The following is a 230686-nucleotide window of genomic DNA, read 5'->3' on the forward strand; positions in this document are numbered from 1 at the left end:
CGCTAACAGTAAAGACATCCCATGTATTACCACCAGATACGAACACACATGGCACCCTATTTGGAGGAAAACTGATGGCCCATATTGATGATGTGGCCGCAATTGCTGCTGTCAGGCATGCTAGGCAACTAGTTGTGACAGCTTCTACGGATTCAGTAGATTTCCTGCAGCCTGTTAAGGAAGGCGACTCCATCTGTATGGAAGCCTTTGTAACATGGACACATAATACGTCCATGGAGGTATTTGTGAAGGCTGTAACAGAGGATTTGCTGACTGGCAAAAGAAAAGTGTGTACCACTGCTTTTCTTACCTTTGTTGCGATTGATGAAGAAGGGACTCCGATACCGGTTCCGCAAGTCTACCCTGTAACGGAACATGAAAAAAAGCTTCATGAAAATGGGGCTCTTCGTGCAGCCCATCGTAAAGAAAGAAGAAAGCAATCCAAGGAGCTGGCGGAGGAATTCGGTACAAGTTTTCCTTGGAACAAAGAGAGATAAGAAGCCTTTATAACGGGGCTTCTTTTCGATTTGGTTGTTTGTAGGTTCGCATAGTCGAAAAAAGGGGTATATGAACCCTAAGCAACCAACACAACAAGGAGGATAATCACATGGCGTTATTAGAAAATATTATTGGTGAGGTAAACGAAGTTCTATGGAGCTACATATTAATTGTGGTCTTAATCGGTCTTGGTTTATGGTTTACCATTCGAACTGGTTTTGTCCAATTTCGTTATTTTCCAGAAATGATCCGGGTCCTTTTCGACAAACGAACGTTAAGCGCGTCTGGTAAAAAGGGGACATCTGCATTCCAAGCCTTTGCCATTAGTGCGGCATCACGCGTCGGAACAGGTAATATGGCAGGGGTTGCTACAGCAATTGCTGCAGGTGGTCCAGGAGCGGTGTTTTGGATGTGGCTCATCGCGCTTCTTGGAGCAGCTTCCGGGTTTGTGGAAAGTACGTTGGCACAGGTTTATAAAGTACCAGAGAAAAATCAATATCGAGGCGGACCAGCTTATTACATGGAAAAGGGATTAAAAAATCGTAAGTTAGCTGTTGCTTTTGCCGTTATTATAACAATCACTTACGGCCTTATCTTTAATTCGGTACAATCCAACACGATTAGTTTAGCCTTTTCTGAACAATATGATTTAGATAAAGGTTTGCTTGCAGGTATTTTATTCGTCTTTACGGCTATTGTCATATTTGGCGGAATTAAAAGCATTGCCAATGTGTCTCAAGTCATCGTACCAGTAATGGCTATCCTCTATATTTTAGTTTCTGTCTATATACTTTTAACTAACTTCACCGCAATACCTGATATGATTTCGATCATATTTACAAACGCATTTGGTATTCGTGAAGTAGCTGGTGGTGGATTTGGTGCAGCGATAATGATGGGAATTAAAAGAGGCTTATTTTCCAATGAGGCTGGTATGGGTAGTGTGCCCAACGCTGCTGCCACTGCAGAGGTAACACATCCGGCAAAGCAAGGGTTTATTCAAGCCTTCGGTGTGTTTGTTGATACGATCCTTATTTGTAGTGCTACTGGATTCATTCTTATCACAGCAGGTGGTTATGAAGGGAAAGGAGATCTTGACGGGATTCAGCTAACCCAAGACGCTTTTGCTTTCCATATAGGTGATTGGGCAAGTACATTTATTGCCATCGCTATTCTGTTGTTTGGTTACAGCTCTATTTTAGGGAATTACTATTATGGAGAAAGTAATATTGCCTATATTAAAAACAGTCGTTTGGTGATGTTTCTTTACCGTGCAGCTGTATTGCTTATGGTAGTATTTGGAGCGGTCGCTGCATTTGATCTGGTATGGTCCCTGGCTGATTTGGCCATGGCAGTAATGGCACTTATTAACCTCTATGCCATAACGCGGTTATTTAAGATTGCCAACCGGGTATTACAGGATTATATAACACAACGTAAAGCTGGTAAGGATCCTGTCTTCTATCGGGATACACTTGACGATGAAGACGGAATCGCTTTTTGGGGTAGAGATCAGAGCTCTGACAAAGATAAATAAAGAAAAAGCAATATTAAAGAAAAAGCTGATCGTGATTCGAAACTATCATTCGAAGTCGATCGGCTTTTTGTCTGTGTTGGTGGTGAAATACTTTACAAGCAGTGTGAAGAAACGACGTCATCATTGCTTCCTAGCTAAATTTTTATACTTTCCTAGCATATAAAAAAGGGCGGCATATGCCGTCCAGTTTACTCACATTCTGTATTCAATTCTTCTTCGGTAACATGATTGTCGGCCCAGCATTGAATCTCTTGTATCACTGGCTCAAGAGCCTTACCTTTATCTGAAAGAGAATACTCTATTCTAACAGGGAACTCTGAATAAATATTTCGCTTTACGATTCCTTCTTTTTCGAGCATTTTTAATCGATCAGAGAGTAATCGTCCGCTAATAGGTAAGTCAGATTCCATCTCCGAGAAACGCTTTGTCCCACCGAGCAAATCAGATAGTATTAAACCAACCCAGCGTGTGCTAAGAAGTCCCATTGCCTTTTCAAAACGTGGACATAATTTCTCCATGATCATCACCTCACTCTACGACGATATGCTCTAAAGCTAATAAGTCTACATTAATTACAAAAAGTAACTACCTTCTTATTATCATAACACAACTCTTATTGGCCGTAAATAGAGAGGAGAATGGGGGTGTATAGTCGCACTATTTGAAAAGTTATCTTGGTAATTTCTTTCGTTTTATGAAATAATAACGGTATACGAAATTTATTTATTTATTGGAGGTAGAAGGATGGTTAGTCAACAAACAAAAGAAAAGTATGCAGAATTAGCGCTTCGTAAAGGAGTTAATTTACAAAAAAACCAAGCGTTAATGATTAATGCACCATTAGAGGGAGCGGATTTCACTAAGATCGTTGTCCGTAAAGCCTATGAAATGGGCGCTAAAGATGTACATATTAATTGGGTGGATGATGAACTGACCTTGTTAAAATATGAAAATGCACCAGATGAAGTGATTGCGTCCTATCCAGATTGGAAGGTCCAATTACATGACAGCTTTGCTGAGGATGGCGCAGCGGTATTAAATATCCGTTCTACAAATCCCGATTTGCTTAAAGATATTGATCCAACAAGAGTAGCAAAAGCAAATAAGGCTGCAGCGCAGGCTATGAAAAATTTCCGCAAATATACAATGAACGACCGAATTGCTTGGTCTATTATCTCTATCCCGACAGGTGATTGGGCGCAAAAAATCTTCCCTGACAAAACAAAAGAAGATGCAGTAGAAGCCCTTTGGGACGCTATTGTAAAGATTGTAAGAGTTGATCAAGAAGACCCAGCAGCTGCTTGGGATGCCCACAATGAGACATTGAGAGCAGCGCGCGAGATCCTAAATAAAAAGGATTATAAAAAACTTTTATTTAGAGCGCCTGGAACAGACTTAGAAATGGAACTTCCAGAAGGACATATTTGGAAAGGTGGGTCTGCTGTAACAGAAGGCGGAACTACGTTTAACCCGAATATGCCAACAGAAGAAGTTTTTTCTATGCCGCATAAATACGGGGTTAATGGTACAGTTTCTAGCACGAAGCCATTGAATTATGGTGGTAGCCTGATCAATAATTTTAGCTTAACATTAAAAGATGGAAAAGTTGTCGATTTTAAAGCAGAACAAGGGGAAGACACATTGAAGCATTTACTCGCTACAGATGAAGGGGCAACACGTTTTGGTGAGATTGCGTTAGTACCACATGAATCACCAGTTTCCCAGTCTGGGTTGATTTTTTATAACACGCTATTTGATGAAAATGCCTCGGTTCACATTGCGTTAGGTAAAGCCTATCCGACAAACCTGAAGGGTGGCTCTGCAATGGATGAGGAGCAATTGGATAAGCATGGCGTTAACGATAGCCTTACACATGTTGACTTTATGATCGGCTCAGAGCAACTTGATATTGACGGTGTTCTTGCTGATGGAACGACAGAAGCCGTGTTCCGTAATGGTACATGGGCATTAAATGTAAAATAGTCGTTTCAGAAAGATTGAGAAAGATAGAGTAATGATTTCGGGGGGAAATGTACCTCTTTTTTTAAGTAGAGTGCAAAGTAACTAAAGAGAACAGATAACTGGTTGCGCCACGGAAAATACTACGCTTTCCGTGGGCACGGCCTTAGAATCCTCAGAAGCAAATAACGCTTCTTCCGGGTTCTTCGGACTCGTGCTCTTCCCACAGGAGTCTCCGTATTTTTCTTCGCTAGAGCTTATTCTAAATGAAAAACAGCAAAATCCGGACATATGCGCATATGTCCGGATTTTGCTAATTAATTTCTTTTTTCTACTCTCATTCTAAAATTAGGTATGCATGACTCAATCTATTAAATATTTTTACATCCTGTCGTTTTTCACAAGGGCTGCTTTGATTTTGGTATAGTCGAAGCTATCACCGAGTGTTTCTTTTATCTCTTTAAGTTTAGGTTCTTCTAATTGCTGGTGTGCTGCAAGGACTTTTGCCTCTTCCTCTTCATTGAAAAATATTTGCCATAAGAGGGGGTGTCCATCTTTGTACGCTTTAAATAAATGGCTTTCTACAGTTTGCTTAGAAAGGTCTCTCATAGCAGCAATATCTTTTATAGACTTGCCAGATTGGAACAATTTATAACTAACAAGGTGACTAGGACCTTCCTCACTCTCTTTGCGTGGCTTTGCTCGAGGAGTATCCGAAATGCGTACCCGTTCTGTTACATCTTGATTACCTTGGCGCCATTCCTGTATAACTTGGAGAAAGGTTTCTCCATATTGCTCGTATTTTTTTTCGCCAATCCCTTTAATGGTTAGCATATCTTCTTTCGTAACAGGGAAGTAACGACTTAGTTCCTTCAGTGTAGCATCAGAAAAGAGGACATATGGTGGAACGTTCTTTTCATCTGCTAATTCCTTCCGTCGTGCACGTAACGCTGCAAATAAATCTTCATGATAGTCTGTCTCCTCAGATTGAGGAATAGGTGCAGTAAACATCCATACCGGTCGTTTTCCTTTCAGCACTTCAACGGATTGCTGATTAAGTTTTAACACCGGAAATTTCCCTTCTTCTGTAGCAAGCAGTTGCTCTGCAATCAAAAAGTGGATCCACTCGGTCAGTTCTTTTTCAGTATAAGAGGAAAGGATGCCATACGTTGAGATCGAGGTAAGCTGAAACTGGCTTATCTTTTTATCTTTGGATCCCTTTAACACTTTGGCGGTCATTCCTACACCAAATCGTTCCCCCATACGTTTGACACAAGAAAGAATCTTTTGAGCTTCCTCTGTTATATCACTTTTTTCTTGGCGCTCTAGACAATTACTACAGCGACCACATCCCACGCGTGAAGGCATATCGGAAAAGTAGTCTAATATAAAGTTAGTCAGACAACTGTGGGTGTGGCAATAATTGATCATTGCCTGTAGCTTTCTGTATTCGCCTTGCTTTGCTGCTTCTTCCATCTGGGACTGCTCAATTAGGAATTTCTGCAATTGAATGTCTTGAGGAGAGAAGAGTAGGATGCAATCACTCATCTCTCCATCCCGTCCAGCTCTTCCTGCCTCTTGGTAATAGGATTCTATATTCATAGGCATGGCATAGTGAATAACATAACGGACATTTGACTTATCAATACCCATCCCAAAGGCATTTGTCGCAATCATGACCGTAGTTTCATCATGAATAAAAGCAGCCTGGGCTTGTTTCCGTTCTGTCTCACTTAATCCAGCATGATATTTTGATACCGAAACGCCTCGTTTGGTCAATTGCTCATGTAAGGCGTCTGCTTGTTTTCGAGTTGCCGTATAAATAATACCAGATTCGTCCTCATGTTTTTGAATAAACGAGCGTATGTAGGTAGGCTTGTCCTTTCCTTTTATAAGATGGAAATTCAGATTTGCGCGTTCAAAACCTGTATTTATAACATGGTCCATATGCAGCATTTGCTGAATGTCCTTAATCACTTCTCCTGTTGCTGTTGCGGTTAGGGCGATCAAAACAGGTACGGACTGTAACTTCCTTAAGTTAGGTACAATCGAACGATAGCTTGGCCTGAAGTCGTGCCCCCATTGAGAGATACAGTGTGCCTCATCAAAGGCAATAAGAGACAAAGGAATACGTCGTATTACATTGATGAAAAAGGATGATTCAAAGCGTTCTGGAGCCACGTAAACAAATTTATAACGCTTTGCCGCAATATCTTGCATGCGTTGCTGTTGTTCTTCAGTGGTTAACGAGCTATTTATATATGTAGCAGGGATCCCTAGTGATTGGAGGGCATCTACCTGGTCCTTCATTAATGAGATTAATGGGGAAATAATAATGGCTGTGCCATCGAGCACCATTCCGGGAACCTGATAACAAAGGGATTTCCCGCCGCCGGTAGGCATGACAGCCAGGGTATTACGTTGCTGCAAGACATATTGGATCGTTTCCTTTTGCCCAGGGCGAAAGGATTCATAACCAAAATAAGACTGCAGAATTTCTTGTTCTTGTGCCATCATAACGCTCCTCCTCTAAAAATATCCTATCACATATTCGTGGATAAAGAAGTGATTTTTGCCCCGGTGCAACCGTCCGTAAGACTCCCACTTCAAAACACGAGGTGAAACAGTGATGCTTAAGTGGGAGTAAACGGACGTTAACACCCCGATTGGTCCAACTAACAATCAGTGGGGGAAGAATGAAAATCCCCACTGATTGAAGTTTCACTTTATCGGAATATAGGGATTGCTGCTCGTCCGCTATATGCACAAAAAGGTTGTTCCAGATAATGAAACAGCCTCGTGCTTTAGCGCTTTTGATCTTTTATTTGTGTGATTATCAAACCTAAGAATACACCAATAATCGCAGGTAAAATCCAACCGAGTCCAATACCGAAAAAAGGCAGTTTTGCAACATATGGGTTAGCCCAGGTTAGCGGCACACCAAACTCTTTTAAGCCATCGTAAAGACTTATAAAGGCTGTAAAAAGAATGGCGAAACGATACACATAAGGAGAACCGTGAAACACTTTATTTAAGAAAGTAAGGACAATCAAGACAATGGCAATCGGATAGATAAATACCAACACGGGGACGGAAAAATTTAAAATAGTGTTTAACCCTTGGTTGGCGATAATATAACTAACAGTCGTTCCAATCAATACTAGCCATTTGTATGGAATGGGCGTTACCTTGGAAAAAAACTGCCCACATGCAACGACTAGACCTATTGAAGTAGTAAAACAGGCTAGGGTAACAATAATACCTAAAAGAATAACACCGTATTCTCCAAAAATGGTGTCAGCAGCAAAAGACAGGATATCTCCTCCGTTATCAAAAGAGCCATGTTGGCCCATCTTCGCGCCTATCCAGCCAATTGATCCGTATACTGCGATTAAGCCAATTCCTGTCACCAAACCAGACTTCAAGGTTTCCTTTACAATGGCCCGACTACTATGGATCCCTCTTTCCCTGTAAGCATTAACGACAATGATACCAAACGCAAGTGCTGCGATAGCATCCATGGTAAGATAGCCTTCTACAAATCCATTAAAAAAGGGATTGCTTTTGTAATTACCGCTAGGTTCACCAAGTGGCTCTTTTAATAGAAAGAACCCCCCAACTATGAGGGCAGTAATAACCAACAGTAACAGTGGTGTCAGGTATTTGCCAATCTGATTTACCACCTTCGAAGGGTTAAGACTAAATATAAATACGAGTATAAAAAAGAAAGTAGTAAAGATTAAGAGTGAAAGGGACCCAGTCTTAAATGGCTCGATAGACATTTCATAGCCTACGGTTGCAGCACGAGGGATACCAAAAAATGGCCCAATTGCTAAATAAACTACAGATGTAAAGATCAAACCAAATAAGGGGTGCACCTTGTCTGCAAGTTCCCTTGCATCATTTTTAACGTAGGATATGGCGGTCACAGCAAGAAGGGGGAGTCCAACCCCTGTGATAACAAATCCGCTAATTGCGGTAAAATAAGCTGTGCCCGCTTCAATCCCGAGGACAGGAGGATATATTAGATTTCCCGCACCAAAAAATAAAGCAAATAGCATAAAACCAATAATAATATTATCCTTATTCATTAAAAATAACTCCTTGGGAGAAAAATAGGTTGTGCCCCGTTCTCTAGAGGATGGTTAGGTCGAACCTCTGAGAAAAGGGCATCTGGTAAGAACTGCATTTTGTATTATTTATTGTATAAAATTTGAGCTAGAAAACATAACGATAAAGTTAAAATTTTGCGGCCCTAAGCATAAGAAAACGTTCACCTTCCATAAAAGAAGAGTTAATACTAGTTTTTCTAATCTGTATTATCTGACAAAAAAGGACATTTCATGTCAAAAAAACGGATTAACGTACGGTGCTCTCCAGACTTTGGATAGCAAAACAAAGGTAATCGTAACAAGAAGGGAAACTCGCTGTCAATGGCTAGATTTTACAGCTTTTCTAAATTAAATGAATACGTGTACATAACATTGGCAGTAAAATATAAGTTTAAAATTGTTTACTTTCTCCTAATAGACCTATAAAATGTCCTTATTAATATAGAATTACAAAGTGTGGAAAAGTAAGTCACACTATTATTCACGCTATCCTATAGGGGGGATGACATGGTTCCGTCACTATTATTTGAAGTTATGCTGATCGGTCTTCTCGGGATTGGTTCTCAATGGCTTGCTTGGCGTTATCGTATGCCGGCAATTGTTGTAATGTCGATTACGGGTCTACTAGCTGGTCCAATCCTAGGTATACTAAATCCTGAAGAAGATTTCGGCAGTTTATATAGTCCCATTATTTCCGTTGCTGTAGCAATCATACTATTTGAAGGCAGTCTTAATCTTAGTTTTAAAGAATTGCGTGATTTGGGGAAACCCGTATTCCGCATTTCCACTATTGGGGCATTCATTGCTTGGATTCTAGGATCCCTGACTGCGCATTATATAGCAGGATTGTCTTGGGCAGTAGCATTTGTAATTGGAGGCTTATTTATTGTAACAGGTCCGACTGTTATTATGCCTTTACTACGTCAATCTAAACTTAACCCACGTCCAGCAAAGATTCTAAAGTGGGAAGGGATCATTGTAGATCCAATCGGGGCTTTACTGGCAGTATTCGCTTTCGAGATTATCTCATTTATGACTGCTGATGATCCTGATGGTACAAAACTATTACTATTCTTTGCTGCTTCCCTGTTTGCCATAATATTTGGTTGGGCATGTGGCCGTGGTATGGGCTGGATGTTTGAAACAGGACATATTCCAGAATTCCTAAAGTCACCGGCTGTTGTAATTGTCGTCATTCTTTGTTTCACAGGTGCAGATGAAATCATGCATGAAACGGGCCTTCTGTCCGTCACAGCGATGGGGATTACATTAGCAAATATGGGGATAAGTTCCATATCGGATATGCGCCACTTTAAGGAGAATATATCCATTCTCTTAATTTCCACGATCTTCATTATGCTGACAGCGTCATTACAACTGGAAACCCTTCTGCAAATTTTTAGCCCGAATATTATTGGGTACGTCATTCTTATGATGTTTATCGTTAGACCATTGTCGATCTTTCTCTCGACAATTGGAACAGGGTTATCCTTTAATGAGAAGGCGCTAGTAGGTTGGATTGCGCCAAGGGGAATTGTAGCACTTACTGTCTCGGGGTACTTTAGTGGGGTTCTCCAAGAAGCTGGTTATGAAGATGCAGGAATTCTGACAACCCTCACTTTTGGTTTAGTGTTCTTTACCGTACTAGCCCACGGTTTTTCAATTGGATGGCTGGCTAAAAAGCTCCATCTGTCAATGGAAGGAAAGCCTGGTACATTAATCGTTGGTGCTAACAGATTTACTGTTGAGCTTGGTAAATCATTACAAAAAGCAGGGCTTCCAGTTATCATTGTAGATTCTTCATGGGAAAGATTGCGCAAGGTTAGAGAATCTGGTTTGAATTTCTATCATGGCAATATGTTGTCAGAGCAAACAGAATATAATCTGGATACCATTCCGTATGAATATCTGCTTGCGGCGACAGACGACCGTGCCTATAATTCCCTTATCTGTACTACGTTTATGCCAGAGTATGGAAGGACGAATGTATTTAAGATTAGTCCGTTTGTTGAAGGGAAAAGTACGAATTCAGAGATAGTCTCTAAGGTAGGCGGAAGAATCCTTTTCGATAAAAAATTCTCAATGGATGATCTGACGGATAAAATGACAAATCATTATATTTTCCGTCAGACTACGTTAACGGCACAATATAATTATAAACAATATGTAGAAGATAAAGATCCATCTACCGTATTTTTATATTTAATCAAGCCGTCTGGTCAACTTAAGTTTTATTCAGAAGAAATGCGCACTGTCCCGGTAGTAGGGGATACCATCGTAAGTTTGACACCACCAAATAAGGAAAAAGCTAAAATACAGGCAAAACTGGAAACAAATCGTAATAACAATAACGGGAATCAAAACTAAGAAAGAGTGGGTGCCATAAAAAGGTACCCACTCTTCTTTGTTTACAATAAAAAACAATTAACCGCTTGCTAGCAGTTCTCTACGTTATATTTAGGCTTCATCCAATTTTTCACGAATGTCTGCAATTTCTTTTTCCAGTCTGATTAGCTGCTCCTCAGCTGAAGAGACACGTCCCCGAACATACTCAAGCTTGTCCATATCACTTTGAATACGCACATAGTCTGACTTTAACTCATCCAATTTAGCTTCCAATGCTTGTTTATTCATCCGTATCACCTCTCTAATAAGTGTAGCTGATTTCCCCTTTACAAAACAAGGCAAATCTAATAATTGCTACATTTGTAAGTAGTTTGTGAAATGCTTGGTTGTGGGTGTTAAAGATAAAAAAACAACAGACACTGCCAACTTTGTTGGTGTGCCTGTTAGAAATATTTCCTATTCTATATGAGGGAATCTTCTTTTGTATCCTTTGATTTCTGGTAAGTCTTATAAAAGTGAACGATTATGGTCTTAATTACCGCATAGAAAGGTACTGCAAAGAGAATACCTACAAATCCAGCGATACTACCTGCAGCAAGAATAACGGTGATAACTGTTAATGGATGCAAATCAAGCGCACGCCCCATTACGTTTGGTGAAATGAAGTTACTCTCAATTTGCTGTGCTATTAGCATAACTATAGATACCCAAACAATCATAAGCGGATCTTGAAAAGCACCAACGATTAGTGCAGGCACCACTGCTATAAATGGACCAATAAAAGGTATCACATTCATGATCATAGCGAATAACGCGAGTGTTAAAGAGTATTTTAACCCGATGACAAGATAGCCTATGAACAAGAGAACACCAACAGCGAAGCTTACAATCAGCTGTCCTTGGATAAAAGCTGTCAGAGTATCATCAACTTTGCCAAGCAGGCTGCGAAGATTCTTTGCTTTTTCCCTTGTAAAGATTTGCGTAATAAAGGGTACGAGTCGATCACCATCTTTTAGCATAAAAAATAAGAAGAATGGTACCAGTACTAGAGCGGCGATAACCGAAATTAACTGTCCAATAAATCCAAATAGATAATTTAACACATTTTCAATATGTGATTGTAGATTATCTGTAAAGTTGCTAATGGCGTTATCTACTTCTGTTGGAATCATTGTTTGGTTAGCTTGCCAATAAGAAATCATATCTTGTGCCCAATTCACCATAGTCGGTATGTTTTCAGCTAAGTTTTTGAACTGGTTTTGGGCTATAGGTGCGATGTAGATCCACACTAGAAAGCCAAGCAGTATTATGACAAAGAATACTAGAAAGATAGATACAATTCGATTAATACGAAAGCGTTCGAATAAATGCATTAAAGGCTTTGTCAAATAATAGAGAATACCTGCGCCGATAAGAGGGAGCGCTACAGCACCCAAGTATTTAAATACAGGATCGAATACAAAATTCGTTTCGGAAATTAAGAGGATTAAGAGAAATACTAATATAAAGAATACTAAAACCTGAAACCAACGTTTATTTACCAAATCTAACCCTACTCTCGTAATCTAATATATATATATTTAAGTTTATCGTTTTATTAACGAAATAGGAAGCAGTATATAAGTTTTATTTTAACCTAAATTCCTATAGGTTAAACACCTTGTCTATACGAATAGAATAATTAATAAAAATGTGCTAGAATTTGAACATCTATACATATGTTGGGGGAAAAATGCATGTACAATTGGGAAAAAAGTTTTCAAAAGTGGCGTTCTTTTCAAAATCTTGATTTATCATTGCAACAAGAGCTAACGAATTTGCAAAATGATAAGACAAAGTTGGAAGATGCCTTCTATAAAGAATTAACATTTGGGACAGGCGGAATGCGGGGCGTTTTAGGGCCTGGAACAAATCGAATGAATATATATGTAGTGCGCAGAGCAGTAAATGGTCTTGCGAATTATCTTCTAAAGAATACTGTGAATGTGAAAGATCGCGGTGTAGTAGTTGCTTACGATTCTCGTTATATGTCACAGGAGTTTGCGGTTGAAACAGCTAAGGTACTTGGGGCACACGGGATAAAAACACATGTATTTGAGTCGTTAAGACCGACTCCGTTACTGTCATTCGCGGTACGTTACTTTGGGACAGTAGCGGGTGTGATGATTACAGCAAGTCACAACCCTCCTGAATATAACGGTTTTAAAGTATATAATGAGGATGGTGGGCAAATTACACCGTCCCAGGCTGAACAAATAATTGAGGAAATCCAAAAGACTGAGGATGAATTGCTTGTTCCAGTTATGGAAAAGAAAGACCTAGAGCAAGAGGAATTGTTAGATTGGATTGGCAATGAAGTTGATAATGCTTATTTGGAACAATTAAAGCTGATCTCAAAATTAAGTTTAGAAGAACAAGATAGCGAAAAAGATTTAAAGATTGTCTTCACTCCATTACATGGTGCAGCAAATGACCTTGTGGTTAATGGCTTGCGACAATTACAGTTTAACCAGCTAGAAGTTGTAAAAGAACAGGCTGTTCCAGACCCAGAATTTTCAACGGTAGCTTCGCCCAATCCGGAGGAGCACCAGGCATTTACGATGGCAATTTCCCAAGGTAAGAAAATGGATGCTGATATTCTGCTTGGAACAGATCCTGATGGAGATCGCTTAGGGGTCGCTGCTAAGGGAGAAGATGGAGAGTACCAAGTGCTAACAGGGAATCAACTTGGCGCATTACTTCTCGATTATATTTTATCTCACAGCAACCAAACGATCTTAAAAAGTGCACGAATGCTCAAAACAGTGGTCACATCAGAACTAGGAAGAGCTGTTGCAGACGCCTACAATGTGAAAACGATCAATACATTAACTGGATTTAAATATATTGGGGAGAAAATCCATCAGTTTGATGCAACTGGGGAAACCTTTATTTTTGGCTATGAAGAAAGCTATGGCTACTTAATTAGTAGTATGAGTAGGGACAAAGATGCGGTACAGGCTGCTGTGATGGCTTGTGAAATGGCTTCTTATTGGAAACAACAAGGCAAAACATTGTTGGAAGCATTGGATGTCCTTTACGAACAGCATGGTTATTTCCTTGAAGGCATGTCTTCCCTGACCTTGAAAGGAAAAGCAGGTACAGACCAAATTGCTACTATTATGGAAAGCTTTAGAAATGAACCAATGGAGGAAATAGCTTCCTACAAAATTGAAAAGGTAGAGGACTATTTGGTAAGTGAGCGCACTATTCTTGACGGAGAAGGGAAGAAGTCAGAAACCATCGAGCTTCCAAAAGAAAACATGCTCAAGTTTATTCTTCATAATGATAGTTGGGTAACATTACGACCATCTGGTACAGAACCAAAAATCAAATGTTATTATGGAGTTTGCACAGACAGTAAAGAAGATAGCCAGCAGAAATTGGCTGCATTAAAAGAAACAATGGACAATAAAATTGCAGTTATTTTAGAGAATGATAAGTAAGATCGTATAGCGAAAGCCTATCAGGGCAACCTAAAATATGTATAAAAAGCCGCAAAGAAAGCAGTTTTTTCCATAATTAGATATATGGTAGGGTCTATTGTTATTGACTTTTTGGTCATAAAACGTTTTAATAAAGAAAGTAATATTCCTAAAGGGGAGTAGCTGTACAATTTAAGTCGTCATTACGAGAAATATTCTCCGGCTTATTTTGGCAACGGACGTTGTTTGCGAGACCTTTACCACTAACAGGTAAGGGTCTTTTTATGTTCTTATCTGTTGGTAGGATCATAAAAAGGAGAGAAAAAACATGCCAGTAGATTTATTATTGGAATATTTATGGGTACTAGTTGTTCTGATTGGTCTGGAGGGATTATTAGCTGCGGATAACGCATTAGTGCTTGCCATTATGGTGAAACATCTTCCGGAAGAGCAACGTAAAAAGGCATTATTTTACGGTCTGGCTGGAGCGTTTGTGCTGCGATTTGGTTCACTATTTGTTATTTCATTTCTTGTTGACGTTTGGCAAGTACAAGCATTAGGGGCATTGTACTTATTGTTTATGTCGATTAAACATTTGTATGACAAGTTAAAGCCAAAGCGAGAGGTCCAAGAACAAGAAGAATCCGAAAAGGCAAAAGGCAGTGGCTTCTGGATGACAGTCCTTAAAGTAGAATTTGCTGACTTGGCATTTGCGGTCGATTCTATTTTGGCAGCCGTAGCTTTGGCTGTGGCACTTCCAGCAACGGGTCTTGGAACAATAGGGAGTCTTGATACAGGGCAATTTATTGTTATATTTGCAGGCGGAATGATCGGACTTATCATTATGCGTTTTGCAGCGAATATTTTTGTTGATTTACTTAACAAACGCCCTGGATTGGAAATCGCCGCATTCATCATCGTTGGGTGGGTTGGTGTGAAGCTAGCACTTATCGTGCTTGCGCATGAGGATATTGCGTTGATTCCACATGATTTCCCACATTCTACTTTATGGAAGGCTATTTTCTATGTAGTATTGGTAGGGATTGCAGTTGTAGGTTGGTTCGTCTCTGGACGTACGGTCGAGAAAGTTAAAGATAATACAAATAACTAGGCAAGACGAGAGCAGTCATCTTTCTATAGAGATGACTGCTTTTTTCGGCTACAAAAAGTTCTCTCGTTTTCCTTGCATCCGCGGTTTTATACACCCGGAAGGTAGTGCGGCTAACAACAACCCATAACCTATAGCTGGGCATGGCTTCTTGAATTACCTTGCTTCCTTCATTTGCTGTTACTAAACGGACGCTGCACATAGCTACTCATTTTCTCAATTTGTAATGAATAGTTGTCTGGTAAGATATCTGCTTGCAAAATCCTTTCTATATAGCTCTCGGCAGCCTTGTAATTTGAGAATGTAATGATTTTGTCGTTCTCTGCGAGGTATGCACGAATCCTGTTTTTTCCTATTACCATCACTTTGAACATGTCGTATCCCTCCTGAGTAGTCCTTCCTAAAACACGTAAGCACTTTCAGTCAGACGCCGATGAATATTTTTTTGTATATCACTGCTATCTAAATGAAAATAAAAAAGCCGAGAAGGAAGAAAGATTCCTTTTCGGCTTATCTCTTGGCACTATTGTCCAGACATTCCCACCATTATTTAGTTGGTTTTAATATTAATATAACGTATCCTGCGTCATCTGAAAAATCCCAATCGACAAATATGTCATCTATTGTTAAACCAAGCACTGCTTCGAGGTATGGTTTGTTTATTAGGCTTTTTTCTAGTTTCCTTTTAGCTAAGCGAAGCTGTTCATTAAAACCAGAACGTATTAACTCCTGTTCAATCTCCACGAATATTTTATCGCGTTTTGACACAATGGTACGTGAATTTAACTTATAAGAATGAAGCTTTTCTGGTACCTTTTGTGCTTGTTCTGTGAATCGGTTAATTTCTTCGTGTAGGCCATCCTTTTCTGGATAGTCTTCAAGTCGATTATTTTCATAACCCTCATTAGAAACAAATTCTGCGAAGATAACGCCAGTCTTTCTATCTAAGCACCAGTCATAATAAATGCCTTTAACTTGTTCATTTGTTTCCGCAACAATAATATTTTGAATCTCTGGGATAAGTTTATTCATTAGTGCATCACGTGTTTCTTGTACACGTAATGGATTGTCCTGACTTAATAACACATTTTCCATTGGGGCTAAAAAATCTCTTAAATACATCGTAATAAAGGGTTTGCCGACACTTACATATATCGAGCCAGGTCCCTTCCCAAAATTATCACGAAGTAGTTTGCCAATAGTACTGGCTAAAGTGGTCTCTAACGTCTTTTCCATTCGTTTCGTTCCATCCTTCTTTTAGAGGAAGACACATCATATTGCTTTCCCTATTTTTTAGTATAACATTACCACCAAAAGAGTGCCAACAAACCTTTGATGTAAAGTTTATGTAAATTTCGCTTAACTTTAATATAAAGTATGGTATTTTTATTCTAACTATTCTTATTGGAGGTATGTATGAAGAAAGAAAAAAGACAGCTGGAAATATTAAGGTCGTCACTAAAGCTTGGCCTTACTTCGTTTGGTGGACCTGTGGCGCATTTGGCTTATTTTAAAGAAGAGTACATAGATAAGCGCAAATGGTTAAATGAAAAGCTCTATGCAGACATTATTGCATTATGTCAGTTTCTTCCTGGGCCAGCGAGCAGTCAAGTCGGGATTGCAATAGGAATGATGCGCGGTGGTTTACTTGGAGGAATTGTATCTTGGCTTGGCTTTACCCTTCCATCAGTGCTGATCCTTGTTTTATTTGCAATGTTTTATCAGAATTTCCAATTAGGGGATACAACTTGGATTGCAAGCTTGAAGGTTGTAGCGGTAGCAGTGGTGGCCCATGCAGTTCTTGGTCTTGGAAGAAAACTAGCGCCGGACAGGCCAAGAATGGGGATTGCCCTTGTGGCCATGCTTATTATGCTAATGTTCCCATCTGCTGTGGTGCAAATTGGGGTCATAGTAATGGCGGCGCTTATCGGTTATGTAGGCTTCAGAAAGGGACAGCAGTCTTCATTATCAACATTCACCATTTCTATTACGAAAAGACAGGGTGTTTTATCACTTAGCTTGCTAGCTATGCTGCTTATTGGGCTTCCTATTCTTGCGCAAACTGTGTCAAACGCCTATATTCAACTATTCGACACGTTTTTTCGAGTTGGTTCCATCGTATTTGGTGGGGGACATGTAGTGTTACCAATGTTAGAGCAGGAAATCGTTCCTCCTGGATTTTTAACGGGAAGTGAATTTCTTGCCGGGTACGGGATGGCACAAGCAGTACCAGGTCCTCTATTTACCTTTTCTTCTTATATAGGTACGATGATGGAAGGAATACTAGGTGCGGTTCTCGCAACAGTCGCCATTTTCCTTCCATCCTTTCTACTGCTAATTGGTGCCTTGCCTTTTTTAAGTGAATTAAGAGGAAAGGAATCCTTTCAGGGTATGTTAATTGGTGTGAATGCTAGTGTTGTTGGTATATTACTTGCAGCCTTCTATAATCCAGTGTTTACTAGTGCGATTCTAAGTAGTCAGCACTTTGCCTTAGCGGTGATATTATTTGCTTTAATGCAATTTTGGAAAATTCCTGCCTGGGCAGTAGTCGTGATTGGGGTCCTAGGTGGAGAGGTGTTACTCGGTATTCTGTAGGCATGAAGCAAATTATTCCCTTGTTATAAAGTTAATTTGGTAGTATGGAAAAGAGGTGATACTTATGGCAACACATCTATTTCAATTAAAGGCAGATTGGCCTGGCGGACGAAATAGTGAGGGATTTATTGAAGCAGGAAATCTAAAAACCAAAATTTCTATACCGAAGGAAATGGATGGCCCTGGTATAGGAACAAATCCGGATGAAATGCTCTTAGGAGCAGCTGCCACCTGTTATCTTATAACGCTCGCTGCCATGATCGAACGGTCCAGTCTTCCTCTGAAACACATGGAACTTGAATCTGAAGGACATGTTGATGTAACAGACGGCGTTATAACCTATAAGAAAATTGTCCATAAACCAACCGTGTACCTACAACCTACCGCAACAGAGAGGGAGCAGGAAAAGCTTAGACGGTTAGTTGATAAGGCTGAAGAAAGCTGTATGATCTCACGAGCTATTAAAGGGAATGTAGACGTCGAATTAGAACCAACGTTAGGCTAGAAATTAAATATAAACCGTACGAGTTCGAATACCTTCTTAAATTCGATTGCTCGTGCGGTTTTTGTCTAATTAAAATACTATATCTGTTGTATTTTTCTCTCATTCCCTTTTAGCTATTTTAACAATGAAATTAATCCCTTGACACTTTGTATGATGCATTGTATCTTATTAAAGCATACTATTTTTATCGGAATTATATATAATATAACGTACGATAGAAGATCCGTCTGCATAGACTGGATTTAGGTAATTACCTAATTACGATACTTATCGCAATTAGAGGATAGTCTGAGCTAGGGTGTAGATAGACACTAAACAGGAGGAAAAGGAGGCAACAAAATGGATGTTTTATATATTGTATTAAACATTGTCGTGTTATTAGCAATCATCGGTTTACTTATTTGGATGCAAAAAAAGCATTTTTCTTTTACAAAACGAGTATTCACTGGTTTGGGGTTAGGAATAGTACTAGGTACGGTGTTGCAATTAATTTATGGTGCTGGCTCGGAGGTGCTTACCGAAACAACGGGTTGGTACAGTATTGTAGGTAGTGGCTATGTACGATTACTAATGATGATCGTTGTTCCACTTGTTATGGTTTCCATCATTCAGTCCATTATTAATCTGGAAAAGACAGCAGAGCTTGGTAAAATGTCTGCTTGGATTATCGGGACTTTAATTTCTTTAACAATGGTTGCAGCATTAGTTGGAATTCTCACAGCTACAGTCTTTGATCTTAGTGCTGAACAAATTGAAGCAGGTCAAGCAGAGAGTGAACGTGGGTCTATGCTTGAGGAGAGACTTGGTGATGTAGAGGCACAGTCTACTCCAGATAAAATTCTCAATTTTATTCCATCAAATATATTCCTTGATATGACAGGGGAACGCTCCACTTCCGTTATCGCTGTGGTAATCTTCTCGCTTATTGTGGGAATTGCAGTGCTCGGGGTAAGAAGAAAGAATCCTGAACAGGCTGAAACATTTACTAAAATTGTTAACTCATTTTACGCAGTTGTTATGCGTATCGTTACATTGATCCTACGTTTAACACCATTTGGTATTCTTGCATTAATGGCAAATACGGTGGCAAGTACAGACTTTGCTGGAATAATAGAATTAGGTAAATTTGTTATAGCTTCTTATGTTGCATTAGCTGTCATGTTCATCATTCACCTTGTACTTGTTGGTGTATTCGGCTTAAATCCAATGGTTTATTTACGAAAAGTGATACCTGTATTAGGATTTGCCTTCACGTCTCGTTCAAGTGCTGGTACGATTCCATTAAATATTCAGGCTCAAAGAAATTCGCTTGGTGTAAATGAAGGAGTGGCAAACATGTCAGCATCCTTCGGGGCAACAATGGGGCAAAATGGTTGTGCTGGTGTATACCCTGCCATGCTTGCTGTTATGATTGCGCCAACTGTGGGAATTGATCCACTAGATCCAATGTTCATCCTACAGCTTGTATTAATTATAGGTATTAGTTCATTTGGTATCGCTGGAGTTGGTGGTGGTGCAACCTTTGCAGCACTAATTGTACTATCTTCTATGAATATGCCTGTTGCATTAGCTGGTTTGTTAATATCTGTAGAGGCCTTAATTGATATGGGTCGTACAGCACTTAACGTTAACGGTGCAATGGTTTCTGGAACGATTACTTCACGAATCATGAAAACCTTAAATCTTAAAACGTACAATGATAAAACCGCAATTGAAGAAAACACATCATTGTAATATAAAAACTGTTAAGTAAATATAAAGTGAGAGCCGAAAGATCATTCGTAATGTATTACTTGAATGGTCTTTCGGCTTTATTTATTTCACATTAAGAAAGTATAAAATTTTAGCTAGGAAGCAATAACGACGTAGTTAAAATTTTGAAGTCCCAAGTATAAGAAAAACGTATACATTTGCTAAAAGAGAAGAACGCGAGTTTTTCTAATCATGTGATCAATCTAAGAATCGATTCAATTTGTTGTTTCTGCTTGGCAAGTTGATAATCTGAAAAAGGGCAACCAAGCTCTTTTACGCGTCCCGGAACATTGTTTATCGTAAATTGCTCGGGTGATAGCCCCTCCTTGACCTCATTCCAAAAGAGGGGGGTGGCAACGGTCGCCTCTGTTGTTTTACGGGTAGAGTATGGCGCAATAATTGTTTTATCTTTTCCGTGCTGAACATAATCAATGTATAGACGCCCACCACGATTTTTCTTCATTCTCTCCGTAGTAAAGCTTTTAGGTTGGGCCTTTTCAATCGTCCAGGCCATTGCCTGCGTAAAAAGGGCAGTCTGTTCATAAGACATACTTTTCTCAGGAAGCGGAATGTAAATCTGAAGCCCTTTGTTTCCAGATGTTTTAACAAATGATATTAAATTAAGCTGATCAAGTAATTCTTTTAGTAAGCTAGCTGCTTCTATGGCAAGCGGAAAACTATTTCGATCTGGTGGGTCCAAATCAAACACAATTTCAGCAGGATATTCTGAATCCCGTTTTTGAAACGGGGCATGGTATTCTACCGTGCCATGATTGGTGTACCACATGAGTGAATCAAGACCCTCACAAGTTAGGAGAAATTCATTATCCCCAGCGGGTATTCGCTCTATAAAATCAGGCGCGTATTCTGGAAGGTGTTTTTGGTAAAAGAAATCCTCCTCCACGCCATCAGGGGACCGAATGATCGTTAAGGCTCGTTCCTTTAAGAAGGGGAGCATATAAGGCGAAATCTCCCTTACATATGTGAGCAAATCCCCTTTTGTATATCCTGGTTTAGGCCAAAAAGTCTTATCCGTGTTCGTCAGTTCGATCGTTTCAGGGAGCATTGCCATGTCCAGTTTTAATCGTTTTCTTGTCATCGCAGAAGGCTGCTCATGTGGGAGAAGGGAAGCGAAGGCCGGTTCGCGAAGCTCATTTTTGTATAAATCTAAACTGTGAATCTGGGCACAAATAGCTGGGGGGAGATAATAGAAAGCACCTCTCTTTTCGCCATTTGTTAGAAACAATTCTTTTAATGTGGCAAAATCTGTTTCTCTCAGACCATGAGCACATTTCCCAATTTCGTTTACCTCATCGTCTTGATATATACCAACGGAAAAGTAGTTATTTTGTGAATCGTATGCGGTAAGGAATCCATGCAACTTTCGCCAATTTTTAATTTTATACCAATCACGATGGCTTTTTCCGACTTGATACGTGCTATTTTTTCGTTTTGCAATCAGTCCCTCCCCTTTATGGTCAAAAAGAATCTCCCATAGTTGCTTAGGATTAGAATGAGCGGGCACAAAGGAGAGAGGCTTGGCCTTGCCTATCTGCTTAAAAACAGTAGCAAGGCTTCCCTTTCGTTTCATTAGCGGTTCCTTCTCTATAGAAGCCCCATGCAAACTGATAATATCAAAAGCGAGGAAAGAAGCCGGTCGCTGTTCTGCAGCCTGCTTTATCCTTGTGGAATCTTTTAATCGACCCCGTTGTTGAACAAGCGCAAAATTTGCCTGGTAATCAGTATTCAATACGACAAGTTCCCCGTCTAGAATGAGCGGGAGAAAATTAGCGACAGTTGACTCGTGCTCTAAGCAATATTCTACAATCTCAGGAAAGCTCTCCGTCAGATTCTTTCCATTTTTACTTGTTAGTCGAATCCTGCCTTTCTCCCAATGCAATATACAACGAAAACCATCATATTTTATCTCATACAGCCATTCTTCGCCTGTTGGTATATCCGAGCTTGCTATCGGTTTCATTACTGCCATCTTCCCAACCCCTCTTTCATAATGGATGAATGTTTTTTGATAGTTTTCGTTTTCCATTGGAAAAACATACAATTTGGATAAAACGATACAACTTCCGGCAAACTAGTGAAAAAGGAGGAATTCGGATGCACACTATGTGGAAAGGTACTATAAGCTTCGGGCTAGTAAATATTCCTGTAAAAATGCATGCTGCAACAGAGAACAAGGATGTAAGGCTTCGTCAGTTACACAAGGAATGCCAATCACCAATTAAGTATGAAAAAGTTTGCCCAGTATGTGATAAGCCAATTGAGCAAGAAGAGATCGTAAAGGCTTACGAGTATGCAAAAAATAAATTTGTTGTTCTTGATGAAGAAGATTTAGCAGCATTGCAGAAAGAGCAAGAGGATAAAGCGGTGGAGATCGTCGACTTTGTAAAATTAGAGGAAATTGATCCCATTTATTTTGAAAAAAGCTATTACCTCTCCCCGAATGAAGGGGGTACAAAGGCATATAGCCTGTTACGGAATGCGTTAGAGGAAACAGGTAAGATTGGGGTAGCTAAAATGATCATTCGATCTAAAGAGCAGCTAGCTGTGATTCGTGTTTACCAAAATACCTTGGTCGCAGAGACCATTCATTATCCAGACGAGGTAAGGAATGTAGCGGATGTGCCGAATGTTCCTGAAGCGTCAGCTAATTCGGAGAAAGAGCTGGATACTGCCAAAATGCTTATTGAGCAATTAACGACGGTATTTGAGCCAGAAAAATATACTGATGAGTATCGCACAGCCCTGTTGGAACTTATTGAACAGAAGAAAAATAATGAGGAAACGACAACTCCAGTTGCAACGGAGAAAGGTAAGCCTACAACGGAGGGTGCAACGAATTTGATGGACGCATTGCAGGCATCACTTGATCGTGCAAAGCAGGATAAACCAAAACCAAAGCAACCGACCAAGAAAGTAAAAAGTACGACCAAGAAAAAAACTGCAACATAAAACAAGGCTTCCTTTAACTAACCTCTGCCTACAATAGTAGGGGAGGTTTTTTGATTTATCGAACAACTATGTGTAGAAAGAATAGAACGCGAGACGGTACTTTCTGAAAATGTGGAAAATTGCACCATGATCATTACAGTTTGAAGGCTTTTTTGCAAAACATTTACACGCTCCTAACATCTACATAAAATCGGCGGCCAACCTATATATTTTTATAGAAAAAGAGGTAAAGTGAAATATGCAACCTTAATTTAACTATTAGAGGATGAGAGATATGGAAAGAAATGCTTTTTTTGATAATGCGAAGGTCGTTTTAATTTTCTTCGTTGTATTCGGCCACATGATCCAACCTTTCGTTGATGGATCAAGAGAAATGAGCACATTATATTCTTGGATTTACACCTTTCATATGCCTGCGTTCATTTTAATGTCTGGCTTTTTTGCTAAAGGCGCAGGGAACTTCAGTTATATTATAAATCTAGTTAAGAAGCTGCTCGTGCCGTACTTGATTTTTCAGGTATTGTACTCCGGCTATTACTTCTTAATAGGGAAATCAGGATGGCAGACAGATCTCTTTAGTCCCCACTGGGCGTTATGGTTTTTGTTTAGCCTATTCAGTTGGCACCTTTTATTATATTGGTTTAAAAAAATGCCTCCATTGTTAAGTATTGCAATTGCTTTGCAAATTGGTTTAATCATTGGGTATTTTGGCGAAATTGGTCATACCTTTAGCCTGTCAAGAACCTTTGTATTCTTCCCGTTTTTCTTAATCGGTTACTTTTTGACTGAAAAGCAGATCATGCTTTTAAAACATAAAAGTGTTAAAATAGCTTCTCTTGTCATTATGAGTGCTGTATTTGTAAGTATTTACTTTATGCCAGAGTTTAACTCCGGCTGGCTTCTTGCTTCTAAATCATATGGTGATCTGGGAATGGCAGAGTATGGGGGACTTGCTCGCTTGCTAGTTTATATTACGGCAGCTATCATGGTCGTCAGTGTGTTGGCATGGATTCCTAAAGCACACTATAACTGGACTAAATTAGGTGCACGTACATTGTATGTATACCTACTGCACGGCTTTTTCATCCAGTATTTTCGTCAGGCAGACGTGTTTCAGATTAACGGACTGCATGATTTTCTTGGATTAGCAGCATTATCACTGGCTCTCGTCTTTCTACTTTCAAGTAGACCGATTCTGGGATTATGGCAGCCAGTGATAGAAGGAAAAGCATCCATTCTAAAACAAAATCTTAAAACGTAAGTTTCATTAAAGCTAGGGATAATGTCTTATTTATCAAAGAGTAAGTTATTTTAGTCAAATGAACGAAACAAATTCTCGATTAAAACGTATATATATGATACCCCCTTTTAATATAAAAAACAGACGGCCGTTAAATGGCCGTCTGTTTTGCTGTCTTAAAAGATAAGGTGAGCTATTAAGATGATAACAGGTAAGGTAATGAGTGTACGGAGCAAGAAAATTACTACAAGATCCTTGAACGATACAGGAACCTTAGACCCCAATAATAATCCCCCAACCTCTGACATATAGATCAACTGGGTAACAGATAATGCTGCGATAATAAATCGCGTTATTTCTTCCTCTATTCCAGAAGCTAGAATTGCTGGTAAAAACATATCGGCAAAACCAATTAATATGGTTTCAGATGCTGCAGTGGCTGATGGGACCTGCATCCACTCTAGTAAGGGGATGAATGGAACCCCGAGCCATGAAAAGAGCGGTGTATTTTCTGCAATAATTAATGCCGTCAACCCAAAAGCCATTACGACAGGTGCTACACCCATCCACATATCAAGGATATTCTGTAAGCCTTCTTTAATAAATCGGTAGAAGCTTGTTTCCTTTCTACCTCTATCAATCGCTTTTTTATAACCATAAGTGAAGACATTATAACCTTCTGGTATCTCCTCACTAACTCCGTCCGAGTTAGGATCGATATAACGATCCGCCTTTCTGGATAGTGGGGGGATACGAGGCATAATAAGTGCTGCTACAAAACCAGCAAATAAAACAGTTAAGTAAAATGGGACGAACATATGTTGAAGTCCTACTTCGCCAATTATGACAAGAGAGAAGGTAATGGATACAATCGAAAATGTCGTTCCAATCACGGCAGCTTCTCGCTTGGTGTAATTTCCTTCCTCGTACTGTTTACTTGTAAGTAGAATACCAATTGTCCCATCGCCAATCCAAGAAGCGAGGGAATCAATAGAAGCTCTTCCTGGTAACTTGAACAATGGACGCATAATCTTGGTCATCATCGTACCGACAAGTTCGAGTAACCCAAAATTCATTAAGAGTGGAAGAAACAATCCAGCAAACAAGAAGACTGCAAATAGTACATGAAGCAGGTCATCAAGCAGCATTTTTCCAGTATCTGCCCCGTGTATAAATGATGGGCCGAGTTCGAAATACACCATCACTGCGAATATAGCTGCTATCACACGGGTAATCGTCCAAAATAGACTTACATAAAATAGCTGTTGAAAGAAGGGCGTCTTTTGTAAGGCATCCTTACCGGCCATTTTAGCTATCAAGGTAAACACTGCGGTTAAGACAATAATAACCATCATTATGGCGGAAAGACGGCCTGCAAGAGCATCCTGCACAATCCCTGCCAACAATGCAATTGGGATGGTGACCCCATCTTCGGTTTTGAGCGGGAACATGAAGAGAAATACCCCAATTAAAGAGGGAATAATAAACTTAATATGATCACTAATTCTGTATTGATTTTTTTTCATATAAATACCACCTAGGAAACATAAATTTTCTGAATAGGTTCCTCCTATATAGGTTTGTTAGATTTTGCAGTCATCCTGTATTTACTATGTTCTTATGCATTCATTTAGACTACGAAATATACAGCTATCTAGGAGTGAGACCTTTTAAACAGCATAACACCGGAGAAACTCCCTTTTGTATTATAAGCGAGTATATTAGATTCGACAAATATTTATGCGTTTTTGTGTTTTTTTACACATAAGGAAAATATAAAATTTTAGCTAAGAAGCAGACAGCGTAGTTAAAATTTTGAAGCGTCTAGTATAAAAAAACGTACAGATCTGCTAAAAGTGAATGTGCGTTTTTCTGATAAAACTCCTTATAGATTTATAGCCACTTAGCAAGAGAGCATTACTCTATCTTTTTATTCCTTTTTCCTGGTACGGTAAAACCTGTTTTATTCAAGGACAAAGTAGGGTATTGATAACAGAGGTGTTTACGTTGCGAAACAAGAGAAATTATAATCTTATTTATCGTTGCAGCATTTTGGTTTGGATGGCCTGCAAGTTTCTGGTGCAAATATACTCCTTCCATTTTATACATAGTATTTGGGATGAGCGGACAAGGCAGAAATGGGACAGGTTGTTAATGAAACAAGCTAGAGAGTATCGGAAACGGGCTGTTCAGCTAGGTGGTGTACTCATAAAGGTCGGACAGTTCCTTAGTACAAGGACCGATTTTATGCCACAAGTTTTTATTAATGAATTAAGTGGTCTTGTCGATAAAGTACCACCCATGCCCTATTCGTATGCAAAAAGCTTACTTGAGGATGAATGGGGTACTGAAGTTGATCAAGTGGTTGACTATATTGATGAAGATTCTATCGCCTCTGCTTCTATTGGAGAAGTTTACGCTGCGACGTTAAAAGAAAATGGGGAGAAGGTAGCCATTAAGGTGCAGCGCTATCAAATAGAGAAAATCTTTCACATGGATTTTATCGCGCTTCGCATCGTCTTTTGGATCCTGTCTGTATTCACTTCATTTGGAAGAAAAGCTGATCTCAAATCGTTGTATACAGAGTTAATTACGGTCATGGATCAAGAACTTAATTTTCATCAAGAGCTAGATAATGCACTGTACTTCCAAGACCGATTTAAAGAATACCCGCACATTCATATACCAGATTATTATCGGCATCTATGTACAGAAAAGGTTCTAGTTATGGAATGGGTGGATGGTGCAAAGGTAACTGATATTGGCTTTATGAATCGAAATCATATTTCAGTAGAGCAGACAGCTAAGCGGTTATTTGATTTTTACGCTGATCAAGTTCTTAACGAAGGTAGCTTTCATGCTGATCCACACGGCGGGAATATACTCCTACAGAAGGATGGTACTCTGTCTATTATTGACTTCGGTATGATCGGGTCAGTGAGCAACCAAGATATCCATTATTTTAAGCAAATTATCCAAAATGTAATAATGGATGACTATGATCGGGTGATTGACGTCCTTGACGATATGAAGTTTATTTTGCCTAATGCAAACCGAGCAAAGCTCAAACAAATGATTAAGCACACGGTAGAGATGTATCAAAATGGATCATTTAAAACGCTGGATGCACATACAATGGAACAGCTGAAAGAAGACATTCGAATCTTTATAAAGGATCAACCAATTCAGCTGTCTGCAGAATATGCTTACCTGGGTAGAGCTATGTCTATCGTCCTTGGGATTTTACTGGCTATCTATCCGGATGTCGAGTTGGATAAGTGGGTAAAGCGAAAAGTCAAAAAGTGGTTTGGTGGCAGGCGGCTTATTGAGTCGATTTACAAACAGTACGCAAAGGATACAATTCAGCCGGTCTTTTCTTTTCCTAGGGCGATGTTAAATTGGCTGGAAAATGGGGAAAAGGATAGGCAATGGGACAAGAAGAAGCAGCAAATGAAGCTTAAGCATCATTTTCTTCTTGTGCTGGAGATCATGTTATTCTCTTTAGGCGTATTTAGTGGGAGTGTTAGCCTGCTTGGTTCAAATCTTGGCTCAACAGCTAGCATATTCCTCATGTGGGGTTCTATTGTCTGCTTCGCAGGTTTAGGGCTTAGTATGATACGCCATTACCGATTTCTACGGTCGGAACAGTGAGGGGGGTGTTTCAAGTGAATGAAGTATTAAAAAAAGGATTTTTACTAGGAATAGGAGCAGCTGTAACAAGCAAAGAAAAGCTTGACCAGAGGTTGAGAGCACTAGTAGATAAGAATGAACTTTCCCAAGATGAAGCAAGATCTGTCATGCAAACATACATGGACAAGGGAGAAATGAAAAAAGACGAGTGGAGCGCAAAGCAATATGAACAAACGCAAAAAATGGCGAAAGACCTTGGTTTGGCAACAAAAGAAGATATTAATGAACTTCGCGCAAGAATCACTGAGCTAGAAACAAAGCTTGGGCAGAATAGCGAACTTTAATAGAAGATCAATCTCAAAATAGCTAAAGGTCGAACGATTACTCAATAGAGTACGTTCGACCTTTTTTGCACGTTAGGAAAGTATAAAATTTCAGCAAGGAAGCAAAGTCGACGCAGTTGAAATTTTGAGGTTCCAAGTATAAGAAAAACGTACACATTCGCTAAAGGACGAGGGAATGTGAGTTTTTCTAACGTTTTCAATCTTGTCTTCTGTGTTTAAGGGGCTGTCAGATAGGGAAATGGTTAGCGTTTATCCCGGTGCAACCGTCCGTAAGACTCCCACTTCAAAACATGAAGTGAAGCCGTTAGTTTTTAGTGGGAGTAAACGGACGCTAACACCCCGATTCGTTCAACTAACAATCAATGGGGGAAGAATGAAAACCCCCACTGATTGAAGTTTCACTTTATGCGATTGTTGTCTGGCGTCGTTCTTTGACAGAAATAACGATGTCCAGCACCAAGCGCTTCTGTTCCAACAACAAAAAAAGGGTGATAGGTATGAAAAGACTTCTGATAATACCCTTCTTACTCCTATTAGCGGGCTGTAATATAAAGGTATTAGATTCGCGAAGTGACACTGCGGATGATCAAGCATTTTTAATCATATACAGTTTTGCCTTAATGTTGATAGTTGTATTAATTGTTTCCATTCTATTTATAAGGTTTGTCTATAAGTATCGGTATACGGATGAAAGAAAAGATAATATTCCACCTGATGTAAAAGGGAATAAGGGGCTGGAGATAGCTTGGGTAATCGGTCCGCTCCTCTTGCTTGCAATATTAGCTGTTCCCACCATTATGATGACATATGACCAGTCGCCTGTGCTATCTACGGAATCCGAACAGGAGGGAACATCGGTGCAAGTGACGGCAGAACAATTTAACTGGACGTTTGAGCACGAAAACGGGAAAACGGAACAAAACCGTTTGGTAATTCCGGAAGGGGAAACAATCCTCCTTCATCTGAAATCAGAGGATGTCATTCATTCTTTCTGGGTTCCAAGGCTTGGTGGTAAGGTAGATGTCATGCCTGATAGGGAATTAGTATATGAAATTAAGAATCCGCAAATTGGTACATACGAGGGAAAATGTGCGGAGTATTGTGGGCTGGGCCATACAAATATGAAGTTTGAAGCCGAAGTTGTTTCAGCAGACGAGTATGCCAGCTATTTAAATGAAAAGTAAACTGTCATGCAGGGGTGGTACAAATGAAATTTACTTTATTTGGGATTAATATTATGTTGCCTTCAGATGTTCTTGCAGCATGGGTTTTCACCCTCCTATTAGGCGCTATAGTGGTATTTTTTGTCTTGAAGAAGAAAAGTTTAGGGCTTATATGGGAGTATATGGTGACGACCAATCACCGTAAAATCGGTATCCTCTATATACTATTTGGTATTATTTATTTTTTTCGAGCTGGGTTGGATGCATTATTTATCCGCACACAGCTAGCTTTTCCTAATAATGATTTTTGGGTGTTTCAAGGTGAAAAGTACAATGAGGTTTTTACAACACATGGTACGATGATGATTTTCTTTGTGGCAATGCCACTTCTTTTAGGTCTAATGAATACAGTCGTACCCTTGCAAATTGGGGCAAGGGATCTTGCTTTTCCATTCTTAAATGCAGTAGGATTCTGGCTGTTCTTTTTCGGGTCAATATTCTTTAATATCTCCTTCTTTCTTAATATGACACCCGAGATTGGCTGGACAGGCTATGCGCCATTATCAACAGAGCAATTCACACCAGGTGCGGGAAGTGATTTTTACATATTTGGTTTACAGATTTCTGGGTTAGGGACGATTTTTACAGCTCTGAATTTAATTGTAACCATTGTGCGCCATCGTGCCCCGGGAATGAAAATGACAAGAATGCCATTGTTTGCCTGGACATCTTTAATTACTTCATTTTTAATCCTAATCGCTTTTACTGTACTTGCCATTGCCCTTTACTTATTAATGTTTGACCGGCTATTTGGCGCAGGCTTTTTCTCAGGAACAGAGGGTAATCCGATTTATTGGCAGCATCTGTTCTGGATATTTGGTCATCCGGAAGTCTATATTCTCGCCCTTCCGGCATTTGGTATCTTTTCTGATGTTATTTCAACCTTCTCAAGGAAAAGAGTTTTCGGTTACCCGATTATGGTGCTGTCTGTAGCATTGATTGGCTTTTTAGGGTTTATGGTGTGGGCACATCATATGTTTACAGTCGGTCTCGGTCCAATGGCAAATACATTCTTTGCCATTACGACTATGTTAATTGCTGTACCAACTGGAATTAAAGTGTTCAACTGGTTATTTACCATGCGGTTGGGTGTTATTCGTTTTACAACGCCGATGCTTTTTTCGCTAGGCTTTATTCCATCCTTTGTTATGGGTGGTGTAACAGGAGTGATGCTTTCCGTATCGGCAGCAGACTTTCAATTCCATGATACGCATTTTGTAGTAGCACACTTCCATTACGTAATTATTGCCTCAACTATTTTGGGTGTATTTGCTGGGTTGTATTACTGGTACCCAAAAATCACCGGATATATCTTGGACGAAAAGCTAGGTAGGTGGCATTTTTGGACCTTCTTAATTGGTTATCACTTAACCTTTTTCCCTATGCATATCACTGGTTTGGAGGGAATGCCGCGCCGGGTTTATACCTATGATGATTCAGGCGGATTAGCAGAGCTTAATTTTATGAGTACAGTCGGGGCGTTTTTGATGGGGATTAGCATGTTATTTGCTATTTGGAATGTGTATAAGACATACAAAGAAGGCAGAAAGGTTGGAAATGATCCATGGGATGGTCGAACACTGGAATGGAGTGTAGCTTCCCCAGCGCCTGAGCATACGTTTGATCCCATGCCTGTTGTAGAAGGAATCGATTCGTTTTGGTTTGCAAAGTCGGCTGGAAAGAAGATGCCTGTAACGGATCAAGTACGAGCAACACCTCTTGAGGTGCAATCTATTTTACCTTTCCTTATCGGCATGACACTTTTCTTTTTGTCACTGGGTCTTACCTTTTCCTGGTACTGGCTGTCTATTTTATCTGCCTTCATTTTATTTACACTGCTTGTAGTCCGTTCATTAAAGGATGAACGTGAAGTCCATTATGGAAGGAGGAAATAGGATGAATCGTGCTGAACAAGCTTTATTTAATGATAAAAAAATGGGGTTCTTTATTTATCTGGGTGTGGAGGCAATTATGTTTGCGGTGCTTTTTGCGACATATTTAATCTTCACACCTGCATCAAATGGTCCCCAACCGTCTGAGGTGTTTGAAGCTAAAACTGTCATTCTTTCCTCTATTTTTCTTTTATCTAGCAGTGGTACTTTATGGTTAGGAGAGCGGGCTTTAAAGAGTGAAAAGCAAGCTTTCTTTTTAACAGGTTTAGGGATAACGATGTTATTTGCTATTATTTTTCTAGGCTTTGAAGTATATGAGTTTGCAAGCTTTGTAAGAGAGGGACACGGAATGGGGGCGAATGTGTTCATGTCGTCTTACTATGTGCTAGTAGGTCTCCATGCAGCACATGTGGCGTTTGGAATTGGCTGGATGGCTGTTCTGTTTGCGCAATATTTTCGACAAATACCACTAACACTTTTCACGGAAAAGCTAAGCATTTTCTCTTACTATTGGCATTTCGTTGATATTGTCTGGGTGTTTATCATTGGGATAGTTTACTTACCATACTTATTATAATCGGACCGTTTGATTGTAGTAGGCTACTAGCATATGATGGCAAAAACTGCAACTCGATAAAAGATTGTCATAATAAAACGAAAGTGAAATGTCAGAAACAGTAGTTATCTGTAAATTCAGCGAATTAACGATTTACTTGTTGCCAATACAAGAAAAACGGGTTACAATAGCTTCAAGACCAAAAGTGTCAACGCTTGGGGGGAACGTAGCGGAATGGAGAGCTTTTTGCAAATATGTGAAGATACCACAAACAGTTTGGGCAGACAGCTTGAGGATAAAGAAGAGCAGTTTTTGCAATGGGTGTATGATCGCTATGCGGCAGAACAAGAAGAAATTATAAATAATTATTAATTCTTTTACATGGGACCTTGGAAATCCAAGGTTTTTTAGTTTGGGGAAAATACAACCGGACGCTTGAATTTAGACTTGCTTCGCTTTAGTTCTCTCGATTAGTTAGCTCGTGTTATAATAAATGCACGAATGAACCTAATGAAGGAGCGATGGTGATGGCGGTTGCAAATGAAACCATCATACAAAAGATGATAAAGGAATTACAGCAGGCGAAAGCAAATAAATATGATGATCGCATCGTGCAACAGCATGTACGGAGTGTAAGATTATTATGCGATTTATTCCTAGAGGATGAGCAGACAACACAGTCTGATACAACAACAAAGATAGATGATATTTCAACTGAGGAACTAAAGGCAATGATGGGGAAAGATGCCACAGGGAAACCATCGAACAAGCAACATAAATTACTCGATGATGATGAAGGAAACGGGGATTCCATCTTTGACTTTTAAGAGAGAGGGGATAAAGCAATGAAGGTATTTTTACTACTAGGAGTAATTAATGGATTTTTAGCAGTCGCGCTTGGTGCTTTTGGAGCACATGGGCTTGAAGGAAGAATATCAGAGAAGGCCATAGCAACATGGGAAAAAGCAGTCACCTATCAAATGTTTCATACGATGGCATTGCTTGTAACGGGCTTGCTAATGGCTAAGTTCACAAGTGGTAGTCTTGTATGGGCAGGCTCCATGTTTTTTGCAGGGATTATTTTATTCTCTGGTAGTCTTTATATTTATTCCGTTACGTCTATTAAGACGTTTGCCATGATTACGCCAATTGGTGGCGTAGCTTTTCTCGTAGGTTGGGTGCTTATCGGCACAGCCATCGTAAAATATTTATAGTTGAAAAAGCAGGTAGGTTGCAAGCAGGAATAAAAGGAAAGCGCGCAATGCATGTTTAGCACCTTGAGCAGCCTGGTGAGATTGCCATTCCAACAGTGCGGAACAACCAAAGCTGAAGGCAACTAGGTACAGACTTGCTATTGTGAGAAATAGATAACTTTGGATAATGGAAATAAGACCGATGACCAACGCAAGCGCAATGGTTAGCAGTTCGATGCGGATAATTTTTTCTAGCGGATGCCGCATATGATCACCCCTTTGCTTGGCAGTTGAATAATATTAGGAAAAAGGATGACCTAGGGATGCAGCTTCCCGGTCATCCTTTTTATTAAATGTCGAAATCGCAGTCCAATTTATCAATCTATTATCTTGGTGCATAGGAGGACATGGAAGAGTTATTACCATACGGATAAGAATAATTGATCTCTTCATCAAACGTTACATAATCAAGGTAAACCATAAGTAGTAAATATCGTTTTCCTGATTGTGGGTCACTCAAAATAATGTGATCTCTACCTGCAGCTTCAATAATTCCCCTAAAGACTTTGGCATTCCATTGGCTATTTCCTTCAAAGGTCATATAGACGGTTGCCTGCTTGCCACGATTTAAACGTAGAATATTTTCAATATAAGATTCTTGTAGTGGAAGCATACCTTGCTCAGATCCTGTAGGCATTTGCTGCTGTGTCTGCTGGGTTTGTTGTGGATACTGTTGGCGTGTGTTGTAGACAGGGTAATATGCTGGGGATGCCGTTGGGTAATAATAATATGGGTAACTTGGGTATTGATTTCCTTGCGGTGCTTGTTGGTTTTCCTGACTTTCTTGACTTTCACTCATGCAAATCCCTCCTAATAATTACTTCTATTTTCAAGGCCACCTGACCGGATGACTTGTAGTCAATCCATTGCTGGCATTACAGTGTGCCTTAAAACGTCCTACATTCCATCGAACTTCTGAGTGGACAGATATTATCTGATAGGCATTCCTCATTTCCGCAAAATCTTGGTGCAAAACTCACTATTAATAGATATGTAGGAAAGTGGGCAGATATGCAAAAAGAAAAAGAAGAGAAATTAAAAGAAAAGGGCTGCCTAATCGACGTATCGACTTTTAGGCAAGCCCATTTTTAACTATTTATATGGAAAGATAGGTCCGAAGATGCTCTTTTGGAAGATGGTTTCCTACAAAGAATTCACCAAATTCGCCGTATTTGGAGCTCACTTCATCGAAGCGCATTTCATACACGATTTTCTTGAACTCAAGTGGTTCGTGTGCAAATAGGGTAACACCCCACTCCCAGTCATCAAGGCCGATTGAGCCTGTAATGATCTGCTTCACTTTGCCTGCATATTTACGTCCTGTTTTGCTATGTTCATAAAGCATTTTAGCTCGCACATTTTTTTCTAATGTATACCAGTTTTCATCACCTTGGCGTCTTCTATCCATTGGGTAAAAACAAATATATTCCCATTTAGGAAGAATAGGCTTAAGACGTGCTTGCGTTTCAGGTAATGTTTCTGGATCAATCCCGTCTTTCGACTCACGGTATTTAGAAAGCTCTACAACAGATACGTAAGAATGGGCTGGTAGCAAAAACTCACCCATTTTAGACTTGCTAAGTTCTGTTTCCATTTCAGAAAGCTTGTCCATAGTGGGGCGAAGGAACATAAACATGAGATCAGCTTTTTGACCAAGTACTTTATAAAGAACCTGGCTGCCGTCTTTCGCCTCTTCTACAGCTTCCCATCTATCGAGTAATTTGTGAAGGCTGTCGATTGCTTGTTTGCGTTCATCTTCTGTAGCCAGTTTCCAGGCATTCCAATCAACGGAACGTAAGTCATGCAAACTATACCAGCCATCCATGGTTTCTACTGCTTCGACCATATTTATCTCTCCTTAAATTTATAATTGTTATGTGTATGTTTTTACTATAGCATAATTAGGGAATGATATTCATGACATAGATTGTGTATGAGATGACGAAATCACTCGAAATTTGATATATTGTCATAGGTCTGTCAAAAAAGACTCCGTCATCAGGAGCAATTTCTTTGATTTACTATGCAAATCATCTAGAATTTAACTACAAGCAATCAGGAGGTTAAGAAACATGAGTCAATTATTTGATCAATTAAAAGAAAGAGTTTCATCAAACAACAAAAGCATTGTGTTCCCAGAAGGCACAGATGAGCGAATTCTTACGGCTGCTAGCCAACTAGGAGCGGAAGGCGTATTGAAACCCATCTTAATTGGAGAGCGCGCCGCTGTGAAGCAAAAAGCAGAAGAAGCAGGGGTGGACGTGTCTACTTCTACCATTATCGATCCAAATGATTTTCCGGAATTCAATCTAATGGTGGAAACGTTTGTCGAAAGACGTAAAGGTAAGGCAACCAAAGAAGATGCTCAAAAGATTCTACTTGATGAAAATTACTTTGGAACGATGCTCGTTTATATGAACCAGGCAGATGGCCTTGTTAGTGGTGCTGCACACTCAACAGCGGATACGGTACGTCCAGCACTTCAAATCATCAAAACCAAGGAAGGCATCAAAAAAACTTCCGGTGTGTTCATTATGGTTCGCGATGATGAGAAATATGTATTCGCAGACTGTGCGATTAACATTACCCCAGACAGTCAAGACCTTGCTGAAATTGCTGTAGAGAGTGCGGAAACTGCAAAGCTATTTGACGTTGACCCACGTGTTGCAATGCTAAGCTTTTCAACAAAAGGATCAGCTAAGTCTCCAGAAACAGAAAAGGTAACAGAGGCTTTACAAGTCGCTAAGGAAAAAAATCCATCTCTTGTAATTGATGGGGAATTCCAATTTGATGCTGCATTTGTTCCAAGTGTTGCAAGCAAAAAAGCACCATATGCAGAAATTCAGGGGGATGCTAATGTATTTGTATTCCCAAGTCTAGAAGCAGGGAACATTGGTTACAAAATTGCCCAGCGTATTGGTGGCATGGAAGCAGTGGGACCAATTCTACAAGGGTTGAATAAACCTGTAAATGACCTATCACGTGGCTGTAGTTCTGATGATGTGTACAAACTTGCATTGATCACTGCTGCACAAGCAGCTGAGTAATAAATAGCTAAAATAAATAAAGCAGAACAGATTCGGAGCACCTGCTTCGAACTGTTCTGTTTTTTTATAGATAAAATAGGTTCCTAATGTTAGTATGCTGATTCTTCCCAATCCACTTCCATTTCCTCAAGCAATTCATAAATAGGATTTTGACCAACGATTTCGTAGGTTGTGTAGCCGATGTTGATCAACTTCTCACTAACATCAATATAATAAATAGGTTGATCTTGCATGTTTAAACTATAAATCTCATCCCAGTCTTCATTAGCCTCTAGATTTTTGCGAACCTCTAGGGTAAACAGCGTATTAAACAAACGATTGATCAAGTGTGAATCCTCTATGGTAATCATCCGTTCATTCGTTCTATCCCCGTTCCACATAAAGTTTTCAATCTCCAGTTGTTCGACCTTTCCAGGATCGAATAGTTCTTCATCTTGTACGACTTCCTCAATAGAAATAATTCGTTGTGTAATAAAAAGAATGCTGATAAAGATAATAGCAAATCCAATCATACGGACAAAATGAAAAATATATTGTTTTTCTTCTTGGGCATATTTATATTCAACAAGAGATTGGTACCCGGTATAGAATATGGAAGCGCCCATTGCTATTAACAACGTTAATTGCAAGGTAGAATAAATGAATAAAAGAGTTACAATCATGATAAGCAGGAATAAAAAAATGCGCTTTAAAATTTTTTGTCTGTGGTCGATAGGTTGTTTCTCTTCTTCGATATTGTAATGTTGTCGAATCAGATAATTCGCGAGCTGTGTTCCTAACAAAATAAAAGTGATGAAGATGGAGATTCCAGACATGAATACTATCCCCCCCTTGAAGTGAAAGCGACTACAATTCTTTTCTCTTATCCTAACATATCAAAGCCACGGATTGTGCCATACTTGGGGAGGGAAATGTTTTCGCCATAAAGTGAAACTTCAATCAGTGGGGGTTTTCGTTCTTCCCCCACTGATTGTTAGTTGAACGAATCGGGGTGTTAGCGTCCGTTTACTCCCACTTAAACATCACGGTTTCACTTCAGGTTTTGAAGTGGGAGTCTTACGGACGGTTGCACCGGGATAAAAAAACCTACCTTAACCCGTTATGGCCGAAGTAGGATAGAATAATGCCATCTATTGAATTTTTTCATTGCGTTTGTGCATTTGTTTTAATCTCTTTTCAAAATGGGATATCTCTACATCTGAGAAATCCATCGTCACAACATTCTCTGAGAAAGCTGCCAATGCTTGGGTGACACGTTGCTTCATATCTTGAACCGTCAAATCAATTCCGAGTAATTCAGAAAGGGAACCCATTACACTTGGGTCGACATTTGGGTAACTAAAGGAAGTCTTCTCATTCTTTTTACCAATTTCATAAAATTGCTGGATCAGTGTTGCGCGTTCCTTACTGTTTCCTTCTACATCTAAGTAAATTTGAATGGCGGCGCCGTCCTTCACACGCCTTTGTGATATACCAGCAAACTTTCTGCCGTTTATGCTTAAATCATAGTCTCCAGGACAATAGGATTGTACAATCTCATAAGCTTCTATAGCGTCTGTCAGATCATGTAGCATATACTGAACAAAGCTCACCATGGCTTCATAGCAGTCTTGAATGGAGAGTTGCTTTACACCCGGAAGTATTAGGGAAATGTTTAATACCCCTTTATCTAGAGCGACAGCAAGCCCTCCCGAATTGCGGATCACGACTTGTTTTCCAGCCTGTTGAAGAAATGCAATACCCTCGTCTATATAGGGAAGCTTGCCATCGGGTATCCCTAGGACAATTGTTTCATCATGTACCCATAGTCGAACAGCAGGTGGGGACTGCTCGTCGCTTACCGATAATGCCAACGCATCATCGATAGCGAAGGAGGTCATTGCAGTATATGTTTCACCATGAAAGGTTGGTTGATTTGCATGGTCAATATAACGGAATGTTTGGTGTCGGATAATATCTTTCCAATTTTTCATAAGTACTCCTTTACCGTTTAGGCTTTCTTTAAGAATTAGAAACATCTCTTTTTTATCATGCTTATCTATTATATAATAATACTATTATAAGAACGAACAGAAACGGGTTGTAAAATAAATGGCATATAAAGACGAGCAATTGATAGAAGAAAAAGTTTTTAAAGACCCTGTACATAGATATGTCCATGTGAAGGACCGGGTGATTTGGGACTTGATTGCAGCTCCAGAGTTTCAAAGACTGCGCAGAATCAAGCAGCTCGGCACAACAAATTATACCTTTCATGGCGCAGAACATAGTCGCTTCAACCATTCTCTTGGTGTTTATGAGATTGTACGAAGAATTATTTATAACTTCCAAGGGAGAGAGCATTGGAATAATGACGAGCGATTGCTATGTCTTTGTGCAGCCTTACTTCATGACTTAGGACACGGGCCTTTTTCCCATTCCTTTGAAAAAGTGTTTAAGCTTGATCACGAGGAATATACCCAAAAAATAATTTTGGGAGAAACAAAGGTTCATGAGATTCTGGAACAGGTTGAGGAAGGCTTCGCTCAAAAAGTGGCGGATGTCATTGCCAAAACGTATCAAAATAAGCTTGTCGTTAGCCTGATTTCAAGTCAGATAGATGCAGACAGAATGGATTACTTGCAACGAGATGCCTATTTCACAGGTGTAAGCTACGGCCACTTTGATATGGAACGGATTTTAAGGGTCATGCGACCAATAGAGGATCAGGTTGTCATAAAAGCGACGGGTATGCATGCAGTAGAAGATTACATTATGAGTAGATACCAAATGTACTGGCAGGTGTACTTCCATCCTGTGACAAGAAGTGCAGAGGTTATCCTTACAAAAATTCTTCATCGTGCTAAATATCTGTATGAAACAAAGGAATTTGACTTCAAACTGAAGCCGACTCACTTTATTTCCTTTTTTACAGGTGACGTGAAATTAGATGAGTACCTAAAGCTTGATGAGGGTATCGTGTCGTATTATTTCCAGCTTTGGCAGGAAGAAGAGGACGAGATTTTACGTGACCTTTGTGAGCGGTTTATGAACAGAAGATTATTTAAGTATGTTGAGTTCAATCCAAATCTACAAATGGCGGAATGGATGGAGCTCTATAGGCTATTTTCTGATGCAGGAATTGATCCAGAATACTATCTTGTTGTTGATTCTTCATCTGATTTGCCATATGACTTTTACCGTCCAGGAGAAGAGGAAGAACGACTGCCTATCCATTTACTTATGCCAAATGGTGATTTGAAGGAGCTTTCACGCCACTCAGATATTGTGGAATCCATTTCAGGTAAAAAAAGAACCGATCACAAATTATATTTCCCGAAGGATTTACTTGAAAGTCTGCCTGACGAGGAAAAGAAAACACGGATAAAAGAAATTTTATACGGGCAAGGGGAGTTAACAGATGCTAACGAATCACGCTAAATTAATGCAGTTTTTTTCTGTAGCAAACGAGGTAACAGGCCGTAAAAAGCTTCAGAAAATGATATATATTCTGCAGAAGTGCAAGCTGCCGTTCGAGGAGAAATTCCAGTTCCATTTTTATGGTCCTTATTCAGAGGAATTAACATTACGTGTGGAAGAGCTATGTAATCTGCATTTCATTCAAGAGGAAAAGGAAGATAAGAGCAATTATTATCAATATCGTTACTCTATAACGGATGACGGCCAGTCTTTTTTAGATCAATTTGCTATGGATATGCCTGATTTGGGGAATAAAATAGCGATGCTAAAAGGTAAAAGCTCTCGCTTCTTAGAGCTTGTGGCAACAATGCTCTATTTTGATGATTTACCACTTGAAGAAAACATCCAGAAAGTGCATACCGTAAAGCCGAAGCAAAAATATACCGATGATGAGATAGAAGAGGCCATTACGTTTATCGCCTCTATAAGCGATGAAAACAGTTAAGATGAAACAACGCTTTTGCTGTGCTAAAATGGGATTCAAGAGTGAAAAAGGAGGATTCCAGAAATGAGTTCTGATAACTCTTCAAACAAGAAGAAACCAAACGCTTTTACTATTATAAAGGACGATTCAACAGACGGGCACGGTGGTTATGGCGCCGGCACGATCAGTTTGGAGAATATGTCACCTGTTATTGTGGACCCCAATGAAAAGAAAGCTTATGTCGACATGGGGGCAATGCATGGACGAAGTGATATTGAGCGTCGTGTTAAGTTCTTGCCGAACAAGGATGAAGTCCCGAACGGTTTGCTTTATTGGATTGTCTGGGTAAATGTAGAGCGTAACGAAAATGGAACCTATTATGCTGGTGTCGCAGGTAGTGAAATCAGGGTGGACCGTCCAATTAAGCGAGCGTACAAATCTATGCCAGAGCACGTTACCCATATGGATAAGTCCCTAAAAGGTAAGATTGTTTTAGAGCATATGGATGAGGAATCTAAAAAGCTTTTAAAGGATTTCCTAGTTGAATTTGACCCTGACATGTGGGCTAATTCCACTGATGAATTAAAAGAAGTACTCTCGATTTAAAGACATAAAGTGAAACTTCAATCAGAGGGGGGGGGCGTTCTTCCCCCACTGATTGTTAGTTGAACGAATCGGGGTGTTAGCGTCCGTTTACTTCCACTTAAACATCACTGTTTCACTTCATATTTGAAGTGGGAGTCTTACGGACGGTTGTTCCGGGATAAAAGTGGCGATTTTGTGACAATGTTTAAACAATACAAGTATAATTGTACATGGGTTTGGAGGATGCGACTTATGCCGGCCTTGACCCAAGGACGGGTCGGGCTTATGTCGATGTACCATACTACAGGCGCTTGCGCTTTTGTACTGAAATTTGTAAAATATGTATACATGGGCTAACTCATGTATTACTAGGACGAAAAGAAGCTGATTCCAATCGGATGGGAGGAATCAGCTTCTTTTTGTCTTTTTTTAGGTCTACCAATCTCCAGGGCACGGAATGGCATGAGTTTTAAGAACGGGAGATAGATACAAGGGCAAGAAGCTCAGCTTATGGTCTTTGCGTAAACTCTTTTACCGAAACAAATCAAATAATTGTTCCACCATGCTTTTTTCTTCGTTTTTATCTTCTTGATGGTAATGTTCCGTGCAGTATCCCTCTGGCTCTGTTCCTTTTTCAAAATACATGACACGACTTGATTCGCAATAGGGTGTTGCTCGCAGTCCTGTTACAGGATCAATAGGAATTCCAACAACACCGCTCGGTGCAGTGAAATTTTCTATTGGAAGGCCTTCATGTGCTGCTTCCATGAATCCTGCCCAGATTTGCTTGGTATAAGCAGATTCTGCGACCTTCTCCATTGGCCGATTATCATCATAGCCTGCCCACACCCCCGTTACTAGAGATGGACTATAACCAATCATCCAACTGTCAGAATTGGTGGTTCCGGACTTTCCGGCATAAATCCTGGAGAGCTGATCTGAAACAGACGCCCCAGTTACAGACATGTAGCCATCTAATTCACTATCAAACATACCAGTCAAGAGATGGGTAAGGAGAAAGGTGGTCTTTGGGTCGAGTTTCTGCTTTCCCTTTTTCATATTATGTTCATAAACGGTTTTCCCTTCTCGGTCGACAATTTTTTCAATAGTATGTCCTTGAAGTTCATGGCCCCCGTTTGCTAGCATGCCATAGGCTGTGACCATTTCTTTCACATTTACAGTTGCTGTCCCAAGTGCTAGGGAAGGGACGGCAGGGAGCTTACTCGTTATACCAAATTCCCTTGCAGCATCTACAAGCCTCTCTGGGCCAAGATACATATTTGTTTTTACCGCATATACGTTATCAGACAAAGCAATAGCTTGTGCTAGCGTAATAGGCTCATTTGCATAATAGCCATTAAAGTTGCTTGGCTGGTACACGTTGCCATCTGCTAACTCGAAGCTAGTTGGCTTGCTCATCAACATTGTATTGGGCGTATACCCATTTTCAAGTGCAGCATAATATAGAAAAGGTTTAAAAGAAGATCCAGGCATTCGCTTTGCCGATGTTGTTCGGTTAAAGGGACTCTGATTATAGTCTCTGCCACCAAGCATGGCAGTAATCCCACCCGTGCTAGGATCCACCGCTAATGCACCTATCTCCAGTTCTGTTTCAGGCTGTACTGTCTTCTCTACTTGCTGTTCGAGTAGCTTTTGCTGTTGGGTGTTAAGTGTTGTATAGATAGAATAACCGCCTGCCCGGACTTCATTCTGTTTCCTGCCTAGTAGCTTAGCGGCTTCCTTGATAACTGTATCTTGAAAATGGAGGGCGATTTTCACCTGACTACTCGGGCTGTTTTTAGCATAGATTAATTCCTGTCGCAATGCCGAATCAAAAGATTTCTGATCGATGAACCCTTTATCAAGCAAGTTGGTCAATATTTGCTTTTGACGATTTCGCGCCCTTTCTTCATCGTTTAGAGGGGAGTAATAGGTTGGTCCCTTTGGAATGCCTGCTAGCATCGCTGCTTCAGCGACCGTTAAATCTGTAGCGGGTTTATTAAAAAAATAGTTACTAGCGGCTTCGATCCCATATGCTCCGTGACCGTAGTAAATAGAATTTAAGTAGCCCTCCAGAATGTCTTCTTTGGAGTAAAACATTTCAAGGCGCACTGTGTAAAATGCTTCCTTGACCTTTCGGGTGAGGCTTTTTTCATGGGTTAAATAAAGATTCCTTGCATATTGCTGGGTTAAAGTGCTGGCACCTTCTTTGAGCGACCATGTTTTGATATCCTTTACAATTGCCCCCATGATACGTTTCAAATCAAAACCATGGTGATTATAAAAGTTCTGATCCTCGGTAAGTAGCGTGGCTGCAATGATTTCCTCTGACATATCGCTCAGTTCAACCCATTGCCGGTATTCCGGTCCACGTTCTTCTCCAATCACTTCTTCATTAGTGCTATAAAGAATGGTATTCTGATCCATTTGCAAATCTGGTGGACCAAGCAGGAAACTAGTAAGGTAGATGGCCCCTGCTCCAAGTAGGATAACTGCCACTAGCCACACGATTAATTTTAATAGGAGTTTTGACCCCAAGTTATACTTTCCTTTTCCCATGATTCGTATCTCCAGTATGTGTGCATTTCTATCAGTATGGGAAAAGATAAAAAGATCTAAACAAAATGTGAGAAAAAGCTTGTCTTTTTGTGGAAATTCTCTATAATTTTATTGTCTTGATAGATGAAGGAGTGAAGAAAATGAGCATGTGGTTTACTGAAAATCAAACAGCCAATTTTGGCATTACAGCAAAAATAAAACAAACACTAGCTACTGTGAAAACGGACTTCCAGGAGCTACAAATGATAGAAACAGAAGAATGGGGCAATATGCTTGTGCTAGATGATATGGTCATGACAACAGAGAGGGATGAATTTGTCTACCATGAAATGGTTGCCCACGTTCCATTATTTACCCATCCTAATCCGAAGCATGTCCTTGTTGTGGGTGGAGGAGATGGTGGGGTTATTCGTGAAGTGCTTAAACACCCATCTGTCGAAAAGGCAGTACTTGTTGAAATTGATGGGCAGGTAATCGAGTACTCTAAAAAGTTTCTGCCTTCCATTGCTGGAACATTGGATGATCCGCGAGTAGAAGTGAAAGTCGATGATGGCTTTTTATATATTGCAAACAGCAAGCGTGAATTTGATGTCATTATGGTGGATTCCACAGAGCCTGTTGGCCCGGCGGTTAACCTCTTTACAGAAGGTTTTTACAGCGGGATAAAGGATGCTTTAAAGGATGATGGCATTTTCGTTGCACAGACGGACAACCCGTGGTTTAAAGCGGACCTCATTCATCAGGTATACCATGATGTGAAAAAGATCTTCCCTGTTACAAAGCTATATACTGCTAATATTCCTACGTACCCAAGTGGGCTGTGGACATTTACAATGGGAAGCAAAATACACGATCCGCTAAAAGTGAAGCCAGAACGTTTCCATGAAATCGAAACGAAATACTACACACCAGAACTGCATACCGCTTCCTTTGCGTTGCCAAGGTTTGTGTCAGATTTATTGAAATAGAGGAGGGATTCCATGCGATTCGATGAGGCGTACTCAGGAAAAGTGTTTATTATGTCAGGAAATGATTACGAAAAAGCACAGGCTGTCATTTACGGCATGCCAATGGACTGGACAGTGAGCTTTCGCCCTGGTTCACGATTTGGCCCTGGACGTATTCGAGAGGCCTCTATTGGGCTGGAAGAATACAGCCCGTACATGGACAAGCATTTAGAGGAAGTTTCCTATTTTGATGCAGGAGATATTCCACTACCATTTGGCAATCCCCAGCGTAGCTTGGACGAGATTCGTAAGTATGTGACAAGGCTTAATGCAGATGGGAAATTCCCGCTTGGTATTGGGGGAGAGCATTTAGTTACCTGGCCAGTTATACAGGCAATGCACGAAGTACATCCGGATATGGCGGTAATTCATATAGATGCACATGCCGATCTTCGTGAAGAATACGAAGGGGAAGCATTATCCCATTCAACACCTGTAAGAAAAATCTGTGGCTTGCTTGGTGCAGAGAACGTCTATTCATTTGGAATTCGTTCCGGGATGCGAGAAGAATTCCAGTTTGCTAAGGAAAGCGGCATGCATATGACGAAGTATGATGTAGCGGACCCATTAGCAAAAGCATTACCACAGCTTGCAGGACGAAAGGTTTATGTCACCATCGATATTGATGTATTGGACCCTGCTTTTGCTCCAGGTACCGGTACAGCCGAAGCTGGTGGAATTACCTCCAAAGAGTTGCTAAAAGCAATTCAACTGATTGCCGAGTCTGAAGTGAAGGTTATCGGAGCAGACCTCGTAGAAGTTGCACCAGCCTATGACCATTCAGAAAAGACAGCTATTGCAGCAAGCAAATTTGTGCGTGAAATGCTGCTCGGTTGGGTGAAATAAAAATTAAAGCCTCTACCTGCGGGTGGAGGCTTTTTATTTCGGTGTGTTAGGTTATTAAAACCCCTGGTTAACCATTCTACGTAAGCAGTTCAATTAATTATGCGAGAAGTACAATCAACATTCCAGCCGCCTTCAATAGGATGCAAATTCAGGAATTTTGAAGGTAGTTCTGGCATTTCCCCCCTGATTAACGATATAATAGGTCATTATATGATTTTTTACGATTGAGGAGATTTGATGACACAACAAGGACGGCAAGTCATGATTGAGCTTTCTACCTCCATTGAAGACAATGGAAATGTGGAAAAAAGCCAGATGAAGCATACGGCCGAATTTTTTCAAAAAGGCAAGTTGGATGTGCTGCGCTATGAAGAGCAGGACGAGAATGGTTCTTCGACAAAAAATCTGATTACCATACAGCCAGATAAAGTGAGTATTAAGCGAACTGGTGATGTTAGTATGAATCAGCAATTTCAGCAAGGTCACATTACCGAAAATATGCTGAAGCACCCTTATGGTAGCATGCATATGGAAACATCTACCCAAACAATCAGCTATAATGCACCCACAGACCATTCTGAAGGGCGTTTAAAAATAGATTACACAGTTAAATTAAATGGCCAGGATGAACGTAGCCATGAGATCAAACTTACAATTATAGAGGAGGGTGCCAAATGAACGTGTTGGCCCAAACGGAAGAAACATTAAAACAAGCAATAGCAACAGCTGTCATACAAGCTGAACTAGCGACAGAAGAGGAGCTCCCTTCGATTGTTCTCGAAAAACCAAAAGACAAAGCACATGGTGATTTTGCAACAAATATTGCGATGCAGCTGGCTAGAATTGCCAAAAAGGCTCCTAGACAAATAGCAGAAGACATTACTGCTAACTTAGACAATACAAAAGCTTCCATCGAAAAAGTGGAAATTGCTGGTCCTGGATTCATTAACTTTTTCATGAAAAATGATTTTCTCGGTGAAATCATTCCAACCATTCTAAAAGACCAAGCATCATACGGAAGAACAAATGCTGGTCAAGGTGAAAAGGTTCAAGTAGAATTCGTTTCGGTTAATCCTACAGGCGATCTACATTTAGGCCACGCTCGTGGCGCAGCTTTTGGAGACGTACTTTGTAATGTGCTAAATGCTGCTGGCTACCAAGTGGAACGCGAATATTATATTAACGATGCAGGAAACCAGATTGATAACTTGGCATTGTCAGTCGATGCGCGTTATTTCCAGGCACTTGGAAAAGACGCTGCGATGCCTGAAGATGGCTATCACGGTGAAGACATCGTTAAGATTGGCGAAAAGCTAGCAGAGGAGCATGGCGAAAGCTGGGCTGAGAAAGAACAGTCTGAGCGTCTGGCCTTCTTTAAGGAATATGGATTAAAGTATGAACTAGGTAAAATTGAAGAAGACTTAGCAGAATTCCGTGTGCATTTTGATAACTGGTTCTCTGAACGTTCTTTGTATAAGGATGATAAAATTACGGATGCACTTGATGTATTGAAAAACGGCAACTATGTGTATGAGAAAGATGATGCGACCTGGTTCCGCACTACAGATTTCGGGGACGATAAAGACCGTGTTCTGAAGAAACAGGATGGTAGCTATACCTATCTAACTCCAGACATTGCCTATCATAAAAACAAACTGGATCGTGGATTTAATAAAATTATTAATGTATGGGGCGCCGATCATCATGGTTATATTCCAAGAATGCGGGCAGCCATTCAGGCATTAGGCTATCCAGTGGAAAAATTTGATGTGAAAATCATACAAATGGTTAACCTATTTGAAAATGGCGAGAAACTACGTATGAGTAAACGGACAGGTAAAGCAGTAGCACTTCGAGAATTAATGGAAGAAGTGGGCGTCGATGCCGTTCGTTACTATTTTGTAACGCGCTCAAATGATTCACAGCTTGATTTTGACATGGATTTAGCGCGTTCACAATCCAATGACAACCCAGTATTCTACGTACAATACGCCCATGCACGGATCTGTACAATGCTGAAGCAGGCGGAAAGCAAGGGATACGAGGTGGAAGCGGGCTATGATGCAAGTCTGCTAACAGCTGAGAAAGAAGTAGACCTACTGAAAAAACTTGGTGAATTCCCGCAAACTGTTGCAGATGCGGCAGAAAAGCAAACACCTCATAAAGTCACACAGTATGTGTATGACCTAGCGACATTGTTACACAGCTTTTATAACGCTGAAAAGGTTCTAGACGAATCTAATAAAGAGCTGACACATGCGCGTATAGCCTTGATGAAAGCAGTAAGAACCGTATTGCAAAACGCATTAAAGTTAATTGCTGTTACTGCACCAGAAAAAATGTAATGTAAGATAATTTATATAGTAAAAGCCGGGCTGATCAGCTCGGCTTTTTGCTTAGCAATAAAGAGCATGGTAGCATTGCCAGAGAATGGGGTAGTATCGCCTGAGAAAGATTAAACATCGGCCGGGAATGCGGGACCATCGTCCGAGAAAGATTAAACATCGGCCGGGAATGCTGGAGTATCGCCTGAGAAAGGCTGAACATCGGCCGGGAATGCGAGAGTATCGTCTGAGAAAGGCTGGAGTCCACTTTGCAAGTAACAAATATCAGATTAAACAAAATGTCAGATTGTGGCTTTAATTAGAAGCAGATGTATCTTGTCCCTTATGACGAATATTTTACAGAATTTAAGTTGACTGAATGATCATTCATCGTTTAAAGTAGAGATAGAAGGTATTTATTTTTCACTATTCACAAAAATGAAATCGCTAACATCTTTTGGGGATAGGAGACATACAAAGAAATGACAGAGGGGGAGCGGATAATGGAGACATTTTTGCTAATAAACGGATTAGCCTTTGCAGCCATCACACTATATGGCCTGTATTTATTCGCTAGAGTTGTAGCGACTAGGATAGCGTACATTCGACTTGGGAAAAAATCAGAGTTTGACCGACAGTATAAAGAGCGGTTTCGCAGGATAGGTAAAATTGTATTTGGGCAATCAAAGCTTTTAAAAGATAAGAAGTCTGGCACGATTCATGTCATGATGTTCTATGGTTTTATTCTTGTTCAGTTCGGTGCCATTGATTTTATTGTAAGAGGAATTTCACCGGGCAACCATTTGCCGTTTGGAATCTTTTATCCAGGCTTTGTATTTTTCCAAGAGCTTGTAACGTTGATGATTCTTGTTGCTGTTGGTTGGGCTTTTTATCGTCGTTATATGGAAAAGCTTGTCCGTTTGAAGCGCGGATTTAAAGCAGGTCTAGTTCTTATTTTTATTGGTAGTTTAATGGTGTCAGTGCTTGTTGGAAACGGAATGGCGCAAATCTGGCACGGTCATGAAATGACATGGACAGAGCCTATTGCTAGTTTAATAGCAGGAGCATTTAGTTGGATGTCACCAACTGCTGCAATGGTTGTCTTTTTCATTGCATGGTGGGTTCATACCATTACATTACTGTCCTTCCTTGTTTACGTTCCACAATCCAAGCATGCCCATTTAATAGCTGCCCCGATAAATGTATTTCTTAGTAAACGGGTGCCGGGTAAGCTGAAAAAACTTGATTTCGATATTGATGAGGAAGCAGAGGAAAGCGAGGAAGAGATATCCTTTGGTGTTGGGAAGATAGAGGACTTTGAACAACATCAGATGATAGATTTTTACGCATGTGTAGAATGTGGTCGCTGTACCGATGTCTGTCCAGCATCTGGAACAGGCAAAATGCTTTCCCCGATGGATATCATGGTAAAACTACGGAACCACCTAACAGAAAAAGGTGCTTCTGTCACAGGGAAATCACCTTGGGTTCCAGCTTACGCGTTTTCAGGTACACAAGGAAATCAAGCTACTTCAAATGAAGAAGCAGCAGCCACAGTGCAACATGCTAGTTTAATTGGCGATGTTATTACAGCAGAAGAGCTTTCTGGTTGTACGACATGTCGGAACTGTGAGGATGCTTGTCCAGTAAATAATGAACACGTTGGTACGATCATTGATTTGCGCCGCTATCTTGTTATGACAGAAGGAAAAATGGATCAAGATGTACAGCGTGCTGTAATGAATATTGAACGTCAAGGAAACCCATGGGGACTGTCGAAAAAGGACCGTGTGAAATGGCGGGAACTTGATGAGACAGCTTATATTCCAACAGTAAAAGAACTGAAAAAAGAAGAGAAGGAATTTGACTATCTATTCTGGGTTAGCTCGATGGGGGCTTATGATAGCCGCAGCCAGAAAATCGCGCTCGCTTTTGCCAAGCTTATGAACCAGGCAGGCATCCAATTTGCAATTCTTGGGAACAAGGAAGCAAATTCTGGAGATACGGCAAGGCGCATTGGAAATGAATTTTTATTCCAAGAGATTACGGAGAAAAATATAAAAGAATTTGAGAAAAATGGTGTAACTAAAATCGTGACGATTGACCCGCATGCATACAATATCTTTAAAAATGAATATCCCGATTTTGGGTTTGAAGCAGAAGTCTATCATCATACGCAAATGCTTTACGATTTGGTAATGGAAGGGAAGCTAGCCCCTAAGCGGGAAATAAAGCAAAGACTCACTTATCATGATTCCTGTTATCTAGGAAGATATAATGGGGTGTATGATCCACCTAGAGAAATTTTGAAATCCATACCAGGTCTTGAGTTAGTAGAGATGACGCGTAATAAAGAGAATGGTATGTGTTGTGGTGCAGGTGGTGGCTTGATGTGGACGGAGGAAACGACTGGAAACCGGATCAATGTGGCAAGAACCGAACAAGCTATTGCTGTGCAACCGACGATGATCTCCAGCGCTTGTCCTTACTGTTTGACGATGCTTAGTGATGGAACGAAAGCGAAAAATGTTGAAGAGGATATAAGCACAATGGATGTTGCAGAGATCCTGGCATTGTCTGTGTTTACCGAAACAGAAAGCAAAACAGCGTAATCCGAAAACATAACTATGGTAAAATGACAGAGAGGAAGAAGGGAGACTTCCTTCTTCTTTCATGCACGTAATCTGAGCGAGCGTTCAATCAATTTCCATCCAGCTACTTGGTATGGAATGATAGTTTAATAAGCCGTTTTTAAATAGAAGAAAAGGTGGTAGTGATAATGAGAAAATCTGTAATTGTGTCTGGAGCGAGAACGCCATTTGGTAAGTTTGGCGGAGCACTTAAAGGATTTACCGCATCCCAACTGGGTGGTAAAGCAATAAAAGCTGCTTTAGAACGAGCTGGAATGGAAGGTCCTGAGATTGACGAAGTTATCATGGGAACCGTGCTTCAAGGTGGGCAAGGGCAGATCCCGTCACGACAGGCTGCGAGAGAAGCTGGTATACCATGGAATGTAAAAACCGAGACAATTAATAAGGTATGTGCCTCTGGTCTTCGTAGTGTGACACTTGCTGATCAATTAATCCGACTAGGAGATGAAGAGATCATTGTTGCAGGTGGAATGGAGAGCATGAGTAATGCGCCATACTTTCTTCCAGATGCGCGTTGGGGAAATCGAATGGGTGATAAACAAGTAAAAGACATGATGATTCATGATGGTCTGACGTGCTCTTTTGAAGGGGTACATATGGGGAATTACGGCAATTCCACAGCAGGTAAACATGATTTAAGCCGAGAAGCACAGGATGAGTGGTCTTATCGTAGTCATCAGCGTGCTGTAGAAGCGATCGACAATGGCAAGTTTACTGACGAAATTATTGCGGTGGAGGTACCACAGCGCAAACGTGATCCGTTAGTGGTGGACACAGATGAAGCGCCTAGAAGAGATACTACGCAAGAAAAACTTGCTAGTTTACGTCCAGCCTTTGATCCAAACGGCACAATTACGGCGGGAAATGCACCTGGTGTAAATGATGGCGCATGTGCATTTGTCGTTATGTCTGAAGAGAAAGCAACGGAAATGGGCAAAGCACCAATGGCCTACGTGCTCGGTCATGCAGAAGTAGCAGTCGAGGCAGAAGATTTCCCAGAAACGCCTGGTCTTGTTATTAACAAGATTTTAGAAAAAACGGGCCACTCTAAGGACGACATCGATTTATTTGAAATTAATGAGGCATTCGCTGCAGTATCATTGGCAAGTGGTAAAATAGCCGGAATTGACCCGGAAAAAGTGAATGTCAATGGCGGAGCTGTTGCGCTAGGGCACCCAATTGGCGCGAGTGGAGCTAGAATTATTCTAACATTAATCTATGAACTAAAACGTCGTGGTGGAGGGCTAGGCATCGCAGCAATCTGCAGTGGTGGCGGCCAAGGCGACGCAGTACTCATTGAAGTCCCAAAACAATAAACAAAAGCGAAGAGCGCACGTTAAGCGACGTACGAACTGGACTGAGCCGTAGGAGATAAACGAATCGATGATGACTTATCGTACGGAGGTGAGGGAAGTTGCGCTAGTTGCTGTGTGCTCGAAGCTGCCTAGTTTTTGGCGATCGGAGCTAGCCGAACAAAAGCGAAGAGCGCCGTATTCTGCGCTGTGTCTAGAAAAAAACCATAATACCCCAGGGGAAAAGGAAGCCGGGGGTATCATGGTTCCTTAACATGAGTTTTCCTAATTTTCATTACATAAATTGAGGAGGGATGGCATGATCAAAAAAGTGCTTGTAGTAGGTGCAGGTCAAATGGGAGCTGGAATTGCACAAGTTTGTGCCCAGGCAGGATTAGAAGTTTTCTTACACGATCAAAAGGAAGAAGCTGTACAAAAAGGACTCCAGTCCATTGGAAAACTGCTTGGCAGAGCAGTGGAAAAGGGGCGGATGACAGAAGGGGAGAAAACAGCTATACAAAATAGGTTAACGCCCTCTACGTCATTACAGGACGCGGCGAACTGTGATCTTGTGATTGAAGCGGTTGTGGAAAAGATGGAGGTTAAAAAAGCAGTCTTCCAAGAGTTAGATGGAATCACACCAAAGCATGCTATCCTTGCTACGAACACTTCGTCTCTCGCCATCACAGAAATTGCAGCAACAACAAAGAGGCCAGATCAAGTGATAGGCATGCATTTTATGAATCCGGTACCCATTATGAAGTTAGTAGAAATAATCCGTGGCTTGCAAACAAGTGATGAAACTTTTAAAGAAATTGAAGAGCTTGCTAAAGCCCTTGGAAAAGTACCTGTGTCAGTAGAAGATTATCCAGGATTTGTCTCTAATCGTATTTTAATGCCGATGATTAATGAGGCGATCTTCACCGTATATGAAGGGGTAGCAACAGTAGAGGATGTCGACACATCAATGAAGCTTGGTATGAATCACCCAATGGGCCCATTAACGCTTGCTGACTTTATTGGTTTAGACACATGTCTATACATTATGGAAGTGCTACATGAAGGGTTTGCTGATAGTAAATATAGACCATGTCCCTTGTTAAAGCAGTATGTCCAGGCAGGCTGGCTTGGGAAAAAGACTGGCCGTGGCTTTTACCAATATGAAAAAACAACAGGATAGACAGGGGGGATAGAGATGGACTTTCATTTTACGGAAGAACAGACCATGCTTCACAAGATGGTACGCGATTTTGCAAAAAAAAAGGTGGCACCAGAGATAGAACGCATGGAAAGAGAGCATCGATTTCCTAAAGAACTTATTGGGGAGATGGCAGAGCTTGGACTACTCGGCATCCCCATACCAGAGGAATATGGTGGAAGTGGGATGGACTTTATTTCTTATGTAAGAACAATTCATGAGCTTTCTAAAGTAAGCGCTTCCTTGGGTGTAATTCTTTCTGTGCATACCTCGGTTGGAACGAATCCGATCCTTTATTTTGGGACTGATCAGCAGAAGCAATATTATTTGCCGAAACTGGCTAGTGGAGAATTCCTGGGAGCTTTTGCATTAACAGAGCCTAGCGCGGGTTCTGACGCTTCCAGTATAAAAACGAGAGCTAAGAGGGATGGCGATCATTACATCCTAAGCGGGGCAAAAGTATTTATTACAAATGGTGGCCATGCAGATACCTTTATTACGTTTGCTCGTACAGGAGAGGGTTCTACTGCGCTTAGTGCCTTCATTTTAGAACGAAATATGCCAGGACTTGAAATTGGAAAAGAAGAAAGGAAAATGGGGCTCAATGGGTCCTCCACCGTACCACTAACATTGGAAAATTGTCGGGTTTCCAAGAGGCAGTTGCTTGGTAACGAAGGGGATGGCTATAAAATAGCGATGAAAAACCTTCATGTTGGCCGAATTGGGATTGCTGCCCAGGCGTTGGGGATCGCAGAGGCGGCGGTCGAACTTGCCACAGAATATGCGAAAGAACGCCAGCAATTTCAAAAACCGATTGCAGCAAATCAGGGAATTGCCTTTAAATTAGCTGATATGGCGACGGCTGCTGAAGCGGCAAGTTTATTAACCTATCAAGCAGCCTCCCTGGTGCAAGAAGGTGTCTCGTGCTCAAAAGAAGTATCGATTGCGAAAATGTTTGCATCCAAGACAGCTGTGAAAAACGCCATTGAAGCGGTGCAGGTACTTGGTGGTTACGGGTACACAGAGGATTATCCTGCTGAGCGACTTTTTCGAGATGCTAAGGTGACGGAGATCTACGAAGGAACCAACGAAATTCAACATATGGTGATTGCCAAAGAATTGTTAAAGAAATGATTGGGGGATGAAGCAATGAATTTTCAATTAACCGAAGAACAAGAAATGCTACGTAAAATGGTTCGTAGTTTCGCGGAAAAAGAAGTGGAGCCAACTGCTGCTGAACGAGATGAAGAGGAACGATTTGACCGGGAGATTTTTGACAAAATGGCAGAGCTTGGCCTAACAGGCATTCCATGGCCTGAAGAGTATGGCGGAATTGGTGCAGACTATGTCAGCTATTGTATTGCAGTAGAGGAATTATCGCGCGTATGTGCCTCAACAGGCGTAACACTTTCAGCACATCTGTCGTTGGCAAGCTGGCCGATTTATACATACGGCAATGAAACGCAGAAAACGACGTTTCTTAAGCGGCTGGCCACAGGAGAAGCATTAGGTGCATATGCGCTGTCAGAACCGGGTGCCGGAAGTGACGTTGTTTCGATGAAAACGACAGCAAAGGAAGATGGAAACAATTACATCTTAAATGGCAGCAAGGTATGGATCACCAATGGTGGTGTAGCAGATATTTACATTGTGTTTGCTAAGACAGACACGGATGCAAAACATAAAGGGATTAGTGCTTTCATCGTAGAAAAAGGCACGGACGGGTTTACCTTTGGGAAAAAAGAGAAGAAGTTAGGAATTCGCTCTTCACCGACAACAGAGCTTATTTTTGAAAATTGTCGGATACCAAAGGAAAACTTGCTTGGTGAAGAAGGGGAAGGATTTAAAATTGCCATGACGACGTTGGATGGTGGACGAAACGGGATTGCGGCCCAAGCTCTTGGCATTGCTCAAGGTGCACTGGATGCAGCTGTTGGCTATGCAAAGGAAAGAGAGCAGTTTGGCAAGCCGATCGCAACGAATCAAGGAATCTCCTTTAAGCTGGCAGATATGGCGACAGAGGTCGAAGCATCGAGACTATTAACCTATCAGGCGGCCTGGTTGGAATCCGAGGGCCTTCCGTACGGGAAAGCTTCTGCTATGTCGAAACTATTTGCAGGTGATGCAGCAATGCGAATCACGGTAGAGGCAGTGCAAGTCTTTGGCGGGTATGGTTACACCAAAGATTATCCTGTTGAAAGGTATATGCGGGACGCCAAAATAACGCAAATCTACGAGGGAACCAATGAAATTCAGCGGCTCGTCATTGGTCGTATGTTGACCAAAGCCTAAAAAAGCGTTTGCTGAAGAGAAGGGGGGGTGCTCGGTGGCCGAGGAGCAGGTTTTTTCAGCGGTAAAAGATAAAGGGTTAGTAGAGAAAAGGCGCAAACAAATGATTAAAGGTGCCCTTAACCTGTTTAAAGAAAAAGGGTTCCACCGAACAACAACTCGAGAAATTGCCAAAGAATCAGGCTTCAGTATTGGCACACTTTATGAATATATCCGAACAAAGGAAGACGTTTTGTTTCTTGTGTGTGACTCTATCTATGACCAGGTCCAAGTACGACTTGAGAAGGTCATTAATGTCCATGGTTCTCCACTTGAAAAGCTTGTGTCCGTAACCGAAGCGTATTTTCGTTTAATGGATGAAATGCAGGAAGAGATTGTCATTATGTACCAAGAAGTGAAATCACTGAAAAAGGACACGAAAGAGTATGTCCTGCAAAAGGAAAGAGAAATGGTGCAAATGTTAGAAAAGGTGATTGTGACCTGTTTGCCGGAAGAAAGCATTTCATCAAAGGATGCAATGCTTATGGCAAATAACATTTTTATTCAAGGACAAATGTGGAGCTTTCGTCGTTGGATGCTGCAACGGCAATTTACCTTGGAAGAATATATTGAACGGCAGACCCAGTTTATTTTGCGTTCCTTATCGATTGGGGCACCTAAGAAAGGAGAGAAGTAAAAGCATGGATCAGACGATTTATAAACCGGAACATCCAGTTCGTTTTGTAACCGCATCCAGTTTATTTGACGGGCATGATGCTTCGATTAATATAATGCGACGAATTTTGCAGGCGAGTGGAGCAGAAGTGGTACATCTTGGACATAACAGATCAGTGGAGGAAGTTGTGCATGCTGCAATCCAAGAGGATGTACAAGGGATCGCGATGTCTTCCTATCAGGGTGGGCATGTAGAATATTTTAAGTATATGGTCGACTTATTGAAAGAGCTTGGTGCAGATCATATAAAGGTTTATGGCGGCGGTGGGGGTGTCATCATCCCACGTGAAATTAAAGAACTGCATGCTTACGGCGTAGCACGAATTTTTTCCCCAGAGGACGGCCGGGAATTAGGGCTGCAAGGAATGATTAACTTGATGCTTAGAGAGTGTGACTACCTGCCACCAATTGATACGGAGAAGGACCAGGAAGCACTTGTTAAGGGAGAGCGTCAGGCAATCGCCAGGTTTATAACGTATATGGAAAATACCGCAGTTGATGAAGATGAAAAGCAGACTGTTTTACAATCACTGAGGGAAAAGAATAACGGTAAGACCCCTGTCTTAGGTATCACCGGAACAGGAGGAGCCGGGAAAAGCTCCTTGACTGATGAACTTATCCGTCGATTTATACATGGGGTTCCTGATAAAAAAATTGCTGTTATTTCCATTGATCCAACAAAGCGAAAAACAGGAGGGGCCTTGCTGGGTGATCGTATACGAATGAATGCAATCTTCTCAGAACGGGTTTACATGCGATCTCTAGCTACGCGGGACTCCCACAGTGAATTATCAAAAGCTATTCAAGATGTACTCGATGTGGTTCGCGCTTCAGGCTATGATTTTATTATTGTAGAAACGAGCGGGATTGGGCAGGGAGATGCCGCCATAACGGATGTGACGGATCTCTCCATGTATGTCATGACAGCAGAATTCGGTGCCCCTTCTCAGTTAGAGAAGATCGATATGATTGATTATGCCGATTTTATTGTGATTAATAAGTATGAACAAAAAGGCTCAGAAGATGCACTGAATCAGGTCCGTAAACAGTATGAGCGTAGCCATATGCTTTTCCATGAGGACAAGACGAAATTCCCTGTTTATGGGACAATCGCCAGCCAGTTTAATGATGCAGGGACAAATGCTTTATTTGCCTCACTTATTGATACGTTAAATGAAAAATTTGACTGGGCAGACGAGGCTGATTTCAAACGTCATGTAATCGCAGAAAAGCAAAATATGATTATTACAAATGAACGCAGACATTACCTTCGAGAAATTGCGACACATGTACGCCATTATCATCAACATGCAGAAAAACAAAGCGATGTTGCAAGAAAGATTTATCAACTAAAAGCAGCAGCGGAAATGGTTGAGGAGGAATCTTCTAAAGAAAGTCTACAGAAGTTAATCGAATACCATGAAGGACAACTGGATAGCAGATCCAAGCGCCTGCTTGACTCTTGGGAAGAAATGCAAGAGGCATACAGCAAGGATAAAATGGTCTTCAAAGTACGGGATAAGGAAATAGAAATGGATATTGTATCCGAATCCCTTTCAGGTATAAACATACCAAAAGTGGCATTCCCGAGATTTCAAGACTGGGGTGAGCGGCTATATTGGTTAATGAAAGAAAATGTACCTGGTTCTTTTCCATTTACAGCGGGTGTTTTTCCGTTTAAACGAAAGGGAGAAGACCCGACAAGGCAATTTGCTGGTGAGGGGACTCCAGAACGGACAAATAGAAGGTTCCATTATTTATCAAAAAATGAAGAAGCAAAACGACTTTCGACTGCCTTCGACTCAGTTACCCTTTATGGAGAAGATCCTGCACACAGACCTGACATTTATGGGAAAGTCGGCGAGAGTGGGGTGAATATTTGCACCCTTGATGATATGAAAAAGCTGTATGCGGGATTTGATTTATCAAGTCCGTTAGCTTCTGTTTCCATGACAATCAATGGACCTGCACCAATTATTTTGGCAATGTATTTCAATACAGCAATTGACCAACAGGTGGATAAATTTAAACAAGAGCAGGGCAGAGAGCCAACGGAAGCGGAATATGCACAGATAAAAGAAGAAACCATCGCTGTCGTAAGGGGGACCGTTCAAGCAGATATTTTAAAGGAAGACCAAGGGCAGAACACATGTATTTTTTCCACGGAGTTTGCATTACGGATGATGGGGGATATCCAGCAATACTTTATTGATAAAAATGTACGGAATTATTATTCTGTATCTATCTCTGGCTACCATATTGCAGAAGCTGGTGCCAATCCAATAACGCAGCTCGCCTTCACGCTGGCAAACGGATTTACGTATGTGGAATATTATTTAAGCCGGGGAATGGATATAAATAAATTTGCGCCAAATCTATCCTTCTTTTTCTCTAACGGACTAGATCCGGAGTATTCGGTTATTGGTAGGGTTGCAAGACGGATTTGGGCGATTACAATGCGGGACAAATATGGAGCGAATGAACGCAGTCAAAAGTTGAAGTATCATATCCAGACATCAGGGCGCTCTCTGCATGCACAGGAAATTGACTTTAATGATATTCGCACCACTTTACAAGCATTGCTCGCCATTCAAGACAACACGAACTCTCTGCATACCAATGCTTATGATGAGGCGATCACTACTCCGACAGAAGAGTCTGTTCGAAGAGCGATGGCAATCCAAATGATTATCAATAAAGAATATGGGCTTGCTAAAAATGAAAATGCACTACAAGGAGCCTTTATAATTGATGAGCTGACAGATTTGGTAGAGGAAGCTGTTCTTGAAGAGTTTGAAAAAATGAATGACCGTGGCGGAGTTCTAGGTGCGATGGAAAGACAGTACCAACGCGGTAAAATTCAAGAGGAATCATTGTATTATGAAGGGAAGAAACATTCAGGGGAACTACCTATTATTGGGGTAAACACTTATTTAAATCCTAATCCACCTTCAGAGGATCAAATCGATTCCATGGAGCTTGCTCGTGCTTCCAAAGAGGAAAAAGAACATCAAATTAAAGAACTGCTTCGTTTTCAAAATGAGCATAGTGCCCGCACAAATCAGGCGCTAGAGCGACTAAAGGAAGTCGCAGCTTCTGGTGGCAACATTTTTGCGGAATTAATGGAAACCGTCAAAGTAGCAAGCCTCGGCCAAATCACAAACGCCCTATACGAAGTAGGCGGCCAATATAGAAGGAATATGTAAAAACAAAAGCGAAGAGCACACGTTTAGCGACGTACGAACTGGACTGAGCCGTAGGAGATAAAGAAAACACGGTGAACTTAAGGGAACCGATGTTGCCTTATTGTACGGAGGTGAGGGAAGTTGCGCTAGTCGCTGTGTGCTCGTAGCTAGCCGAAACGAAAGCGAAGAGCACACGTATTATGGAAGGCCGACTAAGAACGCCACGTCCTGTGGCAACGCCGGCATGACCCGGCCGGCCCCTACGGGTGTTCGACCTGTCGAACATTCCTGCTAAGGAGATAAAGGAATCACGATGAGGAACTTAAGAAAAAGGCGTGAAAGGAAGTAGAAAAAACACGCCTTTTTCTTTTTTGCTATAGCATAAAGCCCGGATATTTGTTTATAATGAAGGATACGGTTCTTGTTGCTGTTGCAAGGAAGGCCAAGATGGAAATGGCATTCGCTAAAATTTAACAGTTTAAATTACATAAGGACACATTTTACTTTATACCTTATTCTTGTTTATAGTATAATGAGTTTTATTACCATTTCATAATGGAAAAAGTAGAATGAAGATGCATTGGGCTGATTAAGCCTTGAATATATAAGTAAAGGGAGTGCGTTACCGTGAGCTTAAAGAACTATAGCCACGAAGAGAGCAAGAAGTTATCAATGATTGAACTGGCAAATGCTATAATGCTTGATGAGAAAAAAGGGATGAATTTTAAAGATGTTTTTGAGCAAATAGCAGACATAAAGGAATTCTCTGATGCGGATAAGGCAGCTAACATTGCCCAGTTCTATACAGACTTAAATGTGGATGGTCGCTTTATTACAATCGGTTCCAATGTGTGGGGATTGAAACGCTGGTACCCTGTAGAAACAATGGATGAAGAAGTAGCTGCTGCACCGAAAAAGAAAAAGAAAACGAAGAAGAAAAAGAAAGAAGAAGAGTCATTAGATCTGGTCGAAGAGGAATTGGATATTGTGGATGAAGACATTGAGGAAATGGCTGATGACTTCGACGACGATGAAGAAGATGAATTTGATGCTGATCTGGAAGAAGATCTTGAAGATGAAGATGACGCCGATGATGAAGATGTTGATGAGGAAGATACCAAAGATAAAAAGTAGCTTTACGCCCCAGAAATCTATCTTGACTTTTTGATAGAGGATGGGTACAATTCTTATTGGGCTCTTTAAATTAACTTTCAAAGCGTTTCCCCTACCTAGTGGGGGAGGCGCTTTTATTATTTTGTATACGTATAGTGCCATTTGTCTGATGCCAACCATCTACGTGTGTATGGATTAGCATACCTATGTGAAATAGAGGCACAGTAAGAGGTAGATAGAAAATACAATTCCCGAGCGTTTCCTAATAATGCCATATAGGCAATGAATAAAATGATAGAAAGAGGTAGTTGGATGACGAATTATATTTTTGTAACCGGTGGTGTGGTTTCATCGCTTGGAAAAGGAATAACTGCTGCTTCACTGGGCCGTTTACTTAAAAACCGTGGACTAAAGGTAACGATTCAAAAATTCGACCCATACATCAATGTGGATCCAGGAACAATGAGTCCATACCAGCATGGAGAGGTTTTTGTTACAGAAGATGGAGCTGAAACGGACCTAGATTTAGGTCACTATGAACGTTTTATTGACATTAATTTAAACAAATTTAGTAACATTACAACAGGAAAGGTTTACTCTACTGTAATCCGTAAAGAACGTCGTGGGGATTATTTGGGAGGAACTGTACAGGTTATTCCGCATATTACGAATGAAATTAAAGATCAGGTGTTCCGCGCTGGGGAAGCAACAGGAGCGGATGTTGTTATCACAGAGATTGGCGGTACTGTTGGGGATATTGAATCGCTTCCTTTCCTTGAAGCCATTCGTCAAATTAAAAATGAGGTTGGCAAGGATAGCGTCATGTATCTCCATTGCACACTTGTTCCATATATTAAAGCTGCAGGCGAAATGAAAACAAAACCGACCCAGCACAGTGTAAAGGAACTTCGCTCATTAGGAATCCAGCCTGACGTAATTGTACTTCGGACAGAACATGCAATAAGCAAGGAAATGAAGGAAAAAATTGCTTTGTTCTGTGATATTAACGAAAAGGCTGTTATCGAAATGATGGATGCAGATACCTTATATCAGGTGCCAATTTCCTTACAGCAACAGAATCTTGATCAAATTACGTGTGACCACTTTGGCTTAAATTGCCAGCCTGCTGAAATGAATGACTGGAAAGAACTTGTTACCAAAGTAAGATCGCTTTCGAAAAAAGTAGACATTGGTCTTGTTGGAAAATACGTGGAGCTTCCTGATGCTTATATTTCCGTTGTAGAGTCATTAAAGCATGCAGGCTTTGCTTATGACACAGACATTAAGGTTCACTGGATTAATTCAGAAAAACTAGATAAAGAACAAATGCATGAAGCACTTGATAATGTGGATGGAATTCTTGTCCCAGGTGGTTTTGGTGATCGAGGAATTGAAGGGAAAATTGAGGCCATTAAATATGCTAGAGAAAATAATGTGCCTTTCTTTGGAATATGCCTCGGTATGCAGCTTGCTACCGTTGAATTTGCGCGAAATGTTCTTGGTCTTGAAGGTGCACATTCTGCAGAAATCGATCCGACTACGCCATACCCGATCATTGACCTTCTGCCTGAGCAAAAGGACATCTCAGATCTTGGTGGAACATTAAGACTTGGATTGTATCCATGTAAATTACAGGACGGAACAAAAACAAAAGCAGCATATGGTGGGGAAGATTACATTGAAGAGCGTCATCGTCACCGCTATGAGTTCAATAATGCATATAGAGAGCAGATGGCTGAGAAAGGATTTATTTTCTCTGGTACAAGCCCTGACGGAAGATTGGTGGAAACCATTGAAATTGAAGACCATTCTTGGTTTGTAGCATGTCAGTTCCACCCTGAATTCACATCTCGTCCGACGAGAGCACAAGCTCTTTTCAAAGGTTTCATTGGGGCATCTGTGGAAAATCAATCCCAGACAAAATAGCCCTTTTTTGGCAAATGACCGGGTAGCGTAGGCTATTCGGTTTTTGTTTTTAGTGTAAATTTTATGAAGAACTGAAAGGATCTACACTAAGTGTGGGAATTGTTACATATTATAGGAAAGTATTACCGCGATAAAAAATTCTGAAAATAGGAAGGATATTTCCGGTTTTTAGCGAAATATATACATTAGAGGAGACGGGTAATTGAATAGAAAGGAGTAGTGTTATGTGGTTAAAAAAGAGATCCTAATAGTCGATGACCAATTTGGAATTCGCTTGCTTTTAACAGATATACTTGAGGGAGAAGGGTATAGTGTGGCCACGGCAGTATCTGGGAAAGAAGCGTTAGACAAACTGAATAAGAATACATATAGCCTTGTTTTGTTGGATTATAATCTTCCCATTTTGCACGGTGGGGAAGTCTTAAAACAAATGGAATTACAGCATATTGAAGTACCAGTCATTGTGATGAGTGGGTTATCCGATCAGGTTAAAGGGGAAATTACCGACTATACTAATGTTAAGCATGTTCTTGCAAAGCCTTTCAACATATTGGATGTCCAAGAACTTATTAAAATTACGTTGGGTTCTTAGCCACTATTGTTGCGCCACGGTGTTGTTGTTGGTATTCTTATAGTGTAGTTAAAACTTATTTAATGCAGATGAAACTATTCATCTCAGAGGAGGACATAGTAATGCCATTAGTATCAATGAAGGAAATGCTTGAACAAGGAAAAGCCAAAGGTTATGCAGTTGGACAGTTCAACATTAATAACTTGGAATATATTCAAGCAATCCTTAAAGCAGCTGAAGAAGAAAAATCACCGGTAATTCTTGGCGTATCTGAGGGTGCTGGAAGATATATGGGTGGATTTAAAGTCGTTGTAACAATGGTAAAAGCTTTGATGGAGGAATATAAAACAACAGTACCTGTTGCTATCCATCTTGACCATGGTTCAAGCTTTGAAAAATGTGCTGAAGCAATCCATGCTGGTTTCACATCAGTTATGATTGATGCTTCTCACGGCCCACTAGAAGAAAATATTGCAGTTACTTCCAAAGTAGTAGAACTTGCACATATCCATGGTGTTTCTGTTGAAGCTGAGTTGGGAACTGTTGGTGGACAAGAAGATGACGTTATCGCAGAAGGTGTTATTTACGCTGACCCGAAAGAATGTCTGAAGCTTGTTAACGAAACAGGAATTGATTGTTTGGCACCTGCACTAGGTTCTGTACACGGGCCTTATAAAGGCGAACCTAACCTAGGCTTTGCTGAAATGGAAGAGATCTCTAAGACAATTGAATTGCCACTTGTACTTCATGGTGGAACTGGTATCCCAACGAAAGATATCCAGCGTTCTATTTCTTACGGAACAGCTAAAGTAAATGTAAATACAGAAAACCAAATCGCACAGGCACAAGCTGTTCGCCAAGTACTTGCTGAACAACCGGATCAGTATGACCCACGTAAGTATCTTGGACCTGGTACGGAAGCTATTAAGCAAACAGTTATTGGCAAAATGCGTGAGTTTGGTTCTTCTAACCAAGCGTAAAAAGTTAAACTGAATTCCTAGTATGGGGAGAATGGAGGCGACTGAAAATGAAATTTTTTATTGATACAGCCAACATTGAAGAAATACGCTCAGCTAACGCACTTGGCATCTTGGCTGGTGTTACCACCAATCCAAGCCTAGTAGCGAAAGAAGGAATTTCTTTTCATGACAGACTTGGTGAAATTACAGAAGAAGTTTCAGGTTCGGTTAGCGCAGAAGTAATTGCTGAAGATGCAGAAGGAATGATTCAAGAAGGCAAGGAACTTGCAGCAATAGCTCCGAATATCACGGTGAAAATTCCGATGACACTAGAAGGTCTTAAAGCGGTTAAAGCTTTAAGTGATCTTAATATCAAAACGAATGTTACCTTGATCTTCAACGCAAACCAAGCCTTATTAGCAGCAAGGGCTGGAGCATCTTATGTTTCGCCATTTCTTGGACGGCTAGATGATATTGGGCATGACGGAATGAATTTGATTGCAACCATTGCAGAAATTTTTGACCGTCATGATATCCCATCAGAAATTATTGCTGCCTCCATTCGTCACCCATTACATGTGATTGATGCAGCGTTAAATGGAGCGCATATTGCAACGATTCCATATAATGTATTAGAAAAGCTTGTCAAACATCCATTGACTGACCAAGGCATTGAGAAGTTTCTGACAGACTGGAATAAAAAATAATTGCATAAAATTGGTAACTAGTGCACAATCTAAAAAAGCAATATAACGTGTAACTTTGAACCAGCAAATCCAAGTCCTTCTAAAAATGTGTATTACAACTCTTGTAGGAAAGTCGTCTAATCCGATTTCTTTAACTGCAGCTGTTTATCCTTTCATTTTTAGAGGGACTTCTTGTTACACATTTGGAAAGCTATAAATTTAGCTGGAAGCAAATTCGACGTAGTAAAAATCTGGGAGTTCTAAGTATAAGAAAAACGTATTCCGGCTCTGAAAAATGAGCGAGTAGTTTTTCTAACTATACTGGTACTCGTACGTCCTGTACGTCAAAAAAGCGGGGTTTTTTTATCATGCAGAAAATGTTAGTAGAAGGTGGCCATCTATTAAATGGCCAAGTACGTATTAGTGGAGCAAAGAACAGCGCAGTAGCATTGCTGCCAGCAGCAATCCTTGCTGACTCAGAGGTTACCATTGAAGGATTACCGGAGATTTCGGATGTCTACACATTAGGTGATTTACTTGAGGAGATCGGTGGGTCGGTTTCTTGGGACGGGCAAACAGTTCATATTAATCCAGAAAATATGATTGCAATGCCATTGCCAAACGGAAAAGTGAAAAAGCTAAGAGCTTCCTATTACTTTATGGGTGCGATGCTTGGTAAATTTAAAAAAGCAGTTATTGGCCTTCCTGGTGGCTGTTTCCTTGGACCGCGTCCGATCGATCAGCATATTAAAGGATTTGAGGCGCTTGGGGCTACAGTGACCAATGAGCAGGGTGCAATTTACTTGCGTGCTGACGAATTACGGGGAGCAAGAATTTATCTCGATGTCGTAAGTGTTGGAGCTACCATTAATATTATGCTTGCGGCAGTTAAGGCCAAAGGCAGAACGGTTATTGAAAATGCCGCCAAGGAACCCGAAATTATTGATGTTGCAACACTACTCACTAGTATGGGTGCCCAAATCAAAGGTGTAGGTACTGACGTGATTCGAATTGAAGGGGTCTCTGAGTTGAAAGGCTGCAAACATACAATTATTCCTGACCGTATCGAAGCTGGAACCTATGCTATTGCTGCAGCAGCTCAAGGGAAAGAGGTTATCATTGATAATGTCATTCCACAGCATCTCGAGTCACTGCTTGCCAAGCTGAGAGAAATGGGTGTCACAGTAGAGGAAAATGATGAGCAGCTATTTATTGCACCTAGAAATCCTTTGAAAAGTGTTGATATTAAAACGTTGGTTTACCCAGGTTTTCCTACAGATCTGCAACAGCCGTTTACTTCTTTGTTGACCAAAGCAATGAATACCGGTGTGGTTACGGATACGATTTACTCGGCTCGCTTAAAGCATATTGATGAACTTAGACGTATGAATGCCGCCATTAAAGTAGAAGGTGGTTCTGCCATTGTATCTGGCCCGGTACAATTGGAAGGAGCGAGAGTAAAAGCTTCTGACTTACGAGCAGGAGCAGCTCTTATCATAGCAGGGCTTATGGCTAATGGAATCACCGAAATTACGGGGCTAGAGCATATAGATAGAGGATACGATCATTTCACAGAGAAGCTTACCCAGCTTGGAGCCAAGGTTTGGCGAGAGGAAATGACCGAGCAAGAAATTATTCAATTCCAGAATTCTTAGCATAATGTTAGAAAGAGGGCCTTTCTTAACTGCCCTCTTTCTAAACATTTTGGTGGACAACTTTATAGAGAATAATACTGGAATCTTATTTGCTCTAATGGTTAGATGAAAGTAGACGATGCAACAATACGCCTTGTAATCAAAGGATAAGGTGTATTGTTGCTATATAATGGGTAAACTATCTTTAGTATATAATAAGAGGAAGCCATACCATCTCGGCTTCCTTTTCTATTAAATTAATAAATCCTAAAAAATAGAGTTGAATAATAGTATTCAAAAGAGTAATATGGAATATGCTTAATACAGATTAAGGATATGATCTTCAAATCCAACTACAGTAACTTCTTCATTTCTACGAAGCTAGACCTTCCAACTAAAGAAGTGTGCAATTCTCAATTTAAAATATAACTGTACAGAAGGCCTTCCGCTGTGCAAAGCAATTATTTAATTATTATTTTTATTTAAAAACAAATAGGCGTGGTGATCTTATGGCAGCATTAACAATCTCTCATTTGGAAACATTAAAATTAAAAGAAATCTATAACTTAGCGAGAGAGTACAAAGTATCCTATTATGCAAAGCTAACCAAAAAAGAATTGATATTTTCAATCTTAAAGGCGCAGGCTGAAAAGGATGGCTATTTATTTATGGACGGCGTGTTGGAAATTATTCCTTCAGAAGGATTTGGTTTTTTACGTCCAATAAATTATTCTCCGAGCGCAGAAGACATTTACATATCTGCATCGCAAATTCGTAGATTTGATTTGCGGAATGGTGATAAAGTATCAGGAAAAGTTAGACCACCGAAGGAAAATGAACGTTACTATGGTTTGTTACACGTAGATGCAGTAAATGGGGAAGATCCTGAAACAGCAAAAGAGCGTGTTCACTTTCCGGCATTGACGGCATTGTATCCAGACCGCTTTATGAAATTGGAAAATCCAACGAGTCGTCTCTCCACACGTATCATTGATTTAATGACCCCAGTTGGTTTTGGACAAAGGGGACTTATTGTAGCACCACCAAAGGCTGGTAAAACAGTACTGTTAAAAGAGATTGCCAACAGTATTTCAAAGAATCATCCTGAAGCGAAGCTCATTATTTTGCTTGTAGATGAACGACCAGAGGAAGTAACAGATATTGAGCGTTCTGTACATCCTGATGTTGATGTAGTAAGTTCAACTTTTGATGAAGTACCGGAAAGCCACATAAAGGTCTCTGAGCTTGTTCTAGAAAGAGCAATGCGCCTTGTGGAGCATAAGCGGGACGTTATTATTTTGATGGATAGTATTACAAGACTTGCAAGAGCCTATAACCTTGTTATTCCCCCAAGTGGGCGTACATTATCCGGTGGTATTGACCCTGCGGCCTTCCATCGGCCAAAACGATTCTTCGGGGCAGCTCGTAATATTGAAGAGGGTGGAAGCTTTACAATTCTGGCAACAGCGTTGGTGGACACGGGCTCAAGAATGGATGATGTCATTTATGAGGAATTCAAAGGGACCGGAAACATGGAACTTCACCTTGACCGCAATCTTGCACAACGTCGTATTTTCCCGGCCATCGATATTCTTCGCTCGGGCACACGGAAAGAAGAGTTGCTAGTCGATAAAGCTCATTTAGATAAGATTTGGGCCATCCGTAAAACAATGCAGGATTCCAATGAATTTCTTGAACGCTTCTTAAGAAGATTGAAAGCTTCGGAAAATAATGAGGAATTCTTTAAGCAGATGGATGAAGAAATGAAGCGCAAGGGAACGAAAAGGTAGTTATCCCCTTAGATTGGAAATAAAATTTTAGTTGCTCACTATTGCAATCAAATACCCTGACTGTTATAATCTTTTTATGTGAGTTTTGATAAGGTATTGCACCTATGACGGCTCTTACAATAACTCTGTTTCGAAGGATCCAGGGCAAAAAGGAGTGGAAGAAATGAAAAAGGATATTCATCCAGAATACAGAAAAGTAGTATTTCTTGATACTAGTTCAGATTTTAAATTCTTGAGTGGTTCAACACAAAGCTCAGAAGAAACAATCGAATGGGAAGATGGTAACACATACCCATTGATCCGTGTTGAGATTAGTTCAGACTCTCATCCTTTCTACACTGGTAAACAGAAAGCTGACAAAGTCGGCGGACGTGTAGACCGATTCAAGAAAAAATATAATATGAATTAATATGTGGAATGAAAAGCCTGTTCTTTAATCAGGACAGGCACACATTCTATGCAGAAAAACAGGCAAATCGTCTATAAATTTGCCTGTTTTTTTACTTTTATATACATAACAATTTGGAAAGGAGCGCGTCGCTCATGTACGTGATGAAACAAAGTGGTTGGGTTGAAGTAATCTGTGGGAGTATGTTTTCTGGGAAGTCGGAAGAACTGATTAGAAGAGTTCGCCGTGCTACCTATGCTAATCTTACAGTGCGTGTATTTAAACCCGCCATCGACAACCGGTATGATAAGGAATCCGTTGTCTCCCATAATGGGACGTCGATTATTGCCCGTCCTGTAAAAAGCTCGGATGAAATGTTGCAATTTGTGGACAAGCGAGTGGACATTATTGGGATTGATGAAGTACAGTTCTTTGACGAAAATGTTGTGGAAGTAGTAGAAGAACTTGCTAATCAAGGGATTCGGGTGGTTGTAGCTGGATTGGACACAGATTTCCGTGGTGAACCATTCGGACCGATGCCTAAATTAATGGCATTAAGCGAATCGGTTACCAAATTAAATGCAATTTGCCCGGTTTGTGGATCTCCTGCAAGCCGTACGCAACGCCTAATTAATGACAACCCTGCATCCTATGATGATCCCATCATACTTGTCGGTGCATCAGAATCGTATGAGCCGCGCTGCCGTCACCATCACGAGGTGCCAAATAAGCCGAAAAATCAAATTCTATCCGGGTTATCCAACCAATTAAAATAAAAGCGCCTATCTAGGCGCTTTTTTCATGGCAAGCGTGCGAGCGATTTCAATAGGACCTGGAGAATCCGGGTCATGCCGACGTTGACCCAGGATGGGTCGCGCTTAGTCGGCGTTCCTTATTACAGGCGCTCTCCGCTTTTGATCATCTAGCTCCGAGCACACAGCGACTAGCGTAACTTCCCTCACCTCCGTACAATAAGGCAACATCGGTTCCCTGCGGTTCACCGTGTTTTCTTTATCTCCTCCGTAGGAATGTTCGACAGGTCGAACCACCCCAAAGTTCGGGGCGCAGTTCGTACGTAGTCCCGGAGGATCCGGGTCATGCCGGCGTTGCCCTAGGATGGGGCGTTCTTAGTCGGCCTTCCTTAAAACGTGTGCTCTCCGCTTTTGAATATAATTTTGACCTTCTTACATGAGTATACTATAATTATACTGTTAATCTGAAAGAGGTGACCGTGATGTTAGATCGTTTACAAACATTAGAAAACCGTTACGATAAATTAAATGAAATGTTAAGTGATCCTGAAATCATAAATGATACGGCAAAGCTACGTGAGTATTCCAAGGAACAATCTGGACTGGAGGATGTGGTCCAGGCATACCGCGAATACAAGGACACTACTTCTCAGCTTCAGGATGCGAAAGAAATGCTTGACGATAATCTTGATAGTGATATGTATGAAATGGTGAAGATGGAAATTACAGAATTGCAGGAGTCCAAGGTAGAGCTAGAAGAGAAGATGAGAATCCTCTTATTGCCTAAAGATCCGAATGATGATAAGAACGTGTTCATGGAGATTCGTGGTGCTGCAGGTGGAGATGAAGCAGCCTTGTTTGCAGGAGATCTTTATAAAATGTATACACGCTATGCAGAGCAATATGGTTGGAAAACTGAAATCATGGAAGCAAGCACAACAGGTGTTGGGGGATACAAAGAAATTATTTTCATGATAAATGGAAATGGGGCATACTCCAAGCTGAAGTTTGAGAATGGTGCACATCGTGTACAACGTGTTCCAGAAACTGAATCTGGTGGCCGTATTCATACTTCTACTGCTACGGTTGCTGTTCTTCCTGAAGCTGAAGAAGTGGAAATAGATATCAACGAAAAAGATATTCGTGTCGATACCTTTGCTTCAAGCGGACCTGGTGGACAAAGTGTTAACACTACCATGTCAGCAGTACGACTAACTCACGTTCCAACAGGAGTTGTCGTTTCTATCCAGGATGAAAAGTCGCAAATTAAGAATAAAGAAAAAGCGATGAAAGTGTTACGTGCACGAATTTATGATAAGTACCAGCAGGAAGCCCAGGCAGAAATTGATGAGAACCGTAAGTCAGCTGTCGGTACAGGTGATCGCTCGGAACGTATTAGAACATATAATTTTCCACAAAATCGGGTTACAGACCATCGCATTGGTTTGACCATTCAAAAGCTTGACCAGATCTTACAAGGAAAGCTGGATGAGTTTATTGATGCTCTATTGGTAGAAGAACAAACGAAAAAATTGGAGCAAATTGGTGAATAGCATGCATAACAGAAAACAATACGAAGTCCTCAATTGGGCTTCTCTTTTTTTGGAAGAGCGCCAACGCGAGGCGAGAGTAGCGCAATTACTTTTGCAGCATCATCTTGGGAAAGGGAGCGCACAGTTTTATGCGGATATGCAAGAGGCTATTCCAGAAGCGCTTTTAGAACGTTATGTAAAGGATATAAAGGAGCATGCACATACTGGAGTTCCAATCCAACATTTGATTGGGAAGGAGTCCTTCTATGGTAGGGACTTTAATGTTAGTCCTGATGTGTTGATCCCACGTATGGAAACAGAAGAACTAGTCCAGCATGTACTTCATTCTGTACCTGCAGGCGCCCCCCTTAACATTGTGGATGTAGGTACAGGGAGTGGAATTATTGCCATTACGCTCGCTTTGGAACTACCGAATGCGACGGTTTATGCGATAGATATCTCTCACGAAGCATTAGCAGTAGCTCAGCGTAATGCAACGCAGCTTGGGGCTGAAGTGACTTTTTTACAGGGCAATTTTCTACAGCCTCTACAGGATGCAAATGTGGTCGTAGATGTTCTTGTCTCGAATCCTCCTTATATCGCCCGGTCAGAAGCAACTACTTTATCGGACACCGTGAAAAACTTTGACCCAGAGTTAGCGCTTTTTGCAGAGGAAGAAGGACTCGCGGCATATAGAGAAATTGTTAAGCAGGCAAAAGGCGTGTTAAAGCTTGAAGGAATGATGGCAGTGGAAATTGGTCATTCACAGGCAGATGCAGTTACGACTCTAATCAAACAGGAATTCCCTTCTTATCAAGTGAGAACCATCACGGATATAAACGGAAAGGACCGTATTATTTCAACAGCCCTCTAAAAGTGGGCTGTTTTTTGTGTCTTTATGAATGACGTGGTTTTTGAGAAGAAAACATAGCTGAACTGCACGTCATCGCCCATCAACTATTCCCAATACATATAAGAAAGACTATATCTATCATTCTATTTTCAAACAAATTCAGTTTACTAGTTTAAAATCTTCTAGGCCTGCCCATACTGTTGCTAGTACCCACAGTAGGAAGGAGATTGAATGATGAAGAAACTAGTACTTATCGTCTTTATATTTATTTTATTACTTATAACGTTTCCTTTAATAGGAATGAGTCAGCTTGAAGAAAAGCAGGGTGAAGCAAATTATCAGGTTATTCCAGATGAGGCAATCAGGTTAAGGATTTTGGCTAACAGTGATCGTGATGCAGACCAAGAGTTAAAGAGAATGGTACGGGATGAAGTGAATGAAGTCATTACAGAATGGGTAGCCGAAATAACGGATATTGAGGAAGCTCGTAATTTAATTGAAGATCGAATCCCTGAAATAAATGAAATAGTAAAAGACGTATTAAAGGAAGAAGGTTCTAACGACTCCTTTAAAGTTGAATATGGTTCGAATATAACCTTTCCTGCTAAGCTTTATGGAGATTATGTGTATCCAGCAGGAGAATATGAAGCAGTGCTTATCACGATAGGTGAAGGGAAGGGCGATAATTGGTGGTGTGTGTTATTCCCACCCCTTTGTTTCCTTGATTTCTCAAATGGAACTACTGTAGCGGCAGAGGAAGAGACGGAAGAGGAACCTCAGGTGGCGGAGGAAAAAACAGAGGTGAAGTTTTTCCTTTTTGAATGGTTTGGTTGGTCATAATCGTTTCATTTCGGCATACATTAGAATAATATAACAGATTCTATTAAAAATAGTAGAGGTGATCGAGTATGAATCTAATTCCAGCAAATCAAATGGATATGAAGAAGGTAGAGCAGTTTCTAGAGAAGAATGAAGGCATTAATAAAGCTAGTTTAGTAAGAGCAGGTTATGTTGTTGAAGTCGCGGGCGAAATCGTAGGTTGTTTTTCTTTAGAAACAATGGAAGAAGGAATTTATTGGTTAAAGCAATTATATATAAACCAAACGAACGCTTCCAAGCTTCCTGTTCTAGTAGAGGCAATATTAACCTTAGCAAAGCAGCAACAGGCTAAAAGTGTTTATGTACACAGTCACCAACCTGTAGTGGATATTCTATTGGAAGCATTACAATTCCATCCACAGAAGGAAAAGATGTTCGTGGATAAGTACAAGAGAGATGAGGGAAATTGGTGGTTGTACCATGTTTCTTGAATAAGACTATGCTTATCCACAAAAACAGTGGATAACCTGTTAAAAAACTGTGCATAAGTTAGAATTTCTGTTCATAACTTCTCTTTTGATGAAGTAGAATAGTTTAAATAAAGGGGATAGCCTGTGGATAACCACGGGCTGTTGCTGTTGTGGAAAAGTCGCTCGTTCCATTTGTGGAAAACTTGTTCCCGCACTACCAACGATGCTACAGAACATGAGGCTTTGCGAAATAGGAGGGAATCTAATAAAATGGGGGAAGGAAAAGAGGGACATGAATGGATACGAAACGATGGTATGCTAAAGATTTTCAACAGGATAAACAAGAGGCAATACAGTCTGCAGCAGAATTATTAAAGGCTGGGGAAACTGTTGCGTTTCCCACGGAAACAGTTTATGGACTAGGGGCCGACGCGACAAACGAAGCAGCGATTAGTAAGATATTTCAAGCGAAGGGGCGTCCACAGGATAATCCCCTCATTGTTCATGTTGCGACACCGAAGCAGCTAAAAGAGCTTGTAACATCGATCCCAAACTATGTGGATAAACTGCTTGAAGCATTTACTCCTGGCCCCATTACGTTCGTATTGCCGAGTAATGGCCGCTGTGCTGAAAATGTGACTGCAGGGCTTGATTCCTTGGGGGTAAGATTGCCTAATCACCCAATAGCATTGAAATTATTGCAGGAAGCGGCTGTACCTGTCGCTGCGCCAAGTGCAAACTTATCTGGAAAGCCAAGTCCAACCTCTGCAGATCATGTGTGGGCAGATTTAAATGGAAGGATTGCTGGTGTACTCGATGGCGGAACCACTGGTGTCGGATTGGAATCGACAGTGCTTGATTGTACACAGGCTATCCCCATCATTCTACGCCCGGGTGGAATTACAAAGGAACAACTTGAAGAAATAGTAGGAACAGTAATGATCGATCCTGGTTTAGCGAATGATAAGGAGCGTCCAAAATCTCCAGGCATGAAGTACAGGCATTATTCACCAGATGCTCCTTTATGGCTAGTGGAAGGGTCTTCGGAAAAATTCCAACAGGTGATTGATGCGGAAATGAAAAAAGGTCATCGTGTGGGGGTGATGGCAGCTAGCAAGACAGTGGCTGCACTAGAAGCAGATCTAAAAAAAGACTTGGGCGCTAACATGGAGGCAGTTGCTGCTGTTTTATATGATGCCTTACGCATGTTTAATGAACATGATGTAGACCTTATTCTTTGTGAAGCATTCCCGGAGCAAGGGATCGGACAGGCTGTCATGAACCGATTAAAAAAAGCTGCTAGCGATTATATTAAGTAGAAAATAATTGGGTTGTCCTCATAATCCCTCTTGGACATGCATATAGTTTAGAAGCATGTTCAAGGGGGATCTTAATGTCAGGATATGTTGGTGAATTTATTTCAATTTTATTTCTAGCCTTCGCGCTTGGTATGGATGCATTTTCTGTGGGGCTTGGCCTAGGAATGCAGCAGCTGCGTCTAAAACGAATAGCCCTGATTGGCATTGTCGTTGGTATTTTTCATATTTTAATGCCGTTTATTGGGATTGTATTAGGGCAATTTATTTCAGAAGGAATTGGGCAGATAACCATTTTATTAGGTGGCCTTTTGTTAGTTGGAATTGGCTCTCAAATGCTGTTTTCTGCTTTCAACCATGAATTGAAAAAAGTCATAGAACCAGTTGGGACAGGTCTCTTAATCCTTTCTTTCAGTATTAGCATTGATAGTTTCTCTGTTGGTTTAGGTCTTGGGATGTCTGGAGTTAAAACAGCTCTCGTGTTATTTATGTTTGGGGTAGCTAGTATGCTTCTATCGTGGACAGGGATGTTGCTGGGGAAAAAGGTCCGTGGCTTGCTAGGTGCATATAGTGAGATTCTAGGTGGCAGTATCTTAGTAGCATTTGGTATAAAAATAATATTTGGCTAACTTGTAAACGCCAAGGCTCTGGTTTAAATACCAGGGCTTTTTTATTGTCTAGTAATTGTGGTTATCTTCGATGCTTTTTCCTTATGGAACTGACATGCAATCCTGTTATGTGCTATATTTAGAATAGAGAAGTTTTACACGTTAGGAAAGCGAAAATTTTAGCTAGAAAGCAAGATGATGTAGTTAAAATTTTGAATTTCCAAGTATAAGAAAAACGTACACGTTCGCCAAAAAACGAGCGTATGCACGTTTTTCAGCGGAGGTTCGTTTATGAAGATATTATTTGTCTGTACGGGGAATACATGTCGTAGCCCGATGGCTGAGGCGCTTGTTAAACACAAAATACCTGAAGCAGAGGTACAGTCAGCAGGGGTTTATGCAGGTGCTGGAGAACGGGCAAATGTAAATGCAGTAGAGGTATTAAGAAACCGTGGGATACAGCTTCAACATGTCTCCCAACCTGTTACCGACAGCTTGCTGCATTGGGCTGACGTGGTAATGACCATGACAACCCAGCATAAACAATCCTTAATTATGACGTTTCCAAGCTACCAGGAAAAGTATTTTACCTTGAAAGAATATGTTTCAGAATCAGATAAAAAAGTATGGAATGAGCTAAAGCAAGCGTATGCAGATTATGAACAGAAGCGATCTTTGTTTATCCAAGAGAACCAACATAAACTAGATAACATACGTCTAGATAAAGAACTTAGGGGCTTCTTGGCAGACGATCTTCAGCATATAAGAAGCCTAGAAGCGATGCTAATTAACTATGATATATCGGATCCATTTGGTGGAAGTGTGGAAGTTTACCAAAAAACACTAGAAGAAATGGATAAATATATTGATCTCCTAAAAAAGAAGATTAACTAGGAAAGAAGCTAAAATACTTTAAAAGGAAATCACATACCAACATAGAAGGGATGAGGTCACGGTGAAGGTAATTATCACGGCAGATCATGCTGGCATGACAGTACGCAATGTAGTAAAGGATTTATTAGAGGAAATGGGCATTGAATATGAAGATACAGGATGCAGCTGTGAATCATCGGTTGATTACCCTGATTATGCCCTACCTGCAGCCGAACGAATAGCGAATGGGGAATTTGATCGTGGAATCTTTATCTGTGGTACAGGGATCGGCATGTCCATTGCAGCCAATAAGGTAAAAGGCATTCGCTGTGCGTTAACACATGATATGTATTCGGCAAAACTTACTAGACAGCATAATGACTCGAATGTGCTGGCGCTCGGAGAGCGCGTAATAGGTCCTGACCTTGCTCGCGAAGTTGCTAGAGTTTGGCTTGAAACAGAATTTCAGGGCGGTCGCCATGAGAATCGTATTGGGAAAATTGGTACGTATGAAGGCAAGGATGCCTAAACGTCAACAAGATACAGACTGAGGTGGATAACATGACGGAAATCTATGACAACCTTAAGGCAGAGTTATCAGAGATCGTACAGGAGTGGAACCACGGGAAGTATTTGCGGAAAAATCTTCCCTTCGTCATTGGCTGTTCTACTAGCGAAATAGCTGGAGAGCGAATTGGGACAGCAGGAAGTGACACCATCGCAGAGATTGTTTTTGCGTCGGTAAAAGATTTGCAGGCTAAAACGGGTATTTTTCCTGTTTTTCAATGCTGTGAGCATTTAAATCGCGCACTCGTCATGGAGCGAGAAGTGATGGAACACCTACAGTTGGAGGAAGTATCTGTTGTCCCTGTTCGAACAGCAGGGGGAGCAATGGCTACTTACGCCTTCCGCCATTTAAAAGACGCCGTTGTAGTAGAAGCCGTACAGGCTCATGCTGGTATGGATATTGGAGAAACGATGATTGGGATGCACTTAAAGCATGTTGCTGTTCCATTAAGGTTTAAGCAACGATTTGTTGGTAAGGCACGGGTGACCACTGCCATGACTAGACCTAAACTCATTGGCGGTCATCGTGCACACTATGAACATATACAAGCTAATTCTAGCTGTAAATAAATTTACATAGGGGGCTTTACGTATGGAGCATGTAAAACAAGCAGACAAGGAAGTTTTTGAGGCAATACAGGCGGAGAAAACCCGTCAGCAGGAAAAAATCGAGTTAATCGCATCGGAGAACTTTGTCTCTGAAGCAGTCATGGAAGCGATGGGATCTGTTTTAACTAACAAATATGCTGAAGGCTATCCAGGTAAAAGATATTATGGTGGTTGTGAGCATGTCGATGTGGTGGAAAATTTAGCGCGTGACCGTGCTAAAGACTTATTTGGCGCAGAACATGTGAATGTGCAGCCGCACTCTGGTGCACAGGCAAATATGGCTGTTTATTTTACCGTGCTTGAGCCAGGTGATACAGTGCTTGGGATGAACTTAAATCATGGTGGACACTTAACACATGGTAGCCCAGTGAATTTTAGTGGGACCTTGTACAATTTTGTAGATTACGGTGTAGACAAAGAAACCGAACAGCTCGATTACGCGTCCGTGCTTGAAAAAGCTATGGAAGTAAAGCCAAAATTAATTGTCGCAGGTGCGAGTGCTTATTCTCGTATTATTGATTTCTCCAAGTTCCGTGAAATTGCGGATGCTGTAGGGGCTTATCTAATGGTTGATATGGCGCATATTGCTGGGCTTGTAGCCACAGGCCTGCATCCAAGCCCAGTACCTTACGCTGATTTTGTTACGACCACAACCCATAAAACATTACGTGGGCCAAGAGGCGGCATGATCTTATGTAAAGAAGAGTACGCAAAGAAAATAGATAAATCTGTGTTCCCGGGAATGCAGGGTGGGCCACTCATGCATATTATTGCGGCGAAAGCTGTATCGTTTAAAGAAGCATTAAGTGATGAATTCAAGACATACTCTAAGCAAATTATCCAGAATGCACAAACCCTAAGTAAAGCATTAAATGAAGAGGGAGTACGCATTGTTTCTGGTGGTACGGATAATCATTTATTATTATTAGATGTTACTCCACTTGGCCTTACCGGTAAGGTTGCGGAAAAAGTACTTGATGATATTGGAATTACAACAAATAAAAATACCATCCCATTTGATACCGCAAGTCCTTTTATTACTAGTGGTGTACGTGTAGGAACTGCTGCTGTCACTTCTCGTGGTTTTGGGGAAAAAGAAATGAAGGAAATTGCTTCCATTATTTCACTAACCTTAAAAAATCATGAAGATACTGCAAAGTTGAACGAAGCGAAGGAACGTGTAGCAGAGCTAACATCTAAATTGCCTCTCTATGCATAAGATAAAGGATGTCCTTTTTGGGCATCCTTTTATTTGTATGTGAATAGATAATGGATATGTAAGAAGCTTTTCTTATTTACTTGAAAGCATGGCTATTTTTCAGTACAATTTGAAGGATGTATTAATTCTAAAGGAGTGATCGGCAAAATGGGTAACGTATTCGTACTGGATCATCCGTTAATCCAGCATAAATTGACCTACATAAGGAATAAGGACACAGGAACAAAGGAATTTCGTGAACTAGTCGATGAAGTCGCAATGCTAATGGCTTTCGAAATCACACGAAATCTTCCCCTGCAGGATAAGACAATTAACACACCTGTAGTAGAAGCACAGGCGAAGGTGCTTTCAGGTAAAAAAATTGGCCTCATTCCGATATTGCGTGCAGGTCTTGGAATGGTTGATGGGGTTTTAAAATTAATTCCTGCTGCAAAAGTTGGTCATGTCGGACTATATCGTGATCCGGAAACATTTCAGCCTGTTGAATATTATATTAAATTACCATCAGATATAAATGAACGTGAATTAATTGTGATTGATCCAATGCTTGCAACCGGTGGTTCGGCAAATGATGCGATTCATTCCTTGAAAAAGCGTGGGGCGGAAAACATTCGTCTTATGTGTCTCATTGCAGCACCAGAGGGCGTAGAAATGATTAAAGAAGAACACCCAGACGTTGATATTTACCTAGGTGCCTTGGATGAAAAGCTTGATGAGAAAGGCTATATCGTTCCAGGTCTTGGGGATGCTGGAGACCGTTTATTTGGTACGAAATAGATAAACTGGGTTAGGAGTGCTTGTCATGAAGAATCGTATAAAAGTAATGACCATTTTTGGGACAAGGCCAGAAGCGATCAAGATGGCTCCGCTTGTTTTAGAGTTGCAAAAACGAGCAGAAGAATTTGACTCCATTGTTACGGTTACGGCACAGCACAGAGAGATGCTTGACCAAGTGCTGGAAATCTTTAAAATCACACCAGATTATGATTTGAATATCATGAAAAAGCAGCAGTCGCTTGCACAGATTACCACAAGAGCGCTAGAAGGTCTTGATGAGGTGATGAAGGAAACGAAGCCTGACATCGTACTCGTGCATGGTGACACAACAACTACATTTGCTGCATCGCTTGCTGCTTACTATAACCAGATTGCGGTAGGCCATGTAGAAGCGGGTCTGCGTACATGGGATAAATACTCCCCTTATCCGGAGGAAATGAATAGACAATTGACCGGTGTAATGGCAGATCTTCATTTTTCGCCAACGGAAAAATCAAAGCAGAATCTTCTAAATGAAGGGAAGCCAGCTGAACGGATTTCGGTAACAGGGAATACAGCGATTGATGCATTAAAAACAACAGTCGATCATGCATATACTAGTCCGATTATCGAAGCAATTGGTGATAAACGATTGGTACTCATGACAGCCCACCGCAGGGAGAACCTTGGGATTAACATGGAGCAGATGTTTCGGGCTATTAAACGGTTGGTTGAGACACATGATGATATCCATGTTATTTATCCTGTTCATCTAAATCCAGTCGTACAAAATACAGCAAAAAACATCTTGGGTGATGATGAGCGGATTCAATTAATTGAACCACTTAGCGTAGTAGATTTTCATAACTTTGCGTCAAGAGCGCACTTGATTCTCACGGATTCTGGAGGAGTACAAGAAGAAGCTCCATCCCTTGGTGTACCTGTTCTTGTGTTAAGAGACACGACCGAACGACCAGAAGGTATTACCGCTGGCACATTAAAGCTTGCTGGGACAGATGAAGAAAACATTTTCACTATGGCAAACGAGCTTCTTTCTGATGACAAGGCACACAAGGAAATGGCGAAAGCCTCAAATCCTTATGGTGACGGACAAGCTTCAAAAAGAATAGCTGATGAAATTGTGAAGTACTTTAAATAAAGTGAAAGAAAGTAATTAAGAATAAACAGCGATAAAATACCGGACGTTTTTCGAAATCTAACATGGTGGTAACTCTAGGCCAAGATATCGATAATCGTCCGGTTTTAAGATTATCGTTTTATTTTAAGCTAAAATACAATTAACGGTGAAAAATACGTAGACTCCAGCGGGGATAGCGCGAGTCTGAAAGCCCCGGAAGTTAGTAAATAGGAACAAAGGCTAAGAGCGCCACGTCCTGTGGCAACGCCTTCGTGACCAACCTCCTGTTGGCCCGAAGCCGTGCCCGCGGAAAGCGTAGTTTTTTTTGGAGTGTGTTTACTTTCCAATGTTGTATATGCATAAATTTCCCTTTCTTTTCAAAAACTAATCTGAAAAGGAGAGGTTGGGAATGCGGTATATTTTATCCATTATAAGTATTATTGTTTTATTACTACCATATCCACAAACGATAGTGGCAGAGAAAGATGATACAGAGTCGCTGATCATTGAGGTTACTGGAGATCCGCAAGTACATAAGGAATATATAGAGGCACACCACCCATATGTGGAGGTGGTTGCCTCCTATGAAACGTTATTTAAGGGATTAGCTATCAGAGGAACCCCAACAAGACTTGCCAAAATGGAAACACTCCCCTTTGTAAAAGCTATTCACTCGGTGCAACAGTACCAAGCTGATAAGACAAGGAACAGCTCACTAAAGGCAGACGCCTTGCCAAAGGATGCTGTTTATCCAGAAGTCTTCAATAACACACACTACACAGGAAAAGGGGTAAAGGTTGGGGTAATTGATACTGGTATAGATTATAATCATCCTGATTTACAAGCGAATTATGTAAAAGGCTATGACTTGGTAGATCTTGATGATGATCCCATGGAAACGCAAGCTAACCAGGGCATTCCTACACTGCATGGTACGCACGTTGCTGGAATTATTGCCGCAGATGGGGAATTAAAGGGAGTGGCTCCCGATGCCGAAATTTATGCTTACCGAGCTCTTGGACCTGGGGGGAGTGGTACATCGGTACAAGTAATAGCGGCAATGGAACAGGCAGTAAAAGATGGCGTAGAGGTGATGAATCTTTCGTTAGGTAACAATGTAAATGGACCGGATTATCCGACAAGTGTTGCGGTAAATCGTGCAGCAGCATTAGGCGTGGCTGTAGTCATTGCCAATGGAAATAATGGTCCAGCCGATTGGACTGTTGGATCACCTGCAACAGCATCGAAGGCTATCTCAGTTGGGGCCACAAGTCCTGCCAAACGGAATCCCTATCTTTATGCGAGGTGGGAAGATAAAGAGATAGGAATCATCTCTATGGTAGGATCTGTGCCATGGAATTTGGATACATTTTATAAAATAGCTGTAGAGGGAGAAGATCTGTCCAGAAAAATTGCTGTCTTGCAACGTGGGAAAATTCCTTTTTATGACATGGCAAAACAGGCAGAAAAAGATGGCGCTATTGCAGTACTCATTGCAAACAGTGAGGAGGGGACTTTCCAGGGTTCTATAAACAATGCTGACGCCCCAATTACCATTCCGGTAGCCTCTATTTCCAAGGAAGACGGACAGTGGCTACAACAAATGGCTGATGAAAACACTTTGCAACTGGAAACACAGTACAAACAGCTCCCTGCATCGGTTGCAGACTTTAGTTCGCGAGGACCTGTTACAATTAATTGGGACATTAAACCTGACGTACTTGCTCCAGGGACCAACATCATGAGCTCGGTTCCTGGCGGTTACCAGGCTCTGCAAGGAACGAGTATGGCAGCACCTCATGTAGCGGGAGCTATTGCTTTAATGAAAGAAGCGCACCCTGATTGGTCCAATGACCAGATTATTGGTGCTTTAAAGACGACCGCTTGGAAAATGCAGCAGGATGATAAAGCTGTAGCTCCCATTATGCAAGGATCAGGTGTAATGGACCCAGAAGCGGCAATCCAGGCAACCACCATAATCAATGATCCTGCGTTAGCCTATGGAAAATTTACAACGTATAGGGAAGAAAAAACAAAACAGCTATTTATCACAAACCAATCTGATGAAACAAAAAGCTACACGTTTACTATTCCGAAGAAGCAAGGGGGAATACAATGGAGTTTGCCACAAAGATTCGCCCTGAAACCAGGTGAAAAAAAAGCGGTCCCGGTACGGCTGGCAATTACTTCTAACCAATTAGAAGAAGGTGTGCATCAAGGTTGGCTAACGGTAGATGAAGGAGGCAATCGCTATCTTCTTCCTTATTTATTCATTAACCAAACAGCTGATAATCCAAAAGCAATGGGATTTGAATTTGCTTTAAAGCCTTTTTCGGAAGAGGGATACATTTATAAACTTTACCTCGCTGAGAATGCGGAAAGCGCAAAGGTGGATTTGTACGATCCGGATAGCTTAATGTTTGAAAGAACCCTTTTGGAATTAGACGAAGTTAAAACTGGAGAAAATGAAGGACAGTTAACCAAGAAGCAATTAGGAGCCCCGGGAGAATACATGGCGTTTATAACGGTTCGTTTGGATGATGGATCCACGGAAAGCTATCAGACAGAATTAATCATTAGACATTAAACGGTGAAGGGTGAATTCCTTTCATCGTTCACAAAAATGTCACTTAATAGTCACAGAATTTCCTATATAATGGAGGGGAAGCTTTATGGAAGACGTAACCCTTATACTTTATTCCGTAAAGAATTTCACAGCATGAGGAAGCCATGAATGCTTACCGAAGAAGAAGAGGCAGGAAAAATTTTGTCATAACCTGGCGAATGTTCCATAACCTGCTATTGGTGAATGCTGTTTTCCGAATACAGCATTCACCAATAGGCTAGTGAAGAAGATTTTCCACCTTCACAGCCTGAAAGAGAAATTATTCTCCTGTTTTCTCCTTAAATAAGGACCTCTGGAGAAAATAGAAATCTATCAAAAATATCTACAGAAATTGGATGTCATTTTAAGGATAAACATCCGTAAAACCGATTGACAATAGGGGTGGGCTATTGTACACTTGCTAAGTGTAGAATGGTAGGGGTTTCATAGGTTTGCAATACTTATATTTTGGCATAACAAAATGTACATAGCCTGCCGTTTAAAGCCTATAATCTTGCACTAGATGAAATACACGTTTTTACTTCAGTTAAATGATTGTGAAAAAATCACAGCATAGCACAATTATTGGCGACAAAGGTTCTTAAAGGGAGGACCTTTTACCTGAAAAACTAACTGCATAATTGGAAAACTTACGAGAGAAGAGGGAACTATGTCGCAATATAGGAAAATGAGTATACGTCAACGAAAGTACATGTTCTATCTTCTAGCGTTATGGGTGCTTGGAGCAGGGTTTACGCCGTATTCTCGTGTTTTCCTGGGGCTACTTCTAGGTACAGTTGTAAGTTTTTATAACCTCTATATGTTGCAAAAGAAAATAGATGACTTTACTGAAGCGGTAGCTAAAAAGCAGACTGCAAGAGGTTTAGGCACTGTTTCCCGATTTGCAGGAGCAGCGTTAGCCATTATTGTCGCTCTTCGTTATGAAGATATTTTTCACGTCATTGCCGTACTAATTGGATTAATGACATCCTATTTCGTCATTATGATAGATTTTGCTGTGTACAAGAAGAAGGAGTAATGTTTGAAAGAGGGGTGAGTAAGGTGGATCATGGAGCACCAATAATTGAGAATTTATTTGGTATATCCTGGTTAAGTGTTAATCTATCAAATATTTTGATGATGTTTATCACATCAGTCATTGTATTTGTACTTTGTGTCCTTGGTGCAAGAAGACTGCAAATGAAGCCAACGGGGGCACAAAACGCCATGGAATGGGTGCTTGACTTTGTGAAAGGGATTATCAATGACACGATGGATTGGAAGACTGGAAAACTATTTCTTCCGCTAGGGTTAACCCTATTTACATATATCCTTGTTGGAAATATGCTCGGGGTTATTACGAACGGAGTAGTTGGACATGATCTTTGGTGGAAATCACCAACAGCTGATCCGGGAATTACATTGACACTATCAGCAATGGTCATTGTACTAACTCATTTCTATGGAATAAAGCTGCGTGGTGGAAAAGAATATGTGAAAGATTATTTCCGACCAATGTGGCCGCTTTTCCCGATTAAGATTGTAGAAGAGTTTTCCAATACGCTAACACTCGGTTTGCGTTTGTTTGGTAACTTGTATGCAGGGGAAGTATTGTTAGCTTTACTAGTAGGTTTGACAACGTCAAGTTGGCTTGGATTCCTTGGGGGAGCAATTCCGTTTCTCGCATGGCAAGGATTCAGTATATTTATTGGCGGGATTCAGGCATTTATCTTCACAATGCTGACAATGGTTTACATGTCGCACAAGGTTAGTGAAGAGCATTAATTTGGTAATTAGCCAGTTTTAGTAGACCATCTACTGGATCTGGAGATTATGAAAAAACTTATATAACAATTTTGAGGAGGATTTATATTATGGGAGCTTTAGCAGCTGCAATCGCAGTAGGATTAGGCGCATTAGGCGCTGGTGTTGGTAACGGATTAATCGTGAGTCGTACAGTTGAGGGGATTGCTCGTCAGCCAGAACTTAAAGGTCAACTTCAAACAACTATGTTTATCGGGGTAGGTTTGGTTGAGGCAATGCCGATTATCGCAGTAGTTATTGCACTAATGGTAATGTAAAGAAAGATTGACAATAAACGGCGAAGATCATCTTCCATAGACCCTTCGCCTTGTTTGTGCCTGAACATGAAATAAACGTGTTTAGTAAATTTATATATTCACTAATATAAGTGAAAGGAGTGAATCCTGTGCAAGCATTCACTGAATATTCCATGATTTATGCAGCGCTTGGTGGTTTTCATGTTGTAGATATGTTAGCACAACTATTCTTCTTTCTTATCCTGCTTATTCTAGTAAGGAAATTTGCCTGGGGACCTGTAATGAACATGATGCAAAAACGTGAAGATTACGTTGCTGGGGAAATTGAAGCAGCTGAAAAAAGTCGGGAAGAAGCAGAAAAAGCATCAAATGAAGCTGTTGAGCAATTAAAACAAACAAAGCAAGAAGCACAAAAGATTGTTGAAGACGCGAAAAACGCTGGAGTAAGACAAGAACAGGATATTATCGCCGCTGCCCGTGCCGAAGCAGACAGAATAAAGCATGCTGCACAAGCGGATATCCAGAACGAAAAAGAAAAAGCCCTTCAGGCTTTACAAGATAAAGTGGCATCCTTATCTGTACTAATTGCAAGCAAAGTAATCGAAAAAGAAATTAGTACACAGGATCAGGAGAAACTGATTAATGATTACATTAAAGAGGTAGGAGAAGAGCTATGAGTGAAGCAGTAGCAGCCAAGCGATATGCCGACGCTCTTTTTCAACTTGCGAATGAAAAAACTGTGGTAGAACAATTCGTTGAAGAGTTCCGCACAGTCAAAGAAGTATTCCAACGTAATAAAGATCTTTATACATTCCTAAAGCATCCTCGTGTTCATAATGCGAAGAAGAAACAATTTCTTGATGAAGTGTTTCAAGGTCTACATAAAGATGTCGTAAATACATTAAAGCTTCTAGTAGAACGACATCGAGTTGAGATCATTCCATCCATTATTGATCATTTTATCCATTTAGTAAATGATGCAAAAGGAATTGCAGAAGCTACAGTATACTCTGTTCGTGAATTATCGGATTTAGAACGCAGTGAGCTTGAAGTTTCGTTCGCTAAACGCTTTAATCGATCCGCCATTCAACTTCATAATGTTGTGGATCCTTCCTTAATCGGTGGAATCAAAATCCGTATGGGGAACACGATATATGATGGCTCTATTAGTGGAAAGCTAAGAAGAATCGAACGGAATATTGTAACTGCAAACAAATGATGACAGGGGTGAAATGGTATGAGCATAAAAGCTGAAGAAATCAGTAATTTGATTAAACAGCAAATCGAAAATTTCGATTCAGATATTGAAGTAAGTGATGTCGGCACAGTTATTGAAATCGGTGACGGAATCGCACGTGCTCACGGACTGGACAACGTAATGGCCGGGGAGCTTCTTGAATTTTCAAATGGTGTTATGGGAATGGCGCAGAACCTAGAAGAAAGTAACGTAGGTATCGTAATCCTTGGACCATATACAGAAATCAAAGAAGGCGATGAAGTTCGCCGTACCGGTAGAATTATGCAAGTGCCGGTTGGAGAAGAATTAGTAGGCCGGGTGGTAAACCCTCTCGGACAACCAATCGATGGTAGAGGAGCAATTGAAACATCTAAAACACGCCCAATCGAAGGCGCTGCTCCTGGTGTAATGGACCGTAAATCAGTTGATGAACCTTTGCAAACAGGGATTAAAGCAATTGATGCCCTTGTTCCAATCGGTAGAGGACAACGTGAGCTTATCATCGGAGACCGTCAAACAGGTAAAACAACAGTTGCGGTTGATGCGATCTTGAACCAGGCAGACCAGGATATGATTTGTATCTATGTTGCAATTGGTCAAAAAGAGTCCACAGTAAGAGGAACAGTAGAAACTTTCCGTCGCTATGGTGCACTTGACTACACAATCGTTGTATCCGCTGGTGCGTCAGATCCTGCTCCATTGTTATACCTTGCACCATATGCAGGAGTGGCAATGGGAGAAGAATTTATGTATAACGGGAAGCACGTATTAGTTGTTTATGATGATCTTTCTAAACAGGCATCTGCATATCGTGAACTTTCCCTATTATTACGCCGCCCGCCAGGCCGTGAAGCTTTCCCTGGTGATGTATTCTACTTACACTCTCGTTTACTTGAACGTGCAGCAAAGTTAAATGATTCACTAGGTGGTGGCTCATTAACTGCATTGCCATTCGTAGAAACACAAGCAGGCGATATTTCTGCTTATATTCCTACAAACGTTATCTCGATAACGGATGGCCAAATTTTCCTACAATCCGACTTGTTCTTCTCAGGTGTCCGCCCGGCAATCAATGCTGGTCTTTCCGTATCCCGTGTAGGGGGATCTGCCCAAATTAAGGCAATGAAAAAGGTAGCAGGAACACTTCGTCTTGATCTTGCTTCATTCCGTGAGCTAGAAGCGTTCTCACAATTTGGATCAGATTTAGATAAAGCAACACAGGCTAAACTTAATCGTGGAGCAAGAACAGTTGAAGTATTGAAGCAGGGCTTACATAAGCCGTTGGTTGTAGAGAAGCAGGTTATGATTATCTACGCACTAACGAAAGGCTTCCTGGATGATATTGCAGTGGAAGATATCACACGTTTCGAGGATGAGCTCCATGTATGGCTTGATCAAAATGGCAAGGAATTGCTTACATCAATCCGTGAAACAGGGAACTTACCAGAAGCAGAAGATATGAACAATGCAATTAATCAATTTAAAAAGACATTTCTGCCTACAGAGTAGTTAAAAGGAATACAGTAATTTTTAAATAATGAACAGATGTAGCACAGGCAGTGTTTGGAGAAGGAAGTATGATCACGCTTTTTTCCTCCTTCCTGTGTCTATCTCTGTTATGAAAGGGTGGTGAAAGAGCTTGGCATCACTTAGAGATATAAAAGGTAGAATTGATTCCACCAAAAAGACAAAGCAAATTACCAAAGCGATGGAAATGGTATCTGCCTCTAAAATGAGCAAGGCAGAACTTAATGCGAAGTCATTTGTTCCATATGGTGAAAAAATACAAGAAGTGGTGAAAAGCATTGCGGCAAATAACCCAGACGCATCGCATCCTATGCTGGAAAAGCGTGAAGTCAAGAAAACGGGATATTTTGTTATCACCTCGGATAGAGGACTTGCTGGTGCCTACAACAGTAGTGTGTTAAGGAATATGTACCAAACAATTCAAAAAAACCATCAGTCCACAGATGAATACACGGTTATCGCCGTAGGGCGTATGGGGTACGATTTTTGTAGAAAAAGAGGAATACCTGTAGCGAAGAGTATTCTTGGCATAGCAGACCAACCTAATTTTTCAGAAATTAAAGAACTTGCTTCAGAAACAGTGCAAATGTACATTGATGGGGAAATTGATGAACTGAACATATTCTATAACCATTACGTAAGTGCTATCTCTCAACAGGTAACAACTACGAAGTTGCTACCAATTACGGATTTGAAAGCAACCGGCTCAACAAGTGAGTACGAGTATGAACCAAATCAAGAGCAGATCTTGAACGTGCTTTTACCACAATATGCAGAAGCCCTAATTTATGGCGCCCTGCTTGATGGGAAGGCAAGTGAGCATGCTGCACGTATGACAGCAATGAGAAGTGCTACAGATAATGCCGATGAACTAATTGGTGATCTGACATTATCTTATAACCGTGCACGTCAGGCAGCAATCACACAAGAAATCACGGAAATTATTGGTGGCGTAGCAGCACTTGAATAGTTAGCCAATAAGAAATATATTGCATAAAAGGTACCCGGATTTCAGCTATGTAATGGAAATCAAACAGGGTTCTTTCAAGTAAGATAGGAGGGAAATCGATGAGCAAAGGACACGTTACTCAAGTAATGGGACCAGTCGTTGACGTAAAATTCGAAGACGGACAGCTTCCAGCTATTTATAACGCGTTAACAGTGAAATCAGAGGCGGAAGGCGACATTCAAGCGATCGACCTAACATTAGAAGTTGCACTTCATCTCGGTGATAAAAGTGTCCGTACTATCGCTATGTCATCTACAGATGGTGTAAAGCGTGGTATGGAAGTAGAAAACCTAGAAAGACCAATTTCTGTCCCTGTAGGGGAAGCAACCCTTGGTCGTGTGTTTAATGTCCTTGGTGAAAATATTGATCTTGATGAGCCTTTGGCTAGTGACATTAAGCTTGATCCGATTCACCGTGAGGCGCCAAAGTTTGAAAATCTTTCAACACAAACAGAAATTCTAGAAACAGGAATTAAAGTTGTAGATTTACTTGCTCCATATATTAAGGGTGGTAAAATCGGTTTGTTTGGTGGAGCCGGTGTTGGTAAAACAGTACTTATCCAGGAGCTTATTAATAATATTGCGCAGGAACATGGTGGACTATCTGTATTCGCAGGAGTTGGCGAGCGTACCCGTGAGGGGAATGACCTATATTTTGAAATGAAGGACTCTGGCGTTATTGCTAAAACAGCAATGGTCTTCGGACAGATGAACGAGCCACCTGGTGCACGTATGCGTGTAGCACTTACAGGATTAACAATGGCTGAATATTTCCGTGATGAACAAGGTGCAGACGTACTATTCTTCGTGGATAACATCTACCGTTTCACACAGGCAGGTTCTGAGGTATCAGCCCTACTTGGCCGTATGCCATCAGCGGTTGGTTACCAACCAACACTTGCAACTGAAATGGGGCAGCTTCAGGAGCGTATTACTTCCACTGATAAAGGTTCCGTAACATCTATCCAAGCAATCTATGTACCTGCGGATGACTATACAGATCCAGCACCAGCTACGACGTTTGCTCACTTAGATGCTACAACCAACCTTGATCGTAAATTATCTGAGCAAGGTATTTATCCTGCGGTAGATCCGCTTGCATCTACTTCTCGAGCTCTTGACCCTGAGGTTGTAGGGGATGAGCATTATGAAGTAGCACGTGAAGTTCAGCGTACACTTCAACGTTACAAGGAATTACAGGATATTATTGCCATTCTTGGTATGGATGAACTAGGCGATGAAGATAAACTTGTCGTTTCTCGTGCCCGTCGTGTGCAATTCTTCTTGTCCCAAAACTTCCACGTTGCGGAACAGTTTACAGGACAAAAAGGTTCCTACGTACCAGTTGCAGAAACGGTAAAAGGATTTAAAGAAATTCTAGACGGGAAGTATGACGACCTTCCAGAGGACGCATTCCGTTTAGTTGGGCGCATTGAAGAAGTAGTTGAAAAAGCACAAGGCATGCAATAAAGACACAGGCAAGGAAGAGGAGAAGCCATTGAAAATATGGTTATCGTACGTACTCCTTGTCGGTCTAAGGAGGGGTTACATTGAGAACACTAACTGTGAGTGTTGTTACTCCTGATGGTCCAGTACTGGAAGATAACTTTGAAATGGTTAGCTGTAAAGCAGAAACTGGCGAGCTTGGAATTCTACCAGGCCATATTCCACTTGTCGCCCCATTATCAATTGGCGCTGTACGATTAAAGCGTGAGAATGGGATAGAGAGGCTTTCTATTAACGGTGGCTTTATGGAGGTAAGACCTGATAAAGTAACCATACTTGCTCAATCTGCTGAATTGCCTGCAGATATCGACATAGAACGAGCAAAAGAAGCGAAATCTCGTGCAGAAGGCAGATTACAGTCTAAGCAGGACAATGTTGACTTCCAACGGGCAGAATTAGCACTCAAAAGAGCATTAAATCGCTTGGACGTTGGTCAATAAGCATATTAAAATAAAAATCCCTCGCGACATATACGTTGTGAGGGATTTTAACTATGTAACACGTTAGGATGTATAAATTTTAGTTATGAAGCAATGATGACGTAGTTAAAATTTGAAGTTCCAAGTATAGGAAGAAACGTACTCATTCGCTTTAAGGTGGGCGAATGCGCGTTTTTTTAAGGGAAGTCTTGTTGGCTGTAACAGCAGGCTGCAGTTTTTCTGCTCATAACTGGAAATCGTCTCCGCGATCCTGTAAGATTGTCTTGTGCTTTATTATGTCGTATTTCCCGGGAAATTGCCGGAAATAAATTGATGATAGGGAACCAAATAGTTATATAAGGTGGTATATATGTTTTCAATAGGACAGTTGGCAATAGTTAGTATGATATCTCATTTAATATTCATTTATTTGACTTGGAGAGTAGTTCAGGCGATAAACTTTGACCCGCTAATTAGAAAAGGGAGAGCAGCAGAAGCTAGAGTACTATTGCTGCTTGTAACCATTGTAGTTGGGGCTGGAGTCAGCCGGTTCTTTCTTGAAATTCTTCAATGGTCAAGCGACCTGATCTACCTGTTCTAAACAGGATGACAGTATAGAAGACTAGTAATCTTGTATATTGTCGTAAATTGTACTGTATGTTAGTAGATTCCCCTGTACATACTATAGATACTATAGTATGTACAGGGGGTTTTTTTATGAGGAAAACAGCACTAATTCTATTATTTGTTTTATTATTAACAACAAAGACAGTTACCATGGCCGAGTACAACGATGCGTTACTTGATATAGCCGATTATACAGAAACCATCAAATTACCTATAGATGACTGGAGCGTCACAGTCCGGGAACAGATTTCAGAAGAAGATGCTACTGAAATGATGACAAAAATGAAAAAAGAGGGTTTACAAGCAACAAAAAAGGAAACAGAAAATAGTACAAACTATTCACTTGCTGACACGCAGAATCCTAGCAAGTTAAACGTATATTATAATGTAATTGTGCATAGTGGCAAAGCAGAGCTCATTGCAGTAATAGAAGGCAGGGATTGGTCAGAAGCCGTGAAGAAATTGTACGTGAATGAGATAACTAAAGTAAAGAATAAATATTTCACGAATATGGCACAAACATTCGCTTGTCTAACAGCTAAAGATGATGCTATAATTGGTAGTGATTATTTTTTCAAAGATTTAACAAAAACATTTAACATTCAACAAGAAACAGTACAATTCGACAACAACGAAAATTTATCGCATAATTTTATTTACTACGGGTATACACCACTATGGACCCAGAAAATTAGTCTAGAAAACGCAACAATGAACATACAAGTAGCTGTCACTGAGAATGCAGAAGGACATCTTACTTACACGATAGGAACACCTATCCTAATAAATGAATATTAATATTATGAAATTGGATCTGAAGGAGATTTGAAATATGGAAAAAATCATCGTAAGAGGCGGACACCAATTGAACGGCACCGTTAAAGTGGAAGGTGCGAAGAACGCCGTATTACCTGTTCTAGCCGCAAGCCTTATTGCAAGTGAAGGGAAAAGTGTTATTACAGAAGTCCCTGAACTAGCTGATGTATATACTATAAACCAAGTATTAAGCAATATGAATGCTGAAGTACACTTTGAAAATAATATTGTAACAGTAGATGCTTCAAAAAAATTAAAGACGGAAGCACCATTTGAATACGTACGAAAAATGCGTGCATCTGTACTCGTGCTTGGACCATTGCTAGCACGTTATGGCCATGCGAATGTAGCAATGCCAGGCGGCTGTGCTATTGGATCACGTCCAATTGATCTTCATTTAAAGGGCTTCGAGGCAATGGGAGCAGAAGTACATGTAGGAAATGGTTTTGTAGAAGCGCATGTAAATGGGCGTCTTAAAGGTGCTAAAATTTACCTCGATATGCCAAGTGTTGGTGCCACAGAAAATATCATGATGGCAGCTGCTCTTGCTGATGGAAAGACCATTCTTGAAAACTGTGCAAAAGAACCAGAAATCGTAGACTTAGCTAACTACCTGAATAAAATGGGCGCGAAAATAGTAGGTGCGGGAACAGAAACGATCCGCATTGAAGGTGTCGAAAAATTGTATGGTACGGAACACGCAATCATTCCTGACAGAGTAGAGGCTGGTACATTCATGGTTGCAGCAGCTATCACTGGAGGTAACGTTCTAATTGAAAATGCTGAAAGTGAACATCTACGTTCTGTTATCTCAAAACTTCAAGAAATGGAAGTAACTATAAAAGAAGAGAACGGCGGCCTTCGGGTAATCGGACCGAAATCACTGAAAGCAACGGATATTAAAACATTGCCACATCCAGGCTTCCCTACGGATATGCAATCCCAAATGATGTCACTCATGTTATGCGCAGAAGGTACAAGTGTTATTACGGAAACGGTTTTTGAAAACCGCTTTATGCATGTAGAAGAATTCCGTCGTATGAATGCAAAAATGAAAATTGAAGGGCGCAGTGTATTTATTGAAGGTCCAAGTGACCTGCAAGGTGCCGAAGTAGCTGCTACAGACCTTCGTGCTGCTGCTGCTCTAATTTTAGCTGGATTACGCGCAGACGGCTATACAAGGATTACGGAATTAAAGCATCTTGATCGTGGCTATGTAAACTTTGCTGGAAAACTTGCTTCACTTGGTGCTGATATCGACCGAGTAGATGAAAATGGCGATTCAGTTGAAACCTTTGCACAGGAAGACTTTCAAGAAGATGGCTATGTAGCAAAACTTTCATAATATAATCAAATACTAGATCCAAAAACGTAAAGCAGAGGAACTTATTTCTTCTGCTTTTTGTGTACCTTCATTTTTTATCATGAACATTCAGTATATTTAGTATTCTTTACTACCGAATATATACATACTAAATGCTGGGTGCGTGTGTGTTTTTATATGCCCAAATTATTCAATAGGTGCCTGCCCTCATTCTTAAAAGCACAAATTATTATTGATTGTTGCATTATGACTAATCTTGTCATAATTCTGTCTTTAAATTTTATTAATTATATGTTAAAATTGAAAGAAAATTACTAACAATACAAAAAGAAGGGGCAGACACCATGAAGTTATATTTATCGGTAGATATGGAAGGAATTACTGGTCTACCTGATTATACATATGTTGATTCCAGTAAGCATAACTATGAGCGCGCAAGAAAAATCATGACCGAGGAAACAAATTATGTCATAGAATCAGCGTTCCAACAGGGATGCACAGAGATAGTGGTTAATGACAGTCATTCTAAAATGAATAACTTATTAATTGAAGCTCTTCACCCAGAAGCCTATTTGATCACAGGAGAAGTAAAACCTTATTCTATGATGCAAGGGCTTGACGATTCCTTTGATGGTGCCATGTTTATTGGTTACCATGCCAGGGCAGGTCAATTTGGTGTCATGTCACATGCAATGATTCATGCAGTCCGAAACTTTTTTATTAATGACCATGTAATCGGAGAAATGGGATTGAATGCCTATTTAGCAGGCTACTATAATGTTCCATTGCTAATGGTTGCTGGAGATGATCAGGCGGCAATGGAAGCAGAAGAACTGGTTGAAGGTATCACCACTGCTGCGGTGAAGACATCGATTTCTCGTTCTTCGGTTAAAAGTCTTTCGCCGAAGAAGGCAGGGGAACTCCTAACAAAACAAGTTAAAACAGCACTACAGAATAGGCAGAAAATACAGCCGCTCGTTCCACCAGACCGCCCGGTACTCCGGATAGAGTTTACGAACTTTGGACAGGCGGAATGGGCTAACCTAATGCCAGGTACTGAAATAGAGCCAGGAACGACAATTGTGCGTTATGAGGCTAAGGATATCAAGGAAGCATACCAGGCAATGCTTGTTATGACAGAGCTGGCCATGAATACAACATTTTCCTAGAGGGGGCAGGCGTTAATGTTGAAATACATAGCAAAACGACTACTGATTATGGCTGTTACACTCTGGGTCATTGTTACGCTTACCTTTATTCTAATGATCACGATCCCAGGTTCGCCACTAAACAGTGAACGGAATACAAATGAAACGGTACAAGCAAATTTAGAAGCGCATTATAATCTCGACGAGCCTTACTATGTCCAATATTTTTTATACATAAAATCAATTGTAACCTTTGATTTTGGACCATCGATTAAACAACCGAACCAAACGGTAAATGAATTGCTTGGAAGAGGATTCCCTATATCATTTGAACTGGGGATTATTACGATTGTCGTAGCTTTGCTTTCCGGTATTATTCTTGGAATTCTGGCGGCTTTACGACATAACGGAATCATTGATTATCTGGCAATTAGTTTAGCGGTGCTCGGTATTTCAATTCCAAACTTCGTGCTTGCCACATTACTAATTCAAAAACTGGCTGTTGATTGGAACATTCTGCCACCAGCTACCTGGTCAAGTCCAGCGCATATGATATTACCTGTTATTGCTCTAGCAACAGGGCCAATGGCAATTATAGCTCGTCTCACGCGTTCCACTATGCTAGAGGTGCTTACACAGGATTATATTAAGATGGCAAGAGCAAAAGGGCTTTCGCCATGGAAAATTGTCCTAAAGCATGCATTGAGAAACGCCTTAATGCCTGTGGTAACCATTATGGGGACATTGCTTGCAGGTATTTTAACTGGAACGTTTGTCATCGAAAAAATATTCGCTATTCCTGGCATGGGGCGGTATTTTGTGGAAAGTATAAACCAGCGGGATTATCCAGTTATTATGGGGACGACTGTGTTTTATAGTGGCTTTTTGATATTTATGCTCTTTCTAGTAGATATCATATACGGTATTTTAGATCCTAGAATTAAGCTGCACAAAAAGGGGGGAGCATAACATGGATCCAAACAAAATGGAGCAATCTCCTGCAACAATCCCTGATGAGTGGTTCAAATGGAAGGGGAAAGATGCCGATGCTGCTGAAACGGTTGCGCGCCCATCTTTGTCGTACTGGCAGGATGCATGGCGTAGACTAGTGAAAAACAAATTGGCCATGGCGGGACTGCTCTTCCTAATTTTACTTACGCTTTTCTCAATATTTGGTCCAATTCTATCTCCATATGAGGTAAACAAGCAGGATTTGCCAAACCAATACCAGCCACCTTCATCTGATCACTGGTTTGGAACAGATAATGCAGGGCGGGACGTATTTACACGTACATGGTATGGAGCCCGCATTTCCTTGTTTGTCGGCTTAATGGCAGCACTTATTGATCTATCGATTGGGATCATCTACGGGGGACTGTCTGGATATAAAGGTGGACGCACAGATAATATCATGATGCGTATTATTGAAGTGCTATATGGTCTGCCATATTTACTTGTCGTCATCCTTTTGTTAGTGGTACTCGGTCCAAGTTTGACCACGATTATTATTGCGTTAACCGTAACGGGCTGGGTTGGAATGGCTCGAATTGTGCGAGGGCAGGTTCTGCAAATTAAAAACTATGAATTTGTCCTCGCTTCCAAGTCGTTCGGCACCAAAACGCCACGGATTATCAGGAAAAACCTGCTACCAAATACGATGGGGCCAATTATTGTCCAGATGACATTAACTGTTCCAAGTGCTATTTTCGCAGAAGCATTTCTGAGTTTTCTTGGTCTTGGTATACAAGCACCTTATGCGAGCTGGGGTGTAATGGCTAATGATTCGCTGGGGGCGATTTTATCTGGTAATTGGTGGACACTGTTCTTTCCAGCGTTTTTCATATCCTTTACCATGTTTGCATTTAATGTATTAGGTGATGGACTACAGGATGCCCTGGATCCAAAACTGAGGAAGTAGGTGACAAGATGGAAAAAATACTCGAGGTAAAGGATCTTCATGTAACCTTCCGTACATATGGTGGAACGGTAAAAGCAGTAAGAGGTGTCAATTTTCATTTAAATAAAGGGGAAACTTTAGCCATTGTAGGGGAATCAGGGTGTGGGAAAAGTGTAACCTCCAATGCAATTATGCGACTGATCCCAGATCCTCCTGGCAAAATATCCAATGGCTCGATTCGATTCAAAGAGAAAGAGATTACGAGATTGACAGAGAAACAAATGCGATCGATTAGAGGGGTAGACATCTCGATGATCTTCCAGGACCCTATGACTGCCTTAAACCCTACATTAACGATTGGCACGCAATTGGTGGAAGGACTACAGCAGCACCGAAAGATCTCTGCAAGTGAGGCAAAGGCCAAGGCGCTTGATATGTTAGAGCTTGTTGGGATCCCTAATGCAGTTGAACGTCTAAAACAGTATCCACATCAGTTTAGTGGAGGCATGCGCCAACGTATTGTGATTGCCATGGCTTTAATTTGTGAACCAGAGCTGTTAATAGCAGATGAGCCTACCACTGCACTTGATGTAACCATTCAGGCGCAGATTTTGGAGCTCTTCGAGAAAATACAAGATGCAACTGGTGTGTCCATCATTTTAATAACACACGATTTAGGTGTTGTAGCAAAAATAGCTGATCGTGTTGCTGTGATGTATGCCGGAAAGATTATCGAGGTCGGGGACAAAAGAGAGATCTTCTACGAATCGCAGCATCCCTATACAAAGGGGCTGTTAAATTCAGTGCCACGACTAGACCTACAAGGCGAGAAACTGACGCCAATTGATGGAACACCACCTGATTTATTCTCACCTCCTGAAGGATGTCCGTTTTCAGCAAGATGTCCATTCGCCATGGAGGTGTGTGATAAAGTTTACCCCGTAACAACGGTGCGATCCACTTCACACGAAGTAGATTGCTGGTTACAGGATGAAAGGGCAAAGCAGTTATTGGCTACTGCCGAAAAATAAGACAGAGGGGGCAATAAGGATGAGAAAGAAGTTACTTGTTTTACTGATGGCTGCTATGGCGATATTTGTTTTAGCAGCGTGTACTGCCAATGAGAACGCAGGCACAGAAACGGACGAAGGTGAGGAAAACACTGGAGAAGAAGGAAACACAGCTTCAGATGAAAAAGTTCTATACATGAATAACGGGACAGAACCAACTTCATTTGACCCTGCAGTAGGGTTTGATGCCGTTTCTTGGAACCCATTAAATAACTTAATGGAAGGTCTAACGCGATTAGGTGAAGGGGATACCCCAGAAGCTGCGATTGCGGAGAGCTGGGATCTATCTGATGATGGGAAAACCTATACCTTCCACTTACGTGAAGATGCAAACTGGTCTAATGGCGACCCAGTTGTGGCAGAGGACTTTGTCTTTGCTTGGGAACGTCTCTTAAACCCAGAGACTGGCTCAGCAGCAGCGTTTCTAGGTTACTTTATTGAAGGTGGAGAAGCGTACAACAGTGGAGAAGGATCCGCTGAAGATTTAGGAATTGAAGCAGTCGATGAGAAAACATTTGAAGTAACATTGGCAGCACCAACTGGATACTTTCTACATGTAATATCTAATCCTGCCTTCTTCCCTGTAAACGCAGCCGTTGCAGAAGAAAACCCGGAATGGTTTGCTGAGGCTGATTCCTTTGTCTCAAACGGACCGTTTGCCTTGGATTCATGGGAGCATGACAGTGAGATGGTATTCGTTAAAAATGAAGAATACTGGGATGCTGACACAGTAAAATTAGATAAAGTCCACTGGGCTATGGTAAATGACACGAATACGGAATATCAGATGTTTGAATCAGGAGAACTTGATGTAACCGAAATTCCATCTGAGATGGCCGAACAATTAATTAATGAAGATAGTGTTGTAATTGAAGATCAAGCAGGTCTGTATTTCTACCGTTTTAATGTAACGAAGGAACCTTTCCAAAATGCAAAAATCCGTAAAGCATTTGCTTTGGCTGTTAACCAGCAGGATATCGTTGACTATGTAACGAAAAATGGTGAAGGAGCAGCAACAGCCTTCGTATCACCTGGATTTGAAAGTCCTTCTGGCAATGACTTCCGTGATGAAAATGGAGACTTGGTTGAATTTAATCCAGAAGAAGCAAAACAGCTGTTAGAAGAAGGAATGGAAGAGGAAGGCTATGACGAGCTTCCTGAAGTTACACTATCTTACAGTACTAGCGAATCACACAAAGCCATTGCAGAGACACTGCAAAGCGCGTTTACAGACAACCTTGGCATTGACGTTGTACTAGAAAATACAGAAGCTAGTGTGTTCTTAGATGACCAGAAAGCATTGAACCACCAACTTTCAAGAAGTTCATTCATCTTTGACTACGGCGATCCTGTAAACTTCCTGGAAAGCTTTATCACAGATTCTTCTATGAACCGAACTGGCTGGTCAAATGAAGAATATGATGAGTTAATTGCCAATGCGAAAACAGAAACAGATGAAGAAAAACGTTGGGAGTATATGTATGAAGCTGAAAAGCTGTTAGCTGAAGAAATGCCAATCTTCCCAATCCATTACTATAACCAGGTGCATATGTACCAAGATTCTGTCTCAGGCATTGTACGTCACCCAGTAGGTTACGTAGAACTGAAATGGGCAGATAAAAGCGAGTAATATAAGGAAAACATGATAAGGAAAGTCTCACTAGACTCCGAGCGCTAAAGCCGGGCGATGCTGTTCCTAAATCGGCGGCATCAAGGCTCCTATTCACCTTATTAATAAAGAGTTAGCTCCTTTACGACTTACCAGTAAAGGAGCTAATTTCTACATACATAGTTGTTAGGGCAATCAAGGGTTGCCAACGGTTAATTTGATTGGAATAAGAGTAACGCTAACGCTTCTTATAGCAAGTAGATATTTACATAAATGATGAAAATAAAAGAGAGTGGGGTTACCATGATTCGTCCAGAAAAGCTGCAAAAAGGGGATCATATTGGAATAATTGCACCTGCAGGGCCAATCGATATAGAAAAGCTAAAAGCAGCCGTTCCCTTCTTAAAACAGCTAGGGCTCCGTGTTGTTTTTGGCAAGCACGTCCAGAAAACAAATGGCTACCTTGCTGGAACCGATCAAGAAAGATTGGATGACCTTCATGACATGTTTGCCAATCCTAGTATTAAAGCGATCCTTTGTGCGCGTGGCGGATATGGAACAGGGCGAATTGCCACGAAACTAGATTATGAGCTTATAAAGAATAACCCTAAAATTTTTTGGGGATACAGTGATATTACGTATTTACATACAGCCATACGGCAGAACGCAAGTCTTGTAACCTTCCATGGTCCAATGGCCACATCCGATATTGCTAAGCGTGATTTCGATGAACTAACCGCTTCTCGCTTTAATCAACTGTTTAACCCAGAAGTTTTCACATACACGGAGCATTTATCACCCCTACACGTTATTTCGCCTGGTGAAGTAGAAGGGGAACTTGTAGGCGGCAACCTTTCCTTAATAGTCAGTACACTGGGCACCCCTTTTGAAATGGATACAAAAGGAAAAATTGTCCTTATTGAAGACATTGGGGAAGAGCCATACAAGGTGGACGGGATGCTGAACCAGCTGCATGTATCGGGAAAGCTTGCAGATGCTGCTGGGTTCGTTGTTGGTGATTTCGCAAATGGTGCATCGACACTTGATTCTAGTTTTACACTAACTGAGGTTTTGAATGAATATTTTCATGCACTAAATAAACCTGTGCTTTCAGGCTTTAAAATTGGGCACTGTTTCCCACATGTTGCTGTGCCACTCGGTGTGAATGCAAGGCTCTCCAGTAAGGAGAAAACACTTAAGGTAGACCCAGGTGTTGTTAAGGAATTGGAGGAGATTTTATGAACATTAACAGTATAGAAACCTTTCGAGCTGCTATTCCACTTCATACGCCATTTAAAACAGCACTACGCACGGTTACCGTTGCAGAAACGGTTTTAGTGAAAATAACGTGTGATAATGGGGTTACAGGTTGGGGAGAAGCTCCGCCAACCCATGTTATTACTGGTGATAGCCTGGCAGGAATGGAATTTGCGATTAATGGGGTCGTGAAGCCAATTATAATCGGAGCTTCGCTGGATCAACGAGAACATATATTTGAAATGATAGGAAAGGGTCTCATCGGTAACTATAGTGCCAAAGCGGCTGTTGACATGGCTTTGTATGACTGTCTAGCACAGCAAGCAGGCATGGCACTATCTTCTTTTCTCGGTGGATACAAAAAAAGCATGGAAACCGATTATACGGTGAGTGTTAACACACCAGAAGAGATGGCACATGACGCACAGCTTTATGTCGAAGATGGTTTTTCGATATTAAAGGTGAAAGTAGGCAAGGACCTAATTGAAACCGATATAAAAAGGATCCAGGCAATTCGTAAACAAATTGGCCCCAATGTGAAAATTCGTTTGGATGCAAATCAAGGCTGGAAGGCGAAAGAGGCAGTCCGCGCTATTCAAAAGATGGAAGATCTCGGTCTTGATATCGAGTTAGTGGAACAACCCGTCAAAGCGAGTGATTTAGAGGGATTGCGACATGTGACCAGTCATACCGACACGTTAATTATGGCTGACGAAAGTGTCTTTACCGCAATAGATGCAAAAAAGGTACTGGAAACAAGAGCTGCGGACCTCATCAATATTAAGTTAATGAAGGCAGGGGGCATACACGAGGCTATAAAAATAGCAAAGCTAGCTGCTATTTACAATGTGGAATGTATGGTTGGCAGTATGATAGAGACAAAGATAGGGATTACAGCAGCTGCCCATTTTGCAGCAAGTCAGCCTAATATAACGAGATATGATTTTGACGCCCCGTTAATGCTTACAGGTGATATCCTCCAAGGAGGAATTGCGTACGACCAGTCCACCATTAACTTGGGAAGTGATCCAGGCCTTGGCATAATAGGGATTAATGAAAAGTTTATTCAATCAAAAAACACAGTGAGATAAAGGCAGAAAGGAGCGAAATCATGGTTAAACAATCGTTTGATCAATTTTCCGATTCATTATACGTAACGGCAGTCCAGGTTGCTACCGTATGGACTTCTCCAAACTCGGCTCGCGATATCGATAGGTTGGGGGTAACAGTACCAGCTGATGTAAAGCAATGGATTAATGAACTAACCTATGAACAAAATTTAGCTTTATGCGATGAAAATAGGGTGCAAAGCCAATTACTATATGGACAGCCAGTGATTATAACAGAGACAAAAGGGGACTGGGCACATGTTGTGATCCCCGATCAACCATCGAAGAAAGACGAGCGCGGTTATCCAGGCTGGGTTCCGAGGATACAATTACTAGAGGTTGATAAAGAAGACTGGCAATCTGAGCATACTGTAGCTGTAATCAGCAAGAAGGCTTGGTTAGAAACGGAAGCGGGTCAAAGGGAGATAGAGCTTAGCTATCTTACAATGCTACCAGTAGTAGAGGTCGGAGGTACCCGGGTTGAAGTGAAAACACCACATGGGAATCGTTTCTTACAATCTGAGGAGGTTACTGTCTTTCCGTCAGCTCAAGGATTAGAAAAGGGGAATGGCAAGGCAATCGTGGAAGCGGTGGAAGCCTATACGGGACTCGACTACTTTTGGGGTGGAATGAGTGCGTACGGCTATGATTGCTCTGGACTCGCCTATGCTGCCCATAAAGCGAATGGTTACCAGATTGCCAGAGATGCTGGGGATCAAGCCAAATCGGGTGTTGACGTTCCATTCAATGCATTAAAGCCAGGTGACTTGCTGTTCTTTGCCTATGAAGAAGGAAAAGGGCGGTTGCATCATGTGGGCATTTACTACGGTGATGGTAAGATGCTGCACTCACCACAGACTGGAAAAGGAATTGAAATTATTGAGCTGGCTGGTACTATTTATGAAAAAGAGCTTTGTGCTGCAAAACGTTATTGGCTCGATACAGAGGGGACATAGGCTATGAACGAAAAACTACTAGAAGTCAACCAGTTAAAAAAGCATTTTGATGTAGGAAAAGGGAAGGTTCTCAAAGCAGTCAATGACGTATCCTTTTATGTCAACCGAGGAGAGACCTTTGGATTGGTAGGCGAGTCTGGCTGTGGTAAATCTACCATAGGTCGTACTATTCTGGGACTTTACGAGAAAACAGAAGGTGATGTTATCTATGACGGATTAGATGTACACAGCCTAACTGAGAAAGAAAAATTCAAAATTTACCGGAAGATGCAGATGATCTTCCAAGATCCATATGCATCTCTAAATCCCCGTTCTACTGTGCGTGAAGTAATAGCTGAACCAATGGAAGTACATGGTCTATTTAAATCCAAACGGGAACAGTTAGAGCGGGTATATGAACTGCTGGAAGAAGTGGGATTAAACCGCGATCATGCCAATCGGTATCCCCATGAATTTAGTGGCGGACAACGTCAGCGGATTGGAATAGCAAGAGCACTTGCCTTAGAACCAGAGTTTATTATTGCTGACGAACCAATTTCTGCACTTGATGTATCCGTACAAGCACAGGTTGTCAACTTATTAAAAGAGCTGCAAGTAGAGAAGGGGCTAACTTTTCTATTTATTGCTCATGATCTTTCTATGGTAAAGCAGATATCTGACAGAATCGGTGTGATGTATTTAGGTAATCTTGTGGAGCTTACATCAAGTAAGGCATTATATGATGATCCATTACATCCATACACAAAAGCGCTTCTTTCGGCTATACCGATTCCTGATCCGGATATTGAGGAAAGCCGGGAACGTATCATACTCGAGGGGGAGCTGCCTAGTCCGATTGATCCTCCAAGTGGTTGTGTTTTCCGAACTAGATGTCCTTTTGCAATGGAAGTGTGCTCAGAAATTAAGCCTCCTTGGCAGGAAGTTGAACAAGACCATTATGTTGCTTGTCATCTATATAATAATGAAGTAGAAAACAAAACACCGTTAAAGGAACCAGCCGTCCAACGTTAAGAAGAACGTACGAAAAGGAACGGTTATAAAGAAGGAAAAGCCTACGTAAAAATGCGTAGGTTTTTTTAATTCTTCAGTTCTATTGCTATCTCTTTTTGTATACGTTTAATAGTGGGATTGCTAGATTTAATATGAAACATAAACCACAAAGAATGGGGGATTGTGATGAAAAAAGGACACTATAAAATTGGTAAAACCAACAAACTAAAGAAGAAAACCATACAAGAGCGGATAAATGCGAAGCAGAAAACACCCATTACAACGAAAGCTCCCAAGAAAGAGATGAGTAAAAACAACCTCTTATTAAAAAGTAAAAAGAATCACTACTTGGGGAAGCAACCAAAGAAATGGAAGCTGCCAACAGCTATCCTCCTAACAAGTCTTTTCTGCCTTATTTTGCTTATTCCTACTGTAATAGTTGTAACGTTTGGGGATGCTACAGGGAATGAAACAACAAGTCAGGAAAAGAAGGCAGAGGAATCCGTTGAGTTGGAATCTTCACCCTTTTCGGTAGCTGTCATGCGTTCGAATTTAGAAAAGGTGGATAACGTTCCTTTGGAGACATATGTAGCCGGAGTGGTGGCTTCTGAAATGCCAGTCGAATTCGAAATGGAAGCATTGAAAGCACAGTCCCTCGCAGCAAGGACTTACATTGTGAACTACAAGTTGCATGGCGATATAACGGAGGAGGCAGATGTAACGGATACTGTCCAGCACCAGGTTTATAAGGATGAAGCAGAATTGCAAAAGCTGTTTGGTGATGAGTACCAGGAAAAAATGAATAAAATCAAAGAAGCAGTGAATGCGACAAAAGGAGAGGTGCTTACCTATAAGAAGGAACTGATCACACCAGCATTTTTCTCCACTAGTAACGGCTTTACAGAGAACTCAGAGGATTATTGGAAGGATGAGCTTCCATATCTCCGCAGTGTGGAAAGCCATTGGGATGAAAACACACCTAAATTCCTTGACCAGCAAACCTATTCGATCGACCAAGTCGAGCAAGCACTTGCTACAAAGCTTCCGTCTGATAAGGCGCTCTCAATCGAGATCACCAGAACAGATGGGCAACGGGTGCAGGAGCTGACGATAAACGGGGATGCATTTAGCGGGCGGGAAGTAAGGGAGAAGCTGGAATTGCGTTCAAGCGACTTTACGATAGAACAAAAAGATAATCATCTTATCTTTACTACGAAAGGCTATGGCCATGGCATTGGCATGAGTCAGTATGGAGCAAATGGGATGGCTGAGGAGGGGAAAACCTATAAAGATATTGTGAATCATTATTATAAGGATGTTGAAATTAGTACTGTAACAGATACAGCACCAGCCCTCGTTGTGAAATAGACGAGGGTTTTTGCTTTTATATGGGATTACTTCCATTCGTGAGCGGAGCAAGTATCGTAAGAGAGCATTGGTATCGGCCAAGAGTGTCGAAGTATGAGCCGAGAGCGTTGCAGTATCAACTGTGAGGTCTTGAGTACCTCTATTCAATCACAACTTTGCCCTAAAAATCTCTAACATTTGAATGGATGAACCTCTTACTATCCCCGTCTTTTTAAATAAAATGCATCAATTCATAAAATTTTTTTTCTCTTCATGTATAGATATCCCGTTTTCTGATCAGAATGGTTGTTGAGGTGATGATCAATGAATGAAGAAAACAAAGCTTCAAAAAACAAATGGAGCCGTATTTTCAAGAAAAAATGGTTTTTTCCAGCAGTCTATTTAACAATTGCTGCCTTGCTTCTTTCCGTTGTTGTATGGTATCAGAATACGGAAAACCAGGTCCCTGATGCACAGGAAGACCAGGAAAACTATGTTCCGACACCAAATGATGAAGAAGCAGAGCCTGTTTTAGAACAGCAAGAGATTATTCAAATGCCATTAGCGGATCAGGGACAAGCAGAAATCGTAACTAAATTCTATGATTACAACGCAGAACAAGAGGATCAAGAAAATGCTCTGGTTCTCTACAACAACCGTTACTATCAAAGCACAGGTGTAGACATTGCAACAGCTGAAGGTGAAGCTTTCGAAGTTGTCTCTGCACTGACTGGAACGATTGATGAAGTAAAAGAAGATCCGCTTTTAGGAAATGTTGTCGTGATTTCGCATGAGAACGATGTTAAAACTTACTATGCTAGTCTTGAAGAGGTAAGTGTAAAAGCAGGCGCAGAAGTTAAACAAGGTGAAAAACTAGGAACTGCAGGTAAGAACTTGTTTGGACAAGCTAGTGGAACACACGTTTATTTTGAACTTAGAAAAGAAGATAAGCATGTAAACCCAGAGGATTTCTTTAATCAGCCGGTAAGTAGCCTAGATAGCGCTACAGAAGAAGCGGTAGATAGCACAGAGTCCGATGAGACAACAGAACCATCTGAAGATGAGGCTGTCGAAGATGAAGCTTCAGAAGAAAATGCAGATGAGAAAGATAAGACAGAAGAAGACGCTCCTGCAGATGAAGAGGAAGATGAGACATCTAACGAAGAAACAAATGATGCGACCGACTCATCCGAGAGTGCATAATTAATTTAAGGAAAGATCCTGGGACTTCTAATAGAGTCCAGGATCTTTTTTTGGTTTCTTAAATATAAGAACTTCCTTATATACGAGAATGCTATGTTATCCCTGCGAATTTTGTCGAACGATCGTCAATTTACAGGGGGTGAAATGTGTTATTATAAACATTAATAGAATATCTTGTTGATAATTAGCGAATAAAATAGTGATCTTCTTCTAAGTAAAACGGTAAAAGGATGGTAGAAAGGAGATTCCCTACTATGGTTACGCCTTCAATATTTATCTCAGATAAAGAGAAAGATAACCTATCACTAAGAGAGCTTATGGAAATACTTTACCATGAACACCCTGAAGATACCGTAATAGAATTAACGAGAAAATGGTGCTTACAATCAAATTCGGATGACATTCTCAAGAAGGGAATGGAGTTTCTTTATATGAATGGTTTTTATAAAGACCTAAAAGTCCTGATTGAGAAAAATAGCCAATCCCCAACTTCCACAAATCGAATGTGGGCAGCTGTTTATCAAAACATTTTGGATCGAAGGCTTAAAAAGTATACTCCCCATGAATCACTTCTAAGAATCAAGCATATTGAAACAAAAGATCCTGAATTAAAGTGCCTGGTAGAATTTTTTAAAGTTACAACGTATTACGAGTTAAATCAATTCAGCAGGTTAGGAAATTTCCTCGCTATACAACCTGAATTATTCGCGGTTGTGGAAGACAAGCTGTTGCTTTCTTATTTCAAAATAAGACTTAATCAGATTCTGCTTACCTATCACCTTACAAGAAACGAGCTCATCATGGCCCGAAAATATGCTTTCAGGGTTTTGAACCAAACACAAAATCCAAGAACGATGGCGAGCATGCATATAAAACTAGGTTTATCCTATACCTTTGATACGTACTTCCAGGGAATGTACCATCTTACCGAAGCGGTAAAGATTGCCAAACAGCACAAGTTGGATAAAGTAGTAAAGCTTGTGAAGGAGCGTAATATTCCCTTCCTTTCCGCCCATTTTAATCAGGTTGAAAATATATCATCGCCAGACCCTAGTGAACAGGCGCATATAGAAATCGCGAAAGGAAACACTCAAAGGGCAATTGAGCTATTAGATGACCTACCTTTAGACAGTCCCTTCCAGTTATATTACCTTGGTAAAGCCAAACAAGATAAAAACCTACTTCTTCAATCCTATAACTTTTTTATTGAAAAACGGAGTGACTACTTCTTTAGTAGACTACCACTTTCGTTGCTAAAGAAACTGTAAGACTGAGGGGGAAATATCACCCCTCATCCATCATTCTTTCATCCCTCACTTCAGTCATCTCAAGTAACTATCTATTTGTTTAAAAAGGTTCAGCTTTTTCTTTTACTGCTAAAATTCCTTAAGGAGGCAATAAAATGAAAAAGTTTAAGTCTTTTCTATTAATGGCAGTTTTAACGGTTATGCTTTCCTTGGTTTCTGGTACTCTATCTACGCACCACTCGTTGTCGCTCGATCCTGGTCTTGGTGATATGGATGCATATAATCCAGGGTTAGGAGATAGGCTTGCATATGACCCTGGATTAGGGGATATGGATTAACAACAAGTTAAAGTAGATAAAAAGAGAGAGATTCACGTAGGAAGATCAACAGTATTATGCTTGAATTGATAAAAGAAAAGCTGAGCCTTATTTTATTTAAATTGTTCTTATTTTTTTATTTTACTTATTTAAATTCCCCAACGGATGTTTTTTCGAAAAATACTGCTTGTCCTCTTTTACAAAGATACAATTTTAATCATAAACCCTTCAATTGAATAATAAAATGTTACAAACCAAGCATTCAGTAATGTCTCTGAGGTGAGAGCTTGTGTGGCTTAACGTTACTTATCCAAATAGTCCCCGATTTATAGGAATAAATTACAGAATATTAAGTTAATATTGGGTAAAAGGTGTAACGGCCCTTTCGCTTCAATATACATAATGATGAAACAACAACAGAATACAAGTACTCCAATGTGAGCCACTTAAGATGAACACCTTGTCTCAATAGACACCTCGGAACTAACCAACATAGGGAGGCGAACGGTGTGCACGACTACATCAAAGAAAGAACGATCAGGATAGGGAATTACGTATTGGAAACGAAAAAGACAGTCCGCGTGATAGCAAAAGAATTTGGTGTTTCTAAAAGCACTGTCCATAAAGATTTGACAGAGCGTTTGCCACAAATTAATCCTGATCTTGCATTAAAGGTGAAGGAAATTCTCGAATATCACAAGGCGATTAGACACTTGCGAGGAGGAGAAGCTACTAGGAAAAAGTACAAGATTGAACCACAAGTAAAAGAGACGGAACCAAAGCCGGTAGGATAGGGATCAATTCTTTCGCTTTTGGTTATATGAAGTTGGAGGAGAAAATAAGCCTAAGCAGGTTTGTTTTCTCCCTATTTACGTGAACAAAAGGTTGGCAAACCTGGTCTTCGAATAGCTCCATAAGGCAGATACGCTTCTCCACAAAAACCCCATAAATCCCCCAATTTTTTCTAATAAAATGCAGTTAATTGTTGAACTTTGTGGTAAAATATAATATTAGTAGTCCATGCTCAAAAGGAGGATAAAAAAGGACCGAGGTCGGCTAAGATCGCAACGTCCTGGGGCTGCACTAACTCGCCCCATCGAAAAGATTTGTTGCAATGCCGACACTAACACGTCCTGTGTGTCGAAGTTCGAGGCGGCGTAGCTTTGATTACTGGAACGTATGTAATTAATACGTGAAGGACGCAAAAGCAAGCCAACGAAGAAATTCGATGTGTCATTTTTACCGGACTCTTTGAGCAACCTCTAGTAGGAATATGTAAAAAATGAAGTAATTTAAAGTAGGAGGATCTTGATTCATGTTTTCTAGGGATATTGGAATTGACCTTGGAACTGCCAATGTTTTAATTCACGTAAAAGGAAAAGGTATCGTTTTAGATGAACCATCAGTTGTTGCGATGGACCGCTATACTGGAAAAGTACTCGAAGTTGGCGAGGAAGCAAGGCGCATGGTTGGGCGTACACCAGGAAACATTGAAGCCATCCGTCCATTAAAAGATGGAGTAATCGCAGACTTTGATGTAACAGAAGCAATGTTAAAGCATTTCATAAATAAAATTAGTGTAAAAGGATTCCTTTCAAAGCCAAGGATGCTAATTTGCTGCCCTACCAATATTACGAAGGTAGAACAAAAGGCAATTAAAGAAGCAGCAGAAAAATCCGGTGGAAAGAAGGTTTACCTAGAAGAAGAACCAAAAGTAGCGGCGATCGGAGCTGGAATGGATATATTCCAACCAAGCGGTAATATGGTCGTTGATATTGGTGGTGGTACAACAGATGTAGCTGTTTTATCAATGGGAGATATTGTTACCTCTGAATCCATTAAAATGGCTGGGGATAAATTTGATATCGAAATTCTTCAATACATAAAGAAGCATTATAAGCTTCTCATTGGAGAGCGGACAGCTGAGGATATTAAAATAAATGTTGCGACCGTCTTCAAAGATTCTCGAAATGAAGAAATGGAAATTCGTGGACGTGATATGGTATCTGGTTTGCCAAGAACCATTACTGTCTATTCAGCCGAAATCGAAGAGGCATTACGCGAATCTGTCTTTCTTATTGTACAAGCCGCAAAATCTGTTTTAGAGAAAACGCCTCCTGAACTTTCTGCTGATATTATTGACAGAGGTGTGATTTTAACTGGCGGTGGTGCAATGATTCATGGTATTGATCAGCTACTTGCTGAAGAATTGAAAGTACCAGTTTTAGTGGCAGATGAGCCGATGCATTGTGTAGCTAAAGGAACAGGCATCATGCTGGAAAATATTGATAAGCTTGAACGCAGAAAAGTCGTTTAAGTAATTAAATACAATGGAGAATGAACCGATAAATAACTATACCCATTATTAAAAATGATAAAACCTAAAAATAAGGAGGAGAGCAGTTTGTTAAGAGGATTTTATACTGCAGCGAGCGGGATGATTGCCCAACAGCGTACACAGGAAGCCCTATCTAATAATATTGCAAATGCCAACACACCTGGATATAAAGCTGACCAGACATCTCTAAAGGCATTTCCTGAGATGCTGATGCAACAAATGGGCGGCCAAACCATCCCAACCTCCAATTCTTTTAATCTTCCTGTTCAAAACCCAATTGGGCCATTGAACACCGGAGTATATGTACAAGAAGCAGCTCCTAACTTCATGCAGGGGGATGTACGTGAAACAGGAGTGTCGACAGACTTGGCCCTTGTAAATGGTACATTACCTGATGAAGCTGGTGCTCTCTTGTTTTCCGTGCAGAACGAAGATGGCGATGTTCGCTATACAAGAAATGGTAACTTTACGGTGGATGGAGAAGGCTTCCTTGTAACAAATCAGGGGTATTACGTTCTTGACCAGGCAGGGAACACAATTCAGACCAATGGTATGGAATTTACCGTGACAGAAGACGGTCTTGTTCAAACAGAAGCTGGAGAAAGTGTACTTGGAATTTCCTATACAGATGATGCCAATGGTTTAGCGAAAGAGGGGAATGGCCTTTACAACGGCGATGCAGATGCTGTTCCAGCTGATGCTACCTATTCCATTCAACAAGGCTTTCTTGAGCAGTCAAACGTTGATTCTCTACAGTCGATGACACGGATGATGGAATCCTACCGACTGTTCGAAACGAACCAGCGTGTACTGCGGGCCTATGATGAGAGCATGGGGAAAGCAGTTAGTGAGATAGGAAGGCTAGCATAGGTCGGATAAGGAGGAACATATGTCTAGAACAATGATCCAAGCAGCAGTAACAATGAATCAGCTACAAAGTAAACTTGATTTAATTGGGAATAATATGGCAAATAGCCAGACAACAGGATATAAAAGCCGGCAAGCTGAATTTTCATCCCTTTTATTCCAGCAAATTGATAATATGACAGACCCAGCCGGAGCTGAAGGTCGGCTAACTCCAGATGGAATCCGTGTAGGATCAGGGGCCAAGCTTGGCTCCATTAATTTGGATTTTACTACGGGTAGTATAAAGGAAACAGGGAGAGAGCTTGATGTAGCTTTGTTACAAGATAACCATTTTTATCAGGTGCAAGTGACAGAGAATGGGACAGCGGAAACCCGTTATACCCGTGATGGGGCTTTCTACTTAAACCCAGTAAACAATAATCAAGCAGTTATGCTGACAGATAGTGAAGGTAATCCAGTACTTGGGGAGAATGGAAGTATTGTGATTCCAGAAGGATTTGATTCTATCTCGATTAATGAATCTGGGCAAATAACTGTTAAGCGTGGGAATCAGGTGGAGAATGTTGGTACTATCGATGTCGTAGAGGTTGTAAGACCACGTTTACTTGAAGCGACAGGGGAAAATGGGTTTAGGCTCCCTAATTTGGCTGATCTGGGTTTTGCTATGAATGAAGTAGTACAAGATCCTGCCACCCAAAATCTAGTGAAAAGTGGAGCATTAGAAAATTCCAACGTGGATATTTCTAAACAAATGACTGATCTCATTTCAACACAGCGATCTTACCAGTTTAATTCACGAACCATTTCGATGGGGGATCAAATGTCTGGGTTGATTAACCAACTTAGGTCATAACACTATCTAAGCAATGCTATCCTATGGTAAAATGCTAGGAAAGCACATGCGAATCGTGTATATCAGGAAGTAAGGGAGAAACAAACCATGTCAACCGAACGAGAGGCGAAACAAGGTATGGAGCAGCAAACCCGAAAAGCATTTAAAAAGGGTGCGAAAAAAGAGACAACAGTGGAAGCAAACGAGTCCAAACAATCAAGAAAGAAGCAAAAAGCTGAGAAAAGTAGCGCTAAAACTAAAAAAAGAGCAAGATTGCGCATTTTCCCAATTTGGTTGCGTATCATTGTCGTCCTGCTTTTTGCTATGATCGCTCTCGTTGCTGGTCTTATGGTCGGCTATGGCGTAATAGGAGATGGTACGCCTTTAGACGCCTTGAAAACTGAAACATGGCGACACATTATAGATATTGTCACCAAAACGGAATAAAGCATCTCATCCTACCCGGGATGAAATGCTTTTTTAGTTATTTATTAAATTCTAAAACGGTACGTTGCACTTCTGACCGTCTAGCTCCGAGAGCCAGAAACTAGGCGACCTCCCTTAGCGCTTTGCGATAAAGTAGACTTGCCGATCGGTTTTAACCAGAGGCTTAGTCGCACTTATACCTGGAAGGTGAAAGTCATCATCGACTGTTACTTAAGGTAGGTCGACTAAAACCGGCCTTGCCGGCCAACGCCGACATCCCCTCTTTGCAGGGCATGATTCCTTTATCTCCTACATAGGAATGCTCCATTAAAATCGCCACTTTGCGTGGCAACACGGAGCCACCTGGCATGGCCAGGCGCAGTTCGTACGGAGGCCCGGAGGACCCGGGTCATGGCGACGTTCACCCAGGACGGGTCGCTTTTAGTCGGCGTTCCCTATCCACAGGCCCTCTCGCTTTTGTTCGTTACTTGGTTATTTTTTTACCTGTTACGAGACGGTAAATTAAAACAACCAGGGCAATTACAAGTAGGATATGCACTAATCCGCCTGCGACATCAAAAGCAAAGCCGATAGCCCATAAAATAAGTAGTATAATTAAAATGGTCCAAAGCATGAGGTTGTCCTCCTTTCGATTGTTGTTGCTTATTATTAATTGGTTTACTTTGATTAATACCTTATTTTGAACGGTTTTAAACTTTTCTTTGCTATACTATATACATAACCCCATTAAAAGATAGGAGAATAAACATGGAAATTGAACAAATAAAAGAGACGATTCCCCACCGTTACCCATTTTTATTAGTGGATAAAGTGTTAGAAATGGAAGAGGGAAAAAATGTAAAAGCATTAAAGAACGTTAGTATCAACGAACCATTCTTTCAAGGGCATTTTCCAGAATATGCTGTTATGCCAGGAGTGTTAATTATTGAAGCACTTGCACAAGCTGGCGCAATGGCGATGCTTGGCATGGAAGAAAACAAAGGGAAAATCGGCTTTCTTGCTGGTGTAGATAAATGCCGATTTAAACGACAAGTAAGACCTGGTGACCAGCTTGAATTAGAAGTGGAAATCACCCGATTAAAAGGGCCAATTGGCAAAGGAAAAGGGATTGCAAAGGTTGCTGGTGAAGTCGCCTGCGAAGCAGAAATTACGTTTGCGATAAAATAATACGTAACGTTGCTATTAGGTTGCTCCAAATAAAAACTTTCATCAAATCAAGTGAAACTTCAATCAGTGGGGGTTTTCATTCTTCCCCCACTGATTGTTAGTTGAACGAATCGGGGTGTTAGCGTCCGTTTACTCCCACTAAAAACTAACGGTTTCACTTCATGTTTTGAAGGGGGAGTCTTACGGACGGTTGCACCGGGATATTTTTTAAAAGTAAATGTATCACTTCTTTTAAAATGGTTATGCTAAACGCGATAGCATACATTTTAAAGGAGGAAATGAAATGAATAAGAAGTTTTTATTAAAGTTAGGTGCTCCGTTATTAGCCATTTCTTTGGTTGCAGCATGTGGAACAGATGATGGAAATGATCCTGCTGATGAAGAGGCTCCAATGAACCAGGAAGATGATAATAACAATGAGAATCCAGTTGAAGAAGATAACGGCAATACAAATGATCAAGATGGTATGAATGGTGACGGCTCCGGTATGGAGGGAGATCCAGGAACAGACCAGGAAGATCAAGGCATGGATACGGAAGACGAGAATAAAACAGACGAAGAAGAAAACATGGGAGCAGGAAGCCAATAACTTTCTCTCTTACAATTACATCTAGTATTTAAAAGCAGAGCACTTTGTTGATTGCCGTGGCGGTACAAAACCATAGGTTGATCATAGAAAGGTGATTCTGCTTTTCTTTTGTTACAGAACTAAAAAAAGCGTGGCTTTATTCGCTTAGTGCGAGAGCCACGCTTTTCTGACAGAAGTAAAGTTTATATCCTGTCAATTTCCCTTACCCTTTTAGGTCAATTTGTTTACCGAGAGAAGGGTGTGGAGCAACAGGACTTTCTTGTTGGAGCATTTTCATTAGGCCTTGTCCTTGCTGGCCCATCATTTTCATTGAGTTGTCCATGACGGCAATACCAGCATTAGAGCGAACGTGCTGATTAGCCATTGCCATGGAGAGTGCTGCAATATCCACGTAAATCCCCCCAAACTAAGTTAACTCCATTATAGCATACAAAATATGGGGAAGTTTACCTGTATTACGATCTTAAGAATCTTTATCCTTTTTCTTCTTGTCCTCTTCTTTTTGTTCATTGCCTTGAGCTGATTCCATATCTCCAGATTGTAACTGAGAGTCTTGTTCACTATCCTTATGATTATTTGTAATGTCGTCAGTTTTTTCTCTGCGTTCTTGTTTGTCTGCCATGATTAGTCCTCCTTACAAATATTAAACTCATTATTTGTTGTTCCCGTTTTTCTTATACAAAAACATTCTACCGTGAAAAGGAGGAAGAGGCTCATAGAATACTGCATAATTATTGACTAATATTAAAAATAAATTAAAATTCAGAAAAAATGAATACCAAATCATGTTAATCCATAGTAAAATAGACACATACATGCTTTGAGGGGAAGGGGTAAGAGATGGGAGAAACGATAACATCCGTGTACATTATTACACCAAAAACAAAAGCAATTATTAGCCATGAATCGTCCTATTACAAATCTTTAATCTATGAAATGGGTAGAGAACGACATTCTATTCATACTCCAACACAAATTATCGACAATAATTGTCTGATATTCGGTGCTAGCCGTGAAGGAATTAAGAAGTCAGTGAAAGACATCCTTAGAGCCTCGAGTAAGCTACCGATCCCTGTAATTCCACAGGAAGGTGTGTATATGATACCTACTGCTTCTTCCAAAAACAAAGATTGTGTGTGGATTTCTTACCACCAGATTGCTTCCTATGAACAGCAAGGGGATAAGACATATATTTCCTTTTTAGATGGGACAGGCATCTACGTTTCCACAACAGAAAACTCCTTTGATATGCAGTATAAAAGGACAAGCCAACTTATTGTACATTTAAATCGTAGCGTCATATTCGGAAGAGATGCCTTTCCGTCCACTTAATGAGAGATGCTCCTGCTCCTATAGACTGAAATAGTCAAGACGTCACAAAAAAATATGATATTTCACCATACAAGTGTCATGATTCCATGGCACTTATTTGTTTGTCACAAAATAGACACATCCTAAAACTTGTGTTAAGACGCTTTAAACTAGTAAGCTTAAAAGGAATATAAAATGACTGACCAGTTAGTCATTAAAATAACTGAAACTAATTATATAGGTAATCGTACAAAGGAACAGGTGTTTAAATGAATGAAAAAAAGATGAAGCTGATAGAGAGTGGAATGAGACTGTTTGCCCAGAAAGGATACTATAATACATCCATTCAAGAAATAGCTAGTGAATCCGGTATATCAAAAGGTGCCTTCTACATTCACTTTAAATCAAAGGAGGATTTTATCTCCACCTCTTTTGAATATTTTCATCATAACTTGTCTGTTAAAATGAATGAGGTTAAGGCCGAAAATGAGGATCCGAGAGAAAGTCTTGCCAATCAAATAACGGTTTTATTTGATTTCTTATATAAGTCTAAGGACAGTATTATGATGTTAATACGAGAGAACATCTCGATCGGTGAAAATACAGATAAATTGATGGAACACTTTAAAGTAGAAAATTTTAATTGGCTCAAGGAAAATATTACGGCCATCTATGGTGGGACTGCACAGCCCTTCTTAATTGATTTAATTATCCAATTAGGTGGTTTGCTAGATGGCTACTTTAAGTGGATTGTGCTTGATCATGTATCGATTGAAAGGGAGGAGGCAGGTGCCTTCATTGTCAGACGGCTTGATGATCTAATGGAGGGAATGGTACAACGACAAGAAACGGCCTTAGTTACTGTTAGACAGCTCCCTGAAAAATATAGTCAAGATGATAATAAAGAAAACATGCCATCTGTTGAAGAGATATTTGCCACGCTTAGAGGGAAGCTTTCTGATCTTTCAGTGTCAGAAGAAGAAATAGGACGTTTAGGCGAAGCGATTAAAGCATTGGAAATAGAATTTCAGAAAGAGGACCGTCAAGCAGTTGTTATCCAAGGATTGCTTGCACATTTTAATCATCACCCTACCTTAAAAAAAGAAAGTTATATGCTAAGCAAAATTGCAGGCATTAAACTTTTACAATAAATTGTGAAGGAATGGAGAGGAGCTACATACATGAAAAGATGGATGATAGGTATTACAGCAGTTTTATTAATTGGAGTCTTAGCTGCTTGTAATCAGGATGAAGATACAAATCAAGAAGAGGAAAAAAGGGTTATCCCTGTAGAAACACAGGAAGCTAAGAAGGATAATCTTGTTATAGAAAGATCTTTATATGGCAGGGCAGCGGCTAGTTCAACATCTCCGATTATGTTGCAAGCTGCAGGCGAGGTAGATTCCCTAGAAGTAGAAAATGGAGATATGGTGGAAGAGGATGATTTGATTGCTACCTTATCCACGCCAGCAGGTAACCAAAATATAAGAGCATCCCGAGATGGTGAAGTGACACAACTTCGCGCAGCAGAGGGAGATATGGTAAGTGCAGAAGAAGCGTTTGCGGTTATTGCGGACCTAGCTGAATTAAAACTTAATTTCACCGTGACGTCAGATGTCGTCGGCCTTTTGAAAACAGGAGACACACATCAAGTCGAGGCAGCTGATAAGGAATACGAGGTAGAAATCAGTTCTGTGGATTCAATGCCTGGTGAAAATGGGTTGTACCCAGTACAGGCAACTCTTAATAATGAGGAAAAGGATTTACTCCCTGGCGTGATTGCCTCCATGAAGATCCCAGAAGAGACAATTAGTGATGCAATTATTGTACCTACAGAGGCTGTAAACGAAGAGAATGAAGAGTCCTTTGTTTTTCTTGTGAAAGACAATAAAGCCGAGCGGGTAGTCGTAACGGTACGAGAAACTCAATCTGAGAACACGGCAATTGAAGGTGATGTTTCAGAGGGTGACCAAGTTATAGTAAGTGGCCATTTAGGGCTTACTGATGGTGACCAAGTGAGCGTCACGGGAGGGGAGTAAGTTTTGAAAATAGTAAATACATCCGTTAAGCGCCCGGTTGGCGTTATCATGATTGTGCTGGCAATCATTGCACTAGGAGTAGTTTCTTTGCGAAGTCTAACGATCGATCTATTTCCCAAAATAGATTTACCAGTGGCTGTGGTAGCTACATCCTATCAAGATGCTGCGCCAGAAGAAGTAGAGAATTTGGTCAGTCGGCCAATCGAATCAGCGGTTAGTACAGTAGAAGGTATCGAAACAGTACAGTCACAATCTCAGGCTGGTTCGTCCTTGGTTGTGATGATGTTCAGTAATGGAACAGACCTCGATCAGGCATTGTTAGACGTTAGGGAAAGTATCGATCAGGTTAGCGGTGCATTGCCTGGACAATCAGGTGAGCCTAGAATCATGCGTTTTAATCCTGATCAACTACCAGTCATGTGGGTTGGACTAACAGGGAAGGACACCGCCTCTTTAACAGAAGTTGCGGATGAGCAAGTAGTTCCTCTTTTGGAAAGACAAGATGGCGTAGGTTCTGTAACGGTTGAAGGTAGCAAAGAAAGAGAAATTCAACTTATTTTAGACCAGGAAAGTTTGCAGCAATACGGAGTAACAGCCCAAACGATTGCCCAGACACTCGGGAGCACGAATCAAAATGCTTCTGTCGGAACTGTGGAACAAGGGAATAAGGATCTACAGCTTCGAATGACCGGACAATTTGAATCGATAGAAGATATTGAAAAAACAATTATCCAAACAGAATCCGGTAGCACAGTACATGTAGAAGACCTTGCAAAAGTGGAAGACTCATTTAAAGAGGAGTCGAGTACCACACTTGTAAATGGAAAGCCTTCTGTTGTGTTATCCATTCTCAAAAAAACCGATAGTAATACTGTAGATGTAGCCACTACTGTGGAAGATAGTTTACAAGAGATAAAGGAGAACCTGCCAGCAGATGTTGGATTGGACGTGATCATTGATACATCAGACTTTATTCAGATGTCAATTGATTCAGTTGTACAAAACATTATCATTGGAGGTCTTATATCCATCTTTATCTTGTTGCTATTCTTAAAGAGTGTCCGGGCGACATTGGTTATTGGATTATCGATTCCAATCGCCATTATTGCAACATTTACATTGATGTACTTTACAGGAGAAACACTAAATATCCTTACATTAGGCGGATTGGCGTTAGGTCTCGGTATGATGGTGGATAGTTCCATCGTTATTCTAGAGCACATATACTCTTACCGTAAGCGAGGGTACAGTCTAGTTGAATCAGCAACGAAGGGTGCATCTGAACTGGCACCAGCCGTTATTGCTTCTACGACGACAACATTGGTTGTATTCTTGCCAATCATTTATGTAGAAGGAATTGCTTCCGATCTATTTACGCCATTGGCTTTAGCGGTATCGTTCTCGTTAATTGCCTCACTGATTGTGGCAGTTACGCTAGTACCGATGCTTTCATCCAAATTGCTCTCAAAAGCAATGGAGGATAACGGAAGAAGATACTGGTTTGACCGATTCTTAGGCTGGATAAACGGAAAGTATCGCAGTGTACTGAAATGGGTGCTTGGTCATAGAAAAACATCCGTTATCGCATCAATCTTAGCGATCGTAGCAAGTTTAGGCCTTATCCCATTCATTGGGGCAGAATTCATTCCATCGGCAGACCAAGGCCAAGTGGAAGTTCGAGTCGAGACAGAGTTAGGAAGTACGCTTGAACATACCGAAAGTATTGTAGATCAAGTGAATGAAAAACTTACAGATTTCGAAAGCGATATTGAAACCAATTATGTCAGCATTGGCGGAGGTAACGGTATTGGAGGCGGTGGCGGTAATACAGCCACTTACACGATGCAGTTAACACCATCAGGGGAACGTGAGGAAGCTACTGCAGATATCGTGCGAGATATGGATAATGTCCTGCAGAACATTGCCGGGGCAGAAATAACCGTTAGCTCTATGGATTCAGGAATGGGATCCGGGGACCCGATTCAAATTCAGTTAAACGGCCCAGAGCATGAAGTCCTAACAGAGCTTTCAGATCAAGTCGTAAGCAAAATTTCTGATATAGAAGGTGTGTATAATCCAGAAAGTGGGGCGGATGAGGGCATCCCACAAATGAACATTGTTGTAGACAAAGAAAAAGCAGCAATGTATGGATTAACACAGGATCAAGTCTCTGGACAAATCCAGTTACAATTTACTGGCCAAGTAGCCACACAGTATCGTGAAGCAGGCCAGGAAATGGATGTTACCATGATCTACCCTGAGGGCGAACGCTCAAGTATTAATGATTTACGAGATACTAAAATTCAAACACCAAGTGGTGCTGTTATTCCACTTGAAGAGGTAGCGGACCTTGAAAGCATGCAGGGACCTGCAGCATTAACCAGGGAAAATCAACAACCGCAGCTGAATATAACCAGTGACATTTCGGGTCGTGATCTCGGGAGCGTAGTCACAGATGTTGAAGCAGCATTAGAAGAGATGAATTTACCTGATGGTTATAATTATTCCATTGGCGGGCAAGCCCAAGATATGGCAGAATCATTCAGTGATCTGGCATTAGCCCTAGTATTTTCTATCTTTCTCGTGTACGCGGTAATGGCAATTCAGTTTGAAAACTTCCTGTTCCCATTAATCATTATGTTTGCAATGCCTACGACAGTTGTCGGGGTGTTACTAGGATTATTTGTGGCAGGGATTCCATTAAGTATCCCAGCATTTATTGGGATTATCATGCTCGCCGGTATTGTGGTAAATAACTCCATTGTACTGGTAGACTATATTAATATTTTGCGACGAAACGGTAAAGATCGTTACGAAGCAATCTTAGAAGCAGGACCAAGCAGACTGCGCCCAATTTTGATGACAACATTAACAACTATCCTAGCAATGGTTCCACTTGCCCTTGCACTAGGGGAAGGAGCGGAAACACAACAACCGCTAGCAGTAACCATCATCTTTGGACTTGGTGTCTCAAGTATCTTTACACTACTACTCATCCCAGTAGTGTACACCCTGTTTGATGATTTAACATTAAAAATAACAAAAAGAAGAAAAAAAGAAAAAGGCTTAATTGAATAGGATAAGAGCTCTTCGCCTAATGGCGAGGAGCTCTTTTTTTGTTGTTAGAAGGGTGAGAGAGCATCGTCCGTGCAAGAGGGGACTTCGGCTGAGAGGAGGAGAGTATCAGCCGTGAGAGGTAGGACATCGCCTGAGAGTAAGAGAGTATCGTTCGTGAGTGAGAGAACATCACCCGAGAGTAAGAGAGTATCGGCTGAGAAAGTGAGAACATCGCCAGTGACGAGCAGAGTATCGCCCGCGAGAGAAAGCCTTGCCCACCAAAGGCACCACTTCATCAACCACCACACAATAAACAGCAGTCCCGTCTAACACGGAACTGCTGTTTATTCACTTCACAAGCTATTCATTCTTCGCTACATCCCACCAATGGAAGCCGTCTTTTTCTAACAGCTGGTTTGCTGCATCAGGACCCATAGAGCCGGAAGGATAGTTAGGGAAGTCTGCTTTCACCTCTTGCCATCTATTTAGGACGGTGTCGATGAAAGCCCAAGAATGGGCAACTTCATCCCAATGTGTGAAGTTGGTTGTATCCCCAATCATGCAATCAAATAAGAGTTTTTCATAAGCCTCTGGCGTATTAATACCACTAACACCATTATTCGTATATGAGAGTTGAATGGGCTCTGCCATGGATCCCATACCAGATTTTTTAGCATTTAGGTATAATGTGATGCCCTCGTTTGGCTGAATGTTAATGACAAGCAAATTAGGATGCTTTTCCGCCTCTTCCTTGTAGTAAAGGTTCATCGGAATATCCTTAAATTCTACAACGATTTTTGTGCATTTTTCCGCCATCCGTTTTCCTGTACGAATATAGAAAGGGACACCAGCCCAGCGGTAATTATCAATCATTACCTTGCCGGCAACAAATGTCTCCGTATTGGAATCATGAAGCTCTTCAGCTTCTTCACGATATCCAGCTACTTCATTTCCTTTCATCGTTCCTTTGCCATATTGTCCTCGTACAAAGTACTCGTCCACTTCCTCTGGCTCGAGCTGACGTAATGCGCGCAATGCTTTTACTTTTTCAGAGCGTATTTCATCAGTGGTCAATTTAATTGGTGGTTCCATTGCAAGCAATGCGACCATTTGCAGCATATGGTTCTGGACCATATCTCTTGCGGCACCAGAATGATCATAATAGCGTGCGCGTTCTTCTACACCTAGCTCCTCGCTAGATGTAATTTGCACATTGGAAATAGATCGGTTGTTCCACAAGTGTTCGAAAATACCATTTGCAAAGCGGATTACTTCAATGTTTTGTACCATTTCCTTGCCTAGATAATGGTCAATACGATAGATTTGATCTTCATTGAATGCTACTCGAATTTCCTTGTTCAATTCTTTTGCTGATTTAAGATCATGACCGAACGGTTTTTCAATGACAAGACGTGTCCAGCCATCGCTGTTCTTCAAGCCATATTCTTCAAGGCGATGGGCAATAGACCCGAAATATTCTGGAGCCATGGCCAAATAAAAGATTCTGTTACCATCCGTTTTATATGTAGACTCCAAGTCGGTAATTAAACCATTAAGTTCCGTATAGGATTCAGCCTGTGTTACATCGAACGAATGATAGTAAAAATGAGAAGTAAACTCTTCCGCATCCTCTTCCATTGAGAGTGCATTTTGCAGAGATTCCCTGACATTTGTGCGAAATACCTCATTGGTCCATGGTCTTCTTGCCAAGCCAACGACTGCAAAATCGTCGCCAATTTTACCACTCTTATATAATTTATAAATAGAAGGGAAGAGCTTTCGTTTCGCTAAATCCCCTGTTGCGCCGAAGATAACAATAACTGCTTTAGGTGTGTGTAGGTTAGTCAAAAAAAGCCTCTCCATTTCATTTGAGATAATACATAATTCTATAAGGAAAAAAATGATAAATCAACTAATCAAACCGATGCGATACACTAGCACGAAAATTAGATCTGAATGAAAGGCGTAATATACCCCTAGAGCACGAACGTTTTCTACAGTCATTCTGCTCTTTTGATTAGCTTTTACATAAGCTTGAAACCTATACAGCAAAAGTGAACTGTCTTATGGTTTTAACCAATCCCAAGATTTACGAAAAAGTTGATTGACTACTTCTGAGAACATTAGACCTATGGCAATACTACCAGCAAGCAGCATCACTTTTGCGGATAACTGAACCGCATGAAAGTAATCATTTTCTACAAAGTTACGCATCGCATCATAAGCAATGCCCCCTGGTACGAGTGGAATAATTCCAGAAACATTGAAAATAATAATGGGGGTGCGGTATAGCTTTGCACAGATATGGCTTAGTACTGCAACGAGCATCGCCGCAAAAACTGTGGCGGGTACCACATCAATTCCTTCTGCTACTAAAATATAATATAAAAGCCAACCGAACATGCCAACGAGCCCACATTGAATAAGGGCTTTTCGCGGGGCGTTAAATAAAATGCCAAAGCCAGCGGCGGCTATGAAACTAGTAATACATTGTGCGAATATCATAAAAAACACCTCATTCAAGTCAATCTCCTGTTAAATAAAGGCAAAGACAACAGCGACTCCTGCCCCGATAGCAAATGCTGTCAGCATCGCTTCAACGCCCTTAGAGACCCCTGCTACCAAGTGGCCAGCCATAAGATCTCTTACTGCATTTGTGATGTGCAGGCCAGGCACAAGTGGCATAACAGCCCCGATAATAATCTTATCCAGGTTTATTCCAATTGAAAAATGTAGACAAACTACCGCAAGAACGCCAATAACAAAGGAAGCGAAAAACTCTGCAAAGAAGCGCGTCTCAATGAGCTTCTCAAAGCCAACCATTGCAGCAAATCCAACTCCACCAGCTAAAAATGCTGGCAGGAAATCATGCCATTGTCCACCAAACATAATGGCAAAGCTGCCACTAACAAAAGCAGCAGCTACAATCAGAAGCCAGGATGGATACTGTTCTTTTGAAGAAGAAACGCCTTTTAATAATAGAAGCGCTTCTCGTGGATCAAGTCCTTCTGCCACAATTTGCCGAGATATACTATTTACTTCTGCTATTTTATGTAAATCTGTTGAACGCTTTGAGATACGTCGAAAGTGGGAGGCTTCCTCACTGTCGGTAGAAAAATTAATCCCAGTTGGGGTTGCATAGCTTTCTGCCTCAGTCAATTGAAAAGCAGCCGCCATTCGATTCATCGTATCTTCTACACGATAGGTTTCTGCACCACTCTCCAGCATAATCTTTCCAGCGAGCATACATACATTGGAAATTACTCTCCGTTCATCCATTTGATTACCGCGCTTTCTTTAAAATTATCCCGGTGCAACCGTCCGTAAGACTCCCACTTTAAAACATGAAATGAAACCGTGATGTTTTAGTGGAGTAAACGGACGCTAACACCCCGATTCGTAAAACTAACATTTAGGGAAGTAGGCCTCCCACCAAATAAAGGTTCACTTTGTATGATAAAAGTATAAGGGGTAGTGGTCGCAAATGAAAGAGTTAAAGTAGAGAAAAACAGCAGACTACCATTCAGACTGCTGTTTTAAACTATTAATCTTATAGAAGCTCCACCCATTCGGGTACGTGGAGGGAACATAAGACCTCCAATTCTTCTTCTCGTTTTAAGGTATAAGAGCTTTCGTGACGCAAGGCATCATCTACGAAGGCGGGGTGTGTCATGACTTCAATACTGGCTGCGTTCTCATTTTTAAGCTGGTCGAAGAGATTGGAGGTAATCCCATCCTCGTAAAATTCCAACCAAAGCATTTCTGTGAGCAAATAGCTTGAATGCTGTTTTAATGAAGGAGCGTAGCGTACTGGCACCTCATACTCCTTTGCAAGTGATAGAACAAGTTCGCGTAGCGGTTCCCATCCGTGAACATGATGGTGGCTGTCAATATGGTGAAGGGAGAGTCCGGTATTTTGAAATGCTTCCAGCTGTGCACGCCATTCTGCTTCGACTTCCAGTAAGTCGGGTACTTCCATTTCTCGGTAGGTATTTTTATAACGAAACGTTTCCTGTGTGTCTGTAATTTGCTTCAGCCCAGAACGTAATGATTTTCCCCAGGTAAGAACTAAATGAATCCCTACCTTAAGCTTTGGATGCTTTCTTGCTTGATCTATCGCATAATCCACGGCCAGCCCATTCATCATGAGGGTCGTAGAGCTGATTAGACCCTTCGTATGAGCTGTGATAATGCCATCTGTTACTCCTTTTGTTAGTCCATAATCATCCGCGTTAAACAGAACCTTCATACCCATTCCTCCTCCACTACGTTTCTGTATGATAATTTCGTTCAATAACAAAGTTTGTTTTATCTCCCCGAAAGTAGGAACGGGAAAACTCAATTTTATTACCATCCTTGTCCTCCGCAACCGTCTCAATATAAAACAGCGGGATACCCGGTTCGCATTGTAGATGTTTACAGATTCGGTCGTCTGCAAACGTAATTTCCACGTGCTCCGTGGTTTTGGCAATCTGTACCTGAAAATGATCTTTTAATGCAGCATATAGCGATGTCTCGGCATGATGCGTTGTAACTCCTGGTGCTACCTTCCAAGGGATATAGGAAATTTCATACTGGGTCGGCTCTTTATCTGCCTTCCGAACTCTTTCAATTCGTTGTACTGCAGCGTCAAGTTCTATATCCAGCATTCCTGTAAGGTTTTCATCAGCTGGGACTACATGAATATCGAGGACAGAGATTTCTGCCTGCTTTCCTTGTACAGCAACTTGATCACTATAACGCTTCACAGTCTGAGATAAAGTTTGTTTCACCTTAGGATCTGCCACATATGTACCTTTCCCTTGATGACGAGCCAGATAGCCCTCCAACGTCAATTGGTTTAAGGCTGTTCTAACTGTTGTTCTACTAACATCGAAATCTGTGCAAAGCTCCAGTTCGGTGGGAATCTTTTCTCCCATTCTATAATGACCGGATTTAATCCGGTTCAAAATTTCTTCTTTGATAAAGGCGTGTAGTGACTGATTTTTGTCCATAATCTTTCTCCTTCACACATTCTATAAGTAAAGTGTACAAGATGATACATATAATGACAATATTTTATTATTGTAACTACAATATAACAATATATTTTATATTGTATGGACAAATAAAAATTTGTATGATACATTTTCAAGTAAGCGCAATCATATAGTAAAGAGAGTAGCAGATTGAGAGAAAAGTTTTTTAACTAAAGAGAGAAGGAGATCATTGGAATGTCACTAAAACTTGTAATTATCGGCGGGGGATCAAGTTATACACCTGAAATAATCGAAGGGATCATTCGGCGACATCAATCTTTTCCGGTGACCGACATCGTGCTGGTGGATGTGCAAGAAGGGAAGGAAAAGCTGGAGATTGTGGGGGAGCTATCCAAACGAATGATAGAGAAGCAACAGCTCCCGATTAACCTGTCCTGGACACTTGATCGCAAAATGGCCTTAAGGGGCGCGGACTTTGTTTCCACGCAAATCAGAGTGGGAGGACTGGCAGCAAGGGAGAAGGATGAACGTATTCCACTACGTCATGGTTTTATTGGCCAAGAGACAAATGGAGCAGGAGGAATTTTCAAGGCTTTACGCACCATTCCAGTCATGATGGAACTTGCAGAAGATGTACAGTCTATTTGCCCGGAAGCTTGGATTGTCAATTTTACCAATCCGGCAGGTATCATTACGGAGACGTTGTTAAAGCATTCTCCTCATAAGAAAGTTATTGGCGTCTGTAATATTCCGTTTAACATGCGTCAATCCACGGCAGAAATACTAAACGTAAACCCGGATACTGTGCAAATAGAGTTTGTCGGGATGAATCATTTTGTGTTTGGGAGCAAGGTGAACGTTTCAGGAAAAGACCGAACAGCAGAAGTGCTGGAAAAGCTAAGACAGGGACTGGATTACTCACCGGCCAATATTGTGAATCTCGGCTGGTCTAAAACGTTTATTGAAGCGGTCGGCCTATTGCCAAATCCCTACCATCAATATTATTTCCAAACGAAGGAAGTTTTGAAAAAAGACATGAAAGCATTTAAGGAAAATGGTACAAGAGCGGAGGTTGTACAACAGCTGGAAACATCGCTGTTTAACATATATCGAGATCCCGATTTACGAGAAAAGCCTAATCAATTAGAAGAGAGAGGAGGGGCATTCTATAGTGATGTTGCATGCAGCCTGATGGATTCCATTTATAATAATCGGAGAGATGTGCAGACGGTTAATACAATGAACAATGGGGCCATACCAGATTTACCTCATGATGCAGTTATTGAGGTGAATGCCTTAATCACTGGGGATGGGCCAAAACCCATTGCAGTTGGCCAGTTACCAGCGCAAGTAAAGGGTTTGATTTATGAAATGAAAGCATTTGAAGAGCTTGTCATTCGAGCAGGCCTGACCGGAAACTACAACGATGCGTATACCGCTATGCTTATGAATCCACTAGTCAGGGAGGAAGAGGGCAGCAAATTACTGCTTGACGAACTGCTGGAAGCACATAAAGCTTATTTACCACAATTTAATTCAAGGGGGAATTAGAATGAATAATAAGTTTATGCAAAAGTTTATTGAAATAGCTGGACGTATTGGGGCACAACGTCACCTTGTAGCAATCCGGGATGGATTTGTAGCCATTATGCCCCTAATTATTATTGGATCACTTGGCATTCTAATTAATAATTTTCCGCCATTTGGCAGTTTCAATTTAGTAGAATTATTGAATGGAATTTTCGGAGACGGTAACTGGCAGAAGGTAGGGGGGAGCATATGGAATGGAACATTTGCTGTTCTAGGTCTGTTAATTGCTTTTTCTATTGCTTATAATTTGGCTAAGTCCTATGAAATTGACGGACTATCAGCAGGATTGATCTCGGCTGCTGCTTATATCATGCTCGTGCCGGAAACACCTGACTGGGGGCTGAACTTTGCATGGCTTGGAGCCCAAGGGTTATTTGTAGCAATTATACTCGCATTGGTTCTAACAGAATTATTTCGAGTGCTTATCAAGTCAAGGCTGACAATAAAAATGCCGGAAGGGGTGCCAGATGGCGTAGCACGATCGTTTACAGCACTGATCCCAGCATCGATTATTCTTATTATCGTGGGTTTATTCCAAGCATTAATAAGCTTTTTTGCGGAGATTAGTATCTTTGAGATGATTTTTAATGCAATACAGGAGCCACTTCAAGGGCTAGGGAATACATTGCCAGCAGCGATGGTCGTGTCCTTTTTGAACCATCTGTTATGGTTCTTCGGGTTACATGGTACGAATATCATTGGTTCTGTAATTGAGCCCGTTTACTTGCCCCTGATTGAAAAGAACCTTGATTTATTTCAAAGTGGGATGTCAGCCTTTGATGTGCCAAATATTGTAACCAAGCCTTTTCTAGATTCCTTTGTATTCATGGGTGGTTCCGGGACGACCATAGCATTATTACTTGCAATTTTTATCGTTATCCGGCATGAAAAGAACCATCCATACCGTGAAGTTGCGAAACTTTCAGCGCCGGCAGGGCTGTTTAATATTAATGAACCAGTCATTTTCGGATTACCTATCGTGTTAAATCCAGTGATGCTACTGCCGTTTATTCTCATACCAGTGACGTTAACGGTTACTTCTTATGTCGCCCTCGCTACAGCAATTGTCCCTAAAACAGTTGCCATACTGCCTTGGACCACGCCGCCGATATTGAGCGGATACCTTGTAACAGGAGGAAGCTGGAGAGGAATTGCATTGCAAGTATTTAACCTGACACTCGCCGTACTCATGTATATTCCGTTTGTCATGGCGGGAGTACGCGCGCTTAAACAACGAATGGAAGGGTGATGAAAGATGGAGGAAACAGTCGAAGAACTACAAATGCTTTCGTTTACAATCATTTTGCATGCTGGAAACGCTCGTTCCTATGCAATGGAAGCAATTGCGCTAGCCAAGAAATATCAGTTTACAGCAGCTAGAGAAAAGATTGAAGAAGCAGAAGAAGCTTTTACAGAGGCACATCACGTTCAAACCAAACTACTTCAAGATGAGGCAGGGGGAAAGGAAAGTGACATATCTGTCATTCTGGTTCATGCACAGGATCATTTGATGACGGCGATGACGGTGAAAGATCTAGCGAATGAGATGATAGATATGTATGAAAAGATGAAACAAATCGAGGGGGAAAAATAAATGAAAATTATTCTTGTTTGCTCTGCTGGCATGTCAACATCAATGCTCGTTAAAAAAATGAGAAGCGCTGCCGAAGATAAAGGGTTGGAGGCCGATATCGAAGCACTGGCAGAATCCCAGTTAAAAAACAACCTGGATAATCTGGACGTAGTCCTAATCGGTCCCCAGGTCAGGTATTTAGAAAAGAAAATAAAAGAACAACTTGAGCCAAAAGGGATCAAAGTAGCGATCATCGATCAGATGGCCTATGGCATGATTCGGGGAGATAAGGTGCTTGAACAGGCAATTGCTTTAACAGAATAAGAAGCAGCAGTTAATGGCAGAACCATCTGTTCGGTAAGATGGTTCTGCCTCTTTGTGTATACTATCTGTCTACTTGCTGCTACTCGTGTTTTTAGATTCGGTGATCTTTCCTAGGAAAAAACTGTCTACTTCACTTAATTTTCCTCTCCATAGGATATCTCCTTTTGAAGGTGTAGGCTTATTTCCCCCGAAATAGATTTGCGAGTTTTTCAAATGAATATATTCAGGCTGATTAGGATTGTCTTGGGATGCCAAGGATTCGCTCGTTTTTGCTAGCTGTTCACCGACGGTTTTGGAAACGTCATTCCCGTCTTTAAAAGACTTGCTTAATGTTTGAAAATAATCTTGTGCAGAGATTAAAGTACCTGAAACGAGTGCTCCATTTACGAGCAAGGAAATATCGAGATTAAAATCATGCTTATTGGAAGCTACCACAAAATAGGATAGTATATTATCTTTCATCAAGGATTCACTCATCATATCTCTCCTTTTTGCTCAAAATTCTATGCCTAGGAAGAGGTGTCGTCATTGCTTTCAATATCGGTCTCATCTTCACTAGAATCAGCAGATTTCTTTTTCGCTTTTGTAGATTTTGTATTGCTGTTAGATTTATCAGGTTTCTTTGTGGATTTTTTACTTCCTGAAGCCTTTTTTCCCTTATTGGATTTCTTATTTGCATTAAGCTTAGGAGAAGACTTTTTCTCATCCTCTGTTTCTGTCTCGTTGTCTTTCTCATCGTCGTCTTCGTTGTCATCTTGGCTTACACTATCTTCTTGCTCTTCGCTGTCATCTTGGTTTTCATTATCTTCTTGCTCTTCACTGTCATCCTGGCTTTCGTTATCTTCTTGATTTTCGTTGTCATCCTGGCTTTCAATATCTTCTTGATCTTCGCTATCATCTTGACTTCCCTTGTCCTCGTTACGTTGAGCGTCCAAGAACTGATTCATTTTTTCTTCAAGATTATCCAGCCTAGTTTGTAGCGCTTCGTTTTCCTCTTTTAATGCATCATACTCTTGATTTCTCGCGCCAGTATTCTGAAGTTCTTCTTCATCATCAGCTTCTGGTAACTCGACGGATTCTTCTTCCTCTTGATCTGTACCTGTATTACTATCTTCATCTTTCCTTTTCTTTAATAGACTGGTCGTAGAGTCTTTTATGTTTTGGTACGCGTTCGTCGATTTTTCCTTTCCCGTATCCTTCAACGTACTTAATTTTTCTTTTGTAAGGGAGCCTATTTGATTTCCTTTGTTTACAAGCACTTCCTTACTTAAGTTAGTCATAAGTTTTTTCCTGTTCTGTGGTGCGGATAAATAACCAACTGTTGCTCCTACAACCCCTCCGGTTGCCGCTCGTTTGATGGCTCCACCTTTTTTATCGCTAGCGTTTTTATCCTTGGTCATATTTTTCCCCTCCTGTTGACTGTGCTGTAGATTCATTTTTGGACAATTTATCCTCTAATGCATTTAGCCTTTCATGCAATTGTTTATTCTCTTGTTCTAAAGCTGTAGTTTTTTCTGTGGCTTTGGAAGACAGATATGGATCTGTTTCCCACCAATCCATACCTATTTCTTTGGCTTTATCAACCGAAGAGACAATAAGCCGAATTTTAATCGTTAACAGTTCTACATCGGCAATGCCTACGGATATATCACCGGCAATTACGACGCCCTTATCTAATACTTTTTCCAAGACGTCCACAAGATTACTAGGTCCGTTGCCATGCTGCAGTTGTTGTTCGACAGGCATATAGCAGCCCTCCTATTTATCCCGGAGCAACCGTCCGTAAGACTCCCACTTCAAAACATGAAGTGAAACCATTAGTTTTTAGTGGGAGTAAACGGACGCTAACACCCCGATTCGTTTAACTAACAATCAGTGGGGAAGAATAAAAACTCCCACTGATTGAAGTTTCACTTTATTACATAAGATTTCCTAATGGCCCAAGGTCAATATTTAAATCCTCGGCATCCAGACCGAATATTTCTTTAAGTTCTTCCATTTTTTCCTCTAAATTCAGAAGGGCAATGCCAAGATCTTCAATTTGCTCATCAGTTAAAGTGCCGCCTTCGACCCGTCTGATTGCGTGCCGTTCCACTACTTGTCTTAAAAGTTCTATGACGGTCATAACAAGTTGGGCAAGACCGTCTTGGGCACTGTCTGGATCAAGATTAATTCGTCCACTCTGTTTGCTGTCCTGTAGCATCGAGCAAATCCCTCCTTTGGTTGTCGAAATTATCTGAGGTAACCTCTGGGTGATTATAGGACTGGACAAGTGTTTCTACTGAGGCTATTAGCACACGTAAATCAAGATATACCAGATCAACTCCTGCTATCGAAATAATTAAGTCACCCTTGATGGCAACCCCTTTGTCGAGGATGACATCCAAAATATCAATCAAGCCTACTTCTTTATTGGCTATTGTTTCACGAGTTGTTGGCATAACTTTTAGCCTCACTTTGAGAAAAATCAGAGAAATGATATGCTGGCCAAGGTCCTGTTGCTTCAATTCTCCACACCGTGTCTGCCTGCTCTTTTTCAAACCTCAAAATGACATTTATAAAGTTTTCTACTTTTTCTTTAGGCACCAAGTAGGCGCTATTCCAAACCATCTCTTCTTTCAGCCCTGTCATATCCTTGTTCCAGTTTTTCTTCACGGTATAGTTTGTTACAACGTCTTTTACTAATCGATGGAGGGTTTCTCCAAATCTGTCTTTTTCTTGATCGAGTTGTTTACCAACAAGGGAATCAATCTTCTTTTTTTCGAAGAATTGTCTGCCTCGAGGTAGATTAGATATTTCTTCCTTCTGTTTTTCAATCGCAGGATCTGATTGTTTAATAGATTCACGTAGCTTTTGTTCATTACAATAGATTTTTAAGGTCCATTCCTCACTATCATGAAGGGTTTGAAAAGAATCAGTAAGCTGTTTTTTGTTTGATCTGATTGTTTCGTAAAGGTTCGATGTATCCTCATAAATTGTACAAAACTTTAATGGAATAAACGTATATTTTTGGTGAAGTGCTGTAATGGTTTCATGGTGATGAAATGCTTTATTCTGCAACCATTCCATGTCTTGGTTTAGTTTGCTTTCAATCGTTGCAGCATTATAACCATCTGCAGGTAACGCACATACAATGGCCGTTATGTTGTCCATTGGTAACGAATATAAACTGCTTTCTCCGTCAAAACCTGTCAGGCTAGATAAAGAATCCTTTTCAATTTCTTCTGTTGGCACAAGGCCATATAAATAAATTAGGTTGCTCATTTTAATCCTCTTCCTTTTGCGTCGTAAGTGCTTCCCACTGTTCCATTTCTTTTTTCTTAGCCACTTCATAACGAAAAAGTAATTCTGTTTCTTTCGCTTTATACGTTTCTTCAGGTATTTCTTCCAATTCGTACATCATCTGTAGTTGAATGAGCTTTTGCTGTATTGTCGGTAGGTCATAAAGTTCCTTATCGACTTCTTCCTGTACTTTCTTGGCTATACCGATAATGGTTTTAATAGACCCTGAGACAAGCATCAGGCTTCCTCAACACTTAGACGAATATTAATGAAGTTATAGGCTGGCCATGGACCAGTGTATTGAAAGTCTACTTTATCCTTCCACTGATCATGCTGTTCACTGACCAGTTCATCGAATTGCTCTTCTTTTTCACGGTCGACTAGAAAGGAGGCATTTAATAAAATTTTCTCCCCTTGTGTCTCATTCGAAGTAGCTGCAGTTGCCTGGGATTTAAGTGGATGGTAAATATTTTTTTGTACATCCTGTCTAAGGCTCGTGATAAAGCTCTTCGCTGCTCCACCAAGCTTTATACGGTCATAGTACCCAGCTGCGGCTGACTTGCTCTTTGTGGTCACTGCCATTTTCCCCAGCTCAGGATCTTCCTGTACTTTCTTTTCTAGCCACTCTTTTTTTCCAATCACCTTTAAACCGACTTCAATTTTCCCCTTAATCTCTGGAAATATTTCAGTGAACTGGCTATAAAGGTTTTCAAGTAATATTTGTACATCCTTCTCCGTTTTGAATACATTTCCAAAACTGATAGGGATGACTGTATCATTCGCTTCCATCACTCTTGAAACCATTGATTGGTGCATCATCAAATTTTCCTTGTTTGGGTGATAGATCTTCATAGGAGCTTCACAGGCGATCATCGCCGCATCCTGATATTGGACAGCGAAGGTATCCCTTGGAGCTCCGTCAATATCGATAGTGCCATAATCAATTGGTTCGCTTGTTTGGACTGCACAGAAAATATAGATTCCGGTTTGTTCTGTTTCGACCATTTATCCGTCACTCCTTTACATACCATCAAAGGCATCCTTTATTCAATCTTGCTTCGGTAGCGGATATCTAGGCGCTTAAATGAGGTTACCTCTTCTTCATCATTTAAAAAGACTTCATAAATACCTAGCATTTCATCCTTTGCGTATTTTCTCATATACTCTTTTTCTTCGATCACTTCGATTGTTACTCTCCAGCCATTATCTTCTCCTTTTTCTACGGATGTAATTTTATGAGGGGGAGCAACGTTTGCTCTGAAAAATTCTGCTACATTATCCATTAATTCTTTAATAGCCATTGCATCCTCCAACTCCTTTGAATAAGGGGAGGACAGTAGGCATCAACCCACTGTTCTCCAAGTGAATATTGCGTCTTATCAGTCCTTTGAACACGGACTTATATACTAAACTGAGCATCTCGTTCATTCTGCTGTGCTGGTAAGCCTTCTTCCTCAACGTCATCCCGTAGTAGCCCAACAGCTTCTGCATAGCGCAACCACGTATCGACACTTGCGATGACAACTCTTGCTTCCACTGTTAAAATCTCGATACCTACTACGGAAACTCTCACATAGGCATCAATTACGATCCCTTTATCAAGAATTCGGTCAATAACCTCTGCTAAGCTAGAACTGTCTGTACTCTTTTGTACTGCCATTATTCATTCTCCTTTCGCAATCGATTATTTTGAACCTAATGTCTTCATATCCTTAAGGTGACTTCAAATTTGTTGCCTTCTTGATATCTGCCGTGCTCTTAAGATTACTGATGCTTTTGATGTGGGAAATACCTTTTATATCATTCGGCCCTTTTAAGGTGCGAGCTCGACCTTTGGTACGTTTGCCATTACTTACTTTCTCCTGTAATGCTTCACCGGCTTCTTTGGCATCACTCAATTTGTCCCGAACAGCCAGCAGACTGTCCTGCATCGTTTCCTTCGCTGTTTCTGCTCGTGAATGAACTTTCTTGTTGTTATTTTCTTTGACTTTTTTTAACTTGTTGGCAGCCATTTCTGCTTGTGATCTTGCTTTCTCTTCTACTTTATCTTTCATAAGGTTTGTTGCTTTTTCCTGCACTTTGTCCTTTGCTTTCTCTTGGATCGCATCAGGTGTTTTTTCAAGTGCCTTCTTTGCAACCTTTTTAACTGTTTTCTTGACTACATCTGCCATTAAATTCCCCCTTTACGTGATTGGTCATCCTTCCCAACCACCTCAAGTAAAGTATTTAACTTGTCTTCAATCCGTTGCAGATTATTGTGGAGGTTTTTATTTTCCTCTTTTAATTCCTCGTATTTTTCTTGATAAGGATCTTGGTTGTTCTCCAACGTATTTGGACTGGTTTCCTGTCTTGGTTCGTGCAATTTGTCGGTGTACTTTTGGATGTAGCCTGTTGCATTCTGGCGTAAAGCTAACATCGCCTGCTCTGTCAGCATGTCCTGGGTAGTCCGCAGTACTTCCCGTCCAGCAATTTTTAGCACGGAAGATTGACCAATTCGGTTAACGATTCTTTTACCATTTTCCGGACTGGCTAAGAAGCCAAAACCAGCTCCTATTATTCCTCCTGCAAGAGTATATGGGACCGATGGTTGCTGCTTTTGTTCCATCTTGTGTCTGGATACTGTTTTATTCTCCTTGTCACACACTTGCTTGCTCCTTTCTGGGGATCTTATTTATTAGCTATGAAGTTTGTTATCTATAGCCTTACGGGACTCGGGTGAAACTCGGTATAAAGGCACATTTTAAATAAATACCAAATATTACATCAATTATTTCTTCGCTAGACATCTTTGAAATATAGAAAGAGGATAATATGGGGGATAATCCGAAAAAGATGACAAAGGTTACTTTTTCGTTACACCTTTGTGTATGGAGATAAAGTGAAACTTCAATCAGTGGGGGGGTTTTTGTTCTTCCCCCCTTGATTGTTAGTTGAACGAATCGGGGTGTTAGCGTCCGTTTACTCCCACTTAAACATCACGGTACCTCATGTTTTGAAGTGGGAGTCTTACGGACGGTTGCACCGGGATAAAAAAAGCCTACAGAAGAGTTAATCTTAACTCTTCTGTAGACGTCTACACTGATAATTAAATATCTATACTTTCCTGATTTGTTACGACAAGTAAGGATTTCCCTTTATCCAATTCAACTTTTAATTGTTCAGACTTCGATTTATCAAAGCCAATCTCATTTAGTTTGGAACGTATGGTGTCCCCTTTACCTTTGAAAACATTTTTGAGTGCCGTACTAACGCCGGTTACTTTGACACCGATTTTATTTGCATCGGTATCCTTTCTTGCTCTGCGATCATGATCATTATCTATAGAAAGGATATAGATATCATCATCAGGTATACCATCGTTACGGAGTTTATCAACCGCTTCACTTAAATGTTCGTCGTTATGGTAAATTTTAAATTTAGGTTCCATTCAGGGTCCCTCCTTTTTGTAGAAGGTACCCTGCTTTTTAATAGGTCAAACCAGATCCAAAATGGTGTTCACTTATAGGTTGATAGGAAAAAATTAGGCTTCCTGTTATGGCATCATCATAAATAAAGAAACTAATGCAATAATTGGCACCCCTAAAGCCAAAGCTAAACTAATCAGTGTAAATGATTGTACAATCGGCTTAGCCTCTGGTGTGACATCTACATTGCGTTGTAGAAAAATAAAGAAAACAGCGTAAGCCATAATGAAGAGAACAATGAGACCGGGAATATACAACTCTTCCATCGAGTTAACGGGCGTAAGATTTATGTACCCGAACACAATTAATAATAGCGGGATTGTTTCGCTGAGTGCTACACTGATAAAAAATTTCTGTTGGATGCTTGCTTGTGCTGCAGGTTCTTCTTTCAGTTTTCCCACTAATACTTTATAAAGAGTGAGAATTGGTAATGCAGCCAGAACAGCAGCTGCGACAAAGTAATAGGCCACCATTTTATCCACCTCCTTTCAACAACATGTTGTAGTACGGCTTAACAGGTTGAATGTTTCATTTTTTCACGGTTTTGCAGAGGGGGATAATAATAGATAAAAGCAAGCATATGACTCACTTTTTGGTGGGACTACATAAAGTGAGCGATTATTTCCAAAAAGAAACTTGCTTGAAGCTTACTTTTTTCGATATAATCTAGGAAAGTTCTACGGAAAAATAGAAGGGTCAGTCATCATGAATTATAGGAGAAATTTATGTTTAATTATGTCGACTTCGTAATCGCATTTCTTATCGCAGCCATATCATCCCTTGTGTTAACATATCCCGTTATAAAATTTGCTAACGTCATTGGGGCAGTGGATCTGCCAAATCACCGAAAAGTACATAAAAAAGTTACGCCAAGACTTGGGGGCATTGCTATCTTCCTTGGTGCGTTTTTGGGTGCACTTTATTTACAGCCTAGCCACCCACATCTACCAGAAATACTAATCGGTGCACTGGTTATCATTTTGACAGGTGCTTTGGATGATCGCTTCAGTATCAGGCCAGTAGTTAAGCTAACAGGCCAATTAGTTGCTGCTTCTTTTCTTGTTTCATCTGGCTTGATCATTGAAAAACTTACCTTGCCGTTCTTCGGTACAGTCGAATTGGGCTTTGTTAGTGTGCTGATCACGGTATTATGGGTCGTGGGGATTACGAACGCGATTAATTTAATCGACGGCCTGGACGGGCTTGCTACTGGTGTCACAACAATTGCGTTGATAAGCATTTTTATCATGGCAGTTATCGATGCCCAACTTCTTGTTGCCTATTTAAGTATTGTATTAATCGGCGCCAATCTAGGGTTTTTATTTCATAACTTTTACCCAGCAAAGATTTATATGGGAGATTCGGGATCAAATTTCCTGGGGTATATGATTGCAGTCGTGTCGATGCTCGGTTTGTTTAAAAATATCGCCCTGTTCAGTTTTATTATTCCAATTATTGTACTTGCAGTGCCAATATTCGACACCCTATTTGCTATTGTAAGAAGGGCCTATAATAAAGAAAATATTATGATGGCGGATAATAAGCATGTTCATTATCAGTTGCTTCATGCAGGATACAGTCACCGCACCACGGTACTCATTATTTATGGGTTCAGTGCCTTGTTTGGAGCCATGGCGATCTTGTTCTCGAATGCGAATATCACCATTTCCTTTGTAATTACGCTGTTTGTTTTGGCACTATTACATATTTTTGCGGAGCTTGCAGGAATTGTGATGGGTGGCAAGCGCCCAGTTCTTGATTCAATCGGGAGACTATTTAACAAGAAACAAAAATCTAAGGGTTGAATAATTACGGAAAATAAGTACAACTTAGAAAATAGATTCTCAGAGGTTGATTAGATGACGTAATACCTTTAGGTAGTATATGCTAGAGAAAGCATAGATATATTTAACAGAAAGAAGGAATTCTAATGGCAAAACAACAAATTGGCGTTATAGGTTTGGCAGTAATGGGAAAAAACCTTGCCTTAAATATTGAAAGTAGAGGCTACTCTGTTGCTGTGTTTAATCGCTCACCAGAGAAAACAGAAGCGTTTTTAAACGAAGAGGCAAAAGGAAAGAATTTTGTCGGAAGCACAACGATTGAAGAATTTGTTCAGTCACTGGAAAAACCTCGTAAGATTATGTTAATGGTGAAAGCAGGTCCTGCAACGGATGCAACCATTGAATCATTGAAACCCCACTTGGCAAAAGGGGATATCTTAATTGATGGAGGAAACACGTTATTTGAAGATACGATCCGCCGTAATAAGAGCTTGAGTGAATCTGGTATTCATTTCATTGGTACAGGCGTATCAGGTGGAGAAGAAGGCGCACTTAAAGGCCCGTCTATCATGCCAGGTGGCCAAAAAGAAGCCTATGATTTAGTCGCACCAATCTTTGAAGCTATTGCAGCAAAAGTAGATGGCGACAGCTGTACCACGTACATCGGCCCAGATGGCGCCGGCCATTATGTGAAAATGGTGCATAATGGAATTGAATATGGTGACATGCAATTAATCTCAGAAGCATACTTTATTTTGAAGCATGTATTGGGATTAGAAGCAGAGGAGTTACACAAGGTATTCACCGAATGGAATAAAGGCGAGCTTGACAGTTATTTAATTGAAATAACAGCTGATATCTTCACAAAAAATGATGAAGAAACAGGCAAACCAATGGTTGATGTTATCCTTGATAAAGCCGGCCAAAAAGGTACCGGAAAATGGACAAGTAAAAATGCCCTTGATTTAGGGGTGCCACTTCCATTGATCACAGAATCTGTATTTGCTCGTTACATTTCCTCATTAAAAGAAGAACGCGTTCATGCTAGCGGTGTTATTTCAGGACCAACACCTAAAGCTTATGATGGGGACAAGAAAGAGCTTATTGAAGCAATTCGCAAAGCTTTATATATGAGTAAAATTTGTTCGTACGCTCAAGGCTTCGCCCAAATGCGTGCACAGTCTGAAGAAAATGGCTGGGACTTAAACTATGGCGATATTGCCATGATATGGCGCGGAGGTTGTATTATTCGTGCCCACTTCCTACAAAAAATCAAAGATGCCTATGACCGTGATCCAGAATTGAAAAATCTTCTGCTTGATCCATACTTCAAGGAAATTGTCGAAGGCTATCAGTCAGCACTTCGTGAAGTGGTTGCCGTTGCAATTAAAAATGGAATTGCTGTTCCAACGCTTTCTAGTGCTGTTGCATACTTTGACAGCTACCGTAGTAAGGATCTTCCAGCAAATCTTATCCAAGCGCAACGTGACTATTTTGGTGCCCATACCTTTGAACGGAAAGATAAAGAAGGGGTATTCCACCATAGCTGGTTCTAAAGCGATTATATAATGAAACAAAACCCGACAACTGTGAAAATGTGCAGGTGTCGGGTTTTTGAATGTCTATCTTTATCTAGTAGTGCTTTAGATGGAGCAACACTGTGCGTTCAATTAAATAGAAGGACTTCCTTTTTTTAATACATAATGAACTGTTAACGAGGTATAATTGGATAAAAATTATAGTTAAATTTAGAATAAACAGACTTTTTACCCAGGACTATTGGCGCTATTCCGATAGTCTTGTTTTCTGTATGATATTAATATCTGAATATTATGTCACGAAACATTCAGAGAAGGAGGAACTTTTTATTTAGTAGATTACTATTTTAGAGGGGGAGAGAAATGCGTAGGAAAATTGCCATTATATTTTTAGCAGTATTAATGGTCTTTAGTAACTTTGCGATGGTAAGTGCAGCGGAAAAAACACTGCCACAGAATGCGAAGAAAAAGGACAAGGCCAAAACAACAGAAATGAAGGAAACTGAGGATCCTGATAAGCAAGTTCGGGTAATCGTTGAAATGGATGACGAAGCGCCAATTGAAAAAGCAACGAAACGCGGTATCATGTTTAATACAATGGGCGAATCTGAGAAGCAGAAATTAACTAAAGCTGCCAAATCAAAACAAAAGGCAGTAAAAGAAGAGATGAAGAAAAAGAAAGTAGAAGCAAAATACTTACAAGAGTTTACTACGGTCGTCAATGGTTTTAGTGCGGAAGTAAAGCAGGGCGATCTAGAGCTTATTAGAGAACTTCCTGATGTTAAAACGGTTTCTATCGTGACAGAGTATGAACAACCAGAAGTCCAACCGGAAATGAAGTACAGTAAAGAACTAGTTGAAGCACAAAAGGCTTGGCGAGATTATGGTTATAAAGGGGAAGGTATGGTAGTCGGTATTATTGATACTGGCATTGACTATACGCACCAGGATATGGTCCTTTCCGATGATGTTGAGGGTGGACTGTCAGAAGAATTTGTTCAGGACACAATCAGTAATGAAGGGCTTCCTGGAAAATATTATACGGAAAAAGTCCCATATGGCTATAACTACATGGATGAAAATGATGAAGTGCGCGAAATCCATAGTGGGGCAAGCTATCATGGAATGCACGTAGGTGGAACAGTTGCTGCGAATGGTGACGAGGATAACGGTGGTATTCTTGGGATTGCTCCCGAAGCACAATTGCTTGCATTAAAAGTTTTCGGAAATGATCCGGAACTACAAACAACATATGGTGATATTTACATTAAGGCAATTGATGATTCTATCAAGCTTGGTGCCGATGTATTAAACATGAGCCTTGGTTCACCATCCGGGTATGTTGATGCGGATTCTCCTGAGCAACGCGCTGTATCTCGTGCAGTAGACAATGGAATTCTAATGTCCATTTCTGCTGGTAACTCAGCACTGTTTGCAGATGGTTTCTTTTATCCATATGCATCCAATCCTGATTATGGGGTAAGTGGTTCGCCTGGTGTGGCAAATGATTCTACACAAGTAGCGTCTTATGAGAACACATTTATGGAAGTAGACGCTTTGCAATATAGCATTGATGAAGAAGCAGGAACAGCAGCGTTTCTATCTGCAGGGGATACTTTCCCTTCGACAGACGGAGAAGCATATGAAGTCGTAGAAGCTGGGCTAGGGCTTCCAGAAGACTTTGAAGGAAAAGATGTTACAGGTAAATATGTCTTGATTCAACGTGGGGAGATTGCTTTCACAGAAAAAGGACTCAACGCCCAAAATGCAGGGGCAGCCGGGGTAATTGTTTACAACAACACAGATGGAATTGTAAATATGGCCTCAGACCCTTCTATCACAATTCCGTATCTATTTATGCTAAAGAGTGATGGAGACCTGCTTGCAGAAGCGGTTCAAAATGGACAAGCTGTTACCGTATCATTTAATGGAGAAATGACAAAAATGGATAACCCAGATGCTGGGAAAATGAGTGCATTTTCTTCATGGGGATTAACACCAAACCTTGATTTTAAACCAGAAATCACAGCACCAGGTGGTCAAATTCTTTCCACATTAAATGACAATCAATATGGATTGATGAGTGGAACCTCCATGGCGGCGCCACATGTTTCCGGCGGAAGTGCGCTTGTACTTCAGCGTGTAGATGAGGAGTTTGGCTATGGAAATGCAAATCGCGTTAACCAAGCGAAAAACTTAATGCTAAATACTTCCAAACCAGTCGATTTTGATGGTGCGCCTGTATCACCACGACGCCAAGGTGCAGGATTGATGCAAATCCATGCTGCATTATCAACGCCAGTTGTGGTAACAGAGTCAGCATCGAATGAAGCAAAAGTAGCGTTAAAAGAGATTAATAATAATGAAGTAACGTTTGAACTAACTGCGGAGAACTATTCAGATGAAGCAGTAACGTATGATGTCTCTGCAAATGCACAGACAGATACACCAGTTGATGGTGGTGGCGTCCTTGTCACTGCACCAAATATGTTTGGTGGAAATGACCTTGGCGATATTGCTACAGTAAACGGCGAAGCTTTATCAACAGTAGAGGTGCCAGCTAACGGCCAAGTCAGCCTTGAAGTAAGCGTTGATCTTAGTGAAGTCGATGCTTCACTAGCAGAAATTTTCACAAATGGGTATTGGGTAGAAGGGTTTGTTACCTTTACAGATCCTACTGACACAAATCCAGAATTAACAGTTCCTTATGTTGGTTTCAAAGGTTCTTGGGATGATGCCCCAATCTTTGATACACCATTGTGGGATGCAATGACGTTCTATGGCATGACAGGAGTTGTTACGAATACAGGGGATGATAGCTATGGTTTCCTTGGTGAAAACCTAGAAACCGGTGAAACAGACCCAGAAAAGATTGCCTTCTCACCAAATGGTGATGGAGTCCAAGATGACGCATTGCTCATCTTATCCTTCCTGAGAAATGCGAAGGAAGCAAAATTTAACGTCCTTGATGAAGACAAAAAGGTCGTACGTACGATACGATTGGAATCAGATCTTAGTAAAAACTATTATGATGGTGGACGAGCACCTGAATATTCCCTGTCTGGTGACCGGGCTTGGGATGGAAAGATCAACAACAAGCTGGCAGAAGATGGACAGTACTATCTACAGGCAGCAGCAGTCATTGATTATGAAGACGCTGAATGGCAAACATTGGATCTGCCAGTACTACTTGATACAACTGCACCTGAAGTAGATGCGACCATTGATGAAGATGGCGAAGTATTAACCGTTGCTGTAGATGATGGAGAAGGAAGCGGGCTAGCTACATGGGATGTATTGGTTGACGGTGAATCCGTACTGGAAACACCTTATACAGAAAGTGTCACAGAGCATGAGTTAACAGACTATGATGAAGATAGCACTGTAACTGTAGTGGCAACAGACTATGCAGGCAATGAGCAAGAAGAAGAGGCAGTAGTTGAAGAGCCTGCAGATACAACTGTACCAGATTTACACTTACTAACACCGGAGTTATTAGAGGCATATGATTCAAGAGACGTAGTCTTTTCCGGTTATGTAACAGATGCATCTGGTGTAAAAGAAGTAACAGTTGATGGGCAAAAAGCAGAGCTTGTTTATAACGAAGAGGAAGATCGTTATGACTTCTCTTTAACCCTTTCACACAAAAAGGATGACTTCTACTTCCGTCACATTAAGGCAGTAGACAACGCAGGAAATGAAACGGAAATCGGCAGAAGGTATTTTGTTGATACAGCAGAAGCAACATTAAAAGTAAAAGCTCCTAAGAAAACAAAAGAAGATAGCATAACAGTTTCAGCAACCATCAAAGACAACTTTGATGATATTAATTTCTATGTGAATGGCAATCACGTATTTAGCCACGACCTCTCAACACCATACGGCAAAAAAAGCTTTAAACAAAAAATCGAAGACATTGAACTCAATCTAGAAGATGGAGAGAATGTATTTGAATTTAAAGTAGTAGACCTTGCCGGGCATGAGACAGTGGAAGAAGTGGTGATCACAAAGCAAGTGAAAAAGAATCCAGGAAAAGACAAAGATGAAGATAAAGACGAAGATAAGTATGATTTAGTAGGTTATATCTTTGAGCGAGTATTCTCCTTTATCGGCAAACTTTGGAATCTTTTCGGATAAGTAATGATGAAAACCAGCATTCCTTATAATTGGGTGCTGGTTTTTTTATTTGGGGAAAGTAGGGTTAACGAGAGAGGTGAGCAGATCGGTTGAGTGGGGGAGATTAATCAACCAAGTCTGGGAGCGAATCAACCAAGAAGCATAATAAATCGACCAAGTCGGGAGCGAATCAACTAGGAAGCACAATCAATCAACCAAGTTGGAGGGGCAATCGACCAAAACCTTCATCAAATCATCTTGTCCTCCCTCTATCCCACACTTAACTTTGCAATTAGGGAGACGAATATTTTAAATTCAGTCAAATATAAATAAAATTGCTTGTAATTTCAGCTAGGGAAGTTTAAATGGTAAAATACCTCTAAATCTTATCAAATTCTATGCTATGCTTTCGTATGCGAAAATAGCTTAGAAATTATTTATTTGATATAATTTCTTAAATGGCAGAAAAAACTAGTAACTGCCAAAATATATTTAAGGAGACCAATTATGGAAGAAAGAACGACACTGAAAAAATCATTAAAGGCACATTGGGTATGGGCAATCGCCCTCGGCTCGTCAATCGGGTGGGGTGCATTCGTACAGCCTACAACCTGGATGACCACTGCCGGTCCAATGGGAGTTATCCTCGGCTTTGGAATTGGTGCTATATTAATGATGTTGATCGCTGTAAGCTACGGTTTTCTGATTAAAAGTTTTCCAGTATCTGGTGGGGAGTTTGCCTATGCTTTTATTAGTCTTGGTAGAACCCACGCATTCATCAGCGGCTGGTTTCTAACGCTCGGTTACATATGTATTGTAGCTTTAAATGCTTCGGCGTTTGCGTTAATGTTTAAATTTGTTTTTCCTGCACTTATAGAAAATCTTCATTTATACCAAATTGCGGGCTGGGATGTTTATGGAATGGAAATTATTATTGCATCCGTAGCATTAGGCGCGTTTGGTTATTTTAACGTCCGTGGTAGTGGTATATCTGGTCGTATGCAGTTTGTTTTTTGTACAATTATGATTCTTAGTATTGTAGCCATAACGTTTATGGTGGGAGGGCAACCAGGAGCAGGACTGTCCAATGTTCAGCCATTTTTCCCGTCTGATACTACGGCATTTGCGGCAATTATTTCGATTGTAGCAATTGCGCCGTGGGCATATGTTGGGTTTGACAATGTCCCACAGGCTGCAGAGGAATTTCATTTTTCCTCCAAAAAAGCTTTCTCATTAATCATTTTAGCCATTTTCTTTGCAGCAGTGCTGTACAGTTTGATGATCATCGCTACGGCTATGATTCGCCCATGGCAAGAACTGGTCTCGGAATCCCATGTCTGGGGAACGGGTGCTGCTATTGAAGAACTATTGGGGACAATGGGACTCGTCTTGCTGGTAACTGCCTTAACAATGGGTGTGTTCACTGGACTTAACGGTTTCATCATTTCTTCAAGTAGATTACTGTTCGCAATGTCCCGTGCGAAAATATTACCTGAAGCATTCTCTAAGCTTCATCCAAAGCATAAAACGCCATATGTTGGGATTATTTTTACAGTAATTGTCGCCATGCTTGCTCCATGGTTTGGCCGTGAAGCACTGCTTTGGGTCGTTGACATGTCTTCTATTGGGGTGACCATTGCGTATTTCTATACTTGTTATACTGCGTTCTCCTTGTTTAAAACGAAAAAAGACGCTACGTTTAACGAGAAAAAACATACCGTTTCGCCATTGAAAAAGGTAATTGCTGCTGTTGGAATGCTAGCAAGCCTCGTATTTCTCGGTTTGCTACTAATCCCGGGTTCACCAGCTTTCCTAGGAATTGAGTCTAGAATCGCGCTAGGCGCCTGGATTGTACTGGGTCTAATCTTCTACCTTGTGAAACGGAAAGAGTTTAATGAAATACCAGAAGAAGAACTTAACTATCTCATTACCGGTTCAAAAGAGATTGAAGCAAAGAATCGGACGTAATATGCTCCCCTTCTTAAACCATAAGAAAAACGCATTCCTCTTAAGAATGCGTTTTTTCTTATGAATAAATTTATAAACTCCAGTAAGTAAAGCCTTTTTCTTCAGCTTCTTCCCTTTTAAAGACACTTTTTACGTCAATTAGGACTTTTTGGTCTTGTTTGAAAAGTGGAGAGATTGTATCTAAATTATAGTTTTGTTTTAACTCTTCATGAGGGACAGCAAATACGACACAGTCAAGATTGTTAAGGTCACCTTGCTTTACCAAGTTTATTCCAAATTCGGCTTTGACTGCCTCTGTTTCTGCAACAGGATCATGAACGAGAACGTTAACGCCGTATTCCTTCAATTCATTTATAATATCAATTATTTTAGTATTTCGTACATCTCCAACATTTTCTTTAAACGTTATACCAAGAATGGCTACTTTTGCTCCATCAATGTTTTGCTTTGATCTAATCATTTTCTTAATAATATTGCTTGCGATATATTTACCCATGTCATCATTAATCTTTCTACCGGAAAGAATAATTTGAGAATGATATCCTAATTGTTCCGCTTTATAGGTGAAATAGTATGGGTCTACTCCAATACAATGTCCGCCCACGAGGCCCGGAGTGAATTTTAAGAAATTCCATTTTGTCCCGGCTGCTCTAAGCACAGCATTTGTGTCGATCTCCATTTTATTGAAAACCATGGATAACTCATTCATGAAGGCAATGTTAATATCTCGTTGAGAGTTCTCAATTACTTTTGCTGCTTCTGCAACTTTAATGGACTCTGCTTCATGAATTCCAGCTTCGATAATAGAACCATAAACATCCGAGATCTCTCTTAGCGCCTCTTTGTCAGAGCCGGAGACAATCTTGACGATTTTAGTGAGGGTGTTCACTTTATCCCCAGGATTGATTCGCTCTGGAGAGTAGCCAACCTTGAAATCCTCACCATATTTCAGACCTGATACCTTTTCGAGTATTGGAATACACACTTCTTCTGTTGTTCCTGGATAAACAGTCGATTCATAAATAACATAGGAACCTTTTGTAAGGTTTCTGCCAACTGTTTCACTTGCGCCGATAACAGGGCTGAGATTAGGTGTTTTATCTGTGTTTATAGGCGTTGGAACGGCAACTACATGAAACTTACATTCTTTTAAGTCTTCTTCCTTGTTCGTAAATGTCATGCTCGTTTGACGAATTATTTCATCTCCGACTTCATCAGTAACATCATAACCATTTCGATACTGATTTAACTTTTCTTCGCTTATATCAAAACCTACAACAGCGTATTTTTTAGCAAATTCAATAGCCAATGGCAGGCCAACGTACCCTAGCCCTATGACAGATATTTTTTCTTCTTTGTTTTGTATTCTCGTAAATAAACTCATACTAATAACCTTCCTTCTTTCATTACCATATTGGTAATCGCAATTTATAGAACTAGTCATCACAAGCTACCTATATTATACATCTTTAATCGAGCTATTACGATTATTTTGGAGTAAAAATTGGACTGCTATACAGCATATGATAAACTAATGTTGACGAAAAAGCTCACTAACTATCGACCTGAAGAGGATAAAGGAGACATTTATATGAAGGTGAAAAAGGCTATCATTCCGGCAGCAGGATTAGGAACTAGATTTTTACCTGCCACGAAAGCGCAGCCTAAAGAGATGCTGCCAATAGTGGATAAACCTACCATACAATATATTGTGGAAGAGGCGGTTGCCTCCGGTATAGAAGATATTATTATTGTTTCCGGAAGAGGCAAAAGAGCAATTGAGGATCATTTTGACACTTCCTATGAACTAGAAGAGACACTAGCAAGAAAACAAAAAACTGAATTGCTGGAAATGGTACAGTCTATTTCAAAATTAGCTAATATTCATTATATAAGGCAAAAAGAACCAAATGGCTTAGGGCATGCCATCATGTGCGCAGAACGTTTTATTGGAGATGAGCCCTTTGCTGTACTGTTAGGAGACGATATTGTTGAATCAGAGCAGCCTTGTCTTGGTCAATTAATGCACGTATTTGAAGAACGCCAGCATTCTGTTTTAGGGGTGCAACAAGTACCGGAGGAAGATCTTTCAAAATACGGTATTATTGAGCCATTAAATAGCGAAGATTATACAAATTCTGTGCGCCGGATAGCTTCTTTAATTGAGAAACCTTCTATTGAAGACGCTCCATCAAATCTTGCTATTATGGGAAGGTATGTGTTAACTCCGAATATTTTTAAAATACTTCATAACCAAGCTCCAGGGAAAGATGGCGAAATCCAGTTAACAGATGCGATCGAAAAGCTAAATGAAACAGAACCCGTCTATTCGTACAGCTTTGATGGAACGCGGCATGATATTGGGGGAAAATTAGGCTTTATTAAAGCGACAATTGACTTTGCATTACGTCGTGATGATTTAAAAGAAGATGTGAGAGCATATATGGAATCCAAGTTGTTTGACTTAGAAAGAAAATAGAGGTGTCATACTATGAAAATTGCAGTAATAGGAACAGGCTATGTCGGACTCGTTACCGGTGTAACGTTATCCGAAATTGGACATCAAGTTATATGCATTGATGTAGATGAAGAGAAGGTTAATACCTTAAACAAAGGAATCAGTCCCATATACGAAGAAGGGCTGACAGAGCTTCTTCAAAATAACTTGGAGGGTGGTAACCTAACATTTACTACAAATTATCATGAAGGGGTAAGGGATAGAGACATTATTTACATCGCAGTAGGTACGCCACAAGGAGAAGATGGATCTGCTGATTTAACCTTTATTAATAAAGCCTGTGATTCTCTAGCCGAATCCCTATACCAGGATGTCATTATTGTAACGAAAAGCACAGTGCCAGTCGGTACTAATTCATATATAAAAGGTAGAGTTGAAGAAAAGGTAGCTTCTGGAGTGGGAATTGAAATTGTTTCTAACCCGGAATTTCTTAGACAAGGGACTGCAGTGTTTGACACATTTAACGGAGATCGGATTATAATTGGCTCAGATAGCAAACGCGCCCTAGAGGTTCTAGAAGAAATAAATGCTCCTTTTCAACTTCCTATTGTAAAGACAGACCTAAAAAGCGCAGAAATGATTAAATATGCGTCCAATGCCTTTTTGGCAACGAAAATAAGCTTTATTAATGAAATAGCGAATCTTTCTGAAAAGCTTGGTGCTAATGTTGACCTAGTGGCCGATGGGATAGGAATGGATAAGCGGATCGGCCGGGCATTTTTAAATGCAGGTGCAGGGTTTGGTGGCTCGTGCTTTCCCAAAGATACAAATGCGCTCATCTCGATAGGTAAAGAAGTAAATTATGAAATGCCTTTGCTTGATAGCGTTATTTCAGTAAACAACAAACAGCGGGGCATCATTGCAGATAAAGTTTTGGAGAACTATCCTGATCTTTCAGGTAAAAAAATTGCTGTGCTTGGACTTGCTTTCAAGCCAAATACGGATGATATGCGAGACGCTCCTTCGATCCAGATAACCCAGCGGCTCTTAGAAAAAGGGGCAGTTCTGCGTGCATACGACCCTGTTGCCATGAATAATGCGAAAAAGGTACTATCGAGTGAGATAGAATACTGTTCGGATATAGAGTCGACCTTAAAGGGGACTGACCTAGCAATAATTCTGACGGAGTGGGGAGAAATTAAGAAGTTCCCTCTTTCTGCATATAAGAAGCTTATGAAGGAACCAATTCTATTTGATGGCAGAAACTGCTTTACCATCAAACAAATGGCTGGATCGGGAATTGTGTATCATTCTATAGGTAGACCAGTTGAAAAGGAATAGGCAAAGAGCACTTCTAAATCTATAGATTTAGAAGTGCTCTTTTTTATAGTGTATAATAGTTTCTTGACAAAAAGAATATTTACTTCTGGAATTAAGAGACCCAGAATAACACCAGAGGGTTCCACCCAAATCTAATAGACGAGACCTTTCACGTCTTAGACCCTCATTATGCTTTTTAAAATGGCGAATGTTTTAGTTCAATTACTATCTTTTTAAACAAGCTCTAAGCTTTTTAATGACTCATTCGCAACCTATTTTGACAATTTATTTATTAGATTTACTATGGTATAATTTTATATTGTTAATTTTATACTTTTATACTGGCGATCCATGAAGGAAGGCTGATTATGAAAAAAGTGAAAGTCGTGTTTTTTATCTATCGAATGGGTTCTGGCGGTGCTGCGAGGACATTTCTTAATATTATAAATAATCTAGATCGGGAAAAATTTTCTCCCTTGCTTGTTACACTAAATTATGACGCGGATTATGGTAGTTATTTAAAAGAGGATATCCGATTTATAAAGCTCCACACTAAGCGGCTACGGTCAGCTATTTTACCCCTGGCCAAACTGATCCGTAGGGAAAAAGCTGACATTGTTTTTAGCACCATTCCAAATTATAACACGATTGCCATTTTAGCTAGGTTAGTCTCTTTTACGAACGCTAAAAATGTAGTGAGAGAAGCAGCATATCTTGGAGGGGACTTCAAAACAGATTTGAAGCTAAGGCTTTATGGTTTGCTCTATAAATTCTCAACTCGCGTTATTGCATTATCTGAAGGCGTAAAGGGGAATATTGTAAAAAGGTACAAAGTGAGAGGAAGAAAAATTAACGTAATATACAATCCAATTGACATAAAAGGCATTAAAGCTGCGGCCGAGGGTAGTGAACTGTCTGAAAATTATTCTAATCTCTTTTCAGATGACATAAAGACCATCGTCACAGCAGGAAGACTGGTTGATGATAAAGATCACGCTACTTTAATTGAAGCCTTTGCGAAAGTAAAAGAAAGGTTGGCATCGCGCTTAGTAATTATGGGCGAAGGTGATCTTGAACAAAGGCTAAAGCAAAAAGCAGCTAACCTAGGAGTAGCGGATAGCATCCATTTTATAGGATTTCAAAAGAATCCCTATATCTTTTTTAAGAAATCAGATGTTTTTGTGCTTTCTTCAAAGCGAGAAGGTTTTGGCCATGTTCTCGGGGAAGCACTTGCTGTAGGGACACCGATTGTTTCTACGAATTGTAAGCCGGGTGCACAAGAAGTGTTAGCTGGTGGCAAGTACGCGGCAATGTGTGCTGTTGGAAATGCGAATGAAATGGCAGATAGGATAATAGACATCCTGACACAAGATCAAGCTTCAAGAGACCAAATTGTTCAAAAAGGATACCAACGTGCTGAGCAGTTCGCAGCAGAAAAAATTGTAAAACAATATGAAGAAGTGTTTGCAAATGTAATACTACGCAAAAAATAAATATAAAAAAAGAGGAGTGTAACAGATGTCTCTTACAGGTCGGGTTGTTCATCTAACTACTGTCCACCATCCATATGACCCAAGAATTTATCATAAAGAGTGCACATCTCTACAGAAAGCCGGGTATGATGTAACCCTAATCGCGCAAAAGGCAAGTTCAAAATCTACAGCAAACAGACAAATAAACCATATTCCAATTAAAACGTATACTAGCAGAATAAAACGGATGGTGCTTGGGTCTTTAGAGGCATATAAAAAGGCAAAAGACTTAGAGGCAGATGTCTATCATTTTCATGATCCAGAATTATTGCCAGTTGGATGGCTATTGAAAAAGAAGAACAATGTTGTAATCTTTGACATCCATGAAGACTATATTACAAGCATTCTCCAGAAAGATTATTTACCAAAGCCTTTCAAAAAGTTGATTGCTACTACGTATCGGATTATGGAAAAGATATTAATAAGAAAGATGGACCTTTGCTTGGCTGAAAAATATTACAAGGATATTTATCCTTCTGGCATAAAAGTTTTAAACTATCCAACTACAAATGATAAATTATTAAACGCAAGGCGTGATCAAGGAACCATTCAGGATAAAGTGCTATATACAGGAAATGTTTCCCATGTACGCGGGGCGATAGAGCACGCAAAGTTACCAAAAATCAATAAACATGTAGCAGTTCATTTTATTGGAAAATGTCCAAAGGATCTAGCGGAAGAAATGAAAGAAGTGGCTGGTAAACAAAAAGACAGGCTATCTTTCGTAGGGATCGATACCTTCGTTGAAAAGGAAGCAATAGAGGATGCGTATGTCAACTCAAATTGGCTAGCTGGAATTGCACTTTTTCCACCGACCGAGCATTACAAGAAAAAAGAGCTTACCAAGTTTTTTGAATACATGGCCGCAGGGTTGCCCGTTATTTGCTCTGATTTTCCAGTGTGGAAGCAGTTTATCAAAAAATATGAATGTGGACTTACAGTAGACCCCTATAATGACGCAGAGATTAACCAGGCAATTGAATATTTGAGGGGAAATCCAGAGATTGCAAGGCAAATGGGTGAAAAGGGAAAACAAGCTGTAAAATCAGAATTGAATTGGGATAGCCAGGCAGATAAACTGGTTACATGGTATGACTTCTTAATAAATCAAAAAAGAGGCAGGTATACTGATGGATAATCAAAAACCTTTAATCTCTGTTATTACGCCCTCGTATAATGCAGAAAGATTTATTAAGGAAACCATTCGCTCCGTTCAAGACCAAACCTATACAAATTGGGAAATGGTTATAGTGGATGATTGCTCACAGGATCGTACTGTGGAATACATTACAGAATTGAGTGAAACAGATGAAAGAATAAAACTTCACATACTTAAAGAAAATAGCGGTTCTGCTGTTGCACGAAATAAATCGATGGAGCTGGCAAAGGGAAAGTATATAGCTTTTTTAGATAGTGATGACCTATGGATGCCTGAAAAACTCGAGCGTCAGGTTGCTTTTATGCAAGAGAAAGATATTGACTTTTCTTTCACAAAGTATGTCTGGATGAAGGAAGATGGCACGTTAACTAATGCAACTTCAAAAGCCCCTTTAGAGGTAGATTATAGTCGTTTGATGAAGCATTGTGTAATGGGATGCCTTACTGTTATGCTTGATAAAGAAAAAATAGGCGATCTTAAGATGTATAATATAAGAACACGTCAAGATTATGTATATTGGCTTCATATTGTAAAGCGAGGACATCTCGCTTATGGCTTGCCAGAAGTGCTAGCGAAATATCGGCTTGTGGAAAATTCTATCTCCAGTAACAAAATAAAGGCTGCAAAACGCAATTGGCATGTTTATCGTCATATTGAAGCACAGCCTTTATGGAAAGCCATTTGGTATTTTGTTAACTATGCGTTTAATTCTGTGAGACAGATTATTTACCGGAAGCGGATGGGTTGAGTTGTTTTAAACTTTAAAGGCTGCTTCAAATACTGAAATAAATACTTATTAATTTAAGATTATAATAACAAACATGGTTATTATAATTTGCAGGCGGTGTAATATACATTGATGAAAAAATATTTACAGGAAATGATAAAAAGAAAGGATTTGCTATTTTACTTAGTAAAATCCGGCTTAAAAGCGGAACATCGAAATAGTTGGCTAGGTTATTTCTGGTGGCTGTTGGATCCGTTATTGAACGTGCTTGTTTATTACTTTTTAGTTGTTATTATTTTGGAAAGAGGGGATATACCGAATTTTCCACTTTTCTTAGTAATTGGACTTGTGGTATGGAGATGTATTAGTTCAAGCATTAATAGCTCAAGTAAGTCGATAATGCGCTACAGCTCAATCATTAATCAGGTTTATTTGCCTAAATCCATCTTTCCATTGTCTTTTACCTTAACACAGTTATTTAACTTTGCCTTTGGATTTGTAGTCATTGCAATCTTTTTGGCGATTTACAGAGTAATGCCAGGATGGGAGGCAGTGTTCCTACCATTTATTATTTTGGTTCAGACAGTCTTTTTACTAGCTGTTGGGCTATTTCTTGGGTATATTACTGTGTTTGTTCGTGATATAGACAATCTGATTACGTATATTACCCGTATCTTTTTCTACGCCTCACCAATTATTTGGGTAGGGGGAAGACTTGAAGGTACACAGTTTAGTTGGGCCGTGGATTATAATCCAATTGCAATAATTGTAAATTCCTATCGGGATGTACTTATGTATGAGAGCCTACCAGATTTCCTAGGTTTATTTATTATTCTACTGCTCTCTTCAGCAGTAGTTGTGTACATGCTTTACTACTATAGTAAAAACGAGCACAAAATTATAAAAGCTCTCTAAACCTTATAGTTGGTTAGAGTGATAAAGAGGGATCTATCAGTGAGTAGTAATAATGAAATATCACAACGCAAAAATAATGCGACAAATATTATAAAAGCAAAGAACCTTGGGGTTTCTTTTAATAGCGGGGTTAGAGATGACTATAAATCGCTCTTGTTCCGTGTTTTTCAAGGAAAAGCAAACCGAGAAAAACAGCAAAAGGTTTGGCCATTGCAGGACATAAACTTTACTGGTCACCAGGGAGAGATTCTTGGAATTATCGGCTCGAATGGTGCTGGGAAAACGACGTTAAGTAAAATTATATCCGGTATTTTACAGGAGGATAAGGGAACGATTAAGGTTGATGGTAATGTCACCGCCTTGTTCTCCTTTGGCATGGGTTTTAATAAAGAACTAACCGGTCGTGAAAACGTCTTTCTAAATGGAATGATGTTAGGAGTAGCAAAAGAAAAAATACATTACTATATTGATGATATAAAGGAATTCTCAGACCTTGAGGATTTCTTTGACCAACCAATGAAGTATTATTCTAGCGGGATGAAGGCAAGGTTAGGCTTTAGTGTCGCGTCCCATTTTCAACCTGAAATTTTAATACTTGATGAAGCATTGAATACAGGGGATGCTAAATTTAGCCGCAAAGCTGCACAGAAAATGAAAGAGTTAGTGGGAAGGGCTAAAATGGTTATTATTGTGACACATAGCCTGCGTTATGCCCAGCGAAATTGTGACAGATTGCTGTGGCTCGAAAATGGAAAAGTGAGAGAGTCAGGCGATCCAAAAGAAATTATTGAACGTTATAAAGCAACAGCACCTGCTCGGCCTCCGCGTAAGCAACGAAATCTGCAACTTGAAAAAACAAAGGCAGATGTGAAAGACAACCAAGTGATTAAGGCAAAAGACTTAAGTGTTTCATTTAAATTAAGTACTGGTAAATTTTGGGCTTTAAAAGATGTGAACTTTGAAATCAATGAAGGAGAAGTAGTTGGGATTATCGGTCATAACGGAGCGGGTAAGAGTACGCTTTGTAAAGTGCTGACCAAGATTCTCTTTCCTGATGAAGGATCGATTGAACTTCAAGGGGAAACATCGGCGTTACTTGGATATGGTACAGGCTTTAATGCCCAGCTGGATGGACGTGATAATATCTACTTGAATGCTATGCTTTTAGGAATACCAAAGCAAAAGGTAGCGGAAAAATACGATGAAATTGTAGAGTTCTCAGGTCTAGGTAAAAATATTAATAAACCAGTCAAGGATTATTCCAGTGGAATGAAGGCACGTCTTGGCTTCAGTATTGCTGCTATCTTAAAGCCAGATATCTTTATAATAGATGAAGCATTGTCGACAGGAGATATGGCTTTTCAGCAAAAAGCAAGTGAGCGAATCCAGGATATGATCAACCATGCTAAAGTCGTAATTATTGTTTCTCATAGTATGGGCTTCATTGAGCAGGTATGTACAAGAGCGATTTGGATGGAAAAGGGCCAAGTGAAATTTGATGGCTCTGCTGAGGAAGCGGTAGCTAAATATAGAGAGTCACAGGGTGTAGCAAAGAAAGCGAATTTGAAAAACAAGAATCGAAATAAGAAGCAAGATATACAGGGGAAGACCGACGTTTCTAATAAATAAGATTACTACATGACAGCTAGGAATGTGTAGGATAGGTGGGATGCTTGGATGGGAAGGCTAAAAAAAATACTAGTCGCACCAGTAGATTGGGTTCTTTATACATTATTGGGGGATAAACAAAGAAAAGCTCTCGGAAGTTTATTTTCTCCAAAGATTAAAGAGCTGTTAATCAAAGTTCTAAGTGGGAGAAAAAACGAGCAACGACAAGAACTAAAGATGATCAAGTATCACCTTTATAACCTTGGATTTGTTGAAAAAGGTTTAATGGAGTTAGAAGGGTTCGTTGAGAAAACAAAGGATCCATTCATTAAAAGGCTTGCTATTTGGGAGTTAATCTTATGGCATATTAATAAAGGGACAAAAGAAGGGGCCGAACAAGCCCTCCTTTACACTCCTGAGTTAGAAAAAGAAAAAGACGTGGATCAACGTAGGAGAATAGCGGTTATTAAAGCGGAATGTTATGAGCTATTAGACCAAAGAGAGAATGCGAAGGAAGTAATACATGCACTGCTTCACGAACAAAAGCATCCCGATTTGTACCTAGCCCTTGCAAATCTCGAAAATAAAATAGAAGAACGGATTCATTATATTAATAAAGTAATGGAGATGTATCAGCTAGCTCCTATTACTATTGAGCCGGACCATGAAGGAAATTATAAGTATGATGGACTGAAAACCCTCGACATTCCTAGTAGCGTTAATGATTATCCGAAAGTTTCTGTGATTTTGCCAGCATATAACGCAGAGGAAGGAATTAGTACAGCAATTAATTCTATTCTGTCTCAAACGTGGAAGAACCTCGAATTGCTGGTAGTTGATGATTGCAGTCCTGACAATACCACCGCAGTGGTTAACAAATATGTTGAGCAGGATTCAAGAGTTAAACTGTACAGCACCCTTGTTAATAGTGGCCCATATGTTGCTAGAAATATTGCCTTGAAAGAAGCAACAGGAGAGTTTGTGACTATCAATGATGCAGATGATTGGTCACATGCAGAGAAATTAGAGAAGCAAGTAAGACATCTTCTTCGTAATAATCAAATTATAGCAAATACTTCTGAGCATTCGAGACTCACAGAAGAGGAATTAAAGCTTTATCGCAGAGGCACCCCAGGAAAGTATATTTTTCCAAACATGTCTTCTATTATGTTTAGGAGAGAACAAGTACTTAAGAAGATTGGCTATTGGGATAGTGTTCGCTTTGCGGCCGACGGGGAATTTAAGCGAAGGATTATTAGAAGTTTCGGCAAACAGGCGTATGCTGATCTTCCAACAGGACCATTATCTTTACCAAGGCAATCTGTGACTTCATTAACAGGTAGTTCTGCTTTTGGCTATAATGGCTTTTTTATGGGTGTGCGCAGAGAATATGTTGAAAGCCTTGAAGCACATCACGAGCAAGCTGCTTCCCTTTACTACGAGTATCCACAAACAAATAGGCCTTTCCCTGTCCCTGTACCGATGTGGCCACAACGCACGAAAGATCGGTCATTTGATATTGTGTTTGCAACAGATTTCCGTATAAAAAATAAGGAATTGACCAATGAAATATTGCGACTAAAGCGACAGGACCTACAAATAGGATTAATACAGCTAAACAGCTACGATTTTGCTTTACCAAAGGAAGTGAGCAGAGAGTTTCGAAATCTTATGGATGGAGAACAGGTTCAAATGCTTGTTTACGGTGAAAAGATTAATGCAGACCAACTGTTTATAATAAACCATCTCGTATTAGAGGAGTGGCAACATTATATACCAGAAGTAAATGCAGACACAGTCTATGTTGTGCTTAATGAATTGCCAGAAGTCGTTGACACGGAAGAAAGAGCAATCAAAAGTTGGGAAACTAAAGTGGTGAAATACTTTGGGAAAGCGCCAAAGTGGTATGCTGTTTCTGAATCGATTAAAGAAAGTTTAGCTGACAGCATCCCAGGATTAGCTATTTACCAAGCTGAGGACGTCCGAAAGGAACGTAGAGAGTATGACTGACAAAGTTACAAAAGAAGCGATGCAAGAGCTTTCTACTTTATACGAGGCTGAGTTAATGGAAATGGACAAGCGAGTTAAAGAGATTAGACAGGAAAATGAATCATTAAAAGAGGAATTAAACCAGACTAGATATGAATTTAATCAGCTTACAGGAGGCGTGCTTGGAGTTATTACTTCAGGCAACCAAATAAAAAAAACGATTCGTAAAGCCATTGCTTATATTCTCGGCAGGAGAGATAGAAGGCAGCTTTACAGCAAGGCCTATAAAAAGAAAAAAGCGAAAAACACCTTAAAGAGCTATAGCTACTATCTCTATAGCTTAGGCTTTGAAGAAAAGATAATTAGCGAGCTAATACTTATGTATTCGTCAACTAAAAATCGCTACCTAAAGAAAGAAGCGGCATGGGAGCTGCTTCTTTGGTTTGCCAATAGAAACACAGCCTTCGCTGCCGAAACTGCACTAAATTTTGTAGAAGCAGCCAGGGATAGGGAGACGGACTCCGATACACTACGAAAAATTGATATTTTAGAGATGGAGACGCTGCTCAGATTACATAGAAAAGAAGATGTCCAGATTGCTTTGCAATCACTCATGCAAAGAGGGGCTCACCCAGATAATTACTTAACAGCAGCAAACCTTGAATCAGAGTTACCTAACAGAATTGCTTGGATTAACAAGTGTCTAAAAGCGTATAGCCTGCTGGAAGTTTCGTTGTCTCCTAGTCAAAAGCCAACAGATTATGACAGGCTGCAAACAAACCACAAGTCTAAAGTAAAACAAGGAGAGACTCCGCTTGTTAGTGTAATTGTGCCTGTTTTTAACGCTGAGAAAACAATTATTACTACTCTAGACTCCTTGATTTCCCAAACATGGGCAAAGTTAGAGATTATTGTAGTGGATGATAAAAGTACAGATCAGACCGTAACAGTCGTTGAGGAATATATTAAAAAGAATAATAACATAACCCTATATCAAAATCAGGTTAATAGCGGCCCATATGTATGTCGGAACAGGGGACTAACCCACGCATCAGGTGAATTTATTACGGTCAACGACGCGGATGATTGGTCACATGCACAGAAAATAGAACTTCAGGTAAAGCATTTACTAAATAACAAAGACATTGTGGGAAATATGAGCCAACAGGCAAGGGTTCACGAAGATTTGACGTTTACAAGAAGAGGGATGGCAGGGAGCTATATATTCCCTAATATGTCTTCTCTGATGTTTAGACGGCAAATTGTGTTGGAAAAAATCGGCTACTGGGATGAGGTCCGCTTTGCAGGAGATAGCGAATTTATTAGTAGGCTTAAGCAAGCGTTCGGAAGGAACTCAGTAATAAACTTGGATAAAGGCCCTTTATCTTTTACAAGACAAACAGAAAATTCATTAACTGGGAGCAATAAATTTGGTTATAGTGGTCACTTAAAAGGGGCTCGTAAAGAATACGCGGAGGCGTTTCGCTATTTTCACCAAGAGGCAAACTCTCTATATTTCCCTCTTGAACAGAAGGAGAGGCCTTTTCCTATTCCTCATGCAATGAAGGCGGTTAAACAAGGGAACGAAAAGCGACACTATGATATCATCATTGCCTGTGACTACCGGTATTCGGAAGAACAGTTAAACGACATTATAAAGGAAATAAAAGAACTAAGAGGCCAGAATTATGATGTAGCTCTTTTGCAACTAGATGAGTTTGACATCGCCATATCCAAACATATTAGTCCCAAGATCCGTTTCATAATGAAAGAAATGGATATTCCATTGATCGTTTACGGCGAGAAAGTAAGTTGTGAAGTGGTTTTAATAAGAAAAGCTGAGGTATTATTAGAAAAGCAGACCTTTGTCCCAGAAGTGACTGCCAGTACGGTTACCATCATCATAGATCGTACATTTTTTAACAAGGTAAAAAAACTAAGAAAGCCAATTAACTCAATGAGGAAATGTAGCCAACAAGCCTTGAGTTATTTTGGTCATCGTGGTAATTGGTATCCGAAATCGAAAGAAGAAAGGCGAGTATTTGAACAGGATTACCCTGCAGTTCTAAAATATATAAGATTGTCAAAAAAGGACTGGTATATTACAGGGAGAGCTAATTCTTTCGTTCCGCATTTGACGGATTTGGTTGTCCGACAAGATAATAAGTTTGAAGAGGGAGCTGATAAGAGTGAAAGAGAATAAGCAAAACCCACAAGCCAATAATAATAATAATAAAACAGCTCCAACCTCTCCCTCTACAGAAGATGAACAATTGAAGCAGTTAATAAAAAAAGAAGCTGACATAACCTTAGCGGAGAGCGAAAACAAAGCATATAAAAAAGAACTGAAAAATATTAAAAGCAGCAGAAGTTGGAAGTATCTCGCCCCTTTACGAAAACTAAATCAGATGATGTCTTTTATGAAAAAGAAAAATAAGGATATACAACGGCTAGAGGAAGAGCTAACCCTTGCAAAGTCACAGCTCTATAAGGCAAGAGCATTGATAGACGATCAGTTACTTGATGATCGAACGCTGAAAAGCCATGAGCTAATAGATAGGTTACGGGCCAAGAAGCGGGAAGGGACACTTGTTGACTATCTTGAATATGTAGTTGAAGAGAAGAAGAAGCACAACGCAAATTATACACAGGCATTACGTTATGGAGCACGTTTATTTCAGAACGAGAAGGATAATTACAAAAAATTTGTTTATAACATGGCTCTTAAAGGCTTGAATGCAGAGGAGATCCCAGAATTTATGGTGAGAGCCGGACTAGAGGAAGAGGCTATATCTCTATCTGCGACTGCTTCTTTTAGGGCGAGCCTAACAATGAGAATGAGGCAAATGCAGCTAGCTGGAGATTTGCCGGAATGGTTACTAGATGATAAACAGCTAGCCTATCATTTTATGGACGCACTGCATGTAAAAAGGCCATGGAATTCGAAGGAAAACTACCGAATTGAGAACCTCCCACAGCAAGCAGGCATGGTAGTAAAACCTGTAGACGGGGCTGGTTCGCGAGGTGTATACCTGATTCACCATTTAAATGATATAATAGACGTCAAGCGTTCAGAAAAACTGACAAAATGGGACAGTTTATTGAATAGAATGCAAGAAGATGTCATGATGGGCTGGGTACACAAAAATGAATGGTTTACAGAAGAGCTCATACTTGAGAATGCTGAAGAAAATAGAATAGCTAGCGATATTAAGTTCTATTGCTTCTATGGTAAAATAGGGCTAGTTTTAGAAATAGTAAGATATCCTGAAACGAAATATTGTTGGTGGACGCCAGGTGGGGAGAGAATTAGAACAGGCAAGTATGATGAAGCCCCATTTCAGGGACAAGGCGTTTCCTCAGAAGAAAGTCAAATGGCGTGTGAAGTAAGTGAACAGATCCCAGCACCTTTTATTAGAATTGACTTTCTCCGGGCAGAACAGGGATTGGTATTTGGGGAATTCACACCAAAACCGGGAAATTATGACGAATTTGATAAAGAAACAGATGCATATTTGGGTGATTTATTTTTACAAGCCCAAGGTAGGTTGGCAGATGACCTGCTTAATGGAAAGCAGTTTAGAAAATATAAAGAACTACTATTAAAGCAATAACGAAATAATCGTCTTCGTTTTGGGAGGAAGTAAAGAAAATGGAAGAGCAGAACACAGAATGGCTACCACATCTTACAAATGAAATTGTAGCAGACGCCCATGGTTATTTGCTAGACGCCTATGCGGTTGCTTTAGAAGGATGGAGACGCGGTTTAACCCTTAGATGGCATGTGAAGGATTCGGAGAAATTTAAAGAGATGACCACATGGTTTGTCGATAATCCAGGTCAGTTATTTTCTCTTGGTTCCCATGATCGAACGCATTATTTTTTCCGAACAAGAGGGGATCGTGTTTCAAACGAAGCTGTCCGTATTGGAAAAGATAAGGATGAGACAAAACAGGTCTTAGCAAATGCAGGTGTAGCCATACCAGAAGGACGTCGCTTCACTGCAGAGAATACAACGCAAAACATAGTAGAGTATGCAAATTCGATTGGCTACCCAGTAGTCATCAAGCCAACCGACGGAAGCTTTGGTAGAGGGGTCATTACTAATATTACAAGTTCCGGTGAGTTGGAGCATTCCCTCAGTTTTATAAAAGAAAGGTACAATTACACAGATATTATATTAGAAAGATATGTGCCGGGTAATGAATACCGCTTGTATGTAGTAGGAGACCAGGTAGTTGGAGCTATTCATCGCATACCAGCTAATGTGCAAGGTGATGGTATTCACAACATAAAGGATCTAATTGATTTAAAGAACGAGGAAAGAAGCTCGAATCCCAGATTAATAAGTTGTCCGATACAGATAAATCAAGAACTCGTTAGCTTTATAGGCAGACACGACTTTGCATTGCAAACAGTTCCAGCTAATGGGGAGCAAGTCTTTTTAAACGATAAAAGCAATATATCCATCGGGGGAGATCCGATAGATGTATTGGATGATTTGCCTGAAGGTGTAAAACAGAGTGCAGTAAAAGCAGTTGCATCTGTAGAAGGTTTGCCTCATTGTGCAGTTGATTTAATAATAGACGACCAAACTCAAACAGGAGTGGTAATCGAATTGAACCCTACTGCGCAAATTGGAGCATTATTATATCCACTAAAAGGACAGGCACGTGATATACCAGCTGCTATTATTGATTATTATTTTCCAGAAACAGTGGATCAGCAAATGAATAAGAAGCAAGCTTATTTTGATTTCCATGACGTGCTTGACCCACTGCAATCAAGAGATGCATCCGTTACTACTGTTACACCAGCACCTAAGGGAAAACTGTTTACAAAGAGGTATATAGTGAGCGGCGAGGTTCAGGAAATTGGTTACCATCGTGGCTTAAGGAAACAAGCGTTTGAGAGGTTCTTACATGGCTTTGTAATGAACTTGGAGGATGGCAATATAGAAGTTGTGGTTGGTGGAACGGATCAAGAAATGGTGAATGACTTTAAGCAGGCATTCTGGGAAGATGACGAACGTGCAAAAGTATTTAATGTGAGAGAAGAAGAGCATACCGAACCAATCAAAGTTGGGTTTGAAATAAAAACAGATTTAAAAACACAAATAGAAGACTTAAAACGATACAAACAAGAAATAGAATTGCTTGACTATGGAATTAAAAGAGCAGAAGTACAAAATAGAAAGTATCAACAGAGTTTATCTTGGAAAGCAGCAAAACCGATCCGCGTACTAGGATCTATCTTCAAGAAAAACAAGCAGAGCTAATTATTCGGGAGGAATCATGATGAAGGAACAACAGGGCATTCATTTGCCTCAACTTCCAAATGAGATTGTTAAAAATGCGAGAAAAACAAGGCTGGACGCTTTCGCTGTTGCCTTAGAGGGCTGGCGAAGAGGGTTGAAGCTTAAATGGTATACAAAGGATTCTGAGCATTATAAGGACATGGTAATATTTGGTGTGAACCCTCCTGGAAGGTTATTCTCGCTTAGTTCTGAAGAAAGAACACATTACTTTTTTCGAACACGTGGTGATAAAGTTACCAGTAGCGCAGTAGAAATAGGCTCAGAAAAGGATGACACAAAAGAGTGGCTTGCGAAAGCAGGTGTACCTGTGCCACTTGGTAAAGGTTTTGAAGAAGATGCAACTGATGAAGAGATTATTACGTACAGTAAGACATTAAATTACCCTTTAGTCCTGAAGCCAACAAATGCAAGCCTAGGGAATGGAGTGGTAACGAATATAAACAGCGATGAAGCGTTGTTAAAAGCGATTAAGTACGTTCGTCATGACCTAGATTATCCGGAAGTCGTAGTAGAACAGCATGTAGATGGGAAAGAATATCGTATTTATGTTGTAGAGGATAAAGTCATTGCAGCCTATAATAGGGTGCCGGCTAATATAATTGGTGATGGTGAGCATACAATTGATGAACTTATTGGTTTAAAGAATAGGGAACGTCGAAAAAATGCCAGATTAAATAGTTGCTTGATCGAAATGGATGTTGAGATATTAGAGTTTATCCAAGCAGCTGGTTATACGCTTGAAAGCGTGCCGAAAAAAGGCGAGCAAATATATTTAAGACAAAAGACAAACGTATCTTCAGGTGGAGATCCAATTGATGTGACAGACACAATGCCTGAAGAATTTAAAACCATTGCAATTAATGCTATAAAAGCAGTGCCAGGCCTCTATCACGGTGGCGTAGATATAATTGTAAATGAGAATAGAAACCTTGATGCTGCTGCTGTGGTAATCGAATTAAACCCGACCGCCCAAATTGGTGGTGCATTATATCCTCTAAAAGGGAAAGCAAGGAATATACCAGGTGCTCTTATTGATTACTACTTTCCTGAAAGTAAAGGGATCGATACGTCGAGGTCAAACATTTACTTTGATCTAATCAAGATATTAGAACCTCTGGAGAACCGCTCTGCCCTAGAAGTGGAAGTAAGCCCTGCACCAATGGGAGAACTAACGATCAGAAGATTTGTCGTCTCGGGGGATGTGCAGAAAAATAGCTACCACCGTTTTCTTAAAAAGCAGGCTATGAATTTAAATTTACACGGTGCCATTAACAACATGGTTTTTGATGAAATTGAAATTATCGTTGGTAGTCCAGATAAGTCAGCCATCGCTGAATTTAAAAAACTAATAACCCAATATCCACAGGGATCTAAGGTGGAGAAAATTGAGGAAGAGAAGTATGAGTCGCCAATCACGATTGGTTTTGAAATTAACGAACGATATAATACTTCCAGTCTTAAATCAGTTCAACATGCACTGCGGAAGATGGAGAAGGAAATTACCAATCTTACGAGACAAAAGAATCGACTGGAAAAAGACAACCGGTATATTGAGCAAAGTACCTCATGGAAGTATACGGAACCATTGCGTAAAGTTGGCGCAATGGTTAGAAGCAAGAAGTAACTTTTTTGGTAAGATCTTATATTAAACCCAAAAGAGAAGGGGGATATTTATGTCAAAGGTTAACTTAGTCGCTACTGGAGATGTGTTATTACATTCGCGGATATATAATATTAGCAAAGATAAATCAGGTAAGTTTGACTTTACAAAAAAAATGGCTCCTGCTGAAGCTATCTTAAGATCTGGAGACATCTCAGTGGTAAATTTAGAATCTCTCGTTGCCGGGGAAGAATTAGGGTTGATGTCGTTCCCTAAATTCAATAATCCCGTAGAGCTGGCTGAAAACTTAAAATCATTCGGTACAGATATCGTTACCAATTCAAACAACCATACAATGGATTTAGGTGAAGAAGGCGCTTTAAAATCAATTGAGAACCTTGATAAAATTGGGTTACCGTATGTTGGTTCTCATAAATCAAAAGCGGACCAAAAGGAAATAAGAATTATAGAAAAAAATGGTATAACATGCGCTTTTTTATCTTATACTGCTGTTACATTAGGGAATAATGCACCAAAAGGTAAAGGATATTTACTAAACACGATCGTTAAAGGACAAACCAAGTTTGTACGACAAGATATTGAAAGAGTAAAAAAAGAGAAAAATCCAGACGTGGTTATTGTGTCCGTGCATTTTGGTAGAGAGTATCCATTATACCCAGTAGCTGCTCAAAAAGAAATTGCTGCATCTATCTCTGATGCAGGGGCAGACATCATAATTGGCCATCATCCACACGTTCTTCAACCAGCTGAATGGATTTTAAATTCCCGAGGTAAGAAAACATTTGTTATTTACTCATTGGGTAACTTTTATTCAGGACAAAAAGGGTTATATCGACAAATAGGTGGTGCACTGTCACTAGATATAAAGAAAAAGGCTGGTGGTGCTGGTATAGAAATATTGAACCCAAGCCTAAAGCTTACCTATGTGGATGCTAACAGGAAAAAGGGCTACCAAATGCACAACTTATTAGAGTTTATTGAAAAAAACCCTTATATCGAAACAGAACATGGAAAGTTTGATTCACTCGAGGTTTATAGTGAAATTTCGAATAGGTTTAAAGACTGGATGCCTGAAATTGATATAAAATAGAGAAAATGTTTTCCAAAGCAAAAAGCCCATATCTCCTTTTTAAGATACGGGCTTTTTCTTTATGCTGTCTTAACGTTTGCGTAATTCCATAAGCTTTCGAATAGGCTTCGTAACCTTCCAAGAGGTGCTATCCTCCATTTGTTGCAACCGTTTCTTAAGTTGCTTGTTTTGCCTTTCTGTAAGACGGGACAAGTTCTCCGATTGCTCGTGTTCGCTTAGTTTACGAACAAGTTTTTGGTAATCAGTTTTTAACTCACTATACTTAGTTGCATACGATTCAATCGTGCTATTTTTAGCTGAGGATTTACTCGATATTTCTTGGATATCCGCATCAATATAGAAGCCATGCTTTATAGGACTTTTTCTGTTTTTCTCTTCCATTTTGATACTTGAGAAGTTCTTATCAATATACTTAGTAAGTTGGTTCTCAAACTGCTTAATCTTATTGCTATTCGCACCAACAATGATTGCCAGTTTCCCGTCTGAAAGAGCTTTTACATACCCGTTCACCTGGTTATTGTATGCCAATCTATGAACTCTCAGAGCAAATTTCTTATTGTCTGAGCAATTCGTAATGACATATCTTTTAAGGACGAGTGGGCTATTAGGGATTCTAGGAAGCTTAATCTCGGCTGCTGACCTTGACAAACAAGCGTTATAAACAAAGTCGAAATCTATATAGAGCTTATTTGCCTCCTCCCTGTTATAACCCTTTGTCTCAGGGAAATAATAATCCACTATATATGATGGGATATCCTGTGCGTTACCTTCCATTGGGAAAAGATGCTGTGTGATATGAGCTCGGGAATTCAATTCAATAATTACACCAGTATCTTTTTCCTCATCTACAATCATATCTAACCCACAATGAGGTAATGATGGAAAGCTATTTGTAGCTTCAATTGCTATCTTTTTAATGTTACTTGAAATTTGATCTGTGGCATCAATTGAGTCTCCACCAGCAGAAACATTATTTTTTGTTTTTAAATAGAAGATTTCGCCTTCTGGAATAATAGATTGTAGTGTATAGTTACTTCTTTTCAAAAGTGTGTTTGTTTCAGAATCCACTTTAATTGGACGATTAGACAGTGAAGGAAGCTTTGTCCTTTCTTCATTCTTGTCTTTAATTAGCTGTTGAATTGTCCTTTTACCATCACCAATCACATGCGCTCTAACACGTTTAATAGCGCCGATTACTTCACCATCAAGAACATAGAGTCGATAATCAGATCCTTCAAAGTACTTTTCGAGTATGACATGGGAATACTTTAATTTTTGTCTAACATATAAGAGTGCTTCGACTAGTTCTTCCTTGTTTTGAATATTGCTCATTACACCTTTACCACCAGTTCCTGCTAATGGTTTAACTACAACTGGATAGCCAATTTCGTTTGCATATTGAATAATCTCTTCATCTTCTGCAACATCAGTAAATTCTTTCCCAATAGGCGTGGGAACATTGTTTTTTTGTAAGTATTCTTTTGTCGTTTTTTTGTTTTTTGTTAACTCTTTAGCTTCAACAGATACTAAATCTCCCCTAGTGACGCTGAAATTATGAAGTTTCTCTCCATTTTTCAGGGAGTAATAAGGCTCAATAGTACCTGATTTTTCTTTTACAATTTTAATAGAAACTTCGATACCTCTCCGCCATGCCTCCAGAATAATGCTATATGTGCTGAGCATATAATTATTTGCTCTAGGGGGAATACAATCAATTAAATGGTTTAAATAAATTTCACTTTGTTTACTCATTTGCATATCCTTTCTAGTCAATAAAAGACATTAAGGTTTATAAATACATAAAGCTATTGTATCACATAATGATTTTAAAACTGAATATTACCTATGTCTTATACAACATTTAGTTGGCATCTTGAGAATTTAGTAGATAGGAATAGTAATCTGCTTTAAGATTAGCTATTTCTCCCTCTGCAAATCGCATCCCAGGCGCCGAATTCACCTCGTATAAGTATACTTGACCGTCCTTATCAATACCTAAATCTAACCCCATAGAAACATTATGCTTTTTAAAGATCTTCTCAATTTTGTCAGGTAATCTAGTAGAGATGTCTTTAATAGAAGTTCTAATTTCCTTCCAATCCAATGGGTAATTTGCCTTTAAAAAAGGAGTAAGTTTACTAATACTACCGCCCTGAGATATATTTGAAACTACTTTATTATTAATCCCAATTCTAACTAAGAAAATTACTACTTGCCATTTCCCTTTCCCATCCTTTTCTAGTCGCACGCGGCAGTCGAATGGATGGCCAGCAACGGTTTTCGAATGAATGTATTTTTGAAATAGATACCGCTTTGGTTTAATTTTTTCTGTGAATAATTGCTCAAGCTCCTCAAGACTTACAATAGTCTCTGTTTCTCTCTCAGTAATCATATACTTATTATCTAAATAGGAGACAAGGTAAATTCCTTCGCCTTTTTGTCCTATTCTAGGTTTTAGAATAAGGTTCTTTTTCTCTTTTAAATGGATTAAAAAGCCTGAGAAGGAGTCTATTTCTATTGTTGGTATTAAAATATGTTTGAATTCACCATCTTCCTCTAACTGTTTATTTACTTTGCTCTTGGTTCCATAACTACCATTAGAAAGTAAAAAGCATTTAGCTTTCAAAAACTTGGTAACTTCCTTATATTTAAAACAATATGTATTAAGATCAATATGGTATGGCAATGGTAGTTCACTTTCTTGCCATTTGTTGTTAATAAGTATTTTTCCATTCACTGTTTTACTTGACATATTTACATCAGTAGGATGGCAGTATATGACCCGTACACCATAGTAGGCCGCTGCCTTGCTAAGTAAGCTTACAAATTTTCCGGGTTCTTTGTAATTTCGCATGTAACATATATCCATTGATACATCTCCTTAAACCAACCAGTTTTCTTTTGGTCTCTTTTATTTGTACTACTATTATAATTCGAAAATTTATAAAAAGTATAATTACAATTTTAAGCTAAATTCCATGCCACAGAAGGTTGTTCTTTTTAAGAAAAGTTAGGTAGCTTCAGATGGAGCCAGGTGAAAAACTTCTTTAATCATGCACATTTTTAAAACAGCTATAATCTCTCCCTATTAATTGTATCAACTCCTAAATTTTAGTGCCAATTGAGCCTGATCTGGACCCTTATTTAGAATGTAATATGATTTTAATCTACATAAGTTTGTTTTTCTGTTATGATAATTTTGCTATGAGTTTATATTAGTTAATAATTCATATATTTTTGGAGGGTTTCAGAGTGAAAGACAATCAAGAGGTCGAATTAATTCCTTATGTAACAAAGAATGTAGTTTCGGATATAACAGGCTTTAAATTATGCTCTTATTTGGTAGCGTTAGAAGGCTGGAGAAGAGGATTAAATCTTAAATGGTACAGTGATGAATCTCATTTATGTAAGATGGATAGGCTAAACAGTAGTACACATGGAAAGTTTTTCTCTCTCAGTACGGATAATAAGCACCATTTCTTTTTTAGATCAAGAGGTGACAAAGTTTCTAATAAGTCTGTTAGAATTTGTCAAAATAAAGAGAAAACAAAGGACTTACTAATAAAGAGTAATGTTCCAACCACTAAAGGGAAAATTGTTGATATAAATGATGAAAATATGACTGCTTATGCAGCGCAATTTGGCTACCCAGTTGTTATAAAACCTTTGAATGGAAGTATGGGAAAAGGTGTTTATACAAATATTAAAGATGAGGAAGAGCTTATAGAGGCAGTTAAAGATTTTAAGTCACGTTATAAGTATACAGAGATACTGCTGGAAAAATATTACCCAGGGAAAGAATATCGTATATATGTGGTTGGTGACAAGGTCATTGGTGCTACGAACCGGATACCTGCAAACGTATTAGGTGATGGGGTTAATTCAATCGAGACTTTAATTGAAAATAAAAACGAGTTTAGAAAGACAAACCCATATCTCGCTCCAAAACCTATAAAAGTAGATTATGAAGTAAAACACATGTTGAAAAAAGACGGTTATGATCTACATAGCGTACCCGGCAAAGATGAGTTGATCTACTTACGGGAGAAGAGTAATCTATCTTCAGGAGGAGACCCAATCGAAGCAACGGATGAATTATCCGAAGAAGTGAAAAAAATAGCAGTTGATTCACTTAAGGCTTTGCCATCTATCCCCCATGCTGGAGTAGATATTATTGTTGACCCTGAATCTAATGATAAGGGAGTAGTACTTGAAATCAACGCAACAGCAGAAATTGGCTTTCATCTGTTTCCATTAGAAGGAAAAGCTAAAGATGTTGCAGGAGCCATCATTGATTATTATTTTCCAGAAACAATTGGAGGAAATAGGTCAAACTTCTATTTTGATTACAATAGTACATTGGAGCCATTAAAAACTTGGGCTGTTGAAGAATTAAAAATTACAAACACACCATTAGGAGAATTATATGGGAAGGAGTATGTAGTTCAGGGGAAAGTACAGCAGGTCGGCTACATGAACTGGATTAGAAGACAAGCTCTTAGAAAAGGTCTTTATGGTTCTTCAACTAAAATGGACAAAGACAAAATAGTGGTTACTATTTTTGGGAAAGAGAAGGGAAAAGTAGAGGCATTTAAGGAATTATGTTATAAGGGATCTAAAAAGTCCCAAGTAAAAAATGTAGTAGAATCAGATATAGAACTTAATGAGCACCAACCTATCAAAGTTGGTTTTGAGATAGTTACGGCGCAAAATAATTAGCAGCAGATACTGCATGAAAAGCGGTGTAGAGGCTAAGATCGCATAATTATTCTTTTCAAAGCAAATCCGAACTTTAACCCGAATCTTAAACAAAGTTTGGGTTAATTCGGATTCTTTGTTGTTCAATAAATCACTTGAAAACTAACTATAAATTTATCTAGCTCAGTTAATTATTATATACTATGACGATAAAATGTATTGCATGTACCAACCAAAATAAGGAATGTAGGAAAGAACTAGGAGTGAAACGATGCTTATTGGAATAATGACAAACTTTAAAAAACCAACTAAACTAGCTAAATTAACCACCATGATGTCGCATTATCATAATATCGAGATTATCTATCTGACGCCAAATAGCGTAGATCAAAAAAATGATAAAGTTAACGGAAAAATGTTTGTTAATAATAAATGGGTTAGCAAAACAACAAATATCCCAGCTTTTATAGACGTTGTTCCTTATTGTTTCAAGAAAGAAAACAAAGAAACAATGTCATATTTAAAGGAAAAAACCTTCCTATCAGATGATCGTAGTAATGTTCTTAGTAAGTATCGCTTACAACAAGAGCTGGAAAATGATGAAAGCTTTTCCGCTTTAGTAATACCAACAAAAAAAGCGGAGAGTTCTGATCAAATTATTGAATTTCTTAAACTCCATAGCTCTGTTGTCATGAAACCTATCAAAGGGATTCGTGGAAGAGGAGTCTATATATTAGGTCAGGAAAATGGTGAGGATAGTGTATATACGCTTGGCTATCAAAAGGAAAAGAGGTCTTTAACAAAAGAAGAATTTGATGAATTCTTTGAAGAAAATATCAAGGATAAGTCATTCATCGTTCAAAAGCATGTTTCTTCTCGAACATTACAAGGTGACCCATTTGATTGTCGTGTCCACGTAGAAAAAAATGGACAAGGGAAATGGGAGAGTGCAAAGATCTATATAAGGATAGGAATTGGCCAAAGTGTGATATCAAATGTCAATCAAGGAGGCGGCATAAGTGATGTTAAGCAATTTCTTCAAGCTACTTATGGTGAAAAGTGGAAGCCAATATACCAAAGTTTTGTAAGGATTTCCAAAACTTTGCCGTACAAAATAGAGGAAATTAGAGGCACCCATATTATGTCACTAGGTTTAGATGTAGGGGTGGATAGGGATGGAAGCTTGTATCTATTTGAAGTAAATGACGGACCGGCCACTAAATCGTTGGAAGCGGAAGTTGCTATCTTAAGAAGTAACTATTACAAATTCATAGTAGAAAACGTATTAAAGAAAGATCTAACCGCCAAAAAGGTAAAAACAAAAGCTGAAAAGCAAAGAGATCTATATATGAAGCGTAACAAAATGCTGCAAAAAGAAGTGAACTATTACAAGAAAAGATACTCCACTCTTATACAAAGTACTAGCTGGAAGGTGACAAGGCCTTTACGATGGGTTGGAAAATTGCGAAAGTGAATCAGGTATGTGAATTTGCCTCGCCATAAAGTTTAAATACATGATAATAGGTATTGAAAAACCTCCCTGAGTAACCGATACTAGAATAGTAGCACAAATTACATCAAGGAGGTGAAACTAAAGTGAGGAACAGAATCATTTTAATAGCATTTGTAGTCTTTTTATCTTTTTTCCACTTTAGTCCAGAATTCACACAGGCAGCCGAGAAGACAGATAATCAGGAAATAATAGCTGAGGAAGAAACGGCCAATGATACGGCTGATTCTTCGGAAGAAGTTGTTCCTAAAGAAGAGGTTACAACAGAGGAGGAACAGACTACAGAGCAGTCATCCAAATCCTCCGAGGATCCTAATACTGTTGACAAAGATGATGATACCGATAAAGCAGAACCCATTCCTGAGACTGAGCCGTCAGAGGAACAAGAAAAAGAGGGCTCTGATGAGGAAACAGTCGCTGAAACGGAAGAGAAACCAGAAGTGCCCCAACGTTCTGTCATGCAAAAGAGTGCGATTGAAACTACTCCAGAAGTGTTGGAAGTAGGAGTGAGTCACCCTTCTGTAATCACCCTTAAAGAGAAACTTAATGCAATAGGATTTGACGGTATTTTAGAGACAGAATACTATGGGAACTGGACAAAAAATCGTGTTGAAGATTTTCAGTCAAACTATGGACTTCCGGTAACAGGAGTAACTGATACAGTAACGCTTGAAAAGTTGGACGAAGTGTATGAAAGCCCATTTCAATATGGGGAAAGACATGAAGAAATAGTTGACTTGAAAGAGAAACTAAATAAAGCTGGCTTTGGTTACATAACGGTAACTACTTATTATGGTTCTTTTACGAAAAAACAGGTAGCACAATTTCAAGAGTATGTTGGCTTAAAGTCGAATGGAATTGCTGATGCTTATACACGTCAAAAGCTGGACGAATTACTAGAGGCAGGCTATCAAGAAGGTGATCGTCATGAAGCGATTAGCGACATGAAGGAAAAGCTAAATGCCTTGGGGTTCGGCAATATCCTCGTTACAGATTATTTTGGTAGTTTTACGACAAAAAAAGTAACAGACTTCCAAAACTATTATGGTTTAGAAGTAACAGGAACAGCTAATCAGGAAACCTTAAATAAGCTGGATGCTCTAATGGACACGCCATTCCAATACGGTGGCAGAGATGACGCGATTATTCCGATTAAGGAAAAGCTAAATGCTCTAGGCTTTGGCCATATAACAATTACGAGTTATTATGGTGCATTTACAAGAAGCCAGGTAAAAGACTTCCAATCCTACTATGGCCTTGTGGAAAATGGCATTGCGGATGACCCAACTAGAAACAAGCTGGATGAGTTGATGGCTACACCGTTTAAACAAGGAGAGCGCCATAAAGACATCCCAGCATTAAAACAGAAGCTTAATAAACTTGGCTTTGGTGTCATAAAAGTAACCGATTACTATGGGGCGTTTACGACCAAAAAAGTAAGAGAATTTCAAGAATTCTATGGTCTCAAACCAACGGGGATAGCTGATGCTCTAACTAGAAGTAGTTTAGAAGGTTTATATAATAAAGGATTTAAGCAGGGTGATTCGCATCCTGTTATGAATGAATTTAAAGAACAGCTAAACAAATTAGGATTCGGAAAAATAAAAGTGACGGATTATTTCGGATCTTACACCACGAAGAAAGTAAAAGAATTCCAAACGTTCTATGGCCTGAACGTTACTGGAAGGATCAATGCGGAAACAATTGACAAACTGAACAAAGCTGCAAATAGTTATTACAGCTATGGAGACAGACATTCGGAGATTAAGGAAATAAAGAGAAGGCTAAACGCTGTAGGGTTTGGCAATATCCAAGTAACGAGTTACTTTGGGACTTATACCAAGAAGAAAGTAAGTGATTTTCAACAATATTACGATTTACCTGTATCAGGAAAGGCTGATCCAGTTACAATCAAGTATTTAGAGGAAGTTTATAATACTCCATTTCAAGTCGGACAACGTCACGAGGATACACCTGGTTTGAAAGAAAAGCTAAATCGTTTAGGATTTGGGAAGATTACGGTCACAACATTTTTTGGAAACTACACAAAGCAGAAGGTAGAGGACTTCCAAGCACACTATGGTTTAGTAGAAAATGGTTTAGTTGATGAACCGACGTTAAATATGCTGAATAAACTTAATAGTACTTCCTATCAAAAAGGAAAAAGAGCCAGTGGCATTGTCACTTTAAAAGAGAATTTGAACGCGATTGGTTATGGTACAATTAAGGTGACAGACTACTATGGTAGCTTTACAGAAAAGAAAGTGAAAGAATTTCAGAGAGATGTTGGACTACCAGTTAGTGGAATAGCTGATAAGATTACAAGAAAAGAAATAGAAAAACGCATAATTAAAGTATTTTTGGACCCCGGGCATGGCGACCATGATCCCGGTGGAAGAGGCTACGGTTTAAAAGAGAAGGACGTTGTGCTTGATATTGGACTTCGTGCTTCCGAGTATCTTTCTTCCAGATACTATGGTGTGACTGTAGGAATGTCTAGGACAGCAGACGAGTTTATTGAGTTAGAAGATCGAGCTTCCATGGCGAATAGTTGGGGAGCGGATTACTTTGTAAGTCTTCACACGAACGCATTAAACGGAAGTGCAAATGGCTTTGAAACATTTATTCACGATGGGAAAGTCTCAGAAGAAACAAGAGAAAGACAACGAGATATTCATACCTATCTTCGTGACAAGCTAGGAATAAAAGACCGGGGAATGAAAGAAGCTAACTTTAGCGTTCTACGGAATTCCAACATGCCAGCACTATTATTGGAATATATGTTTATCGATAACACAGTAGAAAATGCGTTATTGAAAAACAGCAGTTACAGGGATTGGTTAGGAGAAATAACCGCAGATGCTATTGCAAAATCATTTGGTCTAAAGAGAAGATAATTTTAGTTACCCTTTTGGAAATATACCAGAAGGGTTTTTCTTTTGTGTATAGAAACTACTACAAAAAGTGACAATTTTATACAAAAAAGGCTTGATATCTGTTAATACTAATACGATACTAGAATAGTAGCACAAATTTAATAAAGGAGGTGAAACTAAAGTGAAGAGTAGAAATAGTTTAATAGCATCTGTTGTCGTTCTTTCTTTTTTCCACTTTAGTCCACAAAACATAGAAGCAGCCGAGGAAACGGTGGATGTGAAAGAGGATAGTCAGGAGGTAGTAGAAGATGAATCTGTTGAGGGTAACTCAGAAGCTACAGAAGAAACTGTTGCAGATGAGAAAGCCACAACAGAGGAGAATCAGACTACTGAGCAGCCATCAGACTCCTCTGAAGATCCTAATTCTGTCGAAGAAAGTAATTCAACTAGAGGCGAGCCCCTTGCTGAAGATGATCTATCAGGAGAACAAGTAACTGAAGAACCTGTTGATGAAACAGACGCCGAAGCGGAAGTGAAGCAAGAAGAGTCCCAACGTTCTGTCATGCAAAAGAGTGCGGTTGAAACTCCAGAAGTGTTGGAAGTAGGAGTGAGTCACCCCTCTGTAATCACTCTTAAAGAGAAACTTAATGCAATTGGCTTTGACGGTATTTTAGAGACAGAATACTATGGGAACTGGACAAAAACTCGTGTTGAAGATTTCCAGTCTAACTATGGTCTTCCGGTAACAGGAGTAGCAGATACAGTAACTCTTGAAAAGTTGGACGAAGTGTATGAAAGCCCATTTCAATATGGGGAAAGACATGAAGAAATAGTCGGATTGAAAGAGAAACTAAATAAGGCTGGCTATGGTTACATAACGGTAACTACTTATTATGGTTCCTTTACGAAAAAACAGGTAGAAAAGTTCCAAGAATTTGTTGGTTTAGAACCTAATGGGATAGCTGATGCGTACACTCGCCAAAAGTTAAATGAATTATTGGAGGTAGGCTACAAGGAAGGTGATCGCCATGAAGCGATTATTGACTTGAAAGAAAAGCTGAATTCCTTAGGATTTGGTAAGATTCTCGTTACGGACTATTATGGAAGTTTTACAACCAAGAAGGTAAAGGATTTCCAAGGCTACTATGGCTTAGAAGAAACAGGAACAGCTAACCAAGAAACATTGGATAAACTTGATGAACTAGTCTCCAGTCCCTTCCAGTTTGGGGGCAGAGATGAAGCAATTATTCCAATGAAAGAAAAGTTGAATAAACTTGGTTTTGGTCAAATTACAGTAACCGACTATTATGGTAGCTTCACCCAGAAACAGGTGAAAAAGTTCCAGTCCTATTACGGCTTAGTAGAAAATGGAGTAGCTGACGAGCCAACAAGAAGCTTGTTAAATGAGTTGGATTCCACACCGTTTCAACAAGGTGAAAGCAATGAAGAGCTACCTGGACTGAAAGAAAAATTAAATCGGTTAGGCTTCGGTAACATTCTTGTTACAGCGTACTATGGAAGTTTTACAGAGAAAAAAGTACGTGATTTTCAAGAGACTTATGGATTAGTAGTGAATGGAATCATTGATCCAATAACGCGTGAAAAATTAGAAGAGTTATCAGTAGCTGGCTTCCAAGAAGGTGCAAGACATGAAGGAATTATCGATTTAAAAGAAGATCTTAATCGATTAGGGTTTGGCAACATTCTTGTCACTACTTATTATGGTAGCTTTACAGAAAAGAGAGTAAAAGACTTCCAACGTTACTATGGTTTAGACGTAACCGGAATAGCGGATGATGCGACGTTTAACAAAATTAACGATTTACTCTCTAGTCCTTTCCAAGAAGGTGAGCGCCACGACGAAATTATACCTCTTAAAGAGAAATTAAACTGGCTTGACTTTGGATCTATCACAGTTACTGACTATTATGGCTCCTACACAGAGAAAAAGGTTAGAGAATTCCAAAGTCATTATGGACTCCCGGAAAGTGGTATAGCAGATGAGCAAACACGAAAAAAGGTCAATGAAGTGCTTGAATCTACTTTCCAAAAGGGCAAAACTCATAGTAAATTCATTGAATTGAAACAGGGTTTAAACCAACTTGGTTTTGATGGTATTAGCGTTACAACCTACTATGGAAGCTTTACGGAAAGAAGAGTAAGCGAGTTTCAAAGCTACTATGGTTTACAAGAAACAGGAAAAGCAAATTATGAAACACTTACTATGCTTGACGATTTTCTTAGTACTCCTTTTCAAGAAGGAGAAAGAACTAATGAAACGAGTAACATAAAAGAGAAGTTAAATAGTGTCGGATTCGGTAATATTCTAGTAACTGATCTATATGGTTCTTTTACTGCAAAGAAAGTAAGAGACTTTCAGCAATATTATGGATTAAAAGTTAATGGAATTGCAGATCCTGTTACTCTTGAAAAGCTTAATAATGTCTATACTAGCCCTTACCAGCATGGAAAGCGCCATGATGATATGATTAAATTCAAAGAAGACCTGAACAGGCTTGGATTTGGTCAAATTAGCGTAACAACGCTATTTGGTAGCTTTACAAAGCAAAAGGTTGAAGAATTTCAAGCACACTACGGGCTTGTTGATAATGGAATTATAGATTCTGTAACTTCTGCAAAAATAGCGGATATCATTAACAGTCCATTTCAAAAGGGTAAGCGTCATAGTGAAATTCCTGCTATTAAAGAGAAATTAAATAGATTAGGATATGATGGAATTAGTGAGACAGAGTATTTTGGTAGTTATACCGAAACAAGACTTAAACAATTCCAAAAAGACCAAGGCCTCGCCGTTAGCGGTATTGCAGATCCGATAACATTAAGTGTATTAGAGGAAGCCTTCGAGTCAAGGGAAGTCGAAACGGTTATACGTTATGACGTCACGCTTGAAGAAGCATTGAACAAGCAAATGAGTCAACTTCAGCAAACAGATAAGTACCGAAACGATCCAGCTTATATTCACCGCAATTATGTGGATATTACTGAAACAGGGATTATTACTGGAAGCAGTGTAAACGTAAGAACGTCTGCAAGTTTAAAGGATAATTCAAATGTGAAATATACATTGAGTAATGGAACGGCTGTAACGGTTCTTAGTACGGTTAGTGGAGATACTTATTCAGGCAGCAACAAGTGGTATAAAATAAGGTACAATGAAGAGATCCTTTATGTTCATTCGTCACTCGCTGAACCAAATGGTTTAGCAGCGGTGACCACAGCCCGGGTAAACATCCGGTCTGCGGCCAGTAATGCTAGTCACGTCTATGATACGGTTCCAGCGGGCACGGTAGTAAACATTTTGGAACAAGGCGAAACATGGCATAAAATAAGTTATAATGCTTGGAGAAATCCTACTAGAGCAGATGTAGAGTATTATCTTGACCCAACTAATAATGATAAGTTCCAGCATCTTGTATTATCTGAAAGTGTAGAGGTTTCAGCAACTGAGCTTAATAGAGTTCTTGTAGGTAAGGGAGTCCTAACCGGGAAAGGTCAAGCCTTTATCGATGGTGGTAAAGAGCATGGAGTTAATGAAATCTATTTAATTTCCCATGCTTTATTGGAGACAGGACATGGAACTTCCCCGCTAGCAAATGGAACGCGCGTTGGTAAGGATAGCTCCGGAAACCTAAAGATCGTTACTTCTAGTAACGAAAAAGGATTGGTAAATATTAAAACAGTTTATAACATGTTTGGTATTGGTGCTATTGATGGCGATGCTCATAGGCAAGGTGCTTTTCGAGCATACCAAGAAGGGTGGACCACACCAGAAAAAGCAATAAGAGGTGGCGCCAAGTTTATAGGTGAAAGTTATCTTCATAATTCTTATGAACAAAATACGCTTTATAAGATGCGATGGAATCCTGCTAATCCAGGATATCCGCAGTATGCAACAGATATCGCCTGGGCAACTAAGCAAGTAACCAATATTAAAAATATGTATGATATGCTAGACAATCCGTTATTGAAATTTAATATTGTACAGTATAAGTAAACGAAACACTTTAACACCTGACGCCTGTTGTCAGGTGTTTTTTTTCTTTACCTTGTGGGTATACATTTTAATAATGATATATGTTAAAATATACTAGAGTTTGTCAAATAACTAGAAATATAAGCAGGTGAACATATGTGGAATATAACAGAATTAATTCTCGCTTTTATTATATCCTGTGTAACGACATTACTTGTTACGCCGATCATTATTAAACTAGTAACTAAATTAAATTTAATAGATGTCCCAGATGATAGAAAAAACCATTGTGCTCCAATACCAAGTCTTGGTGGTTTAGCGATCTTTATTGGTGTAGTGGCTGGATTTATATACTTACAGCCCTTTTCTCCGGAGATGAATGCCATCGTAATTGGAGCACTAATTATTTTAGTGACAGGTATCCTCGATGATATTTTTGCTATACGAGCTTTATATAAGCTTGGAGGTCAGATTGCTGCAGCAAGTGTTGTGGTTTCTTCGGGGCTTGTTATTGAAAAGTTAACTGTACCATTTATAGGGACGGTCTACTTTAACGATTTTTTGGGCATTGTTCTTACAATTTTTTGGATTGTTGCTGCCTCCAATGCGATTAACCTAATTGATGGGCTCGATGGACTTGCGGCAGGGGTTTCTGCGATTGGACTTTCTAGTATTCTTGTAATGGCGATTCTTGATTACAGATTAGTTGTTGTCTATCTATGTACAATATTAATTGGTAGTTGTGTCGGCTTTCTCTATCACAACTTTCACCCAGCAAAGATCTTTATGGGGGATACTGGTGCTCTGTTCCTTGGTTACTCTATAGCTATTGTAGCCATGCTCGGTTTGTTTAAAAATGTAGCATTCTTTAGTTTTATTGTTCCTATTATCGTTATCGCTGTTCCGGTGTTTGATACGATCCTTGCCATTATACGTAGGTCGATTAATCATCAGGGTATTGCTACGGCTGATAACAAGCATATCCATTATCAATTGATGAAGATGGGGTATTCTCATCGGGGAGCTGTTTTAATTATCTATGCTTTTAGTATCTTCTTTGGGTGTATGGCAATTGTGTTTAATAGTGCTACGTTGCTTTCTTCCTTGGTGACGTTTGTTGTCATCGTTCTTGGGATTCAACTAATTGCTGAATTAGCTGGAATGACATATCATAATCGTCAGCCTATTCTTGATAGCTGTAAAAGTATCTTAGGGATAAAAAAACTTACTAAATAACTGAAAGAACGTACACACATGAAAATGTGTACGTTTTTCTTATGAAAAAAACTGCTAATCGCTAGAGGATTAGCAGTTTTTTATAGAATTAATTTGTGCTCGACGAAGTATTTGCTTCCGCGCTTTGCGCTGTGCCGTCTTCGGCATCTTCGTTTACTGTAGAGCTAGGTTTTGTTATTTCCAAGTGTTGTTGTAATAAGGCCTTAGTTTCTTCTAAAGCAGCTTGATCTAATTGCCAATAATACGTGCCTGCTGGTTGGTAGTCATGACCTTGCAGAGTAAGTGTTTCAATGTCAAGCTTAGAACCACTAGTGCCATAAGAGATAAAGCTCTTCATATGATCAAAGGACATATTAGTTGTCATATTATCTCCAACAGCTTCAATAACATCATCGTACTTTAAGACAGAACCAGCTGAAGCAGCTTTGCTTACAACTGCCTTAATAAGATCTTGTTGCCTTTTCCCACGTTCAATATCATTATCAAGCTTTCTAGTACGAGCTAATGCTAGTGCTTCTTCACCATTCAGCTCTTGTTCACCAGGCATCAAGTGAATGGAGCCTTTTTTATCCATTGAATTAGATTCTGTGAGTTCATATGGTACTTCTGCTGTAATACCACCCAATGCATCTACTACGTCGACAAAGGCATGGAAATTGACCTTAACATAATAATCAATTGGAATATCGAGCAGATTTTCAACTGTATCTATGGAAGCTTGAGGTCCTCCATAAGCGTGTGCATGATTTATCTTTGTTTCATATCCTACTTCAGGGATATAAACATAAGAGTCACGCGGAATACTTAATAACTTTACACTCTTATCTTCCTTATTAAGCGTAGCAACCATCAAAGCATCTGTGCGAGAACTACCTTCATTTCCTCGGTGTTCATTCTCATCCACACCCATAATGAGCACGGAGACATTATCTTCTGTGGGATCCACTTTCGTTTCCCGTAAATCCGACTTCTCTCTTCCATCGTCTTGATAGGAATCAGAGAATACAGAATCAGCTTTGGTGTAAAGGTAAGTAAAATAGCCAAGTGCGATGAAAAGAACTAGTGCAGGTATTAATATAAAATAAGCTCTTTTACGGAGCCTTTTCTTCCGTCTGCGTTTAACAACACGAGTACGTGCTTGTTTATTATTATCCATTTTTTGTTGTTCTCCTTTGGTTACTAACAAGTTGATAGAAATCATTCATAATATAGAAACCATTTTCTATTTTACTATGAATCCATTAATTCGTAAATGTATTTTTTGCCTTTTCAATGAGTCATCTTCCCTACTACAATATGAGACGAATGAAACAGAAAAAGGTTACAATTTTTTATTTTCAGCTCGTAGATCAGCCTTAATCTTTGTAGTGGATATTCCCATAGTCCTCGGGAGATATACAACATCACAATACGATTTTAAATAATCAAATTTACCTTCCCAGTCACTTCCCATCACCAAAGTATCAATATTATGCTTTTTAATATCTTCAACCTTTTGCTCCCAGGAATTCTCAGATATTACCATGTCAACATACCTAATAGATTCCAATATAGTTCTTCGCTCGTTAAATGTATAGTATGCCTGTTTGTTTTTAATCTTATTAAAATCATCCGTAGAAATACCTACTATTAAAAAATCGCCAATATCCCTAGCTTGTCTCAAAATATTGATGTGTCCAGGATGAATTAAGTCAAAAGTTCCGTACGTGATTACTCTTTTCACAGGTAATCCCCTCCGTATATGGTACTTAAACACATCATACCATATACGGGGCCGCATTAATAAGGCGAGACTGCAGTAAAATAGGAGCAATTAATGCTGCATAATTTTTAAATATCTATTTGATATATGATGGAGTTGTTTTTGATACAGTAGAAGTTACATTTAATCAGAAAAGCCGTTTTACCTGATAGAGTGTACATGTTTTGATATAATTAATAATGTCATAAAATTCGCAATGGATAATCACCTTATAAATGCGAGCTATAATGAAGTTGTTACGAGTTATTGCGGAATATGGCCTTAATAAATGTAGCTAATTGCTACGCATCCAGAAGGTGTTAAACCAAGGCAATACAGATAGCGACATTTTAGTAGGGAGAAGTACTTGAATAAACAGTTTACAAAAAGGAGGATAAACATGTCACAGCAACCGAATATTTTATTTATTATGAGTGATGATCATGCAGCACAAGCAATTAGTGCGTACAACAAGACTTTAGTTGAGACGCCAAACATTGACCGTATTGCAAAGGAAGGCAAGCGTTTTGATAATGTGTATTGTACCAATTCACTATGTGCGCCAAGCAGGGCAACAATTTTGACAGGCAATTACAGCCATGAAAATGGGGTGCGCGGGTTGTCAGAGCCATTTGATGGAAGACAGCAGACGTTTCCGAAACTCCTACAGGAAAATGGATATGAAACAGCCATTATTGGCAAATGGCACCTAGGCCAAGGCGGGTATAGTGATCCAACGGGGTTTGATTACTGGAACGTCTTTCCGGATCAGGGAGACTATTACGACCCTGTGATGAACGAGATGGGGGAAGATATAAAGAGAGAGGGATATGCCACAGATATTGTGACCGATCTCTCGTTAGACTGGCTAAGTAAACAAAAAAATGAAAAGCCTTTCATGATGATGGTGCATCATAAAGCGCCACATCGACCTTGGAATCCACCTGAAAAATATAAAGATTTATTTGCTGATAGGGAGTTTCCCGTACCAGAGACGTATCATGATGATTATGCTAACCGGGCAAATGCAGCAAAGAAAGCGGACATGCGCATTGAAGACTTGAATGAAGAGGATGTAAAAGGAATACCACCAGAGGGACTCTCTCCTGCAGAGGTAAAGGATTGGAAATACCAACGCTATATTAAAGATTATTTACGCTGTGTCGTCTCGATCGATGATAATGTTGGCCGGCTGCTCGATTACCTTGATGAAGAAGGTCTATCAGAAAATACGATTGTTGTGTATACCTCTGATCAAGGATTCTTTTTGGGAGAGCATGGCTGGTATGATAAACGGTTTATGTTTGAGGAATCTTTGCAGATGCCGTTTGTAATGCGCTATCCGCAAGAGATTAGGCCAGATGAGGCATCCACGGACATGATTATTAACAATGACTTTGCGCCAACCTTTTTGGACTACTGTGGGGTGGAGGCAAAAGAGAAGATGCAGGGGGAAAGTTTCCGAGCAATTGCCAAAGGTGAAAAACCAGCGGACTGGCGCGATGCAGTATATTATCGTTATTGGGAACATTTAACGATTCATAATGTAACCGCCCATTATGGGGTACGAACAGATCGGTACAAGCTTATTTATTATTATGGTGATCCACTTGATGTCATTGGAGCGGTTCCAAAACCAATAGAGCCGGAATGGGAGCTGTTTGACCTAGAGAAGGATCCGCTTGAATTAAAAAATGAATATGACAATCCGGCATACGCGGAGACGGTGATCGAATTGAAGGACAAGCTTAAGAGATTAAGAGAACAATATAATGAAACGGTCTAGTAGGATAGGTGAAATAAATGAAGAATACAGAAGTTCGCGGATGCTGTGCGGCATCTAGAGGGGAAAGTATAAAAAAGTCGGATCCTGTCCGTACGCCTTTCAGGAAAACAGGCAGGACTAATCCCCAGGAGGACATGATCCTGATTAAAGGCGGTTAGTTTTTAATGGGTACACAGGAAAAGGCAGGGTTTCCTGAAGATGGGGAGGGGCCAATTCGTAATATAAAGGTGAATTCTTTTTATATCGATCCCCATACGGTAACGAACGCATCGTTTGCTAGATTTATAGAAGAAACGGGTTATCGAACAGAGGCGGAGCAATATGGGTGGTCATTTGTCTTTTATAAACTAGTTAGTGAGGCCACGGCAAAAAAAGTGAAACAAAAAGTTGCGCAGACACCGTGGTGGCTTGTGGTAGAAGGAGCAACATGGGATCAGCCAGAGGGGCCGGATTCGAATATAGCTGATCGCATGGACCATCCAGTCCTCCATGTCTCCTGGAACGACGCCATGGCATACTGTGAGTGGGCTGGGAAAAGACTTCCTACAGAAGCGGAGTGGGAGTATGCCGCCAGAGGTGGACTCGAGCAGAAAACATATCCATGGGGAGACGAACTTACACCAGAAGGAAAGCATCAATGTAATATCTGGCAAGGAGATTTCCCTAAAGAAAATACAGAAGAAGATGGATATGTAGGAACAGCCCCGGCAGCCTCTTTTCCACCAAATGGCTATGGATTATACAACATGGCAGGGAATGTATGGGAATGGTGTTCCGATTGGTTTGCGACCAATATCCATAAGCGTGGTGGAAAGGATAACCCATCAGGCGCAGAGACGGGGACAAGCAAAGTCATGCGCGGAGGCTCTTATCTATGTCATGATAGCTATTGCAATCGCTACCGGGTTGCCGCCAGAACTGCAAATAGCCCTGATAGCTCGACAGGAAATATTGGTTTTCGTTGTGTGATGGATGTATAAGAAGGATTTTCACCGCATCCCCTTATGTAGGGGCGAGGATGAAGTGGAATTCCCTGTGTTTTTGGGGAGAGCCAGGGGGAGGAATTCTTGGCTCTTCTCCATTAAATTAGATGAAGATGATTCAATATACCTACTCTTAACTACCCCGATTCGACATATATGAGGGAAAATTCAGTTATATATACTCTTATCAGAAAGAGGTACATCCCCTATAATGAGGAATGAAACCAATCATAATCGACACATTGTTTGATGAGGTGTAAAACATGAGTTCTCTTTCAGTAATTGACAGGCAAATTACCGCCACAGAAAATACGCTTGATGGACTGGGGCTACAATTAAAAGCGAAGCGAAATGAAATAGAACGACTGGCTTTAAGTCTCACCCATTTATATGATTATATGGAAGAATACAAGTTAACTAAATCTAACCACTTGACCCCCAAAATAGTATACTCCACCTGGAAGGAAAAGCGGCCAGAAGTCTGGCGTTTTCAAGATTTAGAAGAAGTTCAAGCCAATCAATCCCCAATTAATAACGACCAACTAGTAAACACTATCCGGAATCTTAAAGAGAAAATTCGTGAAGAGAAGCAAGCTTTAGTCAGACTAAAAAAGAACATTGTGACATACGAAAATGAATTACACTATCTGCATTTTGAACGCAAAAGAAAATTATCATAGCCAGACCTCTCCTAATAAGGAGGTGTTTTTTTCTTGTCCTCACCCCCTCATGGTCCTTTTATTCGATTATTAGGGTGAAGGGAGGTGACAAACATGGCAGTAGCAGAATTAATGAATTCCTCATTACGGCTTGTTTTTGAAAATGGCATTGACGAAGATTCAGGCAATCCATCATTCAAGACAAAAAGCTTTACCAATGTGAAAGGATCAGCCACTGCTGATCAACTGTATGCCATTGCGACAGCAGTAGCAGCTTTACAGGAGCTTCCACTTTACAACATTGAACGAAATGACAGCTCCGATATCATCGAGGAATAATGGGAGCAAACATTAAAAGAAAGGAGGGGAAGGAATGAAAAAACTAGAGCTTAAATTCACTAACTTTGATGGAAAAACAGTCACGTACTCACTGGATCAACCTGTTGAACCAGTTGACACAGAAGCTGTCAATGCAGCAATGGATGAGATCATCACCCAAAATGCATTCACATCTACTGGTGGTGACATCGTTGCTAAGAAAAGCGCCCGCGTGGTCGATCGAACAGTAGAAGAAATCGATCTTGAACTATAACATTGGATTGGGAGCAGACCAGTGGCCATGCCTCTGGTCTGCTTTTTTAAAAGTAGCGGGGTGAGCGTGACTCTCTCTCTATCTACTTGGTTGCCAGGTTGAAGGATGGATTGGGAGAGCGAGCGTATACGAGAGGATTGGAGGTATTCAAATGGAAACATGGATTCCCTTGCTGACAGATGTCGGTTTTCCCATTGCCGTCACCTTTTATTTGTTGCACCGCATTGAAGGAAAACTAAACCTGCTCATCGAATCAATTCATGGATTACCAGGAAAACTGAGAGAATGAAGGAAACCGGAACTCCTTTTAGGGAAGTTCCGGTTTTTTGTGGGGGTGGTATCGGCAGGGAACGAGAGATTATCAGCCGAGGGCCAGAGGATATCGGCAGGGAACGAGAGATTATCGTACGAGAGCGAGAGGGTATCAGCCTAGGGCAAGAGATTATCAGCTAAGAGTGAGAGCTTGTCACCCTAGAGCAGTTATCACGGAGTTTTAACTTTATATAAATATGCTATTACTTGTGAATGGGATGGCTTTCTCTTGAGGGTACGTATCAATGGGAGGAGCATGATATTCTCTTGCACTGTTCTTACCAGTTTCCTCTAATTTTAATTGTTTTAAGAGAAGATAAGCTGTTTTGGAAGAGGAAATCCCCAATAACTTTCTGCACTCCTGATTGGTGATGGTAGATTTAAATAATAGAAAATGGTCTAAGATAACCTGTTTGTGTGCAGAAGGTGAAGTATTGTTACAGTTAGGGCACAGCCATTTATACTTTTTCCTCTGCATTTTGGAATCTGTACACTTCGGACAAGGAACACCGTTAATTAAAAAGTCAGGTGATATTTGGTATTTTTCAAGAAGGTTCGGTGTGTGAGGGGTGTGATGGGAAAGTAGTAATTTGTATAACTTGTTTTGTTCAAAATGGTTTATCTTTTTTTCATTATATTCTTCAAAGATTCTATCAAGGTGAAAATGAAGACTTTCGGAGTGTATAAGTTGGTTGTAAATTTGTGGGCCTTCTTGAATGTTGTGGATGGAAGTCGCTGGGTTACTCGATATGACTAGCGTGTCTATTGAAAGGCTGATTGAAAAGTTTTGTAGCCAAAATGCTAGGTTTCTCTTTTGCGTATTTGCCTGTTGAATGGGGTCCTTATAGACGGTTTTCTTACCATCCAAATGTTGCGTAAATTTCTTCTGATGTGAGTCATACCTTAGTTCACCTCTAAAATTCTTAATTTCTAGAATTACTAAATTGTAGGGAGTGATCAGGAGTGTATCAATTTGAAAGTAGTGATTGTAGTTGTGTAAAACGAAGAACCTTGATAATATATATATTTTCATCACGGAAATTCGAAAGCGTGTAGTCTACTCGTTTCTCTCCTAAATATCCTGCGTAATACTTTCCATAATCTTGGAGGAATATTTCATTATCTTTATACTCCTTCTTTAGCCTCCTAAATAAGGCCTCGTACGCTAAAAGTTAAAAAGACTTTAAGCGTTGTTTACCAATCATGTTAATCCCACCTTTCTGTTTTAATAATACATTCTTGATATAACCCAAAAATCCTTCCAATTTAAGCGTGTTTTTGGGAAATATTAACTAGGGGGGCGTGGGATCATCACCAGTGCAGTGCCACCATTGGCCAAGAAGTGGAGAGTATCGCCTTAGGGGGAGTGAACATCGGCCAAGAATTCATCGTCATCGCCATAGAGGTGAGGAACATCGGCCGAGAAGTGGAGAGTATCGCCTTAGGAAAAGTAAACATCGGCCAAGAATTCGTTATCATCGCCCTAGGGAAGTAAAACATCGCCCGATACACAGAACCGCCCCAAAACCAAAAGCCCCAAACCCCCCGCCCCCTCAATCATATTTGCTCAATTCGACTAAATTCGACAATTCCCGAAACCAACGCTACTATGTATCCTGGCGGTATTTTGCTTTTTAAATCACAATAATGTACAAATGTGTTCCACATATTTGCGATGAAAGCGTGTTCATCAGTTGAAATACGGTGCTACAATTAATTTTGAAAGAGGGGTTAATCATGAAACTTGATAACCGCAGCAACAAACTTCTTGAGGAACTGATAAGTAATCCAAGTGTTACAAGTAAGGATATTGAACAAAAGTATGGCCTGACAAGAAGGCAGCTGGGATACAGTATCACGAAAATTAATGAGTGGCTTACGGATGAAAAGCTCCCGGAAATTCAAAGAACGAAAAAAGGTTTTTTCATTATTGATCAATCTGTTTTCACGACGTTTTCTAAGGGAGAAATATCCAAACAAGAAGATACTAGCATTCTATCGGAAGAGCAACGAATGCATATGATCCTCATGATGTTGCTTAGTAAGGAAGATCTTTCTCTTGTTCACTTCACTAGCGAGCTAAAGGTGAGCAAAAATACAATCTTGAGTGATTTAAAGCAAGCTCAGCAATTTATATCAAACTACGGATTAACAGTCCGTTATACTAGAAGAGATGGCTATGTTTTAGATGGTGAGGAATTCCAGATCCGCAAATTGCTTCTACATGTTCTGGAAAAAATCCTTAGGCTGAAAAACGGAGCAGAACTTCTTTCCCGTCTAGTAGATATTAAGGCAGCGGAAGTAAAGGAAATTACCCAGCGAATAGAGTCCGTTGAAAAGAAACTGAATTTGAAGTTTACGGATGATCGAATGGCAACCATGCCGTATAGTCTGATTCTCGTAACGCGTCGGATTAAAAAAGGAAATTTGATCCGATCCTTCTATATCAAATATGAAGAGTTATCGGATACCAAGCAATACCATGCAACAGAAGAAATCCTTTATGACGTTGCAGACATTCCAATGGAAGAACGACTATTTATTACGCTTTATTTACTAACAACAAATGTGTATTGGTCTGAATTTTTAACAGAGGAAGCAATTCCTAATTTAATGGAAGCGCTAGATGATATGCTTCGCCTGTTTGAGAGAAGAGCCGTTATCTCTATTCGAGATCGCGAGCAATTACTGAACAAATTGTTATTACATGTGAAGCCAGCATATTACCGGATTAAATACCAGCTTTCAGAGCTTAGTGATATGCAGCATACAGTCAGCCAGGAATTTATGGAACTGCATCATCTTGTAAAAAAATCAACGGAACCACTCGCTGAGCTAATTGGAATGCCCATCCCGGAAAGTGAGACGACGTACCTTACCATGTTAATTGGTGGGTGGCTGTCAAAGCAGGGGGACAGCATTCAGGAGAAAACCAAAGCGATTGTTGTCTGTCCAAAAGGGATCTCCGTTTCCAGACTGATGTATAGTCAGCTGAAGGAGTTGTTCCCAGAATTCATTTTTCTGGATACCTTGTCTGTACGGGAGTTTCAACAATATCCATTTGCTTATGATTTAGTGTTCTCTCCCATTGCACTCGAGACAGATAAGAAATTATTTATTACAAGTTCTTTTATGGAAACAGAAGAAAAAGCCCGATTACGCAAACAGGTAATGCTAGAGGTTCATGGCTATATCGCATCAGACCTTGATGTTGAGGAAATTCTAGCAATTGTCCAAAATCATGCAGAGATCACCAATGAAGTGCAGCTCTCTAAAGACCTTTACCGCTACTTGCATCGTGATGAAGCGGATGCAATAAGGAAGCAAAGGGACAAAGAGCCTGCCATGACACTAGCTGATTTTATAACACCTGAAACCATTACACTGCGGGATTCTGCATCCTCGTGGGAGGCGGCATTAAAAGTTGGGGCCGCTCCACTGCTTCGAAAAGGGGCAATTGATTCCGCATATGTAGAGGCAATGGTGGGAGAAGAAGAAAAAGACCCATATATCGTCATTGGGCCAAACCTTGCTATTCCACATGCAACACCAGAAGACGGGGTAAACGATGTTTCTATGAGCCTGCTTCGATTAAAAAAAGGGGTAGCTTTTACAGAAGATTATTCGATTCAATTGATTTTCATCATTGCAGCGGTGGATAAGAAAAAACATTTGAAAGCGCTAATGCAATTGATGAGGCTGGCAGGAAATGAAGCAGACCAAAAAGCGCTGATAGAAGCAACAGATAAAGAAACGGTTGTCAATATAATACAAAAATACGCAACCAACTAACGAGAGGAACAGGGGGCACAACATGAGTGAGATGTATTTTGATGATTCTATTATTCTCCTAAACTTGGAGGCAGATAATAAAGAAGAGGTGCTGACCAAGATGGGGCAGAACCTTCAGACACTGGGGTTAGTAAAGGATAGTTTTACAGACGCAATTATTGCTAGAGAAGCAGAATTTGCTACAGGACTTCCTACAAAAGGGGTTTCAGTTGCCATCCCGCATACAGACGTAGAGCATGTAAATCGCAAAACGATAAGTGTTGCGGTATTGAAAGACCCAGTAGATTTTTGCGTAATGGGTGACGACGAGGAAACCACGCCTGTAAAAATAGTTTTTATGCTAGCGATGGATAAGCCGCATGATCAATTGTCACTTTTACAAAAACTGATGCAAATCTTTCAGGATGAGGCTACATTGGCTTCCATCGTTGAAGCAGCAAGTGAAGCTGCTGTCATGCAAGTACTGGCAGACAAATTAGAATTCGACTTTAAAGGAGGTGAGTAAGATGGAGAAAAAGAAACAGGTTTTAGTAGCTTGTGGAGCTGGAATTGCGACATCTACTGTAGTGAATGGTGCGATTGAAGAGATGGCAAAAGAAAACAATCTGAAAGTAAATTTGGTGCAAATCAAAATTTCAGAAGTGGGTGGCTATGTTGATACAGCTGATTTACTTGTTACAACTGCAATGACAAAAACAGAGTATCCGTTTCCGGTAATAAATGCACGCGCTTTCCTAACAGGAATTGGTGTAGAAGATACAAAGAAACAAATTTTAGAGGAACTAAAAAAATAATTCATAGTTGATCCCGGTTCTTCCGGGATCAAACATTATTTGTTTGAGGGGGATGAACCATGCAAGGTTTTGTTGATGTTATACAGGGCTTTCTTGACTTAGGAGCTACGGTTATTTTACCAGTTGCAATTTTTCTATTAGGTTTATTTTTTGGGCAGAAACCAGGTAAAGCTTTTCGTTCCGGTTTAACGATTGGAGTAGCATTTGTCGGGATTTTCCTTGTTATTGACTTACTCGTACTAAATTTAGGTCCTGCAGCACAGGGAATGGTAGATCGGCTTGGTGTTGAGCTAAATGTCATCGACGTTGGCTGGCCAGCAACGTCCTCGATTGCTTGGGCATCTGTGGTAGCAGCATTTATTATTCCACTAGGCCTTGTTGTAAACGTTGTCATGTTATTGACGAAAACAACCAAAACCATGAACGTGGACATTTGGAATTTCTGGCATTATACCTTTATGGCAGCAATGGTATATGCGATTTCTGACAGTATTATTCAAGGATTGATCGCTGCGGTTCTATTCCAAATCGTTTGTTTGAAGGTTGCGGACTGGACTGCACCAATGATGAGCGAGTTTTATGAACTACCAGGCGTATCGATCGCTACAGGAAGTACGATTTCTTATGCACCAGGAATCTTCTTAGTTAAAGGGTTACAAAAAGTACCTGGAATTAAGAACTGGAACTCAGATCCTGAAACTATTCAAAAACGCTTTGGTATCTTTGGCGAATCTATTTTCATCGGACTATTCCTCGGGGCAGCGATTGGTGCACTTGCCGGATATAGTGTTGGTGATGTGATTGAAATTGGAATGGCGATGGCAGCCGTTATGGTATTGATGCCACGTATGGTTAAGATTTTGATGGAAGGGCTAATGCCTGTATCTGAATCAGCAAGAGAATGGTTAAATAAGCGATTTGGAGATAGAGAAATTTTAATCGGACTAGATGCAGCTGTTGCATTAGGACATCCTGCAGTTATCTCTACTGCTCTTATTCTCGTACCAATCACAGTCGTTTTAGCTGTCATTCTACCAGGGAACGCAGTACTGCCGTTTGGTGACTTGGCAACCATTCCATTTATTGTGGCATTCATTGTAGGGGCTGCAAGAGGGAATATCGTGCATTCTGTCATCGTAGGAACTGTGATGATTGCCATTTCGCTATACATTGCAACAGATGTCGCACCAATGTTTACCCAAATGGCGGAGAATGCAGATTTCAATATGCCAGAAGGCTCTGCACAAATTTCAAGTATTGACCAAGGTGGAAACATCGTAAACTATGTCATTTATAAATTTTTCTCCTTATTTAATTAAGGGTTAACCGTACAATTCAAGCATGGGAGGAATTAGCATGAAGGCACTAGTGAAAACAGCACAGGGCTATGGCAATTTGGAAGTGCAAGATAAGCACGTGCCGGAGCCTGGTCGAGATCAAGTGAAAATTGAAGTGAAGTATGCAGGGATATGCGGATCAGATATACACACGTATGAAGGACATTACAAAGTGGGTGTTCCTGTTACTTTAGGACATGAATTTTCCGGTGAAGTTGTAAATGTCGGAGAAGGTGTAACTGAATTCCAGGTTGGAGATCGGGTTACCTCAGAGACAACGTTCTATATATGTGGAGAGTGTGCTTATTGTAAAACAGGTGACTACAATCTCTGCAATCATCGAAAAGGCTTGGGTACACAGCAGGATGGTGGCTTTGCAAAGTTCCTCGTTGCAAGAAAAGAAAGCGTTCATAAGTTACCGGAAAACGTTGATTTTCAATCAGCAGCAATGACAGAGCCATTGGCTTGTACCTACCACGCTGTGGACAAAACAGAAATTAACCAAGGTGATGTAGTGGTTGTGATTGGGCCAGGTCCAATTGGATTGCTTACCGCACAGGTTGTTAAAAGTAAGGGAGCAACCGTTATAATCACTGGATTAACGAATGATAAAGTCCGTCTCGATAAAGCGAAAGAATTGGGCATTGACTATACCGTTAATACCCAAGAGCAGGATATTAAAGAACTAGTAAATAGCTTAACAGACGGCTATGGCGCCGATGTTGTTTTTGAATGTTCAGGGGCAGTTCCTGCAGCGAAGCAGGCACTTGATCTACTGCGCAAAAAAGGCCAATACGGCCAGGTTGGTTTGTTCGCTAAACCAGAGATTTCCTTTGACTTAGAGAAAATTATTCAAAAAGAAATCCGTGTTGTCGGTAGCAGAAGTCAAAAATCAGCAGACTGGGAACCATCTCTTGAGCTGATGAATAACGGAAGTGTTAACGCGAAGTCACTCGTAACACATGAATATACCATTGAAGATTGGGATGCGGCTTATCAGGCTATTAAAAGCGGCGAAGCAATTAAAGTGTTACTGACGCCGGTAGAATAAAGTGAACCTTCAATCAGTGGGGGTTTTCATTCTTCCCCCACTGATTGTTAGTTGAACGAATCGGGGTGTTAGCGTCCGTTTACACCCACTTAAACACCACGGTTTCACTTCTTGTTTTGAAGTGGGAGTCTTAAGGACGGTTGCACCGGGATAAATCGAGCCCCAGGTACCAGTGGGCTATGACTAATTAATGGAAATGAAGGTGATTTATATGATGGATACATTTTTGGATTTTATGATTGGTCCATTTCGGTCCGTTTCCAGTTTTTATTTTGAATATCAGGTAATTTTTAACACGATTTTAATAGGTGCTGTGCTTCTTAAGCTTACAACAAAGAAGAAGGATAAAGCAGCGAGTTAAAGTAATGGAGAAAGGGTGAGAGAATTGCGATCCCTTAAACTTTACGGGAAGCAAGATATTCGCTTCGAGGAAGCAGAAAAACCAGTTATAACAGATACAGATGATGTAATTATAAAAGTAAAAGCAGTCGGGATTTGTGGCTCTGACATATCTAGATATAACAAGCTGGGACCATATGTCGAAGGGATGATTTTCGGGCATGAGTTTTCTGGCGAGGTAGTCGAAGTTGGATTTAACGTCACCACTGTAAAGCCAGGAGACCGTGTTGCGGCTTGTCCAACTTTTTATTGCGGGGAATGTGAAAGCTGTAAAAAGGGAGAGCTTGCTAGATGTGAAAAGCTTACAGTAATTGGCGCGAGACACCCTGGTGCCTATGCGGAATTTGTTAAATTACCAGAAGAGAATGTTTTACCATTGCCAGATGAAGTCGATTTTGAGAGTGCAGCACTAGTAGAACCTTCCGCTGTTGTTGTACATGGTTTTTACCGGACAACAATTAGGCCAGGGGCTGAAGTTGCCGTCATGGGTTGTGGAAATATTGGGTTGTTGGCCGTGCAATGGGCAAAAATCTTTGGAGCGAAAAAAGTCTACGCCATTGATATCGATCCTGCCAAATTAAGTGTGGCGCAAGAGTTGGGGGCAGATGTGCTAATTAATCCGCTGGATAAACCAGCACATGAACAAATTCTTGAGCATACAAATGGCACAGGAGTAGACCTGGCCGTAGAGTCAGCGGGATCACCGATAACGTCAGCGCAAATCTTTTCTTTACCTAAAAAAGGCGGCGAGGTCGTATTTATGGGTATCCCGTACGCGGATATAAATATTGAGCGCTTCTTTTTTGAAAAAATCGTTCGCAATGAATTAAACGTATACGGCTCATGGAATGCCATTTCTTCTCCATTTCCGGGCAGGGAGTGGAGTACGACAATTCATTATATGGCAACAGGCCAACTTCAAATTAAACCAATCATTAGTCATCGCCTGGATTTATCAGCAGGACCGGAAACCTTCGATCGCATCATAAATCGAAAAGAATCGTACGGAAAAGTGCTTTTTTATCCAGAGCAAGGTTAAAACAATAGGGGATATATATTAAGAAACGTCCGAGAAGGGCGTTTTTTTGTATACATAAAAGAGGTTAAGGGAAAATAACGCTAGTCGGACGCCTGGGAGGAGGTAGTAGTTCACGGGCGATAAAGTGTTGCTGGCGGGCGAAGGTGCGGACTCACGGGCGATGCAGTAGTTCTCACGGGCGAAGGTGCGGGTTCAGAGGCGATGCAGAAACTCTCTCAGGCGAAAGGTACTAACCCATGACTTAAATCCTCAACAATCGTATCCCCAACTAACCATACATACCCCAAACCATCTTCCACAAATTTTGTCAACAAGTGTTTTGCCAAAGTTGTATTTAGATTACGTTGTACTACTTGAGTTTGGGGAATACAATTAGGATTGTGAAATGTTTTCATTTATTTATTCATTATAATTTGAGAGAGGGGTAACGAAAATGGCAGAAAAGAAAGGTTTTCGCGCCAAGGTACAACGCTTTGGCAGTTACTTAAGCGGCATGATCATGCCAAATATCGGCGCATTTATTGCGTGGGGGATTATTACAGCCTTCTTTATTCCAGATGGCTTCACGCCAAATGAAAGTCTTGCGGCGATGGTTGATCCAATGATTACGTACTTACTACCGCTACTGATCGGTTTTACTGGTGGTCGAATGGTTTACGATCTACGTGGTGGGGTTGTCGGGGCAACTGCAACAATGGGGGTTATCGTTGGTGCAGGTATTCCAATGTTCCTCGGCGCAATGGTAATGGGACCACTTGCTGGTTACATTATGAAGAAATTTGATGATTTGTTTAAAGATAAAGTAAGATCCGGTTTTGAGATGCTTTACAACAACTTCTCTTCCGGTATTATCGGAGCAATCCTTGCTATACTTGCTTCATTAGCAATTGGTCCAGTTGTAGAAGGTCTAAATAATGGGCTAGCTGCTGGTGTTGAAGCGATTATTGGTGCAGGATTACTACCACTTGCAAGTATTATTATTGAACCTGCAAAAATCCTATTCTTAAATAATGCAATAAACCATGGTATCTTAAGCCCAATTGGTGTGGAACAAGCAGCAGAAGCTGGAAAATCAATTCTATTCCTATTGGAAGCAAACCCAGGACCAGGTCTTGGAATCTTGCTTGCTTTCAGTATTTTTGGTAAAGGTGCATCTAAGGGCTCTGCTCCTGGTGCAGCACTAATCCAATTTGTTGGTGGTATCCATGAAATTTACTTCCCGTACATCCTAATGAAACCAATGCTACTTCTTGCAGTAATCGGTGGGGGTATGAGTGGTGTGTTCACACTATCTTTATTCGATGCAGGGCTTAGAGCTGCAGCTTCACCAGGAAGTATTATCGCTGTTTACGCTATGGCAACACCAGATAGCTATCTTGGTGTAACACTTGGTGTACTTGTAGCCGCTATTGTTTCCTTCTTAATTGCTTCCGTAATCTTGAAAACAAGCAAATCAGAAGAAGACTTAGCAGAAGCTACTGGCCAAATGGAAGCCATGAAAGGGAAGAAAAGTTCTGTAGCTGGTACATTAAACGCCGGTGAAACCGCTGAGGCAGATGCATTGAATCAAACGCCAGTCGATACAGAAAAAGACGCAGCAGAGGTTGATAAGGTCATCTTCGCGTGTGATGCAGGTATGGGTTCAAGTGCAATGGGAGCTTCTTTATTGAAGAACAAATTTAAGAAAGCTGACATTGACATTTATGTTAATAACCATGCCATTAACGAGATCCCGGATGATGCAGATATCGTTATTACGCATAAAGATCTTACAGATCGTGCAAAAGAAAAGATCCCAACAGCTGAGCATATTTCTGTGGAGAACTTCTTAAACAGTCCAAAATATGATCAATTGGTAGAGAGACTAAAAAAGTAGTAAGATAAAAAGTAGGGCAGGGGGTAACTCCTTGCCCTCTTATGTTTTTTAAAAGTCGAAACGGGATGTGTGCTGGTCGATGGTGTAGATCTCACGGACGAAGTTCAGGCTCGCATGGCCGATGATGTAGATCTCACGGGCGAAGTTGAGGCTCGCATGGCCGATGACGTAGTTCTCACGGGCGAAGATGAGACTCGCGCGGCCGATGGTTGAAGTCTAACGGGCGAAGTTGAGGCTCGCACGGCTGATACCACGTGCCAACGGTCGATATCCCAGCCGATACGGCCGATACACCGGCCAACTTGCTCGATAACCGCAAAGTTAATTTAATACGACACTATAAGGGAGGTGAATGGCTTGTATATCACAGCGCGGGTTCGGAGGATGCTTCAGGTTTTACTTCAGGCATATGAAGGGATAACAGTGAAGGAAATTGCAGCGACACTCGATGTTAGTGAGCGGACCATTCACCGAGACCTTAAAGAACTAGAGGATTTGGCAAAGGAATTCCAGCTAAATTTAGTAAAGCGTGCAGGTGTAGGGCTTTCGCTTGAAGGGAAAAAGGAAGATAAAGACAGATTAAATAAAGAGTTGATGCAAACAGCGGAGCTTGACCTTTCTTCAGAAGAAAGGCAGGCAGTCATTCTTTCCATTTTATTTGAGGCACAAGAGCCAATAAAACTGTATGCATTAAGCAGCGAATTACGTGTGACAACTGCTACCGTAAGAAATGACCTTGATCAGCTTGAAACGGAACTGGAGAGGTACAATCTGCAGCTTATCCGAAAAAGAGGCTCAGGTGTTCAAATCACCGGGAAAGAAGCAAGTAAACGCGCTGCGATCAGTAACTTGATTTCCCAATATGTGGAGCCTTATGATTTTATTAGCTTAATCAAGCAAAACATCCAGAAAAAATCAGGGATACAAACAGATAAAATCTCCAATCGATTACTTGGTCTAGTGGATGCTGATAAGCTGCATGTTATTGAAGAAAGAGTGGAACAGGCGAGACATGAACTGCCTAATGACTTGGCAGATAGTGCCTATGTGGGACTGGTTGTCCACTTGGCTTTGGCGATGGAGCGTTTAAAAAGAGGAGAAAAGATCCGCTTTGATCCAACGTCCTGGAAGCAGCTACAAGGCACAAGGGAATTTGCGATAGCCAAGAAAATGCTTTTGGATTTAGAAGTATCATTGGATATGGCCATCCCAGAGGATGAGATCGGTTATATCACGATGCATTTATTAGGTGCCAAGCTACGTGCTGATCAGAACTATCTCATTGAAGATACAAGTATGGATATCGCTTTTAAAGCAAAAGCTCTTATAGACCATGTTGGAAATCAATTGAATGTGGATTTAGCGGAAAATGCGGTCATGTTAAATGACCTAGTAGCACATTTGAAGCCGACCATGTATCGGTTGCAACAGGAAATGAATATAAAAAATCCACTCTTAAAAGAGATCATGAATGACTATCGCGATCTTTTTGACATCGTGCGGGCTGGTGTTTTGGAAGTTTTTCCAGGCATCTCTTTTCCAGACGATGAAATTGGCTATTTGGTACTCCATTTTGCCGCCATCCTTTTGCATGACGATAACAAGAAAGACTTACATGCCCTTGTTATCTGTTCAAGCGGAATCGGGACGGCCAAAATGCTTGCCACAACCTTACAACAGCGCATTCCCGAGATTAGACATGTGGATAATAAATCAATGTTTGATCTGCAGGAATTGCCGGTAGGTGGCTATGATATTATCGTGTCGACTATACCGTTGCAGGGTTTTGATGGAGAGTATATCTTGGCTTCTCCAATACTTACAAAGCAAGAAGTACACCGGATTAAGAAAGCGATCCGACAAAAAAAGTTAACCGTAACTAAGAAGCCAGTTAATAGAGAACTACAAGGCATGATTTCAACAGCTACTTCTGCAGAAGAATTTATTGGGAGGCTTCGGGGCGCCGAGGTTTATTCTCGAGTCATGTTACAGATCCTTGATCATTTTTCGATAAAGATCCTTGCGGAAAAACGAACTACGAAAGATATGCTGCATATCGTCTGCACAGAGCTGGCACAGGAGGGAGCCCTTTCTGATCCTAATCAAGTTTTTCAAATGCTTGTAGAACGTGAAAAACTGAGTGGACTTGGGATACCAGAAACGAAGTTAGGATTGTATCACACTAGATCAAATGGGGTGAACAGGCCGAGCTTCACGGTATACCATCTTGAACATCCGGTAACCGTAAAGGGGATGGATGATCAGGACATGCAAATGCAGACTATCCTGCTCATGCTGGCACCAGAAGAGACAGAACAGGAAGCGTTGGAGGTCATGAGTTTATTAAGTGGGATGATCATCCAGGGCAGGGAGCGGATTCAGTTGTTTGAATCCGGGGAAGAAGCAGCGATAAAGCAGCTTTTTATAGAGGAGTTTCAAAAATTACTAAACGAAAAAAAATTATTATAAGGAGTGCATCAAGCTATGGCAAAAGAAGTATTAAGCAAAGACAATATTAAACTAAATGTATCATTAAACAGCAAGGAAGAGGCAATTCGTTACACAGGTGGTATCCTAGCAGATAATGGCTATGTAGAAGCTTCTTACATTGATAAGATGTTAGAACGTGAAGAATTGACATCCACTTTTATGGGAAATAACGTTGCCATCCCTCATGGTACAGAGGATGCAAAAGGAATGGTTACAGAAACTGGTCTTTCCGTTGTAACAGTTCCAGAAGGCATTGATTTTGGCGATGGAAATATTGTTAAAGTTCTTATTGGTATTGCTGGTAAAGGTGACGAGCATTTGGAGGTCCTATCTAAAATTGCGATTGTACTTTCAGAAGAAGAAAACATTCAAACCATTCTTGATGCTTCTTCAGAAGAAGAGATCATCCGTATTTTCAGTGAGGTGAACTAAATGCAAGCCGTCCATTTCGGAGCAGGAAACATCGGGCGTGGATTTATTGGCGCCTTACTTTATCAAGCAGGCTATCACACCACATTTGTCGACGTAAATGATAAAGTGATTGAGGAATTAAACAATAAACAACAGTATAATGTTATTTTGGCTGCAGAAAACAAAGAACAGTTGACTGTGAAAAATGTTTCTGGGATAAATAGTATGCAAGATCCAGATAGTGTTGTTGCCGCTATTGAAAAAGCTGATATTGTAACAACAGCTGTTGGGCCAAATATCCTGCCAATTATCGCAGAGTTAATTGCCAAAGGATTACGTGCACGACTAGCTTCCAATCCAACGGAGCTGAATATTATTGCATGTGAAAACATGGTTGGTGGAAGTACCCTATTGAAAGAAAAAGTAATGGATCACGTACCAGCAGAAGAACAGGAAAAAATGGCTATGCTATTTGGTTTCCCTGACGCAGCAGTTGACCGTATCGTACCGAACCAGGTTAATGAGGACCTGCTTGAAGTATCTGTAGAACCATATTACGAGTGGGTGGTAGATCGTTCTGCAATCAAAGGTGAAGTTCCAAACATTGACGGCATTACCTTTGTAGAAGATTTAACACCGTATATTGAACGTAAGTTGTTCACGGTTAATACAGGGCATACTGTACCTGCATATATCGGACATTACATGGGCTACAAAACCATTAATGAAGCAATGCACGATGAAAAAGTACTAGAGATCCTAAGCGGTACACTAAATGAGTCAGGTGAAGCATTGATTCAAACTTACGGGTTTGATAGAGATGAACACCAGACGTATATCAAGAAAATTATTGGCCGTTTTCAAAACCCGTATATTTCCGATGAAGTAACGCGTGTAGGCCGTGGTCCAATTCGTAAACTCGGCGCAAAAGATCGCCTTATTCGCCCTGCTAGCGTGTACTTAGAAACAACAGGAAAAGAACCAGTATTTCTAGCAAAAACAATTGCTGCAGCACTTTCCTATCAATTTGATGAGGATGCTGAAGCAGTAGAATTGCAAGAAAAAATAGCACAGCAAGGATATGAACAAGCACTACAATCTGTAGCAGGCTTAGAAGCAGGAAGTCCTTTGGTCGAAAGTGTTATGAAGCAATTAGAAGAAATAAAACAATTAAAAGCATAGATGTAGATGAAGGCGAAAGCTCCTCCTTGGTGAGGAGCTTTTTGTTTTGGGATTGGGGGAGTCGTTTAGAGGGGTGCATCGGCTGAGAGAGTGAGCGCATCGCCCGAGAATGAAAGAATATCGCCTGAGAGAACGGCAGCATCGCCGGAGAATGAGAGAATATCGTCCGAGAAAGAGTGAGCTTCGCCGGAGAATGAGCCCATATCGTCCGAGAAAGAGTGAGCATCGCCCGAGAATGAGAAGATATCGGCTGAGAGAGTGAGCGCATCGCTCGAGAATGAAAGAATATCGCCTGAGAGAACGGCAGCATCGCCGGAGAATGAAAGAATATCGTCTGAGAGAACGGCAGCATCGCCCGTGAATAAGTAGACATCGCCGGAGAATGAGCCCATATCGTCCGAGAGCAAGCACCAACATCACAACACACCGCCCCCACAAAAAAAGCTCCAACCACAAGGTTAGAGCTTTCGTAATTTATTCTTTCACATGCTTCACAGATTCGCGCTCTACAAGCTCTGTTGAAAGCTTGTAATGGTTATCTGTTTTTTCGCCGCCTAACAGTTGAAAGATGAGGTGTGCAGCAAGGGCGCCAACCTCGTATTTTGGCTGTTTAATGGTTGTTAGCGGTGGAGAGACATATTCGGATAATTGGATATCATCATAGCCAATGATGGAAATATCATCGGGAATGCTGATATTGTTTTCTTTAAAAGCTTGAAGTCCGCCGACTGCCATCTCATCATTCGCGTAAAAAATGGCTTGAGGAAGGTTCCGCTGCGCGATAAGCAATTTTGTTGCCCGGTAGCCGCCCTCCCGTGTGAAATCACTGGCAATATCCCATTTTGATTGATAGGTAATATTGTAGTTTTCTAATGCCTTTCGATACCCTTTATACCGTTGCACGTTATCGTGAGAGGCTGCTGGACCGCTAATAAAAGCAATTTGTTTATGGCCATGATTGATTAAATATTCTGTAGCATGATAGCCTCCATGTATATTATCCACTTCCACATGGTAGATAGACTCATCTTCCAAATACCTATCAAGAACAACGAGTGGGGAGCCGTGCTGTGCTGCGTCAAGTGTAATAGCGTCACTAATATTATGGGCAAGAATAATCGCTCCATCTACACGTTTTTCTGTAAGGAATTTTACTGCAGTCGATTGTGCGCCGCCTATCGAACTACAAGCTATTAGATCATACCCATTAGCAGATGTGACATCCTGCACCCCTTGGATAAGGTCTGAATAGAAGGGTCCAGAAAGATCGCTCAAAAGCAGTGCGATGGTGTTTGTCTTTGTTCTTTTTAAGTCAGAAGCAAAGCCGTTCTTCTTATAGTTTAATGCTTTCGCCGCTTCTTCAACCCTTTTCTTTGTTGCCATACTTATTCTTGGACTGTTGTTTAAGGCGTAGGAAACAGTGGATATTGCGACCCCAGCACGTTTTGCTACATCTTTTATAGTTGCCATGTCATTTTCCTCCAACGATTCATTACTAACATCGTATCATACATTATATGCTAGGAATTACCTGAATTTTACCGAATAGGGAGCCACTTCAATATGTCCTGAATCTTATCATCCCAATACTCCCAAGTATGGTCTCCAGGTCCGAAATCGTACGTATAGTCAAGGTCCGTTTCTTTGCATATACGATGAAACCGTAAATTATGTTCATATAAGAAGTCTTCTGTCCCACAAGATTGATAAAGCTTTGGTTTTTCACTGGATGATTCATTTAACCGCTCCAGTTTATGGATTAGATCATTCTCTGTTTTGCTGACATCCTCTTCACCAAAAACGAGCTCCAATGATCGCTTTTTGTCACCAGGCTCTTTTCTAACATTTGCTAAATGGTATACCATATCGGTAACACCAGACATGCTAGCTACTGCTGCAAAGCGATCCGGGAAATTCAAAGCCCATTTCAATGCACCAAAGCCACCCATCGAATGACCTGCTACAAAGTTGTCCTCCCGTTTCTCAGAAAGGGGGAAGAAAGATCTGGCGGCAGCAGGAAGCTCTTCCGTTAAAAATGTCCAGTACTTACCGCCATGAGCCATATTTGTATAATAGCTGTTATCAAGGCCCGGCATAACGATGGCAAGCCCTTTGTCAGCGGCATACCGCTCAATAGATGTAGTTCTAAGATAGGCAGTGTGATTGTCACTGAAGCCATGTAGAAGAAATAAGGTTGGATATTTCTTGTTTCCTGTAGCGCCATCCTTAAAGGAAGGCTGTGGTAAAATGACGTTCATGGAAACAGATCGTGATAAAACCTCTGACGAAAATTCGCATTGAAATAGCGCCATGTCATTTTTCCTTTCTATTACGATTAGGAAAGAAGAAGGCTCGCCGCTAAGCGAGTCTCCAACTGTCCATCGTTTAGTTATTTTATCCCGCCGTAACGGGAAGTAAGACCTCTACCGGGTAAAGTTTTATTTTATACCAGATACGTTGAACCCTTCCACAATATGTTTCTGGAAGATGATAAAGATAATGAGTACAGGAACAACCATAAAGGTGGAACCTGCCATCTGCAAGCCGTAGTTTGAAACGTTTTGGTCTTGTAGTAGTGCAAGACCTACCGATAACGTGTACAATTTTTCGTCATTGGCGATAATCAATGGCCATAGGAAACTATTCCATGAACCGATGAATGTAAGGATAACCTGTACAGCAAGGATTGGTTTTGCCAACGGAATAATCAACTTAAGGAAAATATATATTTCGCCAGCCCCATCAAGACGGGCTGCTTCGATCAGGTCATCTGGAATGGTTACCATGAACTGTCGAATTAAGAAAATATTAAATGCTGCGATTAACCCGGGAAGAATAATCCCTGTCATGCTATTTGTTAAGCCAGCTTCGTTTAGGATTAAGTACGTAGGAATCATGGTCACCTGACCAGGTATCATCATGGTAAGAAGCACAACTGCGAACCAAATTTCTTTTCCTTTAAACTGAAACTTACCAAAGCCATAACCGGCCATTGTGTTTAACAGTAAACCGATCATGGAGAAAAAGACGATGACCAATGTATTGACTAAGTAAACGTCAAAGTTCAAATTTGTAAATAGATTTATATAATGCTCAAATGTTGGAGCATTTGGGAACAAGGTCGGCGGAATACTTAATACTTCTCTTTCATTCTTAAATGAGCTAAGTATCATCCAAACAAATGGCAATGATACAAGCAGACCGCCAATGAAAAGGACCGTGTTGATAATGGCACGTTCGAAATTATTTTTTAAATCCATGGAAGCCGCCTCCTTAATTATCTTCAGATTTTCTTAGTTTAAATTGTAAAAGTGTTGCTAGAATTATAATGATAAACAGAACGAATGATGCTGCGGCACCATAGCCAAATTCACTGTATTGGAAACCTTCTTGATAGATAAATAGAGCAAGTGAATTTGTACCATTCAAAGGTCCACCTTCTGTCATAACAAATGGTTCCTCGAAAAATTGTAACCAGCCAATTAGTGTTGTAACCACAACAAAGAAAGTAGCAAAGCTCATAGAAGGTAGTGTGATTTTGGTAAGCTTCTGCCAGCGGTTTGCGCCATCAATGTCTGCTGCTTCATAATACATGTTAGGAATAGACTGCAGTGCTGCAAGGAAAATCAGCATGCTGACACCATTACTTTTCCAAACTGCCATTGCAATCAAGGAAAGTTTAGCAATAAATGGATCCTCTAGCCATGGAATAGCGTCTAGATTTACAAGAGACAATAGATAGTTAAAAAGTCCGTATTCCTGGTTGTAGAGGAAACTCCACACAACAGCTATCGCTACAATGTTTGTTACAGAAGGAACATAGTAGATGACGCGGAAAGTCGTGGACATCCAGTCAGATACAAGTTTTAATAGTAGTGCGATGACAAAGGAACTAATTACTGCCAAAGGCACCCCAATAATAACGTAAATAAAAGTGTTACCCATCGATTTAAGAAAAACATCATCCTGGAATAACTGGACAAAGTTATCGAAGCCGATAAAACTGATTTGCGACCAGTTTGCTAGCCCGCTTAAATTCATATCCGTAAAACTAATAACTAATGAAACAAGGATTGGTAGGAAAGAAAATATACCGAGTAGTATAACAGCAGGCATAATAAAGAAATATGGTGTTAAATTACTTTTAAAGCGATTCATTACGTTCACCCCTTAATTGACATGTCGAAAGGTCTAGGATTTCCTCTCACTTGTGTGCATTTGATCTACATACTGGCAGGAGTTGGGTCCAAACAAAGTTTAGATAAGTTGAAACGTTTCTATTTAACCGATGCAACCGAAATATTGGAATCGTTTTCAACAAATCAGCAAAAATGTGAGGAAACTCCCCTAACTGTTATCGTTATAAGTAATATATGATGAACCCGTTCCACGTCCTTACTAAAACTTAAGTTGTTGAAACGTTTCTATAATTTGATTATAGTGTGTTTTGAAATCGATTGCAAGAAAAAATTCCTCCTTTTCTATCATTTTTCGCAAAGCATAGATTAGCAGATTTGCTATCGAATATTCCAGACTGGCTAAGAAGAAGTAAATAGAGGGAAAAGATAGTATAAAGGAGAGGGGCTAATCCACTGAAGTATAGAAAAACGCTGAGCGTATACGGAGCTGTAGGCTCATTCGAATACGTTCAGCGCAATTGGTTTAAGAATTAGAGCTTATCATGCCGTAGCGCTGATAAACTCTAACTCTTATTTTTACTATTCTTGGATTTTACTTATCTGCTATTCACCGAGAACGCGTGCTGCCTCAGCTTTGTAATCCTCTAATGCTTCATCAATATCCGCGCCACCACGGTTAATCTGCTCAAGCATATTCAGAATTTCTTGACCTAATCTTTCATATTCAGGAATTAATGGAAGTGGCTGAGTTGATTTCAATTGCTCACCAAACGTCGCAACCATATCGTTTTCTGTTAATGCAGGATCTTCCCAAGCAGTTAGGTTTGCAGGCAGTTCACTAAATTCCTCATACCATTTTACTTGTGTTTCCGGGTCTGCCATCCAGTTAATGAAATCTAGCGCTTGGTCTACTTTTTCAGAGTTGTTGAAAACAGCCAAGTGTGCGCCACCCATCATAGAATTGTTGTTCTCTGCTTTAGGCATCACTTTAACATCCCATTGACCTTCAATCTCAGGAGCTCTTTCGGTAATTGTTTTGATATCCCAAGGGCCACTGAAGAACATTGGCTTAGAGCCATCTTCAAACGCTTGGAAGAATTCTTTTCCTTCTCCAGTTTGAGAAAGTTCTTCACTATAGAAAAGATTGTGTAACTCAATTGCTTCTTTGAAACCAGGATCATCAAAGCTTGCGGAGCCTTTATCCATATCATAATTCCAACCATGCTCCCATGCTAATAAGAACGGGAATTGCGGATCTGTTGCAGGTAAGTCAATGGCATACTGTCCATCGCCACGATCAGCCAACTGGCGAGATGCATCTACCATATCATCCCATGTTTGTGGACCTTCTGGGTATCCGACTTCTTCTAGTAAATCAGTACGATAGAATAAAGCACGTGTATCAACATACCAAGGAATCCCAATCGTAGTGTCTTCATATTTTGTTGTTTCAACAGCAGATTCATAGAAATTGTCAGCTGCTAAGTTGTCATAGTCATCAATTTTATCCGAAATATCAAGGAATGTTCCAGCTTCGGCAAATTCTGCAACCCATGTTGTACCAATCTGTAGAACATCCGGACCATTACCTGAAGCTACAGCAGTTAGGAGTTTGTCATGGGCGTTATCCCAAGGGATTGCCTGTACTTCAACAGTTACACCAGATTCATCTTCATACTCTGTTACAAATTCTTCTAATCCACTTGTCATTGTCCAAACGGAAATAGTATCCGAATCACTTGAGGATCCACTGCTCGATTCATCATCAGATGAACAAGCGCCTAATACAAGTACCACACTTAGCAAAATTGCTGTAAGCCATGCATATTTATTGTTTTTCATACGTACACCCCTTAAATATAGTAGTTTTAATTATAATGAAGTATTTCAGAGTCTTCCATGTTCTGGCTAGTTACACCATCACTCCTTGTTCAGAGAGTTTTATTGAAACGTTTCTTCAAAAAAAGCATAAAACATTTTGAAATCGTTTTCAAGTTTAGATTAAAAAATACTCACTTAACGTGAATTTATAATCTCTTCTTGTTGTTATGGCGGTTATTAAGGAGTGGAGAATAAAATTCCCCTGTTGAAAATTCTATGTTTTTGTTGAAACGTTTCTACAAATCGATTATAGTAGTATTTGAAACCGATTGCAACTATTAATTTATTTTTTGGCAGATAGGGAAGTAGAAAACATCCCTACTGTATTAGAACCATGAAGGCTTGGCGATAAGCTAAGTTTTTAAATTTTTAGCTAGGAAGCAATAAGAAAGTAGTTAAAGTTATGAAATCCTAAGTATAAGAAGAACGTATGCAAGCTTTTCAAAAAATCTCAGCCAACGAAAGTTGTATAATATGCTGAAACGGAGGAAGACATATGACAGATCAATTCTTACACGATTTATTAGGTAGAATGACAACAGATGAAAAAGTAGCACAGCTCATGCAGCTTGCAACACCATTCTTTAAAGGTGCAACCAACAGTGGAGAAATTACCGGTCCGATGGTAAATATGAACGTTACGGATGAAACAGTGGAAAATACAGGTTCCGTACTCGGGGCATGGGGTGCAAAAGAAATAAAAGCAATCCAAGAACGCCATTTACAGGAAAATAGACTGGGGATACCACTTTTAATGATGGCGGATGTCATACATGGATACCGGACAATTTTTCCGGTGCCACTAGCAATAGGTAGCTCATGGGACTTGGAACTTGCAGAAAAGAGTGCGCAGATCGCAGCAAAGGAAGCAGCTGTTTCAGGTATACATGTAACCTTTGCTCCAATGGTCGATCTTGTACGCGATCCACGTTGGGGACGCGTTATGGAGTCAACAGGAGAAGATCCTTATCTGAATGGAGAATTTGCTAGAGTTCAAGTAGAAGGATTCCAGGGCGATGATCTAAAAAATAATACGGACACACTCGCTGCTTGTGTGAAGCATTTTGCTGCTTATGGTGCAGCAGAAGGCGGACGTGATTACAATACAGTCAATATGTCAGAACGAGATTTAAGAGAATATTACCTGCCTGCTTATAAAGCTGCACTGGAGGCAGGAAGTGAAATGGTCATGACTGCATTTAATACGGTTGATGGCATTCCCGCTACCGGAAACAAAACTTTGATGCGTGATCTTCTCCGTGAGGAATGGGGCTTTGATGGTGTCCTGATTTCTGACTGGGGCGCTGTGAAAGAACTTATCCCTCACGGTGTTGCTGCAAATGCGAAAGAAGCGGCCGAAAAAGCTATAAAAGCAGGCTTGGATATTGAAATGATGACAACAACGTATGCCAGTCATCTCAAGGAATTGATTGAAGAAGGAAAAGTGGATGCAAGCCTATTAGATGAAGCTGTCTTGCGTGTGCTTGAGTTAAAACAGAAATTAGGCTTATTTGAAAACCCGTATCGGGGAGCTGACGAAGAACGTGAAAAAGAAGTAATCCGCTGTGACGAACATCGCCAAACAGCACAGGAGCTTGCCACTAAATCGTCTGTCCTTTTGAAGAATGACAGTGTTCTTCCTTTGAAAAAAGAGCAAAAGATTGCCCTTATCGGCCCATTTGCTGAAGGAAACGATATTCTCGGGCCATGGTCTTTCCTCGGTTCAATCGACGATGCGATTACGGTAAAGGCCGGGATCGAGCAAAAGTTAAATAAAGAAGTTATAGTCGCTAAAGGTAGTGACATTGAAACAGGGGAAGATGCTGACTTACAAGAAGCTATCAAATTAGCAGGCGAAGCAGAAGTAGTCGTGCTTGCACTTGGCGAGGCTTCGGAAATGAGTGGAGAAGCAGGATCAAGAACAACTATTCAACTACCAGCACCACAGCTTAAATTGGTAGAAGAGATTGTAAAACTCGGAAAGCCAACTGTAGCAGTGCTATTTAATGGTAGACCACTAGATTTACACGGCGTAATTGATAAAACCGATTCGGTGCTGGAGGCATGGTTCCCAGGCACGGAAGGCGGAGCTGCCATTGCAAACTTACTTTACGGGGAAGTGAATCCTTCAGGTAAATTAACCATGTCATTCCCAGACAATGTTGGACAAGTACCTGTCTACTACAATCATTTCAATACAGGCCGACCAAAAGGAGCTCCGGATGCGCAGATTCGCTATGTATCGCAGTATCTTGATAGCCCGAATGCGCCGATGTTCCCATTTGGATATGGCCTTAGTTACACGACCTATGCCTATGACCAATTCTCCCTTTCTCGTGAGACAATAAAAAAGGGCGAAACGCTCACAGCGCAGGTTAACGTAACCAACACTGGAAAAGTAGCAGGCGAAGAAATTGTGCAATTATATATTCAAGATAAAGTAGGCGAAGTAGTTCGCCCATTGAAGGAGTTAAAAGGGTTCGAAAAGGTCCATCTAGAACCAGGCGAGACGAAAACAGTCCAATTTACAATCACAGAAGAGCAACTGCGTTATCATCATGCAGATCTAAGCTACACAAGTGACCCAGGCGAATTTGTGGTGTATGTAGGACCAAATAGTGCAGAGGTAGAAGCACAGAGTTTTGAATTAGAATAGAAAAGCGAAGAGGGCCCGATTAGAATGAGTGGGCGGCGCATCGGCCGTGAACGCGGGAACAAGCTAAGAGACAGAGTGCATCGGCCGGGAGAGCGGATGCATCGGCCGAGAACGATGGTATATCGGCCGTGAGCGCGGAGACATCGGCCGCGAACGAAGGGGCATCGCTTGAGAGAGCAGAAACATCGCCCTTGAGACACAACGCATCGGTTTTGAGAGTGAAAAAACCACCCGAGATTGCGGAGGCATCGCCCGAGAGAGCAGAAATATCGGTCGCGAGCTCCGAAACATCGCCCTGGAGACAGAGTACATCGGCCGAGAACGCAAGAACATCGCCCAACAATCGGGCTCTTCCAACGCGATTCCATATAGTGACTAGACATAAGAAAAAGGAGAATGCTTCATGAAGCTAACTAATACCTACACCCCCATGCAAAAAGGAGATCTTCAGGTTACGTTCCTAAACAGCGGGGATATTTTCGAAGTAACGCACAACGAAACACTGATAAATCAGCTTATGGCGAACCCAATTGATGGCTCTCTAAATAATATCTACTTACGAGTGCACACAACAAATGAAATACAAGCATTTCCATTGCTTGGAGTGGCATCAACTAGTACATTTAGCCAGCTAGAGAATGGCATGCAGTGGAAGGGAGAGGCTGCTGGGATCGATTACACCGTCACCTTCCAATTGGCGACAGACAACATGTGGTTTTGGAATGTAGAGTTAGAAGGGGAAGGGAAAGAAGTGGACCTTGTTTACGGACAAGACTTAGGTCTTGCCGATAAAGGAGCAGTCCGCTCTAATGAGTCCTATATGTCCCAGTACATGGACCATAAAATATTTGAAAATCAAAATGGCTACACGGTTGCGACAAGACAAAACCAGCCAATGCAAAGTGGTTTCCCATATATTCAGCAAGGGGCACTTGGCAAAACAGTCGGGTACTCGACAGACGGATTTCAATTTTTCGGGAAAAGCTATCGCAAAACAAATCAGCCTGAGGTCTTGAACAAGGAGAGTTTGGCAAACGAAGTGTATCAATATGAATTTGCTTATACAGCACTTCAATCTGAAAAATTACAACTAAATGATCAGCAACAATTTGTCTTCTACGGACTATTTCAAGAAAACCATGAAACGGCAGTAACAGAGGCAGTTGCAGAGAGCCTTGTACAACAAGCGTGGGACAATCTTGAGGAAGCAGGACAAGGTACAGCACTTCCGGAAGTCCAAAAAGCAAACACAATTGGTTCGCCACTGGCTGCTGAGGAACTGACAGAAGCAGAAGTTACGTCCTACTATCCTGAACGTCGCCTTGAGGAAAAAACGGAAGCGGGTCTTCTTTCCTTTTTCACGCCAACTCATGAGCATGTAGTATTGCAACAAAAGGAATTAGCAGTTGAGCGTCCACATGGACATATTTTAATGAGTGGTCATAATGATGTGGTCAAAGATACGACCATCACAACCAACGTCTATATGTACGGATTGTTTAATTCGCAAATTTCCATTGGAAATACGAATATGAATAAAATGCTGTCCAATGCTAGAAATCCATTAAATCGAATGAAGACTTCTGGGCAACGAATTTATCTAGAGGTAGACGAGGAGTTCCGTTTGCTAACAATGCCTTCCTTATTCGAAATTGGCTTTAACTATGCCCGCTGGATTTACAAGCTACAGGATGATGTTGTGACGGTTACCACCTTTACAATGGTTGATGCAGCAGATGTTCAACTTGATGTGACTTCAAAACAAGGGAAGGCATATCGCTTCCTTGTGACAAACCAGGCGACGATGCAAAACAACGAATTTGAAGTTCCATACAAGCTTGCTACTAACGGCAATATGCTAACCTTCACGGCAAGTGCGGAAGCAGGTAGTAAAGAAACGTATCCAGACCTCACGTATACCATGCAGGTTATGGGGACCGAAATCGATGTAAAAGATGAAAGGGTACTCGCTGAGAATGTTGAACCTGGCAGTGCTTCCCTTGTGGTTCTGGAATTACAGGCAACATCTAAGTGGACGATGACCATATCTGGTGATCTTTATGGCGAAAAGCGCCATCCTGCCCCGAACATGTTTACAGACGTCGTTAAAGATTATCGTTCCTATTACAAAGAAGTCATGCAAGGCTTCCATTTAGAACAGAAAAACAAGCAGGATGTAAGAGAAATAGAGAAGGTAAATACCCTTGCATGGTGGTATACCCATAATATGTTGGTACATTTCTCTGTCCCGCACGGACTGGAGCAATACGGGGGTGCTGCTTGGGGAACAAGGGATATCAGCCAAGGACCTGCCGAGTATTTCATGGCAACCCAGCACTATGAAACGGTAAGAGATATCATTAAGACAATCTTTGCGCACCAATATGAGGATACGGGTAACTGGCCACAGTGGTTTATGTTTGATAAATATAACAAGATTCAACAAGATGACAGCCATGGAGATATTATCGTCTGGCCGATGAAAGTCGTATGTGATTATATTGAGGCAACAGGCGATACAGCAATTTTAAAGGAAAAGATTGCGTATACAGACCGCAGTACGTATGAATTTACCGAAGAAAAAGCAACACTGCTTGATCATTTGAAGAAAGAAATGGATTACATCAAAACACATTTTCTACATGATACGTATTTGTCAGCATATGATGATGGGGATTGGGACGATACACTACAGCCTGCAAATCAGAACTTGAAGAAATACATGGCAAGCAGCTGGACTGTTGCGCTGACGTATGAAGCTTTACGCAAGATGACAAATGTATTGAAAGATGTGGATGAAGAAACAGCAAACAAAACACAGGAATTGGTAGAAGGAATCAAGCGTGATTTCAATGACTTCCTAATGCAAACAGACATTATCCCAGGCTTTGTTTACATGGAAGAGCCAGGGGAAGTGGAAAGAATGCTGCACCCTACCGATGAAAAAACCGGAATTAATTATCGACTGCTGCCTATGCAACAAAGTATCATTAGTGAGTTGTTTACATTACAACAGGCAGAATCACATTATGACATTATCAAAAAGCATCTTTTCTTCCCAGATGGTGTTCGCTTAATGAACCGCCCAGCAAACTATAAAGGTGGTGTGAGCACACACTTTAAGCGGGCAGAGCAGGCATCCAACTTTGGTCGAGAAATTGGCCTTCAATATGTTCACGCACATATTCGGTATGTAGAAGCGATGGCGAAGCTCGGATATGGTGACGAAACATGGGATGGATTGGCTGTGATTAACCCGATCGCGATCCAAGACGTGGTGCCAAACGCAGAGCTGCGTCAGAGCAATGCTTACTTTAGTAGTTCAGATGGGGACTTTAAGACACGTTATGAAGCACAGGAGCAATTTGGTAAATTACGAGACGGTTCTGTGAAGGTGAAAGGTGGCTGGCGGATTTACTCAAGCGGCCCGGGGATCTACATGAACCAACTGATTGCCAATACATTAGGCGTTCGTCAATTTGCAGGCGACCTTATCCTGGATCCTGTACTACCTGATCGTCTGGATGGCCTGCGCTTCACGTATACATGGAATGGCAAGCCTGTAACGTTCGTTTACCACTTAAATGCTGAGAAGCATCAAGTTCTAATTAATGGTGCGATTAGTGAAGCAACAGAGCTTATTAACCCATACCGTGCGGGTGGAATACGCATCCCTCGTGAACAGTTAGACCAAGCACTTGAAGCGGATGACAATACAATTGAAGTATTTGTGTAAGAAGTGTAATACAAAGTGCGTTAACTCCATACAAGCCGTGATCTAAAAAAGAAAACCGGGCGATCCATACTGGTATCGTCCGGTTTTCTTCATTACATTATTTAAAAAGGGAAGGTTTTAAGGGTATTATACTATTACCCAGGATGACCATCTGTTAAACTAAAATTATTAGAAAAGGAGAGGATCATATGGGGAAAATCGGATTACAGCTTTATACAGTAAGGGATTCTGCTGAAGCAAACTTTCAAAAATTACTTGCAGATGTGGGAGAACTCGGTTATGAAGGCGTACAGTTTGCTGGTTTTTATGATGCATCAGCAGAAGATGTGCAAAAGACGCTCCATAAAGCAACGCTCAGACCAGCTGGGGCGCATGTACCTATCGATCAACTACAAAATAACCTGCAAGAGGTTATGCGCTACCATGAAGCTATTGAGAATCAGTTAATCATTTGTCCATACCTGCCCGACTCCATGCGTGAAAATAAAGCGGGCTACTTACAAACAGCAGAATTATTTAATCAAATTGGGAAAGAGCTGAAAGAAGCAGGATTTCAGTTTGGCTATCATAACCATGCTTTTGAGTTTGATAGAATAGAAGAAACGACTGGATTTGAACTATTATTTGAAAATACCGATCCAGAGTTGGTGAAAATGGAGCTAGATTGCTTTTGGGCAACCTATGCAGGACATGATCCGAACAAGATTATCCGTGATTATAAAACACGTTGTATCTCACTTCATTTAAAAGACATCAAAGTAGAAAATGGAGATAAAATCTCTACTGAAATAGGCACAGGCACACTAGATATGAATAAATTAATTCAATCAGGGCTTGATCACAATGTGGAGTGGTTTATAGTAGAACAAGAGCATTTCATAGGTGACCCATTAGTTAGTGCAAAGAAAAATGTAGAAGCTTTAAAGAAAATGATATAATTATAGTTAAATAAAAAGTAAGCGCTATATTTAGACAGAAGGAGAGTTTTTAAAAATGAAAGTAACGGTTTGGAATGAGAATCGCCATGAAAAAACAAATGAGAAAGTTTCCGAGATTTATCCAGAAGGAATCCATGGACAACTAGCATCTTTTCTAGAAGAAGCAGGTTATGATACAAAAACAGCAACGCTTGACGAACCAGAGCATGGATTGACAGATGAGGTCTTAAATGAAAGCGATGTCTTAGTTTGGTGGGGACATATGGCCCATGAAGAGGTTTCCGAAGAGGTCGCTGAAAAAGTGAAGCAACGCGTTCTTGATGGCATGGGGTTAGTTGTGCTTCATTCAGCTCACTTTTCCAAAGTGTTTAAGAAGCTAATGGGTACTGGCTGTGACTTGAAATGGCGAGAAGCGGATGAAAAAGAAAGACTATGGGTAGCAGATCCGACCCACCCAATTACGGAAGGCATTGGGGAATACATTGAGTTAGAAAAAGAAGAAATGTATGGAGAGCATTTTGATATTCCAGCACCAGATGAATTAGTATTCATTAGTTGGTTTGAAGGTGGCGAAGTATTCCGTAGTGGAGCAACCTTTAAGCGTGGCCGTGGGAAGATCTTCTATTTCCGACCTGGACATGAAACATATCCTACTTACCATAATAAGGAAATTCAAAAAGTTATTATCAATGGCGTGAAATGGGCAGCTAATACAAATACACCGGAGCCTGTACGTGGAAACCACCAGCCATTAGAGGAAATTACAAAGAAATAAAGGGGAGAAAATAACATGACAGCAGTTCGAGTAGCAGTAATCGGATGTGGAAGCATTGCAAAGCATCGCCATTTAATCGAGTATGATCTACAGCCACGAGTCGAAATCACGGCAGTTTGCGATATTGTGGAGGAACGAGCAAAAGCAACAGCAGAAAAGTACGGAGCAACTGCTTATACAAATTATGAAACACTGTTAAAAGAAGAAGAAGTTGATGCTGTGAGTGTATGTCTACCTAACTATTTACACGCACCAGTATCCATCGCGGCTCTGGAAGCAGGATGCCACGTGCTTTGTGAAAAGCCAATGGCGACATCTCGTGAGGAAGCGCAGCAAATGATTGATGCAGCTAACAAAAACGAGAAGAAGCTCATGATCGCGCATAATCAGCGTTTCGTACCTTCACATCAGAAGGCAAGAGAATTAATTGAGCAAGGCGAGATTGGAAAAATATACAGCTTCCGTACTGCTTTCGGCCATGGTGGACCAGAAGGATGGAGCGTAGACGGAAAAGATAGCTGGTTCTTTCAAAAGGAAAAAGCGTTTATCGGTGCAATGGGCGATCTAGGTGTTCATAAAGCTGACCTTATGCGCTACTTGCTTGGGGAAGAATTTACAGAAGTTGCGGGATTTGTAGAAAGCTCAGCAAAAGAAGGCTCTGATGTGGACGATAATGCCGTTTGTATCTTAAAATCTGCCAGTGGGGTTGTAGGAACATTGGCAGCAAGCTGGGCATATTCCGCAAAAGAGGACAATTCGACGGTTATTTACGGAGAAAAAGCAACACTTCGATTGGAAGATGACCCGAACTTCTCCTTAGTTGCACAGTATGTGAGCGGTGAAGTTGTGAAGTATGAGCTTGGTGGTATCCAAACAAATGATGCTGGTGGACAGACGACCTCAAAAGTGATCCATCACTTTATTACAAGTATTACGGAAAACACAAAACCACCAATTGATGGCGAAGATGGAAAGAAATCACTAGAAGTTATTTTGAATGCGTTAGAATCAGCTGAAACAAAGCGAATTTGCGGATAATTTAAAAGCTCTAGCGCCTATTTTGGGGGCTGGAGATGAACGTGACCATTCTTGTCAATGAACAGTTCTTAGCCATAATTTTGTGCTTGCTTATTTTTAAATAAAGGGGTTAACATACATGCTTAAAATGGGAATTATCGGAGTAGGCGGGATAGCGCAGGGCAGGCATATCCCCGCATATCTTCAAATGCAAGAGAAAGTCGAGATCACAGCAGTACAGGATGTGAATAAAGAAAGGGCAGATGAAGTAGCATCAAAGCTTGGCATCACACAAGTATTTGATAACTATACGGATCTGTTTGATCTGGTGGATGCTGTAACGATCTGTACACCGAATAAGTTTCATGCAGACATCGCGGTAGCTGCACTTGAAGCCGGAGTTCATGTATTGTGTGAAAAACCGATGGCTATGACTGCAGAGGAATGCCAGCGCATGCTTGATGCTTCCCGCAAGTCAGGAAAAAAATTAGCTATAGCTTACCATTACCGGTTCACAGAACCAGCACAGGTGGCCAAAAAAGCAGTACTTAATCAAGAAGTAGGCGATCCACTTGTAACCCGTGTGGAAGCAATGCGTCGTCGTAAAGTTCCTGGCTGGGGCGTCTTCACAAACAAGGAATTACAAGGGGGCGGTAGTCTAATAGATTATGGCTGTCATATGCTTGACCTAGCCCTTTGGTTGCTTGATGGTCCAAAACCTGTTGAAGTTAGTGGCAGAACATATAACCGTCTTAGTAAAACACCTAATCAAATAAATGATTGGGGCGTATTTGATACCGAAACATTTGATGTGGATGACCATGTATCAGCCTATATTACATTTGAAGATGGAGCGTCCTTGTTTTTAGAGTGCTCATGGTCCGCAAATATCAAGGAAGACACACGACACCTGAGCATTTCTGGCGTTGACGGTGGTCTCAATCTCTATCCATTGGAATTTTATCAGCCAAAACACGGAACCTTCATGACAACGACAACGAAAGCTGATCATAATGAAGATGAGGCAGGTATCGCGCAGGCCCATAATTTTGTCGATAGTTGTTTAGGGAATGCTGAGCTAGTCGTAAAACCAGAAGAGGCACTTGAAGTCTCTCGCATTATTGAAGCCATTTATAAAAGTAGTGAAACAGGGACTTCTGTTCGTCTCTCATAATAAAGAAAGCATGGCTCTTTTGGGTGGCCATGCTTTTTCTAATACGTTATTAGGAAAACATAAAATTTCTAATCAGCAGCTATTAATTTAACTTGGTATTTTCTTTCGCGTGGGCCATCAAATTCGCAAAAATAGACACCCTGCCATGTACCAAGTACCAATTTCCCTTCAGCAACGATCAGCGTTTGGGCATGGCCGACTGTACTTGTTTTTAAGTGGGCAGCTGTGTTCCCTTCTGCATGGCGGTCCTTAGCATGATCCCATGGATAAACTTCGTCAAGGCGCATAAGCATATCCGTTTTTACATCAGGGTCCGCATTTTCATTGACGGTAATTCCCGCTGTTGTATGCAAGGAGGAAACGACGAGGATTCCTTCCTCGACACCTGTTTCATAAATCCATTCTTCTAACTTGCTCGTAATGTCGAGCATATCTGCGTGACGTGTTGTCTTAATTGAAAACGTTTTTTGCAATTCGATTCTCCTCTCGCAACATCCTGCTTTTAGTATACTACCCTTTTGAGGCAGATGGAAATCTATGTTTTATCAAATTGTTGCAAAGGATGTTTTTTTGTAGGTTTAAAAAGTTAAAAGTATACCAGTAACAAAGAATTAAGCTGGTGGAATTTTGAATTAATCAAACCATTCGCTAAAAGATGAGCAAATGCTATCTCTAACAACATTGACCTTATATATAGAAGCGTGATTAGAAATAAGAGCTGTCAGCAGTTCAATAGGGACAAATAAAACCGTGATTCGCGGAAATATTGCAAACAGAATTCGCTATTTATTTCCCGGGTAATATTTTTTGGCTATCTGTCGAAACAAGGATGAAAGGAAGCGAGAAAAATGGAACATATTCAAAGAACTGTAGAACAATTGAAAACCTACATTCCTACATCAACAAAGCGATCTGATCATAAGGCATTCTGGGCCATGTCCCTGTTAGAATCAAGCAAACAGCCCTTATCAGCTTCCATAACAGAAAGAGAATATCCTATTAAACAAGTCAAAGTACAGCATGTTGTTTATCAGGGTTTTGGCGGTACACCGATTCACGCCCACTACCTATTGCCAAAGAATGCAGAAGGAAAGTTGCCTTGTCTGCTATTCTTTCACGGGTATGGAGTGAATAAAGGATCTGTTGCACAGTATATGCAATGGCTGATCCAAGGGTACGCAGTGCTGGCGGTTGATAGCCGAGGTCATGGAGAAAGTGGCGATGCTGCGCTTTATTCTTCAGATGTAACTGGTAGCTGGGTGACGAAAGGGATATTAGATAAAAACGAATATTATTACCGGAATGTATATATAGATGCTGTCAGAGCAATCGACTTTCTCTGTACGAGGAAGGAGATAGATGCTGCACGCATTGGTGTGATTGGCGGTAGTATGGGCGGAGGAATCACGCTTGCAGCGGCTGCATTGGATGATCGCCCTAAGCTTGCCGTGGCGGATATGCCAAACATGTGTGATATCCCTCTGGCAATGGAGCAGAAATTTGAAGGCTCTTTAACAATAGTCGAGAACTTCCTGCGGCAGAATCCGCAACTTACAGATCAGGTTTATGAAACCCTGTCGTATTTTGACCATGTCAATCTAGTAGAGCAAATAACTTGCCGGACACGATTCGCGATTGGTCTACGTGACATTATTTGCCCACCTCAGCCGAGCTATGGTGTGTATAATTTGATACATGCTCCCAAAAACATCGAAGTCTATCCCTTCTCTGGACATGATATGAGTATGAATAGCCACACGGATAAAACGTTAGAGTTTATTGCAGCATATTTATAAAGAGGGTGTTTCGGCTGATAGCTAGAGAGTATCAGCCGAGAGCGAGGAGGCATCGCCCGAGAGCGAGAGAGTATCAGCCGAGAAGGAGGAGGCATCGCCCGTGAGCAAGAGAACATCGCCTGAGTGTGAGAGAGTCAGCCGAGAACGGAAGGATATCAGCCGATAGCTTGAGAGTATCGCCCGAGAATGAGAGAACATCGCCTGAGTGTGAGATAGTATCAGCGAGAGCGGGGAGGCATCGCCCGAGAGCAAAAACACATCACCTGTGAACGAGGAGACATCAGCCGAGAATGAGAGAGTATCACCCAAGAGTGAAGAAATATCACCCAAGAACCAACCTGATTCCAACCACCCACCAAGAAAAAAATCCCATTCTACTCCTATTCACCTATTGACACAATTTGGATTTCAACTTACGATAAATGAAAACGTTTACAAAAAGAAATGGGTGTGGGATATGGTGACGATTCATGATGTGGCGAAGTTAGCTGGGGTCTCGGTTGCGACGGTATCCAGAGTGGTGAATGAGAATAAGCGTGTAGCGGAGAAAACAAGGACGCGGGTAGAGTGGGCGATTAGCGAGTTAAACTATGCACCTAGTGTATTGGGCAGAAATCTAAGAACCTCAAAAAGCAATCTGTTGCTTGTACTGCTTCCGAGTATTTCCAACCCATTTTACACAGAAATTATTAATGGGATCGAGGATACGGCAATTGCAAGAGGCTACAATATTTTACTCTGTGAGACGGATTCCAATCCGAAACGGGAAGCCATTTATTTCAACCTTCTTCGCAACAGGCTTGCCGAAGGAATTATATCCATGGACCCCTCTGTAAATAAAAATAAACTGTTGGAGCTGGCAGAGAGCTACCCAGTCGTCCAGTGCAGTGAATATGACACAGAGAGCCCTATTCCGTATGTGACGATTGATAATGAACAAGCAGCATATGATGCTGTTACACATCTAATCGAGTCTGGTCACCAAAAAATTGCGCTAATTAATTCTGATGAACGCTTTTTGTATGCCAGACAAAGACAGAATGGCTATGAAAAGGCAATGGAGAAACACGGATTACCAATTCTTAATGAGTGGGTTTACAATGCAGACCATCTCCAATTTGGAGCTGGCCAAAAGGCAATCAGGACGCTCCTACAGCTCAACGATCGGCCTTCTGCCGTGTTTGCGGTGTCAGATGTTTATGCGATTGGGGCATTAAAGGAGATTCATAGATTGGGGAAAAAAGTACCAGAGGATATAGCCATTATTGGTTTTGATAAGATTACGTTTTCGGATATGGCGTTTCCAACATTGTCAACGATTGCTCAGCCAATGTATGAAATGGGTTGTATTTCAGCTGAGATGATTATGGATGAAATCAGTGGGGTTGTTGTAAATAGTAGAGTACTAGAGCATAAGCTTATAAAACGAGATTCTACATAAGGGAGAGAATCATATGAAAAAAGGAACGGCATTGGTAACAGGGGTTAGCCATGAAGATGGAATCGGGGCAGCAGCCTGCAAACGATTGGCTGCAGCTGGGCATGATATATTTTTTACACATTGGCAAGCCTCTGAAAAATGGGAGACACATTTTAAAGCAGAGATCACGCAATATGACGTACGGTGTGAAGCAGCATCGATTGATTTGGCAAATTCTGATGCGGCAATAAAGGTTCTAAACGCAGCAGAGGAGGCGCTCGATTTTCCATGTATTTTAGTGAATAATGCAGCTTATTCCACACGAGATGGCTACCAGCGGCTGGATGCTAAGACGCTGGATGCTCACTATGCGGTAAATATCCGTTCAGTATCTTTGTTATGTGTCGAATTTGCCCGCAGATTTGAGAAAAAGCAAATGCAAGCTGGAAGAATTATTAATATGACTTCAGGCCAAGCGCAGGGTCCCATGCTGGAAGAACTGGCATATGTAGCAACAAAAGGAGCCATCTCTGCGTTTACCCTTTCTTTGTCAGCGGAGATCGGAAATCTTGGCATTACAGTGAATGCCGTTAATCCTGGTCCGACAGATACTGGCTGGATGTCAGAGGAGCTAAAAGAGGATTTAGCACCAAAATTTGCGACAAAGCGAATTGGACTGCCAGACGATGCTGCAAGATTGATTGCCTTTCTTGCGAGCGATGAAGCAGCATGGATTACAGGCCAGGTGATAAATTCGGAGGGAGGCTTCTTCCGTAACTAATTCTTTCTTTAGTTGGTATGTGTTGATGACTAATTAATTCTCTAATCCATACAAAATTAATTCACTAAAAATTCGAAAAACAGGTTGACAGAATGGGCGGCAGTGTATATTATAAAGTCAAATGTAAACGTTTTCATTTATGGAAGATGTTTACCATTCCAAGGGGGTTAAAAGATGAAGTTCAAACGTTATGTCATTTGGTCATTATTGGTTATCTCGTTGGCAGTATTTTTAGCAGCATGTAATAGTGAAGGAGAAGAAACATCAAACACTGATGGAGAAGACAGCACAGATACTGGTGAAAACACAGAGGAAGCAACAGAAGATGAACAGGTTACAATCGTGTATGCACGTGGTGTGGATACGTCACCAGCAACAGATGCTGTCATTAAAGCATTTGAAGAGGCTCATCCTAATATTAAAGTGGAACAACGGGAGATGCCAGCAGACACTGGTCAATCTCATGACCAGTATGTAACCGCATTCAGTTCGCAAAGTACAGAAATTGATGTTTTTAACGCGGATGTAATCTGGCCAGCAGAATTTGCCCAAGCGAATTATGCATTAGAGCTGGATCGTTTCATAGAAAAGGATGGCATAGATTTGGAGTCTTATTTCCCAGGCACAGTTGCCGCAGGGAAATTTAATGGCAGACAATGGGCGATGCCGCAATATACAGATGCAGGGGTATTCTATTATCGTACAGACATTGTAGAAGAACCACCTGAAACATGGGATGAACTAATTAGCCAGGCAAAAGAACTTCAAGGGCAAGAAGGAACAGAGTTTGGTTATCTTATGCAATCTGCTCAATATGAAGGATTAATTACAAATGCAATTGAATATATTGCGTCCTATGGTGGGCAGGTCGTGGATGAAAATAATAATGTCGTAGTGGATAGCCCAGAGACAGTGAAAGCAATCGAAAAAATGCAGGAAGTAGTTGGCTCAGATTTTGTACCTGATAACATTCTTAACTTCATGGAAACCGAAACAGAGAATGCTTGGATAGAAGGGAAAGCGGTATTTGCAAGAAACTGGCCGTATATGATGGCTTCATCCAATGACGAAGAACGTTCCGCAATTGTAGGTAATGTGGAAATGGCAATGCTTCCAGCCGGTGATGAAGGAAGTGCTGCAGCGCTTGGTGGTTGGATGACGATGATTAACCGTTATTCAGAGCATCCAGAGGCAGCATGGGAATTTGTGAAGTTTATTTCTGGTCCAGAGGGGCAAAAAATCTCAGCTGTTGAAGGGGGACGTGCTCCTACATTAGTTGAATTGTATGACGACCCAGAGGTTCAAGGAGTTAGTTCATTATTCGCTAATCCGGAATTTAGAGAAGTATTGCAAACAGCAGTACCGCGTCCAGTATCCCCAATTTATCCGGAAATTTCTGACATTATGCAAATTGAATTATCAAAAGCGTTGACAGGTGAACAGTCTGCAGCAGATGCAGCTGCAAACATGCAGGAGAAAATGGAAGCCGCCATGGCGGAGTAACCTGAATAAAGCAAGATGAGGAGCAAGTTGCCCATCTTGCTTTTCTATTAAGCAAACATGAGCAAGGAGGATCAGGATGAAAAAAAACAATCGGCGTGGCTTTCAACTTAATGAGAAACAGCTCGGTTATGCCATGGTGCTTCCATCACTTCTATTAGTTATTGCAGTTGTACTATGGCCGGTTGCACAATCCTTTTATAACAGCTTGTTTGATTACAGGCTAAACGACCCCACAAGGTCACAATTGATGTTAGGAGCCACAATTGATTTAGAACGCTATGTCGATAATCATTTTTATATTGAAGGCCAGCTGGAAACGTTGGGCAGTGAGAATGAAGAATTAGCTGCCACAGCGACAGCGATACAAGAAGATATTGAAGGATTTCATGCGGAATTGATTCAGGATGAAGAAATGAAGCAAAAGGTCAAAAAGATTGATGAAATGTTAGCAAGCTATACCCCTGTCAGAGACAATGAGCTCAAATATGCCGATTTGGATAATGATTTTGCATCGGAGTACAGGGAAGCTTTAACCAATGCACAGAAAGAGTTAATGACTGCCGCAGAGCAGGCGCCGAATGAAGAAGTAGCGTCAACGATCACACAGACTGCTGATTTACTAGGTGCTACATCGGAAAATATTTTAGAATCAAACTTTATTGGACTAGCGAATTACGGTAAATACTTGAAAGACTCGAGAATGTGGGGAGCTTTAGGTAATACGGCATTTTTTACCGTCGTAACCGTAGCGCTTGAGCTTGTAATCGGGCTTGCAGTAGCGCTGTTAATCAACCGAGCCTTTAAAGGGAGAGGACTTGTCCGAGCATCTGTATTAATCCCTTGGGCGATACCGACAGCAGTAGCTGCCATGATGTGGGGCTTTTTATATGATGGGCAATCCGGGATTGTGGCCCACTACATGGAGGTATTTAACCTTATTCCAGGTGCATCGTGGTTGTTATCCACTGCAGATGGAGGAATGTTCTCTATCATCCTAGCAGATGTGTGGAAAACAACGCCGTATATGGCTTTGCTGCTTCTGGCAGGGCTCCAAACCATACCAACACCGCTCTATGAAGCCTCAAACGTGGATGGAGCGAATAAATGGCAGCAATTTTGGAGCATTACCCTACCACTCTTGAAATCTTCTATTCTCGTGGCACTATTATTCAGAAGTTTGGATGCCTTCCGGGTATTTGACTTAATTTATGTGCTAACAGGTGGTGGACCGGCGAATGCGACTGAGTCTATCTCGGTTTATGCCTATAAAACACTCTTTGCGCAGCAGAATTTTGGAGAAGGTTCGGTTCTTTCCGTTATCGTTTTCCTATGTGTAGCGCTCATTAGTTTTCTATTTGTAAAATTAATCGGATCCGATCTATTTGCAGGTCGTACAAAATGAGGAGGGGAAACAGATGAATAAAAAAGCAGGAATCGGATTTTATATCTTTTTGACAGCCTTTGTCTTTCTCGTCATGTTTCCGTTTATCTGGGTCTTTTTAACCTCCATTAAACCTGTCGGAGAGATTTTTTCATCCTTCCGATGGTTTACTACATCGCCGACCTTGGATTCCTATGATGCAGCTTTGACAAATCGCCCATTATTAAGGTATATGCTAAATAGCTTTGTCGTTTCTGGTCTAACAACTATTGTATCACTAGCTTTCGCAGCTTTTACGGCATACGCTGTGACAAGACTACCAATAAAGGGGAAGGGTCTCATACTTGGAATAGTTCTCGCCGCATCCATGTTTCCCCAGATCGCGATTATCTCCCCAATCTTTAATTTAGTAACAGATTTGGGTCTGCGAAACAGCTATCTAGGATTAGTAATTCCTTATATTACAATCAGTCTTCCATTATCGATCTGGATACTGGCAACCTTCTTTAAAAAGATTCCATTCGAGTTAGAGGAATCTGCTAAATTGGATGGAGCAAGTCCCTTCCAAACATTCCGGAAAATTATCTTTCCTTTGGCAGCGCCAGGAGTCTTCACGACAGGAATCCTCGTGTTTATCGCAGCATGGAATGAGTATCTCTTCTCCCTGACGATTAACAGTGATGATGTATGGCGCACCGTTCCAGTAGGGATTTCCATGTACCAGAGTCAATATTCTGTACCATGGGGCGATATTTCCGCAGCAACGGTAATTGTGACGATTCCGATTGTAATATTGGTGCTGCTCTTCCAACGGAGAATTGTGTCAGGATTGACTTCAGGGTCGATGAAGGAGTAGGTATTTTTCAAGAAGGGTAGCTCACTGGTTATGGCGTGCTACCCTTTTTATGTAAATGGAATAAGAAGTATATATTGGAAGTTAAGAATGAGCAGCTAAAGACAACTTTAAAGTGATCTATACAGATAGGAGGAAGGCGGGCTAAAGAAGTAATATTGAAATTAGCATAAAGAGGGGGATTATAAAGTGTGAAAATCAACCTTTATGATCATAATTGCTTTTATACTTTTAATCTTCACTAGCTGTGATAGTCCTAAGATATCAGAAGATGAGGCTGTATCTATTGTTTTAGAAAATCATACACGAGGTAGTGAAGAAGTTAAAATAAACGCTGTGAGTCACAGTTTTGGGGAGTAGAAAGTGGAGTGGGAAATTGATGCAGCTTGTGAGTTTGGCACGGTTTATATTGATGATCAAAGCGGCAAAATGGTAAAGGGCGAGGAGACAAATTGTTAAGGATGGAGTGTAAGGAGGCCATGTTGCCAGTGGATGTTCTAAATTGTGTACCTCGTTCAGTTTCGGTGTGTAGCAGAAGTTTGAAAGCCTAGTCCTTCCAAAAATAAGGATTAGGCTTTCAACAAATTATCATTTCCTTGCTACTAACAGAACTTCGGTTTTATCCAGATTACACTCTCTTCGAATTATATTAACTTACGCTTGAATACTTTACCGGCGAAGAAGTAAGCGATGGTCATAATACCGACACACCAGACAAGCGCAATCCAGATATCATTACTGATAGTGCCATCATACAAAAGAGTGCGGATAGCATTCACAATTGAAGTCACTGGCTGGTTTTCAGCAAATATACGAATCATTTTAGGCATGGATTCCGTTGGAACGAAAGCTGAGCTGATAAACGGTAGAAAAATGAGTGGGTACGAAAATGCACTTGCCCCTTCCATAGACTTTGCGGTTAATCCAGGAATGACTGCCAGCCATGTCAAAGCCAATGTAAACAGTCCGATTATCCCAATAACTATGAGCCATTCAATAATGTTAGCGTTCGAACGAAAGCCCATTAAGAGTGCGACAAGTATAACTACCAAGACAGTAAGCGCGTTGGAAGCAACTGAAGTTAATACGTGTGACCACAAGATCGAAGAGCGCTTTATTGGCATGGTAAAGAAACGTGCCATCAACCCGCTCTGTACATCAGTAAATAAACGCAAAGAAGTATAAGCGACACCTGATGCGATCGTGATCAGCAAGATTCCCGGTAACAGGTAATTAACATAATTTTCGGTTCCTGTCTCTATCGCTCCGCCAAACACGTAGACAAACAACAACATCATCATAATTGGTGTAATTGCCACTGTGATAATTGTATCTGGGCTACGCATGATGGTACGCATTAAACGCCCTAGTAACACCCCTGTTTTCCTGTTCATTTAAATCTCCTCCTTTTTGCCGATTATGGCGAGGAAGATTTCTTCCAATGTTGGTTGCTTCTCGAAATATTCCACTTTTGCTGGTGGAAACATCTCCTTAAGCTCGGCAAGGGTTCCAGTCTTAATGATTTTTCCGCCATGCAGAATCGCGATACGATCCGCTAATTGTTCAGCTTCCTCAAGGTACTGAGTTGTCAATAAGATGGTCGTACCCCCGTTGGCAAGCTCCTTGACGGTATTCCATACCTCAATCCGTGCCTCAGGGTCAAGTCCTGTGGTTGGTTCATCGAGAAAAATCACCTCAGGCTTCCCAATTAGGCTCATAGCGATATCAAGCCTACGCTTCATTCCCCCTGAATACTTATCTGCACGCTGGTTGGCCGCATCAGTTAGGTTAATCTTGCAAGTAGTTCGTTAGCGATTTGAGTTGGCTTGGAAACTCCCCGCAACTTGGCAATCATCACCAGATTTTCCCGCCCGGTTTGCATGCCATCTAATGCCGCAAACTGTCCTGTTAGGCTGATGCTTTGGCGAACATGATCGGCTTGTCTTTGAACGTCAAACCCGCTAATATTTACTTGACCGGCATCCGGATTTAGCAGTGTTGATAGGATGTTCACGGCTGTTGTCTTACCCGCTCCATTTGATCCTAACAAAGCAAAAATTTCTCCTTTTTGTACTACAAAATTTAATCCTTTTAACACTTCTTTGTCTTTAAAGGACTTTTTAAGGCCCTTTACTGAAATCGCAGTAGTGCTCATTTATCTTCCTCCTTATAAAATGGCTAGCAAACCAGTGATTCGGAACATTGCCTATAACCTGTAGACATAGCATATAGAGTTAGATTGCTACTATCTATCTACTTAGTGTTACTGGTATGCAGTAATACTGACTACTGGTCTAAAAATAAAACTGAATAATGAAGGTTAACAACTCGAATTTATAACCAACTACCCAGCCTTAATGATCTATTGAATGTACACTTTTCCAACGGCTTATGAGACTCAATTTAATTACTTCTTTTTATCAATTTTTTGCTTGACCGACTCTTGATAGAGATCCGCGTATGTTTTGGAGTCTTCAATTAGCGCATCACAGAATGCAGCAACATCTGTTCCTGTAACTTCAAGCACACCCTTGCCTGCAGCTACCCCTTCATCAAAGAAGGCGAGAATTTCAGATAGCAATCCAATACCTTCACCCAGCTCAACGGGACCGACTTTAAAAAGATATTTTTGGATCTCTTTATAGACGATCTGGTAATCTTGGGGAAGTGATTTGACACGCGAAACATGGGCTCTCCATTCTTTTTTACCTTCGATTATTTTTTTGATACTCATTTAAGCCCTCCTAATTTTCTTAATACGTTTTGGTTGAGTTGGTCACGCCACTTATCTCTGTATGTTTTTCCCCCGTCGTCTCCAACAAGTGCTGCGCAGAAGCCTTTAATATCATTACCTAGTACTTCTTCGACGGTTTGGCCATCTGCTGCTGTCACTTCAAGTAGTTCAAGGGCGCTGTCTAGAATCGGCATTAGGTTCCGTCCGGTAAAATCACTGTGAACCCAGAGATTATTTTTGATCTCTTCCCAAGCAGTTTGATATTCAACTGGTAGGAGTTTAGCTCGTGTTTCAAAATTTTTCATTTCTTTAGTCATATCACTGCCGGTTATTTTTTCAAAGAAGTTCATTTTAGTCATCTCCTTTTCATTTCTTTCGTTTTAAGTTCTTCAAGTTTGTTTGTGACAAAACCCCACTTTTCCCAAAAGAGATCAAGCTGCTCGCGGCCTGCTTCGGTAAGGGTGTAAAACTTTCTCGGCGGCCCAACAGTGGACTTTTTTTTCTCAATGTTCACTAGATTATTTTTTTCGAGCCTTATTGTAATCGTATATACCGTGCCTTCCACAACATCTGTAAAGCCTAGATCTCGCAAGTGCTGGGTGATTTCATAGCCGTACGTTTCCCCGCGACTTATAAGCTCAAGCACACAACCCTCGAGCACTCCTTTTAGCATTTCTGTAATATTTTCCAATTTCATCCCTCTTTTGTGTTTCGATACTTTTTTGCTCATTTATGTCTTACGTGTTAGTACTCTGTAATACTTATTACTGGTATATAGTATTACAGAATAGCTTGATTTGTCAACCCAATTTTTCGACCGACGTTTTTTCAAGTAACTAAGTAAGGTTTTATTCACCTGTGAAAGGGTAGAGATTATATAGCCATTAACAACAATAAGCAGTATAGAAGGAGAGTCTATCAATGAAAGCATCGGAAGCGGTTATTGATATTTTAAAAGATTGGAATATTAAGCATGTATACGGATATCCTGGTGATTCTGTAAATAATTTAATTGAAGGATTGCGTAAAGCAGAAGATGACATCCGGTTTATCCAGGTTCGACATGAAGAGGTCGGTGCGCTTGCTGCCTCGGCAGAAGCCAAGTTGACGAATCACGTTGGCGTTTGTTTATCAATCGGCGGGCCTGGAGCTGTCCATTTATTGAACGGAATGTATGATGCAAGGGAAGATGGCGCACCTTTAGTTGTCATTACAGGGCAAGTTTCCCACGATCTAATCGGAACAGACAATTTTCAAGAAGTAAATCTGGAGCGGATGTTTGATGATGTCGCGGTGTTTAACAAACGCGTAACTTCTGGTGAGCTCGTGCAACCATTACTTAAACAGGCCTTTAAAGAAGCGACTACACATAATGGAGTGGCTGTCTTAACGATTCCGGATGATGTTTTTAAAGAATCTGTTAAAAAAGATAAGCTGCGTTCAACCGTTCAAAGCAATTATCGACTATTCCCTGATAAGGAGGACGTTGCGCAGGCTGCTAAACTGTTACAGCAAGCGGAAAAGCCTGTCATCCTTGCTGGTAAAGGAGCGCTTTCTGCTCGGGAACAACTAGAAGAATTTGCACAAAAAATCGCAGCCCCTGTTGTCGTCTCTCTACGTGGTAAGGGAGTCCTCCCGGATGAGCATCCTTATAACTTAGGGAATTTAGGACAAATAGGAACTAAACCATCTTATGAAGCAATGGAAGAAACAGACTTGCTTATCTTAATCGGAACAGGTTTCCCTTATCGTGATTTCTTGCCTGATGATATCTCGGCAATTCAAATCGATATTGATCCTGCGAAAATAGGAAAATGGTATCCGACAGAGGTAGGGCTTGTCGGTTCTTCGGAAGAAATATTAGCTCGGTTTAATGAGCAGCTAACTTATAAGAAAAATCGTTCTTTCTTAGAAGCATGTCAAAAAAACATGGCGAACTGGTGGGAGCATTTAGATAAGATTGCAGAGGCAAAAGAAGGAGAAGCCTTACAAGGTCCACAAGTCATGCATGAACTAAATCGTTTTGTGGAAGACGATGCGATTCTTTCCGTTGACGTAGGAAATGTCACGTCATGGTTCGCAGGATTTTTCCGTATGACCAACCAGGACTTCGTTATCTCAAGCTGGCTAGCGACAATGGGCTGTGGTTTACCAGGTGCCATTTCAGCAAAATTAACCAACCCGGAAAAACAAGTATGGGCAATTTGTGGCGATGGTGGATTTTCCATGGGGATGCAGGACTTCCTTACAGCCGTTAAGTACCAATTGCCAATTAATATCCTTGTCTTCAACAATGAAAAAATCGGTATGATCAAATATGAACAAGAACAAATGGGCAACATTCCGTATCAAACAGACTTGCAAGGCATGAACTATGCGGAATTTGCCAAAATCAGTGGTGGAGCAGGCTATAAAGTTACCACACAAGAAGAGTTGCAAGCGGCACTAGAGGCCACAAAAGCGAATAATAAACCAACTATTATTGATGTGGATATAAAAGAACGTGCTCCATTACCAGGCAAAATCGAATGGAATCAAGCAAGATCTTATTCCAAGCATATGTGGAAAAAGCTCATGGAAGGTGAAGGAAACTTTGACATGCCACCATTAAAAACCGTGTTAAAACGACTATTTTAAGCTAAAATCAACGATCTAATTCCTGATCAGAGGGGATTAGATCGTTTGCTTACAATAGCTGGATGTCTTATATAAAGGAGAGTAGTAGAAAATGGATGATGTTTTTGCGATTATCTTAATAAGCCTCTTAGCGATTGTAATTATTGTCCCTGTCTTCCTAATCATTAGGCTTTATGTGCATGATAGAAAACAAGAGGAGCATTCTGTGTTACAAAATTATCCGCTTTTAGGCAAAATGCGGTATATCCTTGAAAAGATGGGACCTGAGTTAAGACAATACTTATTTAACAACGATAGAGAAGGAAAGCCATTTAATAGAAAACAATTCGAATATGTGAATAAAGCAGGGAAATACCAATCAAGCTTATTGGGGTATGGCGCAGAGAAAGATTTTAAAGAGAACGACTATTACCTGGTTAACAGTATGTTTCCCGCAACAGATAGGGAGTTAAAGGTAGAGAATAAACCTATCATTACGACACATATCTATGAGGTGAAAGAAGAAAACCTGTTTAGTAGAAAGGAAAAACGAAAAGAAACGCAAATCCAGCCGGCGTTTCTACCTGATGAAGAGCGGGTAATTTTAGGTGAAGACACGGTTAAGGAGCCTTTTTACTTAAAAGGAATCATCGGACAATCAGCGATGAGCTATGGCTCGCTTGGTGAAAATGCAATTACTGCCCTTTCAAAAGGGTTAGGAATGGCAGGCGGCACGTGGATGAACACAGGGGAAGGAAGTTTATCTCCCTATCATTTAAAAGGGAGTGTAGATATCATCATGCAAATAAGTCCTGGTTTGTTTGGGGTGCGAGATGACGATGGGAATTTTTCGTTTGAGGAATTTAAGAAAAAGGCGCAAACACCCCAAGTAAAAGCCTTTGAACTAAAACTCGCACAAGGAGCTAAAACGCGAGGCGGCCATGTTGATGGGAAGAAGGTCACCAAGGAGATTGCGGAAGTACGAAATGTAGAAGAAGGAAAAGACATCGACAGTCCAAACAGGTTTCCTGGTATTAACACAGCGGAGGAATTGTTACAGTTTCTGCAAGAACTCCGTGAATCCGGAGGTAAGCCTGTCGGTCTCAAGATTGTGGCAGGTAATGAAGCAGAAGTTGAGAAACTAGTTAAAGCTATGAAAGAAAATGATATTGTACCAGACTTTATCACTGTAGACGGAGGAGAGGGTGGAACAGGCGCGTCTTACTACGAGCTTGCCTATTCAGTTGGCTTACCTGCTTTTACTGCCATTCCCTTAGTACATGAATGCCTGGAAGCATTTGAGATTCGTCACAGGACTAATATTATTGCCTCAGGGAAGTTGCTCACCCCTGATAAAATTGCAATGGCATTATGCTTAGGTGCAGACCTGGTCAATATTGCAAGAGGGTTTATGATTAGTACGGGGTGCATTATGTCGCAAGTTTGCCATAAGAATACATGTCCCGTTGGGGTGGCAACAACAGATAAAAAGCTGCAGGAAGCATTGGTTATAGAAGAGAAGAAATATCGGGTATGTAATTATTTAGTTACCTTAAGGCAAGGATTGTTTGAGTTGGCAGCCATTGCAGGCCTTGACAGTCCAACCAAATTCACAAAAGATCATATCGTCTATCAATCTCAATTTAGAGCGTTTTCTAATTGGAGTAGTGTAGAGGCGAAATAGAAACGATTAAAGCACTGGTGAAAAACTGGTGCTTTTTTTGTGGTCAATGAAATGTCTCTTTTTTGAAGTAATTCTACATATCTACTATTTTTTCTTGAAAACGCGAGTTACTTCCCTATAACCATTATAGTGGGAAGCAATGAACTCCTGTCTCTCAATCTATAAAATTAATTAAAGCATAATGTTACCGCTTACAAAATATAATGACATCAATACAAGCGTTTCTATATCACGTTGTTTGGAATTCATTCTATTTTAGGGGGAGTATTGATGAATATTTTATTATGCTGTGCTGCAGGGATGTCTACTAGTCTATTAGTAACCAAAATGGAAGAGTATGCTACCAAACAAGGAATAGAGGGGAAAATTTTGGCTGTAAGTGCTGATGAGGTAGGAAGTCATATTGAGGAAGCAGATGTTTTACTATTAGGTCCACAAGTTCGTTATATGTTAAACCAGTTAACGCCTGTTGCAAAAGAAAACAATATTCCAATTGATGTCATTCCATCCGTTGATTATGGAATGATGAACGGAGCAAACGTCGTCAAATATGCCTTAAAGTTAAAGGAAAAATAAGGGGGAGTCGACATGAATCGGTTTACGAAATTTTTAGAAGAAAAGTTCATGCCTGTTGCAGGGAGAATTGCTGGCCAACGACATTTGCAATCACTAAGAGATGGTATCATCCTTACCATGCCTTTAGTTATTATTGGTTCTTTCTTTTTAATTTTGATGTTCATTCCAATTCCTGGGTATGAAGGGTTTATGGCTAATATATTTGGCGACGCGTGGAAGGACAAATTAGGCTACCCGGTTTCTGCGACTTTTGACATTATGGCACTTGTTGCTTCAATTGGTGTTGCTTACAACTTAGCTTTGAAATATAAATTGGACGGGTTAACAGCAGGTGCTATCTCCTTAGCAGCTTTTCTACTCGCCACTCCTTATACAACCATGTTTACACCAGAGGGATCTGACACTGCATATGAAGTGGGCGGTGTAATCCCCGCAGCGCTTATGGGGAGTCAAGGGCTATTCGTAGCATTACTTATTGGGATACTGTCCACGGAAGTTTATCGCTGGGTCGTTAGCAAAAATTTGACCATTAAGATGCCAGCAGGAGTTCCGCCATCAGTGGCCAAATCGTTTGTAGCACTTGTTCCAGGGTTTGCTGTAATTGCTATTGTATGGATTGTTCGTTTAATTATTGAGGCAACACCATTTGAAAGCATTCATAACATTGTTGGTGATTTACTTTATACCCCGCTCAGTGCAGTAGGCGGAAGTTTAACGGGTTCTTTGGTGGCGGTTACACTAATTATCCTCTTATGGGTTGCAGGCCTTCACGGAGCATCCATTGTTGGTGGCGTGATGGATCCGATTTGGTTATCAAAAATGGATGAAAACCGTATCGCTTTCCA

Annotated in this window: 206 protein-coding genes and 2 pseudogenes (2 of these 208 cut by a window edge); 153 read left to right on the top strand and 55 right to left on the bottom strand. The window is 40.5% G+C overall.

Features of this window, described 5'->3' with window-relative positions; translation table 11 throughout:
* Together AC6CHS_RS07500 and AC6CHS_RS07505 are read left to right on the top strand one after the other, a co-directional pair.
* Positions 1-497, top strand: partial view of an acyl-CoA thioesterase gene (locus AC6CHS_RS07500; protein ID WP_498235293.1) — the 3' portion only. It extends 25 nt beyond the left edge of the window; only the last 497 of its 522 coding nucleotides appear in the window; its start codon lies beyond the left edge, outside the window; it ends in the stop codon at positions 495-497.
* A 110-nt stretch (positions 498-607) separates the two neighbouring features.
* Positions 608-2035 (top strand): alanine/glycine:cation symporter family protein, encoded by a 1428-nt coding sequence (locus AC6CHS_RS07505; protein WP_498235295.1) that lies wholly within the window; start codon positions 608-610, stop codon positions 2033-2035.
* 188 nt (positions 2036-2223) lie between these two features.
* Here the strand turns inward: AC6CHS_RS07505 and AC6CHS_RS07510 are convergent, their stop codons facing one another.
* Positions 2224-2553: a winged helix-turn-helix transcriptional regulator gene (locus AC6CHS_RS07510; protein WP_106898090.1), complete on the bottom strand. Its 330-nt coding sequence runs from the start codon at positions 2551-2553 to the stop codon at positions 2224-2226.
* Between the two features lie 226 nt (positions 2554-2779).
* Here AC6CHS_RS07510 and AC6CHS_RS07515 point away from each other — a divergent pair, with 226 nt between their 5' ends.
* Positions 2780-4018: an aminopeptidase gene (locus AC6CHS_RS07515; protein WP_498235297.1), complete on the top strand. Its 1239-nt coding sequence runs from the start codon at positions 2780-2782 to the stop codon at positions 4016-4018.
* Between the two features lie 357 nt (positions 4019-4375).
* On the opposite strand, the gene recQ is transcribed toward AC6CHS_RS07515, so the two are convergent.
* The gene (gene recQ / locus AC6CHS_RS07520) at positions 4376-6508 is read right to left on the bottom strand and encodes a DNA helicase RecQ (RefSeq protein WP_498235299.1); all 2133 of its coding nucleotides are present in this window, start codon (positions 6506-6508) and stop codon (positions 4376-4378) included.
* Positions 6509-6798: 290 nt separating this feature from the next.
* Complete coding sequence (gene brnQ, locus AC6CHS_RS07525) at positions 6799-8085, bottom strand: branched-chain amino acid transport system II carrier protein (RefSeq protein ID WP_498235301.1); 1287 nt, start codon at positions 8083-8085, stop codon at positions 6799-6801.
* A gap of 528 nt (positions 8086-8613) precedes the next feature.
* On the opposite strand from brnQ, the gene AC6CHS_RS07530 reads away from it, so the two are divergent.
* Positions 8614-10473, top strand: a complete 1860-nt coding sequence (locus AC6CHS_RS07530) for a cation:proton antiporter (protein WP_498235303.1) — start codon at positions 8614-8616, stop codon at positions 10471-10473.
* Positions 10474-10563: 90 nt separating this feature from the next.
* On the opposite strand, the gene AC6CHS_RS07535 is transcribed toward AC6CHS_RS07530, so the two are convergent.
* Positions 10564-10740, bottom strand: coding sequence for an SE1832 family protein (locus AC6CHS_RS07535; protein ID WP_182858752.1), 177 nt, complete (start codon positions 10738-10740; stop codon positions 10564-10566).
* Between the two features lie 173 nt (positions 10741-10913).
* Positions 10914-11996, bottom strand: coding sequence for an AI-2E family transporter (locus AC6CHS_RS07540; protein ID WP_498235305.1), 1083 nt, complete (start codon positions 11994-11996; stop codon positions 10914-10916).
* A 192-nt stretch (positions 11997-12188) separates the two neighbouring features.
* On the opposite strand from AC6CHS_RS07540, the gene AC6CHS_RS07545 reads away from it, so the two are divergent.
* A complete protein-coding gene (locus AC6CHS_RS07545; RefSeq protein ID WP_498235307.1) occupies positions 12189-13937 on the top strand; it encodes a phospho-sugar mutase in 1749 nt (582 codons plus the stop codon).
* A gap of 307 nt (positions 13938-14244) precedes the next feature.
* Positions 14245-15027: a TerC family protein gene (locus AC6CHS_RS07550; protein WP_238017852.1), complete on the top strand. Its 783-nt coding sequence runs from the start codon at positions 14245-14247 to the stop codon at positions 15025-15027.
* 167 nt (positions 15028-15194) lie between these two features.
* On the opposite strand, the gene AC6CHS_RS07555 is transcribed toward AC6CHS_RS07550, so the two are convergent.
* Both AC6CHS_RS07555 and AC6CHS_RS07560 read right to left on the bottom strand, forming a co-directional pair.
* Positions 15195-15398 (bottom strand): hypothetical protein, encoded by a 204-nt coding sequence (locus AC6CHS_RS07555; RefSeq protein WP_498235310.1) that lies wholly within the window; start codon positions 15396-15398, stop codon positions 15195-15197.
* 172 nt (positions 15399-15570) lie between these two features.
* The gene (locus AC6CHS_RS07560; protein WP_498235311.1) at positions 15571-16260 is read right to left on the bottom strand and encodes a Na-translocating system protein MpsC family protein; all 690 of its coding nucleotides are present in this window, start codon (positions 16258-16260) and stop codon (positions 15571-15573) included.
* Positions 16261-16440: 180 nt separating this feature from the next.
* Between AC6CHS_RS07560 and chrA the strand changes: the two genes are divergently transcribed.
* The 3 genes from chrA (at position 16441) to AC6CHS_RS07575 (ending at position 19858) form a co-directional block, all read left to right on the top strand.
* Positions 16441-17619 carry a chromate efflux transporter gene (chrA, locus tag AC6CHS_RS07565; protein ID WP_498235313.1) on the top strand — a complete coding sequence of 393 codons (1179 nt, stop codon included), beginning with the start codon at positions 16441-16443 and terminating at the stop codon, positions 17617-17619.
* Positions 17620-17683: 64 nt separating this feature from the next.
* A complete protein-coding gene (locus tag AC6CHS_RS07570) occupies positions 17684-18124 on the top strand; it encodes an OsmC family protein (protein ID WP_498235315.1) in 441 nt (146 codons plus the stop codon).
* 339 nt (positions 18125-18463) lie between these two features.
* Positions 18464-19858: an L-cystine transporter gene (locus tag AC6CHS_RS07575; RefSeq protein WP_498235316.1), complete on the top strand. Its 1395-nt coding sequence runs from the start codon at positions 18464-18466 to the stop codon at positions 19856-19858.
* Positions 19859-20066: 208 nt separating this feature from the next.
* Here AC6CHS_RS07575 and AC6CHS_RS07580 read toward each other — a convergent pair whose 3' ends face one another.
* A complete protein-coding gene (locus AC6CHS_RS07580) occupies positions 20067-21866 on the bottom strand; it encodes a DNA ligase D (protein WP_498235318.1) in 1800 nt (599 codons plus the stop codon).
* Between the two features lie 125 nt (positions 21867-21991).
* On the opposite strand from AC6CHS_RS07580, the gene ku reads away from it, so the two are divergent.
* Both ku and AC6CHS_RS07590 read left to right on the top strand, forming a co-directional pair.
* On the top strand, positions 21992-22846 hold the full coding sequence (gene ku / locus AC6CHS_RS07585; RefSeq protein ID WP_498235320.1) for a non-homologous end joining protein Ku: 855 nt from the start codon (positions 21992-21994) through the stop codon (positions 22844-22846).
* A gap of 274 nt (positions 22847-23120) precedes the next feature.
* Complete coding sequence (locus AC6CHS_RS07590) at positions 23121-24107, top strand: acyltransferase family protein (RefSeq protein ID WP_498235321.1); 987 nt, start codon at positions 23121-23123, stop codon at positions 24105-24107.
* Between the two features lie 155 nt (positions 24108-24262).
* Here AC6CHS_RS07590 and AC6CHS_RS07595 read toward each other — a convergent pair whose 3' ends face one another.
* Positions 24263-25612 carry a YjiH family protein gene (locus AC6CHS_RS07595; RefSeq protein WP_498235323.1) on the bottom strand — a complete coding sequence of 450 codons (1350 nt, stop codon included), beginning with the start codon at positions 25610-25612 and terminating at the stop codon, positions 24263-24265.
* A gap of 628 nt (positions 25613-26240) precedes the next feature.
* On the opposite strand from AC6CHS_RS07595, the gene AC6CHS_RS07600 reads away from it, so the two are divergent.
* The 8 genes from AC6CHS_RS07600 (at position 26241) to AC6CHS_RS07635 (ending at position 32945) form a co-directional block, all read left to right on the top strand.
* On the top strand, positions 26241-27737 hold the full coding sequence (locus AC6CHS_RS07600; protein WP_498235325.1) for an AarF/UbiB family protein: 1497 nt from the start codon (positions 26241-26243) through the stop codon (positions 27735-27737).
* Positions 27738-27751: 14 nt separating this feature from the next.
* A complete protein-coding gene (locus AC6CHS_RS07605; protein ID WP_498235327.1) occupies positions 27752-28060 on the top strand; it encodes a phasin family protein in 309 nt (102 codons plus the stop codon).
* Positions 28061-28557: 497 nt separating this feature from the next.
* Complete coding sequence (coxB, locus tag AC6CHS_RS07610; RefSeq protein WP_498235329.1) at positions 28558-29244, top strand: cytochrome c oxidase subunit II; 687 nt, start codon at positions 28558-28560, stop codon at positions 29242-29244.
* Positions 29245-29267: 23 nt separating this feature from the next.
* Positions 29268-31178: a cytochrome c oxidase subunit I gene (gene ctaD, locus AC6CHS_RS07615; protein ID WP_498235330.1), complete on the top strand. Its 1911-nt coding sequence runs from the start codon at positions 29268-29270 to the stop codon at positions 31176-31178.
* Position 31179: 1 nt separating this feature from the next.
* The gene (locus AC6CHS_RS07620) at positions 31180-31752 is read left to right on the top strand and encodes a cytochrome c oxidase subunit 3 (RefSeq protein WP_498235332.1); all 573 of its coding nucleotides are present in this window, start codon (positions 31180-31182) and stop codon (positions 31750-31752) included.
* Between the two features lie 213 nt (positions 31753-31965).
* Positions 31966-32103 carry a hypothetical protein gene (locus tag AC6CHS_RS07625; RefSeq protein WP_199848498.1) on the top strand — a complete coding sequence of 46 codons (138 nt, stop codon included), beginning with the start codon at positions 31966-31968 and terminating at the stop codon, positions 32101-32103.
* 155 nt (positions 32104-32258) lie between these two features.
* Complete coding sequence (locus tag AC6CHS_RS07630) at positions 32259-32558, top strand: YwdI family protein (protein WP_498235333.1); 300 nt, start codon at positions 32259-32261, stop codon at positions 32556-32558.
* A gap of 18 nt (positions 32559-32576) precedes the next feature.
* Entirely contained in the window at positions 32577-32945 is a 369-nt protein-coding gene (locus AC6CHS_RS07635) for a DUF423 domain-containing protein (protein WP_498235335.1), read from the top strand.
* Here AC6CHS_RS07635 and AC6CHS_RS07640 read toward each other — a convergent pair.
* The 3 genes from AC6CHS_RS07640 to hemQ form a co-directional block, all read right to left on the bottom strand.
* Positions 32940-33191 (bottom strand): hypothetical protein, encoded by a 252-nt coding sequence (locus tag AC6CHS_RS07640; protein ID WP_498235337.1) that lies wholly within the window; start codon positions 33189-33191, stop codon positions 32940-32942. The two genes, AC6CHS_RS07635 and AC6CHS_RS07640, sit on opposite strands and share 6 nt — an antisense overlap.
* Before the next feature lie 118 nt (positions 33192-33309).
* On the bottom strand, positions 33310-33783 hold the full coding sequence (gerQ, locus tag AC6CHS_RS07645) for a spore coat protein GerQ (protein ID WP_498235339.1): 474 nt from the start codon (positions 33781-33783) through the stop codon (positions 33310-33312).
* 297 nt (positions 33784-34080) lie between these two features.
* Positions 34081-34830, bottom strand: a complete 750-nt coding sequence (gene hemQ, locus AC6CHS_RS07650) for a hydrogen peroxide-dependent heme synthase (RefSeq protein ID WP_498235341.1) — start codon at positions 34828-34830, stop codon at positions 34081-34083.
* A 226-nt stretch (positions 34831-35056) separates the two neighbouring features.
* Between hemQ and pta the strand changes: the two genes are divergently transcribed.
* A complete protein-coding gene (gene pta, locus AC6CHS_RS07655; RefSeq protein WP_498235343.1) occupies positions 35057-36031 on the top strand; it encodes a phosphate acetyltransferase in 975 nt (324 codons plus the stop codon).
* An 89-nt stretch (positions 36032-36120) separates the two neighbouring features.
* Here pta and AC6CHS_RS07660 read toward each other — a convergent pair whose 3' ends face one another.
* Both AC6CHS_RS07660 and AC6CHS_RS07665 read right to left on the bottom strand, forming a co-directional pair.
* Entirely contained in the window at positions 36121-36846 is a 726-nt protein-coding gene (locus AC6CHS_RS07660; RefSeq protein WP_498235345.1) for a DUF4181 domain-containing protein, read from the bottom strand.
* A 315-nt stretch (positions 36847-37161) separates the two neighbouring features.
* On the bottom strand, positions 37162-38004 hold the full coding sequence (locus tag AC6CHS_RS07665; RefSeq protein ID WP_498235347.1) for a lipoate--protein ligase family protein: 843 nt from the start codon (positions 38002-38004) through the stop codon (positions 37162-37164).
* Positions 38005-38122: 118 nt separating this feature from the next.
* Between AC6CHS_RS07665 and AC6CHS_RS07670 the strand changes: the two genes are divergently transcribed.
* The 3 genes from AC6CHS_RS07670 (at position 38123) to AC6CHS_RS07680 (ending at position 40520) form a co-directional block, all read left to right on the top strand.
* Positions 38123-39451, top strand: coding sequence for an HD domain-containing protein (locus tag AC6CHS_RS07670; protein WP_498235349.1), 1329 nt, complete (start codon positions 38123-38125; stop codon positions 39449-39451).
* Positions 39432-39935: a YwgA family protein gene (locus AC6CHS_RS07675; RefSeq protein ID WP_379551390.1), complete on the top strand. Its 504-nt coding sequence runs from the start codon at positions 39432-39434 to the stop codon at positions 39933-39935. Before AC6CHS_RS07670 ends, AC6CHS_RS07675 begins: the two co-directional genes overlap by 20 nt.
* Before the next feature lie 63 nt (positions 39936-39998).
* Positions 39999-40520 (top strand): YwhD family protein, encoded by a 522-nt coding sequence (locus tag AC6CHS_RS07680; protein WP_498235351.1) that lies wholly within the window; start codon positions 39999-40001, stop codon positions 40518-40520.
* Between the two features lie 510 nt (positions 40521-41030).
* Here the strand turns inward: AC6CHS_RS07680 and AC6CHS_RS07685 are convergent.
* The gene (locus tag AC6CHS_RS07685; protein ID WP_498235353.1) at positions 41031-43058 is read right to left on the bottom strand and encodes a transglycosylase domain-containing protein; all 2028 of its coding nucleotides are present in this window, start codon (positions 43056-43058) and stop codon (positions 41031-41033) included.
* 140 nt (positions 43059-43198) lie between these two features.
* Here AC6CHS_RS07685 and speE point away from each other — a divergent pair, with 140 nt between their 5' ends.
* The 63 genes from speE to AC6CHS_RS08000 all read left to right on the top strand — a co-directional run bounded on the left by speE (position 43199) and on the right by AC6CHS_RS08000 (position 110906).
* Positions 43199-44026, top strand: coding sequence for a polyamine aminopropyltransferase (speE, locus tag AC6CHS_RS07690; RefSeq protein ID WP_498235355.1), 828 nt, complete (start codon positions 43199-43201; stop codon positions 44024-44026).
* A gap of 12 nt (positions 44027-44038) precedes the next feature.
* Positions 44039-44911, top strand: coding sequence for an agmatinase (speB, locus tag AC6CHS_RS07695; protein ID WP_498235357.1), 873 nt, complete (start codon positions 44039-44041; stop codon positions 44909-44911).
* A gap of 237 nt (positions 44912-45148) precedes the next feature.
* Positions 45149-45589 (top strand): YwiB family protein, encoded by a 441-nt coding sequence (locus tag AC6CHS_RS07700; RefSeq protein WP_498235359.1) that lies wholly within the window; start codon positions 45149-45151, stop codon positions 45587-45589.
* Entirely contained in the window at positions 45586-47256 is a 1671-nt protein-coding gene (argS, locus tag AC6CHS_RS07705; RefSeq protein WP_498235361.1) for an arginine--tRNA ligase, read from the top strand. The genes AC6CHS_RS07700 and argS overlap by 4 nt, the downstream gene beginning before the upstream one ends.
* A 482-nt stretch (positions 47257-47738) precedes the next feature.
* Positions 47739-49847, top strand: a complete 2109-nt coding sequence (locus tag AC6CHS_RS07710) for a (Fe-S)-binding protein (protein ID WP_498235363.1) — start codon at positions 47739-47741, stop codon at positions 49845-49847.
* Positions 49848-50014: 167 nt separating this feature from the next.
* Positions 50015-51202: an acetyl-CoA C-acetyltransferase gene (locus AC6CHS_RS07715; protein WP_498235365.1), complete on the top strand. Its 1188-nt coding sequence runs from the start codon at positions 50015-50017 to the stop codon at positions 51200-51202.
* Positions 51203-51497: 295 nt separating this feature from the next.
* Positions 51498-52358 (top strand): 3-hydroxybutyryl-CoA dehydrogenase, encoded by an 861-nt coding sequence (locus tag AC6CHS_RS07720; protein WP_498235367.1) that lies wholly within the window; start codon positions 51498-51500, stop codon positions 52356-52358.
* 15 nt (positions 52359-52373) lie between these two features.
* Positions 52374-53510 (top strand): acyl-CoA dehydrogenase family protein, encoded by a 1137-nt coding sequence (locus AC6CHS_RS07725; RefSeq protein ID WP_498235369.1) that lies wholly within the window; start codon positions 52374-52376, stop codon positions 53508-53510.
* A 15-nt stretch (positions 53511-53525) separates the two neighbouring features.
* Positions 53526-54668, top strand: coding sequence for an acyl-CoA dehydrogenase (locus AC6CHS_RS07730; protein WP_498235371.1), 1143 nt, complete (start codon positions 53526-53528; stop codon positions 54666-54668).
* A 34-nt stretch (positions 54669-54702) separates the two neighbouring features.
* Positions 54703-55341, top strand: coding sequence for a TetR/AcrR family transcriptional regulator (locus AC6CHS_RS07735; RefSeq protein ID WP_036578520.1), 639 nt, complete (start codon positions 54703-54705; stop codon positions 55339-55341).
* A 4-nt stretch (positions 55342-55345) separates the two neighbouring features.
* Positions 55346-58585 carry a fused isobutyryl-CoA mutase/GTPase IcmF gene (gene icmF / locus AC6CHS_RS07740; protein ID WP_498235374.1) on the top strand — a complete coding sequence of 1080 codons (3240 nt, stop codon included), beginning with the start codon at positions 55346-55348 and terminating at the stop codon, positions 58583-58585.
* Positions 58586-59191: 606 nt separating this feature from the next.
* Positions 59192-59698: a DNA-directed RNA polymerase subunit delta gene (rpoE, locus tag AC6CHS_RS07745; protein ID WP_498235376.1), complete on the top strand. Its 507-nt coding sequence runs from the start codon at positions 59192-59194 to the stop codon at positions 59696-59698.
* 291 nt (positions 59699-59989) lie between these two features.
* Positions 59990-61603, top strand: coding sequence for a CTP synthase (gene pyrG / locus AC6CHS_RS07750; protein WP_498235378.1), 1614 nt, complete (start codon positions 59990-59992; stop codon positions 61601-61603).
* 226 nt (positions 61604-61829) lie between these two features.
* Positions 61830-62195, top strand: a complete 366-nt coding sequence (locus tag AC6CHS_RS07755) for a response regulator (RefSeq protein WP_498235379.1) — start codon at positions 61830-61832, stop codon at positions 62193-62195.
* Between the two features lie 101 nt (positions 62196-62296).
* Positions 62297-63154 carry a class II fructose-bisphosphate aldolase gene (locus AC6CHS_RS07760; protein WP_498235381.1) on the top strand — a complete coding sequence of 286 codons (858 nt, stop codon included), beginning with the start codon at positions 62297-62299 and terminating at the stop codon, positions 63152-63154.
* Positions 63155-63201: 47 nt separating this feature from the next.
* Entirely contained in the window at positions 63202-63840 is a 639-nt protein-coding gene (gene fsa, locus AC6CHS_RS07765) for a fructose-6-phosphate aldolase (protein WP_379551358.1), read from the top strand.
* A 347-nt stretch (positions 63841-64187) separates the two neighbouring features.
* Positions 64188-65474, top strand: coding sequence for a UDP-N-acetylglucosamine 1-carboxyvinyltransferase (murA, locus tag AC6CHS_RS07770; protein ID WP_498235383.1), 1287 nt, complete (start codon positions 64188-64190; stop codon positions 65472-65474).
* 488 nt (positions 65475-65962) lie between these two features.
* Complete coding sequence (gene rho / locus AC6CHS_RS07775) at positions 65963-67243, top strand: transcription termination factor Rho (RefSeq protein WP_036578509.1); 1281 nt, start codon at positions 65963-65965, stop codon at positions 67241-67243.
* A gap of 163 nt (positions 67244-67406) precedes the next feature.
* Complete coding sequence (locus AC6CHS_RS07780) at positions 67407-67652, top strand: type B 50S ribosomal protein L31 (RefSeq protein WP_036578508.1); 246 nt, start codon at positions 67407-67409, stop codon at positions 67650-67652.
* Positions 67653-67786: 134 nt separating this feature from the next.
* Positions 67787-68407, top strand: coding sequence for a thymidine kinase (locus AC6CHS_RS07785; protein ID WP_036578505.1), 621 nt, complete (start codon positions 67787-67789; stop codon positions 68405-68407).
* A gap of 458 nt (positions 68408-68865) precedes the next feature.
* Positions 68866-69936, top strand: a complete 1071-nt coding sequence (gene prfA / locus AC6CHS_RS07790; protein WP_498235386.1) for a peptide chain release factor 1 — start codon at positions 68866-68868, stop codon at positions 69934-69936.
* Between the two features lies 1 nt (position 69937).
* Positions 69938-70789: a peptide chain release factor N(5)-glutamine methyltransferase gene (gene prmC, locus AC6CHS_RS07795; RefSeq protein WP_498235388.1), complete on the top strand. Its 852-nt coding sequence runs from the start codon at positions 69938-69940 to the stop codon at positions 70787-70789.
* Between the two features lie 213 nt (positions 70790-71002).
* Positions 71003-71608 carry a stage II sporulation protein R gene (gene spoIIR, locus AC6CHS_RS07800; protein ID WP_498235390.1) on the top strand — a complete coding sequence of 202 codons (606 nt, stop codon included), beginning with the start codon at positions 71003-71005 and terminating at the stop codon, positions 71606-71608.
* A 68-nt stretch (positions 71609-71676) separates the two neighbouring features.
* Entirely contained in the window at positions 71677-72078 is a 402-nt protein-coding gene (locus AC6CHS_RS07805; protein ID WP_498235391.1) for a GNAT family N-acetyltransferase, read from the top strand.
* 275 nt (positions 72079-72353) lie between these two features.
* A complete protein-coding gene (locus AC6CHS_RS07810) occupies positions 72354-73376 on the top strand; it encodes an L-threonylcarbamoyladenylate synthase (protein ID WP_498235393.1) in 1023 nt (340 codons plus the stop codon).
* A 74-nt stretch (positions 73377-73450) separates the two neighbouring features.
* On the top strand, positions 73451-74002 hold the full coding sequence (locus AC6CHS_RS07815; RefSeq protein ID WP_498235395.1) for a manganese efflux pump MntP: 552 nt from the start codon (positions 73451-73453) through the stop codon (positions 74000-74002).
* 270 nt (positions 74003-74272) lie between these two features.
* Positions 74273-74875, top strand: a complete 603-nt coding sequence (locus AC6CHS_RS07820) for a low molecular weight protein arginine phosphatase (protein ID WP_498235396.1) — start codon at positions 74273-74275, stop codon at positions 74873-74875.
* A gap of 61 nt (positions 74876-74936) precedes the next feature.
* Positions 74937-75383 (top strand): ribose 5-phosphate isomerase B, encoded by a 447-nt coding sequence (gene rpiB, locus AC6CHS_RS07825; protein ID WP_498235398.1) that lies wholly within the window; start codon positions 74937-74939, stop codon positions 75381-75383.
* 32 nt (positions 75384-75415) lie between these two features.
* Positions 75416-75991: a TIGR01440 family protein gene (locus AC6CHS_RS07830; RefSeq protein ID WP_498235399.1), complete on the top strand. Its 576-nt coding sequence runs from the start codon at positions 75416-75418 to the stop codon at positions 75989-75991.
* Between the two features lie 22 nt (positions 75992-76013).
* A complete protein-coding gene (glyA, locus tag AC6CHS_RS07835) occupies positions 76014-77249 on the top strand; it encodes a serine hydroxymethyltransferase (protein WP_498235401.1) in 1236 nt (411 codons plus the stop codon).
* A 147-nt stretch (positions 77250-77396) separates the two neighbouring features.
* On the top strand, positions 77397-78026 hold the full coding sequence (gene upp, locus AC6CHS_RS07840; RefSeq protein ID WP_498235403.1) for a uracil phosphoribosyltransferase: 630 nt from the start codon (positions 77397-77399) through the stop codon (positions 78024-78026).
* Between the two features lie 25 nt (positions 78027-78051).
* Complete coding sequence (gene wecB / locus AC6CHS_RS07845) at positions 78052-79164, top strand: non-hydrolyzing UDP-N-acetylglucosamine 2-epimerase (RefSeq protein ID WP_498235405.1); 1113 nt, start codon at positions 78052-78054, stop codon at positions 79162-79164.
* Positions 79165-79552: 388 nt separating this feature from the next.
* Positions 79553-81730 (top strand): S8 family serine peptidase, encoded by a 2178-nt coding sequence (locus tag AC6CHS_RS07850; protein WP_498235407.1) that lies wholly within the window; start codon positions 79553-79555, stop codon positions 81728-81730.
* Between the two features lie 706 nt (positions 81731-82436).
* The gene (locus AC6CHS_RS07855) at positions 82437-82787 is read left to right on the top strand and encodes an ATP synthase subunit I (RefSeq protein WP_498235409.1); all 351 of its coding nucleotides are present in this window, start codon (positions 82437-82439) and stop codon (positions 82785-82787) included.
* Between the two features lie 23 nt (positions 82788-82810).
* Positions 82811-83533 carry a F0F1 ATP synthase subunit A gene (gene atpB, locus AC6CHS_RS07860; RefSeq protein ID WP_498235411.1) on the top strand — a complete coding sequence of 241 codons (723 nt, stop codon included), beginning with the start codon at positions 82811-82813 and terminating at the stop codon, positions 83531-83533.
* An 89-nt stretch (positions 83534-83622) separates the two neighbouring features.
* Complete coding sequence (atpE, locus tag AC6CHS_RS07865) at positions 83623-83829, top strand: F0F1 ATP synthase subunit C (RefSeq protein ID WP_019378207.1); 207 nt, start codon at positions 83623-83625, stop codon at positions 83827-83829.
* Positions 83830-83957: 128 nt separating this feature from the next.
* Positions 83958-84485 (top strand): F0F1 ATP synthase subunit B, encoded by a 528-nt coding sequence (atpF, locus tag AC6CHS_RS07870; protein WP_498235413.1) that lies wholly within the window; start codon positions 83958-83960, stop codon positions 84483-84485.
* Positions 84482-85027 (top strand): F0F1 ATP synthase subunit delta, encoded by a 546-nt coding sequence (locus AC6CHS_RS07875; RefSeq protein WP_036578478.1) that lies wholly within the window; start codon positions 84482-84484, stop codon positions 85025-85027. The genes atpF and AC6CHS_RS07875 overlap by 4 nt, the downstream gene beginning before the upstream one ends.
* An 18-nt stretch (positions 85028-85045) precedes the next feature.
* Positions 85046-86554 (top strand): F0F1 ATP synthase subunit alpha, encoded by a 1509-nt coding sequence (atpA, locus tag AC6CHS_RS07880; protein WP_106898027.1) that lies wholly within the window; start codon positions 85046-85048, stop codon positions 86552-86554.
* Positions 86555-86684: 130 nt separating this feature from the next.
* Positions 86685-87542 carry an ATP synthase F1 subunit gamma gene (atpG, locus tag AC6CHS_RS07885; RefSeq protein ID WP_498235415.1) on the top strand — a complete coding sequence of 286 codons (858 nt, stop codon included), beginning with the start codon at positions 86685-86687 and terminating at the stop codon, positions 87540-87542.
* A 98-nt stretch (positions 87543-87640) separates the two neighbouring features.
* Complete coding sequence (atpD, locus tag AC6CHS_RS07890) at positions 87641-89050, top strand: F0F1 ATP synthase subunit beta (RefSeq protein ID WP_036578474.1); 1410 nt, start codon at positions 87641-87643, stop codon at positions 89048-89050.
* 80 nt (positions 89051-89130) lie between these two features.
* Complete coding sequence (locus AC6CHS_RS07895; RefSeq protein ID WP_498235416.1) at positions 89131-89526, top strand: F0F1 ATP synthase subunit epsilon; 396 nt, start codon at positions 89131-89133, stop codon at positions 89524-89526.
* A gap of 382 nt (positions 89527-89908) precedes the next feature.
* Entirely contained in the window at positions 89909-90106 is a 198-nt protein-coding gene (locus tag AC6CHS_RS07900; protein ID WP_498235690.1) for a DUF1146 family protein, read from the top strand.
* 116 nt (positions 90107-90222) lie between these two features.
* Complete coding sequence (locus AC6CHS_RS07905; RefSeq protein WP_498235418.1) at positions 90223-90930, top strand: YwmB family TATA-box binding protein; 708 nt, start codon at positions 90223-90225, stop codon at positions 90928-90930.
* 34 nt (positions 90931-90964) lie between these two features.
* Positions 90965-92293 carry a UDP-N-acetylglucosamine 1-carboxyvinyltransferase gene (gene murA / locus AC6CHS_RS07910; RefSeq protein WP_498235419.1) on the top strand — a complete coding sequence of 443 codons (1329 nt, stop codon included), beginning with the start codon at positions 90965-90967 and terminating at the stop codon, positions 92291-92293.
* A gap of 323 nt (positions 92294-92616) precedes the next feature.
* A complete protein-coding gene (dppA, locus tag AC6CHS_RS07915; RefSeq protein WP_498235421.1) occupies positions 92617-93441 on the top strand; it encodes a D-aminopeptidase DppA in 825 nt (274 codons plus the stop codon).
* Between the two features lie 15 nt (positions 93442-93456).
* Positions 93457-94389 (top strand): ABC transporter permease, encoded by a 933-nt coding sequence (locus AC6CHS_RS07920; protein ID WP_498235422.1) that lies wholly within the window; start codon positions 93457-93459, stop codon positions 94387-94389.
* Position 94390: 1 nt separating this feature from the next.
* Positions 94391-95338 (top strand): ABC transporter permease, encoded by a 948-nt coding sequence (locus AC6CHS_RS07925; RefSeq protein WP_498235424.1) that lies wholly within the window; start codon positions 94391-94393, stop codon positions 95336-95338.
* An 8-nt stretch (positions 95339-95346) separates the two neighbouring features.
* The gene (locus AC6CHS_RS07930) at positions 95347-96348 is read left to right on the top strand and encodes an ABC transporter ATP-binding protein (RefSeq protein ID WP_036578463.1); all 1002 of its coding nucleotides are present in this window, start codon (positions 95347-95349) and stop codon (positions 96346-96348) included.
* A gap of 19 nt (positions 96349-96367) precedes the next feature.
* Positions 96368-98017 carry a peptide ABC transporter substrate-binding protein gene (locus AC6CHS_RS07935; protein WP_498235426.1) on the top strand — a complete coding sequence of 550 codons (1650 nt, stop codon included), beginning with the start codon at positions 96368-96370 and terminating at the stop codon, positions 98015-98017.
* A 252-nt stretch (positions 98018-98269) separates the two neighbouring features.
* Positions 98270-99238 carry a S66 peptidase family protein gene (locus AC6CHS_RS07940; RefSeq protein WP_498235427.1) on the top strand — a complete coding sequence of 323 codons (969 nt, stop codon included), beginning with the start codon at positions 98270-98272 and terminating at the stop codon, positions 99236-99238.
* The gene (locus tag AC6CHS_RS07945; protein WP_498235429.1) at positions 99235-100344 is read left to right on the top strand and encodes a dipeptide epimerase; all 1110 of its coding nucleotides are present in this window, start codon (positions 99235-99237) and stop codon (positions 100342-100344) included. The genes AC6CHS_RS07940 and AC6CHS_RS07945 overlap by 4 nt, the downstream gene beginning before the upstream one ends.
* A 20-nt stretch (positions 100345-100364) precedes the next feature.
* On the top strand, positions 100365-101318 hold the full coding sequence (locus tag AC6CHS_RS07950) for a C40 family peptidase (RefSeq protein ID WP_498235431.1): 954 nt from the start codon (positions 100365-100367) through the stop codon (positions 101316-101318).
* A gap of 3 nt (positions 101319-101321) precedes the next feature.
* On the top strand, positions 101322-102329 hold the full coding sequence (locus tag AC6CHS_RS07955; protein ID WP_498235433.1) for an ABC transporter ATP-binding protein: 1008 nt from the start codon (positions 101322-101324) through the stop codon (positions 102327-102329).
* A gap of 165 nt (positions 102330-102494) precedes the next feature.
* Positions 102495-103676: a stage II sporulation protein D gene (gene spoIID, locus AC6CHS_RS07960; RefSeq protein ID WP_498235435.1), complete on the top strand. Its 1182-nt coding sequence runs from the start codon at positions 102495-102497 to the stop codon at positions 103674-103676.
* Between the two features lie 303 nt (positions 103677-103979).
* Positions 103980-104858: a stage II sporulation protein SpoIIQ gene (gene spoIIQ / locus AC6CHS_RS07965; RefSeq protein WP_498235437.1), complete on the top strand. Its 879-nt coding sequence runs from the start codon at positions 103980-103982 to the stop codon at positions 104856-104858.
* A gap of 254 nt (positions 104859-105112) precedes the next feature.
* The gene (locus tag AC6CHS_RS07970; protein ID WP_498235439.1) at positions 105113-106126 is read left to right on the top strand and encodes an AimR family lysis-lysogeny pheromone receptor; all 1014 of its coding nucleotides are present in this window, start codon (positions 105113-105115) and stop codon (positions 106124-106126) included.
* 134 nt (positions 106127-106260) lie between these two features.
* Positions 106261-106443 carry a hypothetical protein gene (locus AC6CHS_RS07975; protein ID WP_498235441.1) on the top strand — a complete coding sequence of 61 codons (183 nt, stop codon included), beginning with the start codon at positions 106261-106263 and terminating at the stop codon, positions 106441-106443.
* Between the two features lie 488 nt (positions 106444-106931).
* A complete protein-coding gene (gene spoIIID, locus AC6CHS_RS07980) occupies positions 106932-107216 on the top strand; it encodes a sporulation transcriptional regulator SpoIIID (protein ID WP_036578451.1) in 285 nt (94 codons plus the stop codon).
* A gap of 521 nt (positions 107217-107737) precedes the next feature.
* Entirely contained in the window at positions 107738-108739 is a 1002-nt protein-coding gene (locus AC6CHS_RS07985) for a rod shape-determining protein (protein ID WP_036578450.1), read from the top strand.
* An 87-nt stretch (positions 108740-108826) separates the two neighbouring features.
* Positions 108827-109630 (top strand): flagellar hook-basal body protein, encoded by an 804-nt coding sequence (locus tag AC6CHS_RS07990; protein ID WP_498235444.1) that lies wholly within the window; start codon positions 108827-108829, stop codon positions 109628-109630.
* 19 nt (positions 109631-109649) lie between these two features.
* A complete protein-coding gene (locus AC6CHS_RS07995) occupies positions 109650-110480 on the top strand; it encodes a flagellar hook-basal body protein (RefSeq protein WP_498235446.1) in 831 nt (276 codons plus the stop codon).
* Between the two features lie 87 nt (positions 110481-110567).
* Positions 110568-110906, top strand: coding sequence for a DNA-directed RNA polymerase subunit beta (locus AC6CHS_RS08000; protein ID WP_498235448.1), 339 nt, complete (start codon positions 110568-110570; stop codon positions 110904-110906).
* A gap of 463 nt (positions 110907-111369) precedes the next feature.
* Here the strand turns inward: AC6CHS_RS08000 and AC6CHS_RS08005 are convergent, their stop codons facing one another.
* The gene (locus AC6CHS_RS08005; protein WP_106898006.1) at positions 111370-111519 is read right to left on the bottom strand and encodes a lmo0937 family membrane protein; all 150 of its coding nucleotides are present in this window, start codon (positions 111517-111519) and stop codon (positions 111370-111372) included.
* A gap of 134 nt (positions 111520-111653) precedes the next feature.
* Between AC6CHS_RS08005 and fabZ the strand changes: the two genes are divergently transcribed.
* On the top strand, positions 111654-112073 hold the full coding sequence (gene fabZ / locus AC6CHS_RS08010) for a 3-hydroxyacyl-ACP dehydratase FabZ (protein WP_498235450.1): 420 nt from the start codon (positions 111654-111656) through the stop codon (positions 112071-112073).
* Positions 112074-112356: 283 nt separating this feature from the next.
* The gene (locus AC6CHS_RS08015) at positions 112357-112662 is read left to right on the top strand and encodes a hypothetical protein (RefSeq protein ID WP_036578441.1); all 306 of its coding nucleotides are present in this window, start codon (positions 112357-112359) and stop codon (positions 112660-112662) included.
* A gap of 202 nt (positions 112663-112864) precedes the next feature.
* On the opposite strand, the gene AC6CHS_RS08020 is transcribed toward AC6CHS_RS08015, so the two are convergent.
* Positions 112865-113053 (bottom strand): YjfB family protein, encoded by a 189-nt coding sequence (locus tag AC6CHS_RS08020; RefSeq protein ID WP_498235452.1) that lies wholly within the window; start codon positions 113051-113053, stop codon positions 112865-112867.
* A 72-nt stretch (positions 113054-113125) separates the two neighbouring features.
* The gene (locus AC6CHS_RS08025) at positions 113126-113284 is read right to left on the bottom strand and encodes a hypothetical protein (protein WP_498235454.1); all 159 of its coding nucleotides are present in this window, start codon (positions 113282-113284) and stop codon (positions 113126-113128) included.
* 218 nt (positions 113285-113502) lie between these two features.
* Here AC6CHS_RS08025 and AC6CHS_RS08030 point away from each other — a divergent pair, with 218 nt between their 5' ends.
* The 4 genes from AC6CHS_RS08030 (at position 113503) to AC6CHS_RS08045 (ending at position 119090) form a co-directional block, all read left to right on the top strand.
* Positions 113503-113994 carry a competence protein ComK gene (locus AC6CHS_RS08030; protein WP_498235455.1) on the top strand — a complete coding sequence of 164 codons (492 nt, stop codon included), beginning with the start codon at positions 113503-113505 and terminating at the stop codon, positions 113992-113994.
* Positions 113995-114242: 248 nt separating this feature from the next.
* Positions 114243-115124: a TetR/AcrR family transcriptional regulator gene (locus tag AC6CHS_RS08035; protein ID WP_498235456.1), complete on the top strand. Its 882-nt coding sequence runs from the start codon at positions 114243-114245 to the stop codon at positions 115122-115124.
* Positions 115125-115154: 30 nt separating this feature from the next.
* Positions 115155-116012: an efflux RND transporter periplasmic adaptor subunit gene (locus AC6CHS_RS08040; protein ID WP_498235457.1), complete on the top strand. Its 858-nt coding sequence runs from the start codon at positions 115155-115157 to the stop codon at positions 116010-116012.
* A gap of 3 nt (positions 116013-116015) precedes the next feature.
* Complete coding sequence (locus tag AC6CHS_RS08045) at positions 116016-119090, top strand: efflux RND transporter permease subunit (RefSeq protein WP_498235459.1); 3075 nt, start codon at positions 116016-116018, stop codon at positions 119088-119090.
* Positions 119091-119429: 339 nt separating this feature from the next.
* Here AC6CHS_RS08045 and zwf read toward each other — a convergent pair whose 3' ends face one another.
* The 5 genes from zwf to AC6CHS_RS08070 all read right to left on the bottom strand — a co-directional run bounded on the left by zwf (position 119430) and on the right by AC6CHS_RS08070 (position 124063).
* Complete coding sequence (zwf, locus tag AC6CHS_RS08050) at positions 119430-120932, bottom strand: glucose-6-phosphate dehydrogenase (protein ID WP_498235461.1); 1503 nt, start codon at positions 120930-120932, stop codon at positions 119430-119432.
* 201 nt (positions 120933-121133) lie between these two features.
* Positions 121134-121592 (bottom strand): threonine/serine exporter family protein, encoded by a 459-nt coding sequence (locus AC6CHS_RS08055; RefSeq protein WP_498235463.1) that lies wholly within the window; start codon positions 121590-121592, stop codon positions 121134-121136.
* A 12-nt stretch (positions 121593-121604) separates the two neighbouring features.
* A complete protein-coding gene (locus AC6CHS_RS08060; RefSeq protein WP_498235465.1) occupies positions 121605-122348 on the bottom strand; it encodes a threonine/serine exporter family protein in 744 nt (247 codons plus the stop codon).
* Positions 122349-122619: 271 nt separating this feature from the next.
* Positions 122620-123318: a chitin disaccharide deacetylase gene (gene chbG, locus AC6CHS_RS08065; protein WP_498235467.1), complete on the bottom strand. Its 699-nt coding sequence runs from the start codon at positions 123316-123318 to the stop codon at positions 122620-122622.
* A 16-nt stretch (positions 123319-123334) separates the two neighbouring features.
* Positions 123335-124063, bottom strand: a complete 729-nt coding sequence (locus AC6CHS_RS08070) for a GntR family transcriptional regulator (protein WP_498235469.1) — start codon at positions 124061-124063, stop codon at positions 123335-123337.
* A 219-nt stretch (positions 124064-124282) separates the two neighbouring features.
* Here AC6CHS_RS08070 and AC6CHS_RS08075 point away from each other — a divergent pair, with 219 nt between their 5' ends.
* The 4 genes from AC6CHS_RS08075 to AC6CHS_RS08090 are packed head-to-tail and all read left to right on the top strand — an operon-like array spanning position 124283 to position 127535.
* A complete protein-coding gene (locus tag AC6CHS_RS08075) occupies positions 124283-125599 on the top strand; it encodes a 6-phospho-beta-glucosidase (protein ID WP_498235471.1) in 1317 nt (438 codons plus the stop codon).
* Position 125600: 1 nt separating this feature from the next.
* A complete protein-coding gene (locus AC6CHS_RS08080) occupies positions 125601-126887 on the top strand; it encodes a PTS sugar transporter subunit IIC (RefSeq protein ID WP_498235473.1) in 1287 nt (428 codons plus the stop codon).
* Positions 126888-126893: 6 nt separating this feature from the next.
* Positions 126894-127232, top strand: a complete 339-nt coding sequence (locus AC6CHS_RS08085) for a PTS lactose/cellobiose transporter subunit IIA (RefSeq protein ID WP_498235474.1) — start codon at positions 126894-126896, stop codon at positions 127230-127232.
* Positions 127233-127535: a PTS sugar transporter subunit IIB gene (locus AC6CHS_RS08090; RefSeq protein WP_161463868.1), complete on the top strand. Its 303-nt coding sequence runs from the start codon at positions 127233-127235 to the stop codon at positions 127533-127535. It begins immediately after the preceding gene.
* 69 nt (positions 127536-127604) lie between these two features.
* Here AC6CHS_RS08090 and gvpU read toward each other — a convergent pair whose 3' ends face one another.
* The 14 genes from gvpU to AC6CHS_RS08160 all read right to left on the bottom strand — a co-directional run bounded on the left by gvpU (position 127605) and on the right by AC6CHS_RS08160 (position 134754).
* Positions 127605-128012 (bottom strand): gas vesicle accessory protein GvpU, encoded by a 408-nt coding sequence (gvpU, locus tag AC6CHS_RS08095; protein ID WP_498235476.1) that lies wholly within the window; start codon positions 128010-128012, stop codon positions 127605-127607.
* Positions 128013-128044: 32 nt separating this feature from the next.
* The gene (gvpT, locus tag AC6CHS_RS08100; RefSeq protein ID WP_498235478.1) at positions 128045-128935 is read right to left on the bottom strand and encodes a GvpT/GvpP family gas vesicle accessory protein; all 891 of its coding nucleotides are present in this window, start codon (positions 128933-128935) and stop codon (positions 128045-128047) included.
* Positions 128922-129281, bottom strand: a complete 360-nt coding sequence (locus tag AC6CHS_RS08105) for a gas vesicle protein (protein WP_498235480.1) — start codon at positions 129279-129281, stop codon at positions 128922-128924. The genes gvpT (AC6CHS_RS08100) and AC6CHS_RS08105 overlap by 14 nt, the downstream gene beginning before the upstream one ends.
* A gap of 172 nt (positions 129282-129453) precedes the next feature.
* The gene (locus AC6CHS_RS08110; RefSeq protein ID WP_498235482.1) at positions 129454-129738 is read right to left on the bottom strand and encodes a gas vesicle protein K; all 285 of its coding nucleotides are present in this window, start codon (positions 129736-129738) and stop codon (positions 129454-129456) included.
* Positions 129704-129976, bottom strand: a complete 273-nt coding sequence (locus AC6CHS_RS08115) for a gas vesicle protein (RefSeq protein ID WP_036578423.1) — start codon at positions 129974-129976, stop codon at positions 129704-129706. The genes AC6CHS_RS08110 and AC6CHS_RS08115 overlap by 35 nt, the downstream gene beginning before the upstream one ends.
* The gene (locus AC6CHS_RS08120) at positions 129960-130799 is read right to left on the bottom strand and encodes a GvpL/GvpF family gas vesicle protein (RefSeq protein WP_498235484.1); all 840 of its coding nucleotides are present in this window, start codon (positions 130797-130799) and stop codon (positions 129960-129962) included. The genes AC6CHS_RS08115 and AC6CHS_RS08120 overlap by 17 nt, the downstream gene beginning before the upstream one ends.
* A 1-nt stretch (position 130800) precedes the next feature.
* Complete coding sequence (locus AC6CHS_RS08125; protein WP_498235486.1) at positions 130801-131055, bottom strand: gas vesicle protein GvpG; 255 nt, start codon at positions 131053-131055, stop codon at positions 130801-130803.
* Complete coding sequence (locus AC6CHS_RS08130; protein WP_498235488.1) at positions 131055-131822, bottom strand: GvpL/GvpF family gas vesicle protein; 768 nt, start codon at positions 131820-131822, stop codon at positions 131055-131057. The genes AC6CHS_RS08125 and AC6CHS_RS08130 overlap by 1 nt, the downstream gene beginning before the upstream one ends.
* Before the next feature lie 38 nt (positions 131823-131860).
* Positions 131861-132118, bottom strand: a complete 258-nt coding sequence (gvpO, locus tag AC6CHS_RS08135; RefSeq protein ID WP_498235489.1) for a gas vesicle protein GvpO — start codon at positions 132116-132118, stop codon at positions 131861-131863.
* A gap of 98 nt (positions 132119-132216) precedes the next feature.
* Complete coding sequence (gene gvpJ / locus AC6CHS_RS08140) at positions 132217-132477, bottom strand: gas vesicle protein GvpJ (RefSeq protein ID WP_036578416.1); 261 nt, start codon at positions 132475-132477, stop codon at positions 132217-132219.
* Between the two features lie 52 nt (positions 132478-132529).
* Positions 132530-132988 (bottom strand): gas vesicle protein GvpQ, encoded by a 459-nt coding sequence (gene gvpQ, locus AC6CHS_RS08145; protein ID WP_498235491.1) that lies wholly within the window; start codon positions 132986-132988, stop codon positions 132530-132532.
* Complete coding sequence (gene gvpT / locus AC6CHS_RS08150) at positions 132988-133461, bottom strand: GvpT/GvpP family gas vesicle accessory protein (RefSeq protein ID WP_498235493.1); 474 nt, start codon at positions 133459-133461, stop codon at positions 132988-132990. The genes gvpQ and gvpT (AC6CHS_RS08150) overlap by 1 nt, the downstream gene beginning before the upstream one ends.
* Positions 133462-133902: 441 nt before the next feature.
* Complete coding sequence (locus AC6CHS_RS08155) at positions 133903-134244, bottom strand: YflT domain-containing protein (protein ID WP_498235495.1); 342 nt, start codon at positions 134242-134244, stop codon at positions 133903-133905.
* Between the two features lie 105 nt (positions 134245-134349).
* Complete coding sequence (locus AC6CHS_RS08160; RefSeq protein WP_498235497.1) at positions 134350-134754, bottom strand: hypothetical protein; 405 nt, start codon at positions 134752-134754, stop codon at positions 134350-134352.
* 252 nt (positions 134755-135006) lie between these two features.
* Between AC6CHS_RS08160 and AC6CHS_RS08165 the strand changes: the two genes are divergently transcribed.
* The 4 genes from AC6CHS_RS08165 to AC6CHS_RS08180 all read left to right on the top strand — a co-directional run bounded on the left by AC6CHS_RS08165 (position 135007) and on the right by AC6CHS_RS08180 (position 143687).
* Positions 135007-136086, top strand: a complete 1080-nt coding sequence (locus AC6CHS_RS08165) for a glycosyltransferase family 4 protein (protein WP_498235499.1) — start codon at positions 135007-135009, stop codon at positions 136084-136086.
* Positions 136087-136211: 125 nt separating this feature from the next.
* Positions 136212-137621, top strand: coding sequence for an NADP-dependent phosphogluconate dehydrogenase (gene gnd, locus AC6CHS_RS08170; protein WP_498235501.1), 1410 nt, complete (start codon positions 136212-136214; stop codon positions 137619-137621).
* 345 nt (positions 137622-137966) lie between these two features.
* Positions 137967-141740, top strand: a complete 3774-nt coding sequence (locus AC6CHS_RS08175) for a S8 family serine peptidase (protein WP_498235503.1) — start codon at positions 137967-137969, stop codon at positions 141738-141740.
* A gap of 486 nt (positions 141741-142226) precedes the next feature.
* On the top strand, positions 142227-143687 hold the full coding sequence (locus AC6CHS_RS08180) for an APC family permease (RefSeq protein WP_498235504.1): 1461 nt from the start codon (positions 142227-142229) through the stop codon (positions 143685-143687).
* Between the two features lie 70 nt (positions 143688-143757).
* Here the strand turns inward: AC6CHS_RS08180 and AC6CHS_RS08185 are convergent, their stop codons facing one another.
* A complete protein-coding gene (locus AC6CHS_RS08185) occupies positions 143758-145071 on the bottom strand; it encodes a nucleotide sugar dehydrogenase (RefSeq protein WP_498235505.1) in 1314 nt (437 codons plus the stop codon).
* Between the two features lie 207 nt (positions 145072-145278).
* On the opposite strand from AC6CHS_RS08185, the gene galU reads away from it, so the two are divergent.
* The 13 genes from galU (at position 145279) to AC6CHS_RS08250 (ending at position 163423) form a co-directional block, all read left to right on the top strand.
* Positions 145279-146166, top strand: a complete 888-nt coding sequence (galU, locus tag AC6CHS_RS08190; RefSeq protein WP_498235506.1) for a UTP--glucose-1-phosphate uridylyltransferase GalU — start codon at positions 145279-145281, stop codon at positions 146164-146166.
* 12 nt (positions 146167-146178) lie between these two features.
* Entirely contained in the window at positions 146179-147486 is a 1308-nt protein-coding gene (locus AC6CHS_RS08195; protein WP_498235507.1) for a UDP-glucose dehydrogenase family protein, read from the top strand.
* Positions 147487-147833: 347 nt separating this feature from the next.
* Positions 147834-148958: a glycosyltransferase gene (locus tag AC6CHS_RS08200; RefSeq protein ID WP_498235509.1), complete on the top strand. Its 1125-nt coding sequence runs from the start codon at positions 147834-147836 to the stop codon at positions 148956-148958.
* A gap of 25 nt (positions 148959-148983) precedes the next feature.
* Complete coding sequence (locus tag AC6CHS_RS08205) at positions 148984-150135, top strand: glycosyltransferase (protein WP_498235511.1); 1152 nt, start codon at positions 148984-148986, stop codon at positions 150133-150135.
* The gene (locus tag AC6CHS_RS08210) at positions 150128-150904 is read left to right on the top strand and encodes a glycosyltransferase family 2 protein (protein ID WP_498235513.1); all 777 of its coding nucleotides are present in this window, start codon (positions 150128-150130) and stop codon (positions 150902-150904) included. Before AC6CHS_RS08205 ends, AC6CHS_RS08210 begins: the two co-directional genes overlap by 8 nt.
* A 111-nt stretch (positions 150905-151015) precedes the next feature.
* Positions 151016-151798, top strand: coding sequence for an ABC transporter permease (locus AC6CHS_RS08215; RefSeq protein ID WP_498235515.1), 783 nt, complete (start codon positions 151016-151018; stop codon positions 151796-151798).
* Between the two features lie 39 nt (positions 151799-151837).
* Positions 151838-153427 (top strand): ABC transporter ATP-binding protein, encoded by a 1590-nt coding sequence (locus AC6CHS_RS08220; protein ID WP_498235517.1) that lies wholly within the window; start codon positions 151838-151840, stop codon positions 153425-153427.
* Between the two features lie 48 nt (positions 153428-153475).
* On the top strand, positions 153476-155416 hold the full coding sequence (locus tag AC6CHS_RS08225; protein ID WP_498235519.1) for a glycosyltransferase family 2 protein: 1941 nt from the start codon (positions 153476-153478) through the stop codon (positions 155414-155416).
* Positions 155409-157598, top strand: a complete 2190-nt coding sequence (locus tag AC6CHS_RS08230; protein ID WP_498235520.1) for a glycosyltransferase family 2 protein — start codon at positions 155409-155411, stop codon at positions 157596-157598. The genes AC6CHS_RS08225 and AC6CHS_RS08230 overlap by 8 nt, the downstream gene beginning before the upstream one ends.
* Complete coding sequence (locus AC6CHS_RS08235; protein ID WP_498235522.1) at positions 157585-159009, top strand: ATP-grasp fold amidoligase family protein; 1425 nt, start codon at positions 157585-157587, stop codon at positions 159007-159009. The genes AC6CHS_RS08230 and AC6CHS_RS08235 overlap by 14 nt, the downstream gene beginning before the upstream one ends.
* A gap of 38 nt (positions 159010-159047) precedes the next feature.
* Entirely contained in the window at positions 159048-160673 is a 1626-nt protein-coding gene (locus AC6CHS_RS08240) for an acylphosphatase (RefSeq protein WP_498235523.1), read from the top strand.
* A 19-nt stretch (positions 160674-160692) separates the two neighbouring features.
* A complete protein-coding gene (locus AC6CHS_RS08245) occupies positions 160693-162336 on the top strand; it encodes an acylphosphatase (protein ID WP_498235525.1) in 1644 nt (547 codons plus the stop codon).
* A 49-nt stretch (positions 162337-162385) separates the two neighbouring features.
* Positions 162386-163423 carry a CapA family protein gene (locus AC6CHS_RS08250; protein ID WP_498235527.1) on the top strand — a complete coding sequence of 346 codons (1038 nt, stop codon included), beginning with the start codon at positions 162386-162388 and terminating at the stop codon, positions 163421-163423.
* A 69-nt stretch (positions 163424-163492) separates the two neighbouring features.
* On the opposite strand, the gene AC6CHS_RS08255 is transcribed toward AC6CHS_RS08250, so the two are convergent.
* Positions 163493-165175: an ATP-binding protein gene (locus tag AC6CHS_RS08255; RefSeq protein WP_498235529.1), complete on the bottom strand. Its 1683-nt coding sequence runs from the start codon at positions 165173-165175 to the stop codon at positions 163493-163495.
* Between the two features lie 109 nt (positions 165176-165284).
* Positions 165285-166292: a YheC/YheD family protein gene (locus tag AC6CHS_RS08260; protein WP_498235531.1), complete on the bottom strand. Its 1008-nt coding sequence runs from the start codon at positions 166290-166292 to the stop codon at positions 165285-165287.
* 383 nt (positions 166293-166675) lie between these two features.
* Between AC6CHS_RS08260 and AC6CHS_RS08265 the strand changes: the two genes are divergently transcribed.
* The 5 genes from AC6CHS_RS08265 (at position 166676) to AC6CHS_RS08285 (ending at position 177737) form a co-directional block, all read left to right on the top strand.
* Complete coding sequence (locus AC6CHS_RS08265; RefSeq protein WP_498235533.1) at positions 166676-168142, top strand: acylphosphatase; 1467 nt, start codon at positions 166676-166678, stop codon at positions 168140-168142.
* 250 nt (positions 168143-168392) lie between these two features.
* On the top strand, positions 168393-169595 hold the full coding sequence (locus AC6CHS_RS08270; protein WP_498235534.1) for a YheC/YheD family protein: 1203 nt from the start codon (positions 168393-168395) through the stop codon (positions 169593-169595).
* A 122-nt stretch (positions 169596-169717) separates the two neighbouring features.
* Positions 169718-172528, top strand: coding sequence for a peptidoglycan-binding protein (locus tag AC6CHS_RS08275; protein ID WP_498235536.1), 2811 nt, complete (start codon positions 169718-169720; stop codon positions 172526-172528).
* A gap of 160 nt (positions 172529-172688) precedes the next feature.
* A complete protein-coding gene (locus AC6CHS_RS08280) occupies positions 172689-176522 on the top strand; it encodes a peptidoglycan-binding protein (protein ID WP_498235538.1) in 3834 nt (1277 codons plus the stop codon).
* Between the two features lie 135 nt (positions 176523-176657).
* The gene (locus tag AC6CHS_RS08285) at positions 176658-177737 is read left to right on the top strand and encodes a glycosyltransferase family 4 protein (protein WP_498235540.1); all 1080 of its coding nucleotides are present in this window, start codon (positions 176658-176660) and stop codon (positions 177735-177737) included.
* A gap of 88 nt (positions 177738-177825) precedes the next feature.
* Here the strand turns inward: AC6CHS_RS08285 and AC6CHS_RS08290 are convergent, their stop codons facing one another.
* Together AC6CHS_RS08290 and tagD are read right to left on the bottom strand one after the other, a co-directional pair.
* Positions 177826-178893, bottom strand: a complete 1068-nt coding sequence (locus tag AC6CHS_RS08290) for an LCP family protein (RefSeq protein ID WP_498235542.1) — start codon at positions 178891-178893, stop codon at positions 177826-177828.
* Between the two features lie 165 nt (positions 178894-179058).
* On the bottom strand, positions 179059-179460 hold the full coding sequence (gene tagD / locus AC6CHS_RS08295) for a glycerol-3-phosphate cytidylyltransferase (protein WP_498235544.1): 402 nt from the start codon (positions 179458-179460) through the stop codon (positions 179059-179061).
* Positions 179461-179878: 418 nt separating this feature from the next.
* Between tagD and AC6CHS_RS08300 the strand changes: the two genes are divergently transcribed.
* From AC6CHS_RS08300 to AC6CHS_RS08330, 7 genes and pseudogenes are all read left to right on the top strand, one after another.
* Complete coding sequence (locus AC6CHS_RS08300) at positions 179879-181264, top strand: sulfatase family protein (protein WP_498235546.1); 1386 nt, start codon at positions 179879-179881, stop codon at positions 181262-181264.
* Between the two features lie 17 nt (positions 181265-181281).
* Positions 181282-182244, top strand: a pseudogene (locus AC6CHS_RS08305) (formylglycine-generating enzyme family protein).
* Positions 182245-182510: 266 nt separating this feature from the next.
* Positions 182511-182927 (top strand): hypothetical protein, encoded by a 417-nt coding sequence (locus tag AC6CHS_RS08310; protein WP_498235547.1) that lies wholly within the window; start codon positions 182511-182513, stop codon positions 182925-182927.
* 93 nt (positions 182928-183020) lie between these two features.
* The gene (locus AC6CHS_RS08315; RefSeq protein WP_036578348.1) at positions 183021-183245 is read left to right on the top strand and encodes a DUF1659 domain-containing protein; all 225 of its coding nucleotides are present in this window, start codon (positions 183021-183023) and stop codon (positions 183243-183245) included.
* 34 nt (positions 183246-183279) lie between these two features.
* Positions 183280-183498: a DUF2922 domain-containing protein gene (locus AC6CHS_RS08320; RefSeq protein WP_498235549.1), complete on the top strand. Its 219-nt coding sequence runs from the start codon at positions 183280-183282 to the stop codon at positions 183496-183498.
* A 151-nt stretch (positions 183499-183649) separates the two neighbouring features.
* Positions 183650-183787, top strand: coding sequence for a YvrJ family protein (locus AC6CHS_RS08325; RefSeq protein WP_081779491.1), 138 nt, complete (start codon positions 183650-183652; stop codon positions 183785-183787).
* The gene (locus tag AC6CHS_RS08330; RefSeq protein WP_498235551.1) at positions 183784-183951 is read left to right on the top strand and encodes a hypothetical protein; all 168 of its coding nucleotides are present in this window, start codon (positions 183784-183786) and stop codon (positions 183949-183951) included. The genes AC6CHS_RS08325 and AC6CHS_RS08330 overlap by 4 nt, the downstream gene beginning before the upstream one ends.
* A 46-nt stretch (positions 183952-183997) precedes the next feature.
* Here the strand turns inward: AC6CHS_RS08330 and AC6CHS_RS08335 are convergent, their stop codons facing one another.
* Positions 183998-184843, bottom strand: a complete 846-nt coding sequence (locus AC6CHS_RS08335; protein WP_498235553.1) for a nuclease-related domain-containing protein — start codon at positions 184841-184843, stop codon at positions 183998-184000.
* A gap of 333 nt (positions 184844-185176) precedes the next feature.
* Between AC6CHS_RS08335 and AC6CHS_RS08340 the strand changes: the two genes are divergently transcribed.
* The 12 genes from AC6CHS_RS08340 (at position 185177) to AC6CHS_RS08395 (ending at position 198181) form a co-directional block, all read left to right on the top strand.
* Positions 185177-185305, top strand: coding sequence for a hypothetical protein (locus tag AC6CHS_RS08340; protein ID WP_498235555.1), 129 nt, complete (start codon positions 185177-185179; stop codon positions 185303-185305).
* A 242-nt stretch (positions 185306-185547) separates the two neighbouring features.
* Complete coding sequence (locus tag AC6CHS_RS08345) at positions 185548-187602, top strand: BglG family transcription antiterminator (protein ID WP_498235557.1); 2055 nt, start codon at positions 185548-185550, stop codon at positions 187600-187602.
* A gap of 22 nt (positions 187603-187624) precedes the next feature.
* Positions 187625-188107, top strand: coding sequence for a PTS sugar transporter subunit IIA (locus tag AC6CHS_RS08350; protein WP_498235559.1), 483 nt, complete (start codon positions 187625-187627; stop codon positions 188105-188107).
* Position 188108: 1 nt separating this feature from the next.
* Positions 188109-188396 carry a PTS sugar transporter subunit IIB gene (locus tag AC6CHS_RS08355; RefSeq protein WP_036576183.1) on the top strand — a complete coding sequence of 96 codons (288 nt, stop codon included), beginning with the start codon at positions 188109-188111 and terminating at the stop codon, positions 188394-188396.
* 59 nt (positions 188397-188455) lie between these two features.
* Positions 188456-189715: a galactitol-specific PTS transporter subunit IIC gene (locus tag AC6CHS_RS08360; RefSeq protein WP_498235561.1), complete on the top strand. Its 1260-nt coding sequence runs from the start codon at positions 188456-188458 to the stop codon at positions 189713-189715.
* 37 nt (positions 189716-189752) lie between these two features.
* On the top strand, positions 189753-190784 hold the full coding sequence (locus AC6CHS_RS08365) for a zinc-binding dehydrogenase (protein ID WP_498235563.1): 1032 nt from the start codon (positions 189753-189755) through the stop codon (positions 190782-190784).
* Positions 190785-190998: 214 nt separating this feature from the next.
* The gene (locus AC6CHS_RS08370; protein WP_193751955.1) at positions 190999-191145 is read left to right on the top strand and encodes a hypothetical protein; all 147 of its coding nucleotides are present in this window, start codon (positions 190999-191001) and stop codon (positions 191143-191145) included.
* A gap of 24 nt (positions 191146-191169) precedes the next feature.
* Positions 191170-192222, top strand: coding sequence for a galactitol-1-phosphate 5-dehydrogenase (locus tag AC6CHS_RS08375; RefSeq protein ID WP_498235565.1), 1053 nt, complete (start codon positions 191170-191172; stop codon positions 192220-192222).
* Positions 192223-192655: 433 nt separating this feature from the next.
* Positions 192656-194098 (top strand): PTS mannitol transporter subunit IIBC, encoded by a 1443-nt coding sequence (locus tag AC6CHS_RS08380; protein ID WP_498235567.1) that lies wholly within the window; start codon positions 192656-192658, stop codon positions 194096-194098.
* A 348-nt stretch (positions 194099-194446) separates the two neighbouring features.
* Complete coding sequence (locus AC6CHS_RS08385; protein ID WP_498235569.1) at positions 194447-196567, top strand: BglG family transcription antiterminator; 2121 nt, start codon at positions 194447-194449, stop codon at positions 196565-196567.
* Positions 196568-196582: 15 nt separating this feature from the next.
* A complete protein-coding gene (locus AC6CHS_RS08390; RefSeq protein ID WP_036576169.1) occupies positions 196583-197020 on the top strand; it encodes a PTS mannitol transporter subunit IIA in 438 nt (145 codons plus the stop codon).
* On the top strand, positions 197021-198181 hold the full coding sequence (locus tag AC6CHS_RS08395; protein WP_498235571.1) for a mannitol-1-phosphate 5-dehydrogenase: 1161 nt from the start codon (positions 197021-197023) through the stop codon (positions 198179-198181). It abuts the gene before it with no gap.
* Positions 198182-198246: 65 nt separating this feature from the next.
* On the opposite strand, the gene AC6CHS_RS08400 is transcribed toward AC6CHS_RS08395, so the two are convergent.
* The 6 genes from AC6CHS_RS08400 to AC6CHS_RS08425 form a co-directional block, all read right to left on the bottom strand.
* Positions 198247-198573: a hypothetical protein gene (locus tag AC6CHS_RS08400; protein WP_498235572.1), complete on the bottom strand. Its 327-nt coding sequence runs from the start codon at positions 198571-198573 to the stop codon at positions 198247-198249.
* Between the two features lie 82 nt (positions 198574-198655).
* Entirely contained in the window at positions 198656-199651 is a 996-nt protein-coding gene (locus tag AC6CHS_RS08405) for a LacI family DNA-binding transcriptional regulator (RefSeq protein WP_498235573.1), read from the bottom strand.
* Positions 199652-199719: 68 nt separating this feature from the next.
* A complete protein-coding gene (locus AC6CHS_RS08410; RefSeq protein WP_498235574.1) occupies positions 199720-200493 on the bottom strand; it encodes an alpha/beta hydrolase in 774 nt (257 codons plus the stop codon).
* 126 nt (positions 200494-200619) lie between these two features.
* Positions 200620-201441 carry a carbohydrate ABC transporter permease gene (locus tag AC6CHS_RS08415; protein WP_498235575.1) on the bottom strand — a complete coding sequence of 274 codons (822 nt, stop codon included), beginning with the start codon at positions 201439-201441 and terminating at the stop codon, positions 200620-200622.
* 13 nt (positions 201442-201454) lie between these two features.
* The gene (locus AC6CHS_RS08420; protein ID WP_498235576.1) at positions 201455-202339 is read right to left on the bottom strand and encodes a carbohydrate ABC transporter permease; all 885 of its coding nucleotides are present in this window, start codon (positions 202337-202339) and stop codon (positions 201455-201457) included.
* Between the two features lie 584 nt (positions 202340-202923).
* Positions 202924-204162: a sugar ABC transporter substrate-binding protein gene (locus AC6CHS_RS08425; protein ID WP_498235577.1), complete on the bottom strand. Its 1239-nt coding sequence runs from the start codon at positions 204160-204162 to the stop codon at positions 202924-202926.
* Between the two features lie 535 nt (positions 204163-204697).
* On the opposite strand from AC6CHS_RS08425, the gene bglX reads away from it, so the two are divergent.
* The 6 genes from bglX to AC6CHS_RS08455 all read left to right on the top strand — a co-directional run bounded on the left by bglX (position 204698) and on the right by AC6CHS_RS08455 (position 214497).
* Positions 204698-206857: a beta-glucosidase BglX gene (gene bglX, locus AC6CHS_RS08430; RefSeq protein WP_498235578.1), complete on the top strand. Its 2160-nt coding sequence runs from the start codon at positions 204698-204700 to the stop codon at positions 206855-206857.
* Between the two features lie 403 nt (positions 206858-207260).
* Positions 207261-210593 carry a GH36-type glycosyl hydrolase domain-containing protein gene (locus AC6CHS_RS08435; RefSeq protein ID WP_498235579.1) on the top strand — a complete coding sequence of 1111 codons (3333 nt, stop codon included), beginning with the start codon at positions 207261-207263 and terminating at the stop codon, positions 210591-210593.
* Between the two features lie 188 nt (positions 210594-210781).
* Complete coding sequence (locus AC6CHS_RS08440; RefSeq protein ID WP_498235580.1) at positions 210782-211531, top strand: sugar phosphate isomerase/epimerase family protein; 750 nt, start codon at positions 210782-210784, stop codon at positions 211529-211531.
* A gap of 55 nt (positions 211532-211586) precedes the next feature.
* Positions 211587-212306, top strand: coding sequence for a ThuA domain-containing protein (locus AC6CHS_RS08445; RefSeq protein ID WP_498235581.1), 720 nt, complete (start codon positions 211587-211589; stop codon positions 212304-212306).
* Between the two features lie 15 nt (positions 212307-212321).
* Entirely contained in the window at positions 212322-213344 is a 1023-nt protein-coding gene (locus AC6CHS_RS08450; protein WP_498235582.1) for a Gfo/Idh/MocA family protein, read from the top strand.
* Between the two features lie 118 nt (positions 213345-213462).
* Complete coding sequence (locus AC6CHS_RS08455; protein ID WP_498235583.1) at positions 213463-214497, top strand: Gfo/Idh/MocA family protein; 1035 nt, start codon at positions 213463-213465, stop codon at positions 214495-214497.
* A gap of 68 nt (positions 214498-214565) precedes the next feature.
* Here the strand turns inward: AC6CHS_RS08455 and AC6CHS_RS08460 are convergent, their stop codons facing one another.
* The gene (locus tag AC6CHS_RS08460) at positions 214566-214970 is read right to left on the bottom strand and encodes a secondary thiamine-phosphate synthase enzyme YjbQ (RefSeq protein WP_498235584.1); all 405 of its coding nucleotides are present in this window, start codon (positions 214968-214970) and stop codon (positions 214566-214568) included.
* A 375-nt stretch (positions 214971-215345) separates the two neighbouring features.
* Here AC6CHS_RS08460 and AC6CHS_RS08465 point away from each other — a divergent pair, with 375 nt between their 5' ends.
* The 6 genes from AC6CHS_RS08465 to AC6CHS_RS08490 all read left to right on the top strand — a co-directional run bounded on the left by AC6CHS_RS08465 (position 215346) and on the right by AC6CHS_RS08490 (position 222234).
* A complete protein-coding gene (locus AC6CHS_RS08465) occupies positions 215346-216293 on the top strand; it encodes an acetylxylan esterase (protein ID WP_498235585.1) in 948 nt (315 codons plus the stop codon).
* A 457-nt stretch (positions 216294-216750) separates the two neighbouring features.
* On the top strand, positions 216751-217734 hold the full coding sequence (locus AC6CHS_RS08470) for a LacI family DNA-binding transcriptional regulator (RefSeq protein WP_498235691.1): 984 nt from the start codon (positions 216751-216753) through the stop codon (positions 217732-217734).
* 13 nt (positions 217735-217747) lie between these two features.
* Entirely contained in the window at positions 217748-218494 is a 747-nt protein-coding gene (locus tag AC6CHS_RS08475) for an SDR family oxidoreductase (RefSeq protein ID WP_498235586.1), read from the top strand.
* 174 nt (positions 218495-218668) lie between these two features.
* Positions 218669-219997: an ABC transporter substrate-binding protein gene (locus tag AC6CHS_RS08480; RefSeq protein WP_498235587.1), complete on the top strand. Its 1329-nt coding sequence runs from the start codon at positions 218669-218671 to the stop codon at positions 219995-219997.
* A gap of 76 nt (positions 219998-220073) precedes the next feature.
* Positions 220074-221399 carry a carbohydrate ABC transporter permease gene (locus AC6CHS_RS08485; protein ID WP_498235588.1) on the top strand — a complete coding sequence of 442 codons (1326 nt, stop codon included), beginning with the start codon at positions 220074-220076 and terminating at the stop codon, positions 221397-221399.
* Positions 221400-221412: 13 nt separating this feature from the next.
* The gene (locus AC6CHS_RS08490) at positions 221413-222234 is read left to right on the top strand and encodes a carbohydrate ABC transporter permease (protein ID WP_498235589.1); all 822 of its coding nucleotides are present in this window, start codon (positions 221413-221415) and stop codon (positions 222232-222234) included.
* A 641-nt stretch (positions 222235-222875) separates the two neighbouring features.
* Here AC6CHS_RS08490 and AC6CHS_RS08495 read toward each other — a convergent pair.
* From AC6CHS_RS08495 to AC6CHS_RS08515, 5 genes and pseudogenes are all read right to left on the bottom strand, one after another.
* Positions 222876-223625 carry an ABC transporter permease gene (locus AC6CHS_RS08495; RefSeq protein ID WP_498235590.1) on the bottom strand — a complete coding sequence of 250 codons (750 nt, stop codon included), beginning with the start codon at positions 223623-223625 and terminating at the stop codon, positions 222876-222878.
* Positions 223626-224386 (bottom strand): annotated as a pseudogene (locus AC6CHS_RS08500) (ABC transporter ATP-binding protein). It lies immediately after the preceding gene.
* Positions 224387-224638: 252 nt separating this feature from the next.
* Entirely contained in the window at positions 224639-224965 is a 327-nt protein-coding gene (locus AC6CHS_RS08505; RefSeq protein WP_498235591.1) for a DUF1048 domain-containing protein, read from the bottom strand.
* Entirely contained in the window at positions 224962-225315 is a 354-nt protein-coding gene (locus tag AC6CHS_RS08510; protein ID WP_498235592.1) for a DUF1048 domain-containing protein, read from the bottom strand. Before AC6CHS_RS08510 ends, AC6CHS_RS08505 begins: the two co-directional genes overlap by 4 nt.
* Before the next feature lie 5 nt (positions 225316-225320).
* Complete coding sequence (locus AC6CHS_RS08515; protein WP_498235593.1) at positions 225321-225656, bottom strand: PadR family transcriptional regulator; 336 nt, start codon at positions 225654-225656, stop codon at positions 225321-225323.
* A gap of 230 nt (positions 225657-225886) precedes the next feature.
* Here AC6CHS_RS08515 and AC6CHS_RS08520 point away from each other — a divergent pair, with 230 nt between their 5' ends.
* From AC6CHS_RS08520 to celB, 4 genes are all read left to right on the top strand, one after another.
* Positions 225887-227602: a pyruvate oxidase gene (locus AC6CHS_RS08520; RefSeq protein ID WP_498235594.1), complete on the top strand. Its 1716-nt coding sequence runs from the start codon at positions 225887-225889 to the stop codon at positions 227600-227602.
* A 91-nt stretch (positions 227603-227693) separates the two neighbouring features.
* Positions 227694-229265 carry an FMN-binding glutamate synthase family protein gene (locus AC6CHS_RS08525; RefSeq protein WP_498235595.1) on the top strand — a complete coding sequence of 524 codons (1572 nt, stop codon included), beginning with the start codon at positions 227694-227696 and terminating at the stop codon, positions 229263-229265.
* Positions 229266-229535: 270 nt separating this feature from the next.
* The gene (locus AC6CHS_RS08530) at positions 229536-229841 is read left to right on the top strand and encodes a PTS sugar transporter subunit IIB (protein ID WP_498235596.1); all 306 of its coding nucleotides are present in this window, start codon (positions 229536-229538) and stop codon (positions 229839-229841) included.
* A 12-nt stretch (positions 229842-229853) separates the two neighbouring features.
* A protein-coding gene (gene celB / locus AC6CHS_RS08535; RefSeq protein WP_498235597.1) for a PTS cellobiose transporter subunit IIC crosses the window boundary here: on the top strand, positions 229854-230686 show its 5' portion. Its footprint extends 496 nt past the window's final position; the window shows 833 of its 1329 coding nt (coding positions 1-833); the start codon lies at positions 229854-229856; its stop codon lies off the right edge, out of view.

It is taken from the genome of Oceanobacillus sp. GQ8 (genome assembly GCF_059758495.1).

What these genes read in the sequence shown, in the direction of transcription:
- AC6CHS_RS07505 (WP_498235295.1), top strand. Translation starts at nt 608, where the DNA reads ATGGCGTTATTAGAAAATATTATTGGTGAGGTAAACGAAGTTCTATGG.
- AC6CHS_RS07510 (WP_106898090.1), bottom strand. Translation starts at nt 2,553, where the DNA reads ATGGAGAAATTATGTCCACGTTTTGAAAAGGCAATGGGACTTCTTAGC.
- AC6CHS_RS07515 (WP_498235297.1), top strand. Translation starts at nt 2,780, where the DNA reads ATGGTTAGTCAACAAACAAAAGAAAAGTATGCAGAATTAGCGCTTCGT.
- recQ (WP_498235299.1), bottom strand. Translation starts at nt 6,508, where the DNA reads ATGGCACAAGAACAAGAAATTCTGCAGTCTTATTTTGGTTATGAATCC.
- brnQ (WP_498235301.1), bottom strand. Translation starts at nt 8,085, where the DNA reads ATGAATAAGGATAATATTATTATTGGTTTTATGCTATTTGCTTTATTT.
- AC6CHS_RS07530 (WP_498235303.1), top strand. Translation starts at nt 8,614, where the DNA reads ATGGTTCCGTCACTATTATTTGAAGTTATGCTGATCGGTCTTCTCGGG.
- AC6CHS_RS07535 (WP_182858752.1), bottom strand. Translation starts at nt 10,740, where the DNA reads ATGAATAAACAAGCATTGGAAGCTAAATTGGATGAGTTAAAGTCAGAC.
- AC6CHS_RS07545 (WP_498235307.1), top strand. Translation starts at nt 12,189, where the DNA reads ATGTACAATTGGGAAAAAAGTTTTCAAAAGTGGCGTTCTTTTCAAAAT.
- AC6CHS_RS07550 (WP_238017852.1), top strand. Translation starts at nt 14,245, where the DNA reads ATGCCAGTAGATTTATTATTGGAATATTTATGGGTACTAGTTGTTCTG.
- AC6CHS_RS07555 (WP_498235310.1), bottom strand. Translation starts at nt 15,398, where the DNA reads ATGTTCAAAGTGATGGTAATAGGAAAAAACAGGATTCGTGCATACCTC.
- AC6CHS_RS07560 (WP_498235311.1), bottom strand. Translation starts at nt 16,260, where the DNA reads ATGGAAAAGACGTTAGAGACCACTTTAGCCAGTACTATTGGCAAACTA.
- chrA (WP_498235313.1), top strand. Translation starts at nt 16,441, where the DNA reads ATGAAGAAAGAAAAAAGACAGCTGGAAATATTAAGGTCGTCACTAAAG.
- AC6CHS_RS07570 (WP_498235315.1), top strand. Translation starts at nt 17,684, where the DNA reads ATGGCAACACATCTATTTCAATTAAAGGCAGATTGGCCTGGCGGACGA.
- AC6CHS_RS07575 (WP_498235316.1), top strand. Translation starts at nt 18,464, where the DNA reads ATGGATGTTTTATATATTGTATTAAACATTGTCGTGTTATTAGCAATC.
- AC6CHS_RS07580 (WP_498235318.1), bottom strand. Translation starts at nt 21,866, where the DNA reads ATGGCAGTAATGAAACCGATAGCAAGCTCGGATATACCAACAGGCGAA.
- ku (WP_498235320.1), top strand. Translation starts at nt 21,992, where the DNA reads ATGCACACTATGTGGAAAGGTACTATAAGCTTCGGGCTAGTAAATATT.
- AC6CHS_RS07590 (WP_498235321.1), top strand. Translation starts at nt 23,121, where the DNA reads ATGGAAAGAAATGCTTTTTTTGATAATGCGAAGGTCGTTTTAATTTTC.
- AC6CHS_RS07595 (WP_498235323.1), bottom strand. Translation starts at nt 25,612, where the DNA reads ATGAAAAAAAATCAATACAGAATTAGTGATCATATTAAGTTTATTATT.
- AC6CHS_RS07600 (WP_498235325.1), top strand. Translation starts at nt 26,241, where the DNA reads ATGAAACAAGCTAGAGAGTATCGGAAACGGGCTGTTCAGCTAGGTGGT.
- coxB (WP_498235329.1), top strand. Translation starts at nt 28,558, where the DNA reads ATGAAAAGACTTCTGATAATACCCTTCTTACTCCTATTAGCGGGCTGT.
- ctaD (WP_498235330.1), top strand. Translation starts at nt 29,268, where the DNA reads ATGAAATTTACTTTATTTGGGATTAATATTATGTTGCCTTCAGATGTT.
- AC6CHS_RS07620 (WP_498235332.1), top strand. Translation starts at nt 31,180, where the DNA reads ATGAATCGTGCTGAACAAGCTTTATTTAATGATAAAAAAATGGGGTTC.
- AC6CHS_RS07625 (WP_199848498.1), top strand. Translation starts at nt 31,966, where the DNA reads ATGGAGAGCTTTTTGCAAATATGTGAAGATACCACAAACAGTTTGGGC.
- AC6CHS_RS07630 (WP_498235333.1), top strand. Translation starts at nt 32,259, where the DNA reads ATGGCGGTTGCAAATGAAACCATCATACAAAAGATGATAAAGGAATTA.
- AC6CHS_RS07635 (WP_498235335.1), top strand. Translation starts at nt 32,577, where the DNA reads ATGAAGGTATTTTTACTACTAGGAGTAATTAATGGATTTTTAGCAGTC.
- AC6CHS_RS07640 (WP_498235337.1), bottom strand. Translation starts at nt 33,191, where the DNA reads ATGCGGCATCCGCTAGAAAAAATTATCCGCATCGAACTGCTAACCATT.
- gerQ (WP_498235339.1), bottom strand. Translation starts at nt 33,783, where the DNA reads ATGAGTGAAAGTCAAGAAAGTCAGGAAAACCAACAAGCACCGCAAGGA.
- hemQ (WP_498235341.1), bottom strand. Translation starts at nt 34,830, where the DNA reads ATGGTCGAAGCAGTAGAAACCATGGATGGCTGGTATAGTTTGCATGAC.
- pta (WP_498235343.1), top strand. Translation starts at nt 35,057, where the DNA reads ATGAGTCAATTATTTGATCAATTAAAAGAAAGAGTTTCATCAAACAAC.
- AC6CHS_RS07660 (WP_498235345.1), bottom strand. Translation starts at nt 36,846, where the DNA reads ATGTCTGGAATCTCCATCTTCATCACTTTTATTTTGTTAGGAACACAG.
- AC6CHS_RS07665 (WP_498235347.1), bottom strand. Translation starts at nt 38,004, where the DNA reads ATGAAAAATTGGAAAGATATTATCCGACACCAAACATTCCGTTATATT.
- AC6CHS_RS07670 (WP_498235349.1), top strand. Translation starts at nt 38,123, where the DNA reads ATGGCATATAAAGACGAGCAATTGATAGAAGAAAAAGTTTTTAAAGAC.
- AC6CHS_RS07675 (WP_379551390.1), top strand. Translation starts at nt 39,432, where the DNA reads ATGCTAACGAATCACGCTAAATTAATGCAGTTTTTTTCTGTAGCAAAC.
- AC6CHS_RS07680 (WP_498235351.1), top strand. Translation starts at nt 39,999, where the DNA reads ATGAGTTCTGATAACTCTTCAAACAAGAAGAAACCAAACGCTTTTACT.
- AC6CHS_RS07685 (WP_498235353.1), bottom strand. Translation starts at nt 43,058, where the DNA reads ATGGGAAAAGGAAAGTATAACTTGGGGTCAAAACTCCTATTAAAATTA.
- speE (WP_498235355.1), top strand. Translation starts at nt 43,199, where the DNA reads ATGAGCATGTGGTTTACTGAAAATCAAACAGCCAATTTTGGCATTACA.
- speB (WP_498235357.1), top strand. Translation starts at nt 44,039, where the DNA reads ATGCGATTCGATGAGGCGTACTCAGGAAAAGTGTTTATTATGTCAGGA.
- AC6CHS_RS07700 (WP_498235359.1), top strand. Translation starts at nt 45,149, where the DNA reads ATGACACAACAAGGACGGCAAGTCATGATTGAGCTTTCTACCTCCATT.
- argS (WP_498235361.1), top strand. Translation starts at nt 45,586, where the DNA reads ATGAACGTGTTGGCCCAAACGGAAGAAACATTAAAACAAGCAATAGCA.
- AC6CHS_RS07710 (WP_498235363.1), top strand. Translation starts at nt 47,739, where the DNA reads ATGGAGACATTTTTGCTAATAAACGGATTAGCCTTTGCAGCCATCACA.
- AC6CHS_RS07715 (WP_498235365.1), top strand. Translation starts at nt 50,015, where the DNA reads ATGAGAAAATCTGTAATTGTGTCTGGAGCGAGAACGCCATTTGGTAAG.
- AC6CHS_RS07720 (WP_498235367.1), top strand. Translation starts at nt 51,498, where the DNA reads ATGATCAAAAAAGTGCTTGTAGTAGGTGCAGGTCAAATGGGAGCTGGA.
- AC6CHS_RS07725 (WP_498235369.1), top strand. Translation starts at nt 52,374, where the DNA reads ATGGACTTTCATTTTACGGAAGAACAGACCATGCTTCACAAGATGGTA.
- AC6CHS_RS07730 (WP_498235371.1), top strand. Translation starts at nt 53,526, where the DNA reads ATGAATTTTCAATTAACCGAAGAACAAGAAATGCTACGTAAAATGGTT.
- icmF (WP_498235374.1), top strand. Translation starts at nt 55,346, where the DNA reads ATGGATCAGACGATTTATAAACCGGAACATCCAGTTCGTTTTGTAACC.
- pyrG (WP_498235378.1), top strand. Translation starts at nt 59,990, where the DNA reads ATGACGAATTATATTTTTGTAACCGGTGGTGTGGTTTCATCGCTTGGA.
- AC6CHS_RS07760 (WP_498235381.1), top strand. Translation starts at nt 62,297, where the DNA reads ATGCCATTAGTATCAATGAAGGAAATGCTTGAACAAGGAAAAGCCAAA.
- fsa (WP_379551358.1), top strand. Translation starts at nt 63,202, where the DNA reads ATGAAATTTTTTATTGATACAGCCAACATTGAAGAAATACGCTCAGCT.
- murA (WP_498235383.1), top strand. Translation starts at nt 64,188, where the DNA reads ATGCAGAAAATGTTAGTAGAAGGTGGCCATCTATTAAATGGCCAAGTA.
- rho (WP_036578509.1), top strand. Translation starts at nt 65,963, where the DNA reads ATGGCAGCATTAACAATCTCTCATTTGGAAACATTAAAATTAAAAGAA.
- AC6CHS_RS07780 (WP_036578508.1), top strand. Translation starts at nt 67,407, where the DNA reads ATGAAAAAGGATATTCATCCAGAATACAGAAAAGTAGTATTTCTTGAT.
- AC6CHS_RS07785 (WP_036578505.1), top strand. Translation starts at nt 67,787, where the DNA reads ATGTACGTGATGAAACAAAGTGGTTGGGTTGAAGTAATCTGTGGGAGT.
- prfA (WP_498235386.1), top strand. Translation starts at nt 68,866, where the DNA reads ATGTTAGATCGTTTACAAACATTAGAAAACCGTTACGATAAATTAAAT.
- prmC (WP_498235388.1), top strand. Translation starts at nt 69,938, where the DNA reads ATGCATAACAGAAAACAATACGAAGTCCTCAATTGGGCTTCTCTTTTT.
- spoIIR (WP_498235390.1), top strand. Translation starts at nt 71,003, where the DNA reads ATGAAGAAACTAGTACTTATCGTCTTTATATTTATTTTATTACTTATA.
- AC6CHS_RS07805 (WP_498235391.1), top strand. Translation starts at nt 71,677, where the DNA reads ATGAATCTAATTCCAGCAAATCAAATGGATATGAAGAAGGTAGAGCAG.
- AC6CHS_RS07810 (WP_498235393.1), top strand. Translation starts at nt 72,354, where the DNA reads ATGGATACGAAACGATGGTATGCTAAAGATTTTCAACAGGATAAACAA.
- AC6CHS_RS07815 (WP_498235395.1), top strand. Translation starts at nt 73,451, where the DNA reads ATGTCAGGATATGTTGGTGAATTTATTTCAATTTTATTTCTAGCCTTC.
- AC6CHS_RS07820 (WP_498235396.1), top strand. Translation starts at nt 74,273, where the DNA reads ATGAAGATATTATTTGTCTGTACGGGGAATACATGTCGTAGCCCGATG.
- AC6CHS_RS07830 (WP_498235399.1), top strand. Translation starts at nt 75,416, where the DNA reads ATGACGGAAATCTATGACAACCTTAAGGCAGAGTTATCAGAGATCGTA.
- glyA (WP_498235401.1), top strand. Translation starts at nt 76,014, where the DNA reads ATGGAGCATGTAAAACAAGCAGACAAGGAAGTTTTTGAGGCAATACAG.
- upp (WP_498235403.1), top strand. Translation starts at nt 77,397, where the DNA reads ATGGGTAACGTATTCGTACTGGATCATCCGTTAATCCAGCATAAATTG.
- wecB (WP_498235405.1), top strand. Translation starts at nt 78,052, where the DNA reads ATGAAGAATCGTATAAAAGTAATGACCATTTTTGGGACAAGGCCAGAA.
- AC6CHS_RS07850 (WP_498235407.1), top strand. Translation starts at nt 79,553, where the DNA reads ATGCGGTATATTTTATCCATTATAAGTATTATTGTTTTATTACTACCA.
- AC6CHS_RS07855 (WP_498235409.1), top strand. Translation starts at nt 82,437, where the DNA reads ATGAGTATACGTCAACGAAAGTACATGTTCTATCTTCTAGCGTTATGG.
- atpE (WP_019378207.1), top strand. Translation starts at nt 83,623, where the DNA reads ATGGGAGCTTTAGCAGCTGCAATCGCAGTAGGATTAGGCGCATTAGGC.
- AC6CHS_RS07875 (WP_036578478.1), top strand. Translation starts at nt 84,482, where the DNA reads ATGAGTGAAGCAGTAGCAGCCAAGCGATATGCCGACGCTCTTTTTCAA.
- atpA (WP_106898027.1), top strand. Translation starts at nt 85,046, where the DNA reads ATGAGCATAAAAGCTGAAGAAATCAGTAATTTGATTAAACAGCAAATC.
- atpD (WP_036578474.1), top strand. Translation starts at nt 87,641, where the DNA reads ATGAGCAAAGGACACGTTACTCAAGTAATGGGACCAGTCGTTGACGTA.
- AC6CHS_RS07900 (WP_498235690.1), top strand. Translation starts at nt 89,909, where the DNA reads ATGATATCTCATTTAATATTCATTTATTTGACTTGGAGAGTAGTTCAG.
- AC6CHS_RS07905 (WP_498235418.1), top strand. Translation starts at nt 90,223, where the DNA reads ATGAGGAAAACAGCACTAATTCTATTATTTGTTTTATTATTAACAACA.
- murA (WP_498235419.1), top strand. Translation starts at nt 90,965, where the DNA reads ATGGAAAAAATCATCGTAAGAGGCGGACACCAATTGAACGGCACCGTT.
- dppA (WP_498235421.1), top strand. Translation starts at nt 92,617, where the DNA reads ATGAAGTTATATTTATCGGTAGATATGGAAGGAATTACTGGTCTACCT.
- AC6CHS_RS07920 (WP_498235422.1), top strand. Translation starts at nt 93,457, where the DNA reads ATGTTGAAATACATAGCAAAACGACTACTGATTATGGCTGTTACACTC.
- AC6CHS_RS07925 (WP_498235424.1), top strand. Translation starts at nt 94,391, where the DNA reads ATGGATCCAAACAAAATGGAGCAATCTCCTGCAACAATCCCTGATGAG.
- AC6CHS_RS07930 (WP_036578463.1), top strand. Translation starts at nt 95,347, where the DNA reads ATGGAAAAAATACTCGAGGTAAAGGATCTTCATGTAACCTTCCGTACA.
- AC6CHS_RS07935 (WP_498235426.1), top strand. Translation starts at nt 96,368, where the DNA reads ATGAGAAAGAAGTTACTTGTTTTACTGATGGCTGCTATGGCGATATTT.
- AC6CHS_RS07940 (WP_498235427.1), top strand. Translation starts at nt 98,270, where the DNA reads ATGATGAAAATAAAAGAGAGTGGGGTTACCATGATTCGTCCAGAAAAG.
- AC6CHS_RS07945 (WP_498235429.1), top strand. Translation starts at nt 99,235, where the DNA reads ATGAACATTAACAGTATAGAAACCTTTCGAGCTGCTATTCCACTTCAT.
- AC6CHS_RS07950 (WP_498235431.1), top strand. Translation starts at nt 100,365, where the DNA reads ATGGTTAAACAATCGTTTGATCAATTTTCCGATTCATTATACGTAACG.
- AC6CHS_RS07955 (WP_498235433.1), top strand. Translation starts at nt 101,322, where the DNA reads ATGAACGAAAAACTACTAGAAGTCAACCAGTTAAAAAAGCATTTTGAT.
- spoIID (WP_498235435.1), top strand. Translation starts at nt 102,495, where the DNA reads ATGAAAAAAGGACACTATAAAATTGGTAAAACCAACAAACTAAAGAAG.
- spoIIQ (WP_498235437.1), top strand. Translation starts at nt 103,980, where the DNA reads ATGAATGAAGAAAACAAAGCTTCAAAAAACAAATGGAGCCGTATTTTC.
- AC6CHS_RS07970 (WP_498235439.1), top strand. Translation starts at nt 105,113, where the DNA reads ATGGTTACGCCTTCAATATTTATCTCAGATAAAGAGAAAGATAACCTA.
- AC6CHS_RS07975 (WP_498235441.1), top strand. Translation starts at nt 106,261, where the DNA reads ATGAAAAAGTTTAAGTCTTTTCTATTAATGGCAGTTTTAACGGTTATG.
- AC6CHS_RS07985 (WP_036578450.1), top strand. Translation starts at nt 107,738, where the DNA reads ATGTTTTCTAGGGATATTGGAATTGACCTTGGAACTGCCAATGTTTTA.
- AC6CHS_RS07995 (WP_498235446.1), top strand. Translation starts at nt 109,650, where the DNA reads ATGTCTAGAACAATGATCCAAGCAGCAGTAACAATGAATCAGCTACAA.
- AC6CHS_RS08000 (WP_498235448.1), top strand. Translation starts at nt 110,568, where the DNA reads ATGTCAACCGAACGAGAGGCGAAACAAGGTATGGAGCAGCAAACCCGA.
- AC6CHS_RS08005 (WP_106898006.1), bottom strand. Translation starts at nt 111,519, where the DNA reads ATGCTTTGGACCATTTTAATTATACTACTTATTTTATGGGCTATCGGC.
- fabZ (WP_498235450.1), top strand. Translation starts at nt 111,654, where the DNA reads ATGGAAATTGAACAAATAAAAGAGACGATTCCCCACCGTTACCCATTT.
- AC6CHS_RS08015 (WP_036578441.1), top strand. Translation starts at nt 112,357, where the DNA reads ATGAATAAGAAGTTTTTATTAAAGTTAGGTGCTCCGTTATTAGCCATT.
- AC6CHS_RS08025 (WP_498235454.1), bottom strand. Translation starts at nt 113,284, where the DNA reads ATGGCAGACAAACAAGAACGCAGAGAAAAAACTGACGACATTACAAAT.
- AC6CHS_RS08030 (WP_498235455.1), top strand. Translation starts at nt 113,503, where the DNA reads ATGGGAGAAACGATAACATCCGTGTACATTATTACACCAAAAACAAAA.
- AC6CHS_RS08035 (WP_498235456.1), top strand. Translation starts at nt 114,243, where the DNA reads ATGAATGAAAAAAAGATGAAGCTGATAGAGAGTGGAATGAGACTGTTT.
- AC6CHS_RS08040 (WP_498235457.1), top strand. Translation starts at nt 115,155, where the DNA reads ATGAAAAGATGGATGATAGGTATTACAGCAGTTTTATTAATTGGAGTC.
- zwf (WP_498235461.1), bottom strand. Translation starts at nt 120,932, where the DNA reads ATGGAGAGGCTTTTTTTGACTAACCTACACACACCTAAAGCAGTTATT.
- AC6CHS_RS08060 (WP_498235465.1), bottom strand. Translation starts at nt 122,348, where the DNA reads ATGGATGAACGGAGAGTAATTTCCAATGTATGTATGCTCGCTGGAAAG.
- chbG (WP_498235467.1), bottom strand. Translation starts at nt 123,318, where the DNA reads ATGAAGGTTCTGTTTAACGCGGATGATTATGGACTAACAAAAGGAGTA.
- AC6CHS_RS08070 (WP_498235469.1), bottom strand. Translation starts at nt 124,063, where the DNA reads ATGGACAAAAATCAGTCACTACACGCCTTTATCAAAGAAGAAATTTTG.
- AC6CHS_RS08075 (WP_498235471.1), top strand. Translation starts at nt 124,283, where the DNA reads ATGTCACTAAAACTTGTAATTATCGGCGGGGGATCAAGTTATACACCT.
- AC6CHS_RS08080 (WP_498235473.1), top strand. Translation starts at nt 125,601, where the DNA reads ATGAATAATAAGTTTATGCAAAAGTTTATTGAAATAGCTGGACGTATT.
- AC6CHS_RS08085 (WP_498235474.1), top strand. Translation starts at nt 126,894, where the DNA reads ATGGAGGAAACAGTCGAAGAACTACAAATGCTTTCGTTTACAATCATT.
- AC6CHS_RS08090 (WP_161463868.1), top strand. Translation starts at nt 127,233, where the DNA reads ATGAAAATTATTCTTGTTTGCTCTGCTGGCATGTCAACATCAATGCTC.
- gvpU (WP_498235476.1), bottom strand. Translation starts at nt 128,012, where the DNA reads ATGAGTGAATCCTTGATGAAAGATAATATACTATCCTATTTTGTGGTA.
- gvpT (WP_498235478.1), bottom strand. Translation starts at nt 128,935, where the DNA reads ATGACCAAGGATAAAAACGCTAGCGATAAAAAAGGTGGAGCCATCAAA.
- AC6CHS_RS08105 (WP_498235480.1), bottom strand. Translation starts at nt 129,281, where the DNA reads ATGCCTGTCGAACAACAACTGCAGCATGGCAACGGACCTAGTAATCTT.
- AC6CHS_RS08110 (WP_498235482.1), bottom strand. Translation starts at nt 129,738, where the DNA reads ATGCTACAGGACAGCAAACAGAGTGGACGAATTAATCTTGATCCAGAC.
- AC6CHS_RS08115 (WP_036578423.1), bottom strand. Translation starts at nt 129,976, where the DNA reads ATGCCAACAACTCGTGAAACAATAGCCAATAAAGAAGTAGGCTTGATT.
- AC6CHS_RS08120 (WP_498235484.1), bottom strand. Translation starts at nt 130,799, where the DNA reads ATGAGCAACCTAATTTATTTATATGGCCTTGTGCCAACAGAAGAAATT.
- AC6CHS_RS08125 (WP_498235486.1), bottom strand. Translation starts at nt 131,055, where the DNA reads ATGCTTGTCTCAGGGTCTATTAAAACCATTATCGGTATAGCCAAGAAA.
- AC6CHS_RS08130 (WP_498235488.1), bottom strand. Translation starts at nt 131,822, where the DNA reads ATGGTCGAAACAGAACAAACCGGAATCTATATTTTCTGTGCAGTCCAA.
- gvpO (WP_498235489.1), bottom strand. Translation starts at nt 132,118, where the DNA reads ATGGCTATTAAAGAATTAATGGATAATGTAGCAGAATTTTTCAGAGCA.
- gvpJ (WP_036578416.1), bottom strand. Translation starts at nt 132,477, where the DNA reads ATGGCAGTACAAAAGAGTACAGACAGTTCTAGCTTAGCAGAGGTTATT.
- gvpQ (WP_498235491.1), bottom strand. Translation starts at nt 132,988, where the DNA reads ATGGCAGATGTAGTCAAGAAAACAGTTAAAAAGGTTGCAAAGAAGGCA.
- AC6CHS_RS08155 (WP_498235495.1), bottom strand. Translation starts at nt 134,244, where the DNA reads ATGGAACCTAAATTTAAAATTTACCATAACGACGAACATTTAAGTGAA.
- AC6CHS_RS08160 (WP_498235497.1), bottom strand. Translation starts at nt 134,754, where the DNA reads ATGGTGGCCTATTACTTTGTCGCAGCTGCTGTTCTGGCTGCATTACCA.
- AC6CHS_RS08165 (WP_498235499.1), top strand. Translation starts at nt 135,007, where the DNA reads ATGTTTAATTATGTCGACTTCGTAATCGCATTTCTTATCGCAGCCATA.
- gnd (WP_498235501.1), top strand. Translation starts at nt 136,212, where the DNA reads ATGGCAAAACAACAAATTGGCGTTATAGGTTTGGCAGTAATGGGAAAA.
- AC6CHS_RS08175 (WP_498235503.1), top strand. Translation starts at nt 137,967, where the DNA reads ATGCGTAGGAAAATTGCCATTATATTTTTAGCAGTATTAATGGTCTTT.
- AC6CHS_RS08180 (WP_498235504.1), top strand. Translation starts at nt 142,227, where the DNA reads ATGGAAGAAAGAACGACACTGAAAAAATCATTAAAGGCACATTGGGTA.
- AC6CHS_RS08185 (WP_498235505.1), bottom strand. Translation starts at nt 145,071, where the DNA reads ATGAGTTTATTTACGAGAATACAAAACAAAGAAGAAAAAATATCTGTC.
- galU (WP_498235506.1), top strand. Translation starts at nt 145,279, where the DNA reads ATGAAGGTGAAAAAGGCTATCATTCCGGCAGCAGGATTAGGAACTAGA.
- AC6CHS_RS08195 (WP_498235507.1), top strand. Translation starts at nt 146,179, where the DNA reads ATGAAAATTGCAGTAATAGGAACAGGCTATGTCGGACTCGTTACCGGT.
- AC6CHS_RS08200 (WP_498235509.1), top strand. Translation starts at nt 147,834, where the DNA reads ATGAAAAAAGTGAAAGTCGTGTTTTTTATCTATCGAATGGGTTCTGGC.
- AC6CHS_RS08205 (WP_498235511.1), top strand. Translation starts at nt 148,984, where the DNA reads ATGTCTCTTACAGGTCGGGTTGTTCATCTAACTACTGTCCACCATCCA.
- AC6CHS_RS08210 (WP_498235513.1), top strand. Translation starts at nt 150,128, where the DNA reads ATGGATAATCAAAAACCTTTAATCTCTGTTATTACGCCCTCGTATAAT.
- AC6CHS_RS08215 (WP_498235515.1), top strand. Translation starts at nt 151,016, where the DNA reads ATGAAAAAATATTTACAGGAAATGATAAAAAGAAAGGATTTGCTATTT.
- AC6CHS_RS08225 (WP_498235519.1), top strand. Translation starts at nt 153,476, where the DNA reads ATGGGAAGGCTAAAAAAAATACTAGTCGCACCAGTAGATTGGGTTCTT.
- AC6CHS_RS08230 (WP_498235520.1), top strand. Translation starts at nt 155,409, where the DNA reads ATGACTGACAAAGTTACAAAAGAAGCGATGCAAGAGCTTTCTACTTTA.
- AC6CHS_RS08240 (WP_498235523.1), top strand. Translation starts at nt 159,048, where the DNA reads ATGGAAGAGCAGAACACAGAATGGCTACCACATCTTACAAATGAAATT.
- AC6CHS_RS08245 (WP_498235525.1), top strand. Translation starts at nt 160,693, where the DNA reads ATGAAGGAACAACAGGGCATTCATTTGCCTCAACTTCCAAATGAGATT.
- AC6CHS_RS08250 (WP_498235527.1), top strand. Translation starts at nt 162,386, where the DNA reads ATGTCAAAGGTTAACTTAGTCGCTACTGGAGATGTGTTATTACATTCG.
- AC6CHS_RS08255 (WP_498235529.1), bottom strand. Translation starts at nt 165,175, where the DNA reads ATGAGTAAACAAAGTGAAATTTATTTAAACCATTTAATTGATTGTATT.
- AC6CHS_RS08260 (WP_498235531.1), bottom strand. Translation starts at nt 166,292, where the DNA reads ATGGATATATGTTACATGCGAAATTACAAAGAACCCGGAAAATTTGTA.
- AC6CHS_RS08270 (WP_498235534.1), top strand. Translation starts at nt 168,393, where the DNA reads ATGCTTATTGGAATAATGACAAACTTTAAAAAACCAACTAAACTAGCT.
- AC6CHS_RS08285 (WP_498235540.1), top strand. Translation starts at nt 176,658, where the DNA reads ATGTGGAATATAACAGAATTAATTCTCGCTTTTATTATATCCTGTGTA.
- AC6CHS_RS08290 (WP_498235542.1), bottom strand. Translation starts at nt 178,893, where the DNA reads ATGGATAATAATAAACAAGCACGTACTCGTGTTGTTAAACGCAGACGG.
- AC6CHS_RS08300 (WP_498235546.1), top strand. Translation starts at nt 179,879, where the DNA reads ATGTCACAGCAACCGAATATTTTATTTATTATGAGTGATGATCATGCA.
- AC6CHS_RS08310 (WP_498235547.1), top strand. Translation starts at nt 182,511, where the DNA reads ATGAGTTCTCTTTCAGTAATTGACAGGCAAATTACCGCCACAGAAAAT.
- AC6CHS_RS08315 (WP_036578348.1), top strand. Translation starts at nt 183,021, where the DNA reads ATGGCAGTAGCAGAATTAATGAATTCCTCATTACGGCTTGTTTTTGAA.
- AC6CHS_RS08320 (WP_498235549.1), top strand. Translation starts at nt 183,280, where the DNA reads ATGAAAAAACTAGAGCTTAAATTCACTAACTTTGATGGAAAAACAGTC.
- AC6CHS_RS08325 (WP_081779491.1), top strand. Translation starts at nt 183,650, where the DNA reads ATGGAAACATGGATTCCCTTGCTGACAGATGTCGGTTTTCCCATTGCC.
- AC6CHS_RS08330 (WP_498235551.1), top strand. Translation starts at nt 183,784, where the DNA reads ATGAAGGAAACCGGAACTCCTTTTAGGGAAGTTCCGGTTTTTTGTGGG.
- AC6CHS_RS08335 (WP_498235553.1), bottom strand. Translation starts at nt 184,843, where the DNA reads ATGAAAATATATATATTATCAAGGTTCTTCGTTTTACACAACTACAAT.
- AC6CHS_RS08345 (WP_498235557.1), top strand. Translation starts at nt 185,548, where the DNA reads ATGAAACTTGATAACCGCAGCAACAAACTTCTTGAGGAACTGATAAGT.
- AC6CHS_RS08350 (WP_498235559.1), top strand. Translation starts at nt 187,625, where the DNA reads ATGAGTGAGATGTATTTTGATGATTCTATTATTCTCCTAAACTTGGAG.
- AC6CHS_RS08355 (WP_036576183.1), top strand. Translation starts at nt 188,109, where the DNA reads ATGGAGAAAAAGAAACAGGTTTTAGTAGCTTGTGGAGCTGGAATTGCG.
- AC6CHS_RS08360 (WP_498235561.1), top strand. Translation starts at nt 188,456, where the DNA reads ATGCAAGGTTTTGTTGATGTTATACAGGGCTTTCTTGACTTAGGAGCT.
- AC6CHS_RS08365 (WP_498235563.1), top strand. Translation starts at nt 189,753, where the DNA reads ATGAAGGCACTAGTGAAAACAGCACAGGGCTATGGCAATTTGGAAGTG.
- AC6CHS_RS08370 (WP_193751955.1), top strand. Translation starts at nt 190,999, where the DNA reads ATGGATACATTTTTGGATTTTATGATTGGTCCATTTCGGTCCGTTTCC.
- AC6CHS_RS08380 (WP_498235567.1), top strand. Translation starts at nt 192,656, where the DNA reads ATGGCAGAAAAGAAAGGTTTTCGCGCCAAGGTACAACGCTTTGGCAGT.
- AC6CHS_RS08390 (WP_036576169.1), top strand. Translation starts at nt 196,583, where the DNA reads ATGGCAAAAGAAGTATTAAGCAAAGACAATATTAAACTAAATGTATCA.
- AC6CHS_RS08395 (WP_498235571.1), top strand. Translation starts at nt 197,021, where the DNA reads ATGCAAGCCGTCCATTTCGGAGCAGGAAACATCGGGCGTGGATTTATT.
- AC6CHS_RS08400 (WP_498235572.1), bottom strand. Translation starts at nt 198,573, where the DNA reads ATGGGCTCATTCTCCGGCGATGTCTACTTATTCACGGGCGATGCTGCC.
- AC6CHS_RS08405 (WP_498235573.1), bottom strand. Translation starts at nt 199,651, where the DNA reads ATGGCAACTATAAAAGATGTAGCAAAACGTGCTGGGGTCGCAATATCC.
- AC6CHS_RS08410 (WP_498235574.1), bottom strand. Translation starts at nt 200,493, where the DNA reads ATGGCGCTATTTCAATGCGAATTTTCGTCAGAGGTTTTATCACGATCT.
- AC6CHS_RS08415 (WP_498235575.1), bottom strand. Translation starts at nt 201,441, where the DNA reads ATGGATTTAAAAAATAATTTCGAACGTGCCATTATCAACACGGTCCTT.
- AC6CHS_RS08420 (WP_498235576.1), bottom strand. Translation starts at nt 202,339, where the DNA reads ATGAATCGCTTTAAAAGTAATTTAACACCATATTTCTTTATTATGCCT.
- AC6CHS_RS08425 (WP_498235577.1), bottom strand. Translation starts at nt 204,162, where the DNA reads ATGAAAAACAATAAATATGCATGGCTTACAGCAATTTTGCTAAGTGTG.
- bglX (WP_498235578.1), top strand. Translation starts at nt 204,698, where the DNA reads ATGACAGATCAATTCTTACACGATTTATTAGGTAGAATGACAACAGAT.
- AC6CHS_RS08435 (WP_498235579.1), top strand. Translation starts at nt 207,261, where the DNA reads ATGAAGCTAACTAATACCTACACCCCCATGCAAAAAGGAGATCTTCAG.
- AC6CHS_RS08440 (WP_498235580.1), top strand. Translation starts at nt 210,782, where the DNA reads ATGGGGAAAATCGGATTACAGCTTTATACAGTAAGGGATTCTGCTGAA.
- AC6CHS_RS08445 (WP_498235581.1), top strand. Translation starts at nt 211,587, where the DNA reads ATGAAAGTAACGGTTTGGAATGAGAATCGCCATGAAAAAACAAATGAG.
- AC6CHS_RS08450 (WP_498235582.1), top strand. Translation starts at nt 212,322, where the DNA reads ATGACAGCAGTTCGAGTAGCAGTAATCGGATGTGGAAGCATTGCAAAG.
- AC6CHS_RS08455 (WP_498235583.1), top strand. Translation starts at nt 213,463, where the DNA reads ATGCTTAAAATGGGAATTATCGGAGTAGGCGGGATAGCGCAGGGCAGG.
- AC6CHS_RS08465 (WP_498235585.1), top strand. Translation starts at nt 215,346, where the DNA reads ATGGAACATATTCAAAGAACTGTAGAACAATTGAAAACCTACATTCCT.
- AC6CHS_RS08470 (WP_498235691.1), top strand. Translation starts at nt 216,751, where the DNA reads ATGGTGACGATTCATGATGTGGCGAAGTTAGCTGGGGTCTCGGTTGCG.
- AC6CHS_RS08475 (WP_498235586.1), top strand. Translation starts at nt 217,748, where the DNA reads ATGAAAAAAGGAACGGCATTGGTAACAGGGGTTAGCCATGAAGATGGA.
- AC6CHS_RS08480 (WP_498235587.1), top strand. Translation starts at nt 218,669, where the DNA reads ATGAAGTTCAAACGTTATGTCATTTGGTCATTATTGGTTATCTCGTTG.
- AC6CHS_RS08485 (WP_498235588.1), top strand. Translation starts at nt 220,074, where the DNA reads ATGAAAAAAAACAATCGGCGTGGCTTTCAACTTAATGAGAAACAGCTC.
- AC6CHS_RS08490 (WP_498235589.1), top strand. Translation starts at nt 221,413, where the DNA reads ATGAATAAAAAAGCAGGAATCGGATTTTATATCTTTTTGACAGCCTTT.
- AC6CHS_RS08495 (WP_498235590.1), bottom strand. Translation starts at nt 223,625, where the DNA reads ATGAACAGGAAAACAGGGGTGTTACTAGGGCGTTTAATGCGTACCATC.
- AC6CHS_RS08505 (WP_498235591.1), bottom strand. Translation starts at nt 224,965, where the DNA reads ATGAGTATCAAAAAAATAATCGAAGGTAAAAAAGAATGGAGAGCCCAT.
- AC6CHS_RS08510 (WP_498235592.1), bottom strand. Translation starts at nt 225,315, where the DNA reads ATGAACTTCTTTGAAAAAATAACCGGCAGTGATATGACTAAAGAAATG.
- AC6CHS_RS08520 (WP_498235594.1), top strand. Translation starts at nt 225,887, where the DNA reads ATGAAAGCATCGGAAGCGGTTATTGATATTTTAAAAGATTGGAATATT.
- AC6CHS_RS08525 (WP_498235595.1), top strand. Translation starts at nt 227,694, where the DNA reads ATGGATGATGTTTTTGCGATTATCTTAATAAGCCTCTTAGCGATTGTA.
- AC6CHS_RS08530 (WP_498235596.1), top strand. Translation starts at nt 229,536, where the DNA reads ATGAATATTTTATTATGCTGTGCTGCAGGGATGTCTACTAGTCTATTA.